General features: G+C 71.7%; 235 protein-coding genes, 1 tRNA gene and 2 pseudogenes (1 of these 238 cut by a window edge). 140 read left to right on the forward strand and 98 right to left on the reverse strand.

Features of this window, described 5'->3' with window-relative positions; translation table 11 throughout:
* The first annotated feature begins 213 nt into the window (after positions 1-213).
* The 4 genes from AMR74_RS02900 to AMR74_RS02915 all read left to right on the forward strand — a co-directional run bounded on the left by AMR74_RS02900 (position 214) and on the right by AMR74_RS02915 (position 3979).
* Positions 214-984, forward strand: coding sequence for an alpha/beta fold hydrolase (locus tag AMR74_RS02900; RefSeq protein WP_053770552.1), 771 nt, complete (start codon positions 214-216; stop codon positions 982-984).
* A 120-nt stretch (positions 985-1104) separates the two neighbouring features.
* Complete coding sequence (locus tag AMR74_RS02905) at positions 1105-1800, forward strand: hypothetical protein (RefSeq protein WP_053770553.1); 696 nt, start codon at positions 1105-1107, stop codon at positions 1798-1800.
* 127 nt (positions 1801-1927) lie between these two features.
* Positions 1928-2302 carry an Hsp20/alpha crystallin family protein gene (locus AMR74_RS02910; protein ID WP_053770554.1) on the forward strand — a complete coding sequence of 125 codons (375 nt, stop codon included), beginning with the start codon at positions 1928-1930 and terminating at the stop codon, positions 2300-2302.
* A 3-nt stretch (positions 2303-2305) separates the two neighbouring features.
* Positions 2306-3979, forward strand: a complete 1674-nt coding sequence (locus AMR74_RS02915; protein ID WP_053770555.1) for an ABC1 kinase family protein — start codon at positions 2306-2308, stop codon at positions 3977-3979.
* 27 nt (positions 3980-4006) lie between these two features.
* Here AMR74_RS02915 and AMR74_RS02920 read toward each other — a convergent pair whose 3' ends face one another.
* The 4 genes from AMR74_RS02920 to AMR74_RS02935 form a co-directional block, all read right to left on the reverse strand.
* Positions 4007-4849, reverse strand: a complete 843-nt coding sequence (locus tag AMR74_RS02920; protein ID WP_053770556.1) for an FkbM family methyltransferase — start codon at positions 4847-4849, stop codon at positions 4007-4009.
* Positions 4850-4856: 7 nt separating this feature from the next.
* Positions 4857-6005, reverse strand: a complete 1149-nt coding sequence (locus tag AMR74_RS02925; RefSeq protein ID WP_053770557.1) for a site-2 protease family protein — start codon at positions 6003-6005, stop codon at positions 4857-4859.
* A 196-nt stretch (positions 6006-6201) separates the two neighbouring features.
* Positions 6202-6462, reverse strand: coding sequence for a DUF7123 family protein (locus AMR74_RS02930; protein ID WP_053770558.1), 261 nt, complete (start codon positions 6460-6462; stop codon positions 6202-6204).
* A gap of 389 nt (positions 6463-6851) precedes the next feature.
* Complete coding sequence (locus AMR74_RS02935) at positions 6852-7721, reverse strand: molybdopterin synthase (protein WP_053770559.1); 870 nt, start codon at positions 7719-7721, stop codon at positions 6852-6854.
* Between the two features lie 124 nt (positions 7722-7845).
* Here AMR74_RS02935 and pyrH point away from each other — a divergent pair, with 124 nt between their 5' ends.
* The 4 genes from pyrH (at position 7846) to AMR74_RS02955 (ending at position 11556) form a co-directional block, all read left to right on the forward strand.
* On the forward strand, positions 7846-8565 hold the full coding sequence (gene pyrH, locus AMR74_RS02940) for a UMP kinase (RefSeq protein ID WP_053770560.1): 720 nt from the start codon (positions 7846-7848) through the stop codon (positions 8563-8565).
* Complete coding sequence (gene lysS / locus AMR74_RS02945; RefSeq protein WP_053770561.1) at positions 8562-10316, forward strand: lysine--tRNA ligase; 1755 nt, start codon at positions 8562-8564, stop codon at positions 10314-10316. The genes pyrH and lysS overlap by 4 nt, the downstream gene beginning before the upstream one ends.
* A complete protein-coding gene (locus AMR74_RS02950; protein WP_053770562.1) occupies positions 10317-10556 on the forward strand; it encodes a DUF7573 domain-containing protein in 240 nt (79 codons plus the stop codon). It abuts the gene before it with no gap.
* Positions 10557-10644: 88 nt separating this feature from the next.
* Complete coding sequence (locus tag AMR74_RS02955) at positions 10645-11556, forward strand: sensor histidine kinase (protein ID WP_053770563.1); 912 nt, start codon at positions 10645-10647, stop codon at positions 11554-11556.
* On the opposite strand, the gene AMR74_RS19775 is transcribed toward AMR74_RS02955, so the two are convergent.
* The 4 genes from AMR74_RS19775 to AMR74_RS02970 form a co-directional block, all read right to left on the reverse strand.
* Positions 11540-11674, reverse strand: a complete 135-nt coding sequence (locus AMR74_RS19775) for a hypothetical protein (RefSeq protein ID WP_017343858.1) — start codon at positions 11672-11674, stop codon at positions 11540-11542. The genes AMR74_RS02955 and AMR74_RS19775 overlap by 17 nt on opposite strands.
* A gap of 106 nt (positions 11675-11780) precedes the next feature.
* A complete protein-coding gene (locus AMR74_RS02960) occupies positions 11781-12083 on the reverse strand; it encodes a DUF5808 domain-containing protein (protein WP_053770564.1) in 303 nt (100 codons plus the stop codon).
* Positions 12084-12169: 86 nt separating this feature from the next.
* Positions 12170-13912, reverse strand: coding sequence for a bifunctional N(6)-L-threonylcarbamoyladenine synthase/serine/threonine protein kinase (locus tag AMR74_RS02965; protein ID WP_053770565.1), 1743 nt, complete (start codon positions 13910-13912; stop codon positions 12170-12172).
* Positions 13913-13921: 9 nt separating this feature from the next.
* The gene (locus AMR74_RS02970; protein ID WP_004597313.1) at positions 13922-14227 is read right to left on the reverse strand and encodes a 30S ribosomal protein S24e; all 306 of its coding nucleotides are present in this window, start codon (positions 14225-14227) and stop codon (positions 13922-13924) included.
* A gap of 149 nt (positions 14228-14376) precedes the next feature.
* On the opposite strand from AMR74_RS02970, the gene AMR74_RS02975 reads away from it, so the two are divergent.
* Positions 14377-14958, forward strand: coding sequence for a hypothetical protein (locus AMR74_RS02975; protein WP_053770566.1), 582 nt, complete (start codon positions 14377-14379; stop codon positions 14956-14958).
* A gap of 23 nt (positions 14959-14981) precedes the next feature.
* Here AMR74_RS02975 and AMR74_RS02980 read toward each other — a convergent pair whose 3' ends face one another.
* From AMR74_RS02980 to AMR74_RS03000, 5 genes are read right to left on the reverse strand one after another with little or no spacing between them, the layout of a single operon-like run.
* Positions 14982-15605, reverse strand: a complete 624-nt coding sequence (locus AMR74_RS02980; protein ID WP_053770567.1) for a GTP-dependent dephospho-CoA kinase family protein — start codon at positions 15603-15605, stop codon at positions 14982-14984.
* A gap of 25 nt (positions 15606-15630) precedes the next feature.
* The gene (gene spt4, locus AMR74_RS02985; protein WP_053770568.1) at positions 15631-15828 is read right to left on the reverse strand and encodes a transcription elongation factor subunit Spt4; all 198 of its coding nucleotides are present in this window, start codon (positions 15826-15828) and stop codon (positions 15631-15633) included.
* On the reverse strand, positions 15828-16403 hold the full coding sequence (locus tag AMR74_RS02990) for a DNA-directed RNA polymerase (RefSeq protein ID WP_004597309.1): 576 nt from the start codon (positions 16401-16403) through the stop codon (positions 15828-15830). The genes spt4 and AMR74_RS02990 overlap by 1 nt, the downstream gene beginning before the upstream one ends.
* Positions 16404-16424: 21 nt before the next feature.
* A complete protein-coding gene (locus AMR74_RS02995) occupies positions 16425-16880 on the reverse strand; it encodes a PIN domain-containing protein (RefSeq protein ID WP_053770569.1) in 456 nt (151 codons plus the stop codon).
* A 1-nt stretch (position 16881) separates the two neighbouring features.
* Positions 16882-18126, reverse strand: coding sequence for a translation initiation factor IF-2 subunit gamma (locus AMR74_RS03000; RefSeq protein ID WP_053770570.1), 1245 nt, complete (start codon positions 18124-18126; stop codon positions 16882-16884).
* A 244-nt stretch (positions 18127-18370) separates the two neighbouring features.
* Here AMR74_RS03000 and AMR74_RS03005 point away from each other — a divergent pair, with 244 nt between their 5' ends.
* The gene (locus tag AMR74_RS03005; RefSeq protein ID WP_053770571.1) at positions 18371-18820 is read left to right on the forward strand and encodes a DUF5810 domain-containing protein; all 450 of its coding nucleotides are present in this window, start codon (positions 18371-18373) and stop codon (positions 18818-18820) included.
* Between the two features lie 36 nt (positions 18821-18856).
* Complete coding sequence (locus AMR74_RS03010) at positions 18857-19294, forward strand: DUF5809 family protein (RefSeq protein ID WP_053770572.1); 438 nt, start codon at positions 18857-18859, stop codon at positions 19292-19294.
* Positions 19295-19423: 129 nt separating this feature from the next.
* Here AMR74_RS03010 and AMR74_RS03015 read toward each other — a convergent pair whose 3' ends face one another.
* The 8 genes from AMR74_RS03015 to cofD all read right to left on the reverse strand — a co-directional run bounded on the left by AMR74_RS03015 (position 19424) and on the right by cofD (position 25142).
* Positions 19424-19690 (reverse strand): elongation factor 1-beta, encoded by a 267-nt coding sequence (locus tag AMR74_RS03015; RefSeq protein ID WP_053770573.1) that lies wholly within the window; start codon positions 19688-19690, stop codon positions 19424-19426.
* Position 19691: 1 nt separating this feature from the next.
* Positions 19692-19871: an HVO_2753 family zinc finger protein gene (locus tag AMR74_RS03020; RefSeq protein WP_053770574.1), complete on the reverse strand. Its 180-nt coding sequence runs from the start codon at positions 19869-19871 to the stop codon at positions 19692-19694.
* Between the two features lie 123 nt (positions 19872-19994).
* Positions 19995-21230: a tripartite tricarboxylate transporter permease gene (locus AMR74_RS03025; RefSeq protein WP_053770575.1), complete on the reverse strand. Its 1236-nt coding sequence runs from the start codon at positions 21228-21230 to the stop codon at positions 19995-19997.
* Between the two features lie 85 nt (positions 21231-21315).
* A complete protein-coding gene (locus AMR74_RS03030; protein WP_053770576.1) occupies positions 21316-21510 on the reverse strand; it encodes a 30S ribosomal protein S17e in 195 nt (64 codons plus the stop codon).
* Between the two features lie 101 nt (positions 21511-21611).
* Positions 21612-22247, reverse strand: a complete 636-nt coding sequence (locus AMR74_RS03035; RefSeq protein ID WP_053770577.1) for a DUF447 domain-containing protein — start codon at positions 22245-22247, stop codon at positions 21612-21614.
* Entirely contained in the window at positions 22244-23221 is a 978-nt protein-coding gene (locus AMR74_RS03040; RefSeq protein ID WP_053770578.1) for a triphosphoribosyl-dephospho-CoA synthase, read from the reverse strand. Before AMR74_RS03040 ends, AMR74_RS03035 begins: the two co-directional genes overlap by 4 nt.
* Positions 23218-24108, reverse strand: a complete 891-nt coding sequence (locus AMR74_RS03045) for a tRNA-dihydrouridine synthase (protein ID WP_053770579.1) — start codon at positions 24106-24108, stop codon at positions 23218-23220. The genes AMR74_RS03040 and AMR74_RS03045 overlap by 4 nt, the downstream gene beginning before the upstream one ends.
* Positions 24105-25142: a 2-phospho-L-lactate transferase gene (gene cofD, locus AMR74_RS03050; RefSeq protein ID WP_053770580.1), complete on the reverse strand. Its 1038-nt coding sequence runs from the start codon at positions 25140-25142 to the stop codon at positions 24105-24107. The genes AMR74_RS03045 and cofD overlap by 4 nt, the downstream gene beginning before the upstream one ends.
* Before the next feature lie 93 nt (positions 25143-25235).
* On the opposite strand from cofD, the gene AMR74_RS03055 reads away from it, so the two are divergent.
* Both AMR74_RS03055 and AMR74_RS03060 read left to right on the forward strand, forming a co-directional pair.
* Entirely contained in the window at positions 25236-26699 is a 1464-nt protein-coding gene (locus tag AMR74_RS03055) for an APC family permease (protein WP_053770581.1), read from the forward strand.
* Positions 26700-26702: 3 nt separating this feature from the next.
* Positions 26703-27353 (forward strand): potassium channel family protein, encoded by a 651-nt coding sequence (locus tag AMR74_RS03060; RefSeq protein ID WP_053770582.1) that lies wholly within the window; start codon positions 26703-26705, stop codon positions 27351-27353.
* Between the two features lie 54 nt (positions 27354-27407).
* On the opposite strand, the gene AMR74_RS03065 is transcribed toward AMR74_RS03060, so the two are convergent.
* Complete coding sequence (locus tag AMR74_RS03065; protein ID WP_053770583.1) at positions 27408-28382, reverse strand: isoaspartyl peptidase/L-asparaginase; 975 nt, start codon at positions 28380-28382, stop codon at positions 27408-27410.
* 167 nt (positions 28383-28549) lie between these two features.
* Between AMR74_RS03065 and AMR74_RS03070 the strand changes: the two genes are divergently transcribed.
* Both AMR74_RS03070 and icd read left to right on the forward strand, forming a co-directional pair.
* Positions 28550-29554, forward strand: coding sequence for a glycosyltransferase (locus tag AMR74_RS03070; RefSeq protein ID WP_053770584.1), 1005 nt, complete (start codon positions 28550-28552; stop codon positions 29552-29554).
* A gap of 135 nt (positions 29555-29689) precedes the next feature.
* Positions 29690-30952, forward strand: a complete 1263-nt coding sequence (icd, locus tag AMR74_RS03075) for an isocitrate dehydrogenase (NADP(+)) (RefSeq protein WP_053770585.1) — start codon at positions 29690-29692, stop codon at positions 30950-30952.
* A 399-nt stretch (positions 30953-31351) separates the two neighbouring features.
* On the opposite strand, the gene AMR74_RS03080 is transcribed toward icd, so the two are convergent.
* Positions 31352-31765 carry an Lrp/AsnC family transcriptional regulator gene (locus tag AMR74_RS03080; RefSeq protein WP_053770586.1) on the reverse strand — a complete coding sequence of 138 codons (414 nt, stop codon included), beginning with the start codon at positions 31763-31765 and terminating at the stop codon, positions 31352-31354.
* Positions 31766-31861: 96 nt separating this feature from the next.
* Here AMR74_RS03080 and carA point away from each other — a divergent pair, with 96 nt between their 5' ends.
* Together carA and surE are read left to right on the forward strand one after the other, a co-directional pair.
* Complete coding sequence (gene carA / locus AMR74_RS03085) at positions 31862-32923, forward strand: glutamine-hydrolyzing carbamoyl-phosphate synthase small subunit (protein WP_053770587.1); 1062 nt, start codon at positions 31862-31864, stop codon at positions 32921-32923.
* Positions 32924-33134: 211 nt separating this feature from the next.
* Positions 33135-34019, forward strand: coding sequence for a 5'/3'-nucleotidase SurE (surE, locus tag AMR74_RS03090; protein ID WP_053770588.1), 885 nt, complete (start codon positions 33135-33137; stop codon positions 34017-34019).
* A gap of 57 nt (positions 34020-34076) precedes the next feature.
* Here the strand turns inward: surE and AMR74_RS03095 are convergent, their stop codons facing one another.
* Complete coding sequence (locus tag AMR74_RS03095) at positions 34077-34313, reverse strand: hypothetical protein (protein ID WP_082356852.1); 237 nt, start codon at positions 34311-34313, stop codon at positions 34077-34079.
* 357 nt (positions 34314-34670) lie between these two features.
* Between AMR74_RS03095 and AMR74_RS03100 the strand changes: the two genes are divergently transcribed.
* Both AMR74_RS03100 and AMR74_RS03105 read left to right on the forward strand, forming a co-directional pair.
* Positions 34671-36443, forward strand: coding sequence for a glutamate--tRNA ligase (locus tag AMR74_RS03100; protein ID WP_053770589.1), 1773 nt, complete (start codon positions 34671-34673; stop codon positions 36441-36443).
* A gap of 104 nt (positions 36444-36547) precedes the next feature.
* The gene (locus tag AMR74_RS03105; RefSeq protein WP_053770590.1) at positions 36548-36877 is read left to right on the forward strand and encodes a 4Fe-4S dicluster domain-containing protein; all 330 of its coding nucleotides are present in this window, start codon (positions 36548-36550) and stop codon (positions 36875-36877) included.
* A 522-nt stretch (positions 36878-37399) separates the two neighbouring features.
* Here the strand turns inward: AMR74_RS03105 and tmcA are convergent.
* Positions 37400-39712: a tRNA(Met) cytidine acetyltransferase TmcA gene (tmcA, locus tag AMR74_RS03110; RefSeq protein ID WP_053770591.1), complete on the reverse strand. Its 2313-nt coding sequence runs from the start codon at positions 39710-39712 to the stop codon at positions 37400-37402.
* Positions 39713-39842: 130 nt separating this feature from the next.
* Here tmcA and AMR74_RS03115 point away from each other — a divergent pair, with 130 nt between their 5' ends.
* The gene (locus tag AMR74_RS03115; RefSeq protein ID WP_053770592.1) at positions 39843-40289 is read left to right on the forward strand and encodes a UPF0179 family protein; all 447 of its coding nucleotides are present in this window, start codon (positions 39843-39845) and stop codon (positions 40287-40289) included.
* 30 nt (positions 40290-40319) lie between these two features.
* Here the strand turns inward: AMR74_RS03115 and AMR74_RS03120 are convergent, their stop codons facing one another.
* Entirely contained in the window at positions 40320-41045 is a 726-nt protein-coding gene (locus AMR74_RS03120) for a nucleoside phosphorylase (protein ID WP_053770593.1), read from the reverse strand.
* A gap of 187 nt (positions 41046-41232) precedes the next feature.
* Between AMR74_RS03120 and AMR74_RS03125 the strand changes: the two genes are divergently transcribed.
* The 6 genes from AMR74_RS03125 (at position 41233) to AMR74_RS03150 (ending at position 47832) form a co-directional block, all read left to right on the forward strand.
* Positions 41233-41421 carry a hypothetical protein gene (locus tag AMR74_RS03125; protein ID WP_053770594.1) on the forward strand — a complete coding sequence of 63 codons (189 nt, stop codon included), beginning with the start codon at positions 41233-41235 and terminating at the stop codon, positions 41419-41421.
* A 97-nt stretch (positions 41422-41518) separates the two neighbouring features.
* On the forward strand, positions 41519-43363 hold the full coding sequence (locus AMR74_RS03130; RefSeq protein ID WP_053770595.1) for a hypothetical protein: 1845 nt from the start codon (positions 41519-41521) through the stop codon (positions 43361-43363).
* An 83-nt stretch (positions 43364-43446) separates the two neighbouring features.
* Positions 43447-45003 (forward strand): carboxypeptidase regulatory-like domain-containing protein, encoded by a 1557-nt coding sequence (locus tag AMR74_RS03135; RefSeq protein WP_053770596.1) that lies wholly within the window; start codon positions 43447-43449, stop codon positions 45001-45003.
* A 77-nt stretch (positions 45004-45080) separates the two neighbouring features.
* A complete protein-coding gene (gene hmgB / locus AMR74_RS03140) occupies positions 45081-46424 on the forward strand; it encodes a hydroxymethylglutaryl-CoA synthase (RefSeq protein ID WP_053770597.1) in 1344 nt (447 codons plus the stop codon).
* Positions 46425-46559: 135 nt separating this feature from the next.
* Positions 46560-47015, forward strand: coding sequence for a 30S ribosomal protein S19e (locus AMR74_RS03145; RefSeq protein WP_053770598.1), 456 nt, complete (start codon positions 46560-46562; stop codon positions 47013-47015).
* 340 nt (positions 47016-47355) lie between these two features.
* Positions 47356-47832, forward strand: coding sequence for an MOSC domain-containing protein (locus AMR74_RS03150; RefSeq protein WP_053770599.1), 477 nt, complete (start codon positions 47356-47358; stop codon positions 47830-47832).
* Positions 47833-47885: 53 nt separating this feature from the next.
* Here AMR74_RS03150 and ppc read toward each other — a convergent pair whose 3' ends face one another.
* Positions 47886-50588, reverse strand: a complete 2703-nt coding sequence (ppc, locus tag AMR74_RS03155) for a phosphoenolpyruvate carboxylase (protein ID WP_053770600.1) — start codon at positions 50586-50588, stop codon at positions 47886-47888.
* A 224-nt stretch (positions 50589-50812) separates the two neighbouring features.
* Between ppc and AMR74_RS03160 the strand changes: the two genes are divergently transcribed.
* Complete coding sequence (locus AMR74_RS03160; RefSeq protein ID WP_053770601.1) at positions 50813-51652, forward strand: cytochrome b; 840 nt, start codon at positions 50813-50815, stop codon at positions 51650-51652.
* Between the two features lie 92 nt (positions 51653-51744).
* Positions 51745-52125: a hypothetical protein gene (locus tag AMR74_RS03165; RefSeq protein WP_053770602.1), complete on the forward strand. Its 381-nt coding sequence runs from the start codon at positions 51745-51747 to the stop codon at positions 52123-52125.
* Between the two features lie 18 nt (positions 52126-52143).
* Here the strand turns inward: AMR74_RS03165 and AMR74_RS03170 are convergent, their stop codons facing one another.
* The 4 genes from AMR74_RS03170 to AMR74_RS03185 form a co-directional block, all read right to left on the reverse strand.
* Complete coding sequence (locus tag AMR74_RS03170) at positions 52144-52593, reverse strand: hypothetical protein (RefSeq protein WP_053770603.1); 450 nt, start codon at positions 52591-52593, stop codon at positions 52144-52146.
* Positions 52590-53603, reverse strand: a complete 1014-nt coding sequence (locus tag AMR74_RS03175; protein ID WP_053770604.1) for a DUF7490 domain-containing protein — start codon at positions 53601-53603, stop codon at positions 52590-52592. The genes AMR74_RS03170 and AMR74_RS03175 overlap by 4 nt, the downstream gene beginning before the upstream one ends.
* A gap of 69 nt (positions 53604-53672) precedes the next feature.
* Positions 53673-54203: a DUF5817 domain-containing protein gene (locus AMR74_RS03180; RefSeq protein WP_053770605.1), complete on the reverse strand. Its 531-nt coding sequence runs from the start codon at positions 54201-54203 to the stop codon at positions 53673-53675.
* Positions 54204-54669: 466 nt separating this feature from the next.
* Positions 54670-55539, reverse strand: coding sequence for an inositol monophosphatase family protein (locus AMR74_RS03185; RefSeq protein ID WP_053770606.1), 870 nt, complete (start codon positions 55537-55539; stop codon positions 54670-54672).
* A gap of 117 nt (positions 55540-55656) precedes the next feature.
* Between AMR74_RS03185 and AMR74_RS03190 the strand changes: the two genes are divergently transcribed.
* Positions 55657-55914: a hypothetical protein gene (locus AMR74_RS03190; RefSeq protein ID WP_053770607.1), complete on the forward strand. Its 258-nt coding sequence runs from the start codon at positions 55657-55659 to the stop codon at positions 55912-55914.
* Positions 55915-56017: 103 nt separating this feature from the next.
* On the opposite strand, the gene AMR74_RS18365 is transcribed toward AMR74_RS03190, so the two are convergent.
* Positions 56018-56761 (reverse strand): hypothetical protein, encoded by a 744-nt coding sequence (locus tag AMR74_RS18365; protein WP_139042953.1) that lies wholly within the window; start codon positions 56759-56761, stop codon positions 56018-56020.
* A 407-nt stretch (positions 56762-57168) separates the two neighbouring features.
* Here AMR74_RS18365 and AMR74_RS03195 point away from each other — a divergent pair, with 407 nt between their 5' ends.
* A complete protein-coding gene (locus AMR74_RS03195) occupies positions 57169-57747 on the forward strand; it encodes a DUF7344 domain-containing protein (RefSeq protein ID WP_053770984.1) in 579 nt (192 codons plus the stop codon).
* A gap of 118 nt (positions 57748-57865) precedes the next feature.
* Here AMR74_RS03195 and AMR74_RS18370 read toward each other — a convergent pair whose 3' ends face one another.
* Positions 57866-58450 carry a hypothetical protein gene (locus AMR74_RS18370; protein ID WP_139042954.1) on the reverse strand — a complete coding sequence of 195 codons (585 nt, stop codon included), beginning with the start codon at positions 58448-58450 and terminating at the stop codon, positions 57866-57868.
* Positions 58451-58914: 464 nt separating this feature from the next.
* On the opposite strand from AMR74_RS18370, the gene AMR74_RS03200 reads away from it, so the two are divergent.
* Positions 58915-59505, forward strand: coding sequence for a DUF7344 domain-containing protein (locus tag AMR74_RS03200; protein WP_053770608.1), 591 nt, complete (start codon positions 58915-58917; stop codon positions 59503-59505).
* A 31-nt stretch (positions 59506-59536) separates the two neighbouring features.
* Here AMR74_RS03200 and AMR74_RS03205 read toward each other — a convergent pair whose 3' ends face one another.
* The 4 genes from AMR74_RS03205 to priS are packed head-to-tail and all read right to left on the reverse strand — an operon-like array spanning position 59537 to position 63747.
* Positions 59537-60787 (reverse strand): MBL fold metallo-hydrolase, encoded by a 1251-nt coding sequence (locus AMR74_RS03205; protein ID WP_053770609.1) that lies wholly within the window; start codon positions 60785-60787, stop codon positions 59537-59539.
* A gap of 25 nt (positions 60788-60812) precedes the next feature.
* Entirely contained in the window at positions 60813-61454 is a 642-nt protein-coding gene (locus AMR74_RS03210) for a DUF998 domain-containing protein (RefSeq protein WP_053770610.1), read from the reverse strand.
* Positions 61455-61463: 9 nt separating this feature from the next.
* Complete coding sequence (locus AMR74_RS03215; RefSeq protein ID WP_053770611.1) at positions 61464-62573, reverse strand: DNA replication complex subunit Gins51; 1110 nt, start codon at positions 62571-62573, stop codon at positions 61464-61466.
* A 10-nt stretch (positions 62574-62583) separates the two neighbouring features.
* Positions 62584-63747, reverse strand: a complete 1164-nt coding sequence (gene priS, locus AMR74_RS03220; RefSeq protein ID WP_053770612.1) for a DNA primase small subunit PriS — start codon at positions 63745-63747, stop codon at positions 62584-62586.
* A gap of 104 nt (positions 63748-63851) precedes the next feature.
* Here priS and AMR74_RS03225 point away from each other — a divergent pair, with 104 nt between their 5' ends.
* The 7 genes from AMR74_RS03225 (at position 63852) to AMR74_RS03250 (ending at position 69185) form a co-directional block, all read left to right on the forward strand.
* On the forward strand, positions 63852-64076 hold the full coding sequence (locus tag AMR74_RS03225) for a hypothetical protein (RefSeq protein WP_053770613.1): 225 nt from the start codon (positions 63852-63854) through the stop codon (positions 64074-64076).
* 131 nt (positions 64077-64207) lie between these two features.
* The gene (locus AMR74_RS18965; protein ID WP_006112955.1) at positions 64208-64354 is read left to right on the forward strand and encodes a hypothetical protein; all 147 of its coding nucleotides are present in this window, start codon (positions 64208-64210) and stop codon (positions 64352-64354) included.
* Positions 64355-64813: 459 nt separating this feature from the next.
* A complete protein-coding gene (locus tag AMR74_RS03230) occupies positions 64814-65089 on the forward strand; it encodes a PadR family transcriptional regulator (protein ID WP_004597247.1) in 276 nt (91 codons plus the stop codon).
* Positions 65090-65219: 130 nt separating this feature from the next.
* A complete protein-coding gene (gene gatD, locus AMR74_RS03235) occupies positions 65220-66518 on the forward strand; it encodes a Glu-tRNA(Gln) amidotransferase subunit GatD (RefSeq protein WP_053770614.1) in 1299 nt (432 codons plus the stop codon).
* Positions 66515-67567, forward strand: a complete 1053-nt coding sequence (locus AMR74_RS03240; RefSeq protein WP_053770615.1) for a GNAT family N-acetyltransferase — start codon at positions 66515-66517, stop codon at positions 67565-67567. Before gatD ends, AMR74_RS03240 begins: the two co-directional genes overlap by 4 nt.
* The gene (locus AMR74_RS03245; RefSeq protein WP_053770616.1) at positions 67564-67776 is read left to right on the forward strand and encodes a hypothetical protein; all 213 of its coding nucleotides are present in this window, start codon (positions 67564-67566) and stop codon (positions 67774-67776) included. Before AMR74_RS03240 ends, AMR74_RS03245 begins: the two co-directional genes overlap by 4 nt.
* Positions 67777-67889: 113 nt before the next feature.
* Positions 67890-69185, forward strand: a complete 1296-nt coding sequence (locus tag AMR74_RS03250; RefSeq protein WP_053770617.1) for a DUF6498-containing protein — start codon at positions 67890-67892, stop codon at positions 69183-69185.
* 6 nt (positions 69186-69191) lie between these two features.
* Here the strand turns inward: AMR74_RS03250 and AMR74_RS03255 are convergent.
* Positions 69192-69678 (reverse strand): annotated as a pseudogene (locus tag AMR74_RS03255) (HPP family protein).
* 178 nt (positions 69679-69856) lie between these two features.
* Between AMR74_RS03255 and AMR74_RS03260 the strand changes: the two are divergent.
* Complete coding sequence (locus tag AMR74_RS03260; RefSeq protein ID WP_053770618.1) at positions 69857-70891, forward strand: A24 family peptidase; 1035 nt, start codon at positions 69857-69859, stop codon at positions 70889-70891.
* Positions 70892-70909: 18 nt separating this feature from the next.
* Here the strand turns inward: AMR74_RS03260 and dnaG are convergent, their stop codons facing one another.
* On the reverse strand, positions 70910-72490 hold the full coding sequence (dnaG, locus tag AMR74_RS03265; RefSeq protein ID WP_053770619.1) for a DNA primase DnaG: 1581 nt from the start codon (positions 72488-72490) through the stop codon (positions 70910-70912).
* Between the two features lie 179 nt (positions 72491-72669).
* On the opposite strand from dnaG, the gene AMR74_RS03270 reads away from it, so the two are divergent.
* Positions 72670-72939, forward strand: a complete 270-nt coding sequence (locus tag AMR74_RS03270; RefSeq protein WP_053770620.1) for a DUF3311 domain-containing protein — start codon at positions 72670-72672, stop codon at positions 72937-72939.
* Positions 72936-74420: a sodium:solute symporter family protein gene (locus AMR74_RS03275; protein ID WP_053770621.1), complete on the forward strand. Its 1485-nt coding sequence runs from the start codon at positions 72936-72938 to the stop codon at positions 74418-74420. The genes AMR74_RS03270 and AMR74_RS03275 overlap by 4 nt, the downstream gene beginning before the upstream one ends.
* A gap of 46 nt (positions 74421-74466) precedes the next feature.
* Here the strand turns inward: AMR74_RS03275 and AMR74_RS03280 are convergent, their stop codons facing one another.
* Complete coding sequence (locus tag AMR74_RS03280; RefSeq protein ID WP_053770622.1) at positions 74467-74898, reverse strand: DUF1810 domain-containing protein; 432 nt, start codon at positions 74896-74898, stop codon at positions 74467-74469.
* A 105-nt stretch (positions 74899-75003) separates the two neighbouring features.
* On the opposite strand from AMR74_RS03280, the gene AMR74_RS03285 reads away from it, so the two are divergent.
* Together AMR74_RS03285 and AMR74_RS03290 are read left to right on the forward strand one after the other, a co-directional pair.
* Positions 75004-75879 (forward strand): YqcI/YcgG family protein, encoded by an 876-nt coding sequence (locus AMR74_RS03285; RefSeq protein ID WP_053770623.1) that lies wholly within the window; start codon positions 75004-75006, stop codon positions 75877-75879.
* A complete protein-coding gene (locus tag AMR74_RS03290) occupies positions 75872-76465 on the forward strand; it encodes a cysteine hydrolase family protein (protein WP_053770624.1) in 594 nt (197 codons plus the stop codon). The genes AMR74_RS03285 and AMR74_RS03290 overlap by 8 nt, the downstream gene beginning before the upstream one ends.
* A gap of 20 nt (positions 76466-76485) precedes the next feature.
* Here AMR74_RS03290 and AMR74_RS03295 read toward each other — a convergent pair whose 3' ends face one another.
* On the reverse strand, positions 76486-77961 hold the full coding sequence (locus AMR74_RS03295; protein WP_053770625.1) for an MATE family efflux transporter: 1476 nt from the start codon (positions 77959-77961) through the stop codon (positions 76486-76488).
* Between the two features lie 262 nt (positions 77962-78223).
* Here AMR74_RS03295 and AMR74_RS03300 point away from each other — a divergent pair, with 262 nt between their 5' ends.
* Positions 78224-79669 carry a HEAT repeat domain-containing protein gene (locus AMR74_RS03300; protein WP_053770626.1) on the forward strand — a complete coding sequence of 482 codons (1446 nt, stop codon included), beginning with the start codon at positions 78224-78226 and terminating at the stop codon, positions 79667-79669.
* A gap of 120 nt (positions 79670-79789) precedes the next feature.
* Positions 79790-81502 (forward strand): phospholipase D-like domain-containing protein, encoded by a 1713-nt coding sequence (locus tag AMR74_RS03305; protein ID WP_053770985.1) that lies wholly within the window; start codon positions 79790-79792, stop codon positions 81500-81502.
* 63 nt (positions 81503-81565) lie between these two features.
* Here the strand turns inward: AMR74_RS03305 and AMR74_RS03310 are convergent, their stop codons facing one another.
* The gene (locus AMR74_RS03310; RefSeq protein WP_053770627.1) at positions 81566-83512 is read right to left on the reverse strand and encodes a DHH family phosphoesterase; all 1947 of its coding nucleotides are present in this window, start codon (positions 83510-83512) and stop codon (positions 81566-81568) included.
* A 141-nt stretch (positions 83513-83653) separates the two neighbouring features.
* Here AMR74_RS03310 and AMR74_RS03315 point away from each other — a divergent pair, with 141 nt between their 5' ends.
* The 5 genes from AMR74_RS03315 to AMR74_RS03335 all read left to right on the forward strand — a co-directional run bounded on the left by AMR74_RS03315 (position 83654) and on the right by AMR74_RS03335 (position 87116).
* Entirely contained in the window at positions 83654-84169 is a 516-nt protein-coding gene (locus tag AMR74_RS03315; protein WP_053770628.1) for a Mov34/MPN/PAD-1 family protein, read from the forward strand.
* Positions 84166-84618 (forward strand): adenylyltransferase/cytidyltransferase family protein, encoded by a 453-nt coding sequence (locus tag AMR74_RS03320; protein ID WP_053770986.1) that lies wholly within the window; start codon positions 84166-84168, stop codon positions 84616-84618. Before AMR74_RS03315 ends, AMR74_RS03320 begins: the two co-directional genes overlap by 4 nt.
* 79 nt (positions 84619-84697) lie before the next feature.
* Positions 84698-86101, forward strand: coding sequence for a heme o synthase (locus tag AMR74_RS03325; RefSeq protein WP_053770629.1), 1404 nt, complete (start codon positions 84698-84700; stop codon positions 86099-86101).
* A 71-nt stretch (positions 86102-86172) separates the two neighbouring features.
* The gene (locus AMR74_RS03330; RefSeq protein WP_053770630.1) at positions 86173-86415 is read left to right on the forward strand and encodes a SelT/SelW/SelH family protein; all 243 of its coding nucleotides are present in this window, start codon (positions 86173-86175) and stop codon (positions 86413-86415) included.
* 113 nt (positions 86416-86528) lie between these two features.
* On the forward strand, positions 86529-87116 hold the full coding sequence (locus tag AMR74_RS03335) for a hypothetical protein (protein WP_053770631.1): 588 nt from the start codon (positions 86529-86531) through the stop codon (positions 87114-87116).
* A gap of 5 nt (positions 87117-87121) precedes the next feature.
* Here AMR74_RS03335 and AMR74_RS03340 read toward each other — a convergent pair whose 3' ends face one another.
* Both AMR74_RS03340 and AMR74_RS03345 read right to left on the reverse strand, forming a co-directional pair.
* On the reverse strand, positions 87122-89542 hold the full coding sequence (locus AMR74_RS03340; RefSeq protein WP_053770632.1) for a heavy metal translocating P-type ATPase: 2421 nt from the start codon (positions 89540-89542) through the stop codon (positions 87122-87124).
* A gap of 75 nt (positions 89543-89617) precedes the next feature.
* Positions 89618-89818: a hypothetical protein gene (locus tag AMR74_RS03345; RefSeq protein WP_053770633.1), complete on the reverse strand. Its 201-nt coding sequence runs from the start codon at positions 89816-89818 to the stop codon at positions 89618-89620.
* 97 nt (positions 89819-89915) lie between these two features.
* Between AMR74_RS03345 and AMR74_RS18970 the strand changes: the two genes are divergently transcribed.
* From AMR74_RS18970 to AMR74_RS03380, 8 genes are all read left to right on the forward strand, one after another.
* Entirely contained in the window at positions 89916-90092 is a 177-nt protein-coding gene (locus tag AMR74_RS18970; protein WP_167551887.1) for a hypothetical protein, read from the forward strand.
* 6 nt (positions 90093-90098) lie between these two features.
* Positions 90099-90608: a cytochrome c oxidase subunit II gene (locus tag AMR74_RS03350; protein WP_053770634.1), complete on the forward strand. Its 510-nt coding sequence runs from the start codon at positions 90099-90101 to the stop codon at positions 90606-90608.
* A complete protein-coding gene (locus tag AMR74_RS03355) occupies positions 90605-92395 on the forward strand; it encodes a b(o/a)3-type cytochrome-c oxidase subunit 1 (protein WP_053770635.1) in 1791 nt (596 codons plus the stop codon). Before AMR74_RS03350 ends, AMR74_RS03355 begins: the two co-directional genes overlap by 4 nt.
* Positions 92392-92607, forward strand: coding sequence for a hypothetical protein (locus AMR74_RS03360; RefSeq protein WP_053770636.1), 216 nt, complete (start codon positions 92392-92394; stop codon positions 92605-92607). The genes AMR74_RS03355 and AMR74_RS03360 overlap by 4 nt, the downstream gene beginning before the upstream one ends.
* 103 nt (positions 92608-92710) lie before the next feature.
* A complete protein-coding gene (locus AMR74_RS03365; protein ID WP_053770637.1) occupies positions 92711-93094 on the forward strand; it encodes a thioredoxin family protein in 384 nt (127 codons plus the stop codon).
* Between the two features lie 236 nt (positions 93095-93330).
* A complete protein-coding gene (locus AMR74_RS03370) occupies positions 93331-93711 on the forward strand; it encodes a hypothetical protein (protein ID WP_053770638.1) in 381 nt (126 codons plus the stop codon).
* Positions 93712-94226: 515 nt separating this feature from the next.
* Entirely contained in the window at positions 94227-94649 is a 423-nt protein-coding gene (locus AMR74_RS03375; protein ID WP_053770639.1) for an iron-sulfur cluster assembly scaffold protein, read from the forward strand.
* An 87-nt stretch (positions 94650-94736) separates the two neighbouring features.
* Complete coding sequence (locus AMR74_RS03380; protein ID WP_053770640.1) at positions 94737-95411, forward strand: Sjogren's syndrome/scleroderma autoantigen 1 family protein; 675 nt, start codon at positions 94737-94739, stop codon at positions 95409-95411.
* A gap of 244 nt (positions 95412-95655) precedes the next feature.
* Here AMR74_RS03380 and glmM read toward each other — a convergent pair whose 3' ends face one another.
* The gene (gene glmM / locus AMR74_RS03385; RefSeq protein ID WP_053770641.1) at positions 95656-97020 is read right to left on the reverse strand and encodes a phosphoglucosamine mutase; all 1365 of its coding nucleotides are present in this window, start codon (positions 97018-97020) and stop codon (positions 95656-95658) included.
* A gap of 126 nt (positions 97021-97146) precedes the next feature.
* Here glmM and AMR74_RS03390 point away from each other — a divergent pair, with 126 nt between their 5' ends.
* The gene (locus tag AMR74_RS03390) at positions 97147-97737 is read left to right on the forward strand and encodes a hypothetical protein (RefSeq protein WP_053770642.1); all 591 of its coding nucleotides are present in this window, start codon (positions 97147-97149) and stop codon (positions 97735-97737) included.
* A 53-nt stretch (positions 97738-97790) separates the two neighbouring features.
* On the opposite strand, the gene AMR74_RS03395 is transcribed toward AMR74_RS03390, so the two are convergent.
* From AMR74_RS03395 to AMR74_RS03410, 4 genes are all read right to left on the reverse strand, one after another.
* Positions 97791-98399: a DUF7504 family protein gene (locus AMR74_RS03395; RefSeq protein ID WP_053770643.1), complete on the reverse strand. Its 609-nt coding sequence runs from the start codon at positions 98397-98399 to the stop codon at positions 97791-97793.
* A gap of 43 nt (positions 98400-98442) precedes the next feature.
* Positions 98443-98835: a hypothetical protein gene (locus tag AMR74_RS03400; protein ID WP_053770644.1), complete on the reverse strand. Its 393-nt coding sequence runs from the start codon at positions 98833-98835 to the stop codon at positions 98443-98445.
* Positions 98835-99530 (reverse strand): RAD55 family ATPase, encoded by a 696-nt coding sequence (locus AMR74_RS03405; RefSeq protein ID WP_053770645.1) that lies wholly within the window; start codon positions 99528-99530, stop codon positions 98835-98837. Before AMR74_RS03405 ends, AMR74_RS03400 begins: the two co-directional genes overlap by 1 nt.
* Positions 99531-99636: 106 nt before the next feature.
* Positions 99637-100110 carry a chemotaxis protein CheW gene (locus AMR74_RS03410; protein ID WP_053770646.1) on the reverse strand — a complete coding sequence of 158 codons (474 nt, stop codon included), beginning with the start codon at positions 100108-100110 and terminating at the stop codon, positions 99637-99639.
* Between the two features lie 102 nt (positions 100111-100212).
* On the opposite strand from AMR74_RS03410, the gene cheB reads away from it, so the two are divergent.
* From cheB to AMR74_RS03455, 9 genes are all read left to right on the forward strand, one after another.
* Positions 100213-101307 (forward strand): chemotaxis-specific protein-glutamate methyltransferase CheB, encoded by a 1095-nt coding sequence (gene cheB / locus AMR74_RS03415; RefSeq protein WP_137712093.1) that lies wholly within the window; start codon positions 100213-100215, stop codon positions 101305-101307.
* On the forward strand, positions 101307-103625 hold the full coding sequence (locus AMR74_RS03420; RefSeq protein WP_053770648.1) for a chemotaxis protein CheA: 2319 nt from the start codon (positions 101307-101309) through the stop codon (positions 103623-103625). The genes cheB and AMR74_RS03420 overlap by 1 nt, the downstream gene beginning before the upstream one ends.
* Positions 103622-104440, forward strand: a complete 819-nt coding sequence (locus tag AMR74_RS03425) for a CheR family methyltransferase (protein ID WP_053770649.1) — start codon at positions 103622-103624, stop codon at positions 104438-104440. Before AMR74_RS03420 ends, AMR74_RS03425 begins: the two co-directional genes overlap by 4 nt.
* Positions 104440-105654 (forward strand): HEAT repeat domain-containing protein, encoded by a 1215-nt coding sequence (locus tag AMR74_RS03430; protein WP_053770650.1) that lies wholly within the window; start codon positions 104440-104442, stop codon positions 105652-105654. The genes AMR74_RS03425 and AMR74_RS03430 overlap by 1 nt, the downstream gene beginning before the upstream one ends.
* Complete coding sequence (locus tag AMR74_RS03435; RefSeq protein WP_053770651.1) at positions 105655-106527, forward strand: CheF family chemotaxis protein; 873 nt, start codon at positions 105655-105657, stop codon at positions 106525-106527. It abuts the gene before it with no gap.
* Positions 106528-106657: 130 nt separating this feature from the next.
* Complete coding sequence (locus tag AMR74_RS03440; RefSeq protein ID WP_053770652.1) at positions 106658-107371, forward strand: HAD family hydrolase; 714 nt, start codon at positions 106658-106660, stop codon at positions 107369-107371.
* Positions 107368-108060 carry a class II aldolase/adducin family protein gene (locus AMR74_RS03445; RefSeq protein WP_053770653.1) on the forward strand — a complete coding sequence of 231 codons (693 nt, stop codon included), beginning with the start codon at positions 107368-107370 and terminating at the stop codon, positions 108058-108060. The genes AMR74_RS03440 and AMR74_RS03445 overlap by 4 nt, the downstream gene beginning before the upstream one ends.
* Before the next feature lie 125 nt (positions 108061-108185).
* Positions 108186-109157 carry a ribose 1,5-bisphosphate isomerase gene (locus AMR74_RS03450; RefSeq protein ID WP_053770654.1) on the forward strand — a complete coding sequence of 324 codons (972 nt, stop codon included), beginning with the start codon at positions 108186-108188 and terminating at the stop codon, positions 109155-109157.
* Positions 109154-110413, forward strand: coding sequence for a carbohydrate kinase family protein (locus AMR74_RS03455; RefSeq protein ID WP_053770655.1), 1260 nt, complete (start codon positions 109154-109156; stop codon positions 110411-110413). Before AMR74_RS03450 ends, AMR74_RS03455 begins: the two co-directional genes overlap by 4 nt.
* 58 nt (positions 110414-110471) lie before the next feature.
* On the opposite strand, the gene AMR74_RS03460 is transcribed toward AMR74_RS03455, so the two are convergent.
* Both AMR74_RS03460 and AMR74_RS03465 read right to left on the reverse strand, forming a co-directional pair.
* Positions 110472-111158 carry a hypothetical protein gene (locus tag AMR74_RS03460; RefSeq protein ID WP_240471122.1) on the reverse strand — a complete coding sequence of 229 codons (687 nt, stop codon included), beginning with the start codon at positions 111156-111158 and terminating at the stop codon, positions 110472-110474.
* A gap of 105 nt (positions 111159-111263) precedes the next feature.
* Positions 111264-112319, reverse strand: a complete 1056-nt coding sequence (locus tag AMR74_RS03465; protein WP_053770656.1) for an asparaginase domain-containing protein — start codon at positions 112317-112319, stop codon at positions 111264-111266.
* 279 nt (positions 112320-112598) lie between these two features.
* On the opposite strand from AMR74_RS03465, the gene AMR74_RS03470 reads away from it, so the two are divergent.
* The 3 genes from AMR74_RS03470 (at position 112599) to AMR74_RS03480 (ending at position 115584) form a co-directional block, all read left to right on the forward strand.
* The gene (locus AMR74_RS03470) at positions 112599-112820 is read left to right on the forward strand and encodes a hypothetical protein (protein ID WP_053770657.1); all 222 of its coding nucleotides are present in this window, start codon (positions 112599-112601) and stop codon (positions 112818-112820) included.
* Between the two features lie 177 nt (positions 112821-112997).
* Complete coding sequence (locus AMR74_RS03475) at positions 112998-114656, forward strand: DUF255 domain-containing protein (protein WP_053770658.1); 1659 nt, start codon at positions 112998-113000, stop codon at positions 114654-114656.
* A 124-nt stretch (positions 114657-114780) separates the two neighbouring features.
* A complete protein-coding gene (locus tag AMR74_RS03480) occupies positions 114781-115584 on the forward strand; it encodes a TrmB family transcriptional regulator (RefSeq protein ID WP_053770659.1) in 804 nt (267 codons plus the stop codon).
* Between the two features lie 15 nt (positions 115585-115599).
* Here AMR74_RS03480 and mptA read toward each other — a convergent pair whose 3' ends face one another.
* Positions 115600-116526: a GTP cyclohydrolase MptA gene (mptA, locus tag AMR74_RS03485; protein WP_053770660.1), complete on the reverse strand. Its 927-nt coding sequence runs from the start codon at positions 116524-116526 to the stop codon at positions 115600-115602.
* A gap of 271 nt (positions 116527-116797) precedes the next feature.
* Between mptA and AMR74_RS03490 the strand changes: the two genes are divergently transcribed.
* From AMR74_RS03490 to AMR74_RS03500, 3 genes are all read left to right on the forward strand, one after another.
* Positions 116798-117091, forward strand: a complete 294-nt coding sequence (locus AMR74_RS03490; protein ID WP_006112901.1) for a 50S ribosomal protein L21e — start codon at positions 116798-116800, stop codon at positions 117089-117091.
* A 1-nt stretch (position 117092) separates the two neighbouring features.
* Positions 117093-117449, forward strand: coding sequence for an RNA polymerase Rpb4 family protein (locus tag AMR74_RS03495; protein ID WP_053770661.1), 357 nt, complete (start codon positions 117093-117095; stop codon positions 117447-117449).
* Positions 117450-117524: 75 nt separating this feature from the next.
* Positions 117525-117959, forward strand: a complete 435-nt coding sequence (locus AMR74_RS03500) for a universal stress protein (protein ID WP_053770662.1) — start codon at positions 117525-117527, stop codon at positions 117957-117959.
* 27 nt (positions 117960-117986) lie between these two features.
* Here the strand turns inward: AMR74_RS03500 and AMR74_RS03505 are convergent, their stop codons facing one another.
* Positions 117987-118736 carry a class I SAM-dependent methyltransferase gene (locus AMR74_RS03505; protein WP_053770987.1) on the reverse strand — a complete coding sequence of 250 codons (750 nt, stop codon included), beginning with the start codon at positions 118734-118736 and terminating at the stop codon, positions 117987-117989.
* Complete coding sequence (locus tag AMR74_RS03510) at positions 118694-119497, reverse strand: hypothetical protein (protein ID WP_053770663.1); 804 nt, start codon at positions 119495-119497, stop codon at positions 118694-118696. Before AMR74_RS03510 ends, AMR74_RS03505 begins: the two co-directional genes overlap by 43 nt.
* Positions 119498-119599: 102 nt before the next feature.
* Between AMR74_RS03510 and AMR74_RS03515 the strand changes: the two genes are divergently transcribed.
* The 8 genes from AMR74_RS03515 to AMR74_RS03550 all read left to right on the forward strand — a co-directional run bounded on the left by AMR74_RS03515 (position 119600) and on the right by AMR74_RS03550 (position 126388).
* Entirely contained in the window at positions 119600-120235 is a 636-nt protein-coding gene (locus AMR74_RS03515) for a DUF655 domain-containing protein (RefSeq protein WP_053770664.1), read from the forward strand.
* Between the two features lie 73 nt (positions 120236-120308).
* On the forward strand, positions 120309-121220 hold the full coding sequence (locus AMR74_RS03520) for a 16S ribosomal RNA methyltransferase A (RefSeq protein WP_053770665.1): 912 nt from the start codon (positions 120309-120311) through the stop codon (positions 121218-121220).
* A complete protein-coding gene (locus AMR74_RS03525) occupies positions 121217-122401 on the forward strand; it encodes a mechanosensitive ion channel family protein (RefSeq protein WP_139042955.1) in 1185 nt (394 codons plus the stop codon). Before AMR74_RS03520 ends, AMR74_RS03525 begins: the two co-directional genes overlap by 4 nt.
* Positions 122398-122997, forward strand: coding sequence for a HemK2/MTQ2 family protein methyltransferase (locus AMR74_RS03530; protein ID WP_053770667.1), 600 nt, complete (start codon positions 122398-122400; stop codon positions 122995-122997). The genes AMR74_RS03525 and AMR74_RS03530 overlap by 4 nt, the downstream gene beginning before the upstream one ends.
* Before the next feature lie 75 nt (positions 122998-123072).
* Positions 123073-124089 (forward strand): 5-methyltetrahydropteroyltriglutamate--homocysteine methyltransferase, encoded by a 1017-nt coding sequence (locus tag AMR74_RS03535; protein ID WP_053770668.1) that lies wholly within the window; start codon positions 123073-123075, stop codon positions 124087-124089.
* On the forward strand, positions 124089-125162 hold the full coding sequence (locus tag AMR74_RS03540) for a methionine synthase (RefSeq protein WP_053770669.1): 1074 nt from the start codon (positions 124089-124091) through the stop codon (positions 125160-125162). Before AMR74_RS03535 ends, AMR74_RS03540 begins: the two co-directional genes overlap by 1 nt.
* Before the next feature lie 154 nt (positions 125163-125316).
* Positions 125317-125523 (forward strand): hypothetical protein, encoded by a 207-nt coding sequence (locus AMR74_RS03545; protein WP_053770670.1) that lies wholly within the window; start codon positions 125317-125319, stop codon positions 125521-125523.
* Positions 125524-125638: 115 nt separating this feature from the next.
* Complete coding sequence (locus AMR74_RS03550) at positions 125639-126388, forward strand: sugar phosphate isomerase/epimerase family protein (RefSeq protein ID WP_053770671.1); 750 nt, start codon at positions 125639-125641, stop codon at positions 126386-126388.
* Between the two features lie 6 nt (positions 126389-126394).
* Here AMR74_RS03550 and AMR74_RS03555 read toward each other — a convergent pair whose 3' ends face one another.
* The 3 genes from AMR74_RS03555 to AMR74_RS03565 all read right to left on the reverse strand — a co-directional run bounded on the left by AMR74_RS03555 (position 126395) and on the right by AMR74_RS03565 (position 129736).
* Positions 126395-127213: a DUF7547 family protein gene (locus tag AMR74_RS03555; RefSeq protein WP_053770672.1), complete on the reverse strand. Its 819-nt coding sequence runs from the start codon at positions 127211-127213 to the stop codon at positions 126395-126397.
* A gap of 75 nt (positions 127214-127288) precedes the next feature.
* Positions 127289-128530 carry a GNAT family N-acetyltransferase gene (locus AMR74_RS03560; RefSeq protein ID WP_053770673.1) on the reverse strand — a complete coding sequence of 414 codons (1242 nt, stop codon included), beginning with the start codon at positions 128528-128530 and terminating at the stop codon, positions 127289-127291.
* Positions 128531-128635: 105 nt separating this feature from the next.
* Positions 128636-129736, reverse strand: a complete 1101-nt coding sequence (locus AMR74_RS03565; protein WP_053770674.1) for an NADH:flavin oxidoreductase/NADH oxidase — start codon at positions 129734-129736, stop codon at positions 128636-128638.
* 113 nt (positions 129737-129849) lie between these two features.
* On the opposite strand from AMR74_RS03565, the gene AMR74_RS18975 reads away from it, so the two are divergent.
* On the forward strand, positions 129850-130011 hold the full coding sequence (locus AMR74_RS18975; protein ID WP_167551888.1) for a hypothetical protein: 162 nt from the start codon (positions 129850-129852) through the stop codon (positions 130009-130011).
* Between the two features lie 62 nt (positions 130012-130073).
* Here the strand turns inward: AMR74_RS18975 and AMR74_RS03570 are convergent, their stop codons facing one another.
* The 5 genes from AMR74_RS03570 to tbsP form a co-directional block, all read right to left on the reverse strand.
* Positions 130074-130667, reverse strand: coding sequence for a response regulator (locus tag AMR74_RS03570; RefSeq protein WP_053770675.1), 594 nt, complete (start codon positions 130665-130667; stop codon positions 130074-130076).
* A 255-nt stretch (positions 130668-130922) separates the two neighbouring features.
* Complete coding sequence (locus AMR74_RS03575) at positions 130923-132200, reverse strand: aminotransferase class V-fold PLP-dependent enzyme (protein WP_053770676.1); 1278 nt, start codon at positions 132198-132200, stop codon at positions 130923-130925.
* Positions 132201-132301: 101 nt separating this feature from the next.
* Positions 132302-132640 carry a cupin domain-containing protein gene (locus tag AMR74_RS03580; protein WP_053770677.1) on the reverse strand — a complete coding sequence of 113 codons (339 nt, stop codon included), beginning with the start codon at positions 132638-132640 and terminating at the stop codon, positions 132302-132304.
* 89 nt (positions 132641-132729) lie between these two features.
* Positions 132730-134421, reverse strand: coding sequence for a YcaO-like family protein (locus AMR74_RS03585; protein WP_053770678.1), 1692 nt, complete (start codon positions 134419-134421; stop codon positions 132730-132732).
* Between the two features lie 122 nt (positions 134422-134543).
* Positions 134544-135365 carry a transcriptional regulator TbsP gene (tbsP, locus tag AMR74_RS03590; RefSeq protein ID WP_053770679.1) on the reverse strand — a complete coding sequence of 274 codons (822 nt, stop codon included), beginning with the start codon at positions 135363-135365 and terminating at the stop codon, positions 134544-134546.
* Positions 135366-135597: 232 nt separating this feature from the next.
* On the opposite strand from tbsP, the gene glyA reads away from it, so the two are divergent.
* The 6 genes from glyA (at position 135598) to AMR74_RS03620 (ending at position 141268) form a co-directional block, all read left to right on the forward strand.
* A complete protein-coding gene (glyA, locus tag AMR74_RS03595; RefSeq protein ID WP_053770680.1) occupies positions 135598-136845 on the forward strand; it encodes a serine hydroxymethyltransferase in 1248 nt (415 codons plus the stop codon).
* 77 nt (positions 136846-136922) lie between these two features.
* Entirely contained in the window at positions 136923-137333 is a 411-nt protein-coding gene (locus AMR74_RS03600) for a DUF3054 domain-containing protein (protein WP_053770681.1), read from the forward strand.
* A gap of 188 nt (positions 137334-137521) precedes the next feature.
* Positions 137522-137776: a hypothetical protein gene (locus tag AMR74_RS03605; protein WP_053770682.1), complete on the forward strand. Its 255-nt coding sequence runs from the start codon at positions 137522-137524 to the stop codon at positions 137774-137776.
* Positions 137777-137871: 95 nt separating this feature from the next.
* Complete coding sequence (locus AMR74_RS03610; protein WP_053770683.1) at positions 137872-138873, forward strand: ornithine cyclodeaminase family protein; 1002 nt, start codon at positions 137872-137874, stop codon at positions 138871-138873.
* 36 nt (positions 138874-138909) lie between these two features.
* Positions 138910-139452, forward strand: coding sequence for a metallophosphoesterase (locus AMR74_RS03615; protein ID WP_053770684.1), 543 nt, complete (start codon positions 138910-138912; stop codon positions 139450-139452).
* A gap of 94 nt (positions 139453-139546) precedes the next feature.
* Complete coding sequence (locus AMR74_RS03620) at positions 139547-141268, forward strand: aldehyde ferredoxin oxidoreductase family protein (protein WP_053770685.1); 1722 nt, start codon at positions 139547-139549, stop codon at positions 141266-141268.
* 28 nt (positions 141269-141296) lie between these two features.
* Here AMR74_RS03620 and AMR74_RS03625 read toward each other — a convergent pair whose 3' ends face one another.
* A complete protein-coding gene (locus AMR74_RS03625) occupies positions 141297-142949 on the reverse strand; it encodes a sensor histidine kinase (RefSeq protein WP_053770686.1) in 1653 nt (550 codons plus the stop codon).
* Complete coding sequence (locus AMR74_RS03630) at positions 142946-143728, reverse strand: DUF5806 family protein (protein ID WP_053770687.1); 783 nt, start codon at positions 143726-143728, stop codon at positions 142946-142948. The genes AMR74_RS03625 and AMR74_RS03630 overlap by 4 nt, the downstream gene beginning before the upstream one ends.
* Positions 143729-143817: 89 nt before the next feature.
* Here AMR74_RS03630 and AMR74_RS03635 point away from each other — a divergent pair, with 89 nt between their 5' ends.
* The 4 genes from AMR74_RS03635 to AMR74_RS03650 all read left to right on the forward strand — a co-directional run bounded on the left by AMR74_RS03635 (position 143818) and on the right by AMR74_RS03650 (position 146468).
* Positions 143818-144186, forward strand: coding sequence for a universal stress protein (locus tag AMR74_RS03635; protein WP_053770688.1), 369 nt, complete (start codon positions 143818-143820; stop codon positions 144184-144186).
* Positions 144183-144773: a GNAT family N-acetyltransferase gene (locus tag AMR74_RS03640; RefSeq protein WP_053770689.1), complete on the forward strand. Its 591-nt coding sequence runs from the start codon at positions 144183-144185 to the stop codon at positions 144771-144773. The genes AMR74_RS03635 and AMR74_RS03640 overlap by 4 nt, the downstream gene beginning before the upstream one ends.
* A 50-nt stretch (positions 144774-144823) precedes the next feature.
* On the forward strand, positions 144824-145447 hold the full coding sequence (locus AMR74_RS03645) for an adenylate kinase (RefSeq protein WP_053770690.1): 624 nt from the start codon (positions 144824-144826) through the stop codon (positions 145445-145447).
* Between the two features lie 115 nt (positions 145448-145562).
* Entirely contained in the window at positions 145563-146468 is a 906-nt protein-coding gene (locus AMR74_RS03650) for a DUF106 domain-containing protein (protein WP_053770691.1), read from the forward strand.
* A gap of 45 nt (positions 146469-146513) precedes the next feature.
* Here AMR74_RS03650 and AMR74_RS03655 read toward each other — a convergent pair.
* The 4 genes and pseudogenes from AMR74_RS03655 to AMR74_RS03670 form a co-directional block, all read right to left on the reverse strand.
* Positions 146514-146713: pseudogene (locus AMR74_RS03655) on the reverse strand (PfkB family carbohydrate kinase); the annotation flags it as partial.
* Positions 146714-146717: 4 nt separating this feature from the next.
* A complete protein-coding gene (locus tag AMR74_RS03660) occupies positions 146718-147965 on the reverse strand; it encodes a DHH family phosphoesterase (RefSeq protein ID WP_053770693.1) in 1248 nt (415 codons plus the stop codon).
* A 74-nt stretch (positions 147966-148039) separates the two neighbouring features.
* Positions 148040-148504: a universal stress protein gene (locus tag AMR74_RS03665; protein ID WP_053770694.1), complete on the reverse strand. Its 465-nt coding sequence runs from the start codon at positions 148502-148504 to the stop codon at positions 148040-148042.
* A gap of 129 nt (positions 148505-148633) precedes the next feature.
* Positions 148634-150265, reverse strand: coding sequence for a heme-binding protein (locus AMR74_RS03670; protein ID WP_053770695.1), 1632 nt, complete (start codon positions 150263-150265; stop codon positions 148634-148636).
* 493 nt (positions 150266-150758) lie between these two features.
* Here AMR74_RS03670 and AMR74_RS03675 point away from each other — a divergent pair, with 493 nt between their 5' ends.
* The gene (locus AMR74_RS03675) at positions 150759-151355 is read left to right on the forward strand and encodes a PadR family transcriptional regulator (protein WP_053770696.1); all 597 of its coding nucleotides are present in this window, start codon (positions 150759-150761) and stop codon (positions 151353-151355) included.
* Between the two features lie 49 nt (positions 151356-151404).
* Here the strand turns inward: AMR74_RS03675 and AMR74_RS03680 are convergent, their stop codons facing one another.
* Positions 151405-152208: an SDR family NAD(P)-dependent oxidoreductase gene (locus tag AMR74_RS03680; RefSeq protein WP_053770697.1), complete on the reverse strand. Its 804-nt coding sequence runs from the start codon at positions 152206-152208 to the stop codon at positions 151405-151407.
* 143 nt (positions 152209-152351) lie between these two features.
* On the opposite strand from AMR74_RS03680, the gene AMR74_RS03685 reads away from it, so the two are divergent.
* From AMR74_RS03685 to AMR74_RS03700, 4 genes are all read left to right on the forward strand, one after another.
* Positions 152352-152561 (forward strand): hypothetical protein, encoded by a 210-nt coding sequence (locus AMR74_RS03685; protein WP_053770698.1) that lies wholly within the window; start codon positions 152352-152354, stop codon positions 152559-152561.
* 231 nt (positions 152562-152792) lie between these two features.
* Positions 152793-153812 carry an ABC transporter substrate-binding protein gene (locus AMR74_RS03690; protein ID WP_053770699.1) on the forward strand — a complete coding sequence of 340 codons (1020 nt, stop codon included), beginning with the start codon at positions 152793-152795 and terminating at the stop codon, positions 153810-153812.
* Complete coding sequence (locus AMR74_RS03695; protein WP_053770700.1) at positions 153812-154612, forward strand: ABC transporter permease; 801 nt, start codon at positions 153812-153814, stop codon at positions 154610-154612. Before AMR74_RS03690 ends, AMR74_RS03695 begins: the two co-directional genes overlap by 1 nt.
* Positions 154600-155427 carry an ABC transporter ATP-binding protein gene (locus tag AMR74_RS03700; protein ID WP_053770701.1) on the forward strand — a complete coding sequence of 276 codons (828 nt, stop codon included), beginning with the start codon at positions 154600-154602 and terminating at the stop codon, positions 155425-155427. Before AMR74_RS03695 ends, AMR74_RS03700 begins: the two co-directional genes overlap by 13 nt.
* 32 nt (positions 155428-155459) lie before the next feature.
* Here AMR74_RS03700 and AMR74_RS18980 read toward each other — a convergent pair whose 3' ends face one another.
* Together AMR74_RS18980 and AMR74_RS03705 are read right to left on the reverse strand one after the other, a co-directional pair.
* Positions 155460-155630 (reverse strand): hypothetical protein, encoded by a 171-nt coding sequence (locus AMR74_RS18980; RefSeq protein WP_167551889.1) that lies wholly within the window; start codon positions 155628-155630, stop codon positions 155460-155462.
* Positions 155631-155716: 86 nt separating this feature from the next.
* Positions 155717-155941: a hypothetical protein gene (locus tag AMR74_RS03705; protein WP_053770702.1), complete on the reverse strand. Its 225-nt coding sequence runs from the start codon at positions 155939-155941 to the stop codon at positions 155717-155719.
* 159 nt (positions 155942-156100) lie between these two features.
* Between AMR74_RS03705 and AMR74_RS03710 the strand changes: the two genes are divergently transcribed.
* Positions 156101-157255, forward strand: coding sequence for a BMP family lipoprotein (locus AMR74_RS03710; RefSeq protein ID WP_053770703.1), 1155 nt, complete (start codon positions 156101-156103; stop codon positions 157253-157255).
* A complete protein-coding gene (locus AMR74_RS03715) occupies positions 157252-159654 on the forward strand; it encodes a methyl-accepting chemotaxis protein (protein WP_053770704.1) in 2403 nt (800 codons plus the stop codon). The genes AMR74_RS03710 and AMR74_RS03715 overlap by 4 nt, the downstream gene beginning before the upstream one ends.
* Here the strand turns inward: AMR74_RS03715 and deoC are convergent.
* A complete protein-coding gene (gene deoC / locus AMR74_RS03720) occupies positions 159651-160316 on the reverse strand; it encodes a deoxyribose-phosphate aldolase (RefSeq protein WP_053770705.1) in 666 nt (221 codons plus the stop codon). The genes AMR74_RS03715 and deoC overlap by 4 nt on opposite strands.
* 154 nt (positions 160317-160470) lie before the next feature.
* Complete coding sequence (locus AMR74_RS03725; protein WP_053770988.1) at positions 160471-160833, reverse strand: Hsp20/alpha crystallin family protein; 363 nt, start codon at positions 160831-160833, stop codon at positions 160471-160473.
* A gap of 223 nt (positions 160834-161056) precedes the next feature.
* Between AMR74_RS03725 and AMR74_RS03730 the strand changes: the two genes are divergently transcribed.
* Positions 161057-162397, forward strand: coding sequence for an aminotransferase class III-fold pyridoxal phosphate-dependent enzyme (locus tag AMR74_RS03730; RefSeq protein ID WP_053770706.1), 1341 nt, complete (start codon positions 161057-161059; stop codon positions 162395-162397).
* 27 nt (positions 162398-162424) lie between these two features.
* On the opposite strand, the gene AMR74_RS03735 is transcribed toward AMR74_RS03730, so the two are convergent.
* On the reverse strand, positions 162425-163081 hold the full coding sequence (locus tag AMR74_RS03735) for a non-canonical purine NTP pyrophosphatase (RefSeq protein ID WP_053770707.1): 657 nt from the start codon (positions 163079-163081) through the stop codon (positions 162425-162427).
* 104 nt (positions 163082-163185) lie between these two features.
* Between AMR74_RS03735 and AMR74_RS03740 the strand changes: the two genes are divergently transcribed.
* Positions 163186-163593 carry an SHOCT domain-containing protein gene (locus AMR74_RS03740; protein WP_053770708.1) on the forward strand — a complete coding sequence of 136 codons (408 nt, stop codon included), beginning with the start codon at positions 163186-163188 and terminating at the stop codon, positions 163591-163593.
* 13 nt (positions 163594-163606) lie between these two features.
* Here AMR74_RS03740 and AMR74_RS03745 read toward each other — a convergent pair whose 3' ends face one another.
* On the reverse strand, positions 163607-164707 hold the full coding sequence (locus AMR74_RS03745; RefSeq protein ID WP_053770709.1) for a zinc-dependent metalloprotease: 1101 nt from the start codon (positions 164705-164707) through the stop codon (positions 163607-163609).
* Between the two features lie 99 nt (positions 164708-164806).
* On the opposite strand from AMR74_RS03745, the gene AMR74_RS03750 reads away from it, so the two are divergent.
* The 3 genes from AMR74_RS03750 to AMR74_RS03760 all read left to right on the forward strand — a co-directional run bounded on the left by AMR74_RS03750 (position 164807) and on the right by AMR74_RS03760 (position 166699).
* Complete coding sequence (locus AMR74_RS03750) at positions 164807-165883, forward strand: M28 family peptidase (protein ID WP_053770710.1); 1077 nt, start codon at positions 164807-164809, stop codon at positions 165881-165883.
* A 94-nt stretch (positions 165884-165977) separates the two neighbouring features.
* Positions 165978-166052 (forward strand) — tRNA-Glu (locus tag AMR74_RS03755).
* A 182-nt stretch (positions 166053-166234) separates the two neighbouring features.
* A complete protein-coding gene (locus tag AMR74_RS03760; protein ID WP_053770711.1) occupies positions 166235-166699 on the forward strand; it encodes a DUF302 domain-containing protein in 465 nt (154 codons plus the stop codon).
* A 28-nt stretch (positions 166700-166727) separates the two neighbouring features.
* Here AMR74_RS03760 and AMR74_RS03765 read toward each other — a convergent pair whose 3' ends face one another.
* Positions 166728-166958, reverse strand: coding sequence for a hypothetical protein (locus tag AMR74_RS03765; RefSeq protein ID WP_053770712.1), 231 nt, complete (start codon positions 166956-166958; stop codon positions 166728-166730).
* A 96-nt stretch (positions 166959-167054) separates the two neighbouring features.
* Here AMR74_RS03765 and AMR74_RS03770 point away from each other — a divergent pair, with 96 nt between their 5' ends.
* A complete protein-coding gene (locus tag AMR74_RS03770; protein ID WP_053770713.1) occupies positions 167055-168947 on the forward strand; it encodes a helicase C-terminal domain-containing protein in 1893 nt (630 codons plus the stop codon).
* Positions 168948-169272: 325 nt separating this feature from the next.
* On the forward strand, positions 169273-169464 hold the full coding sequence (locus AMR74_RS03775; RefSeq protein ID WP_017344020.1) for a UPF0175 family protein: 192 nt from the start codon (positions 169273-169275) through the stop codon (positions 169462-169464).
* Positions 169465-169566: 102 nt separating this feature from the next.
* On the opposite strand, the gene AMR74_RS03780 is transcribed toward AMR74_RS03775, so the two are convergent.
* On the reverse strand, positions 169567-170712 hold the full coding sequence (locus AMR74_RS03780; protein ID WP_053770714.1) for a 60S ribosomal export protein NMD3: 1146 nt from the start codon (positions 170710-170712) through the stop codon (positions 169567-169569).
* 140 nt (positions 170713-170852) lie between these two features.
* Here AMR74_RS03780 and AMR74_RS03785 point away from each other — a divergent pair, with 140 nt between their 5' ends.
* From AMR74_RS03785 to AMR74_RS03805, 5 genes are all read left to right on the forward strand, one after another.
* Positions 170853-171206, forward strand: coding sequence for a DNA-binding protein (locus AMR74_RS03785; RefSeq protein ID WP_053770715.1), 354 nt, complete (start codon positions 170853-170855; stop codon positions 171204-171206).
* On the forward strand, positions 171207-171800 hold the full coding sequence (locus AMR74_RS03790) for a DUF7411 family protein (RefSeq protein ID WP_053770716.1): 594 nt from the start codon (positions 171207-171209) through the stop codon (positions 171798-171800).
* A 93-nt stretch (positions 171801-171893) separates the two neighbouring features.
* Positions 171894-172349, forward strand: coding sequence for a DUF892 family protein (locus AMR74_RS03795; protein WP_053770717.1), 456 nt, complete (start codon positions 171894-171896; stop codon positions 172347-172349).
* A 106-nt stretch (positions 172350-172455) separates the two neighbouring features.
* Positions 172456-173778: a histidine--tRNA ligase gene (gene hisS, locus AMR74_RS03800; RefSeq protein WP_053770718.1), complete on the forward strand. Its 1323-nt coding sequence runs from the start codon at positions 172456-172458 to the stop codon at positions 173776-173778.
* An 87-nt stretch (positions 173779-173865) separates the two neighbouring features.
* Entirely contained in the window at positions 173866-174972 is a 1107-nt protein-coding gene (locus AMR74_RS03805; RefSeq protein ID WP_053770719.1) for a CNNM domain-containing protein, read from the forward strand.
* 82 nt (positions 174973-175054) lie between these two features.
* Here AMR74_RS03805 and AMR74_RS03810 read toward each other — a convergent pair whose 3' ends face one another.
* From AMR74_RS03810 to AMR74_RS18985, 5 genes are all read right to left on the reverse strand, one after another.
* Positions 175055-175468, reverse strand: coding sequence for a DoxX family protein (locus AMR74_RS03810; protein ID WP_053770720.1), 414 nt, complete (start codon positions 175466-175468; stop codon positions 175055-175057).
* Between the two features lie 52 nt (positions 175469-175520).
* The gene (locus AMR74_RS03815; protein WP_053770721.1) at positions 175521-176363 is read right to left on the reverse strand and encodes an Nmad3 family putative nucleotide modification protein; all 843 of its coding nucleotides are present in this window, start codon (positions 176361-176363) and stop codon (positions 175521-175523) included.
* 17 nt (positions 176364-176380) lie between these two features.
* Entirely contained in the window at positions 176381-176974 is a 594-nt protein-coding gene (locus AMR74_RS03820) for a DJ-1/PfpI family protein (RefSeq protein WP_053770722.1), read from the reverse strand.
* Between the two features lie 112 nt (positions 176975-177086).
* The gene (locus AMR74_RS03825) at positions 177087-177998 is read right to left on the reverse strand and encodes an acyltransferase (RefSeq protein ID WP_053770723.1); all 912 of its coding nucleotides are present in this window, start codon (positions 177996-177998) and stop codon (positions 177087-177089) included.
* Positions 177999-178060: 62 nt separating this feature from the next.
* A complete protein-coding gene (locus AMR74_RS18985; RefSeq protein ID WP_158293556.1) occupies positions 178061-178237 on the reverse strand; it encodes a hypothetical protein in 177 nt (58 codons plus the stop codon).
* 146 nt (positions 178238-178383) lie between these two features.
* Between AMR74_RS18985 and AMR74_RS03830 the strand changes: the two genes are divergently transcribed.
* A complete protein-coding gene (locus AMR74_RS03830) occupies positions 178384-179457 on the forward strand; it encodes an aldo/keto reductase (protein WP_053770724.1) in 1074 nt (357 codons plus the stop codon).
* Positions 179458-179936: 479 nt separating this feature from the next.
* Here AMR74_RS03830 and AMR74_RS03835 read toward each other — a convergent pair whose 3' ends face one another.
* Positions 179937-180332, reverse strand: coding sequence for a universal stress protein (locus AMR74_RS03835; RefSeq protein ID WP_053770725.1), 396 nt, complete (start codon positions 180330-180332; stop codon positions 179937-179939).
* A gap of 160 nt (positions 180333-180492) precedes the next feature.
* On the opposite strand from AMR74_RS03835, the gene AMR74_RS03840 reads away from it, so the two are divergent.
* From AMR74_RS03840 to AMR74_RS03870, 7 genes are all read left to right on the forward strand, one after another.
* Positions 180493-181779, forward strand: coding sequence for an ABC transporter substrate-binding protein (locus AMR74_RS03840; protein ID WP_053770726.1), 1287 nt, complete (start codon positions 180493-180495; stop codon positions 181777-181779).
* Positions 181776-182630, forward strand: coding sequence for an ABC transporter ATP-binding protein (locus AMR74_RS03845; RefSeq protein WP_240471124.1), 855 nt, complete (start codon positions 181776-181778; stop codon positions 182628-182630). Before AMR74_RS03840 ends, AMR74_RS03845 begins: the two co-directional genes overlap by 4 nt.
* Positions 182630-183463: an ABC transporter ATP-binding protein gene (locus AMR74_RS03850; RefSeq protein WP_137705429.1), complete on the forward strand. Its 834-nt coding sequence runs from the start codon at positions 182630-182632 to the stop codon at positions 183461-183463. Before AMR74_RS03845 ends, AMR74_RS03850 begins: the two co-directional genes overlap by 1 nt.
* Complete coding sequence (locus AMR74_RS03855; protein WP_053770728.1) at positions 183464-185560, forward strand: AMP-binding protein; 2097 nt, start codon at positions 183464-183466, stop codon at positions 185558-185560.
* On the forward strand, positions 185561-186514 hold the full coding sequence (locus AMR74_RS03860; RefSeq protein ID WP_053770729.1) for a branched-chain amino acid ABC transporter permease: 954 nt from the start codon (positions 185561-185563) through the stop codon (positions 186512-186514).
* Between the two features lie 87 nt (positions 186515-186601).
* Positions 186602-187648 carry a branched-chain amino acid ABC transporter permease gene (locus tag AMR74_RS03865; protein WP_053770730.1) on the forward strand — a complete coding sequence of 349 codons (1047 nt, stop codon included), beginning with the start codon at positions 186602-186604 and terminating at the stop codon, positions 187646-187648.
* A gap of 66 nt (positions 187649-187714) precedes the next feature.
* A complete protein-coding gene (locus AMR74_RS03870; protein ID WP_053770731.1) occupies positions 187715-188878 on the forward strand; it encodes a phenylacetate--CoA ligase family protein in 1164 nt (387 codons plus the stop codon).
* Between the two features lie 54 nt (positions 188879-188932).
* On the opposite strand, the gene AMR74_RS03875 is transcribed toward AMR74_RS03870, so the two are convergent.
* Positions 188933-189778 carry an amidohydrolase family protein gene (locus tag AMR74_RS03875; RefSeq protein WP_053770732.1) on the reverse strand — a complete coding sequence of 282 codons (846 nt, stop codon included), beginning with the start codon at positions 189776-189778 and terminating at the stop codon, positions 188933-188935.
* Complete coding sequence (locus tag AMR74_RS03880; RefSeq protein WP_053770733.1) at positions 189771-190244, reverse strand: PaaI family thioesterase; 474 nt, start codon at positions 190242-190244, stop codon at positions 189771-189773. The genes AMR74_RS03875 and AMR74_RS03880 overlap by 8 nt, the downstream gene beginning before the upstream one ends.
* A 151-nt stretch (positions 190245-190395) precedes the next feature.
* Between AMR74_RS03880 and AMR74_RS03885 the strand changes: the two genes are divergently transcribed.
* From AMR74_RS03885 to AMR74_RS03900, 4 genes are all read left to right on the forward strand, one after another.
* Positions 190396-190953, forward strand: a complete 558-nt coding sequence (locus AMR74_RS03885; protein WP_053770734.1) for a peroxidase-related enzyme — start codon at positions 190396-190398, stop codon at positions 190951-190953.
* A gap of 89 nt (positions 190954-191042) precedes the next feature.
* The gene (locus AMR74_RS03890; RefSeq protein WP_053770735.1) at positions 191043-191783 is read left to right on the forward strand and encodes a helix-turn-helix domain-containing protein; all 741 of its coding nucleotides are present in this window, start codon (positions 191043-191045) and stop codon (positions 191781-191783) included.
* A 47-nt stretch (positions 191784-191830) separates the two neighbouring features.
* Positions 191831-192019, forward strand: a complete 189-nt coding sequence (locus AMR74_RS03895) for a hypothetical protein (protein ID WP_053770736.1) — start codon at positions 191831-191833, stop codon at positions 192017-192019.
* 110 nt (positions 192020-192129) lie between these two features.
* Entirely contained in the window at positions 192130-192369 is a 240-nt protein-coding gene (locus AMR74_RS03900; RefSeq protein WP_053770737.1) for a HalOD1 output domain-containing protein, read from the forward strand.
* Between the two features lie 45 nt (positions 192370-192414).
* Here the strand turns inward: AMR74_RS03900 and AMR74_RS03905 are convergent, their stop codons facing one another.
* Positions 192415-193773: a M28 family peptidase gene (locus AMR74_RS03905; protein ID WP_053770738.1), complete on the reverse strand. Its 1359-nt coding sequence runs from the start codon at positions 193771-193773 to the stop codon at positions 192415-192417.
* A gap of 81 nt (positions 193774-193854) precedes the next feature.
* On the reverse strand, positions 193855-194190 hold the full coding sequence (locus AMR74_RS03910) for a DUF7113 family protein (protein ID WP_053770739.1): 336 nt from the start codon (positions 194188-194190) through the stop codon (positions 193855-193857).
* Between the two features lie 124 nt (positions 194191-194314).
* On the opposite strand from AMR74_RS03910, the gene AMR74_RS03915 reads away from it, so the two are divergent.
* Positions 194315-196183 (forward strand): ATP-binding protein, encoded by a 1869-nt coding sequence (locus tag AMR74_RS03915; protein WP_053770740.1) that lies wholly within the window; start codon positions 194315-194317, stop codon positions 196181-196183.
* 51 nt (positions 196184-196234) lie between these two features.
* On the opposite strand, the gene AMR74_RS03920 is transcribed toward AMR74_RS03915, so the two are convergent.
* On the reverse strand, positions 196235-196645 hold the full coding sequence (locus AMR74_RS03920) for an RDD family protein (protein ID WP_053770741.1): 411 nt from the start codon (positions 196643-196645) through the stop codon (positions 196235-196237).
* 139 nt (positions 196646-196784) lie between these two features.
* On the opposite strand from AMR74_RS03920, the gene AMR74_RS03925 reads away from it, so the two are divergent.
* Complete coding sequence (locus AMR74_RS03925; RefSeq protein WP_053770742.1) at positions 196785-197246, forward strand: universal stress protein; 462 nt, start codon at positions 196785-196787, stop codon at positions 197244-197246.
* 3 nt (positions 197247-197249) lie between these two features.
* On the opposite strand, the gene AMR74_RS03930 is transcribed toward AMR74_RS03925, so the two are convergent.
* Positions 197250-197546, reverse strand: coding sequence for a transcriptional regulator (locus AMR74_RS03930; RefSeq protein WP_053770743.1), 297 nt, complete (start codon positions 197544-197546; stop codon positions 197250-197252).
* A 133-nt stretch (positions 197547-197679) separates the two neighbouring features.
* Here AMR74_RS03930 and AMR74_RS03935 point away from each other — a divergent pair, with 133 nt between their 5' ends.
* Positions 197680-198411 (forward strand): DUF4013 domain-containing protein, encoded by a 732-nt coding sequence (locus AMR74_RS03935; RefSeq protein WP_053770744.1) that lies wholly within the window; start codon positions 197680-197682, stop codon positions 198409-198411.
* A 54-nt stretch (positions 198412-198465) separates the two neighbouring features.
* Here the strand turns inward: AMR74_RS03935 and AMR74_RS03940 are convergent, their stop codons facing one another.
* From AMR74_RS03940 to AMR74_RS03955, 4 genes are all read right to left on the reverse strand, one after another.
* Positions 198466-198942, reverse strand: coding sequence for a 50S ribosomal protein L11 (locus AMR74_RS03940; protein WP_053770745.1), 477 nt, complete (start codon positions 198940-198942; stop codon positions 198466-198468).
* 556 nt (positions 198943-199498) lie between these two features.
* Positions 199499-200779: an MFS transporter gene (locus tag AMR74_RS03945; protein ID WP_053770746.1), complete on the reverse strand. Its 1281-nt coding sequence runs from the start codon at positions 200777-200779 to the stop codon at positions 199499-199501.
* Positions 200776-201477 (reverse strand): TetR/AcrR family transcriptional regulator, encoded by a 702-nt coding sequence (locus tag AMR74_RS03950; protein ID WP_053770747.1) that lies wholly within the window; start codon positions 201475-201477, stop codon positions 200776-200778. Before AMR74_RS03950 ends, AMR74_RS03945 begins: the two co-directional genes overlap by 4 nt.
* 168 nt (positions 201478-201645) lie before the next feature.
* A complete protein-coding gene (locus AMR74_RS03955) occupies positions 201646-201840 on the reverse strand; it encodes a cold-shock protein (RefSeq protein ID WP_004596869.1) in 195 nt (64 codons plus the stop codon).
* 224 nt (positions 201841-202064) lie between these two features.
* On the opposite strand from AMR74_RS03955, the gene sdhC reads away from it, so the two are divergent.
* The 6 genes from sdhC to AMR74_RS03985 all read left to right on the forward strand — a co-directional run bounded on the left by sdhC (position 202065) and on the right by AMR74_RS03985 (position 206890).
* Positions 202065-202490: a succinate dehydrogenase, cytochrome b556 subunit gene (gene sdhC / locus AMR74_RS03960; RefSeq protein ID WP_053770748.1), complete on the forward strand. Its 426-nt coding sequence runs from the start codon at positions 202065-202067 to the stop codon at positions 202488-202490.
* Between the two features lies 1 nt (position 202491).
* Complete coding sequence (locus AMR74_RS03965) at positions 202492-202863, forward strand: succinate dehydrogenase hydrophobic membrane anchor subunit (RefSeq protein ID WP_004596874.1); 372 nt, start codon at positions 202492-202494, stop codon at positions 202861-202863.
* Between the two features lie 7 nt (positions 202864-202870).
* Positions 202871-203755 (forward strand): succinate dehydrogenase/fumarate reductase iron-sulfur subunit, encoded by an 885-nt coding sequence (locus tag AMR74_RS03970; RefSeq protein WP_053770749.1) that lies wholly within the window; start codon positions 202871-202873, stop codon positions 203753-203755.
* 53 nt (positions 203756-203808) lie between these two features.
* Positions 203809-205638 carry an FAD-binding protein gene (locus tag AMR74_RS03975; protein WP_053770750.1) on the forward strand — a complete coding sequence of 610 codons (1830 nt, stop codon included), beginning with the start codon at positions 203809-203811 and terminating at the stop codon, positions 205636-205638.
* A gap of 263 nt (positions 205639-205901) precedes the next feature.
* Positions 205902-206129, forward strand: coding sequence for a helix-turn-helix domain-containing protein (locus AMR74_RS03980; RefSeq protein ID WP_053770751.1), 228 nt, complete (start codon positions 205902-205904; stop codon positions 206127-206129).
* A gap of 125 nt (positions 206130-206254) precedes the next feature.
* Positions 206255-206890: a uracil-DNA glycosylase gene (locus AMR74_RS03985; protein ID WP_053770752.1), complete on the forward strand. Its 636-nt coding sequence runs from the start codon at positions 206255-206257 to the stop codon at positions 206888-206890.
* A 16-nt stretch (positions 206891-206906) separates the two neighbouring features.
* Here AMR74_RS03985 and AMR74_RS03990 read toward each other — a convergent pair whose 3' ends face one another.
* Positions 206907-208082, reverse strand: coding sequence for an NAD-binding protein (locus AMR74_RS03990; RefSeq protein ID WP_053770753.1), 1176 nt, complete (start codon positions 208080-208082; stop codon positions 206907-206909).
* Between the two features lie 152 nt (positions 208083-208234).
* On the opposite strand from AMR74_RS03990, the gene AMR74_RS03995 reads away from it, so the two are divergent.
* Genes AMR74_RS03995 through AMR74_RS04010 form a run of 4 tightly spaced genes read left to right on the forward strand, consistent with a single transcriptional unit; the run spans position 208235 to position 212170 of the window.
* On the forward strand, positions 208235-209500 hold the full coding sequence (locus tag AMR74_RS03995; protein WP_053770754.1) for a potassium channel family protein: 1266 nt from the start codon (positions 208235-208237) through the stop codon (positions 209498-209500).
* Positions 209497-210765: a cation:proton antiporter regulatory subunit gene (locus AMR74_RS04000; RefSeq protein WP_053770755.1), complete on the forward strand. Its 1269-nt coding sequence runs from the start codon at positions 209497-209499 to the stop codon at positions 210763-210765. The genes AMR74_RS03995 and AMR74_RS04000 overlap by 4 nt, the downstream gene beginning before the upstream one ends.
* Before the next feature lie 22 nt (positions 210766-210787).
* Positions 210788-211072 carry a ubiquitin-like small modifier protein 1 gene (locus AMR74_RS04005; RefSeq protein ID WP_053770756.1) on the forward strand — a complete coding sequence of 95 codons (285 nt, stop codon included), beginning with the start codon at positions 210788-210790 and terminating at the stop codon, positions 211070-211072.
* A 39-nt stretch (positions 211073-211111) separates the two neighbouring features.
* Positions 211112-212170, forward strand: a complete 1059-nt coding sequence (locus tag AMR74_RS04010; RefSeq protein ID WP_053770757.1) for a deoxyhypusine synthase — start codon at positions 211112-211114, stop codon at positions 212168-212170.
* 436 nt (positions 212171-212606) lie between these two features.
* Here AMR74_RS04010 and AMR74_RS04015 read toward each other — a convergent pair whose 3' ends face one another.
* From AMR74_RS04015 to AMR74_RS04030, 4 genes are all read right to left on the reverse strand, one after another.
* Positions 212607-212783, reverse strand: coding sequence for a 50S ribosomal protein L37e (locus tag AMR74_RS04015; protein WP_053770758.1), 177 nt, complete (start codon positions 212781-212783; stop codon positions 212607-212609).
* Entirely contained in the window at positions 212780-213022 is a 243-nt protein-coding gene (locus AMR74_RS04020; protein WP_053770759.1) for an LSM domain-containing protein, read from the reverse strand. The genes AMR74_RS04015 and AMR74_RS04020 overlap by 4 nt, the downstream gene beginning before the upstream one ends.
* Positions 213023-213123: 101 nt before the next feature.
* Positions 213124-214413, reverse strand: a complete 1290-nt coding sequence (locus AMR74_RS04025) for a twin-arginine translocation signal domain-containing protein (RefSeq protein WP_053770760.1) — start codon at positions 214411-214413, stop codon at positions 213124-213126.
* Entirely contained in the window at positions 214410-215111 is a 702-nt protein-coding gene (locus AMR74_RS04030) for a hypothetical protein (protein WP_053770761.1), read from the reverse strand. Before AMR74_RS04030 ends, AMR74_RS04025 begins: the two co-directional genes overlap by 4 nt.
* Positions 215112-215396: 285 nt before the next feature.
* Here AMR74_RS04030 and AMR74_RS04035 point away from each other — a divergent pair, with 285 nt between their 5' ends.
* From AMR74_RS04035 to AMR74_RS04045, 3 genes are all read left to right on the forward strand, one after another.
* The gene (locus tag AMR74_RS04035) at positions 215397-216749 is read left to right on the forward strand and encodes a ribonuclease J (RefSeq protein WP_053770990.1); all 1353 of its coding nucleotides are present in this window, start codon (positions 215397-215399) and stop codon (positions 216747-216749) included.
* Positions 216746-217792: a geranylfarnesyl diphosphate synthase gene (idsA3, locus tag AMR74_RS04040; protein ID WP_053770762.1), complete on the forward strand. Its 1047-nt coding sequence runs from the start codon at positions 216746-216748 to the stop codon at positions 217790-217792. The genes AMR74_RS04035 and idsA3 overlap by 4 nt, the downstream gene beginning before the upstream one ends.
* Before the next feature lie 96 nt (positions 217793-217888).
* Positions 217889-218371, forward strand: partial view of a DMT family transporter gene (locus AMR74_RS04045; RefSeq protein WP_053770763.1) — the 5' portion only. It continues 432 nt past the right edge of the window; only the first 483 of its 915 coding nucleotides appear in the window; its start codon is at positions 217889-217891; its stop codon lies beyond the right edge, outside the window.

The following is a 218371-nucleotide window of genomic DNA, read 5'->3' on the forward strand; positions in this document are numbered from 1 at the left end:
CTAACTACGAGTTAGTCGCAAAGACATATAAACTTGTCGCTCAAAATCGCATGACGTGAGTGTTTTCGATCGCATCGGTAGTGTAGCGGTTCGGACTAGATCACCCGGCGATCGGGCGCCGTCGAGCGATCGGATTCGGGGCCGGTGCGGATCGCCGGTCCGCGGGCCGGATCCCTCCGGCGTTTATCCCGCTCGGCGCCGAACCGCTCGGACATGGAACGGGTCACCCACGACGGCCGCGAGACTGCGTACCGCCGGTTCGACCGCGGCGGCGACGGACCGACGGTCTGTCTCGTCCACGGCAGCGGCGGCACGAAGGACGTCTGGAAGTCGCAGGCGCGGCTCGCGGACCGCTTCCCCGCGGTCGCGGTCGACCTCTCCGGCCACGGCGACAGCGGCGACGCGACGGCGTCCGCCGGCCGCGAGGCGCTCGAGGCGTACGCGGACGACGTCGTCGCGGTCGCCGAGGCGACGGACGCGACGGTCCTCTGCGGGAACTCGCTCGGGGGCGCGGTCGCGCTGTGGGTCGCCTTAGAGCGGGACCTCGCGCTCGACGGCCTCGTGCTCGCCGGCACGGGCGCGAAGCTCGCGGTGGCCGAACCGCTCCGCGACGCGCTCGCCGACGACTTCGAGCGGGCGGTCTCGCTGCTCCACGAGCCGGACCGGCTCTTCCACGACGCGCCCGCGGAGTACGTCGAGCTCTCCGAGGCGGCCATGCGCGCCTGCGGGCGCGCCGTCACCGAACGCGACTTCCTGACGTGCCACCGGTTCGACGTTCGGGACCGGCTCGGCGAGGTCGCGGTCCCGGCGCTCGCGGTCGTCGGCGCGCACGACGGGCTCACCCCGCCGGCGTACCACGAGTACCTCGCGGCGGAGATCCCCGAGGGGGAGCGGACCGAGATTCCCGACGCCGCCCACCTCGCGATGCTCGAACGGCCGACGGCGTTCAACGACGCGCTCGCGGAGTTCCTCGGCCGACTGTAGTTGCCGCGGCCGTGCGGACCGCAGTCACCGGTCACCGCGCGCCGTCCGCAGCTCGGAGGCACCCTCCACGCCCGAGGCTCGGAGGCACCCTTTTAGGTCGCCCGCGCGTCGCGGGGCCACATGGTCGACAGCGACGAACGGGAGCCGGACACGGGTCGCGCGGACGGATCCGGGGACCGGGCGGACGCCGCGGGCGCCCCCGCCGAGCCCGACATCGAGGACCTGCTCGCGAAGCTCGACGCCCTGAGCGACACCGTCGACGAGGGCCACGAGCGCGAGAAGGTCAGGCAGACCATCTCGCTCGTCGAGCGGATGCCCGGGACCGGCGCGCTCGCCGGGCGGATCACCAAGTACACCTCCCGCGACCTCGCCGAGTCGTTCGTTGGCGCGGTGCTCTTCGCGCTCCCCCTGCTCGTCGAGGGCGGCGTCTTCGAGATCGCGGCCTGGTTCGCGGCGACGACCGTCGCGGGCGTCCCGGTCCTCCTGATCGGTCACGTGGGGTTCATCCTCGTCGCGGTCGCCGGCCTCCTCTACTTCGCCGACTTCCGGCAGATCGCGATCCGGCACCCGATCTTCGGACTCGTCCCCCGCCGGTACGCCGGCGTCCTCGTCGTCTCGCTGGCCACGTCGGCCAGCATGCTGCTGTTCTGGGGCCGGCTCCACGAGGGCGACCCGACCGCGCTCGAACGGGCCGGGCGGATCGCCGTCGTCTGGGCCGCCGCCGCGTTCGGCGCGGGGCTCGGCGACATCCTCCCCGGCGAGTCCCACGGCGAGGACCTCGGGAAGTTCGACCTCGACATCGGCGACACCGAGTGACTCGACGCGGTCGATCGCGCCGGAGCGGTCCGCGGTCGCCGCACGCGATCCGAGCGGTCTGCCCGATCCGGTCCGGGGACTCCCGGTTTTCCACAGCTTTTTCGCCGCGGCGACCCTACCCGCGTTCATGTCAGCGCTACGCGACGCGCTCCGGGACCTCCCGGACGCGGTGTTTGCGGACCTACTCGAGTCGGACGACGGGTACGTCCTCGTCGTCGACCTCCCAGGCGCGGCCGCCGAGACGACAGAGGTGCTCGTCGAGGACGGGCGCATCGAGATCGAGGGCCGGCGCGAGAAGACCGTCCCCGACGGGTTCGAGTACGTCCGCGAGGACCGCCCGCTGTTCCTCGACGCGGAACTCCCCCTCCCGACCGACGCCGACGGCGCCGGCGCCGACGCCGAGATCGACCGCGGCGTCCTCGAAATATCGGTCCCCAAGCGGGAGCGGGACGTCTCCCGGACCATCCCCGTCGACGACGCCGACGACGAGGGCGACGCCTGACGGGTGGTCACGCTGGTCAACCTTCGCGCCTACTGGCGGTTCGTCGTCGTTCTGCGGCAGTTCTCGCCGCTCATCATCGCCTACTGGCGTGACCGCCGCCGATACTTCCTGTTCGGCGGGAGCCGCGAGGTCGACGCCGAGATCCAGCGCGAGCGCGCCGCGGTGCTGCTCGACATCCTGCTCACCCTCGGCCCGACGTTCATCAAGCTCGGCCAGATCCTCTCGACGCGGCCGGACATCCTCCCGCCGGCGTACATCGAGGTGCTGGAGGGGCTCCAGGACGACGTGCCGCCCGCGCCGTGGGAGGAGTCGAAGGTCGTCCTCGAAGACGAGTTCGGCCCGGTCGACGACGTCTTCGACGAGTTCGACCGCGACCCGATAAGCGGCGCCAGCCTCGGACAGGTGTACACCGCCACCTACGACGGCGACGACGTCGCCGTGAAGGTCCGCCGACCGGGTATCGAGTCCCTCGTCGAGGCCGACCTCCGAACGATCCGCTGGTCGATCCCCCTGATCAAGCGGTTCACCGGCGCCGGCCGGGCGTTCTCCTTGGAGAACCTCGCCGACGAGTTCGCCAAGACGATCCGCGAGGAGATGGACTACGCCCGCGAGCGGACGATGCTTGAAGAGATCCGGAGCAACTTCGCCGACGAGGACCGGATCCGGATCCCGGAGACGTACGAGCCGGTCTCCGGCCCGCGCGTGCTCACGATGGAGTACGTCCCGGGCACGAAGATCAGCGACATCGACGCGCTCGACGAGGCGGGACACGACCGGACGGAGGTCGCGGAGACGCTTCAGGAGGTGTACCTCCAGATGATCATCGAGGACGGGGTGTTCCACGCCGACCCGCACCCTGGGAACCTCGCGGTCGCGGACGACGGCGCCGTGATCTTCTACGACTTCGGAATGGCCGGCCGGGTCGACCCGTTCATCCAGGAGAAGATCGTCGATTTCTACGTCGCGGTCGCGCGACAGGACATCGACGCCATCCTCGACACGCTCATCTCGATGGGGACGCTCTCGCCGGAGGCCGACCGCGAGGTGATGGGCAACGTGATGGAGTTAGCCATCGCGGACGCCAGCGGCGAGGACATCGAGCAGTACCAGGTGAACCAGATCATCGAGCAGGTGGAGTCGACCATCTACGAGTTCCCGCTGCGGCTCCCGCCGAACCTCGCTTTGGTCCTCCGGGTCGCCACCGTCGTCGAGGGCGTCTGCGTCACGCTCGACCCCGAGTTCGACTTCATCTCGACGGCGACCGACTACCTCCGCGAGGAGGGGTACTACGAGCAGACCGCCCGCGACCTCGCCGAGGACGCCGGGCGGCAGGTCCAGCGCACCACCGAGGCGCTGTTCACGGTGCCCCCGAAGGCCGACGAGTTCCTCGACCGCGCCAACCGCGACGACCTGACTGTTAACGTCGTGTTGGAGGACGACACGAAGGTGTTAGAGAAGCTGGCGATGCGGATCGCCTACTCCGTGCTGCTCGCCGTCGGCGTCCTCTCCGCGACGATCCTCTACTCGTTCGCCGAGAACTGGCGGCTCGCCGCCGTCGTCCTCGCGCTGGCGGCGCCGCTCGCGATCGCCCTGTACCGCTCGTTCCGCAAGCAGCGCGGGCTCCGTGCCACCCCGCAGTTCACCCGTCAAGGGATGAAGCAGCGGCGCGACGACTGACCCGTTCCCTCCCGGAAACGGGCCGCTTCAGGCCTCTTCCGGCCGACAGATCCACACGTCTTCCGCTTCCTCGACCGCGTAGTCTCGCGCCGCCAGCCACTCGCGGAGGGCGGCGGAGCCGGATCCGGCCGCGGTCTCCTCCGAACCCCCCTTCGCGTCCTCGGCCGCCGCCTCGGCGGCCTCGTGGACCTCCACGACGAGCAGCGGGCGGTGGGTCGCGAGCGTCGCCGTCGCGCCCCGGAGGACCGCGGCCTCGTGCCCCTCGACGTCGACCTTGATCGCGTCCGGCGGAGGGACGGTGCCGACCCCGTCCGTCCCCTCGCCACCGACGCCGTCGACGAGGTCGTCGAGCCGGCGGACGGGGACCGACTCCGTGCCCGCGACGCTCGCGCCCCACCTGGTCGCCGACTCGCGGTCGAACGCGGAACACTTCGAGTACGTCGAGCGGTAGAAGGTGAGCGTCGCGTTCGCGTCGCCGAGGCCGGCGCGTCTGAGGTCGATCACGCCGCCGGCCCCGCCTCCGCCGCCCAGCCCGTTCCGGTCGGCGTTCCGCGCCAGCCGGTCCGCGCTCTCGCCGTTCGGTTCGAACGCGACCACCCGGCGGTCGGTGCCCAGCGCCAGCGGGACGGCGTGCTCGCCGACGTGCGCGCCCACGTCGAGGACCACCGCGTCGTCGGGCAGTCGGTCGAGCGCGTCGAGCCCGGGGTCGTCGCCGTGGGGGTTCGTCGGCTCGTAGCTCCAGTACCGCCCCGCGACCGTGCGCTTCGGCGTCGCGACGCCGAGCGCGTAGGTGAGGTCCGCGAGGCGGTACAGCGTCCGGAAGCCGCGCCGCTCGACCCGGGCGCGCAGCGACGAGAGGGGCCGGCTCATCGCGGCGTCACGCCCCGACGACCTGGATCGGGACGAGGAGGAAACAGAGCGCGCCGACGGCGAACGTGGCGAGGCCGACCGCGAGCCGCGGCAGTCCCACGCCGTCCTCGTCGGCCGGGTTTGCCGGACCGTTGAACGCGATCACGGCCGCGAACACTCCCCAGAACGCCCAGAGCCCGACCGACTCGTTCAGTCCGAGGCCACGCCAGAAGTGGAGGTAGGCGGCGACGGCGAACAGCGCGCCGGGGACGAGCGCCGCCACCGTCTCCTGTCGCGGCCCGAGCATCGCTCGGACCATGTGGCCGCCGTCGAGCTGGCCCACCGGGAGGAGGTTCAGGAGCGTGAAGAACATCCCGACCCAGCCGCCGATCACGACCGGGTGGGCGCTCAGCCGCGGATCGCCGTAGCTCGTCGGCTGGCCGAGGACGCCGGCGATGAGGTCCAGAAGCGGCGGGTTGTTGAATCGGATCACCGGCCCCGAGGAGTTCGCGAGCTCCGCCGGCACCCCGATCGGGTCGAGCGAGAGCCCGACGGCGGTCACGGCGACCGTCGCGACCAGCCCCGCGATCGGTCCGGCGGCGCCGATGTCGAAGAGGACCTTCCGCGAGGGCATCCGCCCGCGGATCCGGATCACCGCGCCGAGGGTCCCGAAGGGGAAGATGAAGGGGATCACGTACGGAAGCGAGACGGGGACGCCGTGGTATCGGCCGGCGGCGTAGTGGCCGAGCTCGTGGGTCATCAGGACGCCGAGGACGGCGGCGGTGAACGGCCACGCCTGGAGCAGGGTGAGGGGGTTCGACTGTATCTCGGCGAGCGGGACGTAGTACCAGCCGTAGGCGCCGACGAACAGCGTCGACAGCACGGTGGCCGCGAACATGGCGACGTTCACCCAGGGTATCCCGTCGCGGCCGCGGTCGAACGGGGTCGCCACGACGACATGCCCGTCGTCGACGGCCTCCACGTCGACCTCGTAGCCCGCCTCCCGGAAGTGGGGAGTCAGCTTCCGCAACAGCGTCCGCTCCGGGACGTACGACTCGCCGCGGTACCGCACGCGGCCGTCCTCGCGGCGGACCTCGTCGATCCGAAAGAACGTCCGGAGGGGCTCCGGACGCGGGGCGCCGTCGCCGGTCGCCGCCGCGTCCTCGTGTTCTGGCATCGTCACGTCGTAACTGGTCTGCGAGTATAAACCCCGCGTCGGCGAACGAGTCGGAAGCGGGGCCGGTCGTCCGCTCGCCGGGGCGGCGGACGCGTGCGGGGTCAGAAAGCGCGAGTCGGGGACCGAGCCGCGGGATCCGGTGCGGCGGTGTGCGTCAGAGGCGGTGCTGCGAGCGTCGGTCGGCGGACCGGGGGCGTCAGGCGGGCTCGACGCGCCAGGTCGTCGCGCCCGTGTACGACCACTTCTCGACGGTGAGCTCTGTCGCCGAGTCGCGGAGCTTCACCATCAGGGCGCCGATCTCCTTCGGGGAGAGGTCGACGTCCTCGGAGATGAACTTCCCCTTGAAGTACATCTCGCCGTCCTGGGCGCGGTCGAGCAGGTACTGTTTCAGCCGCTCTTCCTTGCTGCGGTCGTCGTCTGCGCTCGCGTTCGTGGAGGGGTTCGCTGTCGCGCTCATGGTACATCCCACGCTTGCCGCCGGAGGGTGTTATAAAGGTGACACCGTTGGGCGACGTTCAGGGGGTTTCAGGGCGTTTCACCCCTCGCCCCGAGGTAAAACGTGTCTGACGGACTCTTTACAACGGTTCCAGAACGCAGTAGAAATTTTATAATCGATTTTGAGGGCGTTTCGGCCGCCGGCCGCTCGGTAAGCGATTCTCCTCTGCCTCCGCGTTCGTCGGACGAATAAGCGGCAAAATGGGCCGATTAACGCCGCCTCGGAGCACGGACGCGACCCTCGCGCGCCCCCCGTGCGTCCTCTGCGCGCCCCTCGATCGGGCCGTCTGCGGCCGCGATCCGGGCCCGGATCTCCTCGGCGCGCCGACTCGAACTCCCTTCGCGGGCCGTTCAGTCCCGCCGGTGGACCCAGAACGTCTCCGACTCCGTCGCCTCCTTCTTGAATATCGGCACCTCGTCTTTCAGGCGGTCGATCCCGTCCTCGACCGTCCGGAACGCCTCCCGGCGGTGTCCGGCGAGGACGACGACGAACACGATGTCCTCGCCCGCCTCGATCACTCCGGTTCGGTGGTGCATCCGCACGTCGAAGACCCCGTCCCGCTCCGCGAGCTCCGCCGCGATGGCGTCCATCCGCTCCGCGGCGACCCCCTCGTACTTCTCGAACGCGAGGTGCGTCGTCCGGTCGTCGCCCGGGGCGTCGCGGGCCCGCACGCAGCCGGTGAACGTGGCGATCGCGCCCGACAGCTCGGCGTCCGCGGACGCCTCGACGCGGTCCACCAGCGTCTCGCGGGTGATCCACGGCTCGGCCTCGTCGAGGGCGGCCACGAGCCCGTCGAGGTCGACGCCCTCGGCCGTCGCCGCGGTCGCGAGGACCGTCCCCGGCACGCCCTCGGGGTCGGCGTCGGCGCCGAGCAGGACCGCGGGCACGCGCAGCCGCGACTCGCCGACCGCCACGAGGTAGTCGTGGTCGGGGGCGAGCCCGTCGAGCAGGTCGTCGAACCCCTCGACGCGCCCCCGGCCGCTCCAGTTCCCGTCCGCGTCGAGCGCGATCTCGGTGTCGGCGTCGGGGCGCCCGGCGGGGTCGACGACCTCGCCCTCGACCGCTCCGCCGTCGGCCGCCCGGTCGCTCGGGCCCGGTTCGTGCGGCCGGTCTCCGTCGAGGTCGTCGCGCTCCACGAGGGCCACCCGTCCGTCGAGCCGCGCCGCGAGCCGCCGCGCCAGCGCCGGGGCCCCGTTGCCGACGATCGATATCGGTCGCATACCCGAGAGCGGGCCGCGACCGGCTTAGGCGTTTCCCGGGCGGCCCGGAGCCCCGACCGCGGGGCGCCTCCGACGCGTCCGGGCTTGGCAATCCTTAAGACCGCGACAGGGATACTCGTCGCCAATGAGAGTCGTCGTTTCTGTCGGCGGGAGCGTGCTCGCGCCGGACCTCGACCCCGAGCGCGTCGCCGCGTACGCCGAGGCGATCGAACGGCTGGTGGCCGACGGCTGCGAGGTCGGGGTCGTCGTCGGCGGAGGCGGCGTCGCCCGCGAGTACATCGAGACGGCCCGCGATATCGGGGCCAACGAGGTCGAGCTCGACCGGCTCGGGATCGGGACGACCCGGCTCAACGCCCGGCTGCTGATCGCCGCGCTCGGCGACCGCGCGAGCCTCGCGCCCGCGACCGACTACGAGGAGGCGGGCGCGGCCCTCCGCCGCGACGAGGTCGCGGTGATGGGCGGCGTCACCCCGGGACAGACCACCGACGCGGTCGCCGCCGCCTTCGCCGAGTCGGTCGACGCCGACCTGCTCGTGTACGCCACGAGCGCCGACGGCGTGTACGACGCCGACCCCAACGCCGACCCCGACGCGGCCCAGTTCGCGGAGCTGTCGCCCGCGGAGCTCGTGGAGGTCGTCCTCCCGATGAGCCGAGACGCCGGCGCCTCCGCGCCCGTCGACCTGCTCGCCGCGAAGCTGATCGACCGGGCCAGCATCCGGTCGATCGTGCTCGACGGCACCGACCCGAGCGCCGTCGTCGACGCCGCGCTGTACGGCGACCACACCGGGACCGACGTGGTCCCCGTCGGCGGCGAGGAACCGAGCTCCTGGACGGAGGAGCGATGAGCGGGGACGACGCAGCGGACGGAGCGGCGGACGCGGGGAGCTCCGCGCCCGACGACTCCCCGCACATCCTCTCTGAGCGGGCCGCGCTCGACGAGGGGGCCGCCGACGAGGGCGAGGGTGCGGTGGAGGGGGACGGCGAGGCCTTCCACGCGTTCTGGGCCGACGTGGTCGCCGACGAGGTCGAGGCGCGCGACCCCGACGAGCCCATCGTGATCAAGGGCGGCGTCTCGCCGTCGGGCGTCGCGCACCTCGGCAACTTCAACGAGATCATGCGCGGCTACTTCGTCGCCGAGGTGCTGCGCGACCGCGGCCACGAGGTCCGGCAGGTGTTCACGTCCGACGACAAGGACCCGCTGCGGAAGGTGCCGCGCAAGCTGGCGAACGCGGACGGCGACATCGTCGGGCTCGGCGAGGTCGACGCGGGCGCGCTCGGCCGCAACCTCGGGAAGCCGTACACCTCGATCCCCGACCCGTTCGGGGAGGCCGAGTCGTACGCGGCCCACTTCGCGGGCCTGCTGAAGGCCGACGCCGACCGGCTGAACGTCCCCGTCGAGATGCTGTCGAACACCGACCTGTACGCCGACGGGACGTTCGACGACGCGGTCCGGACGGTCCTCGGCGACGTCGAGCGCGTCCGCGAGGTGCTCTCGCCGTACCAGGACAAGGTCGACGACGAGTACGTCCCGTTCAACCCCGTCTGCGAGGCGTGCGGGAAGGTCACGGAGACGGTGACGGGAATCGACCTCGAAGCGGAGACCGTCGAGTACGCCTGTACCGACATGGACGCCGGGGGCAACACCATCGAGGGGTGCGGCCACGAGGGCACCGCGACGTTCCGCGAGGGGAAGCTCCCGTGGCGGCTGGAGTGGCCCGCCCAGTGGGGCGTCCTCGGCGCCGACTTCGAGCCGTTCGGAAAGGACCACGCGGAGGGGTCGTGGCCCTCCGGCGTCGACGTCGCGCGGAACGTCTTCGGCGAGGAGCCGCCCGTCCCGATGGTGTACGAGTGGTTCACGCTCAACGGCGAGGCGTTCTCCTCCTCGGAGGGGAACGTCGTCACGGTCCAGGAGCTGCTCGACCTGATCGAGCCCGAGGTGCTCCGGTTCTTCTTCGCGCTCCACCCGAAGAAGGCCCGCGACCTCGACGTCGAGCGGCTCGACCAGCTGGTCGACCGCTTCGACCGGTTCGAGCGCGCCTACTTCGGCGAGGTGGACGACGAGGACCTCACCGCCTTCGCCGAGCGCGCCTACCCGTTCGTCGTCGGGCGACCCGACGAGCCGCCGGCGGAGCGACCGATCCGGCTCCCCTACACCTTCGCGGCCGTCCTCGGGATGGTCGACGACCCGGACTTCCGCGAGCGCCTCGCCCGCGACGAGGGGCACATCCCGGACGACGCCGACGACGACGCGGTCGACGCCGCGCTCGCCCGCGTGGAGCAGGCGCGGAACTGGGCCGAACGGACCGGAAACGAGTACGACTACCGGCTCCAGACAGACCTCCCCGCGGTCGAGTTCGACGAGGACGTGGCGGCCGCGCTCGACGACCTCGCCGACTTCGTCGCCGCCGGCCACGACGGCGAGGCGATCCAGGGGGCGATGTACGAGACCGCACGCGACCACGGCGTCGAGGTCAGCGAGTTCTTCGCGGCGGGCTACCGCCTCTTCTTCGACGACACGCAGGGGCCGCGGCTCGGCGAGTTCCTCGGCGAACTGGAGCGCGACTACGTCGTCGACCGACTCCGACGGGAGGCGTAGATGGCCGAGGACCGCTCGCTCGACGACTTCGCCGATACGGACGCCGACGCCGGCGACGTGTCAGATTCCGCTGACACGTCCGACGCCGACGACGCGCCCGACTCGACCGACGCCGACCCCGCCGTCGCCACGTCGACGTGGCACGCCGACGGCGCGGCGTGCGACCGGTGCGGCGAGCGGGTCGAACGCCGGTGGCGCGAAGCGGACGCCTACGTCTGTGCCGACTGCGCCTCCTGGTGACGGGATTACCGGGCCGTCAAAGCTTAAGACGCCGGCCGTTGAGTTCTCTCGTGCGAGGAAAATTCACTGAGAGTAAAATTAAATATAAATGAAATATAATCCGGAACTACTCTACGGGCGGTCGGCGACGGCGCTCACGGCGGCGTACCTCTGCGTCGCGGCGGCGTTCGCGGTCGCGGTCGACCTCGCGACCGCGTCCGCGGTCGGATCCGTCGCCGACTGGACGCCGGCGCACCTCGTCGGCGACCTGTTGCTCGTCGTCGGGTCCGGCGGCCTCCTGTACGGCGCGGTCACGCACCACCGCCGCCGGGCGGAGACCGCCCGCCGGGACCTCGAAACCTCCAACCAGCAGCTACAGGTGCTGAGCCGCGTGTTCCGACACAACGTGCGCAACGACCTCAACGTGATCCAGGGGTACACCGACCTGCTCGCCGACCGGATCGACGACGAGCGGAGCCGGGAGTGCCTGGAGACGATCCGACAGACGACCGACGACGTCGTCGACATCAGCGAGAAGCTCCGCGTGGTCGAGGACGCGTCCGCCGAGCCGTCGGACGGTCGCGTCGACCTCGTCGACGCGGTCCATGAGGCGGTCGAGGTCGTCGACGCCGACGGCGCCGCCGTCACCGTCGAGACGCCCTCCGAGGCGTGGATCCGCGCCGACGACTCGGTCGCGTTCCCGATCCGCGAGGTGTTCGAGAACGCGGTCACCCACAACGACGGGGCCACGCGCCGCGTCGCGGCCACGATCCGCGAGAACGGAACGACAACCTGTCTGGAGGTCACCGACAACGGCCCGGGGATCCCTCCCGAAGAGCGGGCGGTGTTACAGGCCGAAGAGGAGACGCCGCTCTCGCACGCGAGCAGCATCGGGCTGTGGCTCGTCAAGTGGATGTGCGAGACGCAGGGCGGCACCGTCCGGTTCGACGCGACGGACGACGGGACCACGGTCCGGCTCCGGTTCGAGTCCGCGGCGACGCCCCCTACTCCAGTTCGGTGATCGTCACGGCGTAGACGGCGCCGCAGTTCCCGCACTCGACGTGGACGCCGCGGCTGGCCTCGCCGCGGGTGAACTCGGAGATCTCCTCCGAACACGAGCACTCGAACTGGACTTTCATTACCGTATCACTGTCCTTCTGATATTTAAATGAAACCGATGCGGAATCAACGGTGAAAATCACCGATCGCGGTACCACGCCGCACGGGCGGGGACGGCGGTCGGCCTCAGTCGTCGTCGACGATCACTTCGACCGGTCCGTCGCCGTCGTCCGCGGCGTCCTCGTCGGACCCGCCGGACGCGTCGACGCCGGCCGACTGCTGCTGCTGGTAGTAGAGCCCGCCGGCGACCGCGAGGACGATCCACGACCGCCAGTTGGCGAGGTTCAGGGTGTAACCGATGCCGAACGGCTTCTCGACGAGCATCCCCTTCTCCGGTTGCCAGTACGACGACAGCAGGCGTCCGAGGCTCGGACGCTCGAAGTTGTACGGAATCCCGAGAATCTCTCCCGACGACGGTTTGTCTCCCATACCAGTCCGTCTGTCCGCTGGCACTATAAATCGTGGCGCCATCGGTCGGCGGGCCGGCCGGCGGCGCCGCGGCGGCGCCCCGACGCTCAGCGGTAACGGCCGCGGTCCGCCACGTCCCGGAGCCGGTCGAGGACCTCGCCCTCGCCGACCGCCTCGTACCCCGCCTCGAACGCCGCTATCAGCGGATCGGGATCGGTCGCGGTCGCCCGGATCGACCCCTCGAACACGTGGAGGTCCATCGCGTGGTCCTCGACGTGGCCGGTGTGGAAGCCGAGCCCGAAGTCGATGAGGTACGTCGCCGGCGCCGGGGCGGGCTCGTCGTCCGCGGCCGCGCTCTCCGCCTCGTCGGGCGACACGCGCACGTTCCGCGTCGTCGGGTCGCCGTGAACGATCCCCGCACCGTGAAGCCGGGCGAGGTGGCGCCCGACCGCCTCTGTCGAGCGCTCGTCGAGGGCGGTCGCGAGGTCGCGCTCGCCGACGTACTGGAGCGTCAGCGTCGCGTCCGCGAGGTCGACGTCGTACACGAGCGGCGTCGGGACGCCCGCGCGGCGGGCCTCGCTCGTCAGCCGCGCCTCCGCGACGGTCCGGTCGCGCCTGAGCGTCCGGTCGAGGTCGGGGTGCCGGTACGACTTCTCGACCCGCCGCTTGACGACCCGACGATCGTCGCCCGCGCCGGTGACCGCGACGGTCGCCTCCGCGCCGCGGCGGTCCGCGTCCGGGTCGCGCGCCGTCTCGGCCGACGCGCCGCCCGCGGCTCCCCGCGCGACCGACTCCCCCTCCCGCCACGTCACCGGCACCTGGTCCGGTCGGAAGTTCGGGTCGACCGCGGACTCCGGGACGGGAATCGCGTCACCCGCGGCCGCCATCTTCGCGCCCAACACGGCGATCATCCCCGCGTTGTCGCGGAGGAAGCGGGGCTCGGGCGCGTGGAAGTCGGCGCCGCGCGCCTCGCACATCGCGGCCAGCATCTCGCGGAGGCGGTCGTTCTGGGCGACCCCGCCGCCCAGCACGAGCTCGTCGGCGCCGGTCAGCGACAGCGCGCGCTCGGAGACCTCGGTGAGCATCGCGAACACGTGCTCCTGGAGCGAAAAGCAGATCTCCTCGACCGGGACCCCGCCGTCGGCGGCGTCGTTGGCGGCCGAGCTGATCCCGGAAAACGAGAAGTCCATCCCCTTGACGACGTACGGCAGGTCGAGGAGGTCGGCGGCCGAGGCGGCCGCTTCGCCGCCCGCGGACCCTTCTCCGTCGCCCGCACCCGCCGCGCCCGCCGCGAACTCGGCGGCCGCCGCCTCCACCTTCGGACCGCCGGGATGGCTCCAGCCGACGTGGCGCGTGAACTTGTCGATCGCGTTGCCGACGCCGGCGTCCATCGTCTCGCCGAGCACCCGGTACCGCCCGTCGTGGTAGCCGAGCAGGTGCGCGTTCGCGCCCGAGGCGTTCAGACAGACGGGGTTGTCGAACCCGGAGCGGTGCCGACCGATCTCCAGGTGCGCCACCATGTGGTTGGCGCCGACGAGGGGCACGCCGAGCGTCCCGGCGAGCGACCGCGCGGCGGTCCCGACGATCCGGAGGCAGGGGCCGAGCCCGGGCCCGCGAGAGAAGGCGACGGCGTCGACCGCGTCAGGACCGTACTCCGCCTCGGCCGCGGTCAACACCCGGTCGACGACCTCGGGGATCGCCTCCGCCATGTGTTCGGCGGCCTCGCGCGGGTGAATGCCGCCGCTGTCGGGCTCGTAGGGGTCGGACTCGATGAGAACTGAGTCGGTCTCGGCGTCGTACAGCGCGGCGCTCGCGCACCACGCGGTACCCTCGATGCCGAGAACGCGCATCCGGCGGGGTTACGCTTCCTCGGCGTCCGCCTCGTCGCCGCCGATCTTGTTGCGCTCGAGCATGTGGTCCTGTTCGACCTCCAGGGCGTCGGCCGCGGAGTCGTACACCTTCGCGTAGCCGATCGTCTTGCGCATGCCGAACTTGGTGTCGAGTTCGTGGACGACGACCTCCTCGGAGTCCTTGTCGAGCTTGGCGGCCAGCGAGTCGCGGACCGACAGCCGCGAGGGGGTGGCCTCCTCGTGGGTCGTCTCGAAACGGATGTCCGTGCGGTGCAGCATCGGGTTCTCCTCCTCGGAGATGATATCGACGTCCATGGTTCAGTTGGGCGTATATCCCCTCGAAAGCTGTAAAAGGATTTCGAAGCGGGGGTGTCGCCGCCGAACTCCCCGCCGACCGTCGACCGAGCGCCCCGTTCGGCGTCAAGGTTTCAGTCCTGCGGGCCGTGGATATCGTTACCACTCGAATGCCCAACGACGACGGATTCGACCCGACCGAGCGCTCCGAGTACGAACTCACCAGATCGGCCAACATCATCGTCCCGATGCCGCCCCTTCGAAAGGCCCGGATCTGCGGCGCGCTGGCGCTCCTCGGCTCGCTCGCCGCCCCCCTCGTCGCGACCCTCCCCGCGGCCGTTCGGGAGGCGAACTTCGCGGGTCCGCCGGCCGCGACCTCCCTCGGCGTCGCGGCCGTCGCGCTGGCCGGTACCATCGCCGCCGGCGGGGCCGGCCTCGGCCTGGTCGCGCTCCAGCGGCGCCTCGCTCGCGGTCCCGAACCCACGGACGACGCGGTCTGGTCGTTCCTCGCGTTCGAGGACGCACTCACCGGGGTCGGGTTCGTCACCGGCGGGCTCGGTGTCGGCGTGGGCCTCTCGCTGCTGGCGAGCGGTCACTGGGGCGTCGAGGCGCTCGCCGGGCTCCAACGCAACGGCGTCGAGCCGTACCTCCGGCTCTCGACGGTCCCGGTCACGCCGCGACTGGTGACCGCCGTCGCGCTGGCGGTCGGTCTCGCCGTCCTCGCGGCCACCGTCGCCGTCGACTCCGAGTGACGCCGAGATCGAACGGCGCAGACTCACTCCGCGTCGAACTCGCGGGCCTCGTCCGGGTCGACGCCGAGAATCTCGTACGCGGTCGCGACGTCGCCGCTCAGGCCCTCGAACAGCCCCCGGGCCCGCCGCCGCGCCTCGGGCGTGACCGCGACGCGGACCATCCCCTCGCCGGGCTGGCCATAGACGACGGTCGACCCGAGCGGCGCCGCGAGCATCGCCGGCAGCGCCGCCAGGTCCTCCTCGCCGGTCACCTCGATCGTCACCGGCTCGTCCGCCGCGAGCGCCTCGGCGAGCGCGTCGAGCAGCGCCGCCGACAGCGTCGCGGCCGGGTTCTCGACGGGCACGCGCCGCTCGTCCGTGGCCCCGAGCGCGGCCGCTATCTCCTCGCGGACGGCCTCCCGCTCCGTCTTCCCGTCGACAAGCGCGGCGTCCGGGACGCGGCCCGCCTCGCGGAGGTGATAGGTGACCACGTCGCCGACCGCGATCAGCCGCGGGGGACCCTCGGCTGGCGACGCGTGTCGCTCGCGGGTCTCGTCGGCGGCCTCGATCAGGGCGTCCGCGTCCGTCGTCACCGGCCCCAGCGGCTCCTTGAACGCGTCGCGCAGCGATTCGGGCAGCGTGAGAAGCGGGTCGGATGCGTCGCTCATCGGCCTTCGGCCTCGGAGCGGGTGGTTACCGGACCTTCAGCGCGTACGCGCCCGCGTCGGAGACGTTCATCTCCTCCGCGATCTGGCTGTCCGCGGGGTCGGTGACGATGACGTACCCCGCCCAGTCCTCCGTCAGCGACGAGGACCCGCAGAGCGCGCAGGTCTGGGCGTCCGGGTCGTTGACGTGGTGGCACTCTCGACACGCCAGGCGGTCCTCGGCCATCAGTCGGCCTCCTCACCGGTCTGTTCGCGGTGTTTCCGCTGGCCCTCCAGCCACTCGTGTTTGCCGAGGCCGGGCTGTTTCGCGGTGAGCCCGATCTTCGAGTCGCGGGGGTTGCGCTCGTCGATGCTCTTCGTCACGACGCGGACGCGGACGGCGTCGTCGACGCCGAGCGTCTTGTCGGAGTCCGACGAGGCGAGCTGCTGGTTCGCGCCGTCGAACGTGAGGTACTCGTCGGTGATCTGCGAGACGTGGAGCAGCCCGTCCACCGGGCCGATCCCGACGAAGGCGCCGAACTCGACCGTCTCCACGACGGTGCCGTCGGCGACCTCCTGCATGTCGGGGTCGTAGGTGAGCGCGTCGAACTCCGCCTCGTAGTAGACGCCGGGGCGGTTGTGTAACACCGCGCCCTCGCCGATGTCGTGAACCTCGATGACGCTCACGACGCTGCCGACGTCCTCGTCCATCCGTCCTTCCAGCTTGTCCTGGAGCAGGGCCTTCACCCGCTCGTCGGTGACGTCCGCCAGGTGCTTCGGCGGGACCTCGACCGTGTCCTTGAGTCGAACTCGTTTGTACATGTTGTTGGTTGTCCGCGGCCGCTAGGGTTCCGTTATCGCCAGTGTGTTCCGACCCCTTAAACCGATTACTGGTGCGTCCGCGGCCAGCACCCGGTTCGCGAGGGGCCCGTCGACCGTGACGACGGCGTCGACCCGGCCGGCCGCGGCCAGGGCGACGAGCGCGTCGTCGGCGTACGATTCGTCAGTCTCCACCGCCTCCGCCCGCTCCGCGAGGTCCGCCCCGACGCTCGCGGCGGTCGCCTCCGCGCCGTTGCCGCCCTGGAGGCCGTCGAGCTCCGCGAGCACCGCCGTCGGCACCACGGCCTCGTAGCCGCCGAGGATCCGGTCCAGCTCCTCGAACAGCCGGAGGTCGGCCTCGACCGGCGCCATCAGCGCGCTCGTGTCGAGCGCGACGACGGGCGCGCCGCCGAGGGCCTCGGTTCGGGCGTCGCCCGCGGCCGGGGTCTCCGGACCGTCCGCGCGGGCGTCGTCGGCCACGCTACGCCAGCGTCCCGACGCCGATGAGCCGCCAGCGCGCGCCGACGCGCCGGTTGATCGCGATCTGGGCGCCCTCCTCGGCGCAGACGGGCCGCTTGAGGCTCACCTCGCACTCGCCGTCGCGCGCGCTCGTCACGGCGCCGACCGTCGTCGCCGTGCCGACTGTGAGCATCAGCGGCTCGCCGGTGCTGATCTCCTCGATGTCGCTCTCACCGCTCTCGTCGTCCTCCTTGCCGACGACGCGGTCGAGGAGGTCGACCGTCATCTCGAACTCCTCGCGGGTCGGCGGGAGCGTCCCCGGCTCGCCGGCGACCTGCCCGGCGAGGGCGTCGCCCTTCGTGAGGCTCGGGTCGAGCCCGGTGCCGACGCCGAGGAGACCGCCCGGCCCGGCGGTCTCGACGTCGCGGTTGCCGGCCTGAAGCGACCGGACGGTCGTCTCCAGCGGTCGCCACTCGGTCTGGCCCTCCTCGTCGACCTCGCGTCCCGGGCGGATCTCCAGGCCGTCGCCGACGGACAGCTCGCCGCTGACGAGCGAGCCGCCGACGACGCCGCCCTTGAGGTCCCCGGCGCTCGCCCCCGGTCGGTTGATGTCGAACGAGCGGGCCGCGTACATCCGGGCGTGCTCGGCGGGGTCACGCTCCGGCGTCGGGATCTCGGACTCGATGGCGTCGATCAGGAGGTCGAGGTTGACCTCCTGCTGGGCCGAGACGGGGACGATCGGCGCGTCCTCCGCGACGGTTCCCTCGACGAACTCCCGGATCTGCTCGTAGTTGTCGACGGCGCGGTCGCGGCCGACCAGGTCGACCTTGTTCTGCGCGATGACGATGTTCTCGATCCCGATGAGATCGAGCGCCATCAGGTGCTCTTCCGTCTGGGCCTGCGGGACGTCCTCCGTCGCGCTCACGACGAGGACCGCCCCGTCCATGATCGAGGCGCCGGAGAGCATCGTCGCCATCAGCGTCTCGTGGCCCGGGGCGTCGACGAACGACACCGTCCGGATCGGCTCGCTCTCGGAGCCGTCCTCGCACTCCTCGTCGACGGTGTAACACTCGGGCTCGTCGACACCGGGGCAGCGTCGGAACGTCGCGTCCGCGTACCCCAGCCGGATCGAGATACCGCGTTTCATCTCCTCGCTGTGCTGGTCGGTCCACGAGCCGGACAACGCCTGTACCAGCGTCGTCTTCCCGTGGTCGACGTGACCGACGAGACCGATGTTCACCTCCGGTTGTGTGTTGGCTTCAGTCACTGTTGGACCTCCTAACGGAGTAGTCTTATGCGGATTTCGCCCCGTGCGAGTGATAAAGTTGCTGTTATAGGTGCGAGAGACGCCCGCGGGCGAGCCGACGGCGACCGTCCGACTCCGTCCGGTTCGGGGCCGCGGCGGTCGCGGCCTCGTCGCTCACCACGCGACCCGACACCCGGGTCGCGAACGGGCGCCGTCGGCGTCCTTCGACGCCGATTTACGCCTCACGCGGTAACGCGGACGTGTAATGGGATACGCGTGCCCCGTCTGCGACACGCCGCAGCGCGACGGCGAACACCTCGCGCACCACCTCGCGTTCACGGCGATGCTCCACGGCGGCGACCACGAGTCGTGGCTCGACGAGCGCGTCGACGACTGGAGCGACCGGAAACCGGCCGAACTCGCCGCCGAGGTGACCCCGCACGCCGAGGACGCCGAGTACGACGAGGTGTTCGAGGACACGGTCCCCCGCGGACGCCCGGACGTCGGGATGGGATCGGGCGGGAGCGCGTCCGGCCACGATCACGCCGGCCACGAACACGGCGCTCCCGCGGACGCCGGCGCGCCCGCCCCCGAGCAGGTCGACGACCCCGAGGTCGCCGAGGCGCTGCGCGAGGCGCGCGAGATGACCCGGAAGGCCGCGGCCGACGCCGACGAGGACGACCACCCCTCGACCGACGACGAAAGCGACGCGTAGCGGAACGCCCTTCCCCGCCCCCGGCTAACCGCGCGTATGGAGACCAGAGGCACGTTCGCCCCCGAGACGCGCGCCGAGGCGCTCGAACGGTACGAGGAGGCCGGCCCCGTCGCGCAGGTCGTCGTCCGCGAGGCGACCAAGGCGATGTCGTTCGACGCCGACGAGTACGACGAGCGCGTCACGCCCGAGGTGATCCGGACCGCCCGCGACGCGACGTTCGCCGAGCTGCTCGCGGTCCACGTCGGCGACCGCGACGAGTTCGACGCGTGGCTCGCGGACAGCGAGTTCGACGACGCGGCCGTGACGCAGATCGGCTCCGACAACGTCGACAACGTCGTCTGGCACCCGATCCCCTTCGCGGACGCGGTGATCGCGGCGACGTACCAGGAGGAGCCGGACGCGGCCGCTAGCACCCTCCGACGCAACGCCTTCGGGCGGGTGTATCGCGAGGAGTTCTACGAGTCGGGCCGATAGGCCGACCGCGGCGGCGGGTGCCGACACGCCGGTCGCGAACCGCGGAGCGACCGCTCTCCGAGACGAGCGGAGCCGCAGAATCGAACCGCGAGCGCCGGTGTCGGCGATCGCGGCGGACGGGTCGGCGCCTTACAGGCGACCGACGTTCTCGACCGTGACGGACTCGACGTCCTCGACCTGCGAGAACGCCTCTTCGACGGCCTCGGTGCCGCCCGCGCCGTCGGGGACGATGACGGTCGGGAGGAGCGCGACCAGCCCGAACGCGACGTCGTCGCGCTCGAAGCCGCGGATCTTCGCGCCCTCGGGGAGCTCCTCCTCCAGCCGGTCCTGGAGGTCGTCGAGGTCGACTTCGGGGCTGTTCGGCATGACCTTGATCTTGGCGGCGACGTCGCCCATCTTACGGCCCCCGGAACCCGCAGTCGTGGCACTCGTAGAGGTTGCTCTGCTTCCGGCACTTGGCGCACCGGTAGATGGTGGCGCCGCAGTCCGGACAGGAGAACTGCGCGGCGTTCATGCCGGACACCTGAATTCCACAGGAGACGCACTGCGGAGTCGATTGAGAGTCGCTCTGGCTCATACACGTACCTACCGACGGCGACTTTTAACCGTTGTTCTTTTCGCCGGAACGGACCGTGCGGACCGGTACCGTCCCGCTCGACGGAGCGCGGGGGCGGCGGGTCGCGGGGACCGAACCCGGCCGTCACCCGACGATCAGCGGGCCGATGAGGACGCCCATCAGGTGGACACGCCGGGCGCCGACCCGCGGCGGGACAAGTCCGAGCGCGCCGGCGACGAGGAGAACGCCGACGCCGTACGCCCCGGCGAACGCGTACGAGACGACGGCGAGGAGTCCCAACACGCCGATCGAGAGCCGGGTGTAGTCGGCGTTGCCGACGATCCGGAGGTACGGGTCGCCGACGAGTACGACGAGCGCGAACCCGAAGCACGCGGCGGTCGCGGCGGCGACGAGCAGCATCGGCAGCGCGAACGGCACGCCGGCCCGATCGATGGCGACGGTCACGCCCGTGCGCGGCGTCCCGAGCGCTACCAGCGCGAACAGCGCGAAAATCGTGTTCGCCGTGTTCGCGCCGCTCGTCGCCACGACGAACCCGCGGTCCGCCGACGCGCGCGGCACCGCGGGCATCGCGGCCACGGCGGCGATGGCGGCCGACACGCCCGGGACGTACCCCACCACCGCGCCGGCGAGCGACCCCGCCCCCGCGCTCGTGCCGAGGTCGCGCGCTCGCATCGCGATCCGCGGGTCCGCCTGCGGCGGGACCCCCTCGCCGCCGAGCGCCTCCACGAGGACCGGGACGCCGAAGAGTCCGGCGAAAAGCGGCGCGAGGACCCCGCCGGTCGACAGCGGCGCGGCGGGGTCGGCGTCGAGCGTCGCGAACCCGAGCGCGGCGCTCGCGAGGAAGGCGACGAGCCCGCCGACCGCCGCCCGCCGCGACGACTCGGTGAGGACGAGCAGCGCGACGACGCCCCCGAGCAGCAGCGGCAGGTGCGCGCGCAGCGCCGGGTACCACCGCACCATCAGCCACGTGACCGGGACCGCCAGCGGCACCGCGAGCGCGACCGCCAGCCCGGAGCCGAGCGCGGAGAGCCGGACCGCCTCCCGGCCGCGTCCCGCGATCACCAGTCGGTGACCCGGTAGCGCCGCCACCGCGGTCGCGGCGTCGGGCACGCCGAGCGCGAGCGCGGGGACGATGTCTAGGAACGAGTGGACGACGCCGGCGCCGAGCATCGCCACGCCGACGAACAGGGGGTCGGCCGGCACCGACGGGGCGAGGCCGGCGAGGAGCAGCGCGAAGTTGTTGGCGTGGAGCCCCGGCACCAGCCCGCTCGCGGTCCCGAGCGCGACGCCGCCGAGCAGGAACGCGAGCGCACCCGCCGCGAACGTCGGGTCGACCACCGGCCGCACGAGCGCGTCCATCGAGGCGGGATGGCCGCGGCTCCGGGCTTAAGCTGTGGGGCGGTCGCGCCCGTCGGGAGAACCAGCGACGACTCGAACCGAACGCTTACGCGTTCTGCGCGGCCTGCGACTTCTTCTGGGTGACGTAGCCGGCGATCCGGTTGCGGACGCCCTTCGACTCGACGGTCGTCAGCGCCGTGACGCTCTCCTTGTTCGTCTCGAAGTCCGTGTTGAACGAGTCGGGATACCGCTCCAGGAGGGCGTTCCCGAGCTGTTTGATGTACTTGGGTTTGATGGCCATACCGAGCGGTACCGGAGGGGCGAACTAAAAGGGTTCGTTCCGCCGCGAGCGGCCGCGAGCCGGAGTCGCGGCGGGGTTCGTCTCGTCGCGCCCCCTCCGGGTCACTCGTTGCCCGCGCGCTCGCGCCACCCGGTCGCCTCGTCGATCCGCGCGAACGCTTCGCGCTCGGCGGGACCGCCGCAGCGCTCGACCACGTCGGCGAAGTACCGGAGCCTGTCGAGCAGTTCGTCGGTGTCGAACGCCGGCACGTCGAGCCGCGAGGCGGCCACCGTGGCGTCGACGACCGCGCCGAACCCGCGGTTCACCGTCGGCACGCGCTCGCTCACGACCGCCGACTCGACCGGCGACAGCTCCCAGGTCCGTATCGTCGTGTCGCCCTCGCTCTCGGCCGCGACTGCTTCGGCCTCGACCTCGACCCACCCGTCGGCGCTCGGGAGGACCGGGTCGTCGGCCTCGCGGACCGTGAGCGCCGCGTCGACGAACGTCCGCGGGTCGACCGTGAACTGGACCACGCCGCCGCCGCGCTCGCTGAAGTTCCGCCACGTGCGGGTGCGCCCGTATGTGCGCGCGGTGACCGAATCCTCTGGTTCGTCCGGCGCGTGGAGCCCTAGGGCCGCCACGTTCCACCGGTCGTTCGGGCCAAGCGTCGTCACCACGGACTCGGTGACGCCGCGGAGCGCGACCGGCCAGCCGTCGGGGGCGACGCCGTCCCGACCCCGCCGACCGGCGTCGCTCACGGCGCCACCTCCGCGCCGCGCCGGAGCGCGACGAACAGCGCCGCGCACGTGAGGTCGGCGGTCGTGCCGGGGTTAATCCCCGCCGCGACGAACTCGTCCGCCAGCGACTCCGCGGCGTCGAGGTCGGCGCCGTGGACGGCGTCGGTCGGGACCGCGTCGACGCCGCCGACGCCTCCCGGCCCCGCCGAGTCGACGCCGAGTAGCGCCGCCGCCCGCCCGCTCGCCTCGCGCGCCGTCGCCGCCCCCTGCGTCGACGCGACGAGCGTGTCCGGCTCGGCGGCGAGCAGCCCCAGGAACGCCCGCGCCGCCCGGTCCGCGAGCGGCCCCTCGTCGCTCAGGATCCACCCGGCCGCGCGGAACGTCCGGGGGAACCCCTCGGCCCACTCGGCGGCGTTGCGGTCGGGGACGCGGTCGGCGGCCCCGTCGCCGTCGCCGGCGCCGCCCGTCGGGTCGGCCGAGAGCGCCAGCACGTCCCGCAGGGTCGCGCCGCGGTCGCGGATCGCGGGCTCCGCGTCGCTCCCGCGGCGCACGTCGAGGTCGTCCGCGCCCGGCGGCGGGTCGTCGACCGCGACGTCGACGGCCTCGAACGCGCGGTAGAAGGCGACCGCGTCCTCGACCGTCGTCGCCCGACAGAGCGCGTCGAGGCCGGCGGGCGAGAGGTCCCGGTCCGGGTCGGCGGCCGCCCGAACCAGCGGGACCAGGAGCAGCAGACAGCCGAACTGGGTGTTCGTCCCGGCGCGGTCGGCCATCCCCCGGACGGCGCGCTCGAAGGCGTCGCCGACCGCGGGGCCCGCGCCCCCGGCGGTCCCCCTCGCGGCCCGTTCGAGCCCCGGACGCGCGCCGACGGCGCCGCCGAGGAACGCCTCGAACCGCAGGTCGTCGAGGTCGCGGCGCCGGTCGACGTTCCCGGGCTTCGGCGTGCCGGCCACCTCGACGAGGAGCGCGAGCGTCGCGTCGTCGACGGGGTCGGTCACGGCGACGCCTCCGGCCCGGGCTCAGGCCCGCGGGCCTCGCGCGGGAGCCCCCCGCTCCGCCACGCCTCGACGGCGTCCGCCACGCGCGCGAGGACCGGCGGGTCCTCCGTCGGGCGCCCGACGCTCACCGCGTCGGCGCCGTGTCCCGCGTACTCGGCCACCGTCTCCCGGCCGCGGACGCCATTGTTGGCGACGAGCGTCAGGTCGGCGAGCGCGCTCCCGTCGCCGCGCGCCGCCGCGTCGACCGCGGCCGCCAGGTCCGCGATCACCGCCTCCGAGTCCATCGCGTCGACGTGGAGCCAGTCCGCGCCCGCGGCCGCGACCCGCTCCGCGACCGCGACGAGGCCGACGCCCGGCACCTCGGCGCGGACCTTCACGCTCGTCGTCGCGCCCGTCTCGGCCGCGGCGGCGACGTACCGCGCGAGGCGGTCCGGCTCGCGGAGCAGCGACTCGCCGCAGCCGACCGCGCGCAGCTCCGGCTGCCGGCAGTGGGCGTTCACCTCGCAGACGGCGCCGCGGTCGGCGCAGATCCTCGCGACCTCCCGGACCGGTCCCGGAGTCGCGCTCCGGACGTTGATCCCGGGGCGGACCGGCGCGTCGGCGACCGCGTCGAGCTGGTCGGCGACGAACGCGACCGGGTCGGCGGGGAGGAACTCGGAGCGGCCGCGCGCGACGAGGTCGCGGGCGGCCGCCCGGCTGGCCGGGTCGAGCGCGACCCCGCCGAGGAGCGCGGCGTCGACGTGCTCGGCCGCGGCCCGGGCCCACGCGGCGTCGGCGGCGCCGCTGAGGCTCGCGGCGACGAGGAACGGGGCCTCGCTCTCGCCGACGGGCGCGTCGCCGTCGTCGCCCTCGCGGGACGCCTCCCGCTCGCTCCCGCTCCGGGTCACTCGGCGCCCTCCCGCGGCGGCGACGCGTCCGCCGCGTCGTCGTCGACCGCCGCCAGCGCGCGCTCGCAGGCGCGGGCGATGCGCTCGGCGTCGTCCGCGTCGTCGATTTCGGTGTCGGTGCGCTCGACATGCCGGTCGAGTTCGGTCGGATCCGCGTCGTCGAGGACGAACGCGTCCGCGAACGGGTACGCAGCGGCCACGCCCGCGGTCGAGGGGTCGCGGCCGACGCCGGCCATCAGGTCCGCCGCGGGCCCGGAGAACACCTCGTCGCCGACGAACGGCGAGACGGCGACGACGGGCGTCTCCCGGAGCGCGCGCTCGAACCCGGGCAGCGCCAGCATCGGCCCGATGCTCGTCACCGGGTTCGAGGGGCCGATCACGACCGGGTCGTCGAGCGCCGCCAGCACGGCGTCGGTCGGCTCGGCGTCGTCCGCCCCCCGGAACTCCACGTCGGCGACCGCTGGCTCGCCGCGCCGCGCGACCCAGTACTCCTGGAAGTGGAGCGTCTCGCCGGCCTCGGTGTGGACCAGCGTCGCGACCGGGTCGTCGGACATCGGGAGGAGGTCGACGTCGAGGCCGAAGGCGTCCGCGAGCGTCCGGACCGCGGCCGTGAGCGTGTGCCCCTCGTCGAGCAGGCCCGTCCGCGTGAGGTGGACCGCGCGGTCGCGGTCGCCGATCTCCATGAACTCGGCGACCGCCGAGAACCGCCGCCACCGGGCGATCTCCCGGCCCGCGGTCTGCGCGTCGGCGTCGAGGTACCGTGGGCCCGCTTCGAGTCCGGCCGCCTCGGCGAGCCGGCCGAGCTCCGCGTGGGTCGCGGTCGTGTCGCCGCCGATCCCCCACCACGTCTCGCGGTCGAGGACGCCGCCGCCCGCGAACAGCACGGTGTCGACGTCCGGGCAGACGAGGTGGCCGCCCAGCTCGACGTCGTCGCCGGTGTTGGCGACGACCGCCGTCTCGGCGGGCTCCCACACCCGGGCCGCGCCGTCGAGGAGCTTCGGCGTGCCCGTTCCCCCGGCGAGGAAGGTTACCATACCGGCGCAAGGCGACGCCCGGATTTGTATCCTCGCCTCGCGGCGGCCCCGACGGCCAAACAACTATTCGCGTGGGGACGGTGGGACACGACGATGAGTGCCGGTGAGCGCGCGCCAGCCGCCGAACTCGGGCTGCTGGACGCGACGATGATCGGGATGGGGGCGATGATCGGCGCCGGGATATTCGTGTTGACCGGGCTCGCGGCGGAGATCGCCGGGCCAGCCGCGATCCTCGTCTTCGTGTTCAACGGGATCGTCACGGCGTTCACGGGGCTCTCGTACGCCGAGCTCGCCGCCTCGATCCCGAAGTCCGGCGGGGGGTACGCCTTCGTCCGCGAGACGTTCGACGACCTCCCCTCGTTCCTGATGGGGTGGATGCTCTGGTTCGCGTACATGATCGCGGGCGGACTCTACGCGCTCGGGTTCGCGCCGAACTTCCTGGAGCTGCTCCACGTCTACGGGTTCGCGGCCGCCCCGGGACAGGTCGGCGCGGTCGCCGTGCCGCTCCTCCCGGTGTCGGTTCCGGCCGCGGTCGGGCTCGCGCTCGTCGCGGTCGCGCTCCTCGTGACCGTCAACGCCCTCTCGACGGCCGCGAGCGGCAGCGCGGAGACGCTGTTCACGGCCGTCAAGGTCGCCATCCTCGTGGTCTTCGTCGCCTTCGGATTCCTCTCGGCCGGCGGCGGCGGGGAGACGAGCTTCACCTTCCAGCAGTTCGACCCGCTGTTCCCCGCCGGGAACTCCGCGTTCTCGATCCTCCCGGCGATGGGCCTGACGTTCATCGCCTTCGAGGGGTACGACCTCATCACGACCGTCACCGAGGAGGTCGAGAACCCGCGCGAGAACATCCCGCGAGCGATCTTCTACAGCCTCGGGGCGACCGTGCTCGTCTACGCGCTGGTGGTCGTCGTCGCCATCGGCACCCTCGGCGCACAGGGGCTCGCCGACGCCGGCGAGGCGGGGATCGCGCAGGCCGCCACCTCGTTCATGCCGACGGGGCTCCCGATCATCCGGAACGGCGGCGCGCTCATCGTCTTCGGCGCGGTCTTCTCGACGCTGACGGCGCTGAACGCGGTCGTCATCGCCTCCTCGCGGGTCGCCTTCTCGATGGGGCGGGAGGGGCAGCTGCTCCCGCGGATCGGTCGCATCCACCACCGGTACGGAACCCCGTTCTTCGCGATCCTCCTCAGCGCGGTCGTGATGCTCGGGTCCGTCGTCCTGCCGACCGAGAGCGCCGGCAACGTCTCCAGCCTCTTCTTCCTGCTCTCGTTCATCGTCGTCAACGCGGCCGTGATCAAGCTCCGCCGCGACCGCCCGAACATGCGCCGCCCGTACGAGATGCCGTACTACCCCATCCCGGCGGTGCTCGGGATCGCGTTGAACCTCCTGCTCACCGGCGTCCTCGTGGTGTACCTCGTCCGGACCGACCCCCTCGCGCTGGCGCTGAGCGTCGGCTGGATCCTCGCGGGCGTCGCCGCGTACTACGCCCTGCGCGGCCGCGGCGAGGGCGCGGCGCCGGCGAGCACGGACAGTTCTAATGCAGAGGCCGGCGACGGCTGACCCATGGACGGGAACTTCCGGATCGTGATCGCCGGCGGCGGCCGCGTCGGGAACCGGGTCGCCCACATCCTCGACGACAGGGGCCACGACGTTACCGTCGTCGAGCGGGACCCAGAGCGGGCGGAGGCGCTCTCGGACGACTACGTCGCCACGGTGATCGAGGGCGACGCCACGCGCCCGGGCGTCCTCGAACAGGCGGGGTTAGAGCGCGCCGACGTGGTCGCCGCGCTGACGAGTCAGACCGGGACGAACCTGGCGGTCTGCCTGCTGACCCGCGAACTCGCCCCCGACACGCAGACGGTCGTCCGCACCGAGAGCGAGCCGGGCGCGGAGTTCGACCGGTTCGTCGACGAGGTGATATTCCCGGAGCGCGCCGGCGCGCGCGCCGCGGTGAACGCGATCGAACCCGACGTGAGCACGCTCGAAGACGTCACCGGGACGCTCGACATCCTGGAGGTCCACGTCGCCGACGGCGCGCCCGTCGCCGGGCGCTCGCTCGACGAGGTGGCGCTGCCCCGCGGGAGCCTGATCGTCTCCGACGCCGCCGGCGACACCCTCGCGGGTCCGGAGACGGTGCTTCACGCGGGGGAGTCGTACCTCGTCGCCGTCGAGCCATCCGTCGTCGACGAGGTGCTGAACCTCTTCCGCGGGTAGGCGCCGGCGGGCCGAGCCGGTGAGCCGCGCCGGGCGGCGACCGACCCGCCCGCCTCACTCGCCGAGCGCGACGCTCGTCTGCATCCCTTCGGTGTTGAACGCGCTCCCGGCGGCGTCGGCGCCGGTCGCCGTCGGGTCGAGGACGATGACGCCCGCGCCCGAGCCGGTGACCGCCTCGAACTCCGCGATCGCGCGGTCGGCGGCGGCCTGCGCGCCGAGCCCCTCGTCGAGGAGGTCGACCGCGCGCCGCGAGAGCGTGACGCGCGCGATGTCCTCGCCGGCGCCGGTCGCGCTCGCCCCGCCGGCCTCGGTACAGAAGAAGCCCGAGCCGACCTGCGGCACGTCGCCGACGCGCCCCGCGAGCGCGAACGACCGCCCGCCGGTCGAGGTGACCGCGGCGACGCGCTCGCCGTCGGTCGCGACGGCGCCGACGGTGTCGTGATCGGGGGCGCGCCCCGACTCGGTCGCTCCCGCTTCCTCGCCGCCTCTCTCCGCCGCCTTCCCGCGGTCGCCCTCGCCGTCTCCCGCCCCGCCCGCCTGGTCGTCGCCCGACCCGAACCGCGAGTCGAGCCAGTCGAGGTGGTCGCGCGGCGACCCCCGCGGCGGGTCCTCGGCCTCGTACCGCTCGCGCGTCTCGTCGGTGAGCAGGTCGGCATCGGTCTCGATCCCGAAGTCGGCTGCGAGGTCGACGGCGTGCTCGCCCGAGACGAAGCCGTGCGGCGTCTCGGAGTGGACGACGCGGGCGACGCTCGCGGCGTGCTCGACGCCCGGCATCGAGCAGGCCGCGCCGACCTCGCGGTCCGCGGTCATCACGCCCGCGTCGGTGCGGACGACGCCGTCGGACTGGACGGCGCCGCCGACGCCGGCGTTGAACCGCGGGTCCGATTCGAGGACGCCGACCGCCGACTCGACCGCGTCGAGCGGCGTCGCGCCCGAGGCGCCGCGCGCGGCCGCCTCGTCGAGGACCGCCTGTCTGGGCTCCGGGTCGTCCGGGGCGCCGCCGGCGCCGCCGTGAACGATGACTCGCATACCGGTGGCACCCACGGCGGCCACATAAGCGCCCGGAAGGCGGCGGCCCGCTCGGGCGTTCGCACGCGCACCGCGGACCGGGAGGCCGAGGCTGACGGGCGCGGGACGCGCTCGCGCCCGACCCCGTGACCGCCGGCGTTTACTCTCCGCCGCCCGAAGCGACCGACGTGACCGATTCGGACCCGACCGCGGGGCCGGAGCGTCCGACGCCGGTGTCGGTCCTGCTCCCGACCGTCCGCTGGACCGAGGCGTGCGACGAGGTGGCGGACCAGCTCCGCGGCCCGGCGGCGTTCGCCGGCGGGGACGGGGGCGCGCGCGGGGGCGACCGCGCCGCCGACGAGCTCCTCGTGATCTGCGACTCGCCGGACGACCCCGTCGCGGCGCGCCGCGGCGACCTCCCGGACCGCGTCCGGGTCCTCGTCGCCGGCGAGCCGGAGGGGTGCTCCGGGAAGGCGAACGCCATCGCGGCCGGGATGGAGGCGGCGGCGAACGACCGGATCGCGTGGACCGACGACGACTTCCGGCACCCGCCGGACTGGCTGGCGACGCTCGACGCCGACTACGAGCGGCGCGGACCGACCACGGAGGTGCCGGTGTTCGTCGGCGATGACCCGCTCGGTCGGCTGTTCGAGCCCGCGTACGTCATCGGCGGAACGCTCGCGGTGTTCGCGGCCGGCGTCGCGTGGGGCGGCGCGGTGATCTTCGAGCGCGACGACCTCCGCGACGGCGAGGCGGCGTTCCTCCGGGACCTCCGGCGGACCGTCAGCGACGACGGGACGCTCACGGCGCACCTCGACGTGTCGGCGGTCGACCGAACGCGGTACGTCCGCGCCGGCGGGTCGCTCCGGGGCTCGCTGGAGCGGTTCGTCCGCTTCCTGACGATCACCCGCTACCACGCGCCGAGGGCGACCGCGTTCAACGCGGCTTTCGGCGTCGCGATGGCCGCGCTCTGCCTGTTTGCGCCGTTCATTGGGGTAGGGGTCGTCACCGCGCTCGCGGGGGCCGCGTACGCCCGCTTCGGAATCGCTCGCGCGACGTTCCTGCTCGCGGCGCCCGGCGTGCTGATCGCGCCGCCGCTGATGGCGTACGCGTTCGCCCGGCGGACCTTCGTATGGGGCGGTCGCCGCTATCGGTGGCGGTCGCTGTTCGACGTCGAGGTCGAGCCGGTCTGACCCCCGAACGGCCGCGGGGCGCCGGCAGAACGCCGCGCGCGGCGCCGTGGGCGAAAACCGGCAAACGCTGCGAGCGCGACGCTCACGCCGAAAACGGCAGGCACTTTAGGGGGGCACAAAAATCCTCGAACGTTCATGAGCTACGACAAGGTCGACGTCCCCGACGACGGCGAAGCCATCACGCTCGCCGACGAGGAGACCGGCGAGCTGAACGTTCCCTCGAACCCGATCATCCCGATCATTCACGGTGACGGGATCGGCACCGACGTCGGACCGGCCGCACAGCAGGTGCTCGACGCCGCCGCCGAGGCGACGGGCCGCTCCATCGCCTGGATGCGCGTCTACGCCGGCGCCAGCGCCCGCGAGAAGTACGACGAGAACCTCCCCGAGGACACCGTCTCGGCCATCCGCGACCACCGCGTCGCGATCAAGGGCCCGCTGACGACCCCCGTCGGCGCCGGGTTCCGCTCGCTGAACGTCGCGCTTCGCCAGACGCTCGACCTGTACGCGAACGTCCGTCCCACCTACCACCTCGAAGGCGTCCCGTCGCCCGTCAAGAGCCCCGAGAAGATGGACATGGTCACGTTCCGCGAGAACACCGAGGACGTGTACGCCGGCGTCGAGTGGGAGGCCGGCACCGACGAGGTCGAGGAGGTACGCGACTTCCTCGAAGACGACATGGACATCGCGGACGTCATCCACGACGGCCCGGTCGGCATCGGCGTCAAGCCCATCTCCGAGTTCGGCTCGAAGCGCCTCGTCCGCGAGGCCATCGACTACGCGCTCGCCAACGACCGCGACTCGGTCACCCTCGTCCACAAGGGGAACATCATGAAGTTCACCGAGGGCGCCTTCCGCGACTGGGGCTACGAGGTCGCCGAGGAGGAGTACGGCGACGACGTGATCACCGAGGACGAGCTGTGGGAGGACCACGACGGCGAGCAGCCCGAGGGCACCCTCGTCGTCAAGGACCGCATCGCGGACAACATGCTCCAGCAGCTCCTGACCCGCACCGAGGAGTACGGGGTCATCGCGACGATGAACCTCAACGGCGACTACATGTCCGACGCCGCCGGCGCGCAGATCGGCGGCCTCGGCATCGCGCCCGGCGCCAACTTCGGCCACGGCCGCTGTCTCGCCGAGCCCGTCCACGGCTCCGCGCCCAAGTACGCCGGCGAGGACAAGGTGAACCCCACCGCGATGATCCTCTCCGGCCGCGAGATGCTCGATTACCTCGGCTGGTCCGACGCCGCCGACCTCGTCCGCGACGCCGTCGAGGAGACCATCGCCTCCGGGAAGGTCACGTACGACCTCCACCGGCAGATCGAGGGCGGCGAGAAGCTCGCCACCAGCGAGTTCGCCGACGCCGTCGTCGACAAGATCGACGAGCTGGCGTAGGCCGGTTCGGCGTCGTCGACCTCGCGGCCGACGACTCCCGTTTTCTATCTCTCTCTGCCCGCGAGCGTGAGCGGCGTCTTTACTTATAAACGACTGTTGTCGATGGATCGACGGTGAACACCGCCAAAGCCCCGGCCGGGAGGCGGGCGCACGCTCGCTGCGGTCCTCACTCGGTCGCTCACTGCGTGCTCCCTCGTTGCGGTCCTTACCTCGCCTGCGCCCGCCTCCCGGCTGCCCCTTTGAGTCCCACCCTGTACAGCACCGCACCGCAGGCCTCCCCAGCCTCGTCGGTGGTCCGTCGCTCCGCTCCGGACCACCGACTCCCTCGCGGGCGGGCTCGCGGCCGCTCGCAGGCGCGCCGCCGCGGATTCATCTATCAATCGCCGCCGCGTCGCCCGCCTACCCCAACCGCTCGTCGAGGATGAGCCGCGTCTTCGTCGACTTGACCTCGTCCATCTCCCGGGCCTTCGTGATCAGTTCGTTGACCGCGCGCGTGTCGACCGCGTCGACGACGAGGACGACGTCCTCCTCGCCCGACACCTGCCAGACGAAGTCGACCTCCTCCCACTCGACCATCCGCTGGCCGACCGCGTCGGTGTTGACGTTCATCTCCACCGATATCTCGATCATCGCCTTCACGTTCCCGGTGCGGGTCGTGACGGTGAACCGCTCGATCACGCCCTCCTCGGTCATGCGGTCGACGCGGTTGCGCACGGTGCCCTCGGAGGTCCCCACCCGGTCCGCGATCTCCGTGTACGGGGTCCGCGCGTCCCGTCGCAGGATCGAGAGGATCCGTCGGTCGAGGTCGTCCATACCACTGCCTTTCTCCCCGTCGCCTTACCCGTTACGAATATCGTAACGAACCTACGAACGACGCATTTATTATCCACTGCGCGTACGTTTCTCGTAATGTCGGACGCCTACATCGCGCTGGCCGACGGACGCGTGCTCGAAGCGCGCGCCCGTGCGCCGGGGCGCACTCGCGGCGAACTGGTGTTCACGACCGCGTACACCGGCTACGAGGAGTCGCTCACCGACCCCTCCTACGCCGAACAGATCCTCACCTTCTCGTACCCCCTCATCGGCAACTACGGCGTCCGAACCGAGCGGTTCGAGTCCGAGTCGGTCCAGCCCCGCGCGGCGATCGCCCGCGAGCTGACCGACGACGTCGCCGACTGGCTCGCCGACGAGGGCGTGCCGGCCGTCGACCACGTCGACACCCGCGAGGTCGTCACCACCGTCCGCGAGGAGGGCGCGATGGCCTGCGGGATCGCCGCCGGCCCGGACGCGACCCCCGAGGACGCGGTCGACGAGATGGAGGCGTGTGAGCCGATGAGCGATCACGTCGACATCGGCGCGCAGGTGTCCGTGACCGAGCCGACCGTCCACGAGGGCGGCGGCGACGTCGACGTCGCGATGCTCGACTGCGGCGCGAAGGGCTCTATCATCTCCTCGCTCACCGACCGCGGCGCGGACGTCCACGTCCTCCCGTACGACGCGACCCCCGAGGACGTGGCCGCCGTCGAGCCCGACGTGCTCTTCGTCTCGAACGGCCCGGGCGACCCGGAGAACTTCGTCGCCGCGCAGGACGTGGTCGACGAGTTCGCGGGCGAGCTCCCCCTCGCGGGCATCTGCCTCGGCCAGCAGGTGATCACGAGCGCGCTCGGCGGCTCGACGGAGAAGATGGCGTTCGGCCACCGCGGCGTCAACCAGCCCGTCAAGGACCTCCGCACCGACAAGGTCGTGATGACCACGCAGAACCACGGCTACACGGTCGACGACACCGGCCCGCTGGAGGTGACGCAGGTGAACGTCAACGACGACACCGTCGAGGGGCTCGACAGCGCGGAGCTCGACGTCATCACCCGCCAGTACCACCCCGAGGCGAACCCCGGCCCGCACGACTCGCTCGGCTTCTTCGACGAGGTGCTGGACCTCGCGTCCTCGTCGCGTCGCGTGGCAGCCGACTGACCCGGCGGTCCGACCCCGTTCTCCGCGGTTCCGACGCCCTCCGCTGACCACACGGAGTACCACCCGGCCGACGCCCGCGACGTTCGTCCCCCCTCGCGCCCGCTCTCCCCTCGCGATCGTTCCTCGTTTCCTCTCGCCTCGTCCTCCGCGCCCGTCACGCTCCTCGCCTCGGACCGGCGACGTTTTCTCCCGTCCCCGCGCACGGTGTCGTATGCCAACCGAGATCCTGCTCACCAACGACGACGGGATCGACGCCGTCGGCCTCCGGGCGCTGGCGGACGCGCTCTCCCGCGACTACGACGTGACGGTCGTCGCGCCCGCGACGAACCAGTCCGGCGTCGGCGGCGCGCGCTCGTGGTGGGACACGACGGTCGACTACACCGAGACCGACCGCGGCTACGCGGTCGAGGGGACCCCCGCGGACTGCGTCGCGGTCGCGGACGTGGCGCTCGAACTCGACCCCGACGTCGTCGTCTCCGGCTGTAACCACGGGCCGAACATCGGCGCGCACATCCTCGGCCAGTCCGGGACGGTCGGCGCCGCGATGGAGGCGTCGTTCCTCGGCACGCCCGCCGTCGCGGTCTCGCTGTACGACCGCGGCAACCTCCCCGTGCCGCCGACGCTCGACAACGGCGACTTCGCCGTCGCCGGATCGGTCGTCGCCGACCTGATCGACCGCGCCGCGGTCGGCAGCGACGGGGGCCTCGAACTCCCGTTCGGCGCCGACGTGCTGAACGTGAACGTCCCGGCCGCCGACGACGAGGCGGCGGAGAACCCGACCTACCGGCTGACCGAGCCCGCGCGCGGCTTCGACGTCATCGAGTTCCGTCCGGGCGAGGAGGGGCCCGAGGAGGAGGACGTCCCGGAAGGGTGGGAGTTCGGCGAGCGCCGCGGCGAGATGGGGATGGAGCTCCGCGACCGCTTCTGGCGGGAGTTCCTGCGGGGGAACGTCCCGGACGACCCCGGTTCGGACCGCCGCGCGGCCGTCGAGGGCGAGGTGAGCATCTCGCCGCTGTCGAGCTCCCGGTCCGTCGCGGGCGAGCGGACGGGAGAGCTCGTCGACCCCGCTCCGGGCGCCGAGACGGGCGCCGACTGACCGGTCGCGCCGCTCGGGCGAGAGGCCGACGCGGCAGAAACGGACGACTCCCCGACCTCAGCGCCGCGGGCGCCGACGCCCGCTGCCGGCGAACTCCGCCGCGAGGCGCCCGAGGTACCACACGACCACGAGGCCGAGGCCGAACCCGCCCCCGGCGGCCGCCAGCAGCTCGACCGGCGTCGGGTCCAACTGGAGGGCGATAAGCGGCGGCGTGGCCGTGACGATCGCGAGCAGCACGAGCCTGATCTTCCGGTTGCCGGCGTCTCGCTCCGCCTCGGAGATTGGTCCTACCACCGCGATCCCCCCCGCGTTCCGACGGCGACCGACGCGACGCTCATGCGCCACCCACGCTCCCGGCGACTATCAAGGCGACGAACCCGTTCGGTCCGCCGGCGCGACGCCCGGTCGACGCGGCGACCGACCACGCCGATCGGACCCGATCGGTAAAAAGCGTCTCGACCGTTCACGCCGGTCGCGGACCGTCGCGGGCGTGAACGGTCTGGACCGTTTAAGCCCGTCCGACCGCTGGTGTCGAGCGCCCCTACTCGCTCCCGGGCCGCCACCGGCGCCCGCCGCCCCGGCGGTCACTCGGGATCCGCCCCTCCCCGCCGTTTCGCGGCGTTTTTGACCCGACCCCGACAAGCGACGCCCATGGACGACGAACTCCGCGAGCGCGTCGCGGCGGCCGGCGAGGCCGCGGCGCTCTACAACGCGCTCAAGCACGGCAGCGACCCGGACGTGGGCGCGATCATGGGCCCGATCATGGGCGAGAACCCCGAGTTCCGCCCGCACGGCGACGAGATACCGGGCGTCCTCGCGCCGGTCGTCGACGAGGTCGGCGAGATGGACGAGGCGGCGCGCCGGGAGCGGCTCGGCGAGCTCGCCCCCGAGCGGCTCGCGGAGTTAGAGGCGGACGAGGAGGAGGACGAGCACGTCCTCCCCGACCTCCCGAACGCCGAGGACGGCGAGGTCGTGATGCGCGCCGCGCCGAACCCGAACGGCCCGTGGCACGTCGGTCACGCGCGGATGCCCGCCGTCATCGGGACGTACAAGGAGCGTTACGACGGCGACTTCATCTGCCGGTTCGACGACACCGACCCGGAGACGAAGCGCCCCGACCTCGACGCGTACGACGCCATCCTCGACGACATCGAGTACCTCGGCTTCGAGCCGGACCGCGTGCTCCGCGCGTCCGACCGGCTGAAGACGTACTACGACCACGCCCGCGACCTGATCGACGCCGGCGGCGCCTACACCTGCTCGTGCTCCGGCGACGACTTCTCGGAACTGAAGAACGCCGGCGAGGCGTGTCCGCACCGCGAGAAGGACGCCGAGACGGTTCACGAGGAGTTCGACGCCATGGTCGACGGCGAGTACGGCTCCGGCGACATGGTGTTACGCGTGAAGACCGACATCGGGCACAAGAACCCCGCGCTCCGCGATTGGGTCGCCTTCCGGATGATCGACACGCCGCACCCGCGCGAGGCGGCCAGCGACTACCGCTGCTGGCCCATGCTCGACTTCCAGTCCGGCGTCGACGACCACCTCACGGGCGTCACCCACATCATCCGCGGCATCGACCTCCAGGACTCCGCGAAGCGCCAGCGGTTCGTCTACGACTACTTCGGCTGGGAGTACCCCGAGGTGCTCCACTGGGGCCACGTCCAGGTCGACGAGTACGACGTGAAGCTGTCCACGTCGACGATCAAAGAACTCATCGCGGACGGCGAACTGACGGGCTGGGACGACCCGCGCGCCCCGACCATCCGGTCGATGCGCCGCCGCGGGATCCAGGGCCAGGCGCTCGTCGACTCGATGACGGAGCTCGGCATGTCCACCTCCGACGTCGACCTCGCGATGTCCTCCGTCTACGCGAACAACCGCGACCTGGTCGACGACGCGGCGAACCGCTACTTCTTCGTCCGCGACCGCGAGGACGCGCCCGCGGTCGAGCTCCCGGTCGTCGACGGCGACGCGCCCGCGCCCGACGCCGGACGCCCGCCGCTCCACCCCGACCACCCGGACCGCGGCGACCGCGAGGTGCCCGCCGGGCGGGTCGTCGTCGAGTCCCCGGACCTCCCGAGCGAGGGCGAGCGCGTCTGGCTGAAGGGGTACGGCTGCGTCCGCTACGAGGGCGACGAACTGGCCTTCCTCGACGCCGACATCGACGTCGTCCGCGAGGGCGACGTGGACGTGATCCACTGGGCGCCGGCCGACGAGGGCCTCGACACGCTCCTCCGCACGGTCGACGGCGACGTTCGAGGCGTCGCAGAGCCCGCCCTCACCGACGTCGACCCCGACACGGTCGTCCAGTTCGTGCGCGTCGGCTTCGCCCGGATCGACGCGTTCGAGCCCGCGGCGACCGACGAGGACGACGGCCCGGACGGCACCGAGGACGCGCTGGCGTACTACGCGCACCCGTAGGTCGCGGAGCCCTGACCGCGGGACCGCCTCCCGAATCCCTTCGTCGGGGAGCGAATCCCTTCGTCGGGGAGTTTAAACCCGCGAGCGGCGAAGCGAGGGCAACGATGGCCATCGACTCGAACTTCGAAGTGAACCGCGAGCGGGTCGGCGAGGAGGACGGCGTCGCCGTGTGGGGCCCCGTCGAACCGCCGGAGAAGCAGGGGATCCGCGGCACTCACGTCGCCGTCGACTTCGACATCTGTCTCGCGGACGGCGCGTGTCTGGAGGACTGCCCGGTCGACGTGTTCGAGTGGGTCGACACGCCCGGTCACCCCGAGTCCGAGCGGAAGGCGAACCCCGCCGACGAGGACCAGTGTATCGACTGTATGCTCTGCGTCGACGTCTGTCCCGTGGACGCCATCGACGTCGACCCCGGGCGCGAGAACCGGATCTAATCGGTCGGTGTCGGCGGTGATGGCACGGTGAGTTGCTCGCGTCTCGCTCGCTCACTTACTTTCCGGTCGACGGCAAACGCCGCCAAAGCCCCAGCCGCTCGGCCATACGTCGGTGAATACTAATCGACGGCGAACACCGCCAAAGCCCCAGCCGTGAGGCCGCCGTACGCTCGCTGTGCGCTACACTCGGTCGCTCACTCTGTGCTCCCTCGTTTCAGTGCTTGCGTCGTCATCAGAACGCGAAGCGTTCTGATTGGCTCACGAGAGCTTTGCTCTCGTGAACGCCTACGGCGGCCTCACGGCTGCCCCTTTGAGTCCCACCCCGCACCGTGACCGCACCTCACGCCTCCCCAGCCTCGTCGCTCCCTTCGGTCGTGACTCCAGCGAGAATCGGAGATTCTCCGGCAGCCGGCGCTACGCGCCGGCGACCTCGCGCGTGCGACTCGCGGTCGTCGCTTCGCTCCGGCCGCTCGCCGGCACGCGCCACCGCAAACCTCTCTATGAATAGCCGCCCCTGCCCGCTCACTCGCTCGTAAATCGCTCCCGCTCCTTCCGCGCGAACTCGGTCCCGTACCGCTCGACGACGGGGACGTAGGCGTCGCCGAGCGCGCGCATACACGCGCTCGTCGAGACGTAGCCGAGTTCGTCGGCGACCCCCTCCCACGGTCGGCCCTGGAGGACCTTCCGGACGAGCAGGCGCTCCTCTCGGTCGTCCAACGCCGGTTCCCCGTCGATCAGCGCCGCGAGCGCGAGGTCCCGGAACGCGCCGGGCGCGGTGTCGTACATCCCCGGGCCGACCGAGGCGCCGACGACGGAGCGCCACTCGGTTTCGGTGAGATCGACGGGCGCGGCGGCCGGACACGCCCGCAGCGCCCCGCGGACCACGTCCGGGTCCACGTCGCGGTGCGCGTCCGAGAGCCCGTCGCGCTCCCGGTCCCGGAAGGCGACCGCGTGCCGGTCCAGCAGGTCGCGGCCGGCCGCGGTCTCCGGACGCAGCATGACCGCAGAGTACTCGCCCGATGCGTCGTTGCGGCTCGTCGAGAGGTGGACGGTCCGGTAGCCCGCCCGGCGCCAGAAGCGGAGCAGCCGCGGCGTCGCGCCGTAGCCGACCGAGAAGTAGTCGAGGTCGCCCGCGAACTCCGCGTGGACCTCGTCGAGCAGCCGCGCCCCGAACCCCGCGTCCCGGAGCGCGTGGTGGGTCGCGATCCGGACCGTCCGCAGGCCCCGCGGCGCGGCCGCGCCCTCGTCGCGTAGCTGGCTCGTGAGCACGTCCGGCACCATGTTGCCGCGGACGCGCTCGCCCTCGTACATCCCGCGGCGCGTCGCGGCGTCGAGCCCGCCCTCGCGCGCGAGCAGCGCGACGGCGACCACGCGCCCGTCCGCGACGAGCGCCCGGGCGAGGAGGTTCGGCGCGTCGAGCAGCCGCGCGAGGTCGTTCGGCTCCGTCCGGTAGTGGGCGGCGACGAGCAGGCCGAACGCCTCGCCGAGCAGCGTCTCGTCGGCGCAGAGGTCGTCCGGGTCCAGCGCGCGATAGGTCGCGTCCCCGACCGCCGCATCGCCGACCGCCGCGTCGACCGCGGGCCGGGCGTCGAGCAGGAGCGCGCGCGACGCCCACGCCTCGACGGGGTCGTCCCGCGCGTACCGGATCGGCTCGTCGAGCCGCACGTCGCGGACCGCGAACCGAGAGTCGAGCAGCCGCTCGCGGAACCGGACCGCGAACCCGCGGCCAGCGCCCTCGTACCCGTGGACCGTCGTACAGAACGCGACCGCCGGCGCGTCGAGGAGCCCTTCCAGCAGCCGCACCGGGAGCGCGGCCGCCTCGTCGACGACCGCCGCGTCCGCCTCGCCGGCGACGTCTGCCGCGGTCGCGGGCGGGAGGAACCGGACGCGACCGCCGGCCGGCGTTCGGATCTCGCGCTCGTTCGCGCCGCCCTCGCGGCTCCCCGGGTCGGCCTCGTCGCCGTCGCCGTCGGCCTCGCCCCCGATCAGATCCCGGGCTCGCGCGAACACCTCGGCTGCGTTCCGGAACGCGGGCGCGGTGACGAGCACGTCGCGGCCCGCGGTGGCGAGCGCGCCGGCCGCGAGCCCGGCCGCGCTCGACTTCCCGCGCCCCCGGTCCGACTCGACCACGACCGCGGCACCGGGGTCGGCGAGGGACTCGAACGCGCGCAGCGCCCGCGCCTGGTCGGCCGTGAGGCACGCTCCGTACGCGGCCGCGGGAAACCTCGCGCCCGGCGGTGCGCTTCGCTCGTCGGGTCCGCCGACGGCGTCGGGGCCGTCGGGCGCGTCGTCGTCCCCGCTCCCGTCGGCGCCCGTCAGCCCGTCGCGCTCCACCGCGTCGTCGGCCGCGGAGTCGCCGAGCGCGACGACCGCGATCCCGGGGTGCGCGCGGAGCGTCGCGACGAGGCGCTCGCGGAACCGCCCCGTTACGTCGCCGATCCCGAACGGGGGCACCGCCAGCGAGTCGTCGAACCGGTCGCGGATCCCGGGCCAGTCGTCGAGCGGAGGCGTCAGGAGGACGAGGAGGCCGCCGCCGTCGACCGCGCCGACCGCCCGGCCGAGCGCGTTCGGGACGAACCGCTCGTGGCAGTCGAGCACGACCGCCTCGCGGGTGCGGCCGAGGAGCTCGTCGGCGTTCCGCGGGCGCGTCTCCTCGAACCGGAACCCCTCGCGCGTCGAGACCATCGTCACCGCCCCGTCGTCGACCCCGAGCGACTCGACCGCGTCGTAGGCCGCGTCGACCCCGCGGTCCCGGTCGCCCGCGAGCACGAGGACGCGCCGCTCGTTCGCCCGCTCGGCCTCGGCGCGCAGGTCGCGCGCGACTCCCGCGATCATCTCCGCTCGTCGTTGCCGAGGCGCGGGGATGTGTCTTACTCTCCGCGCCGCCGTCGCCCCGACTACCCGGCGACCCGCCGACGGCCGCGAAGGCGGGAGGCTTACGGACGCTCGGCGCGTCGCTCCGGACATGACCACGGTCACGCTCATCGGGACCCGGCTCGCGGACGTGGGCCGCGAGTTCGTCTACGAGGGAGAATCGGCCGACTGCGAGGGGTGTCCCTACCGCGGCCAGTGTCTCAACCTCTCCGAGGGCACCCGCTACCGGGTGACCGGGATCCGCGAGAACGCCCAGACGCTCGACTGCGCCGTCCACGACGCGGGCGTCCGCGCGGTCGAGGTCGAGCCCGCCTCCGTCCCCGCGAACGTCCCCGCGAAGCGCGCGTACGCCGGGAGCAAGGCGTCGCTCGCCGGCCCCTGCCCGCACACCGAGTGCCCGAGCCACGGCTACTGCGTCCCCGACGGCGCCGACTTCGACGAGGAGCGCGTCATCGACCAGGTGCTCGGCGACCCGCCGCACGAGACGTGCGCGCTCGACCGCGACCTGACGCTCGTGGAGTTCCGCGCGGAGGAGTGAGGAGCCGGGGCGGGCCGACCGCCCGGAGCGTTACAGCGACGTGATCGCGTTCAGCGTGATCCGGATCGCGCGCTCGACGTTGTCCTTCGCCTTCGCCGGCAGCTCGTCGTCGGAGTCAGCGCCCTTCTGTGACCCCGCGACGAGGTTCCCGTCGACGGTGCAGATGGCGCCGGCGGCGAGCCCCTTGCGCCGCGCGAGCGAGAAGACGGTCGCCGCCTCCATCTCGATCGCGAGCAGGTTGGCGTCGTTCCAGTCGGCCACGTACTCGTCGTCCTCGTTGTAGAACGCGTCGTCGGAGACGATCGGGCCGACGTGGATCTCCTCGCCGTTCTCCTCGGCCGCCCCGACGAGCCCCGTGAGCACGTCGTAGTCCGGGACCGCCGGGTAGTTCGCCGACTCGTAGCGCTTGCTCGTCCCCTCCTCCTTCGCTGCGCCCGTCGCGACGACCATGTCGCCGACCTCCATGTCGGGCTGGAGCGCCCCACAGGTGCCACAGCGGACGAACGTCTCGACGCCGACCCGTGAGAGCTCCTCGACGGCGATGGCGGCGGAGGGGCAGCCGATCCCGGTCGAGCAGATCGTGAGGGCGACGCCCTCGTAGGTCGCGTTGACGACCTTGTACTCGCGGTTCTGCGCGACGACCTCGCTGTCGTCACAGAGGTCCGCGATCCGGTCGACGCGCCCCGGGTCGCCCGGGATGACCGCGACCTCGTGTACGTCGCCCTCCTCGACCAGCAGATGCGGCTGTTTCGCCATACGCGCGCCAACAGCCGCCGCGCGCAAAAACGGACCGGTCGGCGGCCCCGGATCGCGCCGCGGTGCGGATTTGATATCGCGCTATGAGATTTATCAGTGCGCGATCTCGGCGCCGCTCGCCCCCGAACGAGCGCGGCGGGTCCGGTCGAACCGCCCGCTTTATCGCTCGACGGCTCGACGTTCGCGTATGCCCGACGCCTCGGCGGACCTCGGCTCGACGCTCGGCGCGCTGGCGGTCGCGTTCGTCCTCGTCACGCTCGTCGCCGGGACGCTCCTCGGCTTCAACTGGACGCAGGCGGTGCTGCTCGGCGGGTTCGCCGGCGCCGTGGCCGTCGCGTCGGCGTGGCTGACGGCTCGGCGCGCGGGAGACGACTAGCCGCCTTCGCCGCCGGCGCTCGGCCGCACCCGCCCGAGTATCGCGACTGAGAGGTCGGACGGAGGATTTTATACCCGCTCGGCGTCGACCTCTCACAATGCGATTCAGTCGCGACCGTCGGGGCCAGTCGGTCGTGGTCGGGACGGTGATCCTGTTCGGGTTCCTGATCGTCGCGCTCGGGGTCTTTCAGGTCCAGGTCGTCCCGACGGAGAACGCGAACGTCGAGTTCGAGCACAGCCAGGCGGTCGAGGACGACTTCGGCGACCTCCGGAACGACGTCCTCAGGGCGGGATCGACCGGGTCGACGGGGTCGACGCAGATCCGGTTGGGGACGCGGTACCCGGCCCGGACGTTCTTCATCAACCCGCCGCCCGTGTCGGGGTCGCTCTCGACCGAGCCGACGGGATCGATACGGGTCTCCAACGCGACGGTCGGCGACGGCGCCCACCCGAACGCCGCCGCGTTCTGGAACACGACCCCGACGTTCCCGACGCGCTCGCTCCGCTACGACGCGGACTACAACGAGTTCGACGGCGCTCCCGAGCTCGTCTACGAGCACTCCGTCGTCGCCGCCGAGTTCGACGACGCGGTCCTGCTCCGGACCGGGCAGACGGTCGTCTCCGACGGCCGGATCTCGCTGACGGCGCTGACCGGCTCGGTCTCGGAGAGCGGCGTCGCCCCGCAGAGCGTCGACCCGCGTGCGGTCTCGGCGAGCGACACAACGGTCCCGCTCGAACCGACCGGCGGGAACGTCACCCTCGAACTCCCGACCGCGGTCGGGAACGCCTCGCGGCTCGCGGACCGCTGGAACCGGGCGCTTCCGACGGGCGCGACCGCGGCGCCGAACGCGACCGGCGAGGCGATACGGATCACGCTGGCGAACGGCTCGGACCCCTACCGGCTGGCGCTCTCGGAGGTGTCGCTCGACGCGACCGGCGAGACGGAGCCGGCGTACGTCGTGCCGGTCGGCTCCGAGAGCGCCGCGGTCGGCGAGACGGTCGCGGTCGAGGTCCGCGACCGGTACAACAACCCGGTGCCGGACGCGACGGTGTCGTTTGGCGGTGAGAACCGAACCACGGGCGACGGAGGCCGTGCGTTCTTCGAGCCGACCGCGAGCGGGCCGCTCGTCGCGAACATCAACGGCTCCGCGGGGCCCGTCTACGAGTCGGTGACGTTCGACGTGTCCGCGGGCGCCGGTGGCGGCGGCGCAACGAACCGGACGTACGACGTCGAGTGGGACGAGATCGATCCCGTTCAGGTCGAAGAGGGGACGAGCGAGCCGCTCGACATCTTGGTCTCCGACGCTGTCTCAGGGGCACCGATAGACGACGCGGCCGTCGAGGTGGCGTTCGCTCCCATCGGCTCCGTGAGCGGCGTCCCGAGCGTTGCCGAGCCCTCTGAGACCGACGCGAGCGGCCGCACGACGGTCAGCACGTTCGACACCAACTCGGCGAGCGCCGGCGACAACTTCACGCTCTACGCGACCTCCGGCGACGACGTAGGCACGCTGCGCGTCGAGGTCGTGGCGCCGGGAGCGCCGACGAGGTTGTACCCGGACACCTCCACGGAACTCCAGGGTAGCATCACCGACTTCCCCAACATGCAGGACGAGGACGGGACGGTCGCCGTCTTCGACGGTCAGGGTTCGAACGCGTTCGACGTCGAGACCACGACCCAATCCGTTCCCAGCGGTAGTTACACGTTGGAACTGGGCGTCGGAACGGTCGACCTTCAGGGCAGTTCCGCCGGTATCGATGTCGTGGTCGAAGATGAGAGCGGAAACGTCCTCGGATCGACGACGCTCGACGACGGGGATTCGAACACCGTCGTGTCACTCAACGTGGGGACGATCGACCCCGAGCAGGACATCACGGTCCGGTACACGGCGGACAGGCAGAACGACGACCTCGAGATCGACTACCAGCGGTTGGTCGAGCAGTAGCGGTCCACCGGACTGTTATCGTTGCTGATAGGTACGGCCGTTTGTTGATATACTGCGCCCGAATCGGTTGAGATACGACCAGCATGTCCCGTCCCACAACCGCCCGCGCACAGTCGGAGACGGTCGGGATAATCCTCCTCGTCGCCGTCTTCGTCGTGAGCGCGAGCGCCATCGGGGTCGCTTACGTCGGCGGTGTGGGCTCCGACACCGACGAGGTCGTCGTCTCCGCGGAGCTCAGCGCCGACGGGACCGACCTCCGCGTCGACCACCTCGGCGGCGACGCGCTCCCGAACGGCGAGCTCGCGGTCGTCGTCAGGGCGGACGGGAACGCCACTCGCTACCCGTTCGCGCCGCCCGCGGGGGAGTTCGCGCCGGGCGAGCGCCGCGCGTTCTCGGACGCGCTCGTCGCGAACGCGACGAACGAGGTCGCGCTCTACCACGAGGCCTCGGGCGAGCGGATAGCGCGGACGACGCTCGCGCCGACGGCGACACCGTCTCCGGCGGCCGAGACGGGGTCGATCGAGGGCGTTGTCGTCGGTCCCGGCGCGGCCGCGACCCGGGTCGCGTCGGGCGCTTCGCTCGGGCTCCGGCCGTCCGTCGTGCCGCTCTCGGGCGCGACGGTCGCCGTCGACGGCGCCGGCCGCGTCGCCGAGGCCCGGACCGGCGCCGGCGGCGCCTACCGGATCGACGGACTCGAACCGGGCGAGTACGAGGTGTCGGCGAACGCGCCCGGGCTCGCCGTCTCGGCGACGACCGTCGAGGTCGAGCCGAACGAGACGGCGACCGTGGACTTCCGGCTCGACCCGCTCCGGCCCGCCGAGTTCGCGGTCGAGATCGCCGGCGTCGACGCGAGCGTTGACGCGGGCGACCCGGTCACCGTGGACGCGACCGTCGAGAACGTCGGGGACGAGCGGGGGACTGAGACCGTCGAACTGCGCGTCGGCGACGAGCGGGTCGACTCCGTCGAGGTCTCGCTCGACGCCGGCGAGTCCCGGACCGTCTCGCTGCGCTGGCAGACCCTCCCGACCGACGTCGGCGAGGAAACGCTGACCGTCGACGCGGGCGACGACGCGGCCACGACGACCGTCGAAGTCCTCGACGCCGCGACCGACGCGGTCGCGTACGTCGACCGCGACGGGGACGGCGACCCGGACGAGACGTACACCGCCGTCGAACTCGCCTTCCTCGGCGCCGTCGACGGCCACCTCGTCGTGTACGAAAGCGTCGACGTCGACGTTCCGGTCGGGGCTGTGGCCGACCGCGTCACGGTCCGCGACGGGGTCGCGATCGCGGCGGCCTCGGTCGCTCTGGAGGCCGACAAAGCCCTCAGAGTCGGCGACGGGGCCGAGATCGATACCGACCCGGGGGGCTTCTTCTTCGCGGGCGCCGGCGACGTGTCGCTGCGGGCCGGCGGCGACCTCGACGCCCGCGGGGCGACGGTTCGAACCTCCGCGAGCGCCGCGATCGCCGCCGGTGCAGGCGACATCGAACTGACCGCCGGCGGGGACGCGGACCTCCGCGACGGGACGTTCGAGGCGGTCGGCGTGAGCTTCTTCGGTCGGAACGACGGCCGGATCACCGTCACCGCGGGCGGAACGGTCCGGACCGAGGGCGCCTCCTTCGACCCGCCGCGGAAGTGAGGCGTCGGCACGGCACTTCCACGATCGACGTACTCGGCATCGACAAAGCCATATGCCAGTCCCGTGAACGACCGTGTATGACCGCAGTCGGGATCGACGGCGTCGAGATCTGGACCGGAAAGCTCAAGCTCGACCTGCCGGGCACGTTCGCGCCGGAGCAGGGCGACGACCCCGAGAAGTACACGAAGGGGCTCGGGCTCAACAACTCCTCGTTCCCCGACGTGTACGAGGACATCGTCACGATGGGCGCGAACGCCGCCAAGGGGCTGATGGACCGGAAGGGGCTCGAACCCGAGGACGTCGGCCGGATCGACGTCGCCACGGAGTCGGCGTTCGACCACTCGAAGCCGGTGTCGACGTACATCGCGGGCTGTCTCGAACAGGTGTACGACGGCGACTTCACCCACGCCAACAAGGGCGAGCGCAAGTTCGCCTGCCTCGCCGGCACGCAGGCGATAGACGACGCGTACAACTGGATCCGAGCGGGTCGGAACCGCGACCGACCGGCGATCGTCATCACGACCGACACGGCGCTGTACGCCCGCGGCGACCCCGGCGAGGCGACGCAGGGCGCCGGCGCCGTCGCGATGCTGATCGACGAGGACCCCTCGATCGTCGAACTCTCGGCCGACCAGGGGTACGGCTCGAAAGACGAGACGGACTTCCTCAAGCCGAACCAGCAGTTCCCCAGCGTCGACGGGAAGCGCTCGGTCCAGGTGTACCTCTCCCGGATGCGCGAGGCCCTGGAGGACTACGAGTCCGTCACCGACGACATCGAACTGGAGGACTTCGCGTACGCCCCGTTCCACACGCCGTTCCCCGGGATGGTCCGGAAGGCGGCGCTGTTAGCCTACCGGCACGTCATCCGCGACACCGACCACGAGGACGCGCTGGCCGCCGAGATCGGCCGTCAGCCGCGCGAGGACGAGTACGACGACCGCGAGGCCTACGAGGAGGCGATCCGCGGCTACATGGACGACCTGAAGACGACCGAGCAGTACCAGTCGTGGTACGACGCGGCCGTCGAGCCGACGCTCGGGCTCTCTCGGGAGGTCGGCAACTGGTACACCAGCTCCGTCCACATCGCCCGCGTGAGCGCCCTGCGGGACGCCCTGAGCCGCGACCGCGAGTTTGTCGACGAGACGCTGCTCGTCGCCTCCTACGGCTCCGGCGCGCAGGCCGAGATCCACGCCGAGACGATCCGCGAGGGGTGGCGCGCGGAGGTCGAGGCGCTCGACATCGACGCCCAGCTCGACGCCCGCTACGACCTGACGTGGGACGAGTACGAGGACGTCCACGACGTCCACGAGTACGACGCCGACCTCGGCCGCGAGGTCGAGGAGTTCACCCAGCCCGACGGGGAGTTCGTCTTCACCGGCTGGGGTCGGATGAACGAGCGGCAGTACGAGTACGTCGAGTAGCGGCGCGCGGCTCCGCACTCGGCCTCGTTCCGATCCGCGAGTCCTCCGCAGCGGCCCGCAGCACCGTGAAAACGGCTCACACGGGCCGTACGCGATACGATGGTTTTAAACGACACTGGCGTGAATCGAGACCCAATGGTAACCATCTACGACGTGCCGGCCGACGACCTCATCGAGGCCGTCGCCGCGCGACTCGAGGACCGCATCGACGAGCCCGACTGGGTGGAGTTCGCCAAGACCGGCGCCGGCAAGGAGCTCCCGCCGGAGCAGGACGACTTCTGGTACGTCCGCTCCGCGAGCCTCCTGCGGAAGGTCGCCCAGAACGAACCGATCGGCATCGAGCGGCTCGCGACCGAGTACGGCTCGAAGAAGCGCGGTTCGAACCGCTACGTCGTCCGCCCCCCGGAACACGAGGGCGGCTCCCGGAACCTCATCCGAACGGCCCTGCAGGCGCTCGAAGAGGAGGGGCTCGTCACCACCGCCTCCGGCGAGGGCCGCCGCCTCTCCGACGAGGGTGAGGCGTTCCTCTCGGAGGTCGCGACCGACGTCTTCGAGGACCTCGACCGGCCGGAACTCGAACGCTACGCGTAAGCCGTTTCTCTCGTTTCTGCCCGCGTAACTCCCTTAGCCACCGCTTTTCGCTCAATTTCGGGTCCGCTGCGCCGACCCCGCGAGCGATCGCTCCGACCGTCCGGTTCGCCCCCGATACGCGCCATACACTCGATACCGCTATATCGAATTGCGATCGGGCGGGTCCACACCCGACGCGCAGCCGCGCCGGTCGCGTCGTCGCGGGCGGGCGCCACCCGCCGACGCGTTCGTGACTCTCATCCCATCGCTCTCGCCGACGATCACTCCGCCGCTCTTTCTGACTCTCATCCCGCCGCTACCTTCTTGATCCCGCGCGTTAGAGTCCGTTTGTGAGTCGCGAATGACGGGATCGGGCGTCGGCACGGTCGAACGGATTCACGTCGCCCCGGGGACGGGCGGCGAGCCGGAGCCGCGGGAGGCGGTCGAGGCGGTCGCGGACCGCGGCCTCAGGGGCGACCGCTACTTTGACGGCGACGGGATCTACAACGAGCAGGCGGACCTGGAGCCGAGCGACGTGACGTTCATCGCGGCGGAGGCGCTCGCGGCCGCGGCCGAGGAGTACGGCGTCGACCTCGACGCGGGCGCCCACCGGCGCAACGTCACGACGCGCGGCGTCGCCCTCGACGAACTGATCGGCGAGCGGTTCCGGGTCGGCGAGGCGGTCGTCGAGGGGACGGGCCACTGCGAGCCGTGCGGCTACATGGCGGACCTCGCGGAGCAAGCGGACGCGGCGACCGCCCTCGACGGCCGCGGCGGGCTCGACGCCCGGATCGTCGAGTCGGGGACGATCGCGGTCGGCGACGAGATCGTCCGATAGGCACTCGACGGCGGCGGGAAAGAAACGAGGGCGGTGCGGCGTCGCGACCCGGGCTATCCCGTGTTCTTCATCCCGGCGGCGATGCCGTTGACCGTGAGCCGCAGGGTGCGCTCCTCCTCGTCGGTGCGGTGGGTGCGCCCGAGGAGGTTCGCCTGGAGGAGGTTCAGCGGGTCGACGTAGGGGTTCCGCCGGTCGAGGCTCTCTTCGAGCCACTCGCGGCGGAGCAGCTGGTCGCGGCCGCTGATCGCCAAGACCAGTTCGCGCCCGCGCTCGTACTCGGCGACCAGGTCGGGGAAGAAGCGCTCGCGGAGCTCGTCGTCGGCCAGGTCGGCGTACTCGGCCGCGATCTCCGGCTCGGTGCGCGCGAGCGCCAGCGAGGCGTTGTCGAGCGTCGTCCGGAAGAACGGCCACTCGTCGAACATCTCGCGGAGCGTCTCCATCCCCTCCTCCTCGCCGACCTCGTCGAGGTAGGCGTCGATGCCGGAGGCGATCGCGTACCAGCCGGGGAGGATGAGCCGGGTCTGGGTCCACGAGAACACCCACGGGATGGCGCGCAGGTCCTCGACGCTGCGCTCGCCCGACCGCGAGGCGGGCCGGGAGCCGAGGTTGAGGTCCTCGACGACGCTGATGGGCGTCGCCTGTTCGAAGTAGGAGACGAACCCGTCCGTGTTCAGCAGGTCGCGGTACGTCTCCCGCGCCGCGGGCGCCATGGTCTCCATCGCCTCGACCCAGCGGTCGGGCACGTCCTCGACCGGCTCCTCGTTCGCCTCCTTCCGGGCGCGGATCTGCGCGTCGAGCATCTGCTCCAGCTCGCGCTCGGCGATCCGCGGGTTGGCGTACTTTTCGGCGATGGCCTCGCCCTGCTCGGTGAACTTCACCTGCCCGGTGACGGTCTCGTTCGGGAGCGCGAGCAGCGCCTCGTTCATCGGGCCGCCGCCGCGCGAGATGGAGCCGCCGCGGCCGTGGAACAGCCGGAGCGTCACGTCCTCCTCGCGGCAGAACCGGGCGATCCGGCGCTGGTTCTCGTAGAGGTCCCAGTTCGCCGCGAGGAACCCGTTCTCCTTGTTGGAGTCGGAGTAGCCGAGCATGACCTCCTGGACCTCGCCGCGCGCTTCGAGCGCGGCCGCGTACGCCTCGTTCTCGAAGAGGGTGCCGAGGATGCGCTCGGCGCCGTTGAGCGCGGACTCGGTCTCCAGGAGCGGGACCACGTCGACCGCGCAGTGGTCGGGCAGGGAGACGACGCCGACTTGGTCGGCTAAGAAGAGCACCTCCAGCACGTGGCTCGGCTCCTCGGTCATCGAGATGCAGTAGGTGTCGATCGCCTGCTGGCCGTACTCCTCCTGCCACTCCGCGAACGACGCGAAGCGCCGCAGGACGCGCTCCGTCGTCTCGGAGACGTCGCCGGGCTCGTCGACGTCGACGACCGGCTCGCCTTGAAGGATCGCCTCGGTGAGGAAGTCGACGCGCTCGTCCTCGCTCATCCCCTCGTAGTCGACGCCCTCGACCGCGACCGCCTCGGCGACGGCCTCGGTGTGGTTCTCGCGGTGGTCGCGGAGGTCGAGCGACGCCAGCGTGAGCCCAAACGTGTCCACCTGCCTGCGGAACGGCTCGACGAAGGACTCCAGGACCGACTCCTGGCCGTCCTCGCGCAGCGACTCGGCGATGACGTCGAGGTCGTCTAGGAACGCGTCGCCGTCGGGGTACTCGCCCGGGCGCACGTCGTTGACGCGGTCCAGCCGCTCGCGCATCAGCCTGAGCTTCTGCCGGTACGGCTCGTCGGGGTAGCGCTCGCGCGCCTCCTTGACGACGGTGGGGAACCGCTCGGCGTCGGCGGCGAGCGACCGCGCCAGCGCGTCGCCCGCGGCGTAGCGCTCGCCGTCCTGGCTCAGCACGGCGGAGAGCCGCTTACACCGGTCGCGGTACTTCTCGACGGCGACCTCGCGCTGGCGTTCGAGCGTCTCGTCGGTCACCTCCGGCGTGACGAACGGGTTGCCGTCGCGGTCGGAGCCGGCCCACGAGCGGAACTCGAAGAGCTTCGGGCAGTCGACGTCGTCGTACTCCTTCGAGATGGTTTCCTCGAACTCCTCGTATGCGTCGCCGACCACGTCGAAGAGGGTGTTCTCGAGGTACCACTGGACGTTTCGCGCCTCGTCTTCCGGCTCGGGCGCGCGCTGGCGGACCTGTCGCGTGCCCCACAGGCTGGTCACCTCGGCGGTGACGTCGCGCCAGACGGCGCGGCGCTCGCGCTCGGTGAGGTTGCGCTCGTCGAGCTCGCCGAGGTGGTTCGCGATCGAGCGGAGCTTGGACTTCACCGTCGAGCGCCGGGCCTCCGTCGGGTGGGCGGTGAACGTCGGCTCGATGAGCACGTCGGCGAGCAGCTCCTCCAGCTCGTCGGCGTCGACGCCGGCCTCGGCGAACTCGGCGATCGTCGCGTCGAAGGAGTCGTGGAGGGCGCTCCCGTCGTCGGCGTTCCGGACCGCGCGGACCCGCTCGCGCTCCTCGGCGAGGTTGATCAGTTCGAAGTAGGTCGTGAACGCGCGGGCGACCACCTCCTCCCGCGTCGTCGAGAGGTCGCCGACCGCCTCGTGGAGGGCCGCCCGGTCCTCGGCGTCGCCGCGCCGGTAGTCGATCGCCGCGTTCCGAAGCGTCTCGACCGTCTCGTACGCCTCCGTCGACGCCTGCGCGGCCAGGACGTCTCCCACCAGCGCCCCGAGTTCCCGAACGTCCGTCCGCACGTCCCGATTGTGCAACTTCATACCACACATACTGCGGTCGCGGTCGGTTAAAACCGCGGTCTGGACGAATGCTTGCCTCGGTTCCGAGTTAATTCGATCACGAACGTTCCTGTTTGACTGCGGTCGCGGGGGCGCGGTCGGCGGAGTCCACGTCCGGAGCGCCGGCGACGACCGGCGACGGCGCCGATTCTCGCGCCGGTGGAGGGTTCGTCACCCTTTTTACCGATCCAACCTCAGGTGCGGGTATGAGTGCGTCCGACAAGTATCCGTCCGAGTCCGGGCGGCGACGCTTCGTGAAGGGCGTCGTCGGCGGCGCGGCCCTCGCGGGGGTCGGTGCGATGGGGTCGGCGACCGTGAACACCCTGACGACCGCCGGCGGGGTCGGCGGCGGGTCGACGGTCGCGAGGACCATCGCGCACACCGGCGGCCCGGCGCCCCGGGGGCTCCCGCAGATCCCCGTTCGGGTCACCGACGAGGGGTACATCGAGGGCATCTGGCCCGAGACGACTACCGTCACCCAGGAGGGACAGGAGATCGAGGTCGCCCAGGAAGAGCTCGGCGGCGTGACCTACTCCGGCGCGTGGTTCCAGTACTGCGGCGTCGAGTCGCAGGAGAACGTCCAGCCGAACTTCGAGTCGGACAACCTGTTCCGCGCGGCGAGCGGCCCGCCGTACGACTGGCAGTCGAACACCTACTCGGGCGGCGACCGGATCCACGTCGACGACTTCTCCGACTACGAGGAGTGGGGCAACGGGATCGGCAGCGCGGGCGTCGGCAAGCCCGCGTCGGTCACGTGGCGCTCCGAGGACGCCGACACGAACCTCAACGCGATCGTCCTCCGATCGCCCGAGATCGAGGAGGCGGCCCAGAACGACGAGTGGCTTCAGGCCTCCACCGACCAGGGGTTCATGGCGTACCTCAACGTCTGTACCCACTTCTGCTGTATCCCGGGGTACAAGGTGCTGGAGGAGTCCGCCCGCTACGACGCCGCCGACGGGACCTACTGCGTCTGCCACCAGTCGACGTACGACCCGTTCACCATCGAGGAGGCGCTGTTCATCGCCCGGCCTCGCCCCGAGGAGTAACGCCGCCTCCGCGTTCCGGCCTTCCTTCCGTCTCCCGCTCCGCGACCGAGAGTCCCGCCGCGCTTTTCACGTCGCTCGCCCGAGAGGACGACATGAGCGACGACCCCGCTTCCGACGACCCCGCTTCCGACGAGGCCGCCCGCGACGACCGATCCGCGGCTTCCGACGCGGCCGACGGCGACGACTTCGAGACGGAGATCGCCCGCGCCCGCGACCTCCTCGACGGCGACGACATCGACGCGGTCCACGTCGGCGTCGTCCGCGACGGCGAGGTCGACACCACGTTCGCCCAGCGCACCGACGACGACCCCGACGGCGCCGGCCTCCGCGCGCTCGCGCTGCTCGCCGCGCACGTCAGGCTGGTCGCGGGCGAGGCCGGCGTCGAGCCCTCCACCGTCGCCGGCGACGCCGCGACGCTCGCGGGGCAGGTGGAGCAGATCCCGGCCAGCACCGATCAGCTCCCCGACGAGTGACGCCGGCCGCGGGTCGGGTCAGGACTCGGTCGCGCGGATCCGGCGGAGCTGGTGAGCGACGCCGGCGAGCGCGACGAACAGGACCGCGAGGTTGAACACGGCGAGCGCGATCGGCTCGTAGGCCGGGTCCAGCCACGTGCGGATCGCGTCCCCGGACTGGGTGTAGAACCCCCAGCCGGCGACGACCGCGAGCAGCGACAGCGCCGCCAGCCCGACCCGGTCGAGCAGGCCGCGGAGGCCGCCCGTCGAGAGACCGCCGCCTCCCGGGGAGTCGACCGGGTCCGTCCAGTAGCTCCCCTCGTCGCGGTCGGGGTCCGGTTCCTCGCGGTCGGTGCGGTCGGCGTCCGTCGCCGTGCGCTCGGTCGCGTCGGTGTCGTCGGTCATGGGCTGTGGTGGGTCGCTCGTGTGATCGCGGTCGCTGGCCGCCTCCTCGTCGCTCGGCTCCCCGCGCGGCGGGTCGTCCGTCATCGTCGCCTCCGCGCCGCCAGCGCCGCGACGACGAGCGCGACGAGCGCCGCGAGCGGACCGAAGCCGGGCGTCGCGTCGGCGCTGGCACCGTCGCCGCCCTCTCGGCGGGCGCCGTCGGCGCCGTCGCCGCCGACGTCGTCGCGCTCGAAGTCCTCGACGGAGAACGCCACGTCGCGGACCGTCTCGTTCGCGGTGATGGTCTCCCGCGGGTTCAGGTTCGCGACGCCCTGCGTCTCGTCGACGAGGACGTCGTCGTCGAACAGCGCGGCGTCGATGTAGTAGTTGTAGCCGTCGGGCACCTCGACGGTCGCCGTCACGGTGTCGGTGCGGCCGGGGCGGACGGTGCCGACCGTCTCCGTCGCCTCCGCGGCGATCACGTTCGACTCCGCCTGCCGGAGGTACAGCCGGAGGTCGACGTCATCGCTCGCCTCGTCGCCGCGGTTCGTCACCGACACCGACGCCGACAGCGTCGCGGTCCCGTCGCCGGCCTCGGCCACGCTCACGGCGACGGTCGGCCAGACGCTCCCGTCGGTGAACCCGACCTGCGTGTCGGCGTAGTCGGGCGTGAGCGCCGCGACGCCGGCGACGCGCGTGGTCCGCTGCTCGCGGCGCTGCCCGTCCGCGAAGACGACCGTCTCGATGCGGTAACCGCCCTCGCGCTCGACGGTGACGGTGCCGTTGACGGTGCGTTCCCCCTCGGCGTCGACGTCGCCGACCTCGACGGTCGTCTCGTCGACGAGGAGGCCGGACTCGGAACCGATCGCGCGGTGGCGGACGGTGACGTTCTCGACGGGCCCGCCGCGGTGGCGGAGGTCGGTGCCGAGCCGGAGCTCGGCGGTCTCGCCGCGCACCTCGCCGGGGGCGACCGTCGCGCCGGCGACGTCGATCCGCCCGGGCGGCTCGTCCGTCGCTCGGGGGTCGGTGAGGGCGTCGGGCGCGGCGACCGCGCCGACCGCGCCCGCGACGAGGAGCGCGGCGGCCGCCGCCAGGAGGGCCGTGCGGGTGTCCATGTGCGACCGGTTACGAGCCTGATATAAGTGCTTTGTCCAGCCGCCGACGGCCGCCGGGCGAAACCGGGGTCAGAGGACGCGATACCGCCCGTTCGACTCGGTGACCTCGCCGCGGCGCGTGAGACGGGTCAGGACCTCGCGGGCCGCGTCGGCGGGGACGCCGTCCCGCTCGGCGCGCTCCACGACCGCCGCCTCGGTGGGATCGTCGACGGCGTCGACCGCGTCGCGGACGACCTCGGTTCGGCTCCGCGACCCGCCCCCGCCGCCCTCGGCTCGCTCGCCGGCCGCGTCGACCGCGTCGGCGTCGAGCCCCGACGCTTCGAGGTACTCGCGGTCGTCGATCCCCGCGTCCTCGACCGCGGCCTCCAGCTCCGAGACGTGGTCGACCTCCGCGAACGCCGCGCTGTCGCCGCGCTTCTTCGCGAGCAGTGCCGACCGCGCCTCCCGCGCGGCCGCGCGGTCCTCGGACTCGAAGAAGCGCTTGAGCTTGGCGGTACGGTGGGTCTTGCCGCACCGCGAGCACTGCGCGGTCTCGCTCGTCTCGGGGTCCGTGACCAGCCACATGTTGGCGCACTCGTTGCAGCCGACGACCGCGTACATGTCCCCGGATTCGACGGCCCCGAAGTTGAACCCTCGGTCCCAGAATACGACGCCGTCGTCGACTACACCATCACTGCCGTGGCGCGTGCCTCCGAGTGGCCGCCGAAGGCGGCCGCGAGGAGCACGCGCGAGGGAGTCAGTCGCCGGAGCGAAGCGGAGGCGACTGACGAGGCTGGGGAGGCGTGAGGTGCGGGACGGTGCGGGGCGGGACTCAAAGGGGCAGCCGCGAGGGCGAAGACGGGCGACGTAAGGACCGCAGGAGTGGGCGAAGCGAGCGACGAGGACCGCAGCGAGCCCATCGAGTCCTCGCGGCTGGGGCTTTGACGGTGTTCTCCGGCGATCCGTCAGCGACGACGCAGAACCGAGCGGCTGGGGCTTTGACGGTGTTCCACCCAGAGTGATCTGTGGTCTCGCCTCATTGACGGCCGCCCGAGAATCGGTCGGAAACCACCTCGAAACCCACGTATCAGTCCGATTCGATCTCGTTCGCGGCCGCGAGGACCTCGTCGTGAAGGGCGCCGTTCGAGGCGACGAGGCCCGTCGAGTCGTGGCGCCACCGCTCTCCGTTCAGGTCCGTCACGCGCCCCCCGGCCTGCCGGATCACGAACACCCCGGCCACCGTGTCCCAGGGGTTCGCGGCGACGTTCGTGATCGTCCCCTCCAGCCCGCCGGCGGCGACGGTCGGGAGCACCACCTGCGCGGCGCCGAACCGGCGCATGTCGCCGAAGCGGGTGACGATCGCCTCGCAGGCGGCCGCGTACTCGTCGCGGGCGTCGTAGTCCCACCAGATAGTCGGGTCGACGGCGGCGCCGCGGGGGTCGGCCACGTCGCTCACCGCGATCGGCTCGCCGTTGCGGTACGCGCCCGTGGCGTCGGCGGTGTAGGTGTCGCCGAGCGCGGGCGCGACGATCGCCGCCGCGACCGGCTCGCCGTCGACGACGGCCGCGACCGCGGTGGCCCACACGCGAACGTCGCGGACGTAGTTGTTCGTCCCGTCGATGGGGTCGATCACCCACGCGGGGCCCGCCTCGGGCACGGTCTTGCGCTCGTCTTCCTCCTCGCCGACGACCGCGTCGTCGGGGTACGACTCGCGGATCGACTCGATGACGGTGCGCTGGGCGGCGCGGTCGGCCTCGGTCACCACGTCGTCCTCGCCTTTCGTCTCCACCGCGATGTCGCTCCGGAAGTGGTCGTGGGCCACGGCGGCGCCCGCCTCCGCGGCGCGCTTCGCGACGGCCGCGCGCTCGGCGACGTCGTCCGCGCGCTCCGCGACGGAGGGGACGGACTCGTCGCCGCGTCCGGTCGCGTCGGCGTCGTGCTCGTCTGCGTCGGTCATGGCCCCGGTCGACCCTCCGGCGGCGTATAAACGTCGGTTCGGCGCGGGCGACGCCGCGGAATTAACTCAGTTCCGAATCCGAGTACCTTTAAGTAGGTCGCGGCCGGTGGATCGCGTATGGAACCAGAGGAAGCGGTCCGTCAGCTCGAGTACACCATCGACGCCTCGCTCGACGAGATCGGTCAGCGCGCCGCCGCCGGCTACCGGCCCACTTTCGAACGCGTGGCCGAGCGCGGCGACGGAAGCGCGGTGTACGACCTCGCGGGTGAGCTCTCCGAGGAGGTCGTCGCCGGCTCCTGTCCGTCGCCGGCAGAGGCGAACGCGGTCGCCGAGCGCGTGCTCGACGACTGGGCGTACACCGACGGCGGGGAATGATCGAATTTAGTCTATCTCGCTCGCTACGCCTTTTTTAGTATACTTTGTCGTTTTACATGCTAATACAGAAAAATTAATATAACATAGTTTGTGAAATTTGGGCTTATGACGAGTCGAACCCACTCACGTCAACTTCCCAGTCAGCTCCAATGTCCGTATTAACTGAGACGTCTTCGCCCAAAGTGTCAACTGAATTAGCTCCAATAGTGACTGTTGTGTCAATCGGTGCATCGCTACCGAAGCCACCTTGAGTGTTGATCACGAAGCCAACTTCTCGAAGCGACTCTCCCGGCTCTAAGTAAACGCGTGCCGGAATGTTCGCCTGAATGCCCTCGCTGAAACTGTAGTCTCCGTCACCGGGGAGTCCATCGGTGCCAGCATCAACGACCTGACCCTCGCTCCCAATCCCAGTGGTCGGTCCGCCCGGTCCCGGCTCAGGCTGGCCGACAGGATTATCTTCGTCATACTCCACATTAGCTGGGTAGTCGGAGAAGAATCCGAACCCATCAACGCCAGTGTTCACGTAGACGAATACTCCACTTCCGCCCTGGTTCCGAATGTCGAAGAGGTCACGGAGAACGGTTGTCGCATTCTCGTTGACACCTTCTCCCATGATATTGCTGTTGCTCTCTGAGATGTCAACCGCAGCGCCGTTCGAAGTGCCAACCACGTAGTCCCCGTTGGAGGCGTTCGAGGCGTCAATCCCAAGAAGGGCATTAGGATCATCGGCGACATCGATATCAACGCTCCTGTCAGCACTCACACTTGTGAATGCGCCCGTACCCACAGCAGCCGCGCTTCCGGAAGCCAGTGCACCCGCGCCGATCAGGAATTTACGACGTTCCATGGTTGTGTGTCCGCGACCGCGTTCGCGGGGGTCGTCCCGCGTCGGTCGCTTCACTTCTTCCATAGGTCCTATCCAATATCGTTATGACACGCTCGAAGTCTCGCAGGCGCCCCCGGAACGAGCCACGACTCCCCCTCGAATTGATACAAGCCCCGCCTGACGCGCGCTCGACGGACGCTCGATCCGAAGTCCCGTCGCCTCTCGGAAACAACACTAAAACCCGTTTCAAACCCCAAATTCGACGCTTCAAGCACCGCTTGACCGGGCCGAAATCGGCGACAGAACCGGCGAAAATCCATACCTATCATATCAAGTACCTACTCACTTTATGTAGGGTGCCACACAGGTTAATGTTAACCGTCGAACAGGAGATCGTCACCGCGATCTCGGTCGGCGCGCGCCACACGATGCTCTCGACGACGCCGCTGGGAACGACGAGCGACGTATCGCTGCCCGACGAAACGATCTTCGAACTGCTCGCGAACCGCCGCCGCCGGTTCACCATCCACGCGCTGAAACACGCGGGCGAGCCGATGGACGTCGCGGACCTCTCGACGCGCATCACCGCGTGGGAGCGCGGCGTCGACCCCGAGACGATCGACTACGACGACCGCCGGAACGTCCACACGGTCCTCACGCGCACCCACCTGCCGAAGCTCGACGAGCACGACGTGGTGGAGTACGACGACGAGGCGAAGGTGGTCGAGCCGACCCCGACGCTCGACGACCTCGACGTGTACATCGAGGTGCTGCGCGGACGCGAGATTCCGTGGAGCCTCTACTACCTCGGGCTCGCGGTGCTCGCGGGGCTCGTCCAGGTCGCCGTCGCGGTCGGCGTGCCGGGTTTCGCCGCGCTCGACGCGACCGCCGTCGCCGTCTTCGTCGTGACCGCGTTCGCCGTTTCCGCCGCGCTCCACTACTACTACGGCGAGCGTGCTCGGTTAGGGAACTTGGAGAAGCCGCCCGAACTGCGCGAGCGTCAATAAGTCCACCAGCGTTCAGAAACTATCACAACTATTATTCTTGAACTCCAGAATGTATAAATTTCATAACAAAATCTAATCTGAGCCACCCACCAGATCAAAAATCGAATTGGAGGATCCGTTAGTTCGTTAGTGAGGCATCAGCGTTGAACGTGATTCCGGCGTCAAGTTCACTATCCGGACCAAATGCCCCGTTCTTGAACCCGTCTGTATTGATTGTAATCCCAAGAGTCCACTGGTCACCCTGACCGAGATCTTTTGAGTTCGCTTGACCGACGATACTGTCCCCTGAGCTCATCTCATAGACATCAACTCCAATTTTATCGGGGCTTTCCAAAGCGGGGCTTGTCACATCGTTGTTAGCATCAGAGCCTAATTCCACGTAAATTCCGACTTCCTGTGTACCTTGATTTTTGATCTGGAATACACTCTTGAAATCACTCACTGCTTCACCGTTCACTCCCCCACCGTCAACTTGATTATTTCCGTCAAAGTCCAGACGGAACACGTTGTTATTCCCTTTCGCGTAGTTACCGTTCGGGTGGTTGTCGTTTGGCGTTAGCGTAAGGTATGCCACATCGTCATCAGCTACAGTGATCTCAAACGGCCGGTCTGCTTCAACGCTTGAAAACGCACCAGTTCCCATTGCGGCTGCCCCACCGGCAGCGAGCGATCCCGCACCGATCACGAATTTGCGTCGGTCCATGTCGTATCTCACCTGTGTTCTCGCACCCCCGTGACCCGCCGTCCGGGCCGGGAGTGCTTGGAATACACATACCACGGGTGGTACTTCGTTATGAGATCCCCGTTGGACCTACCGGGGGATCCCGTCGGATCCTCGACTTCCGATCGTCGCCCTCCACGCTCGTCTCGTTGCCGCCGACGAGACGGCCCTGAACCCCTCGGTAGCACGTGCTCGGCTCGAATCGGCCGATTACGCCGACCAACGGGACGCCCCTGAAACCCGATTTCGAACGGTCGTTTCGACGGTATACAGACCCAACCGCGGGTCAGGACTCCCTTGTGCGGACAACGGGACGTGTTATCTCCTCTCACCCGACTGAGAGTAACAGATTAACTATCTAACTGGTTTATGTGGCCTGATTGAGCAGTATCGCTCGAAACAGGGCGTTCCGAACCGAGACGAATCCGACGAGAGGGAACAATCGCATGGGTTCCACCACTACACCGACGGCCGAACCGCGCTCGGAGGTCGACGACCTGTCCGAGGACGACGTCTACGAGATGCTTTCCAACCGCCGCCGGCGGTTCGTCATCCACGCGCTCAAGCGCGCGGAGGAGCCGGTCGACGTGTCCGAGCTCTCCACGCACGTCACCGCGTGGGAGCGCGGCGTCGACCCGGACGCGGTCAAGTACGAGGACCGCCGGAACGTGTACAGCACGCTCCAGCGCATCCACCTGCCGAAGCTGGAGGAGAAGAACGTGGTCCGCGTCGACGAGGAGGCGAACCTCGTCGAGCCGACCCCGACGCTCGACGACCTCGACGTGTACATCGAGGTGTTACGCGGGCGCGAGATACCCTGGAGCCTCTACTACTTCGGGCTCGCCGTCCTCGCGGGGCTCGTCCTCGTCGGCGTCTCTGTCGGCGCCCCGGGCCTCGCCGCGATCGACGGGACCACCGCCGCCGTGTTCGTCGTCACCGCCTTCACCGTCTCCGCGCTGCTCCACTACCACTACGGCGAGCGCGCTCGGCTGGGGAACCTCGAAGAGCCGCCCGAACTGCGTGGGCGGAGAAAATAAACCGGGACGCGGTATCCTCTGTTCGACGCGGCTACAGCTCGATCCGCTCCCCGATCTCGGGTGCGCTCGCCTCGATCCCGTCCCCGCGCAGGTCCGCCGCGAACGCCTCGCAGCGGTCGCCGTGATTCACCAGCACGCGCGCCCCTCGGTACGACGCTAAGAACGACTCCAGCCCCTCGCGGTCGGCGTGCGCGGAGAAGTCGTACGACTCCACCCGCGCGCTCACCGGCTGCACCCGCCCGTTCAGCTCCAACTGCCCGCGGTCTTTGAGCTCGCGGCCGGGCGTGCCCTCAACCTGGTACCCCGTGAGCGTGACGAGGTTCGTCGGGTTCGTCCGGATCTCGGGGAGGTACGTCTGAACCGGCCCCCCGGCGAGCATCCCGGAGGTGGTGACGACCAGCGCTTTCTCGGCCGCGATCCGCTTCCGCTGGCCGTCGCGGCCCGTGACGACGCGGGCCCGGCCGACCGCCTCGCCGAACGCGTCCGCGTCGCGGAGGAACGACGGGTACCGCCGGAGCGTCTCCGTCACCTCGACGCCCATCCCGTCCACGTACGGCGTGAGGCCGTTCGCGGCCGCGACGAGGAGCAGCTCCTGCGTCCGGCCGATGGCGAACGCGGGCGCGACGACGGTGCCGCCCTCCCAGATCGTCCGCTCCACGCCGTCGGCCCACGCCGACTCCACCGCGGCGCGGTCATCGTGGCTCACGTCGGCGTACGTGGACTCGCAGACCACGACGTCGGCGTCCGGGCGGGCGATCGTCCCCGCGACTAACCGCTGGTCGTCGGTGTGGAAGTCGCCGGTGTACAGCAGCCGCGTCTCGCCGTCGTCGACGAGGACGTGCGCGGAACCCGGGATGTGCCCCGCCGAGAACAGCGTGACCTCGTAGCCGCCCTCATCGATCCCGCCCGCGACCGGGAACGGCTCCTCGTAGCCGTGGCGCCGTTCCACCTCGCCCAGCCGCGCGACGTGCTCGGCGCCGAACGGACACAGCGGGCTGTTGCCGTGGAGCTTCAGCGTGTCCTCGGCGAGCGTGCGCGCGAGTTCGCCCGTCGGCGGCGTCCAGTGGACCGGCGGTCGGCGGTCGCCCTTCAGCAGCGCGGGCACCGCGCCGACGTGGTCGAGGTGCCCGTGCGAGACGACGACGGCCTCGGGCTCGGGGTCTCGGACCGGATACCGCGGCGGGTCCGCCGTCATGAGCCCGTAGTCCAGCAGCAGCGCGTCGTCGACGAGGAGAGCGCTGCGGCCGACCTCGCGGGCGCCGCCGAGGAACTCCAACTCCATCGACGGGCCGTAGCCGCCCGCGGCGTTAGTGTCCGTCGGTCGGGCCGCCGGGCGGGGACCGGATCGCCTCGACCACCGGTGCCGGCCCGACCGCCCACACCCACGCGGAGAGCATGAGCGCCCCCGGAAGCTCGGGGAGCGCGAGGCCGGTCACGGGCCACCACCCGGCGGCGAACGTCGCCCAGACGGCGACGTGGACCGGCGCGAACGCGAGCGCGACGCGGCCGGTCGGCTCCCGTCGCCTGAACCAGCCGTCGACGGCGAACACCGCGGTGACGAGTCCGTAGAACCCGATCGCGGCCGGAGCGTGGAGCGGCTCTGTGAGGTCGAAGACGCCGACGCCGGCCATCGCGACCATCGCCAGCGCGAGGAGGGGCGCCAGGACTGGGCGCCCGGCCCGTCCGAGGCCCGCCGCGTAGCAGACCCCGGCCGCCCCGCCCGCGATCAGCCCCCAGTTGAACGCGGCGGCGCTCCCGTTGCGGACCCCCAGGTCGGAGAGCGCGTCGGTCGTCCACGAGAAGGTCGGGTCGAGCAGCACGGCGAGCGCGATGCCGCAGAGCGCGGAGAGCGTCGCGACCGCGCCGCACGCGGCCGCGACACGTCCGGCTGCCGGGGAATCAGGTTTGGGGCCGGCGCCGCCCCGGCCGTCGGTCGCGGAGGCGGCCATCGCCCGCGGTCAGTCGATGCGCTCGGCGGCGTCGCGCTGGACCAGCGGGTCGGCGTTCTCCACCGGGAGGGAGACCACGTCCTCGCTCGCGAGCTCGTACTCCCGCTCGTCGACGCCGAAGATGGCCCCGACGTCGCGGGTGATCCGGACGGTCGCTCGCTCCGTTCCGCCGGCCGGCTCCGGATCTGCGGTCGGCTCCGAACCCGCGGCCGGTTCCGTATCAGCGGGCGGCGAGTCGGTCGCCGTCCCTTCGGGCACCGCGCCGCCGTCCGTCGTCGCGCCGGCGGTCGGCTCCTCGTCGGCGTCGCCCGTGGAGGTCCCGTCCGGATCGTCGTCGACCCCGACCGCGCCCGGGGGCGCCGGCTCGGGCGGCACCGGCGTCGGCTCGCCGTCCCCCGCGGTCCCGGCGTCGCCGGTCGGCTCCGGGGCGGCGGGGTCCGCGTCGCCCTCGGTCGGCCCGGCCGGGGCGTCGGCGGTCGACTCGGTCTCGCCTCCGCCCATCGCCCCGGCGAGCGCGTCCGCGGCGGCGGAACCGCTCTCGGGGCTCGCGTCGCCGGCGCCCGTCGGGTCCGGCTCCGTCCCGGCGGGCGGCGTCTCGGCTTCGGCCGCCGGGGCGTTCGGCGTCGCGTCGGTCGGCGTCGTGTCGCGCGATCCCCCGGCGTCGCGGGCGGCCGACGCTCCGTCCGCGGTCGAGGACTCGTCTCGGATCGGCGACCCCTCCTGGACCGGCGACTCGCCCGTGAGCACGTCGAGGACCTCCGACTTGTTCGCGGTGATGCGCTCGACGAGGTCGTCGAACAGCCGGCGCTCCTCGGTCGTCATCCCCTCCTCGTCGACGGACATGTCCGCCGCGGCGAAGGAGGCGAGCTTGACGACCTTCCCGACCCGGCGCTCGTAGAGGGCCTCCGCGACCTCCTCGGCGGTCTCGACCTCGTCGGAGAGCCGGCGGACGTCGTCGTCCGCGAACGGGTTCTCGACCTGCTCGGCGCGGCGGTCGCGCGCGGCGCGGAGGTCTGCGACGTACGCGCCCACGTCGTCGTAAAACGAGTCCCGCAGGTGCTGGAGGCTGTCCTTCCGGCGCTCCTTCGCCTGCGCGGACCGGAGTTCGTCGAGGTTCATTGCTCGTCGGTCATCGTTCGGGGGCTTTCCGCGCCTCGCCGCGGGCCATCAGGAACGCCCCCGCGAACTCGGGCACGGTGTTTCTACCAGATTCAACTCTGACGCGCTCGCCGTTTAATTCTACCGTCCGATCCGCGTCCGTCTCGATCCGGATCTCGCGGCCGACGAACCGCTCCGGGACGGCGTCCCGGAGCGGGTCGAAGTCGGCGATCTCGTCCCGGTGCAGCGGCGTGACGACCAGGGCGGAGCCGCCGTGGAGCGTCCCCGGCAGCCGGATGAGCCGCCGCGTGTCGGTGGTCACCGGCTCGTCGATCGGCGCGGCGTCCTCCGCGGCGACGCGCGCGGCGAGCGCCGAGACGAGCCGGCGCACCCCGGGCCCGCCGGCCTCCACGTTGCCCTCGCGCACCGCCGTCGGGTTCCGGTCGAACGCGCCGAGGATCGTCTTCGCCCCTTTCTCACCTATCCCATCAAACTTCATCAGCTCCTCGCGCGCGGCCTCGTCGTTCATCTCCCGGAGGTCGTCGGCGTACTCGACCAGGGCGTCGTGGACGCGCGCCCCCCACCCCCCCTCGGTGCGGAGGACGCGCTTCGTCGTCCCCCGGTCGGAGACGGTCTGGATCAGGCCGTCGGTGTCCAGGTCGATGGCCCGCACGTAGTCGACGATCTCGCGGCGCGCGTCGCTGTCTAACCCCCTCACGCCCTCGTCGCGGACGTGGACGTGGTAGCCGCGCCCGCCCGAGAAGACGACGGTCACGTCCTCGAACGCGAAGTCGTCGTCGATGAAGTCCAACAACCGAAGGAGCGCGTCCTTACACGCCGCCAGCATCTCCGGGTACGAGGTGGTCTCCGGGTCGACGCCGGGGAGGTGGTCGGCGTCCAGGTCGAAGACGAGGTCGGCGTTCCGCCACCCCTTCTGTCCCATCGTCGCCGCGCCGGGGTCGTCGTAGCGCGCGGCCGAGAAGTAGGCGTGCCGGGGGGCGTTGTCCGCGAAGAACGTGTCCACGTCGCCGAGGTCGAACAGCGACCGGTGCCGGACCATCGTCGTCCCGGACCCGGGGGTCCACGGGATGTGGCCCCACTCGCGGAGGTTCGCGTCGGGCGGGAGCGACAGCGACACCGACCGGTAGTAGTCGCCGAACCGCCCCCGGAGGTACTCGCGGGTCCGGTCGTCCATCGTCTCCTCTCGTACCCGCGGTCGACGTATCAACGTTACCGTTCGCGGGCGACCGGCGACAGCGTTTTCTTCGGGAGCGCCGTCACCGCACACGCCCGGTCCCCATGCTCGACGAGATATTCGACGTGCTCTTCGGCGCGGTAGCGGAACTGGTCCCCGACGTCGTGTGGGGCGCCCTGTTCCTGATCGCCGGCGCCCTGGCGACGATGATCGGCGTGTCGATGCTCCTCGGAGTGACGACGCTCGACGGGTCGGTGCGCCTCGGCGGACTCCTGACCGCCGTCGGCGTGTCGATGGTGGGCGGCGTCTTGGTCGCGTGGTACCGCTGATCGGCGTCCCAGCCGCGCGGTCCCCGTCCCCCGAGCGCCGCGGGTCGGACGCCGACCGTCCTCCGCCGCCGACCCCGAAACGGCCACCGTCGGCCACAACACTATCCGGGACCGCTCCCTATCCGTCTCGCATGCGCTCCGAAGAGGAGGTCAGAGAGCAGTACGAGTTCCTCCGCGAGCAGTTGGACGACGAGGAGATGAACCACCGCGGCGTCGAGGAACTGTTCGCGCACTACAAGCGCGCGCTCGGCTGGGTGTTAGAAGAGGAACATATGTGAGCGACGTACGACACGTTTATGACTCTCTACGCTGTACAATCGGGTGACGCTTCGTCTGGAGGGCCGAAGCGTCAGCGGGGACCAATCGGCAGGCCCGACGCGGCTTTTTTCCGCGTCGGGCGTGCCTTCTTCCGACGCTCGACCGCCTAGCGGTCGGTCCGTCTCGCGTCGCGCCCGAGCGGAGCGCGCGGTACCACGTCCGGACCGAGCGTCGCCGCCGGACCGCAGCGCAGTTCCGTCACTCGCCTCCGAGTGCGCCTTTCGCCCCGGTCAACGACACGTATCACTCAACCGAAACGACTGCCGCCGGTGAACACGCGGTCCGGACTCACGCGACGGTTGCGGAGTTGACAGAACGGAGTCCGGTGTTCCGGGGACGCAGGGCCCGCTCGCCGGTCGTACGTGGACTGATATAACGGTATATTTATTTATTTTCGACAGGTATGTAGAGGCAGTTGTATGTACGACCTCACAGGTTTTCAGCGAGACCTGCTCTACGTGATCGCGGGGCTCGACGAGCCGCACGGGCTGGCCATCAAAGAGGAGCTCGAAGAGTACTACGAGAAGGAGATCCACCACGGCCGCCTCTACCCGAACCTCGACACGCTCGTCGAGAAGGGGCTCGTCGAGAAGGGCCAGCGCGACCGCCGCACGAACTACTACACGCTGACTCGCCGCGGACGACGCGAAATCGAGGCCCGGACCGACTGGGAAGCCGAGTACATCGAGCACTGACCCCGCCGCCCGCCGCTCCCGCGATCGGCCGATAGCCGCCGGCCTCCGTCTTCTCTCCTGTTTCCCGTCGCCCTACCGCTCCGCGCCGCGAACGGTTGGATTCAAGTCCGCCCCGGCGGAACCGGGGCGTATGCAACCGGGAGATCGCGTCCGCGTCGAGCGCGGGGGCGTCACCAACGAGGGCGTACTGCTCCCCTCCACGACGCGCGACCACCTCGTCGTCAAGCTCGACGGCGGCTACAACGTCGGCATCGACCGCGAGGCGGCCGACGTCGAGGTGGTGGAGTCCGGGGTCCGCGAGGTCGACCCCGCGGCCGAGACCGACGGCGACGGGGACGCCACCTCGGAGATCACCTTCGACGACGACCTGCCCACCGTCTCGCTCATCTCCACCGGCGGGACCATCGCCTCCACCGTCGACTACCGGACCGGCGCCGTCACGGCCCAGTTCGACGCGGAGGACGTGCTCCGCGCGGTCCCCGAGCTGGCCGGCCGCGCGAACTACCGCGGCCGGGTCGTCGCGAACATCCTCTCGGAGAACATGGAGCCGTCCATCTGGCGCGACCTCGCCGCGGCGGTCGCCGAGGAGGTCGAGGCGGGCGCCGACGGCGTCGTGGTGATGCACGGCACCGACACGATGCAGTACTCCGCGTCCGCGCTCTCCTTCATGCTCGACTCGCCCGTGCCGGTCGTGTTCACGGGGAGCCAGCGCTCCGCGGACCGCCCCTCCTCCGACAACGTGATGAACGCGGTCTGCGCCGTCGAGGCCGCGAAGGCCGACCACGCCGAGACGCTCGTCTGTATGCACGCCGCTCCCTCCGACGACGCCTGCGCGCTCCACCGCGGCACGCGCGTCCGCAAGAACCACACCTCCCGTCGGGACGCCTTCGAGACGGTCGGCGCCGCGCCCCTCGGCGTCATCGACTACGAGGCGGCCGCCGAGGCGGGCGCCGACGGCGACGCGGCCGACGCCGCCGTCGAGTGGAACCGCGAGCCGCTCCCGCGGGGCGACGACGAGGGGACCGTCGGCGTCGAGTCCGGCCTCGACGGCGACGTCGAACTCGTCAAGTTCACGCCCGGGATGGACCCGGCGGCGTGGGACTACCTCGACGGGAAGGACGGCGTCGTCATCGAGGGCACCGGGCTCGGCCACGTCCACACCGACCTCATCCCGCGGATCGAGGAGCTGGTCGAGGGCGGCGCCGTCGTCGCCATGACGAGCCAGTGCCTGGCCGGCCGGGTATGCGACCGCGTGTACGACACCGGCCGCGACCTGCTCGACGCGGGCGTCGTCGAGGCCGGCGACACCCTCCCCGGCACCGCGAAGGTGAAGCTCATGTGGGCGCTGGCGAACCGCTCCGACCCCGCCGAGGCGATGGGCCGCGACCTCGCCGGCGAGCTGACCGAGGAGTCGCGGCCCTGGCGATGAGCGGTCGCGGGTCCGCCGCCGGCGGCCCGGCGGTCGCCGTCCGCGAGGCGCGCCCCGCCGACGCCGACGCGGTCGCGGCCTTCACGCGGGACACGTGGGGCGAGCGCCACGAGGACTACATCCCGCGGGTGTTCCCCGACTGGGCCGCCGACGACGACCCCGACCGCGGCACCTTCGTCGCGACCCTCCCGCCGGAGGCCGCGGCTTCCGCCGACCTCGACGGCCGGGAAGCGGGCGACACGCGCGTCGAGGGCGACGGGACCGGCGCCGCCGACGCCGGCGACCCCGAGGCGGTCGTCGGCTGTATCCAGGCCGTCTCGCTGTCGGAGTGGGAGGCGTGGGGACAGGGGATCCGCGTCGACCCCGCGGCCCGCGGCCACGGCGTCGGCACGGCGCTCTCGGAGGCCGCCCTCGACTGGGCCCGCGAGCGCGGCGCGGCCGTCTGCCGCAACATGGTGTTCTCGTGGAACGCCATGGGCCTCGGCCAGTCGCGCGCCGTCGGCTTCGAGCCCGAGACGGAGTTCCGGTTCGCCGAGCCGGACCCGGACGCGACCGCGCTCGACGGTGCGGCCGACGCCGGCGTCGGCCCCCTCGCCGACCCGGACCCGAACGCGGCGTGGGCGTTCTGGAGCGACAGCGACGCGCGCGACCACCTGCGCGGGCTCGCGCTCGACCCCGACGAGTCGTGGGCCTGCTCGCAGCTCACCCGCGGGCGGCTCGCGGCCGCGACCGCCGAGGACCGCCTCCTCGCGGTCGGCGACGCGGACGCGGTCGCCGGCGTCGCGGTCCGGACGCGCGTGACGGAGCGCGAGGTCGACGGCGAGACGACCCGGACGGCGACGTACGGCGTCGCCGCGTGGCGCGACGCCGACGCGGCGGGGACGCTGTTCGACGCCGTCGCCGCCGACGCCGCGGCGGCCGACGCCGACGGCGCCCGCGTGCTGATCCCCGAGACGGTCGACCACGTGAGCGACGTCGCCGCGAACCGCGTGTCGGTCGCGACCGAACCCGACTTCGTGATGTGCGCGGACCTCACCGGTGAGCCATGATCCCCCTCGGCATTGCCCTCCCGTGGTCGCTCCCGCTGACGCTCGTGATCTACGGCGTCGTCGTCGCCGCGGCGGTCTGGATCTACCGCGACGCGAAGGCCCGCGGGAGCCGCTACGCGCCCCTCTGGGCGCTCTCGACGCTCGTCTTCACCATCGTCCCGGTGCTCGCGTACCTCTACCTCCACCGGGAGGCCGGCCCGGCGCGGTAAGGGGACGCCGCCGTCGGTCGGGCCCCGCGGCGGCCCGCGCCGGTTCTCTCGCCCGGTTCCTGTGGTGGCCCGCTCCAGACCGCTTATGTGCGACGACGCGGAACGACCGACGGATGCCCTCCTCCCGCTTGCCCGACCGCCTGCGCGCGCTCGGTCGCGGCCGCCGACCGCGCGCGTTCTCGGTCGCCGTCGCCACCCTGCTCCCGCTCGTCGGCGTCGTCGCGCTCGGCTGGAACGCGGCCGCGCTGATGACGCTGTACTGGTTCGAACTCGGGATCGCCTCCGGCTGGGCGCTCGTCCGCGCGCTGTTCGCCGGCCGGCCGTCCGAGATCGAGCGCGATGGGCTGATCGTCGGCCCGCTCGCGCAGCGCCGCGGCGGGCTGTCGGTCCCGCGGACCGGGGTCGAGGTCCGGGTCTCGTCGCTGCTCGTCCTCCCGGTCGCCGCCCCGATCCTCGCGGTCGTCTGGGGGGTCGTCGGCACGCTCACGGTCGGCGTCGTCGCGGACGGCGGGCTGTCGCCGCGGGCGCTCGACACCGTGACGCTCGCGGTCCTCGCCGTCTTCGTCGGCGAGGGGGCGACGACGCTCGTCGAGTACTTCGGTCGCGGCGAGTACCGCGACCACAGCGCCCAGACGGCGACTCAGGGGGTGTTCGCGCGCGGCGCGGCCATCTTCTTCGGCGCGCTGTTCACCGTCACGGTCGTCGCCGCGGGCACGCTGGAGGGCGACGCGCCGATATCGGCGCTCGACCCGGACGCGATCGGTCTCCCCCTCCTGCTCGGCATCGTCGCGGTGAAGTTCGCGTTCGACCTCGCGAGCCTCTACGGCGACCGGTTAGTTGCGCTCGACGAGTCGTCCGCGCTCGACCTGGGCTTCTCCTACGACCCGCCCCCGGCGGAGCCCGTCGACGGCTCGCTCGCGGAGCCGGTCGAGACGGTCCGCCAGCCCCCCCGCACGCGGGTCGCGGGAGCGCTGACGACCCCGATCGGCCACCCGGGGCTGTGGTACCTCGCCGCGCTCCCCGCGCTCGGCGCCGCGCTGTTCGCGCTCGGCGGGAAGTGGGGAACGGCCGTCACGCTCCTCGCGGTCGCCGTCGCCCTCCCGCTCGGCCTCGCCGCAATTGGCCACGAACTCCGGCACGGGCTCGTCGAGTACCGCGCCGGCGACGACGCGCTCGTCGCCCGCGACCGGCTGCTCGGCACCGCGCTCTGGCGCGTCGAACCGTGGGACGAGACGGACCTCCGGGTGGAGCGGAGCGGGCTCGACCGGCGGCTCGGGACCGAGACCGTCGCGATCGAGCTCCGCGACGACGAGTACCGGATCCCGGGCCTCGCCGACCCCGAGCCGATACTCGCCGTCTTCGACCGGCGGCCGGACCGCCCGGACGAATCGGAGCGGTCCGGCGACTGACTCGTGTCAGCCGTCCGCGTCGGTCGCCTCGTCCCGGCCGTACAGCGGGTGCGTGTCCCCGACGAGGCGCTTGAAGGCCAGGATGACGACGGCGTGGAAGGCGACGAGGACCGTCACGCTCGCGACGGTGATCGCCACCTCCGTCGGCGTCGAGAGGAGGCCGAGCGAGACGATGAGCGTCGTCGCGCACGCCGGCGGGTGGACCGTCCCGGTCGCGATCATCGCCCAGCCGGTCGCCACGAGCGAGGCGACCGCGCTCGCCGTCAGGCGAACCCCCTCGGGCGAGAGGGCGGGCGGCGTCGCCGGGCCGGCGGCGCGGACGGCGATCGCCGCCGATCAGGTGACCGCCGACCACGCGGACGGCCCGCTCCCGCACGCTCCGGCGGTCGAACGCGAGGACGAACGCGGACGGGCCGAGGCTCGGGAAGACGAACGGCCGGCCGGTCGCCCGCGCGACGAGGCCGGGCACGGTGAACAGGAGGCCGGCGTACAGGCTCGTCCCGAGGCGGTGGCGCCTCGCGCTCCGGTCGGCGGGCGACTCACAAAGGGCCGGCGGATCGGGGGACGGGGCCTCGCCGGACCGGGACGAGACGCCCGGCGGACCGCGGGGCGCTATCGCTCGCGATAGCCGAACCCGAACGCCTAATTGGCCCCGTCTCGCCCGTGGTGACATGGTCGCGACGCTGCCGGACCTCCTCCGACTGCTCGTCGTCCCCGTCTTCGCGTGGGCGGCGATCCGGGACGTCCGGACCCGGCGCCTCCCGAACCGGCTCTGGCCGCCGCTGTACCTGTTCGGCGCGCTGCTCCTGGTCTGGGAGGCCGCCTCGCTGTGGCCGTTCGCCGGGTTCGACGGGCGGATCTTCCTCGTTCGGGCCGCGATTAGCCTGCTGTTCGTCGCGCCGCTCGGCTACGCCTTCTGGTACCTCGGCGCGTTCGGCGGCGCCGACGCGAAGGCGATGATCGCGCTCGCGGTGGTCTTCCCGACGTTCCCGGCCTACGAGGTCGGGGGCGCCACGCTCCCGCTCGTGGGCACCCAGCTCGGCGTGTTCTCGCTGACGATCCTCACGAACACCGTCCTGATCGGGCTCGCGTACCCGGTCGGCCTCGCCGCCCTCAACCTCGTCCGCGGCGAGGTCTCCTCGAGCATGTTCCTCGCGCGCCCGGTCGCGACCGACTCGCTGCCGGACCGCCACGGCCGCCTGTTCGAGGAGCCGGAGGGGCCCACCCGGGGCGGGCTCGACCTGGACGCGCTCCGGATGTACCTCCGCTGGCGCGGGCTCACGCTCGCCGACCTGCGCGCCGACCCCGACGGCCTCCGTGACCCGGCCTCCGTCGGCGAGACGTTCGACCCGACGGACGGGGGGACTCACGTCGGCCCGCGGACCGACGGGGGACGCGCAGTGGACGACGCGGTCCCAGACGGGGGACGCGCAGTCGAGGACGCGAACGCCGCCGACGCGGCCGACGCTGACCCAGAGGTCGACGACCCCTGGGCGGCCGAGCGCTTCCTCGACGACATCGACCACGGCGCCTACGGCACCGACGCCGCGACGCTCCGCGACGGTCTCGACGTCGTCGCTCACGAGGACAGCGTGCTGGTCTCGCCCGGGATGCCGTTTGTCGTCCCGATGGCGGTCGGCCTCGTCGTCTCGCTGACGTACGGCGACGCGCTGTTCGCGCTGCTGGGCGCGGTCGGACTGGTCTGAAACGCCGGCCGGCCCGCCTCAGTTCCCGGCCCAAACGTCGTCGGCCGCGAGGACGCGCGTTCCGACCGGGCGCTTCACGAACTCGCCGAGGTCGCGGCCCACCACGTCGGCGACGCCGCGCTGGGCCGCCACGTCGAGCAGCCGCTGGTCGACGGTCCCGTCGACGACGACGGCGTGCGGCGCGGGCTCGGCGCCCTCGACCGCGTCGAACGCCTCGCCGGCGTCGACCTCGTCGAGGACCTCGAACTCGTCGCCGAGGAGCCGCGCGCGGCCGGTCGCGCCGTCGACGACCTCGTCGACGTGTACCGCCATCGACCGCTGTTCGTCGGGTCCGTCGTCGGTCGCGTCGCCCCGTTCGTCGTTACTCTCGTCGGGCTCCGGCTCCGCGGCCGACTCGGTGTCTGACTCCTCAGCCGACTCGGCGTCCGGCTCCTCGGCCAACTCGGTGTCCGGTTCCTCGGACGATCCAGCGTCGGGCTCGACGGCAGAGGCCGCGTCGGCGTCGAGTGTCGAGCCGGGATCGGCGTCGTCGGTCGACGTCGGCTCCGACTCGCTCGCTCCGTCGGCCGGGGACAGGTCACCGGTCTCAGCTGCCGCGTCGCTCTCGTCCGGTTTTGACGACTCGTCTTCCGACTCGACCTCGGGCGACGAGGTCGTTTCAGTCGACGGGCCGGTCGAGCCACCGCCCGATGCGTCGCCCGGCACCGCCCCGCCGTCGCCGACGCGGGCGACCGACCCGGAGTCGTCGCCGTCGGCGACCTCCTCGTCGCTGGCGGCCGCGCGGAGGTCGGCGGCGTCCGCGAGGCTGGCGTACGGCACCTTCCCGCGGAGCGCCTCGAAGACGGCGTCGCGGTCGAGGTCCTCGACGGACTCGCCGGGCGGCGCGAACGCGACGTAGTCGACCTCGCCGACCTGCGCGAGCTCGCGGAGGATGAGCTCGCCGCCCCGGTCGCCGTCGAGGAACGCGGTGACGGTCCGGTCGGCCGTCAGGCCGGCGACCGCCTCGGGGACGTTCGTCCCCTCGACCGCGACGGCGTTCTTGATCCCGCAGTCGAGGAGCGTGAGCACGTCGGCGCGCCCTTCGACGACGATGACGGCGTCGGAGTCGCCGACGCGCGGTCCGGCCGGAAGCCCCTCGTAGTCGACGATGCCCTCGACGCGCGCGGCGTCGCGCACCTCGTCTAACACGTCGCTGCTCGCGAGGCTCGTCTCCTCGAAGCCGCCGGCGATCAGCTCCTTGGCGCGCTCGACGACCTCGCGGCGCTTGGCCGCCCGCACGTCCTCGATGCTCGTCACCTCCACGGAGGCGTGACAGGGACCGATGCGGTCTATCGTCTCCAGCGCGGCCGCCAAGATGGCGGTCTCGACCTTGTCCAGGCTCGACGCGACCGTGACCTCGCCGAACGACTGACCGTTCTCGGACTCGACGGAGACGTCGATCCGGCCGACGCGCGAGGACTCCTGGAGGTCGCGGAGGTCTAACTCGTCGCCGAGCAGCCCCTCCGTCTGGCCGAACACCGCCCCGACGACGTCGCTCCGCTCGACGACGCCGTCGGCCGCGATGGTGACGTGTATCAGGTATTTCTCTGTGTCTTTCATGAGTGGTGAATGGTGATGTCGGGCGGTAGCGCCCGTCCGTGTATGGTTGCGCTCCTCGCGGAAAATAGCTATCGCACCCTCCTCCTCCGTCGCCGACTATTGAAGAAAATTTCTCTACGAAAAGCCTATCCGAATCTGTTCGATGGTTATTTGTACCTATGGAAACACTATTTTCTCACATGACGCGTTCACGGAGCGATCTCGTGTGGATACCGACGTTCGCGGTCCTCGTGGCCTTCGCGGTGCCGTGGCCCCTGTGGGGCGTTGACGCAGTCGTCGCGGGGCTGCCGGTGTGGATCTGGTGGCACGTGGCGTGGCTCGGACTGTGTACGGCCCTGTTCGCGCTGTTCGTCCGGAGCGGCGCGTGGGAGCGCGGGATGGGGCGGCGACCGGATCGCGACGTCGCCGGCAGCGACGCGCCGACGCCCGTCGACGGTGATCGCCGATGACGCTGGGGCTCTCGCTCGGCGTCGTCGTCGGCTACCTCGTCGCCGCGCTCGCGCTCGGGCTGGTCGCGTACCGCGTCTCGGAGTCGACGGCGGAGGACTACTACCTCGCGAACCGGTCGATCGGCACGCTCGTGCTGCTCTTCACGACGTTCGCCACGCTGCTGTCGGCGTTCACCTTCTTCGGCGGGCCGAACCTCGCGTACGCGGCCGGCCCGGAGTGGCTGATCGTGATGGGCACCCTCGACGGCGTGCTGTTCGCGGTGCTGTGGTACGTGATCGGCTACAAGCAGTGGCTGATCGGCGCCCGCAACGGCTACGTGACGCTCGGCGAGATGCTCGGCGACCGGTTCGGCTCGACCGGCCTGCGCGCGCTGGTCGCCGGCGTCAGCCTCCTCTGGCTGTTCCCGTACGTCATGCTCCAGCAGATGGGCGCCGGCGAGGCGCTCGTGGGGCTCACGAACGGCGCGGTGCCCTACTGGGGCGGCGCGGCGCTGATCACGGCGTTCATGATCCTCTACGTCGCCGTCGCCGGGCTCCGCGGCGTGGCGTGGACCGACACGCTTCAGGGGCTGTTCATGCTCTCCGTCGTCTGGATCGCCGCCGCGTGGCTGGTCTCGTCGCTCGGCGGCGTCGGCGCCGCGACCGAGGGAATGCTGGCCGCTCGCCCCGAGTTCGGGAGCTTCGGCGGCGGGACGTACACGCCCGGGTTCATCATCTCGACGGCGGTCACCATCGCGTTCGGCGTGACGATGTTCCCGCAGATCAACCAGCGCTTCTTCGTCGCGAAGTCGGCCGCGACGCTGAAGCGGTCGTTCGCGCTGTGGCCCGTGCTCGTCCTCCTGCTCTTCCTGCCCGCGTTCATGCTCGGCGCGTGGGCGGCCGGGACGCCGGTCACGGTCCCCGAGAACGCGAACGTGCTCCCGGTCGTGCTCGGCGAGTACACGCCGGCGTGGTTCACGGCGCTCGTTATCGCCGGCGCGATGGCCGCGATGATGTCCTCGTCCGACTCGATGCTCCTGTCGGGGTCGTCGTACTTCACCCGGGACGTGTACCGGCCCGTGGTGAACGCCGACGCCTCCGAGCGCCGCGAGGCGTGGGTCGCGCGCGTCGGCGTCGCCGGGTTCGCGGCGCTCGCGTTCGTCGCGAGCCTGTTCCGCCCCGGGACGCTGGTCGAGGTCGGGGGCACCGCGTTCTCCGGGTTCGCGCTGCTCGCGCTCCCCGTGATCTGCGCGCTCTACTGGCCGCGGACGACGCGCACGGGCATGCTCGCCGGCGTCGCGGTCCCGCAGGTCGCGTACCTCGCGGTGGTGCTGTCGGCGGTCGTCGACGCCGTCCCGACGCTGCCGCGCACCGTCGCTGGCGGCTGGGACGTGGCGCTCGGGCTGATGGCGCTGTCGGCGGTCCTCACCGTTGGCGTCTCGCTGCTCACCGCGCCGACCGAGGAGGGCGACGCCTCGCGGTTCGCGGTGGCGGGCGACTGAGCCGGGCGTCGGCCCGGTCGGGCGGTCGACTTCCCGACCGCCGACCTCACTCCTCTCGCAGGAACCGGAGCGTCCCCTCGTCGCGCTCGTCGTAGTAGCGGTCCAGCGCGGCCCCGAAGGCTTCGGACCCGTCCGCGACCGCGTCGAACAGCGTCATCCACGACCGGAAGTTCAGGGCGTCGGGCGCCCCGGACACCTCGCGGGCCGTCCGCCCGTCGGTCCCGTTGCCGATCGCCGTACACTCCCGCAGCTGCGGCCCGAGCGTCGGGTGCGCGAGGTACGCGGCCGCCTCCTCCCGGGACCCGATCGCGTATCGCCGCGAGGTCCGGCCGCTCCCTACCCCCTCGACCTGCGGGAACACGAACCGCATCCGGTGACCGCGCTTCCGCTCCGACCGCAGCTCCCGCCTGGCCGCCTCTATCACGCCGTCCTGCGCGTTGAGGAAGCGTTCGAGGTCGCGCGGGTCGTCCGCCGCCATACCGCCGGTGAGCGTCGGCGCGATCGCTGATGATCCTTCGCCCCCGCGCTCCCGCCGCGCCGGATTCCCCGAAAGCCAAAAGCCGGTCTGTCCCCGAATGCGGGTATGAACGAGCCCGGAACCGAGGGCGTGCTGTTGGACCAGGCGACGCTCCGCGGTCGGCTCGACGACGCGCCGCCGTGGCTCCGCGAACACTACCGGACGTTCCGGGAGTCGATGCTGGGCGAGCGCGACGGGTCGCCGTTCCCCTGCTACTTCGGGATCGAGGTCGAGCGCGAGGGCGACCTCCTGTACGCCGCCTGCGAGTCGACGACGGACCCCGCCGCGCTGTTGCGCCTGCGCGACGTGCTCGTCGAGTACCTGGAGACGTACCCCGGCCACGCCGACCGCGCGCCGCTCGCGGTGTTCTTCAGGCCGCCGGACGGCGAGCGCGGCGAGGCGCACTACCACGAGCGGCTCTGGCACGTGCTGGAGTTCCTCCACGTCCACGACCCGGAGCCGTGGCCCGACGACATCCCGACCGATCCCGACACCCCGCGCTGGGAGTTCTGCTTCGGCGGCGAGCCGCTGTTCCCCACGTCGCGGGCGCCGTTCTACGAGGAGCGGAAGAGCCGGTACTCGCCGGTCGGGCTGGAGATAACCTTCCAGCCCCGCGCCGTCTTCGAGGGGATCACCGCCGACACCGAGGCCGGCGAGCGGGCTCGCGAGACGATCCGCGACCGGATGAGCGACTACGACGGCGTCTGCCCCCACGCCGACCTCGGCGACTGGGGCGTTGAGGGCGACCGCGAGTGGACGCAGTACCTGTTCCGCGAGGACGACGACGCGAGCCCGGACGCCTGCCCGCTCTCGCCGGCCCGCGACCACCCGCGGGCGCCGGCGGACCTCCTCGAACCCGGCGCGTGGCGCCGGTTCGCGGACGACGACGCCTCGGCAGCCGACGGGGACGCGGCGGTCACGTCTGGGCTCGGCGATGACTGAGCGGCCGGCGGGCGGCGACGCGACGCGCGACGCGGCCGTCCCCGACGACGCCGTCCTCCTCCTCGTCGACTTCCAGACGGGCTTCGACGAGCCGGGCTGGGGCGAGCGGAACAACCCCGACGCCGAGGCGGTCGCGGCCGCGCTGCTCGACCGCTGGCGCGACGGCGACCGCCCCGTCGCGCACGTCCGGCACGCCTCGACGGAGCCGGACTCGCCGCTGCGCCCGGACGCCCCCGGTTTCGCGTGGAAGCCGGAGACGGCCCCCGTCGACGGGGAGCCGACGTTCGAGAAGTCGGTCAACGGCGCCTTCCTCGACTCCGGGCTCGACGCGTGGCTCCGCGAGGGAGGGTACGAGTCGCTCGTCGTCTGCGGGCTCACCACCGACCACTGCGTCTCGACCACGACGCGCGAGGCGGAGAACCGCGGCTACGACGTGTCCGTGGTCGCCGACGCGACCGCGACCCACGCCCGCGAGGCGCCGGACGGTGAGCGGATCGCCCCGGCGACCTCCCACCGCGTCGCGCTCGCGCACTTAGACGGCGAGTTCGCGACCGTCGTCGAGAGCGCCGACCTGCTCGCGGACTGACCCGCCCGACCCGACCGCCGTCAGTCGTCGTCCGCCGCCTCCGGGGCGGTCGCGTCGGCCTCGCCGCCGGCCGCGCGCTCGGCGGCGTTCGCGAACATGCCGCGGCGAGTGGTGTACAGGAAGTACGCGCTGAGCCCGAGGAACCCGAGGACGTTCGAGGCCGCGACCGCCCAGAAGACGGCCTCGACCCCCCAGCCGAGCCCGGGCGTCACGGTGACGCCGAACGCGCCGACCGTCGTCGCGACCGGGACGGCCGCGACCGCGATGGGGAGCCGGACCGCCCAGTACTTGACCAGGTCCGCGACGAAGGAGGTCCGGGTGCGGGAGGCGCCGTTGAACCCGGCCAACAGCGTGTAGGTACCGCCGAGCGCCCAGTAGGAGGCGCCGAGGATCCGGAGGTAGGTGACCGCGAGGTCGCGCCCGGTCGCGGTGAGGTCGGGCGCGAGGAGGTCCGCGATCTCGCCGGCGAACAGGAGCTGTAGGGCGCCGAGCGCGAGGAACCCCGCGACGACCATCCCGGTGCCGACCGTGGTCGTCCGGCGGGCGCGTTCGGGGGCGGCCGCGCCGAGGTTCTGTCCGATCATCGACTGCGCGGCCTGCTGCATCCCGAGCGCCGGGACGACCGCGAGCGTCGCGACCCGGGCGCCGACCGTGTACGCCGCGACGCCCGCCGCGCCGCCGGCGACCGCGACGAGGCCGACGACGAGGACGCGGACCAGCTCGCTCACGCCGCGTTGGCCGCCGAGCGGGAGGCCGACGGCGACGACCTCGCGGACGGTCGCGGCGTCGAGCGCGAACGCGTCCCGGGTGAGTCGGAAGGTGTCGCGGCCGATCCCCGCGGCGTAGCCGAGGACCCACAGGAGGCCGGCGACGCCCGCGAGCGCGGTGCCGAGTGCGGCGCCCGCCACGCCGAGCTCCGGCGCCGGACCGACGCCGAAGATGAGGACCGGCGCGGCGACGGCGTTGACGAGGACGCCCACGAGGGTCACGTGGAACACCGCGCGGGTGTCGCCGTACGCCGTGAAGCAGTTCTCGACGGTGTCGCCGACCGCGCCCACCGGGAGGACGGCGGTCACGATCGCGAGGTACGTCGCGGTCGCGCCGGCGAGCGCGGGGTCGGCGCCGAGCAGCGCCGCGACCTCGTCGGCGTAGGCGACCACCGGGAGCGCGACCGCCGCGGTGACGGCGAGCGCGACCAGCGCCCCGTTGACCGCGACCCGGCGCGCGCCCGCCTCGTCGCCGTCGCCGGCGCGCTGCGAGACGAGGATCTGGGTGCCGACCGCGCCGATCACGACCGTCGCGCCGAGCAGCGACTGGACCGGGAGGCTGAGCCCGACGGCGGCGACCGCGTCCTCGCCCACCCGCCCGAGCCAGAACGTGTCGACCAGCGCGTTGGCGACGTAGACGACGTTCTGCGCGACGAGCGGCGCGGCGAGAGCCAGCAGCACCCGCCCGACCGGCCCGTCGGTGATCGCCTCGCGGTCGACGTCCAGCATCGAATCGTTACGGTATTAGAAGGCGATAATAAAAGTGTGCTGGTCGTGAACACGACTCTCGAATCGAGGCGCGGTCCGCCGGTTCGATCCGGGGCGGCGAGCGGTCGACCGCCCCGCGCCGGGGTGGGGTTCCGGTGAGAGGCGAGTCGGGGACCGGCGCGCCCGTCCGGCCCGGCGAGCGCACCGTTTCGCCCCCGCACGCGGTCGCCCGGCGCCCGCGAAGGGAAACCTCTTAATGGACTACACACGGAGTTCGTGGTATATGAGCAACGGCGACGACGACCCGGCCGACGCCTCCGAGGAGGCCGAGGCCGCGGACGACGGCGGGGACGCCGACGAGTCGACGGAGACGGCCGCCCCGACGCTCCCCGATGACGCGACCGAGGAGTCCCTGAACGAGTACCTCGACGAGATCGCCGACCGGCTCGAGGCCGCCGAGACGGAGGCCGACCTCGACGACGTCGAGGCGCTCTTAGACGACGCGGCGACCGGCATCGAGGACGCGGACCTCCCCGAGCCGGACGAGGACGACGAGGACGCCGACGACCCCCGCGGCGACCTCGAGGACCGCGTCGCGGAGCTCCGCGACGGCGTCGACGACGCCCGCGGCCCATACGGCGAGGACGTCGCCGACGCGGTCGAGGCCGCGTCCGGGACGGTCGCGGACACCGAGTGGACCGAGGCGGGCCACGACGCCGTCGCGGCAGCCGTCACGTCGTTCGTCGACGAGGCTGCCGACGCTATCGACGACGCCGCTCCCGACGCGATCGAGGAGGCGGAGGAGGACCCCGAGGCGCTCCTGGCGGAGCCCGCGGACGACGAGGAAACCGACGCCGCGGAGCCGATCCCCGTCGATCAGCTCACCGCCGCGCTCGACGCCGTCGCGGCGACGGTCGTCGAGGCCGGCTTCGACGCGGACGACGACGCGGACGCCATCGCGGCGTTGCTCGCGGCGACCGACGAGTTGGAGGCCGCCCTCGACGACGCCGAGGAGTGGGACGACCTCGAGACCCACGAGCAGCTCCGCGCGCAGGGGTACTACGACGTGCTCGGCCACTACAAGGACTTCCCGGTCGAGTGGTCCGCGCTGAAGGAGCACGAGGCGCGAGGCAACGTCGACATGATCCTGCTCGCGCTCGACTCGCTCCAGTCCGAGTTCATGGAGCGCCACTGCCTGGAGGCGTTCGAGCGGATGGGCAAGCGCGGAAAGACCGAGGCGTCCGTCGAGGAGATCCTCGGCCGCGCCGAGAAGCGCGACCGCCCCGCGATCCGGATCCTCGGGAAGATGGCCGCCGAGGAGGCGACCGACACCCTCGTCGAGTACGTCGACGAGGACTCGAACCCGCAGCTCCAGAAGGCGGTGTTCAAGGCGCTCGGCGAGATCGGCGCCCCGGAGGCCGTCCAGCCTCTCGCGAACCAGCTCGACCCCGACGGCGACACCGACGAGCTCGTCCGCCCCCACGCCGCCCGCGCGCTGGGCCTGATCGGCGACACCCGCGCGGTTGATCCCCTCGCCGACGCGCTCGAGGCGCACCCGTCCGACGACGTCCGCGCCGCCGCCGGCTGGGCGCTCCGGCAGATCGGCACCCGCGAGGCGCTCGAAGCGGTCGCCGAGTACGCCGACGAGCGCTCCTTCGTCGTCTCGACCGAGGGCGAGAAGGCGCGCGACGCGCTCGACGACGGCGCCGAGCCCGCCCCGACCGCCTGACGCGGCCCGCCGTTCGGCCGACCCTTCTTATCGGAAGCCGGGGCGAGACCCGGCGTGGCGTTCGTTTCATCTCCCTGCGCAGGCGACGCGACTGTGAGCGTCGCCGCCGTCGCGCTCGGGCTGCTCGCTCTCGCGGCCCTCGTCCCGGTCGCGGCCGCGGGCGGCGCCGGCCCCGGCTCGCCGGCCGCCGCCGTCGACTCCGGCGGTGCCGCCGAACGCTCGAACGGGAGCGCGGCGAACCTAACGCTCGTCTCGACGACGCCGCGGATCGTCGAGCTGTTCCCGAACCCGGCGGCCGCGGAGAACCGCGGCGAGTACCTCGTCGTCCGGCTCCCCGAGCGCGGCAACTGGTCGCTCTCGGACGGCTACCACGAGGCCGAGATCCCGGCGAACGCCAGCGGCGTCGTCGCCCTCTCGACGGACCCCGCGAACGCGACGCCGCTGCTCGCCGACGAGACCGCGGTCGCCGGCGACGGCGGCACCGGGGACCCGACGCTCCGCGCGCTCGACGACCACTTCCCGCTCGCCGCGTCGGGCGACCGGATCGAGCTCCGCCGGAACGGCACGGCGGTCGCCGTGGTCGCGTACGACCGCGCGCCCGAGGGGCACCGCTGGCGCGCCGACTGGGGGGAGTGGCGCCCGCGCGGCTACGACTCCCGCTCCCCGGAGCCGACCGCCGACGCCGCCGTGACTCCCTTCGTCCTCCCGGACAGTCCCGGGATGCCGGTCGAGCCGCTCCGGGCCGCGGACGAGCGGCTGTTCCTGGCCGGCTACACGCTGACCTCGGAGCGGGTCGCCGACGCGCTCGTCGCGGCCGCCGACCGCGGCGTGCGGGTCCGGGTGCTGTTAGAGGGGTCGCCGGTCGGGGGGTTCTCGACCCGGAGCGCGGCGCTGGTCGACCGGCTGACGGCCGCCGGCGTCGCGGTCCGAGTCCTCGACGGCGAGGTCGAGCGGTTCCGGTTCCACCACCCGAAGTACGCGGTCGCCGACGGCCGCGCCGTCGTCCTCACGGAGAACTGGAAGCCGTCCGGCACGGGCGGGCACGGCAACCGCGGGTGGGGCGTCCTCGTCGGGGGTGACCACGGCGCCGCGGGCGGGACCGACGCCGGTGTCGGGGGCGGTGCCGACCGCGACGCGGGCGTCGCGGACGACCTCGCGGAACTGTTCCTGGCCGACTTCGAGGCGCGCGACGCGCGGCCGTGGCGCGCCTTCCGCGCCGACACCGAGTTCCACGACGGCGGTCGCGCGAACGGCTCCTACCCGACGCGGTTCGAGGCGCCCGCGGCGCCGTCGACGGCCGACGTGACGCTCCTGACGGCGCCGGGGAACGCCGCCGACCGGATCGTCGCCCGGATCGACGCCGCCGACGAGCGCGTGCTCGCGGTCGTGCCGCGGGTCGGCGGGCCGAACGACCGGATCGTCCGCGCGCTCCGGCGCGCCGCGGACCGCGGGGTCGACGTCCACCTGCTGCTCTCGGACGCCTGGTACGACCGCGAGGCGAACCGGAACCTCTCGGCGAGGCTCGCCGACGAACCGATCGCGGTCGACCTCGCGGCGCCGCGCGGCCGGTTCGGGAAGGTCCACGCGAAGGGGCTCGTCGTCGACGACGCGGCGGTCGTCGGCAGCCTCAACTGGAACCCGAGCGCGGCGACGAACAACCGGGAGGTGCTGCTCGCGATAGAGAGCGAGTCGGCCGCGGACTTCTACGCCCGGGCGTACGCCGCGGACTGGCGCGGCGGTGGCGTCCAGCTGCCGGTCGGTTTCGCCGCCGGCCTCGGGGTCGCGCTCGCGGGGGCCAGCGCCGTCGCTCGACGGGAGATCGCGTTCGGCTGAGAAGCGAGGCCGCGGCGAACGGCTTTCCGACCGCGGCGCCGGACAGCGGTCGCGACCGCCGGGTCAGTCGTCGAGCGCGATGGTCGAGGAGAGCGCCTCGTCGATCTCCGCGCCCGCCATCTTCTCGACGAGCGCCTCGATCACCTCGCTCCGGCGGCCCTTCACGAACTTGATGGAGCCGACGACGAGGTGGCCGCCGCCCGAGACGCCCGCCTCGGGCAGCTCCTCGTTCAGCTCGGTCACCATGTTCGGGATGTCGAGCCGGACCCCGTCCGAGCGGAGGACGCAGAAGTCGGGGCCGTAGCCGATGGTGATGACGGGGTCGCCGGTCTCGGTCACCTTCTCGTCGTGGAGCTCGCCGGTGGTCTTGCCCGGCGCGGGGTAGGTGAAGCGGTGGGCGTACTCGTCTAAGTCGATCCGGTAGAGGTGCGCGCCGGAGGCGAGCCGCTCGTGTTCGACGTGGTCGTCGACCGCGTCGAGCTGGCGCTCCACGTCGCGCTCGGCGCGCTCAGAGAGGAACTCGACGAGCTCCTCGTGCCGCTCCTCGTCGTCGCAGCCCACGTTGAGGGCGTCGTTGACCAGCGTCTTCCCCTCGGAGTAGCGGAGCCAGTAGGCGGCGTAGTCGAGCGCCTCGCCGATGTCGAGGAGGTCGGACTCGTCGTAGCCGGCGCCCTCGGCGAGCGCGACGTAGTCGTCCATCGCCTCCGCCTTCGAGCGGTCGGAGAGCCCGGCGACCGCCGGCACGTGTTCGAGCTCCTCGGTGAGCGACGGGTCGATGAGGCGCGCGAGCTCGACGCACATCATCCCGGTGGTGACCCGGTAGTCCTCGCCGTGGAGGTAGGGGTTCACGTGGGCGTCGAGCAGCGGCTCGACCGCCTCGGGGTCCGGGTGGTGGTGGTCGACGGCCGCGATGGGGATGTCGTAGTGCGCGAGGTTCTCGTAGGCCGGCACGTCCTCCTCGGTCGACCCGTTGTCTAACATGAGGAGGAAGGGGAGCTTCTGTCCGTGGCGCGCGCGGCCCTCCAGAGCGAAGTTGAGGTCCCGGGTGACGTCCTCCATCTCGTAGTAGGGGGCCTTGCTCGGGAGCCGCTTGAACAGGTGCCGCGGCGCGTCGGGGTCGCCGTGGACCTCCCGGACGAAGTTCTCGACGGCGAGCTGGACCGGGATCGCGGCGCACATCCCGTCGCCGTCGGCGTGGTGCCGGACGCGGATCGGGCGGCCGGCGAGGACGGTCCGGCGGAGCAGCCGCGCGAGGTCGCGGAGGTCCTCGTGGATGGGCTCGAACGCCTCCCACTCGACGAGGGGGTCGACGTCGGCGGGCTCGGCGCGCTCGTCGAGGGCGGCCTCGAAGCGCTCGCGGGCCTCGGCGGCGCGGCCGTCGGGGAGGCGCTTCAGCGAGTCGACCTCCAGCTGGAGGGCGTCCTCGCGGCTCTCGATCGTCCCCGAGACGTGGACCATGTCGCCGACCTCGACCTCCGGGTACGCCCGGACGCCGGCGGACTCGAAGGCGGCACAGGAGACGACCCCGGAGGCGTCCGCGACGGCGAAGATGGTGGGGCCGCCGGTCTGTTTCGCCTGGACGACCTCGCCCTCGACGGTCGCCTCGTCGCCCGGCGCGAGGCCGCGAACCCGCGAGACCGTCGGCTCGTGGGCGACGGTCTCGGTGCGGTAGTCGTCGGGGTCGACGTCGTCGAACGCGACGTCGCCGTTCTCCTTCACCTCGGTGAGCCGGACGATCAGCCGGCCGCCGACGGCGTAGTCGCCGTCGAGGTTCGACTCGTGGACGAGGCCGCTCACGGCGTCGGAGAGGTCGACGAACACGCCGTAGTCGACGACGCCGTTGACCTCGGCGTGGTACAGGGCGTCGACCTCGGCGTCTCCGAGGGTACAGTCGGGCGCCAGGTCGTAGACGGTCGGCCGGTCGTCGGCCGCCCCCTCCGCCGCGTCGGCGTCGGGTTCGGGGCTCGAATCGCCCCGCGTGCCGGAATCCCCGGCGGTGTTCTCGCTCATGGAGAGCAATCGGGAACGGCCGGTGTTAAGCCTGTTCTCTCGGCGCTCTCGCCCGCGGACCGGCGGACGCCCGGCGCGTGGAGCCCGCCCGGCGTCCCGCGGTCCGGAACCCCTATGAGGCGACGGCGACTTATCTGACCCATGCGACTGTTCCGCTCGGACGAGCTCCTCGGTATCGCCCGAGAGACCCTGGAGTTCGTCCTCGAGGCGAGCGAGGAGACCCACCCCAACGAGTACATGGGGTTCCTCCGCGCGGACGACGCCCGGAAACTCGACCTCGACCGAGACGGACAGGTGATCACCGACGTGCTCGTCATCCCGGGCACGGAGTCGAGCTCGACGAGCGCCACCGTCCGCACCAACATGAAGCCGAACGACATGCGCGCCGTCGGCTCGGTCCACTCCCACCCGAACGGCGCGCTCCGGCCGAGCGACGCCGACCTCGCCACGTTCGGGCAGGGGAAGGTGCACATCATCGTGGGCGCCCCCTACGGATGGGGCGACTGGAAGGCGTTCGACAACGAGGGGAAGCAGACGACCCTCGACGTGCTCGACGTGGCGGTGCCCGACGAGCACTTCTTCGATTTCACCCAGGAGGACATCGACCGGGAGCTGGACGACCGCGACGGCGGCGGCTTCCTCTCGTGGTTCCGATGACGCGGGTCGTCGCGCAGGGCACCTTCGACCTGCTCCACCCCGGTCACGTCCACTACCTCGAAGACGCGGCGACGTACGGCGACGAGCTCCACGCCATCGTCGCCCGCCGGACCAACGTCACGCACAAGCCCGCGCCGGTGCTCTGCGCCCGCCAGCGGCGCGACATGGTCGCCGCGCTCGCCGCGGTCGACGAGGCGCACCTCGGCGACCCGGAGGACGTGTTCGTCCCCATCGAGCGGCTCGACCCCGACGTGATCGTGTTGGGGTTCGACCAGCACCACGACGAGGCCGCCATCGCCGACGCGCTCGCGGCCCGCGGCATCGACTGCCGGGTCGAGCGCGCGTCGGGCCGGGAGCCGAAGTACGACGACGAACTGCTCTCCAGCGGCGACATCGTCGACCGGATCGTCCGCGAGCGCGGCGACGGCTCGGACGGGACGCCGGGGTGACCCGGCGGTCGGCCCCGCCTGACGGCGCGCGGGCGGGGAAGCGCGGCATCTAAATGGACTGACTCCCTAACCGGGGTGAGTGAACATTCCCGACAAGTTCCCCGCGGTGCTGGCCGCGGCCGCGATGGGCGTGTACCTCCTCGTCGTCGCCGGCGCCACCACCTCCCTCACGGAGGCGGCGGCGGCCTGCGGCGGCTGGCCCGCCTGCGGGAGCGGCGCCGCCCTGCCGACGGCGACCGAGGGCTGGATCGCCCTCGGCCACCGCGTCCTCGCGGTCGTCGTCGGCCTCCTCGTCGCGCTCTCCGCCGCGCTCGCGTGGCGGAACGGCGCCGACCGCCGGGTCCGCGCCGCCCTCGCGGTCGCGCTCGCCGTCTACCCCGCGCAGGCCGGCGTCGGGGCGCTCGTCGCGCTCGGCGACCTGCCCGCCGCCCTCGGGTCCGCCCACCTCCTCCTCGGGATCGGCATCTTCGGCGCCGTCCTCGCCGCGCTCGCGTGGTGGCTGGAGGCAGAGACGGGCGTCCCGGACGACGCCCCCGACGACTTCGAGGCCGGCACCGACGACCTCCCGCCGGTCGAGGAGGCGCCGGAGCCGGACATCCCGAGCGCGACGCTCCCCCGGCTGCGGGCGACCGCGGCGGCGTACTTCCGGCTCATGAAGCCGCGGCTGATGTGGCTGCTCTGCCTCGTCGCCGCGGCCGCGATGGCGCTCGCGGGCGGGACCGGGTTCACGCCCGGCGTCGTGGCCGCCACGCTCGCCGGCGGCGCGCTCTCCATCGGCGCCTCCGGGACGTTCAACCACGTCCTCGAACGCGACGTGGACAAGCGGATGCAACGCACCAGCGACCGCCCGCTCGCGACCGACCTCGTCCCGGTCTCGCACGCGCTGGCGTTCGGCGGCCTCCTCACGGTCGTCTCGCTCGGGCTGTTCTGGAGCGTGAACCCGCTGACGGCCGCGCTCGGGCTGGTCGCGATCGTGTTCTACAGCGTCGTGTACACGCTCGTCCTCAAGCCGAACACGGTCCAGAACACCGTCATCGGCGGCGCGGCCGGCGCGCTCCCCGCGCTCATCGGCTGGGCCGCGGTCACGGGCGAGGTCGGCGGCGGCGGGCTGCTGCTCGCCCTCGTCATCTTCCTGTGGACGCCCGCGCACTTCTACAACCTCGCGCTGGCGTACAAGGACGACTACGAGCGCGGCGGCTTCCCGATGATGCCCGTCGTCCGCGGCGAGACCGCGACCCGCCGGCACATCCTCTGGTACCTCGGCGCGACGCTCGTCGCCGCGGTCGCGCTCGCCGCGGCCGCCGACCCGCTCGGCGCGCTGTACGCGGTCGTCGGCGTCGGCGTCGGCGCCGCCTTCCTCTGGGCGGTCGTCCGGCTCCACTACGAGCAGACGGAGAAGGCGGCGTTCCGCGCGTTCCACGCCTCGAACGCCTACCTCGGGCTGCTGCTGTTCGCGGTCGTCTTCGACGCGCTGGTGGTCTGAGCCGGTCGGCGCCCGCCGCCGCCCCGGGCGCGACCAGCCCTTTTAATCCGATTCGCGCTCTACCGGACGGTATGACACGCGTCGAAGTCGAGTACTGCGTCCCCTGTGGCATGCTGAACCGCGCGCAAGATGTCTCCGAGGCTATCCTCAAGCAGTTCGGCGAGGGCGTCGACGAGGTGGCCTTAGTGACCGGCGACGACGGCGTGTTCGTCGTCCGCGCCGACGGCGAGGTCGTCTTCGACAAGACCGAAGACGAGTACGACGTCGACGCCATCGTCCGGGCGGTCAAGCCGCACGTCGGCGCGACCGCGTAACGGCCCGACCGCGCCTCCGGCGCCGCCGGTCCGTCGACGAGCCGTCCCGAAATCCTTGCGTCTCGTTCACGCGGCACAAGCTAATTGTCGCTCGGCCGCGAACGGTTCCGGCGATGTCGGACTCATCGCAGCGGCAGCGAGGCGAGCCTCCGGCCGACGACCCGACGCCCGGGGCCGACGACCCGACGCTCGGCGGCGACGCCGCGCCGGGCGGGGACGACTGGCCGTGGCTCGCGCGGGCCTGGTATCGGTCCCGGCTCGGAACCGCCGTCGTCGCCGGCGACGTCCTCCTCGCCGTCGCCCTCACCGCCGCGGCCTCCGTGGCGGTCGACGCGCCGTACGCCGGGATCGACGGTCTCGGGCCCGGGATCGTCCCCCCGTTCGTCCCCCTGTTCAGCCTGCTCGGGGCGCTGGGGTTCGTCTCCACCGCCCTGATCGAGCGCTTCGACGCCTCGGTCGGCAGGCTCCTCCGGTACAACCTCCGGCTGCCGGCCGCGCTGCCGCTCGGCGTCGGGGTCTACCTGCTCTCGGACCTCGTCCTCGGCCAGGGCGTCGACGACGTGCCGCTCGTCGTCGGGCTCGTCTTCCTCTCGGGGCTGTACGTGAACCTCGCGTACAAGCGACTCGGCGCGCTGGCACGCCGGCTCCTCCCCTCGGGCAGCGGTCAGGGGGAGGACCGCTCCGGGCGGGGCGGGACCTGACCGCGTCAGTCCGGGTCGAACACCGCCCGCGCGGAGTTCGTCACCACCAGGATGCTGCTCGACGCCATCGCGAGCGCCGCCAAGAGGGGGTTGAGGACGCCCGTCAGCGCGAGCGGAATCGCGACCGCGTTGTAGACGAACGCCCAGCCGAGGTTCTGTTTCAGGCGCCGGTTCGTCCCGCGCGTGACCGCGAACAGCTCCGGCACCGCCGAGAGCCGGTCCTCCAGTAGGACCGCGTCCGCGGCGTCGGCCGCGAGGTCCGTGCCCGAGGCGACCGAGACGCCGAGGTCGGCCGCCGCGAGCGCCGGCGCGTCGTTGCTCCCGTCGCCGACCATCGCGACCGGGCCGTCGACCCCCAGCCGTCGGACCGTCTCGGCTTTCGCCTCCGGCGGCACCTCGGCGAACACCTCGTCGATCGCGGGGTGCTCCGCGAACCGCGCCGCGGCCGCCGGCGCGTCGCCGGTGAGCACGACCACGCGCCGCCCGTCCGCGTCGAGGTCGGCGACGACCGACTCCCACCCGTCGCGCACCTCGTCGCCGACGGCGAGGACCCCGCGCACCCGACCCGCCCAGCCGACGTAGACGGGGACGTTCCCGCGGTCGCGGGCGGCCGTTCCCGCCTCGCGCAGTCGGTCGGACGCCTGCCAGCCGCGCTCGTCGAAGCAGTCCGGGTGGCCGACGACGACCTCGTCGCCGTCGACCCGCCCCGCGACCCCGCGGTCGAACACGTCGACACCGGTCGCGGACGGGGGGTCGAGCGCGCCGACCTCGGCCGGCGCGCCGTCGGTCGCGCCGGCGCCGCCGTCGGTGGCCGGCCGCGACCCCGCCGGTCGGTCCCCGTCGCCCAGCACGCCCGCGACGATCGCCTCCGCGACCGGGTGGACCGACGCGCGCTCGACGGCCGCGGCGCGCCGCCGCACGCGCTCGACCGACTCCCCCTCGGCCGCCGTCGCGTCGAGCAGCCGCATCTCGCCGTCGGTGAGCGTGCCGGTCTTGTCGAGAACGACGGTGTCGACGTCGGCGGCGGACTCGAAGACGGCGTCGGAGACGACGACGATGCCCCGCTTCGCCGCGTCGCGGATCCCGGCGGCGACGGCGAGCGGGGTCGCCAGCCCGAGCGCGCAGGGACACGAGACGATCAGCACCGTCAGCCCGACGAGCGCGGCGTCGATCGGGGCAGATCCGAGCGCCAGCGTGGCGGCGGCGCCGACGGCCGCGACCGCGACGACGAGCGGCACGAAGACCGTCGCCAGCCGGTCGACGAGGCGCTGGATCCCGGACCGCGAGCTCTGAATCTCCCACAGCAGCCGCACGAGGGTGTCGAGCGTGCTCGCCGCGTCCTCGCCGACCTCGACGACGACCGGCGAGTCCGTGACGACGGTCCCCCCGCGGACCGGGTCCCCCTCGCGTTTCGTCGCCGGGAGCGACTCGCCGGTGACGAGCGCCTCGTCGACCGCGGCGGTCCCCTCGGCGACGGTCCCGTCGAACGGCACCCGCTCGCCGGGGCGCACGAGGAGGCGGTCGCCGGGGTCGACCGCGTCTGCCGCGACGGTCTCTCCCGCTTCGGTCCGCACGGCCCGGTCCTCGGTCGTCGTCAGGTCGGTGAGCATGCCGGTCGCGCGGCGCTTGATGATCGACTCGTAGTGGTTGCCCGCGGTGACGACGAGGATCACCGCGATGGTCACGTCGAAGTAGAGGTCGGTCCGGCCGACGAGCAGCGCGAGCGTGCTGTACGCGTACGAGCTGGTCGCCGCGAGCGACACGAGGAGGTCCATGTTGGGCTGTCGCGCCCGGAGGCTCACGTACGCGCCCCGCAGGATCGGGTAGCCGGTGTAGAACAGCACGATCGAGGCGAACAGCCAGATCTGCGCGAAGAGGTACGTGCCGGAGACGCCGCCCAGGTCGACGATCGGCTCGTACCCGAAGTAGGTCGGGTACAGGAAGACGACGTACCACAGCATCGCCATCATTCCGAAGAACCCGCCGCCGATCAGGAACCGCACGACGGCGTCGTCCTCGTCCGCGTCCGGGTCCGCGCGGTCGCTCGCCGCGTACCCCGCGACGGAGAGTCGGTCGGGGAGCTCGTCCGCGTCCACCGTGTCCGGGTCGTAGTCGACGCGGATCGTGTCGGTCGCGTAGCTCGCCTCCGCGGCCGCGACCCCCTCCTGCTCGCCCGCCGTCATCTCCAGGAAGGACTCGCAGGTCGCGCAGTGCATCCCGTCGACGTGGAGGAACGTCGTCTCGCCGTCGAACTCGTCGCCCGGCGTCGCGTCCGGGCGCCGCTCGTCGAGGTCGTCGAGGTCCTCGACGCCGTCGAGCGAGCGCGCGACGGTCAGACAGCCGCGGCAGCAGAACTCGCCGTCGACGTCGGGGGCGGTGTGCGGGTCGTCCCCGGTCGGGAGGTCACAGAGCGTGCAGTCTGTCATGCGTGGTTCGTTCGGGTTCTCTCCGAGCGCTCCGTGGAGCGGGCCCGCCGGTCCCCGCGGTGCGATTCGGCTCGGCTACGCGTGTTCGGGCTCGTCTGCGTCACCGGCGAACCCCGGTAGGCTCCCGCCGGTCGCGATCCGGAGGCTCGCCCAGATGAGTAGGACGTTCACCAGCGTTACCGCCACGACGAACTCCGCCCGGTCGGCGATAAACACCAGCGCGGGGACGAGCCCGCCCAAGACGAGGAGCACGGCCTGTTGGATCGAGAAGTTCATACGGGACGCAAGGCTTCCCCGGGCATATATAATGCCCGTGTTATCAGGGTTCGAGAACGGGTAGACGTTATATGTTTCCTTGTGTATAACGCCGCCTATGGGACAAAACGAGACCGCACACGCCGGCGCAGACGACGTGGGCGCCGACGGCGAGGAGTTCGACCCGATCGGCACGCTCACGCTGATCGGGATCTACTTCGCGATATTGGTACTCGCATGGGTGTATATCTACTTCGTAGAGTTCCTCGGGCGGGATCTCGTGGTGGTGGGGTGATCAGACGTGCACATTCATGCGTACGAGAAGCTGTGGCTCGCGCTTTCGGTCGTGTTGATCCTCGCGCTCATCGGCACCGTGACGTACGGGGCGGTCGGTCCCGGCGTAGCGATGGTCGCCGACACGCAGCAGACCGTCGACGCGACGGCGCTCGACGAGGACGAGCGGTTCTCTGAGCCCCGCGTCGAACAGGTGGGCGAAAACGAGTACGAGGCGTACGTCGTCGCTTACCAGTTCGGTTTCGAACCCTCCCCGATCGTCGTGCCGGCGAACAGTACCGTGACGTTACACGTCACCTCACGCGACGTGATCCACGGCTTCGAGGTGGTCGGCACGAACGCGAACACGATGGTCGTCCCGGGAGAGGTTTCCGAGATCACGGTCGAGACGGCGGAACCGACCGAATACGGGCTCCTCTGTAACGAGTACTGCGGCGCGGGCCACCACGTCATGGAGGGGAAGATCCACGTCGTGAGCCAGTCGGAGTTCGAGAACCGCGGGGGTGACTCGGCGTGAGCACCGCCATCGAGTCCGAACGGACGTTCGTCGACAAGTTCCCGGACGAGGCGCGCGTCGTCCGCGCGGCCTTCCTGAGCGCCTTCTTCGCGCTGTTCCTCGGCGCGATCTTCGGGATCGTCCAGACGCTCCACCGGACCGACATCGCGCGCATCATCCCCTCGACGGACTACTACACCGTTCTCACCGCACACGGCGTTTTCATGGTGATCAGCTTCACGATCTTCTTCCTCGTCGGGCTGTTCACCTGGGCGCTGACGCGCAGCCTAGATCGGCCCCTGATCAACATCAAAATAACGTGGACGTGGTACGGTCTGATGGCGGCGGGCATGACGCTCACCGGGATCTCGATCCTCGCCGGGTTCGTCGACTCCATCGACATGAGCGCGGACGTGCTGTTCACCTTCTACGCGCCGCTTCAGGCGCATCCGCTGTTTTACACGGGGCTCGTGGTGTTCATCGTCGGCACGTGGATCGCCGGCGCCGACTGGTTCCGGACGTTCCTCGCGTGGCGGAGCGACCACCCCGACCAACGGATTCCGCTTCAGGCGTTCATGGTGTTGACGACGATGACGATGTGGTACATCGCCACGTCCGCCGTGGCAGCCTCGGTGCTGCTGTTCCTGCTCCCGTGGTCGCTCGGCCTGATCGACCAGGTGAACCCGACGCTCACTCGGACGCTGTTCTGGTTCTTCGGCCACCCGGTCGTCTACTTCTGGCTGATGCCGGCGTACATGCTCTGGTACACCGTGCTGCCGAAGATCGCCGGCGGGCGCCTGTTCAGCGACCCGCTCGCTCGCGTGGTGTTCGTGCTGTTCCTCCTGCTTTCGACCCCGGTCGGGATCCACCACCAGTACCTCGACCCCGGAATCGCGGAGGGGTTCAAGTTCATCTCGATGACGAACACGATGTTCCTGCTACTGCCGAGCCTGCTCACCGCCTTCACCGTCGTCGCGAGCGTCGAGTACGGCGCCCGTCAGAACGGCGGTACCGGACTGCTGGGCTGGCTCACGAACCTCCCGTGGCGGAAGCCGGAGTTCACCGGTATGATGCTGGCCGGGCTGATGTTCGCCGCGGGCGGCTTCTCCGGCATGGTGAACGCCGGGATGAACATCAACTACCTCATCCACAACACGCTGTGGGTCCCCGGCCACTTCCACCTCACCGTCGGGACCGCGGTCGCGCTGACGATGATGGCCGGGACGTACTGGATCTGGCCGCAGATCAGCAACAAACCGATCTACAGCCGCACGATCGGGCTGTTCCAGGTAGTGCTCTGGTTCATCGGCATGGCGCTGATGTCGAACGCGATGCACGCGCAAGGGCTGCTCGGCGTGCCGCGCCGGACCGCCGAACCGGAGTACACCGGCTTCGACTACCCGACGATGTTCGGCGGGTTCGAGGAGCTCAACATCCAGATCGCGATCGGCGGGACGCTGCTTTTCATCTCGACGATCCTCTTCCTCGGGAACCTCGTGTTGACGATGGGGAACCCGACGGTCTCCGGGCTCGCGGAGACGCTTCCCACACCGGTCTCCGGACCGGAGGACGCCCCGCAGGTGCTCGATAACCTTCGCCTGTGGGTGAGCATCGCGGTCGTGCTGGTCGTGCTCGCGTACGCCCTCCCGATCGCGGCGATCATCAGCCGCGGCGGGCTCCTCGGACCCGGCGTCGGCACCTATCCGGTGTGGCTCGTGCCGCTCGTCGACGCGTTGGCGAACGCGATCGAGCCGCTCGCCGGCACGGTCGGCGACGCGTCGGCCGCGTTCGCCGAGGTGGTCCGATGAGCGTCGACATCTCTCGCGGCGGGCTGCTCGTCACGCTCGCGATCTTCGGCGTGATCGTCTACGAGCTGCGCACCGTGCTCGATTTCATCGGGATCGAACTCCCGATCATCCCCTACATGGCCGCCGTCTTCGTCCTCGCCGGCGCCTCGGTCTGGTACGTCACGCTGAAGGGCGGGTGGCGGACCGAACCCGAGGGCGACAGGCCTGCGTAGCGACGCGGGCGCCGTCGCTCACGCTCTCCTCGCTTCCCGTTTCACCTCCGGAGCCGGTGTTCCCGACAGAAGCAGTTATGCCCGTCCGCGACCGATCGTGCGCATGGAATCCAATACTGCCGCAGACGCGTCCGAAGCGACCGGCGGCTCCGCGGACGCTCAGCGTCCGGTCTCGCTGTCGGACGAGGCCGACCTCGACGCCTTCGTCGGCGACGCGGCCGTCGCGCTCGTGGAGTTCTACACCGACGGCTGCGGCATCTGCGCGAGCATGGAACCGGTGATCGGGAACGTCGCTCGCGGCGTCGAGGCCGACCTCGCGGTCGGGCTGGTGAACCCCCGCGACGACCCGCCGCTGGTCGAGCGGTTCGACGTGCGGAGCGTCCCGCTGTTCGTCCTCTTCGTCGACGGCGAGCCGGTCGCACGCCGCGCCGATGGGTTCGTCCCCGGCGACGAGCTGACGGCGTGGGTCGAGGAACACGCGGTCTGAGAGGCTGAATCGTCGGTTCGACCCCTTCCGGGGTGTTCGGCGCGTCGGCGGCGCCTCCGAAGCCCCGTCCGTTCGCCAGCACAGCTTCTTGTTGTTGATTCCCGCAGAAGCGAGGGGTACTCGCCGCTGCGTTCAGCGGGCCGCCACGCTCTCCGTTAGTCGACGTTCAAATCACCAATCTCCGGGATAACAGCCACCACAGCGCTATTTATGCCGACAGGCGCCGATAAACCGTCATGATATCCGGGACGGAACTCATCCCCTTACAGATCGCTATCGCCGATCGAGTACTCTCGACCGTTCTCCAGGGAGCCACCGTGGCCGGGTTCATCGGGGTAAGCGCTCTCGCCGCTCACCTGCTGGTCCGAGCCTTCCGGACCGAGGGCGGCGGTCTCCGCGTTCGCGACGCGCAGATCATGTTGGCGGGCGCGAGCCTGCTGTTCCTCACGGGATTCACGAACCTGGTCCTCTCCGACGGCGCTCCCAGCGAGAGCCTCGCGGCCGTCGCGCTGGGGTTCGCGGGCGTCGCGTATCTGCTCTACACCACGGGTCCGGAGCTGTTCGAGCGGGCCGACCGAGACGAGACGCATCGGCTCGTCGACGACACGTCACACTAGCTCTCCGCTCCGTCACGCGGCTTCCCTGTGCTGGCCGAATCACGCCCCTTCTCCGATCGTTTCGACCGATACGCGCTCTGTACTCAGAGCGACCCGCCAACGCGAACACCACCGAAGCCCCAGTCGCTCGGCTGTACATCTCGGTTTATCAATCGCCGATCGACGCGAACACCACCGAAGCCTCAGTCGCGAGGCGGGCGCACGCTGGGGGCAGTCCTCGCTCGTTCGCTCCGCTCGCTCGCTGCGGGCCTTCCGTCGCCTGCGCCCGCCTCGCGACTGCCCCTTCGAGTCGCGCCCCCGACAACACCGCAACCGCAGCCTCACGCCCCCCCAGCCTCGTCGCTGGCGGCTGGCGCCGCCAGCGACTCCCTCGCGCGTGCTCCTCGCGCCCGACGGGCGCTCGGAGGCACGCGCCGTCGCACCGCCCTGCGTTTATAAATAGACGCTCGACACAATTCCCTCGAACCCCGCTCGACGGAACCCTTTTGAGCCGGACCGGCGTATCTGTGACCGATATGGGACTGGGCTCGGACATGTACCGACAGCAGATCCTCGACCACTACAAGAACCCGCGCAACTACGGGGAACTCGAGGATCCGGACTTCACGCACGTCGGCGAGAACCCCTCCTGCGGCGACACGATCCGGATGGAGGTGCGGCTCGACGACGCCGAGGAGACGGTCGAGGCGGTGCGGTTCACCGGCGACGGCTGCGCCATCTCGATGGCCTCGGCGAGCATGCTCTCGGAGCGGCTCCACGGGATGCCCGTCGACGACCTCGACGCGCTCGACACCGACGACGTCACCGAGATGCTCGGCGTCGACATCTCTCCGATGCGCGTGAAGTGCGCGGTGCTCGGGCGGCAGGTCGCGCAGGACGGCGCGAAGATCCACCGGGGCGAGCTCGACCCCGACGACCGCACGATTACGGAGGAGTAGCCGGCCGCGGCCGCCGGCTCTCGGCCGCCTCGCGGCGCCCGTCCCGAGCCCACCGGACTTTTGCCCGCGAACAACGTTCGTCCGCCCATGAGCGACGGCTTCGACAAGGAGGCGGAACGCGAGAAGCTCCGCGAGAAGTTCGCCGAGGACGAGCAGAAGCGCGAGCACACCCAGCGGATGTCCGAACTCCTCCTGAAGGGCGCGACGATGACGAACCGCCACTGCGGGGAGTGCGGCGACCCAATCTTCCGCCACGACGGCCGCGAGTTCTGCCCCACCTGCGGGAACGAGGTCGGCGGCGCGTCGGCCGCGGACGCCGGCGAGGCGCCGACTGATGCGGGCGACGCTCCACCCGCCGAGCCCGCGACCTCAGCCGACGAGGACCCGCAGGTCGGCGCCGACGCCGCGGCCGAGAACGGCGCGGTCGGTGGGGACGCGACCGACGCCGCCGCGAGCGACGCCGGTCGGTCGGGAGCGTCCGCGTCGAGCCCCGCGCAGTCACAACCCTCGGCGCCGCCCCAGCGGTCGGCGTCCCGAGGGACCGAGGCCCGGTCCGCCGACGACCCGCAGGCCGAGACCCCCCGGTCGTCTCCGTCGCCGGCGGCGGCGGACGCCGAGAGCGTCGGCGCGGCCCGCGCGTCGCTGACGCGGACGCTGACGCGCTTCGCCCGCGCGGCCGAGGAGACGGACGACCCGCGACGCGCCCGCGACCACCTCGAAGCGGCCCGCGAGGCGGCCGAGGCGCTCGCGGCGCTGGACTGAAACCGCTCACAAACTGCTCCGACGGGTCGCTGGGGAATACCACCAGCCCCGCCCGACCGCACAGCACCTCACACCTCCCCGGCCTCGTCGGCCTCCCCACGGTCGGCCGACTCCAGCGAGGGACCAGCGGCCCCTCTGGCAGTCGGGCGCAGCCCGACGACCCCGCGCGTGCTGTCTCGCTGCCGCCGGGAGCGACCGCTCGCAGGCACTCGCCACCGCGATCGTACTCGCAACAGGTCCGGCGTTATCGCCCGCTCTCGACGGCGACGCGCATGTCGGCCGCCAGTCGCTCGGCGCGGTCGGCGTCGGCGGACTCGGCGTAGATCCGGATCTTCGGCTCGGTGCCCGAGGGGCGGACGAGCACCCACGCGTCGCCGTAGTCGAGCCGGTAGCCGTCGGTCGTGTTCGGCTCCGCCTCGGCGGTCTCGACGTACGCCCGCGCGGCAGAGAGCATCTCGTCGCGCTCGCCGTCGTCCGCGTACTCGACGTTCTCCCGCACGAAGTGGTAGTCGGCGTACGGCGCGACGACCTCGCTAACGGGCGCGCCGTCCGCGGCCGCGAGCAGTTCGAGGAACCGCGCGCCGATGTACGCCCCGTCCCGCGAGAGCCGGTACGGCGGGAAGAAGACCCCGCCGTTGCCCTCGCCCGCGATGGGGACGTTCGTCCCCTCCTCGTGGAGCTCGCGGGTGCGGGTGATGATGTTCGTGGCCCCGATGGGGGTCAACTCGAGGTCGGCGTCGTTGGCGGCGCAGACGTCGACGAGCCGCTGGGAGACGTTGACCGCGCTGACGACCGCGTCGCCGGGTTCGAGGCAGGCGTCGGCCAGTGCCGCGAAGGAGGTGTCGCCGTCGACGAACTCGCCGTCCTCGTCGACGAACACGGCCCGGTCCGCGTCCCCGTCGTGGGCGATCCCCACGTCGGCGTCGGTGGTCGCCACCAGGCGCGAGAGGTCCGCGAGGTTCTCGGGCACCGGCTCGGAGTCGCGGCCGGGGAAGCGCCCGTCCGGGGTCGCGTTCGCGGTCAGCACCTCGCAACCCAGCTCGCGGTAGATCCGCGGAGACGCGACCGACGCGGCGCCGTGGCCCGGGTCGACCGCGACCGTCAGGTCGGCGTCGGCGACCGCCTCGGCGTCGACCGCAGCGGTCAGCTGGGCCGCGTAGTCGTCGACGACCCCCTCGACCGGCGTCGTCGCGCCCGCCGACCGCCAGTCGGCGTGGTCGTACTCGTCGTCGAGGACGCGCCGCTCGATCCGCTCTAACACGTCGACGGAGAGCTCGACGCCGTCGTCGCCGACGAGCTTGATCCCGTTGAACTCCGGCGGGTTGTGCGAGGCGGTGACGAGGACGGCGGGGACGCTCGCCGACTCGCAGTAGTTGCCGACCGCCGGCGTGGGGACGACCCCGAGGCGGTCGACGTCGCAGCCGACCGCGGCGAGCCCGCTCGCGGCCGCGTTCGCGAACAGCTCGCCGGTGGTCCGCGTGTCCCGGGCGACGGCGACGCGGTCGGCGTCCCACACCGTCCCGGCCGCCTTCGCGATGTCGAGGACGAGCGCGGGCGTGAGGTACCGCAGCGCGACCCCGCGGATGCCGCTCGATCCGAACAGCTCCATGCGAGGCCATCCGCCGGCCGAGGGGAAAGCGGTTCCGAACCGCCGCGGCCGCCCGCCGGGAGCGACGGGACGGAGCCCGCCGCGACGACGCGTGCGGTTCATGGCGGTGGCGCCCGTTCGCCCCGTATGGACCACACGCGACGCGACGCGCTCGCCGGGGGCGCGCTCGCCCTGTCCCTCGCGACCGCGGGCTGCCTCGACTTCGCCGCGGGCGACGGGCCGCAGGGTCCCGAGGGCACGCCGGCGACGCTGACCTGCGACGACGACGGGTTCGTCCGCCTCGATCGGCCGTTCGAGGCGCCGGTCACCGAGACCCTCGTCGAGACGGGCGAGACCACCGTGGAGCTCTCCTCCGAGGGGACGGCCGAGACGTACGGCCAGTCGTTCCGGCTCGTCCTCCGGAACACCGGCGACGCCCCGACGCCAACGCGCGGCGAGGCCGCCTACTCGATCCAGCGCGAGACGGGCGAGGGGTGGCTCGACGTCCGCGGGTCGACGACCGGTCGGGCGGCCGAACTCCCCCGGAGCGAGTCGACGCTCGACACGAGTTCGGCGTACGCTTGGGACGTCACGCTGACCGAGTCGGGCATCGCCGAGGCCGTCGACGGCGTCGACCTGGCGGTCTGTCCGCCGCTCGGCCCCGGGAGCTACCGGTTCGTCTACTGGGGGCTCGTCGACGCGCCGCCGATCGGCGCGGCGTTCGAACTGGTCGGGTGAGGCGGGGCCGACGCCCGACCGGAGCGTCGCCGAGGGGGCGGCTCGGAGGCGGCTCAGAACGGCCGCCAGTCGGAGGGCTTGCCGACCCGGCCGCGGACGCGGAACTCCCGGTCGTCGTCGTCCACGCGGGTCTCGACGACGACCTCGAACGGCTCGTGGAGGGTGTGGACGACCTGCTCGTCGTGGGCGGTCGAGCCGACGACGCCGACGAACGGCCACCCCTCGCCGGAGGTCTGCGAGGTCATCACCCTGGTGAACCGGTAGATCCGCTCGGGCTCCCAGTACATGAGTAGCTGCGAGAGCGAGTAGACGCCGACGGCGCGGTCGCGGCCCGCCGAGGACTCGACGACGTCGGTGAACTTGATCCCGATGTCGGTGAGGTTGCCCGCGCTGGCGACGTACTTCGTCGTCGGGGTGTCCTCGCGCTTGTCGCCCTGCTCGTGGGTGACGCAGTCGATGACGACCACGTCGTCGCCGTCGCGTCCCGTCAGCCCCTCGTAGTCGTCGCGGACCTTCTCCGCGGTCCGCCCCGTCGAGATGACGACCGGGCCGTCGGACCACGCCGCGAGCAGCCGGTTGAACAGGTCGTACTTCCCGCTCATCGGGGGACCGCTGATGAGGACGCTGTCGGCACCGCGGACAGCGTCGGGAAGCACGGTCATGTGTCGAGTGTGAGAGAGTGCGGGGTAAAACCCTTCCGAGGGATCACTTCCGCAGCATCGAGGGGAGGTCGAGCGACGACGGCGGGCCCTCCGGCGGTTCGTCGGTAAGTGTCAACTCGCGTATCGCACCGGGGAGCGCGGCGGGCACCGGCGACTCCCGCGGCTCGCCGAGCCCGTCGACCAGCTCCGCCCAGACCTCGTCGGCCTCGGGGTCGTCCCGCTCCGCCGTCGCTTCGAGCGCCTTCGTCCGGCCCTGGTCGTACGCCAGTTGGATGATGCTTCGGTCGTACTCGCCGTCGAAATCCCGGAGCACGCGGTCCAGCTCCGCCGGCCGGGGGTCGCCGACGCACGACGCCACGCCCAGCGCGAAGGCGCGCTCGACGGCCTCCTCCCGGGAGAGGTCGTCCCACTCAGTGCCGAACGTGCGGGCGTACATCAGTGCGTCACCGTCGCTGCCGAGCCCACGCGGAGCCCCACGTCGGTGAACTCCACGTCCTGGATGTCGGTGTCGACGTCCGTCCCTCGCATCTTCAGTACCTGGATCCCGCGCCGCATCCCCTCGTCCTCGAGGTAGTTGTGCATGAAGACGACGCCGTGCGCGAGGTAGTGCTCCTCCGAGTAGGCGCTCGGGTCGGTCATCTCCGATATCAGGAGCGTCGTGGCGTCGGTCCGCTTCAGCGAGGAGAGCAGCTGGATCATCGTGTCCTCGTCGTCGTCGAGGAGGAACCGCAACAGCATGGTCGAGTCGAAGACGACCCGGTCGATGTCGCGGGAGTTGATGAAGCCGGTGAGCCGGTTGGTGACGCCGGACCGGTCGCGGCGGTCGCCGGGGAGCCCGAAGAAACGGCGACCGTCCGACGAGAAGGAGTCGAGGAAGGTGACGCGGTCGGAGTCGAGCGCGCGGTCGAACCCGAACTCGTAGCCGCTCATGTCCTCGCGAATCCCCTCCTTGGTCTCGTGCATGCTGATGTAGAGGACGTCTTCGCCGTTCCGGGCGCCCTGGGCCGCGAACTGCGAACAGAAGGTCGTTTTGCCGCTCCCGGGCGGCCCGCTCACCACGTACAGCCGACCGTCGGGAAACCCGCCGTCGACGAGGCCGTCGAACCCCGGGACGCCGCTTGAGACGCGCATACGTACGTGACACGTTGGGCCGCTGATAAGCGTTGGCACCCGGTTCTCACGGGTGAGAACCGATCGGCCGCGGCGGCCCGGCGCGGCCGACGGCCGGATCCGCCGTCTACGCCTCCGCGGCGTCGACGTCGTCGAGGTCGGCGGCGAGCGCGTCGTCGACGTCCGGCGAGACCCACACGACGAACCGGTCGTCGGACTTGACGATGCCGCGGACGCCCTCGTCCTCGACGGTGGTGCCCCGGTCGACGTCCTCGGGCGAGACGTCGCGGACCTGGAACACCTCGTCGACCATCCAGCCGACGGTGCCGCCCTCGTCGATCTCGGCGTCGTCGAAGACGACGATCCGCTCGCGCTTCCCGTCCCCCTCGATGTCGAACAGGGTCTTCGGGTCGACGATCGTCGTCGTCCGGCCGCGGAGGTCCATCACGCCCTCGACGTGGTCCGGCGAGTTGGGGATCCGCGTGAGCTCGCCCGCGTCGACGATCTCGTCGATGACGCCGATGTCCAGACAGTACGTCCCGTCGCCTAGCCCGAACTCCAACACCTTGGTCGGTTCGGCCTCCGCCTCTGTGGCTGCCATGCCCACACCTGCGGTAAACCGACAAATAACCGTGTTCCCTGAATTATCAGGGGTGATTACTGGGTCCGTGGATTTATGCTGATTCTGCGCCCGCCCTGTGACATGAGCAGGACGACGGATCGGCGCGGCGGTCGGGACGGGTCGCCGCGGGTGGTGGTCGTCGACGACTCCCCGTTCATGCGGGGGCTGATAAGCGACCTCCTGAGCGACGCCGGGGTCGCGGTCGTCGGCGAGGCGGGGGACGGTGAAGAGGCGCTCTCGGTGGTCGCCGAGACCCGTCCGGACGTCGTCACGATGGACGTGGAGATGCCCGGGATGGGGGGACTCGAAGCGGTCGAGCGGCTGATGGAGGAGACGCCGACGCCGGTGTTGATGCTGTCGGCGCACACCGACGAGGGCGCGGAGGTCACATTCGAGGCGCTGGACCGCGGGGCGGTCGACTTCTTCGCGAAGCCCGGCGGCGAGGTGTCGACCGGCGTCTCGCGGGAGTCCGACCGGCTCGTGGAGGCGGTACGCTCGGTCGCGGGCGCCGACCTCGACGCCGCGACCCGGGAGCGCGACGACCCCAGCGGGGCGGCGTCGCGGTCGCCGGACGCGGGCTCCGACGCGGACGGAGCGGCCGTCGACGAACCGTTGACAGTGGTGATCGCGGCCTCGACCGGCGGCCCGAACGCGGTCGAGCGCGTGCTGTCGGCGCTGCCGATGGCGGACTGCCGCGTGGTGATCGTCCAGCACATGCCGGAGGCGTTCACCTCGCGGTTCGCGAAGCGGCTCGACGCCGCCTCCGCGTACGACGTGCGGGAGGCGAGCGACGGCGCGCGGATCGGCGCCGGCGAGGCGCTCGTCGCCCGCGGCGGGAGCCACACGGTGATCGACAGCTACCGGGCGGGCCGGCTCCGCGTCAAACTCGACGCGGACGACGACACCCACACCGTCACCCCCGCGGCCGACGTGACGATGCGGTCAGCCGCAGAGGTGGTCGACGACCCGCTCGTCGGCGTCGTGTTGACCGGGATGGGGTCGGACGCCGCCGAGGGCGTCCGCGCGATGGCCGACGCCGGGGCGCGCACGCTGGCGCAGAGCGAGGACACCTGCGTCATCTACGGGATGCCGAAGCGCGCGGTCGAGACCGGCGGGGTCGACGCGGTGTACGACCTCGACGACGTGGCCGGCGCGATAGTCGGGGGTGAGGCCTGATGGACTCCCACCGCGCGGCGTTCGTCGCCGAGGCCGAGGACGGCATCACCGACCTCAACAACGCCTTACTCGCTCTGGAGGCCGACCCCGAGGACGCCGAGGCGATGGACGACGTGTTCCGCGTCGCCCACACGCTGAAGGGGAACGCGGCGGCGATGGGGTACGAGGACGTCTCCGACTTCGGGCACGCGCTGGAGGACCTGCTGGACGCGGTCCGACAGGGCGAGCGCGAGGTGACGCCGGAGCTGATGGACCTCCTCTTCGAAGGGGTCGACGCCGTCGAGGCGATGGTCGAGGAGATCGCCGACGCCGGCGAGGTGTCGACGGACCCCTCCGACCTCGAATCGCGGCTGCGCGAGATGGAGGAACACGGCACCGTCGGCGGCGGGGACGGCGCCGACGGCGGAAGCGAGGACGCGGCAGAAGCCGACGATCAAGACGCTGATGCCGAGGACGCCGACGCCGAGGAGCCCGACGACGGCGACTCCGGCGGCGACGCCGACGACGCCCCGGACCTCTCGGTGCCGGAGCCGCCGGCGGGCGCGGCCGACCTGCCGGACCCGGTCGCGTACGCGGACGTGACGATCGGCGACGCCCAGATGCCGGGCGTCGACGCGGCGCTCGTCCTCCAGGCCCTCGACGAGCAGTTCGACGGCCACGCGACCGACCCGTCGCCGGAGGCGCTGGAGGACGGCGAGTACGACGAGTCGTTCGACGCCTTCGTCGGCGGCGCCGACCCCGACGTCGTCGCAGAGGGGCTCCGGGCGCTCACGCAGGTCGAGTCGGTCGCCGCCGTCGCGGTCGGCGACTCGGGCGACGCGGACGACGAGGAACCCGAGTCGGTCGACGCCGATGCGGGCGATGCGGCGGAGGACGACACAGCAGCGGACGACGCAGCGGGGGGCGACCCGGCCGACGACGACGACGCGGCCGCCGACCCGACGCCCGCCGAAGCAGCCGATGAAGCGAGTTCGGACGAGGAGGCCGACGAGGCGGACGAACGGTCCGACGACGGCGGCGACTCCGGCTCCGCCGGGGGGTCCGACTCCAAGTCCGGCGACGAGATCAAGTCGATCCGCGTCGACGTCGACCAGGTCGACGAGCTGTACGGCCTCGTCGAGCAGCTGGTGACGAGCCGGATCAAGCTCCGCCGGGAGATAGAGGGGACGGACGCGGAGTCCGACGCCTTAGACGAGCTCGACAAGCTCGCCTCCAGCCTCCAGGACACGGCGATGGACATGCGGCTCATCCCGTTCTCGCAGGTGTCCGACTCGTTCCCGCGGCTCGTGCGCGACATCTCGCGGGACCTCGACAAGCGGATCGACTTCGAGATCGAGGGCGACGACGTGGAGTTGGACCGCACGATCCTCACGGAGATGCGCGACCCGCTCGTCCACGTCCTGCGGAACGCGGTCGACCACGGGATCGAGCCGCCCGAGGAGCGCGAGGCCGCCGGCAAGGACCCGACCGGTCGCGTGGAGCTCACGGCCGAGCGCGAGCGCGACCACGTGATCATCGAGGTCTCGGACGACGGGAGCGGACTCGACCCCGACCAGCTCCGCGACAAGGCGGTCGACGAGGGCGTCAAGAGCCGCGAGGCGGTCGAGGCGATGGAGGACGGCGAGGTGTACGACCTCGTCTTCCACCCCGGCTTCTCCACCGCGGACGAGGTCACCGACGTCTCCGGCCGCGGCGTCGGGATGGACGTGGTCCGGACGACCGCCCGCGACCTCGACGGCTCCGTCTCGATCGAGAGCGAGCCGGGCGAGGGGAGCACGGTCCGCTTCCGGCTGCCCGTCACCGTCGCCATCGTGAAGGTGATGTTCGTCGACGTCGGCGGCACGGAGTACGGCATCCCGATCAAGTCGATCGCGGAGGTCGCCCGCGCCGACGACGTCGAGGAGGTCCACGGCGACGAGGTCGTCAGACACGAGGACGACCTCTACCCGGTCGTCCGGCTGAACGAGCGGCTCGGCGAGATAGACGCGACGGCGGCCGAGTCGACCCCGACCGAGTCGCCCGCCGCGGACGGCGGCGTCGCGGTCGACGAGCCGGGCGACGACGGGTTCGTCCCGGCCGATCCCACGGCGGCCGACTCCGCCGACGAGCCCGGCGGGGACCCGACCGACGACGGCATGCTCGTCCGCATCCGCGAGGAGACGCGCCAGGTCGCGCTCCACTGCGACGCGGTGTTAGACCAGGAGGAAGTGGTCGTCAAACCCCTCGACGGCCCGCTCTCGGGGACGCCGGGCCTCAGCGGCACGGCGGTCCTCGGCGACGGCGACGTCGTGGCCGTGCTCGACGTGGTGAGCCTATGAGCCGGTCGACGGACGACGGCGAGACGGCGTTCGAAGGCGTGCTCCGCCAGATCGACGACACGGTCCCGTTCGAGCCGGGGTACTACAACGAGTCGTACCTCGACCGCCGGATCACGGCGCGGATGCGCCGCCGCGACACCGAGTCGCACGCCGAGTACGAGCGCATCCTCCGCGAGGACGCCGAGGAGCGGCAGGCGCTGATGGACGCGCTCACGATCAACGTGACGGAGTTCTTCCGCAACCCGGAGATGTGGGACGTGCTCCGCGACGTGCTGCGCGAGCGGACCGCGGACCAGCGGCGCGTGCGCGTCTGGTCCGCGCCCTCGGCGGACGGCCGCGAGCCGTACTCGGTCGCGATGTTGGCCTGCGACGACCCCGAGATCGACGAGTCGCGCGTGGAGGTGCTCGGCTCCGACATCAGCGAGGAGGCGCTCGACAACGCCCGTGACGGCGTCTACCACACGACGCGGACGACCGACATCGCCGAGGAGCTCGAACCGCTCTCCGATCCGGACCGCTACGTCGAGCGCGACGGCGACACGTTCCAGGTCCGTGCCGCGGTCAAGCGACTCGTCGACTTCGAGACGCACGACCTGATCCGCGACGGCGCCCGCGACCCGTTCGACGTGGTGTTGTGCCGGAACCTGCTCATCTACATCGACGTCGACCACAAGTCGGCCCTGTTCGACACGTTGGAAGCGTCGCTCGCCGACGACGGCGTCCTCGTCTTAGGGATGACCGAGAGCGTCCCCCCGGACCGGAGCGACCGCTACGAACCAATCGACAAGCGACGGCGGGTGTTCGGGAGGCGCTGATGTCGCTGTACCAGCACGCTCGGGACGGGAACGTAGACAGCATCCGAGACGCGCTCGCGAGCGACAGCGCGGCCGTCCGGAGGCGCGCCGCCGAGTTCCTCGGGGAGATCGCCGACGAGAGCGATCAGGCGACCGTCGACGCGCTGCTCCGCGCGGCGACGACGGACGACGACCCCGAGGTCCGCGGGGCCGCGGTCGACGCGCTCGACGAGATCGGCGAGGCCGCGCTCCAACAGCTCCTCGAGGAGCTGACGGGGGGCCGCAGCGACTCGGAGGCCGAGTGGGTGACCGCCCAGAAGTTCGCCCGCGCGCTGGAGGCCGACCGCCCGGAGCTCCGGATGGCGGCGGCGAACGCGCTCGGGCGCCTCGACGACGCGAGCGGCCTCCAACCGCTCGTCACCGCGCTCGACGACGAGGACCCCCGCGTCCGGCTCCGCGCGGCGCAGGCCTGCGGGACCTTCGCCGACCCCCGGGCGATCCCGGGGCTGCGAGAGCGCCTCGACGACGCTGAGCCGCGGGTCCGGCGCGCCGCGGCGAACGCCTTGGGCACGATCGGGACCGACGAGGCGCTGTCGCCCCTCCTCGACCTGCTCGACGACGGCGACGAGTCGATCCGCCGGATCGCGGCCGGCGCGCTCGGGAAGGCGAGCACCCCGGAGCCGGTCGAGCCGCTCGCGCGGGCGCTCGGCGACGAGAGCGGGGTCGTCCGCAACGCCGCCGTCTACTCGGTGATCGAACTGCTCTCGAACGTGCCGACCCAGCAGAGCCACGCGGTCCGCGACCAGGTGGTCTCGGAGCTGAAGGCGGCCGACGACGCGACCGTCGTCGAGCCGCTGGTCGAGATCCTCACCGAGGGCCGGCAGTCCCGCCAGCGGCGGAACGCGGCGTGGATCCTCGGGCGCGTGGCCGACCCGGACGCGTCGGCGGCGGTGGAGGCGCTCGCCGACGCGCTCGCGGACGACGACCCGCAGACCGCGCAGTTCGCGGCCACGAGCCTGAAGAGCCTCGGCGGCCCGGTCGCCGAGGACCGACTGCTCGACAGGCTCGGGCCCGAACACCCGGATGACGCCCGCGCGAAGGCGGTGTTCGTCCTCGGACAGATCGGCGGGCAGGAGACGCTCAACCGGCTCGAAGAGTACGCCGACGACGACAGCCAGGCCGTCAGGAAGCGCGTGTTCTCGGCGGTCTCGAAGCTCCGCGCGGGGGGTCCCTAAATGGCGCAGAAGGACGGCGAGTACAAGATCACGGACACGCAGGCGAAGTTCGCCGTCGCGGTCCGCGAGGGCCGCAAGGTGAGCGACGTGTCGTGGACGCCCGGACGCGTCCTCCTCTCGAACCGGCGGCTAATCCTGGCCGGCAACGACGGGAAGCGGACCGTCCCGCTGTCGAAGCTGGAGCGGCTCGGCGGGCGCCACGACGCGAACCAGTCGGTCGCGCGCGTCTCCAACTACGTGAGCTTCGACCTCGGCGAGCAGGTGCTGCTCGTCGCCGCCTCGGACCACGAGCTGTTCGAGCGTGACGTGTACCGCGCGCTGCTCGACCAGAAGACCGTGATGGCGAAACACCCCGCCATCGAGGGGGGCGTCGTCCAGGACACCGAGTGGGAGCAGGCCCGCGTGAAGATCGACGAGAACGGGCTCAACGCGGCCCTAGAGCGCGGCGCGTTCGTGAAGTTCGACCTCGACGACATCAGCGGCCTCGACGCCGCGAAGCGCACGGTGAACGGCGAGAAGAAGCCCGTCATCGAGGTGTCGCACACCGACGACGAGGGGACGAGCATCGAGACGCACGTCGCCGGCGAGCCGAGCCGGATGCGGTTCGTCGAGTCGTGGCTCCGGAAGGGCGAGGAGCGCTCGTCGACGAACGTCGACCTCTCCAGCCGCGACCGCGAGGTGCTGATGGCGCTGTACTCCGGCGTCTCGCCGTTCGAGATCCCCTCGTTCCTCGGGATGGACGTCGACGACGTGGAGGAGACGTTCGAGCGGCTCGTCGAGTTAGAGGTCGTCGAGGAGGTCCGGATCCGCCGCGAGGTCGCGCTCAACTCCCGCGGCCGCAACATCGCCAGCGAGGCGATGAACGAGCAGTAGGCGCCCGATCTCCGGGAGCGACGGCCGCCCTGCCGCGCCACTGCTCTGCTGCCGCGCCGCTGCTCCGCCGCCGCGCCGCCCTGTCGGCGCGTCGAACCACGCTTAAGTCGCCGCCCGGCGCAGTACGGGCATGAGCTACGAGGCAGTGCTTTTCGACCTCGACAACACGCTGTACCCGTACGCCCCCTGTAACGAGGCGGGCAAGCGGGCCGCGCTCGACGCCCTCCGCGAGCGCGGGTACGAGCTGGACCGCGCGGCGTTCGACGACCTGTACGCGACCGGGCGGCGGGAGACGAAGCGCGAGACCGGCGGCACCGCGGCCTCGCACTCCCGACACGTCTACTTCAAGCGCGGGCTGTCCCGGCACGCCGGCGGGCCCGACCCCGCGGGCGCGCTGGCGGCCGGCGACGCCTACTGGAACGGCTTCCTCGGCGCGATGTCGCTCTGTGACGGCGTCGAGGCGGTCTTCGACGCCCTCGACGCGGCGGGGGCCGACGTCGCGGTCGTGACGAACCTCACCACGCGAGTCCAGCTTCGCAAGCTCGTGCGCCTCGGGATCGACGACCGGATCGACCTGCTCGTCACCTCCGAGGAGGTGGGCCGCGAGAAGCCGAGCGCGCTCCCGTTCACGACCGCGCTCGCGGCGCTCGACCACCGCCCGAGCGAGGCGCTGGCCGTCGGCGACAACGTCGAAACGGACGTCTCCGGCGCGGACGCCGTCGGCATCGACTCGGCGCTGTTCGTCGCCGACGGCGACGCGCCCCCCAGTGCGGACCTCCCGGCGCGACAGCGCCCGGACCACCGGCTCGACGCCTTCGCCGACCTGACGGAGGTGGCGGCGTGAGCCCCGACGGCTCCGGCGCCGGCTCCGACCTGGACGCGAACCCGGACCTCCTGCGCGAGGCGCGCGAGGCGGTCGTCGAGTACGCGCCGGCGCTCGCGGACCTGACGCCCGGCCGGACCGGGAACCTGAGCGTCCGCGAGGGCGACCGCGTCGCCGTCACGCCCACCGGCGTCCCGTACGACTCCTTCGACGCGGTCGACGTGCCGGTGGTCTCGCTCGACGGCGAGCGGCTCGCCGGCCGGATGGCGCCGTCGAGCGAGGTGCCGATGCACACGGGCATTTACCAACACGACCGGCCCGGCGCGATCGTCCACACCCACTCGCCGTGGGCGACGACGATGGCGACGCTCCACCGGCGGCTCCCGCCGATCCACTACATGATCGCCGCGGTGGGCCGAGAGGTCCCGCTGGCGGATTACGCGCCGTACGGCACCGAGGAGCTGGCCGCGAACGTCGTCGCCGCGATGGCCGAGGCCGACTCCGACGCCGCAATCTTAGCGAACCACGGGCTCGTCGTCACCGGCCCCGACGTGGCGACGGCGGTCGAGAACACCCGCCACGTCGAGGACATCTGTCGGCTCTACCTGCGCGCGTCCGCCGTCGGCGAGCCGCACGTCCTCACCGACGAGCAGATGGCGACGGTCGAGGAGCGCTTCGAGAGCTACGGGCAGCAGCCCGACGCGGAGTAGAGCGGGCTGACGCGGAGCAGAGCGCCCCAACGTGGAGCAGAGCGGCCCGACACCGGGCGGCGCCGGCGCCGTCTTCGCCGCCGGTCGGCCGGTTCTATAAATACACGGGCGGCTACCGGATCGGTATGACAGATACTGAGCCGTCGCCGGCGGTCCGCGAGACCGCCGAGTCGATCGCGACCATGGAGATCCGCGGCGCGGCCACCATCGCCTCCGCCGCCGCCGAGGCGCTCGCCGACCAGGCCGCCGCCGCGGCCGAGGCGGACGCGACCGCGAGCGACCCCGAGGCGTTCCGCGCGTCGATGCGCGCCGCGGCGCGGACGCTCCGCGAGACGCGCCCGACAGCGGTGTCGCTGCCGAACGCCCTCCGCTACGTCCTCCAGCGGATGGAGGGCGACTCGGTCGACCGGCTCCGTCGGAGCATCGTCGACGCCAGCGAGTCGTTCGTCGACCAGCTCGACCGCGCGCAGGAGGACCTCGGGCAGGTGGGCGCGAACCGCCTCGCGGACGGCGACACGGTGATGACCCACTGCCACTCCACCGACGCGCTGGCGTGCATCGAGGCGGCCGTCGAACAGGGGAAGTCGATCTCGGCGGTCGTCAAGGAGACGCGCCCGCGCCAGCAGGGCCACATCACGACCGAGGCGCTCCGCGAGATGGGCGTTCCGGTCACGCTCATCGTCGACTCCGCGGCGCGGCGCTACCTCGACGAGGTCGACCACGTCGTCGTCGGCGCCGACTCGATCGCCGCGGACGGCGGCGTGATCAACAAGATCGGCACCTCCGGGCTCGCGGTCAACGCCCGCGAGCGCGGCGTCCCGATCATGACCGCGGCCCAGACGATCAAGCTCCACCCGGAGACGCTGACGGGCCACACCGTCGAGATCGAGATGCGCTCGGAGGAGGAGGTGATCGAGCCGGGGACGCGCGACGCGATCGGCGATATCACCGTCGAGAACCCCGCGTTCGACGTGACGCCGCCGCGGTACATGGACGCGATCGTCACCGAGCACGGCCAGTTCCCCCCGGAAAGCATCGTGACGCTGATGCGGGAGCTGTTCGGCGAGGGCGCCGCCGAGCCGTGGGCCGAGCCATGAGCGGGCGCGACGGCGCTCCGGGCGACGACCCGCCGGCGGGCGACCCGGCCGACGGCGATCCCTCCAACGACGCCAACCCCGCCGAGGGCGAGGGCGTCGACGACTGGGACGAGACCGTCGCGGAGTGGGAAAGCGAGGTCGACGAGTGGGAAGGCGACCCCTCCGGCGACGCGAGCGACGCCGACGGCGACGCGGACACCCACGGCGACGCCGGTAACGGGACCGCCGCCGACGCCGCCTCCGACGACGACGTCGACCCCGCGATCGATCGCGACCCGGACCTGACCCCGGACGACGCCGACCGCGTGCCGAAGGTCGTCTCGGCGGGCCACATCAACTGGGACGTGACGATCCACGTCGACAGCCTCCCCGAGCCGGACGGCGAGACGCGGATCGACCGGCTCGAACAGTCCGGCGGCGGCAGCGCGGCGAACGTCGCGGTCGGGCTCGTCGACCTCGGCGGCCAGTCGGTCGTCTACGGCAGCGTCGGCGGCGACGAGTCGGGCGCGCTGGCGCTGCGCGAACTCGCGAGCGCCGGCGTCGACCCCGGACAGGTGCTCGTCGACGCCGACGAGCCAACCTCGGTGAAGTACGTCATCGTCGACGGCGGCGGCGAGCTGCTCATGCTCGCGAACGACGGCGCCAACGAGTCGTTCTCCGCGGCCGGGCTCGACCGCGACACGCTCGCGGCCGCCGACCACCTCCACCTCACCGGCCAGCAGCCCGAGACCGCCGCGGCGCTCGCGACCGCGGCGGCGGAGGCGGGCGCGACCCGCAGCTTCGACCCCGGTCGCCGCGTCGCCGACCGCGAGTTCGACGCCGCGCTCCACGCGAGCGACGTGCTCTTCGTAAACGACCGCGAGGCCGACGCGCTCGACGCGGCGACCGACGTGGACCCGTGGGAGCCGGACGACCGCGTCGTCGCGATCAAGCTCGGCGACGAGGGCGCGACGGTGCGGACGCCGCACGGCAGCGTCTCGCACCCGGGGTTCGACGCCGACCCGGTCGACACGACCGGCGCGGGCGACGCCTTCGCGGCCGGGTTCCTCGCGGCCGCGCTCCGCGAGCCGGAGATCACCGGCGACGGGTTCTCGCACGACCCGCGCGACTATCAGGCGTCGATACTCGTCGGCAACGCCTGCGGCGCCGTCGCCACCGAATCGGTGACCGCCCGCACCGACCTCTCGTGGGACCGCGTCCGGGAGCGGATGGGCGAGTCGCCCGAGACGGACCTCCTGATCGAAGTACGGGCCTGAACCGGGCGCGGGCGTCGTCCGCGGGTCGCGCCCTCGCGCAGCGGCGCGGAGCGGGCCGCTACACGTCGTTTTCGGCCGAAACAGGAACGGCCGAGTGGTCCCCGGCGGAACAGATCCCGCCGGCGAGCCGGTCCGAGTCCGGGACGCCCTCGCCGTCGCGCACCGTCCCCGTTTCGCCCCAGCCGTCGGTGACGGAGAGCCGGGCCGCGTCGGGGAGCGGGTCGCTCGTGACCCGGATCAGCGCGGCCGAGTAGGTGATCGCGTCGCCGCAGGCGACGTCGTCGCTCCCCGGCCCCCGGACCGTCGCGTCCGCGACGAAGGTCCCGTCCTCGACGCCCATGCCGGTGCTATCGAACGTGATCTCGTCGTGACAGGTGTCGGGACCGACGGACTCGACGTAGACGAGCACCGACGCCGCGAAGTCGGTCTCCTCGACGAACGCGCGGACCGCTTCGGGCGCGTCGTCGAGGAGCCACGAGGCCTCCCCCTCCTCGGTGATCAGCGTGCAGAAGCCGCGCCGCTCGGTCCGGTCCCACGCGGGGCCCGAGAGGGCGGCACCGACCTGCCGGACGACCGTCGTTACCTCCTCGTCGTCGCTGTCGGCCCCGTCGCCGCCGTCTCCGTCGGTTCCGCCGCCGTCGGTCCCGCTCCCGTCCGCCGGGACGCCGGCCTCGGTACACCCCGCGAGCGCGGCGACGCCGCCGGCGACGCCGTAGAGGGCCGCTCGTCGCGTGAGCTGACTCATACCTCCACATACGCGGGCGGTACATAAGGGTCTCGTGTAAACGAAAACAAACGTCTGACCGACACCGGCAGGCGATTCCGCCTCTTCAGCGCGCCCGCGGCCGTCTCACGCCGGCGCGAACAGCGCCTCGATCCTCTCGCCGTCGAGGCCGGCGGCGAGGCCGAGCGCGAGCGCGACCCGCGCCTTCGCGGCCGGGAGGTCGCCGGCGAACGTCGCGCCGTGGTCCGCGAGCGTGACGGCGCCGCCCGGCGTCCCGTACACCGGCTCCGTCGGCCCGGCCGGCGGGCGGCCGGCGACGACGACCGGCACGGACGCGACCGCCTCGCCGAGCGCGTCGCCGAGCGCCGCCGTGACGTTGCCGAGGCCCGTCCCCTCGACGACGACTCCGCCGACGCCGGCGTCGAGCGCGCGTTCGAGGGCGCCCGCACCGACGCCGGTCCCGGAGTGGATCACCGGGACCTCTGGCACGTCGGAGGGGCCCTCGATCGCGTCCGCGAGCGGGTCGACCGCGACGCCGCGCTCGGGGGTACGGACGAGCCGCGAGGCGTCGCGGGTGAACGTCGCGACCGGCCCCGTCCCCGGCGAGGTCATCGTCGACAGCGCGTTGCTGTGCCCCTTCACGACGTCGCGGGCGGCGTGGAGCTCGTCGTCGAACGCGACGTGAACGCCGCGCGAGAACCGGGCGTCCGCGGCAGCCCGGACCGCGAGCGCGAGGTTCGCTGGGACGTCGCTGGAGGGCTCGTCGAGGCGGCGCTGCGCGCCCGTGACGACGACCGGCGCGCCGAGGTCCGTGAGGAGGTCCAGGGCGAACGCGGTGTCCGCCAAGGTGTCCGTCCCGTGGGTGACGACGACGCCGTCGGCCCCCTCGCCGACCGCGTCGCGGGCGGCCGCCGCGGTCGCGAGCACGTCCCGCCACCGCACGTCGAACCCCGGCTGCGAGCACACCTCGGTCGTCGTCACCCGGGCGTGGTCCGACACGGCCGGCACCGCGGCCACGAGGTCCTCGCCGGTCTTCTCGGGCGCCGCGCCGTCGTCGCCGGGCTCCGAGGCGATGGTGCCGCCGCAGGCGACGACCGCCACCCGCGGGCGGCCGCCGTCGGCGCGGGCGTCGTCTCGGTCCCTCCGGTCATCGCGTCGGTCGCGGCGATCGGTCTCGGTCATGCCCCCCCTCGCCGCCCGACGGACAAAGCGGTTGGTGCCGCGGCAGTCGTCCGGGGCCGCGTTCGCCGGGGCGCCGCGGTCGGTCCCGCGTGACGCCCCGCGAGCGACCGGAGCGCGCGGATCGGCGACGATTCCAGAACAAAGGATTAGCGGGCTCGATGAACGGTTAAAACGTTTCTGCGGCGGTTGTGAAACGACCCGATCGGTCGAGAAACGCCGTGAAATTCGCCGAACCCTCGTCGGGGTATATGTGGGTCCCCGTCGTACGCGGAAGTGTCCATGTCAACCCCCGCTCCCACCCAGATCGCCTCCGGCGACCGGCTCGCCGGGCTGATGACCGGTACCGTCAAGGCGGCCGCCTTCTGGGCGGCCATCGCCATCCCGGCGGCGTACCCCGTGCTGCTGTACTCGGGGCTTGACGGCGGCACCGGGCGCCTGTTCGTCGCCCTCCTGTTCGCGAACGCCCTCGCGCTCGCGCTCGGCCACGACTACAAGCGCTGACGCCGGACCCCTGCCCGAACCGCCCGTCCGAACGCCGACACGTCGCGTGGACACCGACGCAGCGCCCTCCTCTCGCCCTCCGTCGTTTTCCGCACAGCCGCCGCTCTGTCCCCTCCGCTCCCCGCCCCGGCCGCCCGCTCTCGAAGCGCTTACCCCCGCCCCAGTCCGACTGGGGATATGAGCGACGAGACCCGCGTCGAGTGGCGCGACTGGGGCCCCGAGGCGTTCGCCGAGGCCGACGAGCGCGACTGCCCGGTGCTGCTCTCGCTGTCGGCCACCTGGTGCGAGGGCTGTCACGAGATGGACGCGATCACCTACGCGGAGCCGCGGATCGCGGCCAACGTCAACGAGGGGTTCGTCCCGGTCCGCGTCGACGTCGACCGCCGCCCGCGGGTGCGCGAGCGGTACAACATGGGCGGGTTCCCGACGACCGCCTTCCTCACGCCCGAGGGGACGCTGCTGACGGGCGCGGGCTACCTCGACGTGGACGGGATGCGGCAGGTCCTCGAGTCGGTCCGGCAGATGTGGGCCGACAAGGGTCGGGAGGCCGGGCGCGTCCCCCGCGCGCTCGACGCCGACCTGCCGCCCCGCGGCGAGGTGACCGACGCGATAGAGAGCCACTTGGCGGGCCAGCTGGAGGCCAAGTACGACGCCGAACACGCCGGCTGGGGGACCGACGCGAAGTTCCCGCTCCCCCGCACCGTCGAGTTCGCGCTGAAGCGCGACCGGAACCGGGCGCTCCGGACGCTCGACGCGGTCCGCGACCACCTGACCGACGACGTCGACGGCGGGTTCTTCCGGTACGCGGACACGTCGGACTGGGGCGACGTGGCCTACGAGAAGCCGCTCGACACGAACGCCGCCGTCACCCGCGCGTTCGCCAACGCCTTCCTCTACACCGGCGACGAGGCCTACCTCGACCCCGCGCTCGACGCCGTCTCCTTCCTCACGGACGACCTCTGGACGGGCTACGGCGTCGGCGGGAGCCTCGGCCCGGGGCTCGGCCGCGCCTACTACGCCGCCCCCGCCGAGGACCGCGCCGACCTGGACGATCCCCGCCGCGACCTCACCGTGTTCGCGGGCGGCAACGCGCTCGCCGCGGACGCGCTCCTCGCGGTGGCCGCCTACACCGACGACGAGCGGGCCCGCGAGTACGGCGGGCGCATCCTCGACGGGCTCGAACGCGACCTGATCGACGCCGAGGCCGGCGAGGTGACGCACTACCGCGGCAGCGACGAGGCCGGCGAGTCCGACCTGCTCGAAGACGCCGCCCGCGTCGTCGGCGCGTACGTCCGCGCCGCCGGCGTGCGCGGCGAGGGCGCCGCCGTCGCCCGCGCGGTCGCGGACCGAGCGGTCGACCGGCTCCGCGTCGACGGCTCCTTCGTCGACGGCCCGCGCTCGGGCCCGGGGCTGCTCGACCGGTCGTTCCGCCCGCTCGACGCCAACGTCGAGATGGCGACGGCGCTCTGCGACCTCGCGGCGCTCACCGGCGAGGACCGCTACCGCGAGGTCGCGCGGGAGACCGCCGAGGCGTTCGCCGGCGCCACCGAGCGGCTGAGCGTTCAGGTCGCCGCCTACGGGAGCCTCGCGGCCCGGGTCCGGCGCGGCACGACCGCCATCGCCGTCGGGACGGAGCCCGGGAGCGACCTCCACCGCGCCGCGTGGCGGGTCGCCGACCACGAGAAGGTCGTCGCGCCGAACGCCCACGAGGCCGACGCGCCGGCGCCGCGGACGGTCCCCGAGGGGACCGCGGTCGTCCTCGCCGGCGACGGCGCCTCGGAGCCGGCGGAAACGCCCGACGAGTTGATGGACCGGGTCGGCGACGTGCTCGCCTGAGATCCGGGACCGGGCTGGATCGGCGCGTCGGCGGCAGCGGTCTCGCTTCGACGGGCGCCCGCGAGGCACCTCGCGGATCGTAAACGGACGATGCGTTTATACGGGCGCCGGGGCATCCCAGCGTATGGCATCTCTTCGCGACCTGGGGCTCTCCGAGTACGAGGCCCGGGCGTACCGCGCGCTCCTTCGGACCGGGCCGACGACGGCCAAGGACCTCTCGCGGGCCAGCGAGGTTCCGATGGGACGGATCTACGACGTGCTCAACAGCTTGGAGCAACACAGCCTGGTCCGCAGTCAGGCCGCGAGCCGCCCGAAGAAGTACGTCGCGGTCGAGCCGGACGCGGCGCTCGACCGGCTGCTCGACGAGAAGAAGGAGGAGCTGCGGACGCAGGCCGAGCAGTACGAGTCCGTGGTCGACGACCTCTCGGCGGAGCTCGACGCCGGCGAGCCGGTCGACGGCCAGTTCTGGACCGCGGCCGTCGGCGCCGAGGAGGCGACGGACCTCCTCTTAGAGCGGATCGCCGCCGCGGAGCGCCGGGTCGTCGTGGTCGCGGGCGCGCCGGCGACCGGCTTCGACCTCGGAACGATCGGCGAGCAGGTGACCGCCGAGCTCGAGTCCGCGCTCGAACGCGGCGTGGAGATCCGCGTCCTGCTGTCGCCGGCGACGGTCGACGCGCTCCCGCGGAGCGTCGGGCGCCGGTACACCGCGGAGCTGGCCGAGGTGGACGGGTTCGAGGTCCGGACCTCCCCGAACGTGGACGGGACGTTCAACGTGTTCGACGAGATAGAGGTGTGTATCGAGGTCCCGCACCCGCTGTCGGCGGACGAGCCGTTCGCGATGATCGACGTGAAGGACATCGACTTCGCGACGAGCGTGAAAGAGCAGTTCGAGCCGCGCTGGGCGGACTCGGAGCTGCTGACGTTCTGAGTCCGTGGCGGCGGGCTATCGGTCGAGCTCGTCGCGGAGGTCGCCCAGCCGGACCTCGCGCTCGGCGTGGGCGTTGTGCTGGTGGATCGACTCGTCGTTCGACTGCTTCATGTGGATCACGGCGTCGTCCGAGAGGTGCGGGAACTCGGTGACGGTGCCCTCGGCGAGCGCGCGGACGCAGTCCTCGACGAACTTCGCGTCGGCGTGGGCCTCGTAGGTCATGTGGTCCTCGTCGGGCCGTTTCGCCATGTTGTAGATGCGCGCGCTCATCGAGTCGCGGGCGACGTCGATCACGTCCCGGAGGTCCACGTCCGGGTGGCCGTCGGTCGTGATCGTCAGGGTCGCGTGGCCGCGCTGGGAGTGGCCCGGTTGCGGGACGGCGTCGAGGAACTCCTCGGTCGTCTCCTCGTCGACGCCCAGCTCGGCGAGCTTCTCGCGGGCCCGCGACTCGCTCATCCCCTGCGAGCAGGGGCAGACGGTCATGCCGGTGACCTCGGCGCCGATCTCCTCGCGGGTGCCCTCCTCGGTGGCGGTCGCGCTGGCGACGATCGTCGCCGTGCTCTGGGTCTCGATGTCCGACGCCGGCGTGTGCTCGCGGGTGACGAGCTCCGCCGTCATCGACACCTCGGCGGTGGTCGTGTAGTCGTGCTTCTCCAAGAGCCGCTCGGCGGCGTCGCCGCAGACGTCCTCGACGCGGTACGCCTCTTCGCGGGTGATGTCTTCCAATATCTCGTCGACCGTCGCGAGGTTCCGCGACATGTCGATCCCCTTCCGCCCGCTCGGGAGGTCGACGAACACCTCGAACTCCGCCATGAGAACGATGGGGCGCTTGTCGCCGCGCGCCAGCTTGACGAGCTTCTCCACGCCGGTGACGCCGACCTGCGATAGCCCGACGGTGACGTCGGGGGACGACGCCTGTACGTCCGGCAGCTGATGACTCATTACGAACATGATAGGGACTCCCGGGATTAGCCCTTTCGGAAGGGGGAGGTTCGTCTGGTAGTCGCGCGCACCCGGCCGCGCGAGGAGCGGGTGGTGAGAGGAGCGGGTCGCGCGAGAAACCGGGTCGCGAGCGCGGCGTCCTCGAAGCCCCGTCGACCGAGCGGTTCCGGCGTCGTCGGGTCCCGCGGATCGCCGCGTGTGTGAGGAGCCAACGTCCTGCGGGTCGTAACGCACGATTTATAACGGCGGCAGCGGAAGGTATCTCAAGACCATGCCGAGTTCCAATGGGCCGCAGAAGGCGACTCGCGACAAGCTCTCGAACAAGCCCCGCAACCGCGGCACCTCCCCGCCGCAGCGAGCGATCCAGGAGTTCGACGAGGGGTCGCAGGTCCACCTCAAGATCGACCCGAGCGTCCCCAAGGGCCGCTTCCACCCCCGCTTCGACGGCCGGACCGGAACCGTCGTCGGCAAGCAGGGGTCAGCGTTCAAAGTCGAGATTCCGGACGGCGGCAAGACGAAGACCCTCATCGTCACCGCCGCCCACATGCGGGCGCAGCAGAACTGAGATGACGATCTTCAAAGAGAAGCTCGACGAGGAGTACGTCACCACCTCCGAGGCGAAGGAGATCCTCGTGGAGATCGAAGAAGAGCGGGCAGCCGACGAGGACCGCGACCTCCGCTACGAGCTGGCCCGCGCGATCGAGCACGTCAACCGGTTCGCGGACCTCGACGCCGACGAGTCCCGTGAGCTCGTCGAGGAGCTCACCGAGCTCGACCAGATCGACGTGCCGACCGCGGTGAAGATCGCCGACCTGCTCCCCGAGGACCGCACGGAGCTCCGCTCGGTGTTCGCCCAAGAGCGCTACTCGCTCGACGGCGACGAGCTCGACGAGATCCTCGACGTCGTCGCGAAGTACGCCTGACCGCGGGTCCCACCCGGCCCGGCGGGACGGGTCACCGACACGTTTTTTCAGATTTCCGCCCGTACGTCGAGCCGCATGTACCAGACCACCCTCGTGCCGACCGGCGAGGGCGACGCCGCCCTCGACGCGGTCGACGACGCGATCGAGATCACGGCGGCGGAGGGGACGGTACACGTCCTCGGCGTCGTCGAGGAGATTCCGATGTACGAGCGGTCGGGGAAGCCGGAGAAGTTCGACGAGGACGACCCCGAGCGCCGCGAGCGGCTGGCGGCGGCGGTCGACCGGGTCGCGACCGCCGTCGCGGACGCGGGCATCGACAGCGAGACCGCGATCGAGTCCGGGGTCCCCGCCCACGAGATCGCGGCGCACGCGGACGCGGTCGACGCCGACGCGGTCGTGATGGGCAAGCGCGGCCTCGACGCCGCGGCCGACGACCTCCTCGGCAGCACGACCGAGCGCGTCATCCGGACCGCCGACGCGACGGTCGTTTCCGTCCCCGTCTCCGAGTGACCCCGGCCGAGCGCCGGGCCCCGCGCGTCACCGATCGCGGCCGGCCTCGACGACGATCGTTCCGAAGAGCCGCCGGTCGCGCTCGCGCACGGTCGCGCCGTCGTCGAGCGCGCGCCGCGCCGCGGCGGTCCGCTCCGCGAGCATCCCGAGCGGGTCGTCGGTCCGGGCGTCGAAGAGCCGCCCGTTCAGCGCCACGAACGCCCGGAGCGCGGCGTTCGCCGCGCGGTTCCCCTCCGGGACGAACGCCGCGACGACGACGGCGTCCGCCAGGTCGCACCAGCGGCGCACGACCGCGTACGGGTCGGGGAAAAGCGACGTGACGAACGTCGCGAGGACGGCGTCCGCGGCCGCGACCGGCGGGCGCTCGGCGTCCGCCTCGACGAGCGAGACGTTCTCCCAGCCGCGCCGCGCGACGAGCCCCGCGGCCCGGTCGAGCATCCGGGTCGAGACGTCGACGCCGACGACGCGGCCGCTCGCTCCGACGGCCTCGCGGAGCGCGGGGAGGTTCACCCCCGGGCCGCAGCCGAACTCGACGACGGTGTCGCCCGGCGCGAGGTCGAGCGATCGGACGCAGGCGGCGCGGACGCCGCCGACCGACGCCGTGGCCCGCGCGAACCAGTCGTAGACGCGGGCCCACGCGTCGTAGCTGCGCCGGACCCGACGCAGTCGACGCGGGTCCGACTCCGCGGCGGGCGCCTCCGAACCCGCCCGGCCGCCCGCCGCGCCGTCGCGGGTCACGGGTCGGCGCCGACCGCGGCCGGGGGCGTCTTGGGCCACCACCGCGCCGGCCCGTCGCGGGCGACCGTCGACCGGCACTGCTCCGAGCCCGCACAGCCCCGCGGCCGCTGGTAGCTGATCCCGCGCTCCGCGAGGTACGACACGTAGCCGTCGTCGACGCGGTCCAGCTTCTCGTGACACACCCACCGCTCGCCGCACCGCCCGGCCGCGACGTTCCGGTACGGACAGGTGAACGTCGTCTCCTCGATACCGCCCTCGGAGGCCGTCTCGTCGATCCGGACGCCGACCGACCGGTACGCGAGCCGGAGCCGCCGGACGACGGCCCCCGGCGACGACGCCCCGAGGAACAGGACGTGCGCCAGCGCGTAGCCGAAGTCGTGGAGCAGGCGCTCGGCCCGCGTCAGCGACGCGCGGTCGCCCTCCAGCCGCGACCGGAGCGTGCCGTACCACTCCGCGATCTCGCGGACCTCGTCGGTCAGCGCCGCCGCCTCCGCGAGCGCCTCGCGCCGCTCCGTCAGCGCGGTCGGCCCGTCCGAGAGGCGGAACGACGGCACCGCTTCGACGTGTTCGAGCACCCGCTCGCGGAGGCAGTCGCCGTCCGCGTGCGCCGCGGCGCGTCGGCGGAGCTCGGGGTACCAGCGCCGCGTCAGGGCGCCGTACGCGCCGTCGAGCAACTCGTCGACCCGACCGATCTCCGCCGCCTCAGTCGGCCCGCCGCGGTCGGGGCCGTCCGCCTCGACCGACGGTCCGGGAAACGCCTCGACGAGTCGAACCAGCTCCTCGGGGTCCGGTTTCGCCATGGTACCACGTCGCACCCGACGCTATTGAATCCGACCGTCGGCGGCCGCGCCGCGACCCGCCTCGCCAGCGGTTTTTTCACCGCTCGGAGCGATAAACGATACATGGACAACGCCGACGGCGACGGGACGCCGGCAGACGACCGGAACGGGGGTGGCGCCGCCGCGGACGCCGGAGCGGAACAGAGCGACGACGGCGGCGGCCCCACCGCCGTCCTGCTCGACGTGCTGCCGAACGGGCGCCCCGACGACGACCGCCCGCAGTCCCGCAAGTCGCCGGTGGCGTACGCGCTCGGCGCGCCGTCGTTCGCGCTGTACGAACTGACGCTCGCCGGCGACGCGGACGTCTCGGTGGGCGACCGGATCGCCCTCGACGGCCCGGACGTCGGCCGCTACCGCGAGGTGTCGTTCGACGACCTCACCAGGAACGCGGCCGCGGAGGTCGAGTACGCGGTCGAGGCGATCGTCGAGGCCGACGAGGAGCGGTTCGTCGACTTCTACAACGAGGCCGGGCCGATCACCCTCCGGCTCCACCAGCTGAACCTGCTGCCGGGGATCGGCAAGAAGCTGCGGAACGACCTCTTAGACGAGCGGAAGCGCGGCCCGTTCGAGAGCTTCGCCGACGTCGAAGAGCGGATCTCCGGGCTCCACCGCCCCCGGGAGGTGATCCTCGAACGGATCGTCGAGGAGATCCGCGAGTCCGACCTGAAGTACCGGACGTTCGTCGGGCGCGAGGAGTGAGCCGCGCCGCCCCCGGGTCCTCCCGGTGTCCCCGAAACGAGACTTTTACCCGAACACCGCGTGTACCCCGGCTATGACCGACTCATCGGCGGGTGAGGGCACCGCGTACGGGCAGCGCGACCCCGACGCGCTCGCGAGGCGGGCCGGCGCGCGGGCGGACCCCGACCGCGACCAGCACTTCCTCGTCGACGACCGGGTCCTCGACCGGATCCCGGGCTACCTCCCGGACGACGCCGACCGGAGCCGCCTCCTCGAGATCGGCGGCGGCGCGGGGGCGCTCACCGACCGACTCCTGGCCGCGGCGACGGGCGACGCCGCCGCGACCGGCGACTCCCCGTCCCGCCGCGTCACCGTGATCGAACGCGACGGCGCCTTCGCCGAGTTCCTCCGCGAGGAGTTCGCGGCCGCGGTCGCCGACGGGCTCCTCGACGTGATCGAGGGCGACGCGCTCGACGTGGACCTCCCGCCCTTCTCCGCCTGCGTCGCCAACCTGCCGTACGGCGTCTCCTCGGAGATCGCCTTCCGGCTGCTCCCGGAGAAGAAGCCGCTCGTGGTGATGTTCCAGGCCGAGTTCGCCGACCGGATGGTGGCCTCGGCCGGCGAGTCCGCGTACGGCCGCCTCTCGGTGTCGGCGCAGCACTACGCCGACGTGGAGATCGTCGAGCGCGTGCCGAAGGAGGCGTTCGACCCCCAGCCGGCCGTCGAGAGCGCCGTCGTGCGCTGCACCCCCCGAGACCCCGACTACGTCGTCGGCGACGAGGCGTTCTTCCTCCGGTTCGTGAAGGCGCTCTTCACCCAGCGGCGCAAGACGGTGCGGAACGCGGTGCGGAACACGGCCCACATCTCCGGGCTCGACGACCCGGAGGCCGTCGTCGACGCGGCGGACGAGGAGCTGTTGCGCAGCCGCCCCGGCACGCTGGAGCCGGCGGCGTTCGCGGCGCTGGCGGAGCTGGCCCGCGAGCGCGGCTCCCCCGCGGAGGCGTGACGATGACGGGCTGGGTCGGCCTCGTGACGGAGCTTCAGCGCGCGCTCGCGGGCAACGCCGAGCGGTTCGCCGCCTCGGTGGGGATCGTCGTCGCGGTGCTCGGGGTCCGGCTCCTCACGCGGCGGCTGCGGCGCGGGGACAGGGAGCTCAGCTCGACGCAGCGGCTCCTGCTGTCCGCGGGCGTCGGCGGCGCCACCGCGCTGGGCGCGATCACGCTGATCGCGGTGTGGGACCAGAGCGGCGCCCTCTTCGAGACGGCCCGGTCGGCGCTGAGCGCGAACCAGCTGTCGAACGTCGTCCTCGCCGTGCTGCTCTTGGCGATCGCGTACGCGCTCACGGACTTCCTCGGGGGCGTCATCCGCGAGATCGGCGCCGAGAGCGCCTCGATCTCGCAACACCAGCAGGAGGTCATCCTGCGGGTCACGCAGCTGAGCGTCTACACGTCCGCGATACTCGCCGTCGTCGGGCTGTTCACCGACAACGTCGGCAGCCTGCTCGTCGGTGCGGGGTTCCTGGGTATCGTTATCGGCATGGCGGCGCGGCAGACGCTCGGCGCGATACTGGCCGGGTTCGTGCTGATGTTCTCCCGGCCGTTCGAGGTCGGCGACTGGGTGGTGATCGGCGACCACGAGGGGACGGTGACGGAGATATCGATCATGAGCACGCGGCTCCGGTCGTTCGACGGCGAGGTGATCACGATGCCGAACGACGACGTCCGGTCCGGGTCGATCGTCGACCGGTCGCGCCGGAACCGACTGCGGATCGAGATCGAGGTGGGCGTCGACTACGACACCGACGTCGAGCGCGCGGCCGCGGTGGTCGAGGAGGCGGTCGCGGGCGTCGAGGACGTCGCCGAGATGCCCGAGCCGAACGCCGTGACGAAGCGCTTCGGCGACTCCGCGGTCGTGTTGGGGCTCCGGTACTGGATCCGCAACCCGAGCATGCGCAAGCGCTGGCGGACCCAGACCGCCGCGATGGGCGCGATGAAGGACGCGCTCGAAGACGAGGGGATCGTCATCCCGTTCCCGCAACAGACGCTCTCGGCCCGCACGGAAGGCGCCTCCGGCCCCCAACTGGACGCCGCCGTCGAGAGCCGCGCGGCGACGCGCGGCGGCTCCGCCGACGCCGGCAACGCGGACGGTGTGTCGAGCGACGGCGACGCGGCGGAGGGCGACAGATGAGCGGCGACGGGAGCGGGGCCGGCGACGGCCTCGCGGCGCGACGCGGCGCCGACGACGCGGTCGTCTACCAGCCCGCGGAGGACTCCGGCCTGCTCGCGGAGGCGGCGGTCGCGGAGGCGCACGGGCGCGTGCTGGAGGTCGGCACCGGGTCGGGGTGGGTCGCCGAGCGGGTCGCCGAGGAGCGCGGCCTCGACGTGGTCGGAAGCGACCTCAACCCGCACGCCGCGCGTCAGGCCCGCGAGCGCGGCGTCGAGGCCGTCGTCGCCGACCTGCTCTCGCCGTTCCGCGCGGACGCGTTCGACACGGTGTGTTTCAACCCGCCGTACCTGCCCACCGACCCCGACAACGAGTGGGACGACTGGATGGAGCACGCGCTCTCCGGGGGCGAGTCGGGCCGCGAGCTCATCGAACCGTTCCTCGCGGACGTGGGACGCGCGCTCGCGCCGGACGGCGTCGTCCTCCTCCTCGTCTCCTCGCTGACCGGCTACGACGAGGTGCTCGGCTTGGTCGACGAGGCCGGCTTCGCGGCCGAGCCGGTCGTCGAGGAGTCGTTCCCCTTCGAGACGCTCACCGTGCTGGCCCTCCGTCGGGCGTAAGCCTCCGCAATAGATTACTGTAGAGAATAATACGTATTAGCAAATATTATACGTCGACATATCCAACGGTCGGTGATGACCGAACGTGTCGCGGCGACGCCGGGGCTGTACCCGCTCCCGGACCGGGCGAAAGAGACGCTCTCCGACCTGAAGGGACACCAGAAGGGGGACCTCCTGAGCGGCGACGAGGGCGAAGCGATCGTCGCGGAGTACGACGAGGTGCGCGCCGAGTACGTCGACCACCAACTCGACGCCGGCCTCGACCTGATCTCCGAGGGGCAGGGCCGCTGGGACGACATGATCGCGCACCCGCTGACCGTCAGCGACGCCGTCGAGACCGGCGGGATCGTCCGGTACTACGACAACAACAACTTCTACCGCGACCCGCGCGTCGTCGACGACCTCGGCTTCTCGGGCGACGTGGCGGACGAACTGACTGACGCGGCCGACCTGCTCGCGGCCGCCGACGGCGGCGACGACGCGTCGCTCGCCGCGACGCTCCCGGGCCCGTACTCGCTCGCGGCCCTCGCGACCGACGAGCACTACGGCGACGAGGCCGAGTTCCAGGCCGCGGTCGCCGACTTCCTCGCGGGCGAAGTCGAGGCGTTCCCGGCCCACGAGACGCTGTTCCTCCTCGAACCGTCGCTCGTCACGGACCCGCCCGCCGAGGGCGACGAGTCGACGGCGACGGACGCCATCGCGACGGTCGCCGACGCGACCGACGCCGACGTGGTCGTCCAGACCTTCTACGGCGCGCTCGGCGAGAAGCTGTACGCCCACCTCGTCGACGAGGCGGGCGCCGACGCCCTCGGGCTCGACCTCGTCGCCGGCGACCGCGACGACACCGTCTACAACGTCCAGGAGTTCGGCTCGACCGACTCGCTGTCGCTCGGGCTCGTCGACGGGCAGAACACCCTCGTCGAGGACGCGGAGACGGTCGCGGAGCGCGTCGAGTGGTTCGAGTCGCAGATCCCGCTCGAAGGGTTCGACAGGACCTACCTCACGCCGAACACCGAGCTGTTCTACCTGCCGACGAACAAGTACCGCGAGAAGCTGAACGCGCTCGCCGCCGCCGCGGAGGTGCTCGACTGATGGTCCGAAACCCGTCCGCCAACCGCGACCAGTTCCGCCCGCACGACCACCCGAACGACACGTTCCTGCTGTCGACCGTCGTCGGCTCGTATCCGAAGCCGAAGTGGCTCAACCGGGCCGACGAGCTGGTGGAGGACCCCGACTCGAAGTTCGACGAGTCGGACCTCGAAGAGGCCCACGACGACGCCTGTCGGCTCATCACGCACGAGCACGAGCGCGCCGGCCTCGACACCGTCGTCGACGGCGAGATGCGCCGCAACGAGATGGTGGAGTTCTTCGCCGACCGCATCGACGGCTACGAGTTCAACGGGCCGGTGAAGGTGTGGGGCCACAACTACTTCGACAAGCCGAGCGTCGTCGAGGAGGTCGCGTACGACGAGCCGTGGCTCGTCGACGAGTTCGAGTTCACCTCGAACGTCGCGGAACGCCCGGTCAAGGTCCCGATCACGGGGCCGTACACCCTCGGCTTCTGGGCGTTCAACGAGGCGTACCCCTCCACCGAGGAGCTCGTCTACGACCTCGCGGACCTCGTCAACGAGGAGGTCGAGAAGCTGGTCGAGGCGGGCGCCCGGTACATCCAGATCGACGAGCCCGCGCTGGCGACGACCCCCGAGGACCACGCCATCGTCGGCGAGGCGCTCGAACGCATCGCCGCGGGCATCCCCGAGGAGGTCCGCATCGGCCTCCACGTCTGCTACGGCGACTACTCGCGGATCTACCCCGAGATCAACGACTACCCGATCGACGAGTTCGACGTGGAGCTGTGTAACGGCGACTTCGAGCAGATCCCGACGTTCACCGACCCCGAGTTCGAGCCCGACCTCGCGCTCGGCGTCGTCGACGCTCACACGGCCGAGATCGAGCCCGTCGAGGAGATCAAAGCGAACATCCGGCAGGGCCTGCGCGTCGTGCCGCCGGAGAAGCTCACGGTCTCCCCCGACTGCGGGCTGAAGCTCCTCCCCCGGGAGATCGCGTACGGCAAGACCGAGAACATGGTCACCGCGGTCCGCGAGGTCGAGGCCGAGATCGATTCCGGCGAGATCGACGTGGAGAACCCGCTCGCGGACGACTGAGGCGCCGTCGACGGTTCGCCTCGGGACCGCTCTCGTGGCTCGCCCCTTCGGTGGCGCTCCGGGTCGGCGATAGCCCCTCCGAAGCCTCCGACCGCCGCGAGCACGGTCGGAGCGAGGCCAAACGTTTCGTACTGAGACCGCGTACGGCTCCTCAGTGAACGCCGTTCGGCTGCTGGCGAACCCCGCCGTTCGATGGGCGATCGCGTTCCTGTACCTCGGCACGTCGCTGACGCTGCTCGTCGGGCTCGGCGACCTCCCGAGGGCGGACCAGATCGCGGTGACGATCGCCTGCGTGATTGGCTTCTTCGTGGTTCCGATCGCGTTGAAGGGGTACGTGGACTCCGCGCCGGACCGGTACTGACGGACGCGGCCCCCGGCGGCCGAGCGATCGGGGTTCGGCGCGGCCGCGCTCGGTCCCGACCGCGCTGCGGGGTCCATCCCACTATTTATAAGACCGCGCCGACCCCACCACCGACATGGAGATCGGTCTCACCGTCGGCGACGACCTCGACCGCCTCGCGGCGTCGCCGGCGCGGTTCGACTTCTGCGAGGTCGGGGTCGGCGAGCCGACGCTCGTCCCCGGCGAGATCGACCCGGGGCGGCTGACGGACGCGCTCGCCGGTCGCGACCTGCTCGTCCACCTCCCGTACAGCCAGCGGCTGACGACGTACGTCCCCGAGGTGAACGACGCCATCGTCGACTACCAGCGCCGGCTCCTGTCGGCCGCCGGCGACCTCGGCGCCGAGAAGGCGGTCCTCCACGCCACCTCCGCCGACCGCGACGACGTGGACTTCCGGGAGACCGCGGCCGACCAGCTCCGGCGGGTCGCGGACGCCGGCCGCGAGGCGGGCGTCGAGGTCGTCGTCGAGAACGTCGGCCACCAGCACGCGGGGCTCCAGCTCTCCGTCCTCGGCGACCTCGCCCGCGAGACCGGGACGCCGGTCTGCTTCGACGTGGGCCACGCCTACATGGAGGGCGGCAACAAGGCGATCAAGCGGTTCCTCCGGAGCCACGGCGACCGGGTCTCGCACCTCCACTGCCACGACGTGCGCCGCCGCGGCGACACGCACCTCCCCGTGGGCGCCGGCGAGGTCGACTACGACCTCGTCGCGTCCGAACTCGTCGACTTCGACGGCACGGTCGCGCTCGAAGTGTTCACCGACGACGAGGCGCTCCTCGTCGACTCCGCGGAGCGCGTCGCCGACCGGCTCGGCGCCTCCTTCTGACGGGTGTCAGTCCGCTCGCTCGCCGTCGCTTCGGCCGTCCGCATCGTCGTCCGCGCTCCCGTCGTCTCCGTCGCCGTGCGCATCGTCGGCCTCGACCGCCTCCGCGTCGGTCTCGTCCCCCGCAGCGTCCCCGTCGATCTGGCGCTTTATCGACTCCAGCTCGGACTCGACGTCAACCTCCGGCGGGTCGTCCTCCTCGCTCTCGGCGTCGCCGTCGCCGCCGTCGCCGGGCTCGGTCACGTCGATCCGGACCGGGCTGTCGTCGTCCCGCCCGGCGTCCGGCGCGCTCCGCGGTCCGTCCTCGTCGCCGCGGCCCCGGTCGCGGTCGCGCCCGAGCCGGCGGTCTCGCGCGGCGTCCGCCTCGCGGCGCCCCTCGTCGATCCGGGACTCGATCTCCGCGGTGAGGTCGCGCGCGTCGGCGATGATCGACCGAGAGGCGGCGTCCTCGGGGAGGTCGGCCTCCGAGAGCGCGGTGCGGAGCTCCGACAGCGACCGGGCGAGCCCGGCCGTCGCGCCGTCGCGGACGTCGGCGAGGCGGTCGCCCGCGCCCTCGGTCCCCTCGGCGACGCTCCGGCCGGGGTCGGCGAGCCGGAGGGTGCCCCGGAGCAGTTCGAGCGACTTGATTGTCGTCTCTAACAGCGCGATGAGCGTCGGAATCGTGTACTGCTCGGTGAACCGCACGAGCTCCGAGAGCCGGGGCGGCCGCGGCGGCCCGCGGCGGTCGCGCTCGTTCTCCCGGAGGTCGGCGCGGAGCTCGCTCAACACCGATTCGAGCTCGTCGAGCCGCTCCTCGAGGTCGTCGTCGCGTCGGTCGCGGGAACTCATGCCGCCTCGTAGGCGGGCCGCAAATAAAAAGCCCGGCAGCGCCGCGTGGCGCCCCGACCGGTCGCGGCGCGCCGCTCAGAACCCCTCGCGCAGGAACGTGCGCCGCGGCGGGAACAGAGCGGTCAGGTCGGCCGCGAGGCCGTCCGGGGCGTCGCTCGCGAGGTCGAGGTCGGCGTGCGCCCGGAGGTCGTCGACGCCGCGGTAGCCGGCGTACAGCTGCGAGAGCGCGCCGACGCCGGCGGTCACGTCCGCGACCGCGGAGCCATCCCCGTCGGCGTCCTCAACCCGCTCGGCGGCGACCTCGCCGTCCGCGACGGTCACCCGAATCGGTCGGTCGTGCCAGTCGACGAGCGGGTCGTCGACGGCGAGCGTGAACGCGGCGTTGAGGTCGGGGTCGGGCGCCAGCGCGGTCAGTGCGTCGGGGACGTCGACGAGCCGGAACATGGGGCCGGCGCGGACCTCCTCGGTCACCGCGCGCGGGTCGTCGACGCGGTCGAGGAGGCTCACGTCGGCGGGGAGGCGGAGCCGAACGCGCTCGACCTGCGAGTCGTGGTCGCGACAGAACCGGAAGACGCGGTCCCAGTCGGCGGGGTCGGCGACGGCGGCGTCGGAGACGACCATCGCGCGCCCGTCGCCGTCGTCGCGCTCCTCGAAGGTGTACGAGAGGAGTGCCCGGAGGTCGCCGCCGCGCTCGAAGCCGTACACGTACGGGTCCGTCTGCCACCCGCGGAGGCTGCGCTCGCGCCACCACGCCTCGGTCCGCGCCATCGTGAAGTCGTGGCGCTCCGCGGTCGCGGCCAGCAGGTCGGCGGCCGCGCCGTGGTCGTCCTCGTCGAGCCGACGGAACCGCCCCGTCTCGTCGCCGCGCTCGCTCGTCGCGAACGCCAACTGCTCCGGCGGCGCTTTCACCCGTCGGTACCGGCTCACCGTCGCCCAGCCGTACCGGCGGTAGAACGGGTGCTCGAAGGGCCACAGCACGGAGAAGCGCACTCCGTCGTCGCGGTACTCGGTCAGCGACTCGCGGAGGAGCCGCTCGATGTGCCCGTTGCGCCGGTGCTCGGGCGGCGAGGCGACCGCAGAGAGGCCGGCCACGTCGCGGTCGCGTCCCCGGATCCGGAGCGAGAAGTCGTGGTGCCCGCACACCGCGACGGGCTCGTCGCCGTCGAACAGCCCCCGGTAGTCCGCGAGGTGCTCGCGGTCGTCGTCGTCCTCCTCGGGGTCGTACGGTCCCTCCTCGGGCGAGAAGGCGTAGCGCATGAACGCGCTGAACTCGTCGCCGCGCTCCTCGGGGAAGGGCCGGTAGTCGAGGTCGCCCATACGCCGTCGGCGCCCGGGAGCCTGATAAGCCTTCCCGGCGCCTGCGCGCGGTTCTCATGCTCCGATCGCCCGGTCGCCCGGTCGGCGGTCGCCCCGGCGGCTCGTTCAGTCGAACCGACCGCGACGGTACTGGACCGGCCACTCGGCCTCCTCGCCGAGCTCGTGGGCGGCCTCCAGCGGCCAGTACGGGTGGCGGAGCAGCTCGCGGCCGAGCGCGACGAGGTCGGCCCGCCCGTTCCGGACGAGGGCGTCGGCGTGGGTCGGCTCCGTGATCCCGCCGACCGCGGCCACGGGCACGTCGGTCCCCTCGCGGACCGCCTCGGCGTAGGGCACCTGGTACCCCGGGCCCGCGCTCGGAATCTCCTGGTCCGGGTGGATACCGCCGCCGGAGACGTCGATCAGGTCGGCGCCCGCCTCGGCCAGCAGGGGGGCCAACCGGACCGAGTCGTCCACGTCCCACGAGTCGCGGTCGGGGAGCCAGTCGGTCGCGGAGATCCGGACGAAGACCGGCTTGCCGTCGGGCCAGACCTTGCGGACGGCCGCGACGACCTCGCGGAGGAGCCGGGTGCGGTCCTCGAAGCTCCCGCCGTACTCGTCGTCGCGGTCGTTGGTGACGGGAGAGAGGAACTGGTGGAGCAGGTAGCCGTGGGCCGCGTGGACCTCGGCGACCTCGAAGCCGACGTCCCGCGCCCGTTCGGCGGCGGCCGCGAAGGAGTCGATCACCGCGTCGACCCCCTTCCCGTCGAGCCGGCGCGTGTCGGCCAGGTCGTCCTCGTCGACCTCGGAATGCGGGTACGGCTCGTCGGTGGCGGAGACGGTCTCCCAGCCCGCGGGCTCGTCGGCGGGGATCGGACCGCTCCCCTCGCCCGGCGGACTGTGGGAGGCCTTCCGCCCGGCGTGAGCCAACTGAATCCCGGGCGTCGCGCCCTGCGACCGGACGAACTCGACGATCGGTTCGATCGCCTCGGCGTGCTCGTCGGACCAGATCCCGAGGCAGTCCGGGGTGATCCGCCCGCGGGCCTCGACGGCGGTCGCCTCGGTCATCACGACGCCGGCGCCCCCGGCGGCGCGGGCGCCGAGGTGGACGCGGTGCCAGTCGTTCGCCAGCCCGTCCTCGGCGGAGTACTGGCACATCGGCGACAGCATCACGCGGTTTCGGAACTCCGTGTCGCGCAGCGTGAGCGGCGTGAACAGCGTGTCGGTCACGCTGCGGCGAACGACCCCCGTGAGCTAAGGCCCTCCGATCCCCTGCCCGGGTCGCCGCTGCTGGTTTAGGCCGACCGAAATCTATAACACCACCGGCCTCTGACCGACTGGTAATGACAACGGGAGACCGGATCGAGCGGGACGTCGAGTCGGCGGCCGACGAACGGCCGACCGTCGCCGCGACCCGCTGTTCTCAAGAGCGGACCGTCTTCGCCGAACAGGGCAACACCGACGCGTGGATCGCGACCGACCTCACGGTCGAACTCGAACGCTGACGAGCCTCCTCTGGCCGCCGCCACGGCGGCTCCGCTTCCGGCGCCGTTCGGCGCCCCCGACTTCACTCCTCGGAGCGGAGCGTCCCGCGGGGCGAGTCCGACGTGCGCGGCGGCGACGCGGTCGCCCGCGCCGCGGCCGTCTCGCGCTCCCGTTCCCCGTCGACGAGCGTGCGGATCCGATCGAGTATCGAATCGAACCGACCGCGCTCGGACCCCTTCTCGAAGTAGGCGTCCGCGCCGGCGCCGAACGCCGCCGCCTCGCGCTCCTCGCCCGGACACGTGGTGTGGAAGACGACCGGGACCTCGTGGCCCGCCTCGCGGAGCCGTCCGGTGAGGCCGACGCCGTCGCCGTCGGGGAGCCGCTGCTCGGTCACGACGCAGTCGACCGCGACCCGCTCGCCGTCGACCTCGACGCCCTCCTCGACCGCGTCGACGGCGGCGGCGACGCGGTCGACGGAGCGGATCCGGACCCGTTCGGTGAGCCGCGTCGCGAACGCCTCTAGCAGCTCGGCGGAGCGCGCGTCGGGCTCGACCTGGAGAACGGTGATCGGCCTGTCGGCCTCCCTCGCGGGTCGGTCTGCTGACTGTGCTGATCGGTCGGCGGCTGCGTTCGTGTCCGCGTGCGCGTCGGACGGCGGAGATGTGTGGTCGGTCATTCGTTTGGCGGCGGGCGACGACTCGGCGAAAGACAACTTACTACGAGAGTTGTAATTTCTCTTCGGACAATAATTGCCGGAGCGGTGTTATAATAATTGTGCGATCACCGTTGTCACGGCGCCTGCGCCGATTATTCGGTGGTATCATCGAAGATACGCCGAGCGGTTCCCCGACGGCGCGGGCGGCGCGTCGTCGGATCGCGTTCGCGTCCGATCACCCGACCGCGGCGGCGGGTCGGCGGGGCCCCGGCCAACTCAGGCGAACAGGTCGCGCGCCTCGCGGACCGCGTCGACGAGCGCGTCCACCTCCTCGACGGTGTTGTAGAAGTAGAAGGAGGCGCGCGCGGAGGCGGCGACGCCAATCTCGTCGTGGAGCGGCTGGGTGCAGTGGTCGCCGGCGCGGATCGCGACGCCGTAGTCGTTGAGGATGCTGGAGAGGTCGTGGGCGTGGACGCCCTCGACGTTGAACGCGACGAGGCCGCCCCGGTCGTCGCCCGGCGGGCCGTATATCTCGACGCCGCCGAGCGCCGTCAGCTCGTCGTAGGCGTACTCGGCCAGCAGGTCCTCGTGGGCCTCGATCCGGTCCATGCCGATATCCTCCAGGTACTCGATGGCGGCCGCGAGGCCGACCCCCTGCGCGATGGAGGGCGTCCCGGCCTCGAACTTCCACGGTAGGTCCTCCCAGGTGGAGTCCTCGAAGGAGACGCGGCGGATCATGTCGCCGCCGTAGAGGTACGGCTGCATCTCCTCTAAGATCGCCTCGCGGCCGTAGAGGGCGCCGATCCCGGTCGGGCCGCACATCTTGTGGCCGGAGAAGGCGAGGAAGTCGACGTCCAGCGCCTCCACGTCGACCGGCCGCGTCGGCACCGACTGCGCGGCGTCGGCGAAGACGTAGGCGTCGTGGTCGTGCGCCACGTCGGCCAGCTCGCGGATCGGGTTCACCGTGCCGAGCGTGTTCGACACGTGGACGACCGAGACCATCTCGGTGTCGTCGTCGATGAGCTCGGCGGCGTGGTCCATGTCGAGCCGCCCCTCGTCGGTGACGTCGATGAACCGCACGTCGGCGCCCGTCCGCTTGCCGATCTGCTGCCAGGTGACGAGCGAGGCGTGGTGCTCCATCTCCGAGAGGACGACGTTGTCGCCCGGGCCGAGCTCCGCGAGCCCCCACGCGTAGGCGACGAGGTTCATCGCCTCCGTCGTGTTCTTGGTGAAGACGATCTCCTCGCGGCCCGCGGCGCCGATGAACTCCGCGACCGCGTCGTGGGCCTCCTCGTAGGCGACGGAGGCCTCCTGGCTCAGCTGGTGGATCCCGCGGTGGACGTTGGCGTTGTAGCTCCGGTAGTAGTCGGCGATGGCGTCGACGACCGGGTCGGGGGTGTGCGAGGTCGCCGCGTTGTCGAGGTAGACGAGGGGTGTGTCGTCGCCCTCGCCCTCCCCGGCGGTCTCCGGGTCCCCGCCGACCTTCCGGTCGAGGACCGGGAAGTCGGCGCGGAGCGCCTCCACGTCGAACGGGTACTGTTCTTGGACTCCCATTACCCGTTATCGGGCCCCGAGCACTAACACACCTTCGGTCCGGTACGTCTTGCGGCTATCGCAGACGCGCCGAACGCCGCGATCCGCGGAGGTTCGCCCCGCTACTCGCCCCAGTCCGGGTTCGCCCGCGGCGGCGCGAAGACGTCGAAGCCGACGACGGGTTCGTCGGTCCGGTTCTCGGCCGCGTGCGGCTCGCCGCCGGGGATCACGTACGTGTCGTCGGGGCCGACGACCCGCTCCTCGCCGTCGACGAGGAACGTCAGCCGGCCGGCCGTGATCACGCCGATCTGCTCGTGCGGGTGGTCGTGTTCGGGCACGCCCTCGCCCGGTTCGATCTCGAACCGCTGGATGCTGGTCTCGTCGCCGACGGCCCCTTGGCTGAGGAACGCGCCGTCGACCGCCTCCACCGCCCTCACGTCCGCGTCTGGTGCGACGTCCATACGCGCTCCGGCGGTCCGGAGGCACCTAAATCCGCGGGGACGGGCAGCCGGTGCCGGGGGCGACGCCGGCGCCTGCCGTGTCCTCGCCCTCACGGGAACGGGTGGTACGGCCGGTCGAGCGCGGGCTCGAACCCCATCGACCGCGGCACCTCGCGGGCCCGGTCGCCGAAGAACGGGTCGCCGGTGAACAGCGGCTGCGCGCCGGGCACCAACACGCGGACCGCCTCGAACCCCAGCGACGCGAGGTCGCGCGTCGTCACCCGCGCGACGTACGGGTCGAGCCCGACGGCCTCGACGCGGTCGACGACGGCGCCGAGTTCGGCCTCGCCCGACAGCTCCGGCTCGCCCAGCCCGTCGGTCGAGACGGTCGCGTCCGGGTCGAAGAACGCCGCGGTCTCGGCGGGGCGGTCGGCGTGGTGACCGATCGCGGCGCCCTGCTCGTCGGCCGCTTCCCGGCCCATCGAGCGGAGCTCGGTCCAGTTCTGGAGCGCCTCCGCGAGCGCGCTCCGGGCCGCCGCGGCCGGGTCGAGGTCGGCGCCCGACCCCGCGGCGAACCGCGGCCAGTCGCCCTCGCGGCCGACGCCGACGGCGACGACCGGCACGTCCACGTCGGTCGTGACGAGCAGCGCCGTCACCGACAGCGACTCGGCGCGCGCCCGCTTCTCCAGCTCGGCGAACCCGGGGTCGTCGACGTCGAGCCCGAGCGGCTCCGTCGTGGAGTACCAGCTGGTCATCGTCGCGTCGCGCTCGATCGCCTCGTAGAGCCCGGAGAGCGCGGCGTCGGGGCCCGAGCTCCCGAGCCCGAGCCCGGTCGTGATCGCCGGGCGGTACCGGCGCTCCGGCGGCGGGAAGTGGACGAACTCCGCCGGGAGGCTCGCCGGCTCGCCGGTCCCGAGCCGCTCGCCCCGGACCCACGGGAGCCGGTCGTCGCGGTCGTACGCCTCGGCGCTCTCGGGGCGCACGAACGCGTCCGGCGTGATCGGGTTCGGGACGTTGGCGGCCGGCGCGCGCGTGAACGCGGCCTCGCGGTAGACGCCGGCGGCGTACCGCTCTAACCCCTCGCCGAGCGCCTTCATGAACGCGGCGTCCCAGTCGGCGGCCGCGCCCCCGCCGAAGTCGGCCGCGTCGCCGTCGGAGAAGGGCGTCGTGTCCGCGACCCGCGCGACGTAGTACGGCAGCGGGAACGACTCCTGCTCGCCGACCTCGCTCAGCGCGCCGACCCGCGGGTCGACGGCGCGCTCCGCGCGGTCGAGCGTCTCGCCGAGGTCGCGGTCGGCGTGGTCGCGCGGGAGCGCGTCGCCGGGGTCGGCGCCGCAGCCGCACCCGGGCGCCGGGAGGAGCGTCCGCTCGCCGCCCGGCACCTCCGCGACCGTGTCCGCCACCGGGTCGCCGGCGAGCAGTCGGATCGCCCGCCGCCCGGCCACCGCGCCGGCGTAGCGCACGGCGGAGCGGCGGCCGGTCGGGGCGTCGGCGGGCTCCGCGCCGCCGCTCTCGACCCGGGCGCGCAGGCAGTCGTAGCAGGCGTCGTCGAAGACGGTCACCGCCGCGTCGAGGTCGGCGAGCGGGACGCCGCCGGTCCCGCCCACCTCGACGGCGACCCACCGGTCGAGCAGCTCGTCCGCGGTCGCGAACGCCGCCGACCCGGCGGTGTCGACGACGACGGCGAGGTCGAACCCGTCGAGCAGGTCGGCCTCGACCGGCATCGCGTTCACGTCGACGTCGCCGAGCGCGGCCCCGGCCGCCTCGACCGCGGGGCCGTCGCCGACAAGTCCGATATCCATACCCCGTGGACGCGAGGCGGCGAAAAAAAGCCGCGGGTCCGCGGCGCGGGAGGGCGGACGGGGAACGAACGCTCGGGGACGCGAGGAAAGAGAGGGAGGCGGCGGTCGGGCGGGCGGCCCGCTCAGGCCGGCGTGGCCGCCAGCATCTCGGCGGCCTCGGCGGCGAGGTCGGCGGCGTCGGCCCCTTCGAGCCGCTCGTCGCCGAGCTTCAGGCGGAGCCGGGGGCGGCCGACGTCGATCGGGACCTTCTCGGTGTCGATGATCCCCAAGTCCTCTAAGCGCGTCTTCGTCCGGGAGAACGTCGCCTTCGAGGCGATTCCGACGTCCTCGCCCCACTTCGAGATGTCGTAGAGCAGCACGTCGTTCTTCGCCGCGACGAGCAGCGAGACGGTCACCTCGTCGAGGTCGGTGCCGTCGCCGCCCTCTGTCGCGTCGAGGACGGCGTCGAAGTCGGCGCGGGCCTCCTCGCCGATCTCCGACGCCATCGTCTCGCGGACCCGGCTGATCGCCGGCGTGCGGAGCGTGTACGGCTCGGCGTCCTCGAACGCGCCGCGGTGGGACTCGTACACCTGGTCGACGAACTCGCCGTCGTCGGTCGAGAGCGCGGCGACGTCGTCCCCGGCGGTGACGAGCGCCACGACCCGAGAGGGAGAGACGAACAGCGCGTTGTCGACCTCGCCGTCCAGCACCCTGAGGTCCAAAGCGCCGTCGGCCACGAGGTCGGCCGCCCGGGACGCGACGACGAAGTCGTCCATGACGTCCTTGAGGGTGCGCTCGTCGGCGAGCATCGACAGCTCCGGGAGGTCGTCCCGCCCGACGGCGGTCTCGACCAGCGATACGATCGTCTCCGCGGAGGGGTCCACGACGAGCAGCTCGTCGTCGCCCCCGGCGAAGGCCGCTTCGAGCGCCGCCTTGACGTCGGCCGCCAGTAAATTCGATGCCATTTGTCTCTCGGTATAAAAGCCAGTTGCGTATTTAATATTAACGGGATTCATGCTTCGGACAACTCACGTAGGAGGTCTCAAAAGGCCGAAATCGCCCGATCAGCCCCGACCGCGGTCGCCGGTCGATCGGCGCCTCGACGGTCGCCGTCGACGCCGCGTGCGCGACCGATCGGCGGCGGGGTGCCGCGGCGGCGACGGAAGGATTAATGCGCGGTCGCGCCCGGGTTCGCACATGGACCACGAGCACGTCCGGGAGGTCGACCCGGCGGTCGCCGACGCGCTGGCCGGCGAGCGCGACAGACAGGAGCAGACGCTCGCGATGATCGCGAGCGAGAACCACGTGAGCGAGGCGGTACTGGAGGCGCAGGGCAGCGTCCTCACCAACAAGTACGCCGAGGGCTACCCGGGGTCGCGCTACTACGCCGGCTGCGAGTACGCCGACGAGGTCGAGGAGCTGGCGATCGAACGCGCGAAGGAGCTGTGGGGGGCCGAGCACGTCAACGTCCAGCCCCACTCCGGCACGCAGGCGAACCAGGCGGTGTACTACTCCGTCCTCGAACCGGGCGACAAGATCCTCTCGCTGGAGCTGAACCACGGGGGCCACCTCTCGCACGGCCACCCCGCGAACTTCACGGGGCAGCTGTACGACGTCGAGCAGTACGAGGTCGACCCCGAGAGCGGCTACATCGACTACGAGGGGCTCCGGGACACCGCCGAGTCGTTCGACCCGGACATCATCGTCTCGGGCTACTCCGCGTACCCCCGCACCGTCGACTGGGAGGAGATCCAGGCGGCCGCCGACGCGGTCGACGCCTACCACCTCGCCGACATCGCGCACATCACCGGGCTCGTCGCCGCCGGCGTGCACCCCTCGCCGGTCGGCGTCGCGGACTTCGTCACCGGCTCGACCCACAAGACGATCCGCGCCGGCCGCGGCGGGATCGTGATGTGCGACGCGGAGTTCGCGGACGACGTCGACGCGGCCGTCTTCCCCGGCGGGCAGGGCGGCCCGCTGATGCACAACGTCGCCGGCAAGGCGGTCGGCTTCAAGGAGGCGCTCCAGCCCGAGTTCGAGGAGTACGCCCGGAACGTGGTCGACAACGCCGAGGTGCTCGCCGAGACCCTCCGGGAGCACGGCCTCTCGCTGGTCTCCGGCGGCACCGACAACCACCTCGTGCTCGCCGACCTGCGCGACTCGCACCCGGACCTCTCGGGCGGCGAGGCCGAGGACGCGCTCGCGGCCGCGAACATCGTCCTGAACGGGAACACGGTCCCCGGCGAGACGCGCTCGCCGTTCGACCCCTCCGGGATCCGCGCGGGCACCGCCGGGCTCACGACGCGCGGGTTCGACGCGGACGCGGTCGAGGAGGTCGGCGAGCTGATCTACCGCGTCGTCGACGACGTCGACAGCGACGACGTGATCTACGAGGTCGGCGAGCGCGTCGTCGAACTCTGCGAGGCGCACCCGCTGTACGAGTGACGGCCCGGCGCCGTCGCGGAGTCGGGCCGCGCCGACGAATCCGTGCGTAAAAGTGGGGGCGGCCCGCAGGGGTCGGTATGGACGCTCCGTCGTTTCTCGCCGCTCGCCTCGACCGCGACGCCGCCCCGCTGGTCGTCGGCGACGTGATCGCGTTGATCCTACTCTTGACCGTCGGGACGCTCAACCACCAGTCGGTCGCGTTCCTCACCGCCAACCCGCTGTACCTCCCCGGCGTCTACGCCCCGTTCCTGATCGGCTGGGCGGCGGTGGCGCCGCTCGTCGGCGCCTACTCCGCGGGCGCGGCCGAGACGGCGAAGTCGTCGGTGCCGCTCGTCGTCAGGTCGTGGATCCCCGCGGCGGTCGTCGGGCTGGCGCTCCGCGCGTTCGTCTTCCGCGGCGGCGCCGAGCTCACCTTCGCGGCCGTCATGCTCGTGCTGGGATCGCTCGCGCTCGGCGGCTGGCGCTCGCTCTACTTCCGACTGCGGTAGCTCCCGCGTACCGGCGCCGACTCCGGCGACCGACCGCGTCGCCCCTTCTCGCCGTCCGACCGACACGGCTGCCCGGTCCCCCGCGCGGCTCATAAGTTATGAGTCACATCGGTGTGTACACGTCCGAACCACTTGCGAACCGCGAGAAAAATTTAATACGGACTATCCACTTAGTATTCAACGAAAGCATGGCTGGATACTACGACTACGTCCTTGGGCTCATTCCGGGCGCGTTGATCGGTGTGACCGCCTCGCTCACGCTGGTCGGGCTGCCCCTGACCGCCGCGCTCCCGGTCGGCGCCGCGGCCGCGGGCGCGGTGATGGCTCACGCGATGTTCGTCCGAAATCCAGTCGCGGGCGAGGCGCCCGCACGCCGGTCGCTCGACGGGGAGGCCGGCGAGCGCTCGGCGACCGGCGGCTCCTCGGCGGGCGCCGCCGACTGAGCGCTCGGCCGCCCGGCCTCCCCGGTCCGGGGCCGTCGCCCCGCCCGCTCGCCGCGTCCTGTACCGTTTAGTCCCCCCGCCGCGAGTGGTCGGGCATGACGGAGACCCTGTTCCTGTCGAGCGGCGACGTCGACGACCTCGCGGAGCCGGCCGACTACGTCGCGGCGGTCCGCGACGCGTACCGGCAGGTGGGCGAGGGCGCGCCGGCCGAACCGCGGACGAAGCTGTTCAACCGCGAGCCGCCGGGCATGTTCACCACCTACGCCGCGGTCCTCCCGGAGACGGGGGCGATGGGCGGGTACACCTACTCGGCGGGGTTCGGCGCGGGCGACGCGTGGTTCATGACGCCGCTGTTCGACGCCGAGTCCGGCGAGCCGCTCGCGCTGCTCGACGGCGCGTCGATGAACCCGTTCAAGACCGGCGCCGCGGGCGCCGTCGCGGTCGACGCGCTCGCCCGCGACGACGCGACCGACCTCGCCGTGATCGGCAGCGGCGCGCAGGCGCGCGGGCAGGTCGCGACGACCGCGACGGTCCGCGAGTTCGAGGCGGTCCGCGTCTTTTCCCCGACCGCGGAGAACCGCGTGTCGTTCGCCGCCGACTTCGACGAGCGACTCGACGCCGACGTGTCGCCGGTCGAGAGCGCGGGCGACGCGCTGGCGGGCGCCGACGTGGTGATCACCGCGACGACCGCGAGCGACCCCGTCATCGCCGACGCCGACGTCGAGCCGGGAACCCACGTCACGGCGATGGGCCAGTACCACCCGGAGAAGAACGAGCTGCCGCCCGAACTCGTCGCGCGCGCCACCTACGTCCCCGACCTGAGAGCGCGCGCGACGCAGGACGCCGGTTCGTACCTCGCCGCGGTCGCGGCGGGTCTGATCGCGGAGGGCGAGGGGATCGCGGCCGATCTGGGCGCGGTCGTCGCGGGCGACCACCCCGGCCGGACGGGCGACGAGGCGGTGACCGTCTTCGACTCGGGCGGGACCGGGGTCGAGACGGTCGCGGCCGCGCACATGCTCTACGAGCGCGCGAGCGACGCCGGACGGGGCGAGCCCATCGACTTCGCGCCCGCGAGCGAGGCGCTGACCGGGGAGTAGCCGGAGGTTGAAGTGGCCTGCCGGCGTTTGGCCGGTATGCTCGTTGGGATCGTCTCCGACACGCACGACGACCTGACCGCCGTCGAGGCGGCCGTCTCGCTGTTCGAGCGCGAGGGGGTCGACGCCGTCGTCCACTGCGGCGACTTCGTCGCGCCCTTCTCCGTGACGCCGTTCGACGGGGACTTCGACTTCCACGCGGTCCGCGGGAACAACGACGGGGAGTGGGCCGTCGAGTCGACGGTCGAAGCATTCGGTGAGTACCACGGGGAGGCCGCCGCGCTCTCGTTCGGCGGCGCGGGCAGCGGCGACGCGACCGGCGCCGACGCGGTCGACGTCGCGGTCACCCACGGCACGAGCGGCCTCGTCGTCGACGCGCTCGTCGACTGCGGCGACTACGACTACGTGCTCCACGGCCACACCCACGCGCACGGCGTCGAAGCGCGGGGCGGGACCGTCCGCGTGAACCCCGGCGGCCTCCCCATCCCGGTCGAGGGCACCGACGACGCGTTCCGGGTCGCGACGCTCGACACGGCGGAGTCCGGCGTCGACGCGGTGACGCACCACGTCCTCGACGGCTGACGGCGCCCGGCGACCGGCGGCGCCGTTCGACGGCGGCGCGGCGCGCGCCGCCCGCACCCCGAGGTTTATCGCCGCTCGCTCGCTCTGTTCGTCCATGAGACACGCACAGGGACCGCTCCTCACGATCGACCTGACGGAGCGGACCGCGTCGACGACGCGGATCGACGACCGGCTCGCGTCGTTCGTCGGCGGCCGCGGGCTCAACACGTCGCTCGCGTACGACCGGATCCCGTTCGACGCCGACCCGCTCGGCCCGGAGAACCGGCTCTACCTCTCGACCGGGCCGATGCAGTACTCGACGACCTCCTACACCGGCCGCATGGCCGCCACGGGCCTCTCGCCGCTGACGAACGGCCTGCTGTCGTCGAACGCCGGCGGGTTCCTCTCGCGGAACTTCACGGGCGCGGGGTACGCCGCGGTCGAGGTCGTCGGCGCGAGCGACGACCTGCTCGCGGTTCACGTCCGGGAGATCGGGGACGACGGCGAGCCGGACGTGACGTTCGAGGAAGTCCCGGACCTCGCGCAGGCGGAGGTGTCCGCCGTCTCGGACCGCCTCGCGGAGACGCACGGCCTGGAGCCGGAACACGTCGCCTGCGTCGGTCCCGCCGGCGAGAACGAGGTCCGGTTCGCCTCGATCATGACCTCGGACACCCGCGCGTTCGGCCGCGGCGGGCTCGGGGCCGTCCTCGGCGCGAAGGGCGTGAAGGCGCTCACCTTCGAGGGCGACGCGGCGGCCGACATCGACCTCGACTGGCCCGACGAGGCGGCCGAGGTCCACCGCGAGGCGGCGACCTCCGACTCGATCATGAAGCGGCAGGGGACGACGAGCGTGACGGAGCTGGCAAACGAGGTGGACGCGCTCCCCTCCTACTACTTCGCCGAGACCTCCTTCGAGGGCGTCGAGGGCATCTCCGGCGACCGCGTCGAGGAGAAGAAGTACAAGCAGGGGACCTGCTCGCAGTGCGCGTTCGCCTGTAAGCTCCCGACCCGCGACGAGGCCACCGGCGTCGAGACGGAGGGACCCGAGTTCGAGACCGTGATGGCGTTCGGGTCGAACGCGGGCGTCGACGACATCGTCGACGTGATGGCCGCCAACGAGCTGTGCGACGAGCTCGGGATGGACACCATCTCCTGTGGCGACGCCGTCTCGATGTACCTCCGGAGCGAAGACGAGTTCGGCAACGCGGAGCTGGTCCGCGAGCTCGTCGAGCAGATCGCCTACCGCGAGGGCGTCGGCGACAAGCTCGCGGAGGGCGTCCACCGCGCCCACGAGGAGTTCGGCGCCGACGACTGGACGGTGAAGGGGATGGCCTTCTCCGGGCACGACGGCCGCGCGCTCAACGGGCAGGGGCTCGCGTTCGCGACCGCGAACCGCGGCGCCGACCACATGTACGGCGAGTTCTACCCGTACGAGTACCCGCTCGTCGACCCCGACGAGGCGTTCGATCCCGAGGGGCTGGCGGGGAAGCCACCGAAGCTCGTCGCGAAGGAGAACCGCAACGCGGTGCTGGACTCCGCGGTCGTCTGTAAGTTCTCCCGGGGCACCGTCACCGACGACCGGCTCGCCGCGCTGCTCGACGCCGACTACGAGGATCTCCAGACGCTCGGCGCCCGGGTCGTCGAGTTAGAGCGCGCGTTCAACAACGCCCGCGGCTTCGACCGCGCGGACGACACGCTCCCGTACGCCGACGCGATCGAGGGGTTCGACGCGGCGCTGTCGGAGTACTACGCGCTCCGCGGCTGGAACGACGACGGCACCGTTCCCGGACATGGCGACGGGATCGACCCCGCGAGCGCGGCGCCCGCCGACGACTGAGCCCGCGAGGCTCCCGCGCGACGCCGCCTCACTCCGCCGGCTCGTCCGGGGGCGCGAACTCGACGCCGCGGAACTCGAACCGCGCGCCGCCGTCGCTGTCGCCGAGTTCGACCGTCCACCCGTGCGCCTCCGCGACCTCGGCGACGATCTTCAGCCCGAAGCCGGTGCCGTCGGGGTCCGTCGTCACGCCCGCCTCGAACACCGACTCCCTGTCGTCGGGGCCGACGCCCGGGCCGTCGTCCTCGACGTAGAAACCGTCGCCGTCGTCGAGCGTCCCGACCGCGACGGCGACGTCCCTCCCCCCGTGTTCGACCGCGTTGCCGAAGAGGTTCTCCAGCGCCTGCCGCAGGCGGCTGCGGTCCGCGGCGACGACGGCGTCCGTCTCGACCGCGAGCGTCGCGTCCTCGGTGTCGACGGTCTCCCAGCACTCCGCGGCGAGGTCGGCGAGGGGGACCGGCTCCGCCTCGTCGATGCCGGCCCCCTGCCGGGCCAGCGCGAGCAGGTCCTCGATGAGCGCGTCCATCCGGTCCAGCGAGCGCTTCACCGCGCTCAGCTCCGCGACCTCTATCGACTCCTCGGCGAGCCGGTCGGCGACCATCTCGAGGTTGCCGGTCGCGACGTTGAGCGGGCTCCGGAGGTCGTGCGAGACGAGGCTGGCGAACTCCTCCAGGCGGTCGCGCTCGCGGGCCACCTCCGCCTCGCGGCGGCGGAGCTGTCGCTCCCGCTCGATGCGGACGAGCACCATCGTCACCGTCGCCGCCCAGATGCGCGCGATCGCCAGGTCGGACTCGGAGAAGGCGTCGGGGACCGTGGCGCCGACGTTCAACACGCCGTACCGGCCGAGCGGGACGACGAGCTCGCTGCGGATCGTCGCGTCCTCTGTGTACCGGTCGGGGTCGTCGGCGACGTCCGCCACGTAGGTCGGCTCGCCGCTCTCGAAGACCTCCCAGGTGATGCTCTGCCCCGCGGCGTCGAACGTCGGGTGGTCGCCGACCACCGCCTCCGCGGTCTCGGTCCAGACGGCCGGTTCGAGCGCGTCGCGCCGCTCGTCGTGGAACCAGATCGCGGCGATGGGGTGGCCGAGCACGTCGTCGACGTACGACACCGCCGCCTCGGCGGCCGCCTCCCTGTCCGTCGTCTTCAGCAGCTCCCTGGTCGCCTCGTGGAGCGATTCGAGCGTCTCCGTGCGGCGCCGGAGCGCCAGCTGCCGCGTCCGCTCGTTCGAGACGTCTATCGCGGTGACGACCGCGTACGAGTCGGCGTCGAGCCCGAAGGCGCCGACGCTGACGCGGACCGGGATCAGGACGCCGTCGCCGCGGCGCACGACGAGTTCGAACCCGTCGGCCAGCGACCGGGACTCCCCGGCGCGCACCGCGTCGACCAGCGCGGCGACGGTGTCGCCCGCGTCGGCCTCCCCGTCGCCCGTCGCCTCGCCGGCGGGCTCGGCGTCGCCGTCGCCCGGGTCGGCGTCGAGGGCCGCGGTCGCCGCGGCGTCGTCTCGGTCCACCTCCGTCGGGTCCTCGAACACGGCGCTGACCGACCGCCCCGAGAGCTCGGCCGGCTCGAGCCCGAAGACCCCCTCGACGCTCGGCGTGCCCGCGCGGACGACGCCGTCGCCGTCGACGACGAGCGTCGGGTCCGGGGTCGCGTCGAGCGCCTCCGGGAAGCCGTCCATCGTCACTCCTCCGGCTCGTGAACGTGACCGCACTCGGGGCAGCGCACTTCCTCGCCGCGGAGGTCCGCCGAGGAGGCGCGCACGTCGCGCATCACCTCGCTGATCTTGTCTTCGGCCTCCAGCTCGTCGGCGACGGCGAGGTCGACGCCCTCCACTTCGAGGAGGAACTTCGCGACCTCCGTCACCTCGTACATCATCTCGTCTAAGTCCTCGGCGGTGAAGAAGCCGGACATCGCCCCGTAGAGGAACGTCGCGCCCGCCTTCGTCACCTTCTCCTCGAAGGAGTAGCGCGCCTGGTTGACCGCCTGCGGGGTGTAGGTGTCGGTCATGAAGGGGACGAGTTCGGGGAGGTTCTCGCCGATCTTCGTCATCTCGACGCCTGTCTCCGTGCGGAAGTCGGCGCAGAGCCGCGCTATCGCCCACTCGCGGGCCGTGATGTACGTCCGGTCGCGGAGGAACTCGTTGACGCGCTCGTAGCGCGCCCCGTCCATCTTCTGGAACCGCTCGTACTTCTGGACGTCGCGGGGCACGTCCGTCGCGTCCTCGGCCGCCGCGTTCTCGCCGTCCGTCGCGTCCTCGGCCGCCGCGTTCTCGCCGTCCGTCGCGTCCTCGGCCGCCGCGTTCTCGCCGTCCGTCGCGTCCTCGGCCGCCGCGTCCTCGTCGGGGGCCGTCGGGTCTCCGCCGGTCGCTTCACCGCCGTCGCCGCCCTCGGAGGGAACGCGGTCCGCGGCGGCGTCGCCGGTCCTCTCGGCGTCGTCGGCCGCCGGACCGGTGTTGTCGCTCATACGTTCGAAACCCCGCGGGCGGGCAAAAGGGTTGTCGGTGGTCGGACGCCGGAGATCCACTTTTGTACCGTCGCGTGGAGGGATGGGGCATGAAAGTGCTCTGCGGGATCGGCGGCAGCGACGACTCGTTCCGCGCGCTCGACCGGACGGTCGAGCGCGCGGCGGTCGCGGACGACGACCTGACGATCGCCGTGGTCGACAACGAGGACTCGTCGGTCGCCCCCGAGGACGTGCTGGACCGCGCCCGGGAGGCGGTCGACGACGCCGCGATAGACGCCGAGGTGCGGCGCGTCGAGGGCGACCCGGGGAGCCGGCTGGTCGAGATCGCCGAGACCGAGGGGTTCGAGGAAATCGTCCTCGGCGGCGGCCACACGAGCCCGATGGGGAAGATCACGATCGGGTCGATCGCGGAGTTCGTCCTGTTGAACGCAAAGACATCGGTGACGCTGGTCAGATGAGCGACCGAGGCTACCCGGACGCGGTGGCGGACGAGTTCCCGCCGCCGCCGACCGCGTTCACTGACCGCGAGGACCGCGAGATCGAGGTCCGGCCGTACGAGGGCGACGAGGCGGCCCGCGAGGCCCTGGTCGAGATGTACGACGACTTCGACCCGGCCGACCGCGCGCAGGGGATCCCGCCGGGCGGGGAGGAGCGCATCCGCGAGTGGCTCGGCGCCATCCTCGCCGACGACTGCTACAACGTGATCGCCTGGTGCGGCGACGAGGCGGCCGGCCACGCGACGCTCGTGCCCGACGGCGACGCCTACGAGCTGGCGATCTTCGTCCACCAGGAGTACCAGCGCGCCGGGATCGGCACCCACCTCATCCGCGGGCTGCTCGGGCACGGGCAGGCGAACGGCGTCGCGAAGGTGTGGCTCACCGTCGAGCGGTGGAACCGCGCCGCGGTCTCGCTGTACAAGAAGATCGGCTTCGAGACCTCGGACGCCGAGAGCTTCGAACTGGAGATGGGGCTGCGCCTCTGCGCCGCCGAGGCGGCCGCGGAGGAGGCCGGCGGATCCGCGGACGAGCCCGACGGCGACGAGTAGGGCTGGCCGGAATCTTCAAGCCTTTAGGGGCGGCCCGCGACCGCTCCGGTATGAGTCACCGAATTCTGCTGTTGGGGGCGCCCGGCGCCGGGAAGGGGACGCAGAGCGCGAAGCTCGCCGACGAGTACGGCGTCGAGCACGTCACGACCGGCGACGCGCTCCGCGCGAACAAGGAGATGGAGACGGAGTACGGGACGCCCAAGTCGTTCATGGACGCGGGCGAACTGGTCCCGGACCCGGTCGTCAACGAGATCGTGAAGGCCGCGCTCGAGGACGCCGACGGGTTCGTCCTCGACGGCTACCCGCGCAACCTCGACCAGGCCGAGTACCTCTCTGAGATTACGGACCTCGACGCGGTCGTCCTCCTCGACGTCGACGAGGAGGTCCTCGTGGACCGCCTCACCGGCCGCCGCGTCTGCGACGACTGCGGCGCGAACTACCACGTCGACTTCCAGCCCCCGGAGGAGCCGGGCGTCTGCGACGAGTGCGGCGGCGACCTCGTCCAGCGCGAGGACGACACCGAGGAGACGGCCCGAGAGCGCCTCGAAGTGTTCTACGACAACACCGAGCCCGTGGTCGACCACTTCCGCGACGAGGGCGTCCTCGTCGAGGTCGACGGCGAGGCGACCCCGGACGAGGTCTTCGAGCGGATCCGCGACGTCGTCGAGAACTGACGCGGCGCGCCGAGGGGCGACGCGCGCCGCCGCGAACCGATCCGCGTCGCCCCCGGAAGCGATTCGAGCGGCGATTCTACAAGGTTCTTAACCGTCGACCGCTAACCGGCCGGTAATGAGCAAAGTCGAACGGCGAGTCCGCTCGCTGGTCCGCGAGGACGGCGAGATGCGGGACGCCATCCAAGTCGTCCTCGACAACGCCAGCGGCGGCGAGGTCCGCTGGGTCGACGTTCGCGACGAGATCACGAGCGGGCAGTGGGGCCGGCTCATCGAGAAGGAGATCCTCGTCGACGGCGAGGAGGGGTTCGCGCTGGCCGACCGCGACGGCATCGAGGCCGGCATGGAGGACGACGACGGGGGCGGCGGCGACGTCGAGACGCCCGAGACGACCAGCTGGTCGAAGTGGGACAAGCTCGCCGGGCTGGCGACCGTCGGCGCGTTCGTCGGCTACGCGGTCCCGCCGGTCCGCGACGCGATCGCGGGCGCCATCGACGTGGTCCTCGGCCCGCTCCTGAACCTCGTCCCGTTCTACGTCGTCATCATGGTCATCGCGCTCGGGACGGGGCTGTACTCGACGCTCCTGCGCGCCGGGCTCATGGACATGGAGAAGATGGGCGCGTACCAGGAGCGGATGAAAGACATCCAGGAGCGCCGGAAGGAGGCCGAGAAGCGCGACGACGACGAGGCGCTCGACCAGATCCAGGAAGAGCAGATGGAGGCGATGGGCGACCAGCTCGGCATGTTCAAAGAGCAGTTCCGCCCGATGGTGTGGATCATGTTCCTCACCATCCCCGCGTTCCTCTGGATGTTCTGGGTGATCGGCTACCGCGGCTCCGACGCCGCGTACCCGGCCGTCGCCGCCCAGGAGCTCGTCGTCCCGCTCGCCGGGACCGTCACGTGGGACACGGGGATCGTCGGCCCGATCCAGATGTGGATCCTCTGGTACTTCCTCTGTTCGATGGCGTTCACGCAGCTCGTCCAGAAGAGCCTCAACATCGAGATGTCGCCGTCCTCGTCGTAGGCGACGCCCCGACCGCTCGGTTCGTTTCCTCCCCGCTCACTTTCGCTCCGCGAGGAGCTCCCCGAACGCGTCGTCGCCGAGGCCCGTCCGGAACGCGGGCGGCGAGCCGAGCCGCGCGAGGTCGACCGCGACGTTGGCGGGCGCGCCGCCGGGGCGGCGGGCGTCGCCGTCGACCTCGCGCAGCGTCTCCTCCGCCTCGGCGCGAAGCCGACGAGCGCCTCGCCGGCGACGAAGACGTCCGCCATCCACCTACTCGGCCGTCGCGGCCCCGTCCTCGCCGCCCGCGGCGTCGACCTCCTCGGCGACCGCCTCGAACGCCGCGAGGATGACGCGCTTACACGCCTGTCCCTCGGTGCTCCAGTGGTGGGCGTAGTCGAGCATGTCGTCGTAGATGTCGGGCTTACAGCCCGCCGCCTGCGGGTGGCCGCCGCCGTTCACGCGACCGGCGACCTCGTGCGCGTGGCGGAAGTCCTCGGAGCCGCGGATCGACGCCGACCCGGCGGGCTTGACGATCACGGCGGCGTCGGCGCCGGCCTCGCGGAGCGCCTCCGCGACCTCGTTCTGCGAGCAGCGGCCGTAGGTGACCGCGACGCGCCAGTCGCCGACCTCGTGGGTGACCGCGCGGCCGACCGCGAGGTCGATCCGGGCCTCCTTCTCGACGCGTCGCTCCTCGACGAACGACCGCACCGTCTCGGGGAGGTCGACGCCGTACGCGCCGATCACGGCCGCGTACTCCTCGGCGCCGGCCCAGTAGGAGTAGTCGGCGAGGTCGTCGGAGCGCGGGTCCTCCTTGATCCAGAGGTCGTGGTCGCGCGTGACCGCGGCGAGGTCGGTCCAGCGGTCGCCGAACGCGTGGTCGAGCGACCGGAGCGTCACGTCGGCGGTGCACTCCTCGTCGGAGTCGCCGACGACGAGGTCGACGCCCGCGTCGCGCACCGCGGCCGCGGTCGCGTCGTCCCACTGGTGGTGGTCGAACCAGCGGATCGCCGCGGTCGCGTCCGCGAGCGCCTCCAGCGGCTCCGCGATCGGCTCGTAGTCGTCGGGACAGAGGTCGCAGACGAACAGGTCGATCCCGTCGTCGGCGTACGCCTCGACCCGTTCGAGTGCGGTGTCGATCGAGTACGGCCCGGCCGAGAGCAGCCCGACCGGCGACTCGGCGTGGGCGTCGGCGAGCGGGTCGCCGTCCGCCGTCTCGTCGCCGTCGTCGTCCGCGTCGTCGCTCTCGTCGTCTGCCTCTTCCAGCCGCGCCGCGATGGCGTCCTCGAAGGGCGCGACGTCGAGCGCGGCGTCGTACGCCTCGCGGACCATCGCGGCGCAGGCGAGGCCGTCGGCGTCGCCGTCGGCGATCACGACCGCCTCGCTGCCCTCGATCGCCTCCCGCGCTCGGCGCTCGGCGCGCTCGTCGTCCAGCGAGTCCGGGTAGAAGAATCCCTTCCCCGGGAGCTTCGTGTACCGCGACCGGGGGGCGTCCCCCGCGTCGATGAGGTCGTCGTCCATACCGTCGTGGCGGGCGGCAGCCGGAAAACTCCGCCGCTCTCGCGTCGGCCGCGGCGTCGGGCCGCCACGCTCCCTCAGACGGTCGTCCGGCGCGGGTCCTCCTCGGTCAGTTGGCGGACCGTCAACACGGGGATCGGACAGGTCCGAACGACGCGCTCGGCGACGGAGCCGATGAGGAAGCGGTTCTCGCCGTGGCGCCCCCTGGTACCCATCGCGACGAGGTCGGCGTCGACCGAGCGGGCGTACGCGTCGATCTCCGACGCCGGCCGGCCCTCGCGGACCTCGATGGTCACGTCGAGGTCGCCGTCGCGTTCGTGCGCCGCGGCCGAGACGCGGTCGAGCGCGTCGCGCCCCTGGTCGTCGAGCGCGTCGCGGAGGTCCTCGCGGACCGTGTCCGGCGACGACTCCACCTCGCCGGCGTCGACGACGTACACCGCGTGGACCTCGGCGTCGAACCGCGCCGCCACGTCGACCGCGACCGAGACGGCCCGCCCGACGCTGTCCGAGCCGTCGGTCGCGACCACGATGGTGTCGAACATGCCCGTTCGTTCGCCGCAGCGCTACCTAAAACCCGGCGGTCGGAGGGGGACGCGCAAGCCCCGGACGGCGAGAGCCGATCGACCGGGTCCGCCCGACGGCGAGAGCCGACCGCGCGGTGGCCGAGCGACCTACGCCAGGAAGACGTGCCGCGGGCGGTCGGCGAGCACGTCGCGGCCCCACTGGACGGTCTCGGAGAACTCGTCGGAGCGGAAGAAGCCCATCGCGTCCTCCTTCGCGTTCCACTGGCTGGCGATGAACATGTCGTTCTCGTCTTCGACGTTCACCATCAGGTCGGTCTCGACGTGGCCGTCCATCTCGCCGAGCAGGTCGCCGACGTCGTCGAACGTCTCGACGAACTCCGACTGGTAGTCGGGCTTGACGGTGTAGAACATCCCCATCGTCCCGAAGCCGGACTCCTCGCCGGCGCGGGCGACGATGTCGGGCAGCTCCGAGAGGAAGCCGCCGGCCGTCTCCGCCGCCGACGCCGTGTCCCAGATGGAGACGACCGCGGCGCGGTCGGTGTGGCGCCCCTCGTACACCGCGGTCTTGACGTGGGTACCGTAGTGGTCGAAGTTGCCGCGGAGCCCCTCGACCTCGTCGAACAGCTCCTCGGTGTCGGCCTCGCTGTACAGCACGGTGGCGTACACGTCCTCGCCGTGAGGCTTCCCGGCGTAGATGTCGAGGTCGGCGAGCTCGCCGCGGATGTCCTCGTCGTCGGCCCCGTCGCCGTCGTGACCCCCCTCCTCGCCGTGTCCGCCGCCCTCGCCGTGGGGGTGGTCGCCCTCGCCGGCGTCTCCGTCGCCGTGCGGGTGGTCGCCGTGCGCGGGACCGCCGCCCGCGCCCGAGCGGTCGTGGCCCTCGCCGCGGCCGTGCCCGTCGTCGCCGTGATGGCTGCCCTCGTCGCCGTGGTGGCCACCCTCGTCGCCGTGGCCGCCCCCGCCGTGGGGGTGGCCGGCGCTGTCGCGCTCGGGGACGCGGCCGGTCGGGACCGTCTCCCCGGCGAGGAAGGCGTCGAGGTCGGTCGGCGGGAACCGCCGGCCGACGTAGAAGTCACCGAACTCGCCGTACCGCGAGGAGGCGGGGTCGAACCGCATCTCGTAGACGATGTCCTTGATGTCGGTCGGGTCCGCGCCGAACAGCGTGACGCCCCACTCGTGCTCGTCGAAGCCGACCGAGGAGGCGATCACCTGCTTGATTTTCCCGGCGTACTCCTTGCCGACCTCGCCGTGGCTCGCCATCAGCTCGGCGCGCTCCTCGAACTCGAGGTCGTACCAGTTGTGTTCCTCGCCGCGGCGCTTGCTCATCGGGTAGAAGCTGACGTACTCCTCGTCCGGGATATCGGGCTTCAGCTTCCCCTCGATGTACCGGCGGAGCCCCTCGTCGACGGCGTCGGCGCCCGCCTCGAAGTAGTCGTCGGAGACGTACCCCGACACCTCGGTGACGGAGACGTAGGAGGTCTCGCGCTCGGTGAACTTCGCGAGCGCGGTGTCCTCGAAGCGGCGCTCGATCGCGGAGAGGTCGTCGAGCGACGGCCGGAAGTGTAAGCAGAGGAGGTCGGCCTTGTGTCCGAGCACGGAGAACAGCGCCGACTCGCCGTCGTCGGCGTCGGCGACCAGTTCGCGGTGTTTCAGAAAGGCCTCGCCCTCTTCGATCGCCCGCTCTCGCTCGGACTCGGGCGCCTCGCGCCAGGCGTCCCAGTCGATCGAGCGGAAGTCGTGCAGCGAGAACCACCCTTCGGCGGTCTGTGGAGCCTCGACCATACGCCGGGTTGGTGCCCCGCGACTTAGGGGTTTGCGGGTCGTCCCGAGACGCGGTAACGGGCCGGACCGTCGCGGCTCGCGTCGGAGCGGAAAGCGGCACTGACGGTTCCGAAGTCCCAGCCCTTCGGATGTACCTGAGTACCTTGGCCAACAGGGACTCCGTTGCCGAGACCGCCGAAGCCCCAGCCGGGAGGCGGGCGCACGCTCGCTGCGCGCCTCACTCGGTCGCTTTGCTCCCTCGTTTCGGTGCTTACGTCGCCTGTGCCCGCCTCCCGGCTGCCCCTTCGAGTCCCGCCCCGCCCCGCACCGCACCTCACGCCTCCCCAGCCTCGTCGCTCGCTTCGCTCGCGACTCCCTCGCGCGTGCTCCTCGGCCGCAAGGCGGCCTCGGAGGCACGCGCCGACAGCCGCTCGAATCGTCCGGATCGTCGCGGCTCGCGTCAGCAGTCACCGTGACCGAAACCCTTTCGACGCGACCCCGAAATGTCCGGACGATGCGGAAAAGCGGCCCGCCGAAAGGACTGATCTCGTACCTCGTGTTGGAGCTGCTCGACGAGCGACCGCGGTACGGGTACGAGCTGCTCGGCGAGATAACGGAGATCAGCGGCGGACACTGGGAGCCCTCCTACGGCTCGGTCTACCCGATCCTCTACAAGTTCGAGGAGGAGGGCGTCGCCGAGCGCGTCGAGCGCGCCGACGAGCCCGACCGGAAGTACTTCGCGCTCACCGACGCGGGCCGCGAGGAGCTGGCCGAGAAGCGCCGCGCGATCGGCGGCGAGGCGAAGGACTTCGGTGACGTCGTCCTCGGCTTCTACCACCTGTACGCGGCGCTCGCCACCGACGGCCGGTTCGAGGTCGACGGCGCGGACGCCGACTGGGCGTTCTCGGAGCGGTACAGCGCGTGGATCGTCGAGCAGATGATCCGCCACCACGAGCGCGACTTCGGCGAGTTCGAGCGGATCGACGCCTCCCCCGAGGAGTTCTACGCCCGGGAAGACGGCGCCGCGGCGGACGGGGCCGAGCCGGATTCCTCCGAGACCGAGCCCGCGGACGACGCCGAGGAGCCCTCCTCCGGCGCCGCCGACGACTGACGCGCGGCGCTCCGTCCGCGCCGGCGCTCCCGCCTCGCAGCGTCGCGACTCACCGGTTGAGCAGCCGCCACAGGAGCCCGCCGGGGAGCCCGGCGCGGACGAGCCGGTCGTACAGCCGGTCGGGGAGGACGCGCGCCAGCCGCGGCAGCCACCGCGCCCGGCGGCTCACCCGGTAGCGCGTCTCCGGTCGTTCCGCCGTCGCCGCGGTCACCACGCGCTCGACGACCGTCTCGACGTCGGTGGCGGCCGGGGAGTACCCCTCGAACTCCCGGTAGGCGTCGGCGTACGGCCCCTCGCCGCCCGCGCCCTCGACCGCCGCGGCGGCCCGCTCGTTGAACCCCGTCTGCACCGGCCCCGGCTCGACCAGCGCGACGTCGACACCGAGCGGCTCGACCTCGCGGCGGAGCGCGTCGACGTACCCGTCGAGCCCGGCCTTCGCGGCGCTGTACGCGCCGTGGTACGGCAGCGCCACGGAGCCGACCATCGACCCGACGACCACGACGCGCCCGCCGCGCTCGCGGAGCGTCCGGAGCGCCGCGGACGCGGTCACGTGGACCGCGGTCAGGTTCGTGTCCACCTGCCGGCGGAACGCCCCGGCCGAGGTGTCCTCGACCGACGCGATCTCGTAGCCGCCGACGCAGGAGACGACGGCGTCGAGCGGGCGCTCCGCGAGCAGGTCGCGAACCGCCGCCTCGTCGCGGAGGTCGACGACGGCGGTCTCGACCGCGTCGGGCAGCGCCGCGAGGCCGTCCGCGTCGCGGTCGACGCCGAGGACATCGTGCCCGGCGGCCGCGAGCGAGCGCGCGACGCCCCCGCCGATCCCGCCCGCGGCCCCCGTCACGAGAACGTGCATGCCGGAGGGTCGCGGCGGGGTTAGTAGACGGTGGCGGTTCGGGTCGCCGGAGGTGGACTCGGCCACGCGGGCGGCGCCGTCGGCGTCGGTCTCCCCGGTCGACGCCCGAAGGCATATATCCGACACGGGCGATCGTCGGCGTAATGTCCACCGACGAGCCGTCCGTCCCGATCGTGTGCGACGAGTGCGAGACGGAGACCCGCGTGCCGCTCGACGACCTCGCGGACGCGCTCGACAAGCACAACGCCCAGAAGCACGGCGGCGAGTCCGTCGCGGAGGTCGACCCCGCGATCAAGGACCGCCTCGCCGACCTCGTCGCCGAGGACTTGGGGCTGTTCGACGAGGAGGCGTGAGCGAGCGCCGCCGAACCCCCGTTCGCGAGCGCTCGCTGGCAGCGACACGCATCGACGCGGGAAGATGGGAGCAATAATTGCGTCGTTCGGTGACGGATTGTGATACTGAATAGGATGTTAACAGGGTTTTCGGCCCCTATAACGTCGGATTCTACGATTGCTCTTGTCATCGGAATCCGCCGCAGTTGCTGGTGACGCGAGGGTGTTCCCCGCCCGGCGGCTTGGAATGGTATGTACGACTCAGATCGGACAGCGTCGCGGCGGTCGTTCCTCGCGGCGGCGGGCGGAACCGCGACGGTCGGCCTCGCGGGCTGTACGGGCGGCGGCGGACTCGACGAACTGACGGTGGCGCACATGCCGATCTATCCCGACCTCCAGTGGTACGTGATGGAGGGCGAGGGGTACTTCTCCGAGGTCGACGCCGAGATCACCGGCCAGGAGTTCGGCAACGGTCCCGCGATCGTCCAGGCGCTCGGGGGCGGCGACATCGACATCGCCATGTTCGGGATCGTCCCCGCGATGATCGCGATCGACCGGGGTATCTCGGCGCAGGTGACCGCCGCGAACATCCGCGAGCCGATGGGGATCATGGCCGAGTCGTCGTTCCACGAGACGTTCGAGCAGCAGGGCGCAGACGCGTTCGCGGCGTGGGAGGCCGAGCGGGGCGAGCCGTTCACCTTCGGCACGTTCCCGCAGGGGAGCGTCCCGGACGTGCTGCTCCGCTACTGGCTCCGTGACGTCGGCGTCGACCCCACCGAAAACGACAGCGTCGAGATCATCGAGATCAACGGCGCGAGCTCCGTCTGGCAGGCGATCGCGAACGACGAGATCGACGGCACCTCGATCATGGAGCCGGTGCCGACCATCGCGCAGGCGGCGGGGTCGTCCGTGACGATGCTCCGGACCGCGGCCGAAGTCCTCCCCGGCCAGCCCGCCGCGGTCACGCTGATGAGCGACGCGGTGCGGGACTCACCGATCGCCGCACAGTTCCTCGAGCAACACGCCCGCGCGACGGATTTCATCGGCGAAAATCCGGACGCGACCGCCGAACACGTCAACGAGGGAATCGGGATGCCCGTCGACCGTGCGCGCGACGCGCTCGACTCGCCGTTGTCGAACTTCATTACCGACCCGAACGAGATCACGGACGCGACGCAGGTGTTCTCCGAGTTCGCGGCCGGGAACGGTCAGATCGACGAGCAGCTCTCGACCGACCGGATATTCGACCTGGAGGTGTACGACTCGCTCTGATGGCGACCGAAACCACCCCTGTCGGCGGGGGCGAGACGCTCTCGGGTCTCGGACTCGGCGACGGTCGGCGGCTGCTCCGCGGCGCCATCGGGGTCGCGGCGTTCCTCGTCGTCTGGCACGCCGTCTCGCTCACGCAGGACCCGTTCGTCCTCCCCTCGCCGGTCGCGGTCGCGGGCGCGTTCGCGAGCGAACTCGCCGCGGGCGACATGACGACGGCGCTCTACCAGAGCGTCCGGCACTGGATCCCCGGCACGGTCGCCGGAACGGGACTGGGGGTCGCCGCCGGCGTCGCGTTCGGGTGGAGCCGCCTGCTCGACGACCTGACGGCGCCGCTGGTACGGACGCTACGCCCGGTGCCGCCGCTCGCGCTGATCGGCTTCGCGATCGCGTGGTTCGGGATCAACGACTGGGGCGCCGCCTTCATCATCGCGGTCGGCGCGTTCTGGATCAACTTCTACGCGGCGTACGGCGCGGTCGAGGGCGTGAGCGAGGACCTCCTCGACGTGGGCCGGACGCTCGGCGTCCGCGGCGACCTCGACGCGGTCCGGTCGATCGTGCTGCCGGCGTCGCTGCCGGGGATCATGACCGGGATCCGGACCGGACTGGGCCGGTGCTGGATGCTCGTCGTCGCCTCGGAGATATTCGGCGTCCCCGGGGTCGGCCGCGAGATCATCCGCGCCAGCAACAACCTCCGCGTCGACCGGGCGATCGCGTACATCCTCGTGTTGAGCCTGATGTACCTGCTCGTCGACGTGGCGTTCCGCGCGGTCGAACGGAGGGTCTTGGCGTGGCGGGCGTGAACGGTGACGGGGCGGCCGACGCCGCCGAGCGCAACGGACGAGACCCCCCAGCGCCGAGCGAGGCGAGCGTCGCGCTTGACGGCGTCGGCAAGACGTACCCCGGCGACGGCGACGGCGGCTCGGTACGAGCGCTCGACGACGTGTCCTTCTCGGTCGCGGACGGGGAGTTCGTCTGTCTGGTCGGGCCGTCGGGCTGCGGGAAGACGACGCTGTTCCGGATCGCGGCCGGGCTCGCCGAGGCGACCGACGGCCGCGTCCTCCTCGACGGCGCCGAGGTCACGGGCCCGACGACGGACATGGGCGTCGTGTTCCAGGAGTACCACCTGTTCCCGTGGCTCACCGTCGCGGAGAACGTCGGCTTCGGCCTCGAACGGAGCGACCGCTCGCCCGCCGAGCGCGAGGCGCGCGTCGACGAGATGCTCGACCTCGTCGGGCTGACGGAGTTCCGCGACGCCTACCCGAAGTCGCTGTCAGGCGGCATGAAACAGCGCGTCGCCATCGCCCGGTCGCTCGCGGTCGACCCGGACCTCCTCCTGATGGACGAGCCGTTCGGCGCGGTCGACGCCCAGACCCGCGAGATGCTCCAGCGCGAACTGCTCGACGTGTGGGAATCGACCGGCAAGACCATCCTCTTCGTCACGCACGACGTGGCGGAGGCGGTGACGCTCGCGGACCGCATCGTCGTGATGGCCGCCGACCCGGGGCGCGTCCACGCTATCGTCGACGTTGACATCGAGCGCCCGCGCGACCGCGGCGACGCCGCGTTCGCGGAGCGCGTGGGCCGCGTGCGAGAGCTGATCGGGGCCGGGCCGTAGCCGGCCCGACGCCGGCTCCCGCCCGTCGGCGCCTACGCGCCGTCCCCGTCGCCTTCGACGCTCGCCGCCAGCTCGTCGACGTGGGTCCGCAGCGTCGCCAGCGTCGCGTCCGCGTCGGCGTACCCCTGATCGTAGTCGCCGAGCGCGGCCGCCGCTCGGTCGAGAAAGCGTTCCACCGCCTCGTCGGTCGGCTCGTCGGACATGCGCGTCGCTCCGCCCGCGAGCGGCTTATGTCTCCCGGCGTCGCGGTCGCCGTCCCGGCGGGAGCGCCGCCGGTGCGCGGGCCTCGTCAGCGGCGCCGGAGCGCGTGCGTCGTGTATCCGACCGCGACGACGAGGGCCGCCGAGAGCAGCGTGCCGAGGACGGCGGGCGACGCGGTGACGTAGTCGCCGAACGGATCGGTCAGCGCGAACACCGCCACGATGAGCGCGACCGAGATGGCGATACCGACCGCGCCGAACGCCTTGAACGCCGCGTCGAGGTCGAAGCCCTGTGATCTCCGTTGGTGACTCATACACTACCGTACGGACTCCGGATATAAATCCGCCGAGTGGGATTCTCAGGTCGGGGGAACGGCGAGGCCGCGGTTTGTGAGACAGTGCGACAATATTCACTATTAGCGTTGATAATTTGCTCGCAGAAGTTTTACACCCCATTCATCGATGTCGCCGTGATGACCGACACGAGCGGTATCACGCACTCGCGCCGGCGGTTCGCGGTCGCCTTGGGGACGGGCGTCGCGGGCGCCGTCGCCGGGTGTCTGGGAACCGATCCGAGCGGAACGGCGTCGATCGACGACGGAGACGACGCGGCGAGCGACGCCGGCGACGAAGGGCCGGCGGTCTCGGCCGACGCGAGCGCGACGATCGGCATGGTGTACGCGCTCGGCGGCCTCGACGACCGCTCGTTCAACGACGCGGCCAACCGGGGGATCCAGCGGGCGCGCCTCGACCACGACGTGGCGTTCACCAACCAGGAGCCGAGCTCGATGGCCGACTTCGAGACGACGCAGGCGGCGCTGTCAGCGTCCGAACGCCCCGACTACGACCTGATCTGCTGTATCGGGTTCCTCCAGGCGGACGCGCTCTCGACGGTCGCGGGCGAGCACCCCGACCAGCAGTACGCCATCGTCGACTCCGTCGTCGACCGCGACAACGTCGCGAACTACGTGTTCCGCGAGCACGAGGGGTCGTTCCAGGCCGGCCACCTCGCCGGACTAGTGACGGGCCGCGACATCGCCGTGGGGGCCGGCGGGACCGTCGCCGAGGAGCGAACCGTCGGCTTCGTCGGCGGCGTCGAGTCGCCGCTGATCTCGAAGTTCGAGGCCGGCTACCTCGCCGGCGTCGCGCACGCCGACGGCGACGCCTCCGTGCTGCGGACGTACGTGGGCGCCTTCGACGACCCCGAGGCCGGCTACGACGCAGCCGCGGAGATGTACGATCAGGGCGCGGACGTGGTGTACCACGCGGCCGGCGGCAGCGGCCTCGGCGTCTTCCAGGCCGCACAGGAGTACGGCCGGTACGCGATAGGCGTCGACTCCGACCAGTCGCGGAGCAACCCGCGGTACGCGGACGTGATCCTGGGCTCGATGGTGAAACGGGTCGGGACCGCGGTGTACGACGCCGCCGAGCGGACGATAGAGGACTCGCTCCGGACGGGGTCGACGACCGCGCTCGGGCTCGCGGAGGACGGGGTCGCGCTCGTGTACGGCACTACGCTCGGGCCGGTGATCCCCGAAGACGTGCGCGCGGCCATCGCCGACTCCGGCGAGCGGATCGTCGCCGGCGAGCTGTCGGTGCCCACCGATCCGGAGGCGGTCGGCCGATGAGCGCCGGACCGCTCCAACGGCTTGCGAGCGCCGTCGGCAGCGTCCTCCCCGACGCGGTCCGCCGCCGGTACGCCGCCAAGTTCGCGCTCGCGTTCCTCGTCGTCGCCGCGGTCGTCGCGGCCGGCGGGGCGTTCACGTACCTCCAGACCGGGGACGCGGTGGAGACCGACGCCACGACCCAGCTGGCGGAGACCAGCGGGCTCCAGGCGGACGCGATCGGCTCGTGGACCGACCGGATGACCACGCAGACCCGGTCGATGTCCGCGGCCGACGAGCTCCGGTCCGACCGCCGCGCGGCGGCGTACGTCCTGTTGAAAGACCAGCTTCTCTCCGAGGACATCGTCAGCATCCACCTCGTCGACGCGGCGCAGGACCGCGTCGTCGCCAGCACGGAGCGGCCCCTGGAGGGGCGCGCGCCGAGCGAGCTGAACGCGCCCTGGAGCGACGCCGACGTGCCCGAGGGCGTCGGCGAGGACGACCGCGTCTGGCGCTCCGCCCGGTCGTACCGCTCGCCCGTGCTCAACGACCGGCCGGTGATGGCGTTCGCCAGCTCCGTGCCGCGGGCCGACGGCCGGTACCTCGTCGTCGTGACCCGGATCCAGCCGCAGCTCGAACGGATCCAGGACACCGACACCGGCGAGGAGACGACGATCGTCAACGCCGCGGGCGAGACCGTGCTGGACATCGACGGAACGGTCGACGGCGACCGCCACGAGGAGGGGGTCGCCGCGGTCCGCGACGGCAACGCCACGACCGCGACGCAGATCGGCGACGGCGAGGTCCACGCGTACGCGGCCGTGCCCGGCACCGACTGGGTGGCGGTGACGAGCGTCGCGAAGTCGACGGCGTTCGCCGTGCGCAACGACGTGGGGAACTCGGTGCTGCTGTTGCTCCTCCTCACGCTCGCGTCGCTCGGGGCCGTCGGCGTCGTGCTGGGCGGGCGCACGGTCGTCCCCCTCGCGCGGCTCCGCGACCGCGCCGAGCGGATCGAGTCCGGCGACCTCGACGTCGACCTGTCGACCGGCCGGGTCGACGAGATCGGGCGGCTGTTCACGAGCTTCGCCGAGATGCGCGACGCGCTCCGCGAGCGGATCGCGGAGGCGGAGACCGCCGCCGACGAGGCCGAGGCGGCCCGCGAGGAGGCCGAGGCGGTCACCCGCGACATGGAGGCGAAGGCGGCCGACTACAGCGAGGTGATGGGCGCGGTCGCCGACGGCGACCTCACCCGCCGGATGGACCCCGACGCGGACCGCGAGGCGATGCGCGAGATCGCCGAGGAGTTCAACGACATGGTCGCGCAGCTGGAGCGGACGACCGCGCGCGTCGCCGCCTTCGCCGGCGAGGTCGACGACGCCAGCGCGGAGCTGGCGGCGGGCGCCGACGAGGTCGAGACCGCGAGCGGGACCGTCAGCGAGCAGATCCAGGAGATCGCGGACGGCGCGGTCCGGCAGGACGAGCGGCTCGACTCGGTCAGCGACGAGATGAGCGACCTCTCGGCGAGCATCGAGGAGGTGGCGTCGTCCGCGGCCTCCGTCGCGGAGACCGCCGAGGCCGCCGCCGAGCGCGGCGAGGCGGGGCGCGAGGCCGCCGCCGAGGCGCTCGACGAGATGGACGCGATCGAGGCCCGCTCCGCGGCCGCGGTCGAGCAGATGGCGGCCCTCGACGAGCGCATGGACGAGATCGACGAGGTCGTCGAGTTCATCACGGACGTGGCCGAGCAGACGAACATCCTCGCGCTCAACGCCTCGATCGAGGCCGCCCGCGCCGGCGAGGCCGGCGAGGGATTCGCGGTCGTCGCCGACGAGGTCAAGCAGCTCGCGGAGGAGACGCAGGAGGCGGCCGCCGAGATCGAGTCGGAGATCGCGGCGGTCCGCGAGGAGACCGACGAGACCGTCGCGGACATCCGCGAGACGAACGCCCGGATCGACGAGGGGTCGGACACCGTCCGCGAGGCGTCGTCGTCGCTGGAGGCGGTCGTCGACGCTGTCGAGGAGACGAACCACGGCGTCCAGGAGATCAGCGAGGCGGCGGAGGACCAGGCGCGGTCGACCCAGCGCGCGGTCGAGGGCGTCGAGGACGTCGCCGAGGTGAGTGGCGAGGTCGCGAGCGGCTCCGAGCAGGTGTCCGCGGCCGCCGAGGAGCAGACCGCGACCGTCACCACCATCGCGGAGAACGCGGACCGGCTCCGCGACCAGGCCGCGTCGCTCTCGGAGTCGGTCTCGGCGTTCGAGGTCGACGTCGCGCCCGAGGAGATCGACGGCGCGGAGGCGGACGGCGCCGGCACCGACGGCGCGGCCGCCGGGTCACCGACCGAGACGGAGGGCAACTCGCCGGGCGACCTCGGCCTCGCCGCCGACGGCGACGGCCGGGACCGACCTGCCGAGGGGGACGACGCCTAGTCCGCCGACCGCGCCTCGCCGTCGGCCTCGGGGTGTCCCTCGGCGATGGCGACCCCCGACGAGGCGCCGATCCGGACCGCGCCCGCGTCGAGCATCGCCGTCGCCTCCTCGTAGGAGCCGACGCCGCCGGAGGCCTTCACCGGCAGGTACTCGCTCATCAGCTCGACGTCGGCGAGCGTCGCGCCGCCGTCGGCGAAGCCGGTCGAGGTCTTCACCATGTCGGCGTCGGCGGCGACCGCGGCCTCGCAGGCGCGGCGCTTCTCGGCGTCGTCGAGGAGCGCGGTCTCGATGATCACCTTCACCGGGACCGGCACGGCCGCGACCACGTCCGCGAGCTCGTCGGCGACCGCGCCGTCGTCGCCCGCCTTCAGCCGGCCGACGTTGATCACGATGTCGACCTCGTCGGCGCCGGCCTCCCAGGCCGTGACCGCCTCGTCGCGTTTCACCTCGGGGGCGTGCTGGCCGTGCGGGAACCCGACCACGGTGGCGATCGCCTCGGGCGCGTTCTCGTAGTCGGCCGCCTCCGCGACGTAACACGGCGGGATACAGGCGTTCATGCCGTGGGCGGCGGCCTCGTCGAGAACGGTCCGGGTGTCGTCCCAGGTCGTCTCCGGGCCGAGGACGGTGTGGTCGATGCTGGCGGCGAACTCCTCGCGGTTCATGCGTCTCCCCTCGCGGCGCGGCCTCAAAGGCGTGCTGGGTCGCACCGCCGGCTCCGGGCGAGCGACGCTGAAAAAACGCGGCTACGGACGAGAAACGAGGGACGGAACACGGACGGCCGCCGACCGGCGGCTCACCGGCCGGCGGGGGTCCGGCTCAGCTCTCGATCTCGATCTCCGTGCCGGAAACGGCGTCCTCGACGGTCACGGGGAGCCGCACCGTCAGGATGCCGTTCCGGTACTCGGCCCGGATGCCGTCCTCGTCGATCGCCTTCGGGAAGCGGAACCGCCGGTGGTACGTCCGGCGGGTCCCGCGCCGCTCGTCCTCGTGTTCGCCGGCGACGTTGAGCACGCCGTCGTTCCACGAGGCGGTGATCTCGGCGGGGTCGAACCCAGGTAGTTCGACCGAGAGGACGAACTCGCCGTCCTCCTCGTACAGTTCGTAGTCGTTGCTACCGGATTCGAACAGTCGGCTCGGGAAGTCGAGTCCTTGCGTCCAGGTGTTCGCCGGTTCGAGCATGGGCATTGGTGACCACCTCGAACTCGGTTACTAGTAGGGCGGCGATTCTATAAAAATCCAACGAATTTTGGGGGTAATTAACAACCGCTTTCGGACGGCGGACCGCCCCGGCGAACGGGCCCGTTGCCGGACGGTCGGTAAGGTGCGACGCGTTCGGTTGGATATTTCTCCAACGTTTTCGCGATCGCCCCGGATTTATTTCGTCCGCGTGCCACCCCGACGCATGGATCGCGACACCGTCACGCCCGCCGTCTCGGACCTCCCCGGCGAGCGCGCTCGCGAGTGGGTCGACTACCACCACGAGTCGGCAGCGCCGAGCACCTACGTCTACGAGTTCGTCTGGGACCGCACCGCCCCCGCCGAGGGCCCGTTCTGTACCGACGTCGACGGCAACGTCCTCATGGACTTCACCAGCCACGTCGCCGCCGCGCCGCTCGGCTACAACAACCCGCTGATCATGGACCGGCTCGCGGAGTTCGACCTCGTGGACCCCCTGAAGATCGCCGGCCAGGACTTCTACGCCGCCGGCGGCCCCGCGCCCGGGGACGGGATACCCGGCTCGTCGGGGCTCATGGACCGGCTCACCGACCTGACGAGCCACTACGACATGGACACCGTCTTCCTCTCGAACTCCGGCGCGGAGGCGGTCGAGAACGCCATCAAGATCGCCTACGACGCCTCCGACGGCGCGAAGTACGCGATCACCTTCGACGGGGCGTTCCACGGCCGGACGCTCGGTGCGCTCTCGCTCAACCGCTCGAAGTCCGTGTACCGCCGCGACTTCCCGGAGGTCAGCGGCATCACGGAGGTCCCGTTCTGCGAGGACCGGACCTGCTCGCCCGAGACCTGCTCGTGCGGCTTCTTCGCCGACGGCGTCTCCCGGCTCCGGCGGAAGCTCGACCCGAAGCGGGGGAACGTCCACCCGGACGACGTGGCGTACCTGATCATGGAGCCGATCCAGGGCGAAGGGGGCTACCGGTTCCCCTCCGAGGCGTTCACCGACGAGATCGCGGCGCTCGCCGACGAGCACGACATCACGGTGATCGCCGACGAGATCCAGACCGGCGTCGGGCGCACCGGCGAGATGTGGGGCTCGGACCACTACGCGTACGAGCCGGACGTGATCACGAGCGCGAAGGGGCTTCGGGTGGGCGCGACCGTCTCGCGGAGCGACGTGTTCCCCGAGGAGACCGGCCGGCTCTCCTCGACGTGGGGCGCCGGCGACGTGATCGCCGCGGCGCAGGGCGCGCTCACCCTCGACGCCATCGAGGAGGCCGACCTCATGGACAACGCCGTCGCTCGCGGCCGGCAGTTCACGGAGACGATGCGCGACGCCGCCCTCGACCCCGTCGAGGACGTGCGCGGGAAGGGGCTGCTGCTCGCCGTCGAGTTCGACACGAAGGAGCGGCGGGACGCGGTCGTCGACGAGGCGTTCGCTCGCGGCCTCCTCACGCTCGCGTGCGGCCACAAGGTCCTCCGGATCCTCCCGCCGCTCGACGTCACCGAACGCGAGATAGACCTCGGCGCCGACCTCCTCACGGACGCGATCGCGGCCGCGGTCTGAGGGCGCGATCGCCCCGGAACGACCGACCTACCGGTCCGCGTACCACTCCGCGAACTTCTCTAAGGCCCGGCCGCGGTGCGACACCGCGTTCTTCCGGTCGGTGTCCATCTCAGCGAACGTCTCCCCGTCGTGTTCGAAGATCGGGTCGTAGCCGAAGCCCCCGTCGCCCCGCGGCGCGACGATCCGGCCCGGCACGTACCCCTCGAACAGCTTGACCGGGAGCGGGTCGGCCGCCCCCGCGTCGCCGTCGCTTCCGCCGCCCTCACCCTCTTCGTCCGGCCCCGCCGCGGCGGCCGCGTCGCGGTCGCCCCGGTCCACCGGGTCGGGGCTCGCGGCGAACCCCTCGCCGTCGCAGTAGCCGAGGACGCAGCGGAAGGCGGCGCGGCGGTCGTCGAGGTCGGCGGCGATGTCGTGGACGCGCTCGATCCCGAGCGTCTCCTCGACGTACGAGGAGTACGGGCCCGGGAAGCCGTCGAGGCCCTCGACGAACAGCCCCGCGTCGTCGACGAGGACCGGCGCGTCCGCGTGGCGGTACGCCTCGCGCGCGCCCCGCGCCGCGATGGGGCCGAGCTCGTCGGCCTGGACCTCCGCGTAGTCGAAGTCGAGCCGCTCCACCGAGCCGTCCGGGAGGTACCGCTCCGCCTCGCGCACCTTCCCCGGGTTCGTCGTCACGTACCTGAGCACGGATCGCCGTGGGCGCGCCCGCGAGGAATAGGCGTCGGTCGCGGGCGGTCGCCCCGGCCGCCGCCGGCAGTACGTTTTTCTCGGGGCGACGACAGCACTCGCGTATGGCCCTTCCCACCTTCGAGAAGAAACGACTCATCGGGCTCATCGCGATCCTGTCGTTCGGTCTCACCTCGCTTTCCGCCGTGCTCTTCCCGGGCCAGTTGGTCGGGCTCGGACCCGCCCTCTTCATCACCGGGTTCTTCATCCTGATCCCGCTGGTGCTGGTGCTGGGCGAGGACTTCCCGCTCGTCGCGGCCGACGAGCCCGACGCGTCGGCCGCGGGCGACGCGACGGCCGAGCGGCCGGTGGCCGCGCTGCGCGACCGCTATGCGAGCGGCGAGATCGACGAGGCGGAGTTCGAGCGCCGGCTCGACCGGCTGCTCGCGACCGAGGACCTCGACGAGCGGCTCGACCGGGTCGAGTCCGACCGCGGCGACCGGCACCGGGAGCGCGACGTAGAACTGGAGTGAGTCGGCGCGGGGCTCAGGGGTCGACGCGGACGAGCCACGCCTCGGGGTCGTCGATCTCCGCCCCGGTCGGCAGGTTCTCGGCGCGCTCCCACACCGCGCCCGCGGCCTCGATGCCGCGCTCGTCGGCGACGTGCCGGAAGAAGGCGGCGCCGCGCTCGTACTGCCGGCGCTTGAGCCCCAGTCCGAGCAGGCGCTGCGCGAGCCGCCGCACGGGCCCGCCGCCGCCGCGGCGCTCGTCCAGCTTCCGCCGGAGGTCCGCGTACTCGCCGTCGAACGCGCGGTCCATCAGTACCTCGGCGTACCCCTCGACCGCGGTCATCGCGGCCTGGAGCTCCGCGAACGCGTCGGGGTCGAGCCCGCGGCCAGTCATCCCCTCGACGCCGCCCGCGCCGCCGACCATGCCCTCCACCCCGCGCTCGACGCGCGATTCGAGGTACTCCGGGAGCCACGGCGCCGCGCCGAACTCGGCGGCGTGGGTCACCTCGTGGAACGCGATCCAGCGGCGGAACCGCGGGTACGCCACGTCGAGCGCGCTCGCGACCGCGACGATGTTCGGGTGGACGAAGTAGAGCCCGTGCTCGGCGTCCGGCTCGTCGGCGAGCAGGAGGGGATCGTACTGGCCGAGGACGTTGCGCGCGAGGAAGCCTAGGGCGAACGCCATCGACCCCGTGTTTGCGACCCGCGAGAGGTCCCGGGCGAACCCGGCACCGGGCGCGGGCCCCACAGGGCCCGACGAGGCGTCGGCGATCACGTCCAGCGAGTCGGTGCCGGCGTCGCCGCCCGGGTCCGCGCCGATCCGACCGCCCGCGTCGCCCGCCGCGGCCGCCTCGATCGGGTCCATCACGCGCCGGAAGGTGTCGACGCTCGCGTCGATCCAGTGGTGGCGGTTCTGTACCTCGACGGTGTCGGGCACGTCGAACTCGATCCCGGCGACCGCGGCCAGCCGCGAGCGGGCGTCGCGCACGTCGCCGGCGTACCCCGCGCGCTCCGCGTCGGAGAGCGCGACCGATCCGGGGTCGGTGGCGTCCTTCGCGGCCGCCGCGGCCCGGTCCCAGTCGACGACGCCCGGCCCCTCGGCCTCGGCGACGGTCCGGACGCTTCGGAGGATGTCCATACGGATCGGACGGGCGGGCGCCTCAAAGCGCTTGTGTCGACCGGTCCCGGCCGGATCCGACACCGACGTGTTCTTGCCGGCCGCCCCACAGCCATCGGCATGGACGACGCGCGCAGAGCGTTCCTCGACGACCTCCTCGCGACGCCGAGCCCCTCGGGCTTCGAGACGGCCGCCCAGCGGGTGTGGACCGACTACGTCCGCGAGTTCGCGGACCGGGTCGAAACCGACGCCTACGGCAACGCCGTCGCGGTCCACGAGGGCGACCCCGACGCGCCGACGGTCGCGGTCACCGGTCACGCCGACGAGATCGGGTTCATCGTCCGCGACGTGCTCGACGACGGCTTCCTCCGGATCGGGCGGATCGGCGGCTCCGACCGCACCGTCTCGAAGGGCCAGCACGTCACGGTCCACGCCGACGAGCCGGTCCAGGGCGTCGTCGGACAGACCGCGATCCACCTGCGGGACCAGGCGGACGACGAGCACGAGGACGTCGCGGGCCAGTTCGTCGACGTCGGCGCCGAGGACGCCGCCGAGGCGCGCGAACACGTCGAGGTCGGCGACCCCGTCACGTTCTCGACGGGCCGTCGCGACCTCGTCGGCGACCGGATCGCCGCCCGCGGGGTCGACAACCGCGCCGGCGCGTGGGCGGCCGCGGAGGGGCTGCGACGCGCCGCCGACCGCGACGTCGACGCCACGGTCTACGCCGTCTCGACGGTCCAGGAGGAGGTCGGGCTCCAAGGCGCGCGGATGGTCGGGGTCGACCTCGACGCCGTCGACGCCTTCGTCGCGGTCGACGTCACACACGCCACCGACAACCCGGACATCGACCGCGAGCACCGCGGCCCGGTCGAACTCGGCGCTGGCCCGGTGATCGGTCGCGGCAGCGCGAACCACCCGGTCCTCGTGGACCTCGCCCGCGAGGCGGCCGCCGACGCCGGCGTCGACGTGCAGCTACAGGCGGCCGGCACCCGCACCGGCACCGACGCGGACGCGTTCTACACGGTCCGCGGCGGCACCCCGGCGCTCAACGTCTCGATCCCGAACCGGTACATGCACACGCCGGTCGAGGTGATCGACACCGGCGACTTGGACGAGGTCGCCGACCTCCTCGCCGCGATCGGGGCCGCAGCGGGCGATCACGCGGCCGGGCCGGAGCCGTTCGCCGTCGACGTCTGAGCGAGATCTGCCACGACAAACCGGGGCACGGCGTGGTCGAAACGGAACTGTTTTACAATCCGCTCACCTACCGTTGATTGCGTCGAACGGACGCGCTCTGGTGGTGTAGTCCGGCCAATCATCTTGCCCTCTCACGGCAAGGACCTGGGTTCAAATCCCAGCCGGAGCATCTCACTTCGTCGCCTTCTCGCCGCCCGGACCGGCTCCGTAGCGGCGTCCCCGTCGGTCCGCGGCTTCGCTCTCTACTCACCACAGCGCCGCCGCTCCGCGGCTCGACTGCTGTCCGTTCGAGGTAGCGGCAGGTGTTGAACGGCGAGACGGGTTTTACACGCTGGCGTGCGAGGCGTTGCCATGAGCGACGCCGCACGCCCCGCGCCGACCGCCGCCGACGCGCTCCACACGACCGTCGACCTCCCCTTCGACGACGCGGTGCCGTTCGTCCAGCTCGAACACGAGCTCGCGGACTTCGAGACGGTGCGCGTCACGCGGCTCGACGAGATGATCGAGGGGATGCTCGGTCACGACGACGTCGGGCGGACGGCACTGATCGTCGTCTGTCACCCCGAGATCGCGTACGACGCGCTGCGAATCGACCCGACGCTCGCCGGCATGCTCCCGTGTACCACCGTCGTCTACGAGCGCGCCGGTGACGACCGCGTTCACGTCCATCACGTGTCGGCGACGAAGGCGATCCGCGACCTCGGTTGCGCGTCGGCCACCGGGGTCGACGAGGACGCCGTCGAGGACCTCGTGGCGAAGACCGGCGAGCTGATGGCGGTCGTCTGGGAGCACATCGAGACGCACGGCCGGGAGTGAGCGCCGCGGTCGACGCGAGCGCGCCGCTTCAGCGGTTCAGCCGCCAGCGGATCACCGCGGCGGCGACGAGGACCGTCCCGAACGTGACGGCGCCGGAGATCAGCGCGCCGCGCGCGCTCGTCGCGCCGGTCGCGAACGCGCTCGTCGAGGCGGAGCCGCCGACCACCGCCGCCCCGCCCGCCAGTCCGCCGAACCCGATACAGCAGAGGCTCAACAGGCCGACTGCGGACAGCGACCCGAGGATCCCGTCGTCGCTCATCGTCGCTTCTCCCTTTCGCCCCGGACTACCAATAGGTGTCGCCCCCAGCCGACCGCCAAGCGAGGGTTTAATTCCGACAGCGCGCGAGGGCGTCGTGTGGACCCGAGCCGGATCCCCGCCGAGTTCCCCGCGCCGAGCTTCCGCGGCGCGCAGGAGCGGGCCCTCGCCGACATCCGCGACGCGTTCGCGGCCGGCAACCGGGTCGTCTTGGTGCGCGCGCCGACCGGCAGCGGCAAGTCGCTGCTCGCCCGCGCCATCATGGGCGCGGCCGAGACGGCGGGCGAGGCGGCCCCAAGCGAGGCGACGGGCGCCTACTACACGACCCCGCAGGTGTCGCAGATCGACGACGTCGAGGCCGACGACCTCCTCGACGACCTGGCCGTGATCCGCGGCAAGTCGAACTACGACTGCGTGCTGCCCGGCGAGCACGACACGCCGGTGAACCGCGCGCCCTGCGCGCGCCAACAGGGGTTCGACTGCTCGATCCGGCACCGCTGCCCGTACTTCTCCGACCGCGCTATCGCCTCCGGCAACCGCTTCGCCGCGATGACGCTCGCGTACTTCATGCGCACTGCCGGCTCCGAGGTGTTCCGCAAGCGCGACGCCGTCGTCATCGACGAGGCGCACGGGCTCGCCGAGTGGGCCGAGATGTACGCGACCATCGATATCTCGCCCGAGCGCGTCCCGGTGTGGGACGACGTGGGCGTCCCGGACGTCGCGGCCGACGCCGGCCCCGAGGAGGACGCCGTCGACCGCACCGCGCGGTTCGTCGAGGCGCTCCGCGACGTGGCGATCCGCGCGAAAGACGAGCTGGTGGGGCGGCCCGAGCTCGACCGGGAGGAGGTCGCCCGGCGCGACCGGCTCCAGGAGCTCATCGGCGAACTCGGCTGGTTCCTGGAGGACTACCGCGACCCGCAGTCCCCCACCTCGTGGGTCGTCGACCAGCCGGGCGGCGAGGGGTCGGCGATGGAGATCAAGCCGCTCGACCCCGCGCGGTACCTCAGACACACGGTGTGGGACCGGGGCAACCGGTTCGCGCTGCTGTCGGCGACCATCCTCTCGAAGGAGGCGTTCTGCCGCGGGGTCGGGCTCGACCCCGCCGACGTCGCGCTCGTCGACGTCGAGCACACGTTCCCGCTCGCGAACCGCCCGCTGTACGACGTGACGCAGGGGTCGATGACCTACGAGCACCGCGACGAGACGACCCCGAAGATCGCCCGCCTGATCGTCCGGCTGATGGCGGAACACCCCGACGAGAAGGGGCTGATCCACGCGCACTCGTACGACATCGCGGAGCGGATCACGGAGCGGCTCGGCGAGTTCGGCGTCGCCGCGCGCGTCAGGCGCCACGACCGGTCGAACCGCGACGCGGAGCTGGAGGCGTGGAAGGCCAGCCCGGACCCGGAGGTGTTCGTCTCCGTGAAGATGGAGGAGGCGCTGGACCTGAAAGGCGACCTCTGTCGCTGGCAGGTAGTCTGTAAGGCGCCGTACCGGAACACGAACGACTCGCGGGTCGCCCGCCGGCTGGCGGACGGGCAGTGGGCGTGGTACCACCGGACCGCGCTGCGCACCGTCATCCAGGCGTGCGGGCGGGTCGTCCGCGCCCCGGACGACCGCGGCGCGACCTACCTCGCCGACGACTCCCTGCTCGACCTCTTCGAGCGCGCGGCGGCGGACACCCCCGACTGGTTCCGCGACCAGGTCGACGCGATGACGACCCCCTCGCTGCCCGCGTTCGACCCCGAGGCCGCGCTGGCCGGCGTCGACGCGTCGCCGTCGAGCGGCGCGGGAGCGGGTCGCCGGAAGAGCCGCCGTGCGGGCGGGTCGGCCGGTACACCCGGCGGTCGCTCGTCTCGGGACGGCTCAGGTCGAGGGCGCGACGGCGACGCGACCGGCGACGGCGGCGACGACCCCGTTCGGACCCGGTCCGAGCAGGACGCCGAGCGGCGGGAGAACCACCCGCTGTCGGACGTGTGGGGCGACGGCTGACGGGGACCGCCGCCGAGGCGCGGTGGGCGATCGGCGCAAGAGCGGGGACCGGCGGCGTGCGCCACGCGCCGGTTACAGTAGCGAGACGCCGTACGCCACCATGGAGCTCACCATGAGAAACGCGAAGAACAGCGCCATGAGCTGTTGTCTGTCCATGTCGCCGTGTCAACTGCAGAGCCGTATAACTCCTGCGGGCGACGGGCGGCCGGGTGCGAGTCATATTACCACCCCGAGCCGATCACTCGTTAATATATATCGTATAAGGTGTATCAGGTCCCTCAATGAAGTAGTAACCTTCATAATCCCTCACCCGACTACTGGGTGTATGGCCACGAACGGGCTGTCGAGTGCGCTGACGCTGTACGGTGCGCGAACCCTGACGCTGTCGCAGGCGGCCGCACAGGCAGGGCTCAGCGAGGCCGAATTCATCGAGCAACTCGAACGCCGCGGCATCGAGGTAACCGAGTCCGAGCGCGCCGCGGCGCTCGGTCGCGAACAGCCCGCTCGCGCCGACTGAACGGTGCTGCGTCGCCGCCCGCGAGGGCGGCGCGCCGCGCCGGCGCTCCGACTCGTCCTACGAACGATCAGTTCTCGCTGACCAGCGAGCCGCGAGGCTCCCCTACTCCCGGTTCGAGACCGACTCCGCCGGCCGCTCCGCGTCCTCGTCCGGCACGAGGTGAACGTCGCCGCCGTGTTCGAAGGCGAGGACCGACTCGGCGCCGTCGTCGACGAACGCCGGGTTCGGCACCGTCTTCGCCTCGTAGGTGACGGGGTCGAGCACCTGGATCGCGTTCTCGTCCTCGACGGTCACGACCGTCGTCTCCGCCGCGTCGTCGCGGGTGCCGAGCCGGGTCGCGTCGGGGGCGTCGCCGTCCGCGAACGCGGAGGTGTACTCCGCGCCCGTGGCGAGCCGGACCCCCTGGAGGCGGCCGGAGACCCCCGTGACGAGGACCGGGCCGTCCCCGTCCTCGGGGTCGACGATCTCGCCTTCGGCGTACCTCGGGAGCCGGACCGCGAACGTGACGCGGTACACCTCGTTGCCGTCGCCGTCCTCGGTGACGAGCGTCGGGTACGACTCGAAGCTCCCCCCGAGCGACTCCGTGATCCGCGTCGCCACGTTCTGCGCGAGGCGGTTCGACGAGAGCTTGATGTCCGGCCCGTCGTCGGTCTCCGTCACCTCGGTGATGAACGCCTCCCGGTCGCCGTCGGCCTCCTGGTCGGCGACGTACCGCTCGGCGATGTCCAGCGCCTCCGCGCGCTCGGCGGGCGTGAGGTCGCGCTCGTCGGCGCGGACTTGGACGATCCCGGCGTAGTAGCCGCCGGCGATGCGCCCGCAGCGGTCGCAGGTCCCCCGCGAGATCTTCACCGGGACGGTCACCTCCGCGGAGCGCAGGGTGCCGCGCACCACGCCGGAGAAGCGGCAGTGCATCCGGACGGTGTTCTCGTCGACCTGCTCCGGCTCCACGCCCCACTCCACGTCTTCCGCGTCGACGTGGACTCCGAGGGACTCGGCCACCTCGTCGACGGCGATGTCGGTGTAGTCGCGCGCCCCCACGTCGCGCCACGACTCGCCGCGCCTGACGGCGCCGCAGCTGGAACAGACCAGCACCTCGATCCGGTCGGGCGCGTCGACCAGGTCGAAGTCCTCGAAGTAGCAGTCGTCGCACAGCAGGGCGTCTCGCCCGCGCGGCTCGCCCGGAAGGGGGTCGCGCCGCTCGGGGACCGGGTCGCCGCAGCGCGGACAGAACTCCCGCGACTCGCTCATTGGCGCCCGCTACGCCGAGGACCGGTTTAAACGGCGCGGACCGCCCCCGTCGGCGCCGACGCCGCGACGGCGGCTCCGGCCGCTCCGTGCGGATCCCGACCTCCGAAATGGTTTTTCGCACGGACCGAGAACGGGCGTGTATGAGCGGTAACCCCGACGACGAACGGCTCGAGGAACTGCGCGAACAGAAGATGGAGGAGCTCCGCGAGCGGCAGGGCGGCGAGGGCGACGCCGCCGAGGCCCAACAGCAGGCCCAGGAGCGCGCCGAGGCCCAGCAGGAGGCCGTGCTGAAACAGTACCTCACGGACGGCGCCCGCCAGCGGCTCAACGCGGTCGAGATGTCCAAGCCGCAGTTCGGCGAGAAGGTGAAACAGCAGGTCGCCGCGCTGGCGCAGAGCGGGCGGATTCAGGGACAGATCGACGAAGAGCAGATGCGCGAGCTCCTCAAGGAGCTCCAGCCCGACCAGAAGAGCTTCGACATCCGCCACCGGTAGATGGAGCTCGCGCTGCTGTACAGCGGGGGGAAAGACTCCTCGCTGGCCGCCCACCTGCTCGACCGGTTCTACGAGGTCCGCTGCGTCACCGGGAGCTTCGGGCTCACGGACGACTGGGAGCACGCGGAGCGGGCGGCCGCCGAGCTCGGGTTCCCGTTCGAGCGCGTCGAGCTCGACCCGGAGGTCGCCGAGAACGCGGCCGAGACCATGGTCGCGGACGGCTACCCGCGCAACGGGATCCAGCGCGTCCACGAGCACGCCTTAGAGACCATCGCCGCGCTCGACGTCGACGCCATCGCGGACGGCACCCGCCGCGACGACCGCGTCCCCACGGTGTCGCGGGCGCAGGCGCAGAGCCTCGAAGACCGCAACGGGATCGATTACATCTCACCGCTCTCCGGGTTCGGTCGCCACGCCGTCGACCAGCTCGTCGACGCCACCTTCGACGTCCAGCAGGGCCCGAGCGAAGAGGTCCCGAAGGCGGACTACGAGGACGAGCTCCGCACGCTCATCGCGGACCAGTACGGCGAGGGGACCGTCGGCGACGTGTTCCCCGACCACGACCAGACGTACGTCCACGGCCGGAGCGACTGACCGGCCGGTGCGGCGCTCCGCCCGCGGTCGGCGGCCTCCCGTCGGCCCGGAAGTGCCGGAACTACTTTCGACCCCGGGGTCGTAGCGTCGACCATGTCATCCGACCGAGTCGTCGACCTGCTCCGGACGGCGTACGCCGACGAGATCGAGACCGTGATGAACTACCAGACGAACGCGATCGTCCTCGACGGCGTCCGCGCCGAGGAGATCAAAGAGAGCCTCAAACAGGACGTCCAGGAGGAGCTCGGCCACGCCGAACAGCTCGGCCAGCGGCTCAAACAGCTCGACGCGCGGCCGCCCGGCTCCGCCGAGTTCACGGCCGGCCAGGAGTCGCTACAGCCGCCCGAGGACTCGACGGACGTGCTTGCCGTCATCAACGGCGTGCTGGACGCAGAGGAGGACGCGATCGCGACGTACCGCGAGCTGGTCGACGCCGCCGACGAGGCGGGCGATCCGGTCACCGAAGACCTCGCCGTGACGCTGCTCTCGGACGAGGAGGCCCACCGGACCGAGTTCCGCGGGTTCCAGAAGGAGTACCAGCGCGAGTAGACCGGGCGAGGCGCCGCGTTTCGACGTCCGCGACCTCCACGTCGACGTCCGCGATCGCCGCCCCCGAAAGGATGCTTTCAAGCGGGCGCTCGCCGAAGCGACGCGTATGTACGACGGCCTCAAGGGATTCCGCGACTTCTACCCCGGCGAGCAGTCCGCCCGCCGCGAGGTGACCGACGCGGTCGAGGACGCCGCGGCCCGGCACGGCTTCCGGGAGATCGCCACCCCCGCCTTGGAGCGGACGGAGATGTACGTCGACAAGTCCGGCGAGGAGATCGTCGAGGAGCTGTACGCCTTCGACGACAAGGGCGGCCGCGGCGTCTCGATGACCCCGGAGCTCACCCCGACCGTCGCCCGGATGGTCGTCGCGAAGGGGCAGGAGCTGTCGAAGCCGATCAAGTGGGTGTCCACCCGCCCGTTCTGGCGCTACGAGCAGGTCCAGCAGGGCCGGTTCCGCGAGTTCTACCAGACGAACATCGACGTGTTCGGCTCGTCGGCGCCCGAGGCCGACGCCGAGGTGCTCGCGGTCGCCGCCGACGCCCTGACCGACCTCGGGCTCACCGGCGACGACTTCGAGTTCCGGGTCTCCCACCGCGACATCCTCGGCGGCCTCGTCCGCTCGCTCGCGGCGGACCCCGACGCGGTCGACACCACGGCCGCGATCCGCGCGGTCGACAAGCGCGCGAAGGTCGACGACGGCGAGTACCTCGGGCTCCTCTCGGACGCGGGCCTCGCCCGCGACACCGCGCGCGACTTCGACGACCTCATCGCGGACGTGGAGACGGTCGCCGACCTCGACGCGGTCGCCGAGGCCGGCGGCGAGGCGGTCGAGGCCGCGGTCGAGAACCTCCGGAACGTCCTCGCCGCGGCCGACGACTTCGGCGCGGGCGAGTTCTGCGAGGTGTCGCTGACCACCGCCCGCGGGCTCGACTACTACACCGGCGTCGTCTTCGAGTGCTTCGACTCCACCGGCGAGGTGTCCCGGTCCGTCTTCGGCGGCGGCCGCTACGACGACCTCATCGAGAGCTTCGGCGGGCAGCCCACTCCCGCGGTCGGGGTCGCCCCCGGGCACGCGACGCTCAAGCTGCTCTGCCAGCGCGCCGGCGTCTGGCCCGACGAGGAGCTGACGACGGACTACTACGTGCTCAGCGTGGGCGACACGCGGAGCGAGGCGGCCGCGCTCGCGGGCGACCTCCGCGCGCTCGGCGACGACGTGGTCGTCGAGCAGGACGTCTCCGGCCGCTCGTTCGGCGCCCAGCTGGGCTACGCAGACTCGATCAACGCCGAGACTGTCGTCGTCGTCGGCGAGCGCGACCTGGAGAACGGCGAGTACACGGTGAAGGACATGGCGAGCGGCGACGAGACGACGGTCCCGGTCGAGGAGTTCCCGCCGGACGAGGGGCTGCCGACCTACGAGGACTACGAGTAACGGCGCGGCGCGCCCGTGACCCGTCCCGCCGGCCGGGCGACGCGATCCCTGAACGCTTTTGGGTCGCGCGTCGGGACGGTGGAGACGATGATCCCGCTCGCGACGGCGATGCCCCCGACCGAGGTCGCCCTCCGCGTGGCCGCGGGGGTCCTCCTCATCCTGATCAACGCGTACTTCGTGGCTATCGAGTTCGGGCTGACGCGTCTCCGGCAGTATCCCGAGTCGGAGATGGACACGCCGGGGCTGCGGCGCGCCTGGGAGATGACCGACGACCTGGAGTTCTACCTCACGACCTGTCAGGTGTGGATCTCCGGCACGTCCATCGCGCTCGGTATCGTCGCCGAGCCGGGGCTGGCGGCGCTTTTCACGCCGATCTTCGAGAACACCGCGCTCTTCGCGCCGGTCTTCGAGAACACGGCGCTGGCTTCGGCCAGCGCCGGGTCCTTCCTCGGCTTCTTTCTCATCAACATGGTCCACCTGACCCACGGCGAGCAGACGCCGACGTACCTCGGCGTCGAGCGCTCGAAGCAGGTCGCCCGGTACGGCTCGCGGCCGCTCTACTGGTTCGCGTGGCTCATCTCGCCGCTGATCAAGGTCGGCGACTGGGTCGCGAAGGCGACGCTCGGACTGTTCGGCGTCGAGATGACCGCCTCGTGGACCGAGGCCGAAGAGGAGGTACTGGAGACGCGCGCCGAGCTCCGCAACCGTCTCGGGTCGATGATGGAGGAGGTCGAACTCCCAGAGGAGCGCCGCGAGGAGGTCCTCAACGCGCTCGACGTCGACCGGGTGACCGTCGCGGACGTGATGACCGCGCCCGAGGAGGTCGTCTCGCTGACGACGGGGGCGTCCGTCGACGAGAACCTCGACCGGATCCGGGACACGCCGCACACCCGCTTCCCGCTCGTCGGCGACGACCTGACCGACTTCGAGGGGATCGTGTACGCCCCCTCGATCGTGAGCCGCTACGACGAGCTTCGCGACGGCGACCTGACGTTCGCCGAGGTCGCCGCCCCGCCGATGACGGTCGCGGCGGACGCGAGCGTCAGCGACGCGTTCGACCGGTTCCAGGCGGAGTCCCAGGAGCTCGCCTTAGTCATCGAGGACGGCGAGGTCGTCGGCCTGATCACTGCGACGGACGCCATGGAAGCGGTGATGGGCCAGCTCGAAGACCCGCTGGACGCCGGGAACCTATAAGAGACGCCGGTGTCCGCCGCCGATCCGGCGGCTGATCAAAAACAGGCGGCCGGAACCTCGGCCCCGCGCTCCGCGCCGCCGTTCACCGCTTGTACGCCTCGCGCAGGAACACCAGCGCGCCGCCGAGCATCGCGAGGTTCCCGAAGAAGGCGAGCCGCTCGCCGCTCTTGTCGTCCTCGTCGGCGTTCCAGAAGTCGTGCATCGTCGCGGTCACGACGGTCAGGAACGCGACCGCCGCGCCGGTCGCGATCCGGGGAAGCCGCCAGAGCGCGATGCCGAGGCCGGCGACCACCATCATGCCGGAGGCGAACGGCGCGGCGAGGTCCGGCATCGGGACGCCCGCCGACTCGGCGTACTCGATCGTGTCGTCCATGTCGCGGAAGTCCTCCGAGGCCTGCGCGGCGAGGCCGACGCCGAGCAGGACGCGGCCGAGCCGCGAGGGCGCGCCGCGACCGTCGCTCTCCGCGGTCGTCTCAGTGGGTTCGTCGTCGCTCATACGTCTCGTAACGGCAGCCGACAGTATAAATCGCGGTGGCGCCAGCCACGGCTCATCCTCGGACCGCATCGATCCGCGCCAGCAGCCGCCCCGTCGCCGCCGCGTCGAAGGCCATCGGGCGGCGCCACCACGGGCCCTTCCCGGAGTCGCTCGACAGGTCGGTGACGATCCGGTTCGCCTCGCTCCCGGCGTCGGGCGCGCTCAGCGGGACGACGCGGTCGAACGGGCCCGACACCGCCGGGTCGCCGACCGCGACGACGCGGGCGTCGAACGGGTCGCGCTTCAGGTGCGCGTTGGTCGGCGCGGCCCTCACGGCGGCCGCGCGGTCGACGGCGTCGCCGCCGCCGTCCGTAGCGAGCACCCGCTCGACCCGCATCCCCGCGAAGAGGTACGCGCCCCAGTCGGGGGCGAGGTCGTCGTCGACGGCGACCCCTCGCTCGCGGAGCCACGCGCCGTCGCGGTCGTCCGTTCCGCCGTCGCGGTCGCCGGTCGCGTCGTCGGGACGCCCGTCACCCGGTCCCGCCCAGTCGCGCGGCCGCAGCGTGAGCGTCGCGTAGAAGAGGAGCCAGTCGCCGGGGTCGAGGGCGGCGATCCGGCCCGCCTTCACGGCGTACGGGTCGCCGTAGGTCGCCCGCTCGCGGCCGTGGACGCCCGGGAACTCGGGGTCGGCGTGGACCGGCGTCCCGCGCAGGTCGGCGGGGACCGCGAAGGGGAGGTCGAGGTCGCCGTACGTCGGGAGCGGCTCGTCGACCGGGAACCGGTCGCGCGGCAGCGTCGCCGCCGGCTCGGGGATCGGGACGTACGCGAAGGAGCCGTCGGGGTAGACGGGCCCGCGGAACCCGGGCTCGTTCGTGTTGGCGGCGACGTTGACGGCGACCGCACGGGGGTCGGGCATGCGGAACAGTCGGGGACTCAGTCCGCCGTCGCGGCGGGCTCCTCGTGTTCGACCTCGGTCCCGAGGAGGTCGAGGAACTGCGCGATCCACTCGGGGTGGTCGGGCCACGCCTGCCCGGTGACGAGGTTGCCGTCGGTCGTCACGCCGTCGACCCACGAGCAGCCGGCGGCCTCGACCTCGGGCTTGACCGCCGGGTACGCCGTCATCTCGTAGCCGTCGAGCACGCCCGCGGCCGCGAGGATCTGCGGGCCGTGACAGATCGACGCGACGGGCTTGTCCGCCTCGAAGAAGTGCCGCACCGCGTCGAGCACCTCGTCGTAGCCGCGGAGGTACTCTGGGGCGCGCCCGCCGGGAACGACCAGGGCGTCGTAGTCGGCCGGGTCGACCTCGTCGAGGCCGTGGGTGAGCTCGAAGTCGTGGCCGCGCTCCTCCAAGTACGTCTGGTCGCCGCGGAAGTCGTGGATCGCGGTCTTGACCGTCTCGCCCGCTTCCCGGTCCGGGCAGACCGCGTGGACCTCGTGGCCGACCGCCTGAAGCGCCTGGAACGGGACCATGATCTCGTAGTCCTCTCCGAAGTCGCCGACGATCATCAGTATGCGCTGTCCTGTCATGCGTGTACCACCGGTCGCCGGTACGTGCTACTGTCGGATAACGATGCTGGCGAGCGGTAACACACCACGCGCTCCGGTTCAGGTCTTCCGCGGGGTCGGCCGCACGGCGGCGTCAGCGCGGTCGGTTCGGCGGCCGGAGGTCCCGTCGGAACTCGTCGAACTGATCGAGGTCCTCGGGGAGTTCGTACTCGATCTCGCGCTCGTCCTGGTTGTCGGGGAGTCGCCCGTCCTCGAGGTCGTCGGCGACCTCCTCCCACCCGGGCTTGACGCGGACGGAGCGCGCGGGCGACCCCACGACGACGTGGTGGTCGGGCACGTCGCCTTGAACCACGGAGCGCGCGCCGACGACGCTGTTCTCGCCGATCCGGCAGCCCGCCCTGACCATCGCGTCGTAGGTGACCCGGGCGTCGTCCCCGACGATCGTGTGGAAGTTCCGGACCTCCGTCTGGTCGACGATGTCGTGGTCGTGGCTGTAGAGGTGGACGCCGTCGGAGATGGAGGCGCGGTCGCCGATCGTCAGCTTCCCGCGGTCGTCGAGGTGGACGTCGTCGTGGATCACGACGTTGTCGCCGACCTCGATGTTGTGGCCGTAGGTGACGGAGATGCCCTTGAAAAAGCGGCAGTCGTCCCCGCACTCGGCGAACAGGTGGTTCCCGAGCATCTGCCGGAAGCGGAGCGCGAACTCGACGTTGTCGGCCATCGGCGTGGCGTCGAACTGCCGCCAGAGCCACTGGAGGTGCTTCGAGCGCCGGAAGCGGTCCTCGTCTTTCTCGGCGTAGTACTCCGACTCCAGGGTCGCGTTACACGGGTCGTATCCCTGGAGGCGGACGCGCTCGGCGCGCGACACCGACTCGCCGTCCTGCCACGCCTCCCACGCCTCCCGGTCGCCGTGGAGGTCGATCAGCACGTCGCGGACGACCTCGCAGGTGTCCTCGTCCGAGGAGAGCCGCTCGTCCACCTCGTCGATGAACCCTCGGACCCCGGCCTCGGCGCCGTCGGGCAGGGACACGTGTCGCTTTGTCATCGGCCCACCTTCGTCGCCGCCCCTCAAATGGATTCGGTTGTGCGACCGCGGCGCCCGATCCGTCAGTACAGCTCGGCGCGGACGAACAGGCCCGCGAGGACGCCGACGAACGCGACGGTGAAGACCGGGGCGATCGCAGCCCTGCCGAACGAGAGCAGCAGGGCGGTGACCGAGACGACGGCGACGACCGCGAGCAGGGCGACGACGGCGTCGAGCCGCCGGCGGAGGGCGTCGTCCATGAGCGTCGGATCGGCGACGGGCGAGTAATATCCACCGGTGCCGGCCGCGGCCCGAGACGGCGGTCCGTCGCTGCCGTGCCGGGGTCGGTTCCACGGCGCCGAGAGCGACCGCGCCCGATAAGTGTCCCGACCGCCAAGCGGCCGGTATGGAACACCGCGAACTCGGTAATTCGGGCGTCGAGGTCTCGGAGATCGGCTTCGGCGCGTGGGTCGTCGGCACCGACTGGTGGGGCGACCGCTCGGACGACCAGGCGGTCGCGATGGTCGAGGAGGCGCTCGACGCGGGCGTCACCTACGTCGACACGGGCGACGTGTACGGCCACGGCGACAGCGAGGCGATCATCGGCGAGGCGATCGACGGCCGCCGCGACGAGGTGACGCTGTCGACGAAGATCGGCTACGACTTCTACGACAACCCGCAGGCCGGCCACGGCGAGCTCCCGAAGGAGCTCAACCGCGAGTACCTCACGGAGGCGTTCGAGGCCTCGCTGGACCGCCTCGACACCGACTACGTCGACGTGCTCCAGCTCCACAACGCCAACGTCGACGAGGTGACGCCCGAGGTGCGCGACCTCCTCCGCGAGTGGAAGGAAGACGGGCGCGTCCGCGCGCTCGGCTGGGCGCTCGGCCCCTCGATCGGCTGGCTCGCCGAGGGCGACGCGGCCGTCGAGTACGAGGAGTTCGACGCGGTCCAGACCGTCTTCAACCTCTTCGAGCAGGAGCCCGGCCGCCACTTCGTCGAGACGGTCCGCGAGAGCGATTCGGACACCTCCGTCATCGCGCGCGTCCCGCACTCCTCCGGCCTGCTCAACGAGCAGGTGACACCCGACACCGTCCTCGAGGACGGCGACCACCGCTCGCACCGGCCGAAGGAGTGGTACGAGACCGGCTGGGAGAAGGTGGAGGCGATCCGCTTCCTCGAAGACCCGGAGGGCGTCGAGGGGACCCGGACGATGGCGCAGGCCGCGATCCGCTGGCTGCTCGCGCACGACGAGGTCGCGTCCGTCACGCCCACCTTCCGCGACGGCAACGACATCGCCGAGTGGAGCGCCGCCGCCGACGTGCCGCCGATCTCCGACGCCGAGTACGAGCGCTTGGAGGAGCTGTACGCCCGTAACTTCGACGTCGACCGCGACGACGGGATGGACGTGCTCCGTACCTCCGTCGACGGCGAGGACATCGAGGCCGCCGGCCTCGACAAGCGCGCCGCCTCGTACTGACCGGGGGCACCCTCGTCCGCCGAGCGATCGACGCCGACTGACCCGCCCTTTTCGCCTCGAAACCGCCGGACTGCGTGCAGTTGACACGGCGCTGAATCACTTTCACCGCACTCCGTCGCTCGGCGCCGCCCCGCGGGGTGTCGACGACCGCTCGGGGGCGGCACGGTCGCGCCGCTGGCGAGGGCGGAAGGTGGCTCGGTGGAAACCCGTCGTCACAGGGGGCTCAGTGGGGGTAACCGACTCGTCATCGCCACCACGGTGCGATCTACTCGCTCGCGGATATAAACTGATCGCGACGGTCTCCGACGACCGGCGGCCGCGGTCGCGGTGACCGCCCGACTGCCGACCGGTCGCCCGGACTGCCTGAGATGCTAGACCGCCCTGACTGCCCGTGCCGCTAGACTGCCGGACTGCCCGAGCCGCTGGACCGCTCGGACTGCCCGGGAGGCTCGACTGCCGGCCGCCGGGGTCGACCCGTCTTAGTCGCCCCCGCTACAGACGAGGACCGGCCGTTCGGTGTCGAGAATGACGCTCTGCGTGACGCTGCCGAACAGGACCTTCCCGGTCGGGGTGCGCTTCCGCCCGGCGACGACGATCTGGTCGGCGTCGTGCTCGTCGGCGACGTTGAGGATCGCTCGGGCCGGGTCGCCGCCGTACCCCTCGGGTGTCACCTCGATCCCGGCGTCCTCGAGCCGCGACCGAGCGACCCGAACCGACTTGACCTGCTCGACGGTGCCGCCCCCCTTGTTCTCGCTGAACGAGTGGACGAGGACCGCCGTCACGTCGTCCGCCTCCAGCGGCATCGACGCGATCGTCTCGGCCTGCGCGGTGGCCCGGTCCTCGTCCGTGTCGATACCCACAACAAACGTGAACATGCGACAGCCGTCGCGGCACTCGCATTTGACTGTTTCGGCGCACCGGATCGATCCGCACGACGCCCGCGAGCGCGGCGGCGACCGGATAACCGCCCGCAGGCGAGTGAATCTATCCCTAATGATTATGTAGTATGTGGCTCTGGGTAGTAGGTAGACACTCATGACAACTGATAACACGGGAAATTCGACGAGGCTATATCGGCGGCGCAACGTCCTGAAAAGCGGTGCCGCCGGAGCGGCGACGCTGGCGCTCGCCGGCTGTATCGGCGGCGGGGACGGCGGAGACGGCAGCGGCGGCGGGGGGAACGGGGGCATGGCCGACTCCGTCACGGTACCCGGGATATACGACGAGAGCGGCGCGACCTCCGACGTGGGCCGGCCGACGGCCATCGGCTCTCGCGACACTATCACCTACATCAACGAGAACGACCTGTTCGACGTGAGCATCGACCACCCGAACAACGACTACGCCTACGAGGTGCCGCAGGCCCAGCAGTACTACCAGCAGTACACCTCGGAGTCGTCGCCGCCGCTGATCATCGGCTGGGGGACCGCAGACACCGAGGCGCTGGCGGGCACCGTCGCGGACGACGAGGTGGTGTACGTCTCCGCGTCGTACTCCGCGAACCTCGTCACCGAGGAGTTCCCGTACAACTTCTTCGGGAACCTCGATTACACCAGTCAGGCCCGCGCGCACCTGCGGTGGATCGCTGACAACGACCCCGAGGCGACGGTCGGGTTCATCTTCTCTAACACGGCGTTCGGGCGCTCGCCCGTCGAGGGCGGCAAGCAGTACGCCGAGGAGCTCGGGCTTGACGTGGCCCCGGACATCAACCTCCCGCTGACCGCCAACTCCGCGACCACGCAGCTCAGGCAGGCCCGCGACCAAGAGATCGACTACCTCATTCACCAGAACACGTCTGCGCCGATGCGGGTGCTATTGGAGGACCGACAGGACATCTACCCCGACCTGACGGTGTGCGGCCTGACCTACACCGTCGACGAGCGCGTGGTCCAGCAGTCGCCCGACATCTTCGAAGGCGTGCGATACGTCAACGCGTTCCGCACGTTTCAGGGCGCGCTCGACAGCGGCGGCCGCGGCGCGGAGATCATCGAGGCGAACTTCGAGCGCGAGGGGCGCAGCATGGACGACCCCGAGATCGCTCAGCTCAATTACGTGCGCGGCGTGATCCACGCCCTGCTCGCGCTGAAGGGCATGCAGAACGCGGCCGAGGCCGGGAACGACGTCACGAGCGGACCGAACGTCAGACAGGGGATGTTCGGCATCGAGGACGACGACATGTTCGGGCTCGCCGAGCCGTTCAGCTACGAGGCGGGCGACCGCCGCCCGACGATGAACGGGCGGCTGTTCGAGGTCACCGACGGCAGCCTGAGCTTCGACACCAGCGTCGAACTGCCCCGCCGCGACTCCTGGATCGGACTATGATGGCGACCGACGAGCAAATGACCGCGGACGCGGCGGACGCGACGGGCGACGGCGACCTCCCGGTCGTCGAACTCGACAACGTCGAGATCGTCTACGACCGGCACTTCCTCGCCGTTCAGGGCGTCTCGATGTCGGCCGACGAGGGCGACATCGTCGCGCTGCTCGGCCCGAACGGCGCGGGCAAGTCGACGATCCTGAAGATGATAAGCGGCATCGGTCGGAGCGAGCGCGGCGAGGTCACCCGCGGAAGGGTGTTATACCGCGGCGAGAACGTGACCAACGACGGCGCCAACGAGATGGTCGGACGCGGTATCACGCACATCCTCGAAGGCAGGCGGGTGTTCGAGGACCTCACCGTTGAAGAGAACCTCCGGTGCGGGCTCTACCGCGAGGGCCGCCGGTTCCGGTTCGACGAGGACGACTACCAGATCGCCTTCGAGTACTTCCCGCAGTTGGAGGACATCATGGACCTCAAGGCGGGCTACGCCAGCGGCGGCCAACAGCAGATGCTCGTCATCGCGCGAGCGCTCATCCACCGGCCGAACCTGCTTCTGTTGGACGAGCCGTCGCTCGGGCTCGCGCCGAAGCTTGTCAGGGACATCTTCGAGACGCTCGTGGAGATCAACAGGCGGGAGGACATCACGATGCTCATCGCTGACCAGAACGCCAAGCGCACGCTCGGGATCGCCGACTACGGCTACGTCATGGAGAACGGGCAGATAGAGCTCCACGATCCGGCCGACGAGCTGGTCCAGCGCGAGGAGATCAAGGAGTTCTACCTCGGCACGTCGGGCGAGGACTCCCGCTACACCGACGTCAGACACTACAAGATCCGCAAGAGGTGGACCTGATGAGCGCCGATCAGGAGGCCGAGACGCCGGCGGCAGCGCTCAGGGGCGGGGCCCACGTCTCCCCTGAGGCTGCCGCGATCGGCTGCCGGAACGTGACCAAGACGTTCGGCTCGATCACCGCCGTTGACGACGTGGACCTCGGCGTCGCCGACGGCGAGTGGGTGTCGATCGTCGGGCCGAACGGGGCCGGGAAGACCACGCTGTTGAATATCCTCAACGGCTTCTACACGCCGGACGCCGGCAGCGAGGTGTTCCTGAACGGCGAGGAGGTCAGCGGCAGGCCGGAACACTACCGCGCGCGCCACGGCATCGGGCGGACGTTCCAGGGATTGGAGCTGTTCGAGAGCGAGGACGTCTTGGAGAACGTGATGACGACCCGGGCCGTCGCCGAGCGCCCGAACGTGCTCTCGGCGATGCTGTACTACGGCAGCGGCCGGAAGACGGAGGCCGAGAACATGCGGTTCGTCGAGGAGATCCTCGACTACCTCGAACTGTGGGAACACCGCCACACGACGGTGTCGACGCTGCCGCTGGGGGTCCAGCGGCGCGTCGACCTCGCCCGCTCGCTCGCGCTCGAACCGGACGTGCTCCTGCTCGACGAGGCGATGAGCGGGCTCACCTTCGACGAGAAGTACGACATGATCCGCTTCCTGACCGACCTCCACGAGGAGGAGGGGCTGACGCTCGTGATGATCGAGCACGACCTCGAAGTCGTCACCGCCGTCTCCGAGCGGATGATCGTCATGCAGAAGGGCGGCGTCATCGCCCGCGGGCCGCCCGAGGAGGTGACGAACGACCCCGAAGTCGCCCGCGTCTACACGGGGGTCGAGTAGATGGCGGCCGACAACGCCGAGAGCGACGGCGTCGCGTCCGGCGGCTCCGCCGAGTCGGGCGCCGCCGCCGACTCGGGGCTCTCCGTCGAGCGCGTCCTGACCGCGCCGGAGGGCGAGTCGGTTCCCATCGTCTCCGACCGGGCGCTCCCCGAGATACTCATCGACCACGCCGCCGAGCACCCGGACGACATCGCCCTGCGCTGGAAGCGGTACGGGGTCTGGCAGGAGTTCACCTGGGAGGAGTACTACGACCGGGTGGAGCGGTTCGCGCTCGGCTTGGAGGAGTACGGGTTCGGCGACGAGGACGTGCTGTTCACCATCGGCTACAACCGCCCGCACCAGCTGTGGGCGTGGATCGCCGCGCAGTCCCTCGGCGGGATGGCGGCCCCGAACTACGAGGACATGCTGCCCGAGGACATCGAGAAGCAGCTCCGCTTGATGGAGCCGGAGATCGTGTACGCGGAAGACCAGGAGATGGTGGACAAGCTCCTCCTCGTCTCGGACGACGTGCCGTCGCTGTCGACCATCATCTACCGGGACGACAAGGGGATGTTCCGGTACGAGAACGGCGAGAAGACCGAGCCGGGCGACCCGGAGATCGTCGCATACGAGGACGTCGAGGAGCGCGGCCGTGAGCGCCGCGAGTCCGGGGCCGTGAGCGACGATTACCTCGCGTCCGAGATCCAGGCCGTGCCCGCGGAGGCGACCGCGATGCTCGCGCCCACCTCCGGGACGACGGGGATGCCGAAACGCGTCCGGCTCTCGCATTTCAACCTCGTAAACCTCGCCAACGCCGCCATCGACATCGACCCGCTGCCGAAGGAGTCGGACTACTTCTCGTACCTCCCGATGGCGTGGGTGGGCGAGCAGATGATCCTGCTCGCGGCCGCGTTCGTCGCCGGCTGGACCGCGAACTTCCCGGAACAGCCCGAGACCGAGGAGGACGACCTCCGGGAGATCGGACCCGAGATCATCTTCTCGTCGCCGAAGCGGTACGAGGCGTGGGTCGCGGACGTCAAGGCGAAGATCGAGAACACCACCCGGCTCAAGCGCTGGGTGTACGAGACGGCGACGAGCATCGGCGAGAAGTACGCCGAGTACGTCATCGGCGACAGGAACGACGAGGAGCCGCCGGCGTGGCTGCGCGGCGCCCACTGGCTGTCGTACTGGGTGGCGTACCGCCCCATACTCGACAAGATCGGGCTGAAGCGCGCGAAGAACGTCTACACCGGCGGCGGCCCGCTCGGGGAGGACCACTTCGAGTACTACCACGCGATGGGCGTCCCGCTCAAACAGATCTGGGGACAGTCCGAGGTGTGCGGCTTCGTGACGATGCACCGCGACGACGACGTCCAGGTCGAGACAGTCGGCGAGGTGTTCCCGAACGTCGAGGTGGGCATCACGCCGGGCGGCGAGCTCCTCGTCCGAGGCCCGGTCGTCACCTCCGGCTACTACGGAATGCCGGAGAAGACGGAGGCCGCGTTCGAGGACGGCTGGCTCCACACCGACGACTTCGGCGCGCTCACCGACGACGACCACGTGCGGATCTTCGACCGGATGGACGACGTGTTAGAGATGAGCGACGGCACCGCCGTCGCGCCGATAAGCGTCGAGACGAAGCTGAAGTTCAACCCCTACGTGAAGGAGGCGATGGTCGTCGGCGACGACCGCGCCGAGCTCACCGCGGTGCTGAACATCCGGTACGACAACGTTGCGGAGTGGGCCGACCAGCGGGACATCCAGTACGCGGGGTACAGCGACCTGACGCGGAAGGAACCGGTCTTAGAGCTGCTCCGCGGGGTCGTCGCCGAGACCAACGAGGACCTCGACAACCCGATCCGGCGGTTCGTCCTCCTCTTCAAGGAGTTCGACGCCGACGACGGGGAGCTCACCCGCACCGGGAAGCTCCGCCGCGAGGTCGTCGTGGACCGGTACAGCGACCTCGTGACCGCCCTGTACGACGGCAGCACCGAGATAGCGATGGAGCTTACGATCACCTACCAAGACGGCAGAGAGTCCGAGGAACGCGGAGTGATGCGCATCGTGGACGTGGACCAACCAGTCCTCGACGAGGACCGCGAACTGGAGGTGAGCTAGATGGTCAACTGGGTCACGTTCATCGACATCTCGCTGAGCGGGCTCGGACTGGGCGCGCTGTACGCGCTCGTGGCGATGGGCTTCTCGCTCATCTACAAGGTGACCGGCGTCCTGAACTTCGCGCAGGGCCAGATCGCGATGGTCGGCGCGTACGGGGTCGTCATCTTCGGCACGGCCACCGTGCTCCCGGCGGCGATTCCCGCGTGGACCGCGGTGCTCGTGACGGTCCTGCTCGGCCTCGTGCTCGGGCTGGTGCTCGAACGCGTCGTGTTCCGCCAGTTCATCGGCGAGCCGGTGCTGTCGGTCATCATCGTGACGCTGGCGCTCGGCAGCATCCTCGAAGGGGTCGTCTTCTTCCTGTACGGGCAGAACGCGCAGGCGTACCCGTCGGCGCTGACATTCGGCGGCCAGCTCAGTCTCCCGCTGGGCACGTCGATACAGGCGGCGTACGCCGTCGCCGTCGCCATCGCGCTCGTCGTCGTCGCCGTGTTGATGCTGTTCTTCCGCGAGACCGTCACCGGGTCGATCCTCCGGGCGTCGGCCAGCGACGAGCAGGCGGCGATGGTGCTCGGCGTCTCTATCGAGCGCACCATCGCGCTCGCGTGGACGCTCTCGATCGCCATCACCGCCATCGGCGGCATCCTGCTTGCGACCTCCAGCGGCGGGGCGGCGGTCTCGATCGAGAACACCGGTATCATCATCTTCGCGGCCGTCGTGTTGGGCGGCCTCGACAGTATCCCCGGGGCGTTCATCGGCTCGATCGTCGTGGGCGTCCTCCAGGAACTGGGGTCGTACTACCTCGTGGGCGGCACGGCGGTGTACGTCCCCTTCACGGACGTTCAGGCCAACTTCGGCGCGGGGTTCGGGGAGATACTCCCCCTCATCCTCCTGCTCGTCGTCATCCTGGTGAAGCCGTACGGCCTGTTCGGCACCGAGCGGATAGAGAGGCTCTGACGATGAACGGACACAGTTCGCGCGCCACGCGGCGCTCCGGCGGCGTACCGACGACTCGACCGGCCGCGGCCGAAGGGGGGTGGTCGCATGCCCTGCGGTGAGTACTTCACCGACTACGAGTCGCGAATGGGCCTCGTCCGGTGGCGGACGCAGAAGATCGCGCTCGCTCTGGGGCTGCCGATCCCCTTCATCGCGCCGTTCCTGCTCGGCGGCGGGACCGTGACGCTGCTGACGCAGGCGTACATCTTCGCCATCGCGGTGTTGGGGCTCAACGTCATCCTCGGCTACGCCGGCGAGATCGTGCTCGCGCAGGGCGCGTTTATGGCCATCGGCGCGTACAGCACGAGCAGACTGCTCGCCGTCGGCGCGGGGCTGTTCCCGGCGCTCGCCGTCGGCGGCCTCATCTCCGCGCTGGTCGCGGTCGGCTTCGGCCTCCCGTCGTTCCGGGTCAAAGGGTTCTACATCGCCATCTCGACGCTGGCGCTCCAGTTCATCGCCGAGGAGTGGTTCTTCGTGAACCCGCAGCTCGCGTTCATCCACGGCGGGACGACCCAGTCGGTGCCCTCGAACGTGGGCCTCGTCGGCCCAGTCGGCGCTCTCGGCACGACCATCGACAAGTACCTGCTCGCGCTGGTGCTGTTGTTGGTGTTCGCGCTGCTGTCGCTGAACCTCTCGCGGACCGGCATCGGAAAGACGTTCCGCGCGATCCACGAGAACGATCTCTCCGCGTCCGTCCTCGGCGTCAACGTGTTCAAGAACAAGCTGCTCGCGTTCGCCATCGGCGGGTTCATGATCGGCGTCGCGGGCGGGCTGTTCGGGTTCCAGATCGGCTTCATCAACGCGGAGTACTTCACCCTCGGGCTCACGCTCGAACACTACGTCATGCTGCTGTTCGGTGGCCTCGGACGCGTGTGGGGCGCGCTGCTGGGCGTCGGCGTCGTCACGCTCGTCCAGGACTACCTCAACGACGGCCTCAACTACCTCGCCGACCTCACGGGCACCAACGCGACCGCCCTGCTGCCGGTGTTCTTCGGCGCGATCATCATCGTCGTGCTCGCCGTCGAGCCGAAGGGGGTGTTGGCCGGGCTAGGCAAGATCAAGGAGTACCTGCGCACGTGGCCGTTCGCGTACTGAGCGCGACGGCCCGCGCGCCGCGCCCGTGACGGAGATTTATGTGCTAGTTTGACGTGTGTTAACGCGATGTACGACGACAGCACACTGGCCGCGGTCGGGGAGCAGTTGGAGCGGGTCGTCGACCGCGACTTCTACGCCGAGAAGTTCGCGGACGCGGGCGTCGACCCGACGGCGGTCGACTCGTGGGCCGACTTCCGGTCGCTCCCGTTCACCACGGCGGGGGAGATCGAGGCCGACTTCGAGGCCGCGCCGCCGAGCGGCTCGCTGTACGACGGCGCGGCGATGGTCACGTTCTCGCCGATGGGCGAGCAGCTGCGGCCGGTGTTCGACACGGCCGACGACCTCGACGCCCAGGCCGCAGCCAACGCGGACGTGCTCGAACGCGCGGGCGTCGAGCCCGGCGACCGCGTCGTCAACACGTTCGGCTACGAGCTGTTCGGCACCGGGTACGTGCTCCATCGGGCGCTCGAACGCCTCGGCGCGGAGGTGTTCCCGCTCGGCCCCGGCGACTCCGAGCAGGCCGCCGCCACCATCGAGGCGTACGACGTGGACGCCGTCGTGGGCAACCCGAGCTTCGCGCTGAAGATCGGCGCGGAGGGCGGTTCGGTCGACACGTTCGTCGGTGCGGGCGAGCCGTTCACGTCGATCCCCGGCCGCCGCGAGGCGGTCAAGGACGCGCTCGGCGCCTCGACCGCAGTGGACTACTTCGGCACGCGACACATCATGCCCGTCGCGGCCGAGACCGCGGCCGAGGACGGCCTCCGCGTCGTCGACGATTACGCGGTGGTAGAGGTCGTCGACCCGGACACCGGCGAGGCGGTCGCCGACGGCGAGCGCGGGGAAATCGTCGTGACGCACCTCCGGAAGGAGGGGGTCCCCCTCGTGCGCTACCGGACCGGCGACCTCGCCGAACTCGCGGTCCGGGACGGGACCGTCGTGCTGCCCGACGGCGTCATCGGCCGCACGGACGAGCGGCTGAAGGTCAAGGGCGTGAAGGTGTATCCGGAGAGCGTCGAGACGGTGATCGCCGGTTTCGAGGGGCTGACCGGCGAGTACCGCGTCGAGGTGTCGCAGCCCGAGACCACCGACCGCCTCGTCGTGATCTGCGAGGGCGAGGCCGACGCCGACGAACTGCGCGCCGCGCTCGCCGACCGCCTCATCGTGACCCCGGACGCCGTCGAACTGGTCGCCGACCTCGACGAGCCCGGCGTCGTCGACGAGCGGTACTGAGCGCCCGGCGAGCGGCGCGGGCGCTCGTCGCCGTCGAGGAGGCGGCTTCGCCGCTCAGTCGCCGTCGAGGAAGCGACGCGCGGTCCGGGAGAAGATGTCGCGCTGGACCTCGACCGGCAGGTCCCGCGAGAGCAGGTGCTCCCGCTCTCGGGCGTACGGATACGGGATGTTCGGGTAGTCCGAGCCGTACATGATCGACGCCGAGAGCTCGATCAGCGTCTCGTCGGCGACCGTCGCCGGGTCGAAGTCCATGTACGTCTCGGCCACGCTCGACATGGCGAAGGTGGTGTCGAGGAACACGCTGTCGTGGTCGCGGGCGAGGTCGACGAACGCCTCGACCTCGTAGGTCCCCATGTGCGCGGCGCACACCCGCACGTCGGGGTAGGAGGCGAGGAACGACTCGAAGCGCTCGACGCCGACGTGGGGGCTGTCCTCGAACATCGGCGCCGTCCCGGCGTGGAGCAGGACAGGCGCGTCGCGGGCGGCGACGGCCTCGTAGACCGGATCGAGCCGCGGGTCGTCGGCCGCGAACCCCTGGACCGGAAGCTGGAGCTTCAGCCCGCGCGCCCCCGCGTCGAAGGCGTCGGCGACGACGGTTCCCGGGTCGTCGTCCGCGGCGTGGACGGTGGCGAACGGGACCGCCATCTCGGAGTCCGCGGCGGCCTCGATCACCCACTCGTTGAGGTCGGCCGCCGTCCCCGGGCGCGCGGCGTACGGGAGCGCGGCGTACCGCTCGACGCCGGCGGCGCTCAGCGCCGCCTCCATCCGGTCGCGGTCGGTCGGGTGGTCGAACGCCCAGCCGGCGGCCTCGCCCAGCGCCTCCCGGATGGCGGCCATCAGCCGGTCTGGCATCAGGTGGACGTGCGCGTCCACGACGTCGCCGACGGGGAACTCAGTCATCAGTGAGCTTGTAGACGCCCGTCCCGGTCGCGCAGACGGCGCCCCCGGACTCGACTTCGACGCTCGCCACGCCGATGTCGGCGCCGCGCCGGTCCACCGTGGCCGTCGCGTACAGCGGCTCCCGGCCGGCGGCCTCGAGGTAGTTCACGCGGAGGTCGATGGTGGGCGTGAACGCCTCGCGCCCGCCGACGAAGACGGCGGCGCCCGCGAGGTCCACGAGCGCGCTCACGACGCCCCCGTGGACCGCGCCGAGCTCGGGGTTGCCCACGAGCCCGGGGTCGAACGCCAGCTTGACGCTGGCGCGCTCCGGGGTCACGGCGAGCACCTCCAGGTCGTGCCGCCGGTGGAAGGGGACCTCGCCGTACAGCCGCTCCACGACCGCCGTCCGGTCGGCGCCTTCCGAACCCGGCGCCTGCCGGCCGTCGCTGTCGCCGGCTCCCGGACCGGCGTCGCTCGGGTCGGGCATGCGTGTGCCGACGCACGGCACGCCCCCGCATAAATCAACCGCCCAAGTCGGTGAGACCGCTCGCGACGCGGGAGAGAAGCGAGGCGACGGGTGGTCCGAGGGAACGGCCTTGTGGTCGCGCCGCGCGCCTGACGGTACGAACGAAAACGCGATGCGACGGTTCCCCGTGCCCGACTACGAGGACCTCCCCGAGGACCTCTGCGACCGCATCGACGAGGAGACGGAGGACGCCGGGTTCACGCCGAACGTGTTCTCGGCGTTCGCGTACACGCCCAGCCACTTCCGGGCGTTCTTCGCGTACCACGACGCGCTCGTGTCCGACACGTCACTGGCTCGGGAGGGGGTCGAGACGGTAGTCGTCGCGGTGTCGGGCGCGAACGACTGCCTCTACTGCGTGGTCGGTCACGGCGCGCTCCGTCGGATCTACGCCGGCGCGCCGAAGATCGCCGACCAGCTCGCCACGGACCACCGACAGGCCGACGTCTCCAACCACCACATGGCGATGCTCGACTTCGCCGTCACACTCACGAACTCCCCCGGGACCGTGGCCGCCGAAGATATCCAGCGACTCCGCGACGCCGGTTCCTCCGCGGAGGAAGTGTGGGACATCGCCTCCGTGGCGGCCTTCTTCAACCTCTCGAACCGCATGGCGACCGTCGCGGACATGCGTCCGAACGACGAGTTCTACGCGATGGGCCGCGGCGACTGACCGCCCCCGCGCCGGCGCCTTCGACACCGACGAGGAGGGATCGCGACGGGTCCGGAACCCGTTTGAACCTCGGCGGCCTCACTGCGGTCATGCGCGAAGTGACGTTCCGGATCCGCCACGCGGGGGAACCGGAGTGCGAGGTGAGCGCGCGCCACCCGGAGGTGCGGTACCGGTCCGTCTCCTCGATGACGGGCAGCGGCCCCGAGCGCAAGCGGATCGCCGAACTCACCGGACCGCCGGCGGAGATCGAGGCGTTCGTCGAGGAGTTCCGCGAGTTCGACCTGGTCGTCTCCGCGGAGCCGCTGGCGCCGATCGAGGGCACTCACGCCTACGTCGCCCTGACGATCGACGCGGGGGCGGCCGACTGGGAGGGCATCGGCGAGCGGTTCTCGCGGATGGGCATCCACTACCGGACCGGGACGACCATCGCCGGCGGCGTCGAGCGCTGGACGGCGTACCTGGAGGACGACGACGACCTCTCGGCGGTGATGCGCGAACTGGAGCGCGGCGGCAACGAGGTCGAGCTCGCGCGGAACGTGGAGCTGTCGTCGATCGAGCGCTCGCCGCAGCTCCCCGCGTCCGGGCTCCTCGACGGACTCACCGACCGGCAGCGAGAGGTGCTCGCGACCGCCATCGCCGCGGGCTACTACGACCACGGCGGGGGCGTGGGCGTCGAGGAGGTCGCCGCCGAGCTCGGACTCGGCTCGACGACGGTGTGGGAACACCTCTCGCGCGCCGAGTCGTCGGTGATGAACGCGCTGTTCGAGCGGTTCGCGGAGGGCGAGCCGATCGGCGCCGTGCGCGAGACGGACCGGTCGGAATCGCCGTGAGCGGGCTCAGACCAACGCTTTTGTAGCTTCGGGACGGAGCGCCGCGTATGGACGACGGAACCGTCTCCGTGCCGGACGAGCAGTACGAGCGCCTCGCGGCCCTCGCCGCCGCCCGCGGCGTGAGCCCCGAGACGCAGCTGGCCCGGCTCATCGACGACGCGTACGCCGGCCTCGACGGCGACGAGACCCCCGAGACGCTCCCCCTCGGCGTCTGCGACGACTCCGCCGAGGAGTGAATCGCGCGCCGAACCGGCGAGGCGTCCGTGAGCCGCCGCGCCGCACTACACCCCGGGCAACAGGGCACGTGGTGAGATCGATTCATTATCGCGTACCGCGTGGCGATCCCATGACTCCGTCCCAGCGGATCCTCGAACGCGTCGCGGAGCTCGGAGGCGTCCCGCCGTCGGCGATCGACGAGCCGCTGTTCGAGGCGGTCGCCCCCGACGCCCTCGACGTGCTGTTCCGATCGGTGCCGGACGGCCCGACGAGAGACGACGGCGAGATCCGCTTCGCGTACCTCGGCTACGACGTCACCGTCCGCGCCGAGGGCACCGTCACGGTCCGCTCGCCATTCCGGGTCCGGTGAGTCAGGCCGTCCCGTCGCGCTCGCGTTCCGGCGGTTCCGCGGCGCTCACTCCTCGTACGGCCACCGCCCGCCCGTCTTCAGCTCCTCGACGTACCCCTCGTCGATGGCGTCGCGGATCGACTCCCGCGAGCGGTGTTCGGCCGCCACATCGCCGGTCGCGAGCCGGTAGACGGCCGCGGTCACGAGCGTCGCCACCTCGCGGAGGTCGCGGGAGTCGAGCTTGTCGAGGGTGTCGGCGTGGGTGTGGCCCCAGCCGCGCCCGGACTGGTCGCTCGTCGTGGAGGCCATCACCGCCGGGATCCCCTCCTGGACGAACGCCCACTGGTCGCCGTGCGGCGAGATCGTCTCGCCGGTCGTCAGGGGCGCGTCGAACGCCTCGGCGACCGCCTCGAACGTCGAGCGCATCCCCTCGAACCCGTTCGTCCCGACGCGGAGGTCCCGCGAGCTACAGGCGCCGTCGAGGTTGACCACGCAGGCGATGTCCTCCTTCGCGGTCGTCTCCGCGGCGTGGTACGCCCCCCACAGCCCGATCTCCTCGGACCCGAACGTGACGAGCCGCACCCGGGTGTCGAGGTCGCCCTCGACGGTCGCGAGCAGGCGCCCGACCTCCGCGACGAGCGCCGAGCCGGCGCCGTTGTCGTTGGCGCCGTCGCTCACGTCGTGGGCGTCGACGTGGGCGGTGAGGTACACCGCCTCGTCGGTGTCGGGGCCGACCTCCGCGACCGCGTTCACCGAGGTCGTCGGCTCGTTCCGGCAGTCGACGTCGAGCGAGACGGTCGGGCGGTCGCCGCCCTCCTCCGCGGCGAGCCGCGAGAGCCGGTCGCCGACCTCCTTCGAGATGCCGACCGCGGGGACCGGGCCGGGCCGGTTGTGGTAGCCGATCTCGCCGGTGGGCGGGAGCGCGCCCTCGATGTGGTTCCGGAAGACGAACCCGACCGCGCCGCGCTCCGCCGCCGCGACGTACTTCTCCATCCGGTGGATCCACCGGTCGTGGGAGTCCGGCGTCCGCGAGGAGGCCATCGCGACCGCGCCCTCCAGGTCCCCCTCCGCGGCCGCGAACTCCTCGTCGGTGCCGTCGCCCACGTCGACGAGCGGGGCCGACGCCTCGCCGCTCGGCGTGCCGGGCAGCGCGATCACCTCGTGCGAGCCCTCGTGGTGGCGGTCCACGGCGCCCGTCACCGACAGCGACGACTCGCCGCGCCACCAGCCGGGGATCTCGAACTCGTCCAGGCCGGCGTTCCGCAGGCCGGCTTCCTCGAACGCCTCGACGACGCGCTCGGCGCCGCGGCGCTCGCCCGCCGATCCCGCCATGCGGTTCCCGATGTCGGTCAGGTCGGTGAGGAGGTCCCACCCGAAGTCGCTCGTCCGCGCGTCGCCCACGACGCGGTCCGGTAGCTCGGTCATACGGTCCGGTTGGGCCCCGGGCGAAAAGGGGTTGCGGGAGGCGGAGCCGCGGCCCGACCGGACGGCTCGGCGCGTCCGACCTCAGGCCGGGTCGGCCGCGGTCACCTCGACCTCGACGGCGTCGGGGTCGACGCCGATCCGGGCGAACTGCGTCCGGACGTGCTCGCGGGCCGCTTCGACCGCCTGGTCGCGGGTGTCGAACCCGCGGGGCATCGGCTCCTCGAAGGCGACGCGGATCTCCTCGCCGTCGACGACGAGCGGCGAGCCGCCGCTCTCGACCTCGTAGAAGGAGTCGCACACCCACACGTACGGGGCGTCCTCGTCGGGCGCGCCCTTGTACGCGGGCGGCTCCTCGCCGCGCTCGAACACCGTGCCGGTGAGGTCCGTCCCGCCGCCGCTGCCGCGAACGAGTATCATGCCACAGGTATGGGGTCGAGCCGGATAAGGGCCCCGTGACCGGCGCTCTGCGCCCGGTCGTGGACGGGCGGCGGCCCAGGGCGCGAGGGCAAACGCTTTCGGCCCGGCGACCGGTGGATACGCCATGACGCTGGAGGATTTCACCGAGTTCAGCGGTGACGACGACGCCGACGGCCGCGCGGACGATGTCGACTCCGCGGCCGACGGCGGAAGCGCCGCTGACGCCGCTGACGCGCTCGGGGACGCGTCGTCGGCCGGGTCCGGGTCCGACCCGAGCGGCGACGCCGAGGACGAGTTCGCCGCCTACGACGCGACGCCGGCCGGCAGCGACGCGGGGCTCGGCGTCGTCTCCGTCTCGCAGGGGCTCCGCGTGGCCGAGGAGGAGGAGGAGACGTCGCTGAAGGCGTTCGTCACGACCGGGAACCGCGAGTCGGTGCGGCTCGGGAAGTACCTCCTGATCCCGTACCCGGACGGCGAGCGGCTGTTCTGTCGGATCACGGGGCTGGAGTACGCCCAGGAGTTCCAGTCGGACGACGCGACCGAGATCCACGCCCGCCGGCAGATGCGCCGCGACGAGTTCGCCGAGCGCGACTACAAGTTCGTCGCCGACCTGGAGCCGATGTCCGTCGTCTACGGCGAGGGCGACTCGATGAAACGGCGGATGACCGACCGGGTCCCGAAGCCCGGCGCGGTCGTCGAGGAGGCGGCCGACGACGCAGAGATCAAGACGGGGCTGAAGATCCCCGACGACGGCGTCTTCCTCGGGCACCTCTCCGTCGGCGGCGAGAAGGTCCGGACCGCCGCTGAGCCCCCCACGGTCGACTACCGCGTGAAGGACGACTACGCCGACGGCGACCCGCTCGCGTTCCGGCACACGCTCGTCGCCGGCGGGACCGGGTCCGGGAAGACCCACGCCTCGAAGAACGTCCTCCGGCAGTACCTCGACGACGACCGGACGTACCCGATGGGCGACGGCCGGGAGTCGCGCATGGCGGTCGTCCAGTTCGACCCGCAGGACGAGTACGCGCAGATGCACGACGACAACCCCGACCTCGACGACGGCTTCGCCCGCCGGCTGGAGCGGGAGGGGATCGCCCACGGCGGCCACGACGACACCGTCGCCTTAGTGCCCCGCGTCGCGAACGCGACGTACCCCGGCGAGGGCCACCGCGCCGAGCGCGTCGAGTTCACCATCCCCTTCTCGCTGGCGCGGGACATGCCGTGGCTCGTCGCCGGCTCCGGGCTCAACGACAACCAGTACCCGGCCCTCCTGACGCTGCTCAACCGCTTCTTCGACAGCTACGGCGACTCGGGGACGTACAGCCAGTTCCTCTCGTACCTCGACGACCCAGCGCTGAAAGAGGAGCTCCACGAGAGCGGCCGGGTCCACGAGGCCACCTTCGACGCCGTCAAGCGTCGGGTCCGGGGCGTCCCGAGCGGCGTGTTCGACCAGGACGCGAAGCCGATCACGGAGCTCGACCACACGCTCGTCCGGCCGGGCGGCCTCTCGGTCGTTCCGACCTACCACCTGCCGACCTCCCGGCAGAAGGAGATCGTCGTCCTCGCGGTCGCGGGGCTGCTCATCGACGACAAGCTCTCGAACGACCCGGACAGCGACCGGATCAAGGAGACGCCGCTGTTGGTCGGGATGGACGAGGCCCACAACTTCCTCGCCGACGCCGACAACGTCCAGGCGCAGAAGGTGGTCCAGAAGTTCACCGAGGCGGCGAAGCAGGGCCGCAAGGAGCGGCTCGGCCTGTTCCTGATCACCCAGGACCCGCAGGACGTTGCCGAGTCGGTGTTCAAGCAGGTGAACACGAAGGTCGTCTTGAACCTCGGCGACGAGGACGCAATCTCCAGCGTCAACATCCCGACGAACCTCGCCGGGAAGGTGCCGTACATGGAGAAGGGACAGATGGTCGTCTACTCGCCCGACAACTCCGAGCCCGTCGAGCTGATCGGCCTCTCGGAGTGCGTGACGCGGCACGACTGACGGCCGGCCGCCCCGGGCCCGTCGGGTCGCCGACGGGGGTCCCGACCCGACTCAGACTCGCACGACCAGCGTGTCCGCCCACCGGTCGCCGAGCCGCTGGCTGTTCGGCGAGTCGGCGATGAACACGACGCCCGCGAGGATCAGCAACAGCGAGGCGCCGCCGACGATCTTGGTGACGTTCCGGACGACCGCGGCGACGGCGGAGACCTCGTCGCCGTCCGTGTCGACGACTCTGATCCCGACGACCCACTTTCCGGGCGTGTGTCCCCAGACCGCCTCCGACGCGACGTACCAGCCGAACGCGACGAGGAGGAACACGAGGTCGGCGAGGACGGCCGAGACGGCGCCGACCGCCAACGAGACGACCGCGGCGACGGCGACGCTCGCGACGATGTCGACGAGCCACGCGCCGCCGCGAGCGGTGACCGACGCAAGCTGCGACTGCGCGTACGGGGTACTCATACGAGACGGACGAACCGGCGCTCGGCAAGTGTCTTGTGACCGACCGCTCTACGGTCCCGAGACGCCCCGATTCCGGCGGATTGTCGCCGGCCCGGAGTCGCCGTCGCCCTTTTTATCCGGTGCGGGCGAATTCCCGCGCATGAGCAAACGTATCCTCGTCGCGGTCGACGGGTCGGAGGAGGCCGCCGAAGCGCTCTCGTTCGCCGTCGCCGAGTGGCCCGGCGCCGACCTGACGGCGCTGTACGTGGTCAACCCGGCGGACTCGACCACCGGCGCGGAGGGCGGGTTCCCGGGCGCCGCGGACCAGTGGTACGAGAGCGCCACCGCGCGCGGCGAGCGCGTCCTCCGCGAGGCGGCCAAGTCCGTCGACCGCGATATCGACACCCGCATGGAGGTCGGCCGCCCGACGGCGACCATCCTCGGCGTCGCCGCGGGGGAGACGGAGCCGACCACGGACCGCGACCAGCCCGCCGACCCGGAGCCGTTCGACCACGTCGTCGTCGGGAGCCGCGGCCGGACCGGGCTCTCGCGGGTTCTCCTCGGCAGCGTCGCGGAAGGGGTCGTCCGCCGCGCCGAGATGCCCGTGACGGTCGTCCGCTGAGGATTACTCCTCGACCGCCTCCGCCGCCTCCGCTTCGACCACCTCGCCGACCATCGACCAGCCCTCCTCGTCGGGCCCCGACCGACCGAGCAGGATCCGCTCGTAGTCCTCGGAGCTGATCAGGCGGAACTCGGCGTCCGCGTCGGCGTCGGTCCGAGTGCCCTCGCCGCGGAACTCGCGCTGGAAGAACTCGGTCGACGAGAACTCGTAGACGCCGGTCTCGCCCGAGTCGAGTTCGAGCCGCACCGGGCGCGGCTGGACGTTGTGGATCCGCTTCGCGATCGGGTGTAGATCCGGCATACCGACAGGTGGGAGCGGTCAGAATAAAAGCCGTCGGCTCCGTCGGTCGCGCAGCGTGACCGACGCCGCCCGGCCCGGGGCGCCGCCGTACTACTTTAATACCTCACGGCGCGTCACTGCCGTGAGAACCACCATGTTAGAAGCATCGCTCAGCTATCTTCGCGACGGCGACGACGCCGTCACTACCGCCGTCATCGGCGGGCTCCTGCTGCTCGCGAGTCCGCTCATCATCCCCTCGATCCTCGTCTTCGGCTACGTGGCCCGCGTCATTCGGCGCACCGCCGGCGGCGACGACGAGCCCCCGGCGTTCGAGGCGTGGGGCGACCTGTTCGTCGACGGCCTGAAGGCGTTCGTCGTCGCGTTCGTCTACTCGCTGCTGCCGCTCGGGGTCCTCGCGGTCGCCGGGGCCCTGACCGTCGGCGCGTTCGTCGTGGTGCCCGGGACCGGCGACCCCGGCGCCGGGACGTTCCTCGGCACCTTCGTCGTCGGCGTCGTCGTCCTCGTCGCGGGGCTCGTCGCCCTGGGCCTGTCGCTCGTCGGGCTCTACGTGACGCCCGCGGCGCTGGCCGCGGTCGCGGACTCCGGGAAGGTCGGCGACGGCTTCGCCCTCGGGACCCTCTGGGGCGTCGTCACGAAGCGGGCGTACGCGACGGGGTGGGTCACCGCGGCGGTCGTGGTGCTCGCCGGCGCCCTCGCGGTGGGCGTGTTCTCCGTGGTCCCGATCCTCGGGACGATCGCGGGGGTGTTCGTCCAGTTCTACGCGTTCGCGGCGGCGGCCGCCATCGTCGGGTGGACGTGGACCGACGTGCGCCCGGTCGGGACGGAACCGCCCGAGACGGAGCCCGCGGAACGGCCCGCGGTGTAACGGGGTCGAATCGAAATCGCCGCAGAAGGACGGGACTCGCGAAAAGGGGCGGCGTTACTCGTCGAGGACGTCGTCGTACTCGCCGGCGTCGACGCGCTCGTCGAACGTCCGGGCGTCCTCGCCCTCGATGGTGACGCCGAGGGAGGCGCAGGTGCCGCCGACCTCCTTGGCGGCGGCCTTCGTGTCGTACGCGAGCAGGTCGCTCGACTTCTGCTCGGCGACCTTCTTCACCTGTTCGATCGACATGTCGGCGACGAAGTTCTCCTGCGGCTCGCCGGAGCCGGTGTCGAAGCCGGCCTCGTCCTTGATGAGCTCCGCGGTGGGGGGCACGCCGACCTCGATGGTGAAGGAGCCGTCGTCGTCGTACTCGACGGTGACGGGCACCTCCATGCCGTCGAAGGCGGCGGTCTCGTCGTTGATCTCCGCGACGACGTCCTGGACGTCCACCGGCGTCGGTCCGAGCTCGGGACCGAGCGGCGGGCCGGGGTTGGCCTGCCCGCCGGGGACGAGCGCTTCGATAGTTCCAGCCATGTCCGTACGAACCCGTCGCCGACTTTTAACGGTTGTTCTTTCGGGTAGGGGGAGTCAGCGGTTCGCACACCGTACGCCTGGGTTCCCCGGCGGTGAGCCGCTCGCTCGGCGATGCGTGCCTGTCCGGTCTGGTTTCGTATATCATCACTCAACGTCGCGCGATACCCCGTCGACGATCATATCGTCTATCTACAAGACACCGGCTGCGGACCGACGCCGAACGCCTCCAAAGCCCCAGCCGCGAGGAGGCCGTACGCTCGCTGCGCGCTTCAGTCGCTCGCGTTGCTCGCTCTTTCCAATGCTTGCGTCACCTACGGCCTCCTCGCGACTGCCCCTTTGAATCCCACCCCGCACCGCACGGCCCCCGCCTCGCACCTCCCCAGCCTCGCGGTTCGCTCGGGCTCCCTGCGGTCGCCCCTCGCTCACCGCGTCCCTCGCGCGTGCTGCCTCGCGACCTCCGCTTTGCTCCGGTCGCTCGCAGGCACGCGCCACCGCAGTCCGAATTCACAAATCGCTCTTATAGATCAGTCAGCGAAACCGACAGTGGAGTCCGCACCTACGAGTCAACGACGCCCGACGGGTCGGTCCCTCTCGCCTCGTCGGCGACGCGGCCGGGGAGGAACGTCCCGGTCTCTCGGCGGACGCCGAGGAGGAGGACGCCGCCGGCGAGCAGCGGCAGGGCGGCGCAGGCGGCGTATATCGGCGTGAAGCCGACCGCCTCGATGAGGGGGAGCGACACCATGGGGCCGAGGCCGCCCCCCACGTCCCCGAGGACGTTGTTCGTCCCCGAGGCGCGACCCATCCGCTCGTCGGGGGTGAGGTCGGCGAGCAGGGCCATCATCGGGCCGCTGGTCCCGCCCTGGCCGGCGCCGATGAAGACGCAGGCGAGCCCCAGAGAGACGACCGACCCGGCCCGGGCGAGCAGCAGGAACCCGACGAACGAGACCGCGAGGAACGTCAGGAGGATGGGCGTCCGCGACTCGCGGGTGTCGGAGATTCGGCCGCCGGCGAGCATGAAGGCCGCGGCCGAGACGACCGTGCCGGCCATGAACAGCCCGGAGGTCCCCTGCGGGGCGAGGCCGAACAGCGAGATGTCGTTCGCGCCGAGGAACAGCACGAGCGTGGAGAACAGCGCGCCGATGTACGCGAACATCAGCCCGAAGTTGACGAGCCCGACCGTCAGGGCCGGGACGGCGGTGTCGACCTCCCACGGCTTGATCGAGTCGCCGGAGCGGTCCCCGGTGACGTGCGTCTCCGGGACGTACCTGTACGCGACGACGCTGGCGGTGAGCGCGAAGGCGGCGGCGACGGCGAACGCCGCGACGTTGCCCGCGACCGCCGAGACGACCCCGCCGAGCACGAGGCCGGCCGGGAACCCCATCGTGATCCCGCCGCGGACGATCCCCATGTTCGTCCCGCGGTCGCCGCTGTCGGAGAGGTCGGCGGCGATGGTGTACGCGGTCGCGAACACCGCCGCGGAGCCGAGCCCCCAGAGGACCCGCGCGAGCAGGAACCACGCCTCGGGAGCGATCCCCGCCGGAACAGCGAGCGCGACGACGTACCCGAGCGTGGCGACCCCCTCGACGAACAGGCCGACGACGAACGGCGTGCGCGTCCCGTACCGGTCGACGAGGGCGCCGGCCGGCGCGTTCGCGACGAGCCGCACCCACCGGTTCGCGGAGAGGATCGCGCCGACCATGAACGCCGAGATGCCGAGGACCGCGCCGAGGTTCGGGAGGATCGGGAAGACGACGCCGCCGCCGAAGCCGACGAAGAACGTGCTCGCGATCACCGCGAGGAGGACCGGCGGCGGCCGCTCGAACCCGAAGCGGGTCATTCGGTGGCGTCCGCGGCGGCGCCGCTTCCCGGCTCGTCGGCGTCGCGCCGGAGCGCATCGATCGCCGCGTCGAGCGGCGGCAGTTCGACCCCGTCGGCGAGCAGCGGGCCGACGATCCGCCGGAGCGCCGCCTCAGCGACCTCGCGGGTGTAGCCCTCGCTTTCGGCGTCGCGCTCGGCGCCGGCGAGGGTGATCTGCCGGGTCCGCGCGCCGTCGAGGGTCGCTACGAGCAGCGCCGCCGTCTCCTCGACGTCGACGTCGCGGAAGACGCCCGCCTCGATGCCGTCCGCGAGGATGTCGGCGACGGTCCCGCGGAGCAGCCGGTCGCTGCGCGCCAGTTGCTCGCGGATCCGCTCGTTGAACGGACCCTGGGTGCGGAGCTCCAGCAGGGCGATGTGGAACGCCTCGCGGTCGGCCTCGTCGGGGGCGAAGACGAACCACCCCACGAACTGGACCAGCCGGTCGACGGGCGGGTCGTCGGCGCGGGCCGCGATCCGGTCCTCGGAGTCGGAGATGATGTACTCTAGGAAGGCGACGAGCAGGTCCTCCTTCGTGTCGTAGTGGTAGTGGAGCAGCGACTTGCTCTTCGAACACTCGTCGGCGATGTCCTGCATCGTCAGGTCGGCGTAGCCGTGAGCGCGGAGGGCGCTGTACACCCCGTCCATGATCTCCGCGGCCGCGCTCGGCGAGTCGCTCATTGACTGACCGGTCAGTCAACAAACGGTAAATTCCTATCGGTCGGGGGCGGTCGCCGCCGAGACCGCTCGGCGCCGCGAGCGACGCCCGCCCGCCGCAGGGCGCGTGACGGCGCCGCCGCTCGGGGGTCGAGAACAGTCGAAAAGCCGATTCGCCTCGGTGTCGCCGACTTACAGACGGGTGACGTTCGACGCGCGCGGACCCTTGTCCGCCTCCTCGATGTCGAACTCGACTTCCTGACCCTCTTCGAGGTCCGGGCCGCCGACGTCCTCCATGTGGAAGAACACGTCCTCGTCCGCGTCGTCAGTCGAAATGAAACCGTAGCCGCCAGTGTCGTTGAAGAAGTCAACTTCGCCTTTCGCCATTGCGACCGTAGAAGCGGGACTGTGACATATAAGGCTTCCGCGACGATCCGCGGCGTGGAACGCCCTCGCACGGACCGCGTTCGCGGATCGGATCCGTCTCGGAGTTCGGCCGCTTGACCCCCGCCTCATCCCCGATTCCGTGCCGATCGGAATGGTCCGGAATCCGGCCGCGCAGGCCGCCGTGTTAGTAACTACTATACCAGCGCGGTTCAGAACCGTTAGGTATGAGTCAGTCGTACAATCGAGGCCTCATCGAGGACTTCGGCCGCTGGCGGGAGTTCGAGGCGGGGATGTGGGCGTGGATCTTCCACAAGTTCACGGGATGGGTGCTCATCGGGTACCTGTTCACGCACATCGCCGTCCTGAGTACGGGGATCCCGGCCGCCGGTGCCAGCGAGGCGGCGATCGCCGCCGGAAACGACGTGTACACGCAGACCATCGTCTCCTTGGAGGGGCTGTTGCTCGTGCGCCTCCTGGAGGTCGGCCTGCTCGCGGTGGCGGTCTTCCACATGCTCAACGGGACGCGACTCCTCCTCACCGACCTCGGCATCGGGCTGGACGCACAGGACAAGAGCTTCTACGCGTCGCTGATCCTCACGGGAGCGATCACCGTCGCGTCCGTCCCGACGTTCATCGCGGGGGCGTTCTGAGATGGCCGAGCGCTACTCCTCGTTCCAGTCGGGCGGCCGGATGTGGTTCCTCCAGCGGGTCACGGCGGTCTTCCTCTTAGTCGTGTTGGCGTTCCACTTCTTCCTGCTCCACTTCGTCCACCACGCCGACGAGGTGTCGTTCCTCGCCAGCTCCGCCCGGATGGAGCAGCTGAGCTACTACTCCCTGATGATCCTCTTCCTCGTGACCGCGACGTTCCACGGGGTCAACGGCGTCTACAACGCCCTGGTGAACCAGGGACTCACCGGCACGAAACGCACCGTGATCAAGTGGACGCTCGTCGCCGCGAGCGTCGTGCTGATCGCGCAGGGAATCCGCACCGCGAACGCGTGGGCGGGCATCGGACTCTACTGAACCGACAATGAGCACGCAAATTCCGAAGCAGACCGAGGAATCGACCGAGACCGAGACGGAGCCCGCTTCGAAGGGCGACGAGCGCCGCGCCGAGAAGCGGCGCCGCGCGGCCGAGCGCCGCGAGCAGCGACAGGAGGAGGAGGCGGAGAAGGCGGCCGCCGACGAGAGCACGGTCGAGCTGAAGGTGTTCCGCTACGACCCGCAGGTCGAGGGGAAACAGGAGCCGCGCTTCGACACGTTCCACGTCCCGTTCACGAAAGGGATGACCGTCCTCGACGCGCTCATGTACGCGCGCGACACGTACGACTCCTCGCTCACCTTCCGGCACTCCTGCCGGCAGGCCGTCTGCGGCTCGGACGCCATGTTCGTCAACGGCGGGCAGAAGCTGGCGTGTAAGACCCAGATCTCGGACCTCGAAGAGCCGGTCCGCGTCGAGCCGCTCCCGCACGCCGAGGTGACGAAGGACCTCGTCGTCGACATGGAGCACTTCTACGACCAGATGGAGGCCGTCGAGCCGTACTTCCAGACGAACGAGTACCCGGACGGCGAGCTCGAAGAGCAGCGCCAGGACCGGGCGAACCGCGAGAAGATCAAGATGTCCACGCGCTGTATCTGGTGTGGCGCGTGCATGTCCTCGTGTAACATCGCCGCGGGAGACAACGAGTACCTCGGGCCGGCCGCGATCAACAAGGCGTACCGGTTCGCGATGGACGAGCGCGAGGGCGAGGAGATGAAACAGAAGCGCCTGGAGATCATCGAGCAGGAACACGGCGTCTGGCGGTGTCAGACCCAGTTCTCCTGTACGGAGGTGTGCCCGAAGGACATCCCCCTCACCGAGCACATCCAGGAGCTGAAGCGGGAGGCAGTCAAAAACAATCTGAAGTTCTGGTAAACCCGACAGACAGTATCAAGGGACTCCGGAACTTACGAAATTACATATCAACCATGTACGAACACGACGTCGTCGTCGTCGGGGCCGGCGGGGCGGGACTCCGGGCGGCGATCGCGGCACAGGAAGCGGGCGCGGACGTGGCGATGGTGTCGAAGCTCCATCCCGTCCGGTCCCACACCGGCGCGGCAGAGGGCGGCATCAACGCGGCGCTGCGCGACGCCGACTCCTGGGAGGACCACGCGTACGACACGATGAAGGGGTCCGACTACCTCGGCGACGCGCCCGCGGTCGAGGCGCTCTGCAAAGAGAGCCCCGAGGAGGTCATCCGCCTCGAACACTGGGGGATGCCGTTCTCCCGCGAGGACGACGGCCGCGTCTCCCAGCGGCCGTTCGGCGGCCTCTCCTTCCCGCGGACGACGTACGCGGGCGCCGAGACCGGCCACCAGATGCTCCACACGATGTACGAGCAGGTGGTCAAACGCGGGATCACGGTGTACGACGAGTGGCACGTGATGGACCTGGCGGTCACCGACGAGGACGACCCCGCCGAGCGGACCTGTCACGGCGTCGTCGCCTACGACATCCAGAGCGGCGAGATCAGCGGGTTCCAAGCCAACGACGGCGTCATCCTCGCCACCGGCGGGATGGGCCAGGTGTTCGACCACACCACGAACGCGGTCGCCAACACCGGCGACGGCGTCGCGATGGCGTACCGCGCGGGCGTCCCGATGGAGGACATGGAGTTCATCCAGTTCCACCCGACGACGCTGCCGTCGACCGGCGTCCTCATCTCCGAGGGCGTCCGCGGCGAGGGGGGAATCCTCTACAACAGCGAGGGCGAGCGGTTCATGTTCGAGCACGGCTACGCGAACAACGCGGGCGAGCTGGCCTCCCGCGACGTGGTCTCCCGCGCCGAGCTGACCGAGGTCAACGAGGGGCGCGGCATCGAGGACGAGTACGTCCACCTCGACATGCGCCACCTCGGCGAGGAGCGCATCCTCGACCGCCTGGAGAACATCCTCCACCTCGCGGAGGACTTCGAGGGCGCCGACGGGCTCACGGAGCCGATGCCGGTCAAGCCCGGCCAGCACTACGCGATGGGCGGCATCGAGACGAACGAGTTCGGCGAGACCGTCATCGACGGGTTGTACGCCGCCGGCGAGTGCGCCTGCGCCTCCGTCCACGGCGCGAACCGCCTCGGCGGGAACGCGCTGCCGGAGCTCATCGTCTTCGGCAAGCGCGCCGGCCGCCACGCCGCCGGCGAGGAGATGGGCGAGGCCGAGATCGAGACCGGCCGCTCGGGCGACTGGCAGCCGGCCGACTACGAGTTCGGCGTCGAGGTCGGCGAGACCGGCGGCTCGGGGCCCGCAGCGGCCGACGGCGGCGCCGTGGCGACCGACGCCGACAGCGTCCTCGGAGCGGCCGTCGACCGGGCCCAGGAGCGCGTCGAGGAGCTGCTCTCCCGGAAGGGGCGCAACCACGCGGAGATCCGCTCGGCCGTCCAGGAGACGATGACGGCCAACGTCAACGTGTTCCGCGAGGAGGGCCGGTTGGAGGAGACGCTCGAAGACCTCCGCGAGGCCCGCGAGGCGTACAAGGACGTCGCGGTGTCGGACCCGTCGCGGACGTTCAACACCGACCTCATCCACACCATCGAGACGCGGAACATCCTCGACATTGCGGAGGCGCTCACGATGGGCGCGCTCGCGCGCGAGGAGTTCCGCGGCGCCCACTGGCGTAAGGAGCACCAGGAGCGCAAAGACGAGGACTGGCTGAAGCACACGCTCATCTCGTGGAACGACGGCGAGCCCGAGCTGTGGTACAAGCCGGTCGTCCTCGAGGGCGAGAACAAGACGTACGAGCCGAAGAGCCGCTCGTACTGAGCCGTCAAACGACGCGCGGCCGCCGGCGACTCGCTTCGGTATCCCCTCGCTTTCACCCGATCGATCCGGATCGTTCACGGTCTCCTATCCGTCGACGGTCGAAACCGGCCGTCGATACGCGTCGATTTCCGGTTCGTTAATCGACGTTGCCCGCACGAGCCCCGAGGGAACCGGCGGAAGACGTGCTCTCCTATGCCTTCCGGCGATTTCGACGAACGTTGAATAGGGGATTTATTATCGTCGAACTACACTGATCGGACAAGATGATCGAGACGGAAACCGCGTCCGCGGCCGCCCCGGCGTTGCCCCGGGAGCTCCAGTCGCCCCGCGCCAAACTCGTGTACCTCTACCTGACCACGAACGGCGACGCCACGGTCTCGGAGATGGGCGAGTCGCTCGGCATGAAGAAGCTCTCCCTGTACAGCATCCTGAAGACCCTCCGCAACGAGGGGCTCGTCGACTGCGACGGCGACTGTTACGTCCCCAACTGACCGCGGCCGCGGCGCCGACCGAGCGGCCCCCCGGCTCGCGACCTCCGGCCCGCGACGTCGCTGTTCTCCCTTCGCGCTCCCCGCCGCAGCGGAGCGTTTAGGGTGGCGGAGCGCCCACGTCGACCGTGGACGCGAACCAGACGGAGTTCGAGAACCCGTTCGCGATGGACACCGACTGCGAGAACTGCGAGGCGCTGTGCGGCGCCCGCGACCGCGTCGTCCACGGCTACGGCGACGTCGGCGCCGAGTTCCTCGTGGTCGGGACGGCGCCGACGGCGGCCGCCGAGCGCAACGGCGTCCCCTTCACCGGAGAGGGGGGCGGCGAGCGCGTCCAGGCTATCTTCGCCGACCTCGGCTTCGTCCGGTCTGCGCCGGGCGCCGCGGAGCCGGACGTACAGAACGTCTTCTTCACGAACCTGACGCGGTGTCGCCACCCGGAGCGCGGGCCGACCGACCGCGAGGTCGACACCTGCGAGCCGTTCCTCAACGCTGAGATCCGGATGATCAACCCCCAGATCATCGTGCCGGTCGGCGAGCGGCCGCTCAGGGAGCTGGCCGTCGAGTACACGACGCGCCAACCGGACTCCTTCGACGTCGACGCGGAGCACGCGACGACGATCCGCGGGCGTGGGTTCGAGCTCGTGCCGATGACCGAGCCGGCCGCGATGACCGACGAGGAGGCCGACGCCTTCCGCGACCACATGCGCGAGAACGTGTTGAGCCGGGACTACCGGCAGACGAAGGGGCGGCGGAGCCGGTAGCTTTCGCGGCCCGGCCTCAGTCGTCGAGGTCGACGTCGTCTAAGATCCCCTCGGTCGCGTCCGTGCTGTCCGCGCCGAACGCGCAGTCGACGAGGATGTGCCCGCCGAGCGTCGACGGCGAGATGACCTGATCGGCGCCGGCGCGGCGGAGCTTGTCGACGTTCTCCCGCTGCGTCGCCGCCGCGACGATCCGCACGTCCGGGTTGAGCTGGCGGGCGGTGAGGATGGCGAGCGCGTCGCGCGCGTCGTCCTCGGTGGCGGCGACGACGGCGCGGGCCCCGGCGACGTTGACCCGTTCGAGCGGGTCGACGTCGCTGGGGTCGGCGGTGTACACGGGCACGTCGCGGTCCGTGAGCCGCCTGGCGACGTTTTCGTCCGGCGTCACCACCGCGTACTCGACGCCGTCGCGGGCGTCGAGCTCTTCGAGGATCGGTTCCGTCAGGTCCCCGTAGCCTAACACGAGGACGTGGTCGTCGAGGAGGTCTATCTGTCTGTCTGTCATTTTCCCGAGCGCCTTGGAGAGCTGCGCCTCGATTGCGGGCGTGAGGAGGACCCCGAGCGCCACCGCGAAGGCGGCGACGTTCACCACGAGCGACGAGAGCGCGAACAGCTGCGCGATGTCGGAGGCCGGGCCGGTCGCCGGGTGGACGTCCCCGTACCCGACGGTCGAGGCCGTGACCACGGTGAAGTAGAACGCGTCGACGATCGTCTCGATCCCCTCGAACTGGTCCCTGAGGGCGTACGAGCCGACCGTTCCGTACGCGACCGCCCCGACGAGCGCCGCGCCCGCGGCCAACTGCGTGGGCGAGGGGCTGAACCGCCGGTCGAACCGCCCCCGGTTGATCACGAGCGTCGGCGCGGACAGGACCGACAGCGCCACGAGCGGGAACGACAGGACGGACGCCTGTAACAGCCCTTGAAGCGCCGTCAGCGGCAGCAGCACCGCCGTGGAGTACCACCCCACCCGGTACCCGTCCCGCAGCGCGAACCCGCTCGCGAACATCGCGAAGCCGGTGATCGTCCCGGTGAACCCGACCGTCTGCCGGACGACGCCGCCGACGTACGGGGCGAGCGGGCCGTCGACGCCGAGCCCGCCGATCTGCGCGAGCCCGGCGAGGATGGAGAGGATCGCGACCCCGAACGTCAACGCGATCGACGCGCGGACGGTAACCCAGTCCCGGGTCAGCTCCATATCCCCGGGTCGCCGAGACCCAACTTAAACCCCGCGAGGCCGGTCCGACCCGCTCGCCGCCGGCGGGAACGGCGGTCGCCCGCGGCGCCCCCGCGACCCGCCCGGATCGGCGCGCCGACACACGTTTAACCCCGCCGGCGGTTGGGTGGCCCATGTCGCTGCCCGTCGAGATCGTCTTCGGCGTCTACCTCGGCGTCATCACCGGGATCGTCCCCGCGCTGGTGGCCGGGGCCCTCGGGTTCGTGTTCAAGTACGTCACGGACGTGACGATTCCAGGGCTCGGGGTGGTCGTGCTGTCGCTCGCCATCGCCGGCGTCAACGGCGGGCTGCTCGCGCTCAACGACGAGACGATCCGGTCCTCGGAGCGCGCGCCGGCGATCCTGACGGCGATCGTCGTGGTGCTCATGCTCTCGATGTACGCCCACGCGCAGGGGGACAAGCTCGGCGCCAGTGTCCCCAAGCGGATCTCGCTCAAACAGCTCCGCGACCGGACGCTCTCGACCGACGTGATCGAACTGGTCGGCGGCCGCGGCCGCGTCTCCGTCGAGGTGAGCGGCGAGGTGGACGACATGGAGGGGTACCCGCCGCTGCCGACGGACACGCGCCGCGCGATCGTCGACGGCGACTGGACGTTCCCCGCCGACCTCCCGCTCGCGGAGCTCGAAAGCCGGTTCGCGGAGCGGCTCCGGACCGAGCTGGACCTCGCCGACGTGGCCGTGCGGATCGACGAACAGGCGCGCGCGACGGTGTCGGCCGCGCCGCCGACCGGCGCGCTCTCGAAGCGGGTGCCCGCCGGGAAGCGCGCGGTGTCCGTGTCGGCGCTGGTCCCGACCGGCATCGCCCGCGGCGACATCGTCCGCGTGATAACCCCGGACCTCGACGCCGAGGGCGCCGTGATCGCCGCCCGGTCGAGCGGGGAGCCGGAGCCCGGGGCCGCCGCCGCGTCGACGCCCGCCGCCGCGGGCGACGACCCGGACCCGGACGACGACGCCCGGACGGACGGCGGCGAGGCGGCCGTCGCCGCGCCCCCCGCGGCGACCGCGCCCACGACGACCGGCGGCGAGGGGCGCGTCACGCTCGCGCTCGACCGCTCGGAGGCGACGGCGCTCCTCCGGGCCGACCGCGGGCGCGTGCTGGTGCTGTCGCGGGGCACCCGTCGCGAGTACGAGCTCACGGCCCTGCTGCGTCGCGCCGGGAAGCGGTTCCGGAAGGTCTCGGTGGTCGCCGACGGCCCGCTCGACGGCCACACGATCGGCGAGGCCGAGGTCCGCGAGGCGTACGACGTGGCCGTCCTCGCGGCGCGCCACGAGACGTGGACGGTCGCGCCGGACGGCTCGCAGTCGCTGTCAGCGGGCGACGACCTGTTCGTCGTCGGGAGCCGCGACGCGCTCGACCGGTTCGCGGGGGTGGCCGCGTGAGTCCCGCCGGGTCGGCCGCGGTCGCCGCTGGCTTCGACGCCGGCGTCGCCGCGAGCGGCCTCGCCGTCGGGGCGGTCGACGTCGGCTTCGCCCGCCCGCGGCAGGCGGCGGTCACGCTCGTCACGTTCGCGGTCGTCGCCGTGATCGTCGCGGCCGGCGCCGCCCTGGCTTACCGCTGGTACTTCCGCACGGAGATCCCGGAGGGGGTGACCTGGCTCCTCGGCGTCTCGGTCGTCGCGCTGTACCTCAACACGACCTCGCTGGGGTCGGTGGCGGTCGGCGACAATCCCGCCCTGCTGGCGCCCGAGAGCGTCTTCTTCAACCTCGTCTCGCTCGGCGTCGCGGCGGTGACCGCGCCCGTCGGCCGGTACGCCGGCGACCGGCTCGCGGTCGACGTGTTCGCGCTCTCCGGCGCCAAACAGCTCGACGGCGAGCTGAGCGGTATCGTCCGCGCGGTCGGGCGCTTCACGGCGGTGACGCTCCCGTCGGTCGACGAGATACGCGACATGGACACGTACGACCCGGTCTCGGCGGACAAGAAGGCGGAGCTCGCGGAGACGACCCTGCTGTTCCCGCGGAAGCTCTCCGAGACCGAGCTCCGCGAGCGGCTCATCGCCCGGCTCAAAGACGAGTACGGGGTCGGCTACGTCGACGTCGACCTCGGACCGGACGGGACCGTGGAGTACTTCGCGGTCGGCTCCCGCGCCGCCGGGCTCGGCCCGACGCTCGCGCCGGGGTCGGCCGCGGTCGCCGTCGCCGCGGACCCCCCGAACAACGCCACCGTCGGCGACACGGTCCAGCTGTGGCGCGACGACCCCGGGCCGGAGCGGGTCGCGACCGGCGAGCTGCGCGGCGTCGCCGGCGACGCCGTCACGGTCGCGCTCGACGAGTCGGACGCCGAGCGGCTGACCGACGAGGGCGGCTACCGGCTCGTCACGCTGCCCGCGGAGCCGCAGGCCGACCGCGAGTTCGCCTCCCTGCTGCGAAACGCGGACGAGACCATGGCCTCCGTCACCGTCGCGGCCGGCAGCGAGCTCGACGGGAGCACCGTCGGGGAGGTCGGGGCCGTCGTCGCCGCGGTCCGACCGGCGGGCGGCTCCGTCGAGCCGATCCCGCCGCGAGCGTACGTCTTCGGCGCCGGGGACCTGGTGTACCTCGTCGGCCGCCCGGGCGCGATCCGGCGGTTCGAGACCGCCGCCGCGGTCGGGGGCGCCGGCGACACAGACGACGGCGGCGCGGACCCCGACGGGACGCAACGCTCTTGAGTCGTCCGCGCGGGGATCCGGCATGGAGTGGAAGCTGTTCGCCGACCTCGCGGAAATCGCGGGCGACCGCACGGTGGCGGTCGACGCGGGGCCGGGCGACACGGTCGGCGACGCGCTCGACGCGCTGCTTGACGCACACCCCGACCTGCGGGACCGCGTGATGGAAGACGGCGCCGTCGCGGACCACATCAACGTCCTTCGGAACGGGCGGAGCGTCCGCCACGACGAGGGGCTCGACGCCACGCTGGAGGCGGGCGACGAGCTCGCGCTGTTCCCGCCCGTGAGCGGCGGCCGCTCCGTCCGATAGATCGGTCGTTTCAAACGCGCGCCGACCCCATCCGGAGCCATGACCGACAGCGACGAGGGCGACCACGGCGACGACGGCGGCCACGACCCGCACCGCGAGGAGTTCCACGAGGACCCGGTCGGCCACACGCGCGCGGCCGCCGGGATGACGGTGAGCGAACTCGTCGACGGTTACGGGGACGCGGGGATCGGTGCCGCCGCGGTCAACGAGGCCGGGGACGTGCTCGCGGAGATGTTCGACAACGACGACTGCACCGTCTTCCTCTCGCTGGCGGGCGCGATGGTCCCCGCCGGCATGCGCCGGATCGTCGCGGACCTGATCCGCGACGGTTACGTCGACGCCCTGGTGACCACGGGCGCGAACCTCACCCACGACGCCATCGAGGCCATCGGCGGGAAACACCACCACGGACGCACCCGCGACCCCGAGAAGACGCCGCGCGAGCACGACGAGGGGCTCCGCGACGAGGGGGTCGACCGCATCTACAACGTCTACCTCCCGCAGGAGCACTTCGCCGACTTCGAGGGCCACCTCCGCGAGGAGGTGTTCCCGGCGCTGGAGGCCGACCCGGACGACGCGGGGAGCGGCGCCGTCTCCATCGCCGACCTCACGCGCGAGCTCGGCCGCGCGAACGCCGCGGTCAACGAGCGCGACGACGTCCCCGAGGGGCCGGGCGTCGCGGCCGCCGCCTACGAGCACGACGTGCCGATATACTGCCCGGCGGTCCAGGACTCCGTGTTGGGGCTTCAGGCGTGGATGTACGCCCAGACGGCCGACTTCACCATCGACGCCCTCGCGGACATGACCGAGCTGACGGACCTCGCGTTCGAGGCCGACGACGCGGGCTGCCTGCTCGTCGGCGGCGGCGTCCCGAAGAACTTCACGCTCCAGACGATGCTCGTCACGCCGCGCGCCTACGACTACGCCGTTCAGGTCACGATGGACCCCGAGGCGACCGGCGGGCTCTCCGGTGCCAGCCTCGACGAGGCGCGCTCGTGGGGCAAGCTTGAGAAGGACGCCCGCAACGCCTCCGTCCACGGCGACGCGACGGTGATGCTCCCGATGCTCGTCGCCGCCGCCCGCGAGCGCGTGGAGTAGCGGCGCGGGTTCGATCACGACCACGTCTCCGTTTATAAACTGACCCGCGGTGGCGCGTGCCGACGAGCGCCCGAAGGGCGCGGGTCGCACGCGCGAGGTCGCCGGCGCGTAGCGCCGGCTGCCAGAGAATATTCGATTCTCGCTGGACGCGGCGACCGGAGCGAAGCGGAGGGAGCCGCGAGGTTGGGGAGGTGTGAAGCGCGGTGCTGTGCGGGGCGGGACTCAAAGGGGCAGTCGCGAGGACGGCGCACGCTCGTTGCGCGCTTCAGTCGTCACTCCGTTCGCTCCTTCCAGTGCTTACGTCGCCTGCGCCGTCCTCGCGGCCGGGGCTTTGGCAGCGTTCACCGCCGATCCGTCAGCACTCTGTTATAAATGAGCGACCGTTACACGCACAGCTACGCGAGCGAAAGCGAGAAGAAACCGAAGAGACGCCGGTTCAGTTGTCGCCGTTCTTCGACTGCCAGGCGTAGTCGCGCCGGGAGGCGGACTCGCCGAAGCCGCACGAGGAGCAGCGCTCCTTCTTGACGTGGTAGGACTTCTCACCGCAGCGTCGACACTTCACGTGGACCGTCTTGTTCTTCTTTCCCTGAGAGGGCGTACCTGCGCCGGTCATGCTTTGATGGTGACGACGTTATCGCCGCGTATAATCGTTGTGTCTTCGATCGCGACCGCGAACTCGCCGTCGAGGTCGCCGTCGACGCGGTCGTCCACGTCGGCTTCGGGCTCAATGACGACGTTCATGTGCTGGTCGTAGCCGCCGAGGACGCCGTAGTAGGTCGTCCCGTCCTTCAGGTGTACCGTCACGGGCTCCTCGAGCGACGCTTCGAGCACGTCGAGGGGTCGTCCACTCATTGTCGGATCGCCGCCCGTCGCGGTAATAAAAATACCGGGACGGAGCCCCCGAGGCCGGTCGGTTTGACACGACCGCGGGCCCGCCCCTCTCGGCCCGGCCCTCACCCCAGTCGCTCGCGCACGAACGCGGTCGCCGGCGGGACCGCCCGCGCGTACAGGGCCGCGTACGTCAGCTCCGCCTGGGTCCGTCTCGGGTCGGCGTACCCGGCGTCGACCTCGTCGGCGACGCGTCCGAGCGAGGCCAGCGCCGGGCGGACGAACCGCGCCGCGAGCGGGTCGCCGCCGTCGACCGCCGCGACGGCCTCGCGCGCCCGCTCCGCGGCCGACCGGAGCGACGACTCCGACGGCGGGTTCCGGTGGCCGCCGTCGCGGATCGCCCCGACGGCCCGCCGCCGCGCCTCCACCGTCGCCAGCGCGGTCCCGGCTTCGATCACCGCGGTGGCGTAGTTCCCGTCGTCGGACGCCCGCTCGACGCCTCTGACCGCCGACGCCGTCCGCCGCTCGGTCGCGACCGCCAGCTCCTGAGCCACGGTCCCGCTCAGGTCCTCATCGGTCGGGACCGCCTCGTCGCCGGTGCGTCGACGCACTTCCGCGCGCGTCCGGCGCACGGAGCCGTCCAGCGTCTCCGCGGCCGCGACCAGCGACGCCCACTGCGGGTCGATCCCCTCGCGGTCTCCGTGAAACGCGTCGCGGAGGCCCGCGGCGTCGGTGGCGGCGGCCCGCGCCCGCTCGACGTCGCCGACCGCGTCGCCGGCACGGAACGGCGCCGCGACCGGGTCATCCGGGTACCGGACGGTCGGAACGAGGTGCCGCGCGCACGCCGCGAGCAGCGACTCGACCGGCTCGTACGCGAGCGCCGCCGCCGCCGTCGACTCGGCGCGGTACTCCAGGCCGGCCGCGAGCGCCGCCCGGTCCTCGCGGACTGTGCGACGGCGAGCGGCGAGGTCGGCACTCTCGTCGACGCCGGTGGCCGCCCGGTAGGCGCCGCGGACCGTCGCCGCCGTTCCGCGGGCGCGCCGCCGCGCGGCGAGGGCCTCGGTCGGCCACGGGTCGGTCGGCTCCGCGTCGACCCGGTCGACCGCCCGCGCCCTGTCGTCCGCGATCGCCGCCGCGACCGCCGCGTTCGGAAGCGACGGCTCCGCGGGGACGGCGTCGAGCAGGTCGCGGGCGCGCGACTGGTGAGCCGCCGCGAGGGAATCGGGGACGGTCGCCGGGAACGGCGCGGGGGGCCACTCGACCGCATCGACGAGGCCCGGCGGCACCGCGGTCGCCTCGCCGCGATTCGTCTCACCGTCGGCGAGCGGCGAGGCGGCACAGCCCGCGACCGCCGCTGCGCCGGCCGTTGCGAGCCCCGCGAGGAAGCCTCGGCGCGACCGGGAATCGCGGGTCACGAGCCCTCACCCCCGGCCTCGGCCGATGAGTCGAACGCGGTCGACGCGCCGGTCGGGTCCGAGCCGTCGGTCGCTCTCGACGCGTTGAACGCGGCCGGGCGCCGTCCGGTCCCGCAGGAGCCGGCCATGCTCCGGCCGCTCCCGCGCGACCGCTCGGCCGCGACCGGCATCCGGATCGCGAACCCGACGGCGTGGATCGCGTCGCGCTCGCAGTCGACGTCGGCCGGGCGATACGCGCGACAGAAGTCGACGTGCGGCTGGAGGTCGCCCTCGGCCAGCGGCCCGCGCTCGACGCGCACCGACCGGAACCGGACCTCGCGACACGCCTCGACCGGCATCGTGTGGAGGGACACCGACGAGGACGCGAAGTCGGTGGCGGCGCAGAACTCGCGGAGCCGCTCGGCCGGCGGGGTCTCGGCGAAGGCGAGCGCGGAGCGATCGCCGTCGGAGGTCAACACTCGCGACGTGGTCCGCCGTTGGACCGCGCGCTCGTCGGTCGACAGCGCGGGCACCGTCTCGCCGTCGGCGACGAGCGCGCCGCCGTCCTCGTCGCGGACGCGCTCGACCTCGACGTTCTCCAGGGGCGGACCGGTGGTCGGGTAGCTGTTCGACGCGGTCTCGCTGCCGGCGCAGCCGGCCAGGGCGGCGATCCCTGACGCGGCCGCGAGGAGGACTCGGCGGCGGGAAACCTCGGACATCGGCGGCGATTCGCCCGACTGCGTGAAACGCTTTGTGGGACGCGACCCTCCCGCGTCGGACCGCCGAGGCACCGTTCGGACGCGAACCGTCGCCGCGGGGCCGAACCCGGGAGTTTTTAACGTGGGCGAGAGTACGCCGAGGTACCACACTCCCGCGGGACACGGTGAGTCGCGACGACTCGGCCGTAGCGGGGCCTCAACGACGCGCGGTACGACGGTGCGCCGACGGCTCCTTGCGGGGTTTCAGTGACCGGCGCCGACCACGGCGTCAGACACGAACACACCATGGAAATCGAAATTGCGACACTCGGCGGTTACGAAGAGGTCGGTCGACAGATGACGGCGGTCCGCGCGGGCGAGGACATCGTCATCTTCGACATGGGCCTGAACCTCAGTAAGGTCCTCATCCACGACAACGTGGAGACCGAGAGCATGCACAGCCTCGACCTGATCGACATGGGCGCCATCCCGGACGACCGGGTCATGAGCGAACTGGAGGGCGACGTTCAGGCGATCGTCCCCACCCACGGTCACCTCGACCACATCGCGGGGATCCCGAAGCTCGCCCACCGCTACGACGCCCCGATCGTCTCGGCGCCGTACACGATCGAGCTGGTCCGCCAGCAGATCGAAGACGAGGGTAAGTTCCAGGTCGACAACGACCTCGTGAAGATGAAGCCGGGCGCGTCGATGGCGATCGGCGACTCCGAGCAGGTCGAACTGGAGTTCGTCAACGTCACCCACTCGATCATCGACGCGATCAACCCGGTCCTCCACACGCCCGAGGGGGCGGTCGTCTACGGCCTCGACAAGCGCCTGGACCACGACCCCGTCATCGGCGACCCGATCGACATGGAGCGGTTCCGCGAGATCGGCCGCCAGGACGAGGGCGTCCTCGCGTACATCGAGGACTGTACGAACGCCGGCCGGAAGGGCCGGACTCCCTCCGAGTCGTACGCGAAGAAGCACGTCGAGGACACGCTGAAGTCGATGGAGGACTACTCGGGCGGCATCGTCGCCACCACGTTCTCCTCCCACATCGCCCGCGTGAAGACCCTCGTCGAGTACGCCCGCGAGATCGGCCGCCAGCCGGTCCTGCTCGGCCGCTCGATGGAGAAGTACTCCGGCACGGCCGAGCGGCTCGACTTCGTCGACTTCCAGGGCGACGTCGGCATGTACGGCCACCGGAAGTCGGTCGACCGCGCGTTCAAGCGGATCATGAAGGAGGGGAAGGGCAACTTCCTCCCCATCGTGACGGGCCACCAGGGCGAGCCCCGCGCGATGCTCACCCGCATGGGCCGCGGCGAGACGCCGTACGAAATCGACGACGGCGACAAGATCGTCTTCAGCGCCAGCGTCATCCCGGAGCCCACCAACGAGGGCCAGCGCTACCAGAGCGAACAGCTGCTCCGGATGCAGGGCGCGCGCCTCTACGACGACATCCACGTCTCCGGCCACCTCCGCGAGGAGGGCCACTACGAGATGCTGCAGGCGCTCCAGCCCCAGCACCTCATCCCGGGCCACCAGACGCTGGAGGGGCGCTCGCCGTACGTCGACCTCGCGACCTCGCAGGGGTACAAGCTCGGACGCGACGTGCACGTCACGCAGAACGGGTCCACCATCCAGCTCGTCGAATGACGAGCGAGACGAAGGAGGCGCGGGTGCTCGACGCCATCCGCGAGCGGCGTGAACTCGTCAACGCCGCTATCGACGAGGAGCTGCCGGTCCAGGAACCGGAGCGGCTGTACGAGGCGACCCGATACATCCTAGAAGCCGGCGGCAAGCGGCTCCGCCCGACGGTGACCACGCTGGCCGCGGAGGCGGTCACCGGGACCGAGCCGATGGGCGCCGACTTCCGCGCGTTCCCGTCGCTCGACGGCGACGACGTCGACGTGATGCGGGCCGCGGTCGCCATCGAGGTGATCCAGTCGTTCACGCTGATCCACGACGACATCATGGACGAGGACGACCTGCGGCGCGGCGTCCCCGCGGTCCACGAGGCGTACGACGTCTCGACGGCGATCCTCGCCGGGGACACGCTCTACTCGAAGGCGTTCGAGTTCATGACGGAGACGGGCGCGGACCCGCAGCACGGGCTCGAAGCGATGCGGATGCTCGCGTCGACCTGTACCGAGATCTGCGAGGGCCAGGCGCTCGACGTCGCCTTCGAGAACCGCGACGACATCCTCCCGGACGAGTACTTGGAGATGGTCGAGCTGAAGACGGCGGTGCTGTACGGCGCGTCCGCGGCGACGCCCGCCCTCCTGCTCGGCGCCGACGAGGACGTGGTCGACGCGCTCTACCAGTACGGGATCGACTCCGGCCGCGCGTTCCAGATCCAGGACGACGTGCTCGACCTGACGGTCCCCTCCGAGGACCTCGGCAAGCAGCGCGGCTCCGACCTCGTCGAGGGGAAGGAGACGCTCATCACGCTCCACGCCCGCCAGCAGGGCGTCGACGTCGACGGCCTCGTCGACGCCGACACGCCCGCCGAGGTGACCGAGGCGGCCATCGACGACGCGGTCGCCGCGTTGGAGGAGGTCGGATCCATCGAGTACGCCCGCGACACCGCTGAGGAGCTCACGGCGCGGTCGAAAGAGCACCTCGAACTGCTGCCCGAGAGCGGCTCGCGCGGCCTGCTCGAAGACCTCGCGGACTACCTCATCGTCCGCGGCTACTGAGCCGAGCGCCGGCGGCCGGTCCCGTCCGGGGACCCGGCACCGGCGGTCCGGGCCGGGACGGACACCGCTTTACCAGCGGCCCCCGTTCGGTCGGCCGTGTCACGGTACCGGAACGTCCTCCTGTTTTTCACCCTCGCACTGCTTTGGGGCGGCTCCTTCGTCGCCATCGAGGTCGGCCTCGACTACTACCCGCCCGTGCTGTACGCCGCGTACCGGTTCGACGTGGCGGCGCTCGCGCTGCTGTCGTACGTGCTGGTCACGCAGGACGACCCGTTCCCGCGGACGCGCGGCGACCTCGCCGCGATCGGGTTCAGCGGCGGGCTCTCCGTGGCCGCGAACAACGCCCTGCTGTTCGTCGGCCAGCAGTACACGACGAGCGGCATCGCCTCCATCACCTACAGCCTCGTGCCCATCGCGACCGCGGCGGTCGCGGCCCTGTGGATCGGCGGCGCCGACCTCGATCGTCGCGGTGCTGTGGGGGTCGTCTTAGCGTTCCTCGGCGTGGGGCTCGTCGCGCAGCCGGACCCCGCGAACCTCGGCGGGGGCGTCGCGGTCGGCGTCGGGCTGATCGCGATCGGG

It is taken from the genome of Halorubrum tropicale, from assembly GCF_001280455.1.
Classification (GTDB): domain Archaea; phylum Halobacteriota; class Halobacteria; order Halobacteriales; family Haloferacaceae; genus Halorubrum; species Halorubrum tropicale.

Bases quoted from the DNA above. Each gene is read 5' to 3' on its own strand.
- AMR74_RS03925 (WP_053770742.1), top strand. From the start codon at position 196,785: ATGAGCAAACGTATCCTCGTCGCGGTCGACGGGTCGGAGGAGGCCGCC.
- AMR74_RS03375 (WP_053770639.1), top strand. From the start codon at position 94,227: ATGGGACTGGGCTCGGACATGTACCGACAGCAGATCCTCGACCACTAC.
- tbsP (WP_053770679.1), bottom strand. From the start codon at position 135,365: ATGGCATCGAATTTACTGGCGGCCGACGTCAAGGCGGCGCTCGAAGCG.
- AMR74_RS02910 (WP_053770554.1), top strand. From the start codon at position 1,928: ATGTCAGCGCTACGCGACGCGCTCCGGGACCTCCCGGACGCGGTGTTT.
- AMR74_RS03680 (WP_053770697.1), bottom strand. From the start codon at position 152,208: ATGCACGTTCTCGTGACGGGGGCCGCGGGCGGGATCGGCGGGGGCGTC.
- hisS (WP_053770718.1), top strand. From the start codon at position 172,456: ATGTACGACGGCCTCAAGGGATTCCGCGACTTCTACCCCGGCGAGCAG.
- AMR74_RS03795 (WP_053770717.1), top strand. From the start codon at position 171,894: ATGTCATCCGACCGAGTCGTCGACCTGCTCCGGACGGCGTACGCCGAC.
- AMR74_RS03620 (WP_053770685.1), top strand. From the start codon at position 139,547: ATGAGACACGCACAGGGACCGCTCCTCACGATCGACCTGACGGAGCGG.
- AMR74_RS03950 (WP_053770747.1), bottom strand. From the start codon at position 201,477: ATGAGCGACTCGCCGAGCGCGGCCGCGGAGATCATGGACGGGGTGTAC.
- mptA (WP_053770660.1), bottom strand. From the start codon at position 116,526: ATGAGTCATCAGCTGCCGGACGTACAGGCGTCGTCCCCCGACGTCACC.
- AMR74_RS03690 (WP_053770699.1), top strand. From the start codon at position 152,793: ATGTACGACTCAGATCGGACAGCGTCGCGGCGGTCGTTCCTCGCGGCG.
- AMR74_RS03115 (WP_053770592.1), top strand. From the start codon at position 39,843: ATGACCACGGTCACGCTCATCGGGACCCGGCTCGCGGACGTGGGCCGC.
- AMR74_RS03920 (WP_053770741.1), bottom strand. From the start codon at position 196,645: ATGAGTACCCCGTACGCGCAGTCGCAGCTTGCGTCGGTCACCGCTCGC.
- AMR74_RS03340 (WP_053770632.1), bottom strand. From the start codon at position 89,542: ATGACAGACTGCACGCTCTGTGACCTCCCGACCGGGGACGACCCGCAC.
- AMR74_RS18975 (WP_167551888.1), top strand. From the start codon at position 129,850: ATGACAACGGGAGACCGGATCGAGCGGGACGTCGAGTCGGCGGCCGAC.
- AMR74_RS03635 (WP_053770688.1), top strand. From the start codon at position 143,818: ATGAAAGTGCTCTGCGGGATCGGCGGCAGCGACGACTCGTTCCGCGCG.
- AMR74_RS03125 (WP_053770594.1), top strand. From the start codon at position 41,233: ATGCCCGACGCCTCGGCGGACCTCGGCTCGACGCTCGGCGCGCTGGCG.
- AMR74_RS03945 (WP_053770746.1), bottom strand. From the start codon at position 200,779: ATGACCCGCTTCGGGTTCGAGCGGCCGCCGCCGGTCCTCCTCGCGGTG.
- AMR74_RS02935 (WP_053770559.1), bottom strand. From the start codon at position 7,721: ATGCGACCGATATCGATCGTCGGCAACGGGGCCCCGGCGCTGGCGCGG.
- AMR74_RS03380 (WP_053770640.1), top strand. From the start codon at position 94,737: ATGAGCGACGGCTTCGACAAGGAGGCGGAACGCGAGAAGCTCCGCGAG.
- AMR74_RS03360 (WP_053770636.1), top strand. From the start codon at position 92,392: ATGAGCGTCGACATCTCTCGCGGCGGGCTGCTCGTCACGCTCGCGATC.
- AMR74_RS03335 (WP_053770631.1), top strand. From the start codon at position 86,529: ATGTCGGACTCATCGCAGCGGCAGCGAGGCGAGCCTCCGGCCGACGAC.
- AMR74_RS03020 (WP_053770574.1), bottom strand. From the start codon at position 19,871: ATGAGCCAGAGCGACTCTCAATCGACTCCGCAGTGCGTCTCCTGTGGA.
- AMR74_RS03805 (WP_053770719.1), top strand. From the start codon at position 173,866: ATGATCCCGCTCGCGACGGCGATGCCCCCGACCGAGGTCGCCCTCCGC.
- AMR74_RS03880 (WP_053770733.1), bottom strand. From the start codon at position 190,244: ATGCCCGACCCGAGCGACGCCGGTCCGGGAGCCGGCGACAGCGACGGC.
- AMR74_RS03170 (WP_053770603.1), bottom strand. From the start codon at position 52,593: ATGACGGACGACCCGCCGCGCGGGGAGCCGAGCGACGAGGAGGCGGCC.
- AMR74_RS03555 (WP_053770672.1), bottom strand. From the start codon at position 127,213: ATGAGTTCCCGCGACCGACGCGACGACGACCTCGAGGAGCGGCTCGAC.
- AMR74_RS03295 (WP_053770625.1), bottom strand. From the start codon at position 77,961: ATGCTGGACGTCGACCGCGAGGCGATCACCGACGGGCCGGTCGGGCGG.
- AMR74_RS03245 (WP_053770616.1), top strand. From the start codon at position 67,564: ATGATCCCCCTCGGCATTGCCCTCCCGTGGTCGCTCCCGCTGACGCTC.
- AMR74_RS18970 (WP_167551887.1), top strand. From the start codon at position 89,916: ATGGGACAAAACGAGACCGCACACGCCGGCGCAGACGACGTGGGCGCC.
- AMR74_RS03520 (WP_053770665.1), top strand. From the start codon at position 120,309: ATGACCGACTCATCGGCGGGTGAGGGCACCGCGTACGGGCAGCGCGAC.
- AMR74_RS03430 (WP_053770650.1), top strand. From the start codon at position 104,440: ATGTCGCTGTACCAGCACGCTCGGGACGGGAACGTAGACAGCATCCGA.
- AMR74_RS03820 (WP_053770722.1), bottom strand. From the start codon at position 176,974: ATGACAGGACAGCGCATACTGATGATCGTCGGCGACTTCGGAGAGGAC.
- AMR74_RS03705 (WP_053770702.1), bottom strand. From the start codon at position 155,941: ATGAGTCACCAACGGAGATCACAGGGCTTCGACCTCGACGCGGCGTTC.
- AMR74_RS03965 (WP_004596874.1), top strand. From the start codon at position 202,492: ATGGCCGAGCGCTACTCCTCGTTCCAGTCGGGCGGCCGGATGTGGTTC.
- AMR74_RS03675 (WP_053770696.1), top strand. From the start codon at position 150,759: ATGCGGAAAAGCGGCCCGCCGAAAGGACTGATCTCGTACCTCGTGTTG.
- AMR74_RS03180 (WP_053770605.1), bottom strand. From the start codon at position 54,203: ATGTACGCGGTCGTCGGCTGCAACGAGTGCGCCAACATGTGGCTGGTC.
- AMR74_RS02920 (WP_053770556.1), bottom strand. From the start codon at position 4,849: ATGAGCCGGCCCCTCTCGTCGCTGCGCGCCCGGGTCGAGCGGCGCGGC.
- spt4 (WP_053770568.1), bottom strand. From the start codon at position 15,828: ATGGCCGAGGACCGCCTGGCGTGTCGAGAGTGCCACCACGTCAACGAC.
- AMR74_RS02960 (WP_053770564.1), bottom strand. From the start codon at position 12,083: ATGGGAGACAAACCGTCGTCGGGAGAGATTCTCGGGATTCCGTACAAC.
- AMR74_RS03230 (WP_004597247.1), top strand. From the start codon at position 64,814: ATGTACGACCTCACAGGTTTTCAGCGAGACCTGCTCTACGTGATCGCG.
- AMR74_RS03885 (WP_053770734.1), top strand. From the start codon at position 190,396: ATGCGACGGTTCCCCGTGCCCGACTACGAGGACCTCCCCGAGGACCTC.
- AMR74_RS03640 (WP_053770689.1), top strand. From the start codon at position 144,183: ATGAGCGACCGAGGCTACCCGGACGCGGTGGCGGACGAGTTCCCGCCG.
- AMR74_RS03420 (WP_053770648.1), top strand. From the start codon at position 101,307: ATGGACTCCCACCGCGCGGCGTTCGTCGCCGAGGCCGAGGACGGCATC.
- AMR74_RS19775 (WP_017343858.1), bottom strand. From the start codon at position 11,674: ATGAAAGTCCAGTTCGAGTGCTCGTGTTCGGAGGAGATCTCCGAGTTC.
- AMR74_RS03670 (WP_053770695.1), bottom strand. From the start codon at position 150,265: ATGGTCGAGGCTCCACAGACCGCCGAAGGGTGGTTCTCGCTGCACGAC.
- AMR74_RS03025 (WP_053770575.1), bottom strand. From the start codon at position 21,230: ATGGACGCGCTCGTGCGGCCGGTGGTCGACCCGACGTTCGCGGCGGGT.
- AMR74_RS03270 (WP_053770620.1), top strand. From the start codon at position 72,670: ATGACGCGTTCACGGAGCGATCTCGTGTGGATACCGACGTTCGCGGTC.
- ppc (WP_053770600.1), bottom strand. From the start codon at position 50,588: ATGAAGTTGCACAATCGGGACGTGCGGACGGACGTTCGGGAACTCGGG.
- AMR74_RS03260 (WP_053770618.1), top strand. From the start codon at position 69,857: ATGGTCGCGACGCTGCCGGACCTCCTCCGACTGCTCGTCGTCCCCGTC.
- AMR74_RS03290 (WP_053770624.1), top strand. From the start codon at position 75,872: ATGACTGAGCGGCCGGCGGGCGGCGACGCGACGCGCGACGCGGCCGTC.
- icd (WP_053770585.1), top strand. From the start codon at position 29,690: ATGAGCTACGACAAGGTCGACGTCCCCGACGACGGCGAAGCCATCACG.
- AMR74_RS03995 (WP_053770754.1), top strand. From the start codon at position 208,235: ATGTCGCTGCCCGTCGAGATCGTCTTCGGCGTCTACCTCGGCGTCATC.
- AMR74_RS03890 (WP_053770735.1), top strand. From the start codon at position 191,043: ATGCGCGAAGTGACGTTCCGGATCCGCCACGCGGGGGAACCGGAGTGC.
- AMR74_RS03940 (WP_053770745.1), bottom strand. From the start codon at position 198,942: ATGGCTGGAACTATCGAAGCGCTCGTCCCCGGCGGGCAGGCCAACCCC.
- AMR74_RS03215 (WP_053770611.1), bottom strand. From the start codon at position 62,573: ATGAACCTCGACGAACTCCGGTCCGCGCAGGCGAAGGAGCGCCGGAAG.
- AMR74_RS03685 (WP_053770698.1), top strand. From the start codon at position 152,352: ATGTCCACCGACGAGCCGTCCGTCCCGATCGTGTGCGACGAGTGCGAG.
- AMR74_RS03845 (WP_240471124.1), top strand. From the start codon at position 181,776: ATGATGGCGACCGACGAGCAAATGACCGCGGACGCGGCGGACGCGACG.
- AMR74_RS18980 (WP_167551889.1), bottom strand. From the start codon at position 155,630: ATGTCCGACGAGCCGACCGACGAGGCGGTGGAACGCTTTCTCGACCGA.
- AMR74_RS03900 (WP_053770737.1), top strand. From the start codon at position 192,130: ATGACTCCGTCCCAGCGGATCCTCGAACGCGTCGCGGAGCTCGGAGGC.
- AMR74_RS03120 (WP_053770593.1), bottom strand. From the start codon at position 41,045: ATGGCGAAACAGCCGCATCTGCTGGTCGAGGAGGGCGACGTACACGAG.
- AMR74_RS04035 (WP_053770990.1), top strand. From the start codon at position 215,397: ATGGAAATCGAAATTGCGACACTCGGCGGTTACGAAGAGGTCGGTCGA.
- AMR74_RS03715 (WP_053770704.1), top strand. From the start codon at position 157,252: ATGAGCGCCGGACCGCTCCAACGGCTTGCGAGCGCCGTCGGCAGCGTC.
- AMR74_RS03240 (WP_053770615.1), top strand. From the start codon at position 66,515: ATGAGCGGTCGCGGGTCCGCCGCCGGCGGCCCGGCGGTCGCCGTCCGC.
- AMR74_RS03745 (WP_053770709.1), bottom strand. From the start codon at position 164,707: ATGGACATCCTCCGAAGCGTCCGGACCGTCGCCGAGGCCGAGGGGCCG.
- AMR74_RS03610 (WP_053770683.1), top strand. From the start codon at position 137,872: ATGACGGAGACCCTGTTCCTGTCGAGCGGCGACGTCGACGACCTCGCG.
- carA (WP_053770587.1), top strand. From the start codon at position 31,862: ATGTCGGACGCCTACATCGCGCTGGCCGACGGACGCGTGCTCGAAGCG.
- AMR74_RS03300 (WP_053770626.1), top strand. From the start codon at position 78,224: ATGAGCAACGGCGACGACGACCCGGCCGACGCCTCCGAGGAGGCCGAG.
- glmM (WP_053770641.1), bottom strand. From the start codon at position 97,020: ATGGAGCTGTTCGGATCGAGCGGCATCCGCGGGGTCGCGCTGCGGTAC.
- AMR74_RS03815 (WP_053770721.1), bottom strand. From the start codon at position 176,363: ATGCCCGACCCCCGTGCGGTCGCCGTCAACGTCGCCGCCAACACGAAC.
- AMR74_RS03930 (WP_053770743.1), bottom strand. From the start codon at position 197,546: ATGCCGGATCTACACCCGATCGCGAAGCGGATCCACAACGTCCAGCCG.
- AMR74_RS03550 (WP_053770671.1), top strand. From the start codon at position 125,639: ATGGAGATCGGTCTCACCGTCGGCGACGACCTCGACCGCCTCGCGGCG.
- AMR74_RS03865 (WP_053770730.1), top strand. From the start codon at position 186,602: ATGCCCTGCGGTGAGTACTTCACCGACTACGAGTCGCGAATGGGCCTC.
- cofD (WP_053770580.1), bottom strand. From the start codon at position 25,142: ATGGTAACCTTCCTCGCCGGGGGAACGGGCACGCCGAAGCTCCTCGAC.
- AMR74_RS03840 (WP_053770726.1), top strand. From the start codon at position 180,493: ATGACAACTGATAACACGGGAAATTCGACGAGGCTATATCGGCGGCGC.
- AMR74_RS03435 (WP_053770651.1), top strand. From the start codon at position 105,655: ATGGCGCAGAAGGACGGCGAGTACAAGATCACGGACACGCAGGCGAAG.
- AMR74_RS18370 (WP_139042954.1), bottom strand. From the start codon at position 58,450: ATGGACCGACGCAAATTCGTGATCGGTGCGGGATCGCTCGCTGCCGGT.
- AMR74_RS03785 (WP_053770715.1), top strand. From the start codon at position 170,853: ATGAGCGGTAACCCCGACGACGAACGGCTCGAGGAACTGCGCGAACAG.
- AMR74_RS03135 (WP_053770596.1), top strand. From the start codon at position 43,447: ATGTCCCGTCCCACAACCGCCCGCGCACAGTCGGAGACGGTCGGGATA.
- AMR74_RS02970 (WP_004597313.1), bottom strand. From the start codon at position 14,227: ATGGACGTCGATATCATCTCCGAGGAGGAGAACCCGATGCTGCACCGC.
- AMR74_RS03280 (WP_053770622.1), bottom strand. From the start codon at position 74,898: ATGGCGGCGGACGACCCGCGCGACCTCGAACGCTTCCTCAACGCGCAG.
- AMR74_RS03480 (WP_053770659.1), top strand. From the start codon at position 114,781: ATGGCATCTCTTCGCGACCTGGGGCTCTCCGAGTACGAGGCCCGGGCG.
- AMR74_RS03030 (WP_053770576.1), bottom strand. From the start codon at position 21,510: ATGGCCATCAAACCCAAGTACATCAAACAGCTCGGGAACGCCCTCCTG.
- AMR74_RS03855 (WP_053770728.1), top strand. From the start codon at position 183,464: ATGGCGGCCGACAACGCCGAGAGCGACGGCGTCGCGTCCGGCGGCTCC.
- AMR74_RS03160 (WP_053770601.1), top strand. From the start codon at position 50,813: ATGAGTGCGTCCGACAAGTATCCGTCCGAGTCCGGGCGGCGACGCTTC.
- AMR74_RS03065 (WP_053770583.1), bottom strand. From the start codon at position 28,382: ATGCGAGTCATCGTTCACGGCGGCGCCGGCGGCGCCCCGGACGACCCG.
- AMR74_RS04015 (WP_053770758.1), bottom strand. From the start codon at position 212,783: ATGACCGGCGCAGGTACGCCCTCTCAGGGAAAGAAGAACAAGACGGTC.
- AMR74_RS18965 (WP_006112955.1), top strand. From the start codon at position 64,208: ATGCGCTCCGAAGAGGAGGTCAGAGAGCAGTACGAGTTCCTCCGCGAG.
- AMR74_RS03780 (WP_053770714.1), bottom strand. From the start codon at position 170,712: ATGAGCGAGTCGCGGGAGTTCTGTCCGCGCTGCGGCGACCCGGTCCCC.
- surE (WP_053770588.1), top strand. From the start codon at position 33,135: ATGCCAACCGAGATCCTGCTCACCAACGACGACGGGATCGACGCCGTC.
- AMR74_RS03750 (WP_053770710.1), top strand. From the start codon at position 164,807: ATGGACGACGCGCGCAGAGCGTTCCTCGACGACCTCCTCGCGACGCCG.
- AMR74_RS03600 (WP_053770681.1), top strand. From the start codon at position 136,923: ATGGACGCTCCGTCGTTTCTCGCCGCTCGCCTCGACCGCGACGCCGCC.
- AMR74_RS03710 (WP_053770703.1), top strand. From the start codon at position 156,101: ATGACCGACACGAGCGGTATCACGCACTCGCGCCGGCGGTTCGCGGTC.
- AMR74_RS03535 (WP_053770668.1), top strand. From the start codon at position 123,073: ATGACCGAACGTGTCGCGGCGACGCCGGGGCTGTACCCGCTCCCGGAC.
- AMR74_RS03515 (WP_053770664.1), top strand. From the start codon at position 119,600: ATGGACAACGCCGACGGCGACGGGACGCCGGCAGACGACCGGAACGGG.
- AMR74_RS03145 (WP_053770598.1), top strand. From the start codon at position 46,560: ATGGTAACCATCTACGACGTGCCGGCCGACGACCTCATCGAGGCCGTC.
- hmgB (WP_053770597.1), top strand. From the start codon at position 45,081: ATGACCGCAGTCGGGATCGACGGCGTCGAGATCTGGACCGGAAAGCTC.
- cheB (WP_137712093.1), top strand. From the start codon at position 100,213: ATGAGCAGGACGACGGATCGGCGCGGCGGTCGGGACGGGTCGCCGCGG.
- AMR74_RS03195 (WP_053770984.1), top strand. From the start codon at position 57,169: ATGCTCTCGACGACGCCGCTGGGAACGACGAGCGACGTATCGCTGCCC.
- AMR74_RS03730 (WP_053770706.1), top strand. From the start codon at position 161,057: ATGGATCGCGACACCGTCACGCCCGCCGTCTCGGACCTCCCCGGCGAG.
- AMR74_RS02955 (WP_053770563.1), top strand. From the start codon at position 10,645: ATGAAATATAATCCGGAACTACTCTACGGGCGGTCGGCGACGGCGCTC.
- AMR74_RS03185 (WP_053770606.1), bottom strand. From the start codon at position 55,539: ATGACCGACGCAGACGAGCACGACGCCGACGCGACCGGACGCGGCGAC.
- AMR74_RS03250 (WP_053770617.1), top strand. From the start codon at position 67,890: ATGCCCTCCTCCCGCTTGCCCGACCGCCTGCGCGCGCTCGGTCGCGGC.
- AMR74_RS03475 (WP_053770658.1), top strand. From the start codon at position 112,998: ATGAGCGACGAGACCCGCGTCGAGTGGCGCGACTGGGGCCCCGAGGCG.
- AMR74_RS03955 (WP_004596869.1), bottom strand. From the start codon at position 201,840: ATGGCGAAAGGCGAAGTTGACTTCTTCAACGACACTGGCGGCTACGGT.
- AMR74_RS03345 (WP_053770633.1), bottom strand. From the start codon at position 89,818: ATGAACTTCTCGATCCAACAGGCCGTGCTCCTCGTCTTGGGCGGGCTC.
- AMR74_RS03450 (WP_053770654.1), top strand. From the start codon at position 108,186: ATGACAGATACTGAGCCGTCGCCGGCGGTCCGCGAGACCGCCGAGTCG.
- AMR74_RS03895 (WP_053770736.1), top strand. From the start codon at position 191,831: ATGGACGACGGAACCGTCTCCGTGCCGGACGAGCAGTACGAGCGCCTC.
- AMR74_RS03860 (WP_053770729.1), top strand. From the start codon at position 185,561: ATGGTCAACTGGGTCACGTTCATCGACATCTCGCTGAGCGGGCTCGGA.
- AMR74_RS03585 (WP_053770678.1), bottom strand. From the start codon at position 134,421: ATGGATATCGGACTTGTCGGCGACGGCCCCGCGGTCGAGGCGGCCGGG.
- AMR74_RS03105 (WP_053770590.1), top strand. From the start codon at position 36,548: ATGGCCATCGACTCGAACTTCGAAGTGAACCGCGAGCGGGTCGGCGAG.
- AMR74_RS03210 (WP_053770610.1), bottom strand. From the start codon at position 61,454: ATGGCCGCCTCCGCGACCGACGGCCGGGGCGGCGCCGGCCCCAAACCT.
- AMR74_RS03575 (WP_053770676.1), bottom strand. From the start codon at position 132,200: ATGGGAGTCCAAGAACAGTACCCGTTCGACGTGGAGGCGCTCCGCGCC.
- AMR74_RS03660 (WP_053770693.1), bottom strand. From the start codon at position 147,965: ATGGACGACGACCTCATCGACGCGGGGGACGCCCCCCGGTCGCGGTAC.
- AMR74_RS03465 (WP_053770656.1), bottom strand. From the start codon at position 112,319: ATGACCGAGACCGATCGCCGCGACCGACGCGATGACCGGAGGGACCGA.
- AMR74_RS03570 (WP_053770675.1), bottom strand. From the start codon at position 130,667: ATGACCGACCACACATCTCCGCCGTCCGACGCGCACGCGGACACGAAC.
- AMR74_RS03315 (WP_053770628.1), top strand. From the start codon at position 83,654: ATGCGACTGTTCCGCTCGGACGAGCTCCTCGGTATCGCCCGAGAGACC.
- AMR74_RS03205 (WP_053770609.1), bottom strand. From the start codon at position 60,787: ATGGAGTTGGAGTTCCTCGGCGGCGCCCGCGAGGTCGGCCGCAGCGCT.
- AMR74_RS03320 (WP_053770986.1), top strand. From the start codon at position 84,166: ATGACGCGGGTCGTCGCGCAGGGCACCTTCGACCTGCTCCACCCCGGT.
- tmcA (WP_053770591.1), bottom strand. From the start codon at position 39,712: ATGATCGCGGGAGTCGCGCGCGACCTGCGCGCCGAGGCCGAGCGGGCG.
- AMR74_RS03370 (WP_053770638.1), top strand. From the start codon at position 93,331: ATGATATCCGGGACGGAACTCATCCCCTTACAGATCGCTATCGCCGAT.
- AMR74_RS04010 (WP_053770757.1), top strand. From the start codon at position 211,112: ATGACCGACAGCGACGAGGGCGACCACGGCGACGACGGCGGCCACGAC.
- AMR74_RS03530 (WP_053770667.1), top strand. From the start codon at position 122,398: ATGAGCGGCGACGGGAGCGGGGCCGGCGACGGCCTCGCGGCGCGACGC.
- AMR74_RS03935 (WP_053770744.1), top strand. From the start codon at position 197,680: ATGTTAGAAGCATCGCTCAGCTATCTTCGCGACGGCGACGACGCCGTC.
- priS (WP_053770612.1), bottom strand. From the start codon at position 63,747: ATGGACGACCGGACCCGCGAGTACCTCCGGGGGCGGTTCGGCGACTAC.
- AMR74_RS03055 (WP_053770581.1), top strand. From the start codon at position 25,236: ATGAGTGCCGGTGAGCGCGCGCCAGCCGCCGAACTCGGGCTGCTGGAC.
- deoC (WP_053770705.1), bottom strand. From the start codon at position 160,316: ATGAACCGCGAGGAGTTCGCCGCCAGCATCGACCACACCGTCCTCGGC.
- AMR74_RS03130 (WP_053770595.1), top strand. From the start codon at position 41,519: ATGCGATTCAGTCGCGACCGTCGGGGCCAGTCGGTCGTGGTCGGGACG.
- AMR74_RS03870 (WP_053770731.1), top strand. From the start codon at position 187,715: ATGTACGACGACAGCACACTGGCCGCGGTCGGGGAGCAGTTGGAGCGG.
- AMR74_RS03850 (WP_137705429.1), top strand. From the start codon at position 182,630: ATGAGCGCCGATCAGGAGGCCGAGACGCCGGCGGCAGCGCTCAGGGGC.
- AMR74_RS18985 (WP_158293556.1), bottom strand. From the start codon at position 178,237: ATGGACGACGCCCTCCGCCGGCGGCTCGACGCCGTCGTCGCCCTGCTC.
- gatD (WP_053770614.1), top strand. From the start codon at position 65,220: ATGCAACCGGGAGATCGCGTCCGCGTCGAGCGCGGGGGCGTCACCAAC.
- AMR74_RS02930 (WP_053770558.1), bottom strand. From the start codon at position 6,462: ATGAGCGCGACAGCGAACCCCTCCACGAACGCGAGCGCAGACGACGAC.
- AMR74_RS03560 (WP_053770673.1), bottom strand. From the start codon at position 128,530: ATGGGCGACCTCGACTACCGGCCCTTCCCCGAGGAGCGCGGCGACGAG.
- AMR74_RS03645 (WP_053770690.1), top strand. From the start codon at position 144,824: ATGAGTCACCGAATTCTGCTGTTGGGGGCGCCCGGCGCCGGGAAGGGG.
- AMR74_RS03395 (WP_053770643.1), bottom strand. From the start codon at position 98,399: ATGACCGTGCTTCCCGACGCTGTCCGCGGTGCCGACAGCGTCCTCATC.
- AMR74_RS03500 (WP_053770662.1), top strand. From the start codon at position 117,525: ATGTACCAGACCACCCTCGTGCCGACCGGCGAGGGCGACGCCGCCCTC.
- AMR74_RS03970 (WP_053770749.1), top strand. From the start codon at position 202,871: ATGAGCACGCAAATTCCGAAGCAGACCGAGGAATCGACCGAGACCGAG.
- AMR74_RS03400 (WP_053770644.1), bottom strand. From the start codon at position 98,835: ATGTACGCCCGCACGTTCGGCACTGAGTGGGACGACCTCTCCCGGGAG.
- AMR74_RS03990 (WP_053770753.1), bottom strand. From the start codon at position 208,082: ATGGAGCTGACCCGGGACTGGGTTACCGTCCGCGCGTCGATCGCGTTG.
- AMR74_RS03015 (WP_053770573.1), bottom strand. From the start codon at position 19,690: ATGGGCGACGTCGCCGCCAAGATCAAGGTCATGCCGAACAGCCCCGAA.
- AMR74_RS03490 (WP_006112901.1), top strand. From the start codon at position 116,798: ATGCCGAGTTCCAATGGGCCGCAGAAGGCGACTCGCGACAAGCTCTCG.
- AMR74_RS03695 (WP_053770700.1), top strand. From the start codon at position 153,812: ATGGCGACCGAAACCACCCCTGTCGGCGGGGGCGAGACGCTCTCGGGT.
- AMR74_RS03150 (WP_053770599.1), top strand. From the start codon at position 47,356: ATGACGGGATCGGGCGTCGGCACGGTCGAACGGATTCACGTCGCCCCG.
- AMR74_RS03100 (WP_053770589.1), top strand. From the start codon at position 34,671: ATGGACGACGAACTCCGCGAGCGCGTCGCGGCGGCCGGCGAGGCCGCG.
- AMR74_RS03650 (WP_053770691.1), top strand. From the start codon at position 145,563: ATGAGCAAAGTCGAACGGCGAGTCCGCTCGCTGGTCCGCGAGGACGGC.
- AMR74_RS03455 (WP_053770655.1), top strand. From the start codon at position 109,154: ATGAGCGGGCGCGACGGCGCTCCGGGCGACGACCCGCCGGCGGGCGAC.
- AMR74_RS03775 (WP_017344020.1), top strand. From the start codon at position 169,273: ATGGCCACGAACGGGCTGTCGAGTGCGCTGACGCTGTACGGTGCGCGA.
- AMR74_RS03165 (WP_053770602.1), top strand. From the start codon at position 51,745: ATGAGCGACGACCCCGCTTCCGACGACCCCGCTTCCGACGAGGCCGCC.
- AMR74_RS03980 (WP_053770751.1), top strand. From the start codon at position 205,902: ATGATCGAGACGGAAACCGCGTCCGCGGCCGCCCCGGCGTTGCCCCGG.
- AMR74_RS03810 (WP_053770720.1), bottom strand. From the start codon at position 175,468: ATGAGCGACGACGAACCCACTGAGACGACCGCGGAGAGCGACGGTCGC.
- AMR74_RS02980 (WP_053770567.1), bottom strand. From the start codon at position 15,605: ATGAGCGACGCATCCGACCCGCTTCTCACGCTGCCCGAATCGCTGCGC.
- AMR74_RS03915 (WP_053770740.1), top strand. From the start codon at position 194,315: ATGACGCTGGAGGATTTCACCGAGTTCAGCGGTGACGACGACGCCGAC.
- AMR74_RS02925 (WP_053770557.1), bottom strand. From the start codon at position 6,005: ATGCCAGAACACGAGGACGCGGCGGCGACCGGCGACGGCGCCCCGCGT.
- AMR74_RS03630 (WP_053770687.1), bottom strand. From the start codon at position 143,728: ATGAGCGACAACACCGGTCCGGCGGCCGACGACGCCGAGAGGACCGGC.
- AMR74_RS02975 (WP_053770566.1), top strand. From the start codon at position 14,377: ATGCCCAACGACGACGGATTCGACCCGACCGAGCGCTCCGAGTACGAA.
- AMR74_RS03910 (WP_053770739.1), bottom strand. From the start codon at position 194,190: ATGATACTCGTTCGCGGCAGCGGCGGCGGGACGGACCTCACCGGCACG.
- AMR74_RS18365 (WP_139042953.1), bottom strand. From the start codon at position 56,761: ATGGAACGTCGTAAATTCCTGATCGGCGCGGGTGCACTGGCTTCCGGA.
- AMR74_RS03790 (WP_053770716.1), top strand. From the start codon at position 171,207: ATGGAGCTCGCGCTGCTGTACAGCGGGGGGAAAGACTCCTCGCTGGCC.
- lysS (WP_053770561.1), top strand. From the start codon at position 8,562: ATGAGCGGGGACGACGCAGCGGACGGAGCGGCGGACGCGGGGAGCTCC.
- AMR74_RS02990 (WP_004597309.1), bottom strand. From the start codon at position 16,403: ATGTACAAACGAGTTCGACTCAAGGACACGGTCGAGGTCCCGCCGAAG.
- AMR74_RS03615 (WP_053770684.1), top strand. From the start codon at position 138,910: ATGCTCGTTGGGATCGTCTCCGACACGCACGACGACCTGACCGCCGTC.
- AMR74_RS03330 (WP_053770630.1), top strand. From the start codon at position 86,173: ATGACACGCGTCGAAGTCGAGTACTGCGTCCCCTGTGGCATGCTGAAC.
- AMR74_RS03495 (WP_053770661.1), top strand. From the start codon at position 117,093: ATGACGATCTTCAAAGAGAAGCTCGACGAGGAGTACGTCACCACCTCC.
- AMR74_RS03225 (WP_053770613.1), top strand. From the start codon at position 63,852: ATGCTCGACGAGATATTCGACGTGCTCTTCGGCGCGGTAGCGGAACTG.
- AMR74_RS03740 (WP_053770708.1), top strand. From the start codon at position 163,186: ATGGCCCTTCCCACCTTCGAGAAGAAACGACTCATCGGGCTCATCGCG.
- AMR74_RS03835 (WP_053770725.1), bottom strand. From the start codon at position 180,332: ATGTTCACGTTTGTTGTGGGTATCGACACGGACGAGGACCGGGCCACC.
- AMR74_RS03580 (WP_053770677.1), bottom strand. From the start codon at position 132,640: ATGGACGTCGCACCAGACGCGGACGTGAGGGCGGTGGAGGCGGTCGAC.
- AMR74_RS03825 (WP_053770723.1), bottom strand. From the start codon at position 177,998: ATGACAAAGCGACACGTGTCCCTGCCCGACGGCGCCGAGGCCGGGGTC.
- sdhC (WP_053770748.1), top strand. From the start codon at position 202,065: ATGAGTCAGTCGTACAATCGAGGCCTCATCGAGGACTTCGGCCGCTGG.
- dnaG (WP_053770619.1), bottom strand. From the start codon at position 72,490: ATGAAAGACACAGAGAAATACCTGATACACGTCACCATCGCGGCCGAC.
- AMR74_RS03830 (WP_053770724.1), top strand. From the start codon at position 178,384: ATGGAACACCGCGAACTCGGTAATTCGGGCGTCGAGGTCTCGGAGATC.
- AMR74_RS03440 (WP_053770652.1), top strand. From the start codon at position 106,658: ATGAGCTACGAGGCAGTGCTTTTCGACCTCGACAACACGCTGTACCCG.
- AMR74_RS04030 (WP_053770761.1), bottom strand. From the start codon at position 215,111: ATGTCCGAGGTTTCCCGCCGCCGAGTCCTCCTCGCGGCCGCGTCAGGG.
- glyA (WP_053770680.1), top strand. From the start codon at position 135,598: ATGGACCACGAGCACGTCCGGGAGGTCGACCCGGCGGTCGCCGACGCG.
- AMR74_RS03285 (WP_053770623.1), top strand. From the start codon at position 75,004: ATGAACGAGCCCGGAACCGAGGGCGTGCTGTTGGACCAGGCGACGCTC.
- AMR74_RS03410 (WP_053770646.1), bottom strand. From the start codon at position 100,110: ATGGCAGCCACAGAGGCGGAGGCCGAACCGACCAAGGTGTTGGAGTTC.
- AMR74_RS03080 (WP_053770586.1), bottom strand. From the start codon at position 31,765: ATGGACGACCTCGACCGACGGATCCTCTCGATCCTGCGACGGGACGCG.
- AMR74_RS03175 (WP_053770604.1), bottom strand. From the start codon at position 53,603: ATGGACACCCGCACGGCCCTCCTGGCGGCGGCCGCCGCGCTCCTCGTC.
- AMR74_RS03390 (WP_053770642.1), top strand. From the start codon at position 97,147: ATGGACCACACGCGACGCGACGCGCTCGCCGGGGGCGCGCTCGCCCTG.
- AMR74_RS02905 (WP_053770553.1), top strand. From the start codon at position 1,105: ATGGTCGACAGCGACGAACGGGAGCCGGACACGGGTCGCGCGGACGGA.
- AMR74_RS04020 (WP_053770759.1), bottom strand. From the start codon at position 213,022: ATGAGTGGACGACCCCTCGACGTGCTCGAAGCGTCGCTCGAGGAGCCC.
- AMR74_RS03365 (WP_053770637.1), top strand. From the start codon at position 92,711: ATGGAATCCAATACTGCCGCAGACGCGTCCGAAGCGACCGGCGGCTCC.
- AMR74_RS03510 (WP_053770663.1), bottom strand. From the start codon at position 119,497: ATGGCGAAACCGGACCCCGAGGAGCTGGTTCGACTCGTCGAGGCGTTT.
- AMR74_RS03405 (WP_053770645.1), bottom strand. From the start codon at position 99,530: ATGCGCGTCTCAAGCGGCGTCCCGGGGTTCGACGGCCTCGTCGACGGC.
- AMR74_RS03540 (WP_053770669.1), top strand. From the start codon at position 124,089: ATGGTCCGAAACCCGTCCGCCAACCGCGACCAGTTCCGCCCGCACGAC.
- AMR74_RS04005 (WP_053770756.1), top strand. From the start codon at position 210,788: ATGGAGTGGAAGCTGTTCGCCGACCTCGCGGAAATCGCGGGCGACCGC.
- AMR74_RS03470 (WP_053770657.1), top strand. From the start codon at position 112,599: ATGTCAACCCCCGCTCCCACCCAGATCGCCTCCGGCGACCGGCTCGCC.
- AMR74_RS03060 (WP_053770582.1), top strand. From the start codon at position 26,703: ATGGACGGGAACTTCCGGATCGTGATCGCCGGCGGCGGCCGCGTCGGG.
- AMR74_RS02965 (WP_053770565.1), bottom strand. From the start codon at position 13,912: ATGCGCGTTCTCGGCATCGAGGGTACCGCGTGGTGCGCGAGCGCCGCG.
- AMR74_RS03875 (WP_053770732.1), bottom strand. From the start codon at position 189,778: ATGACTGAGTTCCCCGTCGGCGACGTCGTGGACGCGCACGTCCACCTG.
- AMR74_RS03200 (WP_053770608.1), top strand. From the start codon at position 58,915: ATGGGTTCCACCACTACACCGACGGCCGAACCGCGCTCGGAGGTCGAC.
- AMR74_RS03975 (WP_053770750.1), top strand. From the start codon at position 203,809: ATGTACGAACACGACGTCGTCGTCGTCGGGGCCGGCGGGGCGGGACTC.
- AMR74_RS03725 (WP_053770988.1), bottom strand. From the start codon at position 160,833: ATGCTCGAACCGGCGAACACCTGGACGCAAGGACTCGACTTCCCGAGC.
- AMR74_RS03905 (WP_053770738.1), bottom strand. From the start codon at position 193,773: ATGACCGAGCTACCGGACCGCGTCGTGGGCGACGCGCGGACGAGCGAC.
- AMR74_RS02900 (WP_053770552.1), top strand. From the start codon at position 214: ATGGAACGGGTCACCCACGACGGCCGCGAGACTGCGTACCGCCGGTTC.
- AMR74_RS02950 (WP_053770562.1), top strand. From the start codon at position 10,317: ATGGCCGAGGACCGCTCGCTCGACGACTTCGCCGATACGGACGCCGAC.
- AMR74_RS03010 (WP_053770572.1), top strand. From the start codon at position 18,857: ATGGAGACCAGAGGCACGTTCGCCCCCGAGACGCGCGCCGAGGCGCTC.
- AMR74_RS03190 (WP_053770607.1), top strand. From the start codon at position 55,657: ATGGAACCAGAGGAAGCGGTCCGTCAGCTCGAGTACACCATCGACGCC.
- AMR74_RS03310 (WP_053770627.1), bottom strand. From the start codon at position 83,512: ATGAGCGAGAACACCGCCGGGGATTCCGGCACGCGGGGCGATTCGAGC.
- AMR74_RS03275 (WP_053770621.1), top strand. From the start codon at position 72,936: ATGACGCTGGGGCTCTCGCTCGGCGTCGTCGTCGGCTACCTCGTCGCC.
- AMR74_RS03005 (WP_053770571.1), top strand. From the start codon at position 18,371: ATGGGATACGCGTGCCCCGTCTGCGACACGCCGCAGCGCGACGGCGAA.
- AMR74_RS03605 (WP_053770682.1), top strand. From the start codon at position 137,522: ATGGCTGGATACTACGACTACGTCCTTGGGCTCATTCCGGGCGCGTTG.
- AMR74_RS03760 (WP_053770711.1), top strand. From the start codon at position 166,235: ATGAGCGACGCCGCACGCCCCGCGCCGACCGCCGCCGACGCGCTCCAC.
- idsA3 (WP_053770762.1), top strand. From the start codon at position 216,746: ATGACGAGCGAGACGAAGGAGGCGCGGGTGCTCGACGCCATCCGCGAG.
- AMR74_RS03765 (WP_053770712.1), bottom strand. From the start codon at position 166,958: ATGAGCGACGACGGGATCCTCGGGTCGCTGTCCGCAGTCGGCCTGTTG.
- AMR74_RS03460 (WP_240471122.1), bottom strand. From the start codon at position 111,158: ATGAGTCAGCTCACGCGACGAGCGGCCCTCTACGGCGTCGCCGGCGGC.
- AMR74_RS03665 (WP_053770694.1), bottom strand. From the start codon at position 148,504: ATGTTCGACACCATCGTGGTCGCGACCGACGGCTCGGACAGCGTCGGG.
- AMR74_RS03425 (WP_053770649.1), top strand. From the start codon at position 103,622: ATGAGCCGGTCGACGGACGACGGCGAGACGGCGTTCGAAGGCGTGCTC.
- pyrH (WP_053770560.1), top strand. From the start codon at position 7,846: ATGAGAGTCGTCGTTTCTGTCGGCGGGAGCGTGCTCGCGCCGGACCTC.